This is a genomic window from Streptomyces sp. 1222.5 (genome assembly GCF_900105245.1).
Lineage (GTDB): Bacteria > Actinomycetota > Actinomycetes > Streptomycetales > Streptomycetaceae > Streptomyces > Streptomyces albidocamelliae.
The window spans coordinates 3,994,780-4,219,076 of the sequence record NZ_FNSZ01000001.1; the positions used below are offsets into that span (position 1 = coordinate 3,994,780).

General features: G+C 71.7%; 210 protein-coding genes, 3 tRNA genes, 9 pseudogenes and 1 riboswitch (2 of these 223 only partly in view). Of the genes and pseudogenes, 100 read left to right on the plus strand and 122 right to left on the minus strand.

Going from position 1 to position 224,297, the window contains the following annotated elements:
* Both BLW57_RS17815 and BLW57_RS17820 read right to left on the minus strand, forming a co-directional pair.
* Window positions 1-778, minus strand: partial view of a hypothetical protein gene (locus BLW57_RS17815; RefSeq protein WP_093475743.1) — the 5' portion only. The gene continues 899 nt to the left of window position 1, outside the view; 778 of the gene's 1,677 nt are visible here — the first part of the coding sequence; its start codon is at window positions 776-778; its stop codon lies off the left edge, out of view.
* Window positions 779-980: 202 nt separating this feature from the next.
* Window positions 981-2,366 carry an NsdA family TPR-like regulatory protein gene (locus BLW57_RS17820; RefSeq protein ID WP_093475745.1) on the minus strand — a complete coding sequence of 462 codons (1,386 nt, stop codon included), beginning with the start codon at window positions 2,364-2,366 and terminating at the stop codon, window positions 981-983.
* Between the two features lie 258 nt (window positions 2,367-2,624).
* Here BLW57_RS17820 and BLW57_RS17825 point away from each other — a divergent pair, with 258 nt between their 5' ends.
* The 3 genes from BLW57_RS17825 to BLW57_RS17835 are packed head-to-tail and all read left to right on the plus strand — an operon-like array spanning window position 2,625 to window position 5,711.
* Window positions 2,625-3,290: a bifunctional DNA primase/polymerase gene (locus BLW57_RS17825; protein ID WP_093475746.1), complete on the plus strand. Its 666-nt coding sequence runs from the start codon at window positions 2,625-2,627 to the stop codon at window positions 3,288-3,290.
* 58 nt (window positions 3,291-3,348) lie between these two features.
* Window positions 3,349-4,125, plus strand: a complete 777-nt coding sequence (locus BLW57_RS17830; protein ID WP_093475748.1) for an ABC transporter ATP-binding protein — start codon at window positions 3,349-3,351, stop codon at window positions 4,123-4,125.
* On the plus strand, window positions 4,122-5,711 hold the full coding sequence (locus BLW57_RS17835) for a transporter (RefSeq protein WP_093475749.1): 1,590 nt from the start codon (window positions 4,122-4,124) through the stop codon (window positions 5,709-5,711). Before BLW57_RS17830 ends, BLW57_RS17835 begins: the two co-directional genes overlap by 4 nt.
* Window positions 5,712-5,825: 114 nt before the next feature.
* Here the strand turns inward: BLW57_RS17835 and BLW57_RS17840 are convergent, their stop codons facing one another.
* Both BLW57_RS17840 and BLW57_RS17845 read right to left on the minus strand, forming a co-directional pair.
* On the minus strand, window positions 5,826-6,716 hold the full coding sequence (locus BLW57_RS17840; protein WP_093475751.1) for an alpha/beta fold hydrolase: 891 nt from the start codon (window positions 6,714-6,716) through the stop codon (window positions 5,826-5,828).
* A gap of 287 nt (window positions 6,717-7,003) precedes the next feature.
* Complete coding sequence (locus BLW57_RS17845) at window positions 7,004-7,696, minus strand: iron-dependent transcriptional repressor DtxR (RefSeq protein ID WP_093475752.1); 693 nt, start codon at window positions 7,694-7,696, stop codon at window positions 7,004-7,006.
* 286 nt (window positions 7,697-7,982) lie between these two features.
* Here BLW57_RS17845 and BLW57_RS17850 point away from each other — a divergent pair, with 286 nt between their 5' ends.
* Window positions 7,983-8,738, plus strand: coding sequence for an SIS domain-containing protein (locus BLW57_RS17850; protein ID WP_093475754.1), 756 nt, complete (start codon window positions 7,983-7,985; stop codon window positions 8,736-8,738).
* Window positions 8,739-8,787: 49 nt separating this feature from the next.
* Here the strand turns inward: BLW57_RS17850 and BLW57_RS17855 are convergent, their stop codons facing one another.
* From BLW57_RS17855 to pdxH, 3 genes are all read right to left on the minus strand, one after another.
* Window positions 8,788-10,206, minus strand: a complete 1,419-nt coding sequence (locus tag BLW57_RS17855; RefSeq protein ID WP_093480748.1) for a PAS domain-containing protein — start codon at window positions 10,204-10,206, stop codon at window positions 8,788-8,790.
* A 111-nt stretch (window positions 10,207-10,317) separates the two neighbouring features.
* Window positions 10,318-10,770 carry a GNAT family N-acetyltransferase gene (locus BLW57_RS17860; RefSeq protein ID WP_093475755.1) on the minus strand — a complete coding sequence of 151 codons (453 nt, stop codon included), beginning with the start codon at window positions 10,768-10,770 and terminating at the stop codon, window positions 10,318-10,320.
* Window positions 10,771-11,202: 432 nt separating this feature from the next.
* Window positions 11,203-11,889, minus strand: coding sequence for a pyridoxamine 5'-phosphate oxidase (gene pdxH, locus BLW57_RS17865; RefSeq protein ID WP_093475757.1), 687 nt, complete (start codon window positions 11,887-11,889; stop codon window positions 11,203-11,205).
* Window positions 11,890-12,065: 176 nt separating this feature from the next.
* Here pdxH and BLW57_RS17870 point away from each other — a divergent pair, with 176 nt between their 5' ends.
* On the plus strand, window positions 12,066-13,166 hold the full coding sequence (locus BLW57_RS17870; protein ID WP_093475758.1) for a citrate synthase 2: 1,101 nt from the start codon (window positions 12,066-12,068) through the stop codon (window positions 13,164-13,166).
* 49 nt (window positions 13,167-13,215) lie between these two features.
* Here the strand turns inward: BLW57_RS17870 and BLW57_RS17875 are convergent, their stop codons facing one another.
* The 10 genes from BLW57_RS17875 to BLW57_RS17920 form a co-directional block, all read right to left on the minus strand.
* Entirely contained in the window at window positions 13,216-14,247 is a 1,032-nt protein-coding gene (locus tag BLW57_RS17875) for an isopenicillin N synthase family dioxygenase (RefSeq protein ID WP_093475760.1), read from the minus strand.
* Window positions 14,248-14,470: 223 nt separating this feature from the next.
* Window positions 14,471-15,106, minus strand: a complete 636-nt coding sequence (locus BLW57_RS17880; protein ID WP_093475761.1) for a TetR/AcrR family transcriptional regulator — start codon at window positions 15,104-15,106, stop codon at window positions 14,471-14,473.
* 4 nt (window positions 15,107-15,110) lie between these two features.
* Entirely contained in the window at window positions 15,111-15,848 is a 738-nt protein-coding gene (locus BLW57_RS17885) for an enoyl-CoA hydratase family protein (protein ID WP_093475763.1), read from the minus strand.
* Entirely contained in the window at window positions 15,845-17,413 is a 1,569-nt protein-coding gene (locus tag BLW57_RS17890; RefSeq protein ID WP_093475764.1) for a 4-coumarate--CoA ligase family protein, read from the minus strand. Before BLW57_RS17890 ends, BLW57_RS17885 begins: the two co-directional genes overlap by 4 nt.
* 24 nt (window positions 17,414-17,437) lie before the next feature.
* Window positions 17,438-18,598, minus strand: a complete 1,161-nt coding sequence (locus BLW57_RS17895; protein ID WP_093475766.1) for an acyl-CoA dehydrogenase family protein — start codon at window positions 18,596-18,598, stop codon at window positions 17,438-17,440.
* 7 nt (window positions 18,599-18,605) lie between these two features.
* Window positions 18,606-20,459 (minus strand): acetyl/propionyl/methylcrotonyl-CoA carboxylase subunit alpha, encoded by a 1,854-nt coding sequence (locus BLW57_RS17900; RefSeq protein WP_093475767.1) that lies wholly within the window; start codon window positions 20,457-20,459, stop codon window positions 18,606-18,608.
* An 8-nt stretch (window positions 20,460-20,467) separates the two neighbouring features.
* Window positions 20,468-22,066, minus strand: a complete 1,599-nt coding sequence (locus tag BLW57_RS17905; protein ID WP_093475769.1) for an acyl-CoA carboxylase subunit beta — start codon at window positions 22,064-22,066, stop codon at window positions 20,468-20,470.
* Window positions 22,063-23,739: an acyclic terpene utilization AtuA family protein gene (locus BLW57_RS17910; protein WP_093475770.1), complete on the minus strand. Its 1,677-nt coding sequence runs from the start codon at window positions 23,737-23,739 to the stop codon at window positions 22,063-22,065. The genes BLW57_RS17905 and BLW57_RS17910 overlap by 4 nt, the downstream gene beginning before the upstream one ends.
* Window positions 23,736-24,530 (minus strand): TIGR03084 family metal-binding protein, encoded by a 795-nt coding sequence (locus tag BLW57_RS17915; protein ID WP_093475772.1) that lies wholly within the window; start codon window positions 24,528-24,530, stop codon window positions 23,736-23,738. Before BLW57_RS17915 ends, BLW57_RS17910 begins: the two co-directional genes overlap by 4 nt.
* Before the next feature lie 113 nt (window positions 24,531-24,643).
* Window positions 24,644-26,353: an NAD-dependent malic enzyme gene (locus BLW57_RS17920; RefSeq protein ID WP_093480749.1), complete on the minus strand. Its 1,710-nt coding sequence runs from the start codon at window positions 26,351-26,353 to the stop codon at window positions 24,644-24,646.
* Between the two features lie 134 nt (window positions 26,354-26,487).
* Here BLW57_RS17920 and BLW57_RS17925 point away from each other — a divergent pair.
* Both BLW57_RS17925 and BLW57_RS43105 read left to right on the plus strand, forming a co-directional pair.
* Window positions 26,488-27,188: pseudogene (locus BLW57_RS17925) on the plus strand (Scr1 family TA system antitoxin-like transcriptional regulator).
* 34 nt (window positions 27,189-27,222) lie between these two features.
* Window positions 27,223-27,345 (plus strand): DUF397 domain-containing protein, encoded by a 123-nt coding sequence (locus BLW57_RS43105; RefSeq protein ID WP_306822939.1) that lies wholly within the window; start codon window positions 27,223-27,225, stop codon window positions 27,343-27,345.
* Here the strand turns inward: BLW57_RS43105 and BLW57_RS17935 are convergent.
* Together BLW57_RS17935 and BLW57_RS17940 are read right to left on the minus strand one after the other, a co-directional pair.
* Entirely contained in the window at window positions 27,342-28,355 is a 1,014-nt protein-coding gene (locus tag BLW57_RS17935; RefSeq protein ID WP_093475775.1) for a hypothetical protein, read from the minus strand. The genes BLW57_RS43105 and BLW57_RS17935 overlap by 4 nt on opposite strands.
* Before the next feature lie 9 nt (window positions 28,356-28,364).
* On the minus strand, window positions 28,365-33,086 hold the full coding sequence (locus BLW57_RS17940; protein WP_093475776.1) for an RHS repeat-associated core domain-containing protein: 4,722 nt from the start codon (window positions 33,084-33,086) through the stop codon (window positions 28,365-28,367).
* Window positions 33,087-33,249: 163 nt separating this feature from the next.
* Between BLW57_RS17940 and BLW57_RS17945 the strand changes: the two genes are divergently transcribed.
* A complete protein-coding gene (locus BLW57_RS17945) occupies window positions 33,250-33,993 on the plus strand; it encodes a class I SAM-dependent methyltransferase (RefSeq protein ID WP_093475778.1) in 744 nt (247 codons plus the stop codon).
* 322 nt (window positions 33,994-34,315) lie between these two features.
* Here the strand turns inward: BLW57_RS17945 and BLW57_RS17950 are convergent, their stop codons facing one another.
* From BLW57_RS17950 to BLW57_RS17965, 4 genes and pseudogenes are all read right to left on the minus strand, one after another.
* Window positions 34,316-35,257, minus strand: a complete 942-nt coding sequence (locus BLW57_RS17950; RefSeq protein WP_093480750.1) for an EamA family transporter — start codon at window positions 35,255-35,257, stop codon at window positions 34,316-34,318.
* Between the two features lie 151 nt (window positions 35,258-35,408).
* On the minus strand, window positions 35,409-36,530 hold the full coding sequence (locus BLW57_RS17955; RefSeq protein ID WP_093475779.1) for a lipid II:glycine glycyltransferase FemX: 1,122 nt from the start codon (window positions 36,528-36,530) through the stop codon (window positions 35,409-35,411).
* A gap of 54 nt (window positions 36,531-36,584) precedes the next feature.
* Window positions 36,585-37,347, minus strand: a pseudogene (locus BLW57_RS17960) (metallophosphoesterase).
* Window positions 37,344-40,250 (minus strand): FAD-binding and (Fe-S)-binding domain-containing protein, encoded by a 2,907-nt coding sequence (locus tag BLW57_RS17965; RefSeq protein WP_093475780.1) that lies wholly within the window; start codon window positions 40,248-40,250, stop codon window positions 37,344-37,346. Before BLW57_RS17965 ends, BLW57_RS17960 begins: the two are co-directional and overlap by 4 nt.
* 156 nt (window positions 40,251-40,406) lie before the next feature.
* Here BLW57_RS17965 and serC point away from each other — a divergent pair, with 156 nt between their 5' ends.
* Window positions 40,407-41,525, plus strand: a complete 1,119-nt coding sequence (serC, locus tag BLW57_RS17970) for a phosphoserine transaminase (RefSeq protein ID WP_093475782.1) — start codon at window positions 40,407-40,409, stop codon at window positions 41,523-41,525.
* A gap of 261 nt (window positions 41,526-41,786) precedes the next feature.
* Here serC and BLW57_RS17975 read toward each other — a convergent pair whose 3' ends face one another.
* Both BLW57_RS17975 and BLW57_RS17980 read right to left on the minus strand, forming a co-directional pair.
* The gene (locus BLW57_RS17975; protein ID WP_093475784.1) at window positions 41,787-42,149 is read right to left on the minus strand and encodes a hypothetical protein; all 363 of its coding nucleotides are present in this window, start codon (window positions 42,147-42,149) and stop codon (window positions 41,787-41,789) included.
* A gap of 116 nt (window positions 42,150-42,265) precedes the next feature.
* On the minus strand, window positions 42,266-43,243 hold the full coding sequence (locus BLW57_RS17980; protein WP_093475785.1) for a hypothetical protein: 978 nt from the start codon (window positions 43,241-43,243) through the stop codon (window positions 42,266-42,268).
* An 89-nt stretch (window positions 43,244-43,332) separates the two neighbouring features.
* Here BLW57_RS17980 and BLW57_RS17985 point away from each other — a divergent pair, with 89 nt between their 5' ends.
* Window positions 43,333-44,040: an SGNH/GDSL hydrolase family protein gene (locus BLW57_RS17985; protein ID WP_093475787.1), complete on the plus strand. Its 708-nt coding sequence runs from the start codon at window positions 43,333-43,335 to the stop codon at window positions 44,038-44,040.
* 74 nt (window positions 44,041-44,114) lie between these two features.
* Here the strand turns inward: BLW57_RS17985 and BLW57_RS17990 are convergent, their stop codons facing one another.
* Together BLW57_RS17990 and thpR are read right to left on the minus strand one after the other, a co-directional pair.
* Window positions 44,115-45,101 (minus strand): aldo/keto reductase, encoded by a 987-nt coding sequence (locus BLW57_RS17990; protein WP_093475788.1) that lies wholly within the window; start codon window positions 45,099-45,101, stop codon window positions 44,115-44,117.
* Window positions 45,102-45,274: 173 nt separating this feature from the next.
* On the minus strand, window positions 45,275-45,847 hold the full coding sequence (thpR, locus tag BLW57_RS17995) for an RNA 2',3'-cyclic phosphodiesterase (protein ID WP_093475790.1): 573 nt from the start codon (window positions 45,845-45,847) through the stop codon (window positions 45,275-45,277).
* 39 nt (window positions 45,848-45,886) lie between these two features.
* Here thpR and BLW57_RS18000 point away from each other — a divergent pair, with 39 nt between their 5' ends.
* A complete protein-coding gene (locus BLW57_RS18000; protein ID WP_093475792.1) occupies window positions 45,887-46,402 on the plus strand; it encodes a GNAT family N-acetyltransferase in 516 nt (171 codons plus the stop codon).
* A gap of 28 nt (window positions 46,403-46,430) precedes the next feature.
* Here BLW57_RS18000 and BLW57_RS18005 read toward each other — a convergent pair whose 3' ends face one another.
* Window positions 46,431-47,702, minus strand: coding sequence for an MFS transporter (locus tag BLW57_RS18005; protein ID WP_256339509.1), 1,272 nt, complete (start codon window positions 47,700-47,702; stop codon window positions 46,431-46,433).
* 101 nt (window positions 47,703-47,803) lie between these two features.
* Window positions 47,804-48,241 carry a MarR family winged helix-turn-helix transcriptional regulator gene (locus BLW57_RS18010; protein ID WP_093475795.1) on the minus strand — a complete coding sequence of 146 codons (438 nt, stop codon included), beginning with the start codon at window positions 48,239-48,241 and terminating at the stop codon, window positions 47,804-47,806.
* A gap of 154 nt (window positions 48,242-48,395) precedes the next feature.
* On the opposite strand from BLW57_RS18010, the gene BLW57_RS18015 reads away from it, so the two are divergent.
* On the plus strand, window positions 48,396-48,578 hold the full coding sequence (locus BLW57_RS18015) for a ribbon-helix-helix protein, CopG family (RefSeq protein WP_093480751.1): 183 nt from the start codon (window positions 48,396-48,398) through the stop codon (window positions 48,576-48,578).
* A 16-nt stretch (window positions 48,579-48,594) separates the two neighbouring features.
* On the opposite strand, the gene BLW57_RS18020 is transcribed toward BLW57_RS18015, so the two are convergent.
* Window positions 48,595-50,046, minus strand: a complete 1,452-nt coding sequence (locus BLW57_RS18020) for an NCS2 family permease (RefSeq protein WP_093475796.1) — start codon at window positions 50,044-50,046, stop codon at window positions 48,595-48,597.
* Between the two features lie 150 nt (window positions 50,047-50,196).
* Between BLW57_RS18020 and BLW57_RS18025 the strand changes: the two genes are divergently transcribed.
* Complete coding sequence (locus BLW57_RS18025; RefSeq protein WP_073888094.1) at window positions 50,197-50,463, plus strand: DUF2530 domain-containing protein; 267 nt, start codon at window positions 50,197-50,199, stop codon at window positions 50,461-50,463.
* A 53-nt stretch (window positions 50,464-50,516) separates the two neighbouring features.
* Window positions 50,517-52,913, plus strand: a complete 2,397-nt coding sequence (locus tag BLW57_RS18030) for an HAD-IC family P-type ATPase (protein ID WP_093475798.1) — start codon at window positions 50,517-50,519, stop codon at window positions 52,911-52,913.
* A gap of 128 nt (window positions 52,914-53,041) precedes the next feature.
* Here the strand turns inward: BLW57_RS18030 and BLW57_RS18035 are convergent.
* From BLW57_RS18035 to BLW57_RS18050, 4 genes and pseudogenes are all read right to left on the minus strand, one after another.
* A pseudogene (locus BLW57_RS18035) lies at window positions 53,042-53,254 on the minus strand (calcium-binding protein); the annotation flags it as partial.
* A 122-nt stretch (window positions 53,255-53,376) separates the two neighbouring features.
* Window positions 53,377-56,523, minus strand: a complete 3,147-nt coding sequence (locus tag BLW57_RS18040; protein WP_093475799.1) for a sacsin N-terminal ATP-binding-like domain-containing protein — start codon at window positions 56,521-56,523, stop codon at window positions 53,377-53,379.
* A gap of 48 nt (window positions 56,524-56,571) precedes the next feature.
* Window positions 56,572-56,763, minus strand: coding sequence for a DUF397 domain-containing protein (locus BLW57_RS18045; protein ID WP_093475801.1), 192 nt, complete (start codon window positions 56,761-56,763; stop codon window positions 56,572-56,574).
* The gene (locus BLW57_RS18050) at window positions 56,760-57,605 is read right to left on the minus strand and encodes a helix-turn-helix domain-containing protein (RefSeq protein WP_256339510.1); all 846 of its coding nucleotides are present in this window, start codon (window positions 57,603-57,605) and stop codon (window positions 56,760-56,762) included. Before BLW57_RS18050 ends, BLW57_RS18045 begins: the two co-directional genes overlap by 4 nt.
* Before the next feature lie 111 nt (window positions 57,606-57,716).
* On the opposite strand from BLW57_RS18050, the pseudogene BLW57_RS18055 reads away from it, so the two are divergent.
* A pseudogene (locus tag BLW57_RS18055) lies at window positions 57,717-58,164 on the plus strand (ATP-binding protein).
* A gap of 14 nt (window positions 58,165-58,178) precedes the next feature.
* Here BLW57_RS18055 and BLW57_RS18060 read toward each other — a convergent pair.
* On the minus strand, window positions 58,179-59,105 hold the full coding sequence (locus BLW57_RS18060) for a DUF3027 domain-containing protein (RefSeq protein WP_093475802.1): 927 nt from the start codon (window positions 59,103-59,105) through the stop codon (window positions 58,179-58,181).
* Window positions 59,106-59,449: 344 nt separating this feature from the next.
* Between BLW57_RS18060 and BLW57_RS18065 the strand changes: the two genes are divergently transcribed.
* From BLW57_RS18065 to BLW57_RS18080, 4 genes are all read left to right on the plus strand, one after another.
* Window positions 59,450-60,850, plus strand: coding sequence for an MFS transporter (locus BLW57_RS18065; RefSeq protein WP_256339511.1), 1,401 nt, complete (start codon window positions 59,450-59,452; stop codon window positions 60,848-60,850).
* A gap of 105 nt (window positions 60,851-60,955) precedes the next feature.
* Entirely contained in the window at window positions 60,956-61,420 is a 465-nt protein-coding gene (locus BLW57_RS18070; protein WP_093475805.1) for a DUF2771 domain-containing protein, read from the plus strand.
* 17 nt (window positions 61,421-61,437) lie between these two features.
* On the plus strand, window positions 61,438-62,142 hold the full coding sequence (locus BLW57_RS18075; RefSeq protein ID WP_093475807.1) for a futalosine hydrolase: 705 nt from the start codon (window positions 61,438-61,440) through the stop codon (window positions 62,140-62,142).
* Window positions 62,129-62,986 (plus strand): 1,4-dihydroxy-6-naphtoate synthase, encoded by an 858-nt coding sequence (locus BLW57_RS18080; RefSeq protein ID WP_093475808.1) that lies wholly within the window; start codon window positions 62,129-62,131, stop codon window positions 62,984-62,986. Before BLW57_RS18075 ends, BLW57_RS18080 begins: the two co-directional genes overlap by 14 nt.
* A gap of 80 nt (window positions 62,987-63,066) precedes the next feature.
* On the opposite strand, the gene BLW57_RS42895 is transcribed toward BLW57_RS18080, so the two are convergent.
* Window positions 63,067-63,450: a cold-shock protein gene (locus tag BLW57_RS42895; protein ID WP_067009872.1), complete on the minus strand. Its 384-nt coding sequence runs from the start codon at window positions 63,448-63,450 to the stop codon at window positions 63,067-63,069.
* Window positions 63,451-63,625: 175 nt separating this feature from the next.
* On the opposite strand from BLW57_RS42895, the gene BLW57_RS18090 reads away from it, so the two are divergent.
* Window positions 63,626-63,877 carry a hypothetical protein gene (locus tag BLW57_RS18090; RefSeq protein WP_093475810.1) on the plus strand — a complete coding sequence of 84 codons (252 nt, stop codon included), beginning with the start codon at window positions 63,626-63,628 and terminating at the stop codon, window positions 63,875-63,877.
* Here BLW57_RS18090 and BLW57_RS18095 read toward each other — a convergent pair.
* Window positions 63,853-64,479: an HAD family hydrolase gene (locus tag BLW57_RS18095; protein ID WP_073888072.1), complete on the minus strand. Its 627-nt coding sequence runs from the start codon at window positions 64,477-64,479 to the stop codon at window positions 63,853-63,855. The two genes, BLW57_RS18090 and BLW57_RS18095, sit on opposite strands and share 25 nt — an antisense overlap.
* 237 nt (window positions 64,480-64,716) lie before the next feature.
* Complete coding sequence (locus tag BLW57_RS18100; protein WP_093475811.1) at window positions 64,717-65,775, minus strand: hypothetical protein; 1,059 nt, start codon at window positions 65,773-65,775, stop codon at window positions 64,717-64,719.
* Window positions 65,776-65,917: 142 nt separating this feature from the next.
* Here BLW57_RS18100 and BLW57_RS18105 point away from each other — a divergent pair, with 142 nt between their 5' ends.
* Window positions 65,918-68,476 (plus strand): helicase C-terminal domain-containing protein, encoded by a 2,559-nt coding sequence (locus tag BLW57_RS18105; RefSeq protein WP_093475812.1) that lies wholly within the window; start codon window positions 65,918-65,920, stop codon window positions 68,474-68,476.
* Window positions 68,477-68,483: 7 nt separating this feature from the next.
* On the opposite strand, the gene BLW57_RS18110 is transcribed toward BLW57_RS18105, so the two are convergent.
* The gene (locus tag BLW57_RS18110) at window positions 68,484-69,017 is read right to left on the minus strand and encodes a hypothetical protein (protein WP_093475814.1); all 534 of its coding nucleotides are present in this window, start codon (window positions 69,015-69,017) and stop codon (window positions 68,484-68,486) included.
* Window positions 69,018-69,169: 152 nt separating this feature from the next.
* On the opposite strand from BLW57_RS18110, the gene BLW57_RS18115 reads away from it, so the two are divergent.
* Window positions 69,170-70,813, plus strand: a complete 1,644-nt coding sequence (locus BLW57_RS18115; protein WP_093480753.1) for a DNA repair helicase XPB — start codon at window positions 69,170-69,172, stop codon at window positions 70,811-70,813.
* Window positions 70,814-70,867: 54 nt separating this feature from the next.
* Here the strand turns inward: BLW57_RS18115 and BLW57_RS18120 are convergent, their stop codons facing one another.
* The 3 genes from BLW57_RS18120 to BLW57_RS18130 are packed head-to-tail and all read right to left on the minus strand — an operon-like array spanning window position 70,868 to window position 72,537.
* Window positions 70,868-71,203 carry an SH3 domain-containing protein gene (locus BLW57_RS18120; protein ID WP_093475815.1) on the minus strand — a complete coding sequence of 112 codons (336 nt, stop codon included), beginning with the start codon at window positions 71,201-71,203 and terminating at the stop codon, window positions 70,868-70,870.
* The gene (locus BLW57_RS18125) at window positions 71,167-72,315 is read right to left on the minus strand and encodes a glycosyltransferase 87 family protein (RefSeq protein ID WP_371127796.1); all 1,149 of its coding nucleotides are present in this window, start codon (window positions 72,313-72,315) and stop codon (window positions 71,167-71,169) included. Before BLW57_RS18125 ends, BLW57_RS18120 begins: the two co-directional genes overlap by 37 nt.
* A gap of 39 nt (window positions 72,316-72,354) precedes the next feature.
* Window positions 72,355-72,537, minus strand: a complete 183-nt coding sequence (locus tag BLW57_RS18130) for a hypothetical protein (protein ID WP_093475819.1) — start codon at window positions 72,535-72,537, stop codon at window positions 72,355-72,357.
* Window positions 72,538-72,810: 273 nt separating this feature from the next.
* Here BLW57_RS18130 and BLW57_RS18135 point away from each other — a divergent pair, with 273 nt between their 5' ends.
* A complete protein-coding gene (locus tag BLW57_RS18135; protein WP_093475820.1) occupies window positions 72,811-74,883 on the plus strand; it encodes a HelD family protein in 2,073 nt (690 codons plus the stop codon).
* A 29-nt stretch (window positions 74,884-74,912) separates the two neighbouring features.
* On the opposite strand, the gene BLW57_RS18140 is transcribed toward BLW57_RS18135, so the two are convergent.
* Window positions 74,913-75,617, minus strand: a complete 705-nt coding sequence (locus BLW57_RS18140; protein ID WP_093475821.1) for a copper homeostasis protein CutC — start codon at window positions 75,615-75,617, stop codon at window positions 74,913-74,915.
* 187 nt (window positions 75,618-75,804) lie between these two features.
* On the opposite strand from BLW57_RS18140, the gene BLW57_RS18145 reads away from it, so the two are divergent.
* Together BLW57_RS18145 and BLW57_RS18150 are read left to right on the plus strand one after the other, a co-directional pair.
* Entirely contained in the window at window positions 75,805-76,449 is a 645-nt protein-coding gene (locus BLW57_RS18145) for an HD domain-containing protein (protein ID WP_093480754.1), read from the plus strand.
* A gap of 50 nt (window positions 76,450-76,499) precedes the next feature.
* Complete coding sequence (locus tag BLW57_RS18150; RefSeq protein ID WP_256339512.1) at window positions 76,500-77,579, plus strand: GNAT family N-acetyltransferase; 1,080 nt, start codon at window positions 76,500-76,502, stop codon at window positions 77,577-77,579.
* Here the strand turns inward: BLW57_RS18150 and BLW57_RS18155 are convergent.
* Window positions 77,561-77,836, minus strand: coding sequence for a DUF4031 domain-containing protein (locus BLW57_RS18155; RefSeq protein WP_093475824.1), 276 nt, complete (start codon window positions 77,834-77,836; stop codon window positions 77,561-77,563). The two genes, BLW57_RS18150 and BLW57_RS18155, sit on opposite strands and share 19 nt — an antisense overlap.
* A 7-nt stretch (window positions 77,837-77,843) precedes the next feature.
* The gene (locus tag BLW57_RS18160; protein WP_093480755.1) at window positions 77,844-78,227 is read right to left on the minus strand and encodes a hypothetical protein; all 384 of its coding nucleotides are present in this window, start codon (window positions 78,225-78,227) and stop codon (window positions 77,844-77,846) included.
* A 56-nt stretch (window positions 78,228-78,283) separates the two neighbouring features.
* Between BLW57_RS18160 and BLW57_RS18165 the strand changes: the two genes are divergently transcribed.
* From BLW57_RS18165 to BLW57_RS18180, 4 genes are all read left to right on the plus strand, one after another.
* On the plus strand, window positions 78,284-79,189 hold the full coding sequence (locus tag BLW57_RS18165; RefSeq protein ID WP_093475826.1) for a MurR/RpiR family transcriptional regulator: 906 nt from the start codon (window positions 78,284-78,286) through the stop codon (window positions 79,187-79,189).
* 131 nt (window positions 79,190-79,320) lie between these two features.
* Window positions 79,321-80,244: an N-acetylmuramic acid 6-phosphate etherase gene (gene murQ, locus BLW57_RS18170; protein WP_093475827.1), complete on the plus strand. Its 924-nt coding sequence runs from the start codon at window positions 79,321-79,323 to the stop codon at window positions 80,242-80,244.
* A gap of 16 nt (window positions 80,245-80,260) precedes the next feature.
* Window positions 80,261-81,745, plus strand: a complete 1,485-nt coding sequence (locus BLW57_RS18175; RefSeq protein ID WP_093475829.1) for a PTS transporter subunit EIIC — start codon at window positions 80,261-80,263, stop codon at window positions 81,743-81,745.
* 1 nt (window position 81,746) lies between these two features.
* On the plus strand, window positions 81,747-82,316 hold the full coding sequence (locus tag BLW57_RS18180; RefSeq protein ID WP_093475830.1) for a hypothetical protein: 570 nt from the start codon (window positions 81,747-81,749) through the stop codon (window positions 82,314-82,316).
* Window positions 82,317-82,337: 21 nt separating this feature from the next.
* On the opposite strand, the gene BLW57_RS18185 is transcribed toward BLW57_RS18180, so the two are convergent.
* The 5 genes from BLW57_RS18185 to thrC all read right to left on the minus strand — a co-directional run bounded on the left by BLW57_RS18185 (window position 82,338) and on the right by thrC (window position 87,799).
* Window positions 82,338-83,462, minus strand: coding sequence for an NADH:flavin oxidoreductase (locus BLW57_RS18185; protein ID WP_093475832.1), 1,125 nt, complete (start codon window positions 83,460-83,462; stop codon window positions 82,338-82,340).
* Between the two features lie 210 nt (window positions 83,463-83,672).
* A complete protein-coding gene (gene groL / locus BLW57_RS18190) occupies window positions 83,673-85,295 on the minus strand; it encodes a chaperonin GroEL (RefSeq protein WP_073888043.1) in 1,623 nt (540 codons plus the stop codon).
* 299 nt (window positions 85,296-85,594) lie between these two features.
* Window positions 85,595-85,798, minus strand: coding sequence for a cold-shock protein (locus tag BLW57_RS18195; protein WP_004929928.1), 204 nt, complete (start codon window positions 85,796-85,798; stop codon window positions 85,595-85,597).
* 442 nt (window positions 85,799-86,240) lie between these two features.
* On the minus strand, window positions 86,241-86,519 hold the full coding sequence (locus tag BLW57_RS18200; protein ID WP_093475833.1) for a MoaD/ThiS family protein: 279 nt from the start codon (window positions 86,517-86,519) through the stop codon (window positions 86,241-86,243).
* On the minus strand, window positions 86,516-87,799 hold the full coding sequence (gene thrC / locus BLW57_RS18205; RefSeq protein ID WP_093475835.1) for a threonine synthase: 1,284 nt from the start codon (window positions 87,797-87,799) through the stop codon (window positions 86,516-86,518). The genes BLW57_RS18200 and thrC overlap by 4 nt, the downstream gene beginning before the upstream one ends.
* Window positions 87,800-87,816: 17 nt before the next feature.
* A riboswitch (SAM riboswitch) is annotated at window positions 87,817-87,973 on the minus strand.
* Between the two features lie 129 nt (window positions 87,974-88,102).
* On the opposite strand from thrC, the gene BLW57_RS18210 reads away from it, so the two are divergent.
* Both BLW57_RS18210 and BLW57_RS18215 read left to right on the plus strand, forming a co-directional pair.
* Window positions 88,103-89,047, plus strand: coding sequence for a glucosyl-3-phosphoglycerate synthase (locus BLW57_RS18210; RefSeq protein WP_093475836.1), 945 nt, complete (start codon window positions 88,103-88,105; stop codon window positions 89,045-89,047).
* 102 nt (window positions 89,048-89,149) lie between these two features.
* A complete protein-coding gene (locus tag BLW57_RS18215) occupies window positions 89,150-90,583 on the plus strand; it encodes an alpha,alpha-trehalose-phosphate synthase (UDP-forming) (protein ID WP_093475838.1) in 1,434 nt (477 codons plus the stop codon).
* Here the strand turns inward: BLW57_RS18215 and otsB are convergent.
* From otsB to BLW57_RS18230, 3 genes are read right to left on the minus strand one after another with little or no spacing between them, the layout of a single operon-like run.
* A complete protein-coding gene (otsB, locus tag BLW57_RS18220) occupies window positions 90,571-91,446 on the minus strand; it encodes a trehalose-phosphatase (RefSeq protein ID WP_093475839.1) in 876 nt (291 codons plus the stop codon). The genes BLW57_RS18215 and otsB overlap by 13 nt on opposite strands.
* A 36-nt stretch (window positions 91,447-91,482) precedes the next feature.
* Complete coding sequence (locus BLW57_RS18225) at window positions 91,483-91,707, minus strand: DUF3263 domain-containing protein (protein ID WP_093480756.1); 225 nt, start codon at window positions 91,705-91,707, stop codon at window positions 91,483-91,485.
* Window positions 91,708-91,742: 35 nt separating this feature from the next.
* Complete coding sequence (locus tag BLW57_RS18230) at window positions 91,743-92,996, minus strand: extracellular solute-binding protein (RefSeq protein WP_093475841.1); 1,254 nt, start codon at window positions 92,994-92,996, stop codon at window positions 91,743-91,745.
* 142 nt (window positions 92,997-93,138) lie between these two features.
* Here BLW57_RS18230 and BLW57_RS18235 point away from each other — a divergent pair, with 142 nt between their 5' ends.
* The 4 genes from BLW57_RS18235 (at window position 93,139) to BLW57_RS18250 (ending at window position 96,804) form a co-directional block, all read left to right on the plus strand.
* Entirely contained in the window at window positions 93,139-94,080 is a 942-nt protein-coding gene (locus BLW57_RS18235) for an ROK family protein (RefSeq protein WP_176985945.1), read from the plus strand.
* Window positions 94,080-95,312, plus strand: coding sequence for an N-acetylglucosamine-6-phosphate deacetylase (nagA, locus tag BLW57_RS18240; protein ID WP_256339515.1), 1,233 nt, complete (start codon window positions 94,080-94,082; stop codon window positions 95,310-95,312). The genes BLW57_RS18235 and nagA overlap by 1 nt, the downstream gene beginning before the upstream one ends.
* A 117-nt stretch (window positions 95,313-95,429) precedes the next feature.
* A complete protein-coding gene (locus tag BLW57_RS18245; RefSeq protein WP_093475844.1) occupies window positions 95,430-96,347 on the plus strand; it encodes a 1-phosphofructokinase family hexose kinase in 918 nt (305 codons plus the stop codon).
* A 106-nt stretch (window positions 96,348-96,453) separates the two neighbouring features.
* A complete protein-coding gene (locus tag BLW57_RS18250; protein ID WP_093475846.1) occupies window positions 96,454-96,804 on the plus strand; it encodes a peptidase inhibitor family I36 protein in 351 nt (116 codons plus the stop codon).
* 58 nt (window positions 96,805-96,862) lie between these two features.
* Here BLW57_RS18250 and BLW57_RS18255 read toward each other — a convergent pair whose 3' ends face one another.
* On the minus strand, window positions 96,863-97,786 hold the full coding sequence (locus tag BLW57_RS18255) for a carbohydrate-binding protein (protein ID WP_093475847.1): 924 nt from the start codon (window positions 97,784-97,786) through the stop codon (window positions 96,863-96,865).
* Between the two features lie 118 nt (window positions 97,787-97,904).
* Window positions 97,905-99,566 carry a diguanylate cyclase CdgB gene (cdgB, locus tag BLW57_RS18260; protein WP_093475849.1) on the minus strand — a complete coding sequence of 554 codons (1,662 nt, stop codon included), beginning with the start codon at window positions 99,564-99,566 and terminating at the stop codon, window positions 97,905-97,907.
* A 338-nt stretch (window positions 99,567-99,904) separates the two neighbouring features.
* Here cdgB and BLW57_RS18265 point away from each other — a divergent pair, with 338 nt between their 5' ends.
* Window positions 99,905-100,477, plus strand: coding sequence for a flavin reductase family protein (locus tag BLW57_RS18265; protein ID WP_176985629.1), 573 nt, complete (start codon window positions 99,905-99,907; stop codon window positions 100,475-100,477).
* A gap of 48 nt (window positions 100,478-100,525) precedes the next feature.
* Window positions 100,526-101,008: a GNAT family N-acetyltransferase gene (locus BLW57_RS18270; protein ID WP_093475850.1), complete on the plus strand. Its 483-nt coding sequence runs from the start codon at window positions 100,526-100,528 to the stop codon at window positions 101,006-101,008.
* A 389-nt stretch (window positions 101,009-101,397) separates the two neighbouring features.
* Here the strand turns inward: BLW57_RS18270 and BLW57_RS18275 are convergent, their stop codons facing one another.
* Window positions 101,398-102,291 (minus strand): sigma-70 family RNA polymerase sigma factor, encoded by an 894-nt coding sequence (locus BLW57_RS18275; protein ID WP_093475852.1) that lies wholly within the window; start codon window positions 102,289-102,291, stop codon window positions 101,398-101,400.
* 109 nt (window positions 102,292-102,400) lie between these two features.
* Window positions 102,401-102,838, minus strand: coding sequence for an alternative ribosome rescue aminoacyl-tRNA hydrolase ArfB (gene arfB, locus BLW57_RS18280; protein WP_093475853.1), 438 nt, complete (start codon window positions 102,836-102,838; stop codon window positions 102,401-102,403).
* 160 nt (window positions 102,839-102,998) lie between these two features.
* Between arfB and BLW57_RS18285 the strand changes: the two genes are divergently transcribed.
* From BLW57_RS18285 to BLW57_RS18295, 3 genes are all read left to right on the plus strand, one after another.
* The gene (locus BLW57_RS18285; protein WP_020940795.1) at window positions 102,999-103,574 is read left to right on the plus strand and encodes a TerD family protein; all 576 of its coding nucleotides are present in this window, start codon (window positions 102,999-103,001) and stop codon (window positions 103,572-103,574) included.
* Window positions 103,575-103,720: 146 nt separating this feature from the next.
* A complete protein-coding gene (locus tag BLW57_RS18290; protein ID WP_093475855.1) occupies window positions 103,721-104,665 on the plus strand; it encodes a bifunctional GNAT family N-acetyltransferase/NUDIX hydrolase in 945 nt (314 codons plus the stop codon).
* A gap of 332 nt (window positions 104,666-104,997) precedes the next feature.
* On the plus strand, window positions 104,998-106,557 hold the full coding sequence (locus tag BLW57_RS18295; protein WP_093480759.1) for a M4 family metallopeptidase: 1,560 nt from the start codon (window positions 104,998-105,000) through the stop codon (window positions 106,555-106,557).
* A 39-nt stretch (window positions 106,558-106,596) separates the two neighbouring features.
* Here BLW57_RS18295 and BLW57_RS18300 read toward each other — a convergent pair whose 3' ends face one another.
* Entirely contained in the window at window positions 106,597-107,988 is a 1,392-nt protein-coding gene (locus tag BLW57_RS18300; RefSeq protein WP_093475856.1) for a M1 family metallopeptidase, read from the minus strand.
* Between the two features lie 70 nt (window positions 107,989-108,058).
* Between BLW57_RS18300 and BLW57_RS18305 the strand changes: the two genes are divergently transcribed.
* Window positions 108,059-108,559, plus strand: coding sequence for a hypothetical protein (locus BLW57_RS18305; RefSeq protein WP_093480760.1), 501 nt, complete (start codon window positions 108,059-108,061; stop codon window positions 108,557-108,559).
* Between the two features lie 14 nt (window positions 108,560-108,573).
* Here the strand turns inward: BLW57_RS18305 and BLW57_RS18310 are convergent, their stop codons facing one another.
* A complete protein-coding gene (locus BLW57_RS18310; RefSeq protein ID WP_093475858.1) occupies window positions 108,574-109,263 on the minus strand; it encodes a pentapeptide repeat-containing protein in 690 nt (229 codons plus the stop codon).
* A 111-nt stretch (window positions 109,264-109,374) separates the two neighbouring features.
* Here BLW57_RS18310 and BLW57_RS18315 point away from each other — a divergent pair, with 111 nt between their 5' ends.
* Both BLW57_RS18315 and BLW57_RS18320 read left to right on the plus strand, forming a co-directional pair.
* Window positions 109,375-110,346, plus strand: coding sequence for a zinc-binding dehydrogenase (locus BLW57_RS18315; protein WP_093475859.1), 972 nt, complete (start codon window positions 109,375-109,377; stop codon window positions 110,344-110,346).
* Window positions 110,347-110,429: 83 nt separating this feature from the next.
* Window positions 110,430-111,947, plus strand: a complete 1,518-nt coding sequence (locus BLW57_RS18320) for an MFS transporter (protein WP_093475860.1) — start codon at window positions 110,430-110,432, stop codon at window positions 111,945-111,947.
* A 41-nt stretch (window positions 111,948-111,988) separates the two neighbouring features.
* Here the strand turns inward: BLW57_RS18320 and BLW57_RS18325 are convergent, their stop codons facing one another.
* The 4 genes from BLW57_RS18325 to BLW57_RS18335 all read right to left on the minus strand — a co-directional run bounded on the left by BLW57_RS18325 (window position 111,989) and on the right by BLW57_RS18335 (window position 114,899).
* The gene (locus BLW57_RS18325) at window positions 111,989-113,395 is read right to left on the minus strand and encodes an NAD(P)/FAD-dependent oxidoreductase (protein ID WP_093475862.1); all 1,407 of its coding nucleotides are present in this window, start codon (window positions 113,393-113,395) and stop codon (window positions 111,989-111,991) included.
* Complete coding sequence (locus tag BLW57_RS18330; RefSeq protein WP_256339516.1) at window positions 113,392-114,060, minus strand: rhomboid-like protein; 669 nt, start codon at window positions 114,058-114,060, stop codon at window positions 113,392-113,394. The genes BLW57_RS18325 and BLW57_RS18330 overlap by 4 nt, the downstream gene beginning before the upstream one ends.
* A 115-nt stretch (window positions 114,061-114,175) precedes the next feature.
* Window positions 114,176-114,248: transfer RNA gene (locus BLW57_RS41425), tRNA-Tyr, on the minus strand.
* A gap of 63 nt (window positions 114,249-114,311) precedes the next feature.
* Window positions 114,312-114,899: a TetR/AcrR family transcriptional regulator gene (locus BLW57_RS18335; RefSeq protein WP_093475863.1), complete on the minus strand. Its 588-nt coding sequence runs from the start codon at window positions 114,897-114,899 to the stop codon at window positions 114,312-114,314.
* 125 nt (window positions 114,900-115,024) lie between these two features.
* Between BLW57_RS18335 and BLW57_RS18340 the strand changes: the two genes are divergently transcribed.
* The gene (locus tag BLW57_RS18340; protein WP_093475865.1) at window positions 115,025-116,050 is read left to right on the plus strand and encodes a hypothetical protein; all 1,026 of its coding nucleotides are present in this window, start codon (window positions 115,025-115,027) and stop codon (window positions 116,048-116,050) included.
* A gap of 651 nt (window positions 116,051-116,701) precedes the next feature.
* Here BLW57_RS18340 and BLW57_RS18350 read toward each other — a convergent pair.
* Window positions 116,702-117,166, minus strand: a complete 465-nt coding sequence (locus BLW57_RS18350; protein ID WP_256339517.1) for a hypothetical protein — start codon at window positions 117,164-117,166, stop codon at window positions 116,702-116,704.
* Window positions 117,167-117,550: 384 nt separating this feature from the next.
* On the opposite strand from BLW57_RS18350, the pseudogene BLW57_RS18355 reads away from it, so the two are divergent.
* Window positions 117,551-117,738 (plus strand): annotated as a pseudogene (locus tag BLW57_RS18355) (helix-turn-helix domain-containing protein).
* Window positions 117,738-118,889 (plus strand): tyrosine-type recombinase/integrase, encoded by a 1,152-nt coding sequence (locus tag BLW57_RS18360; protein WP_093475869.1) that lies wholly within the window; start codon window positions 117,738-117,740, stop codon window positions 118,887-118,889. Before BLW57_RS18355 ends, BLW57_RS18360 begins: the two are co-directional and overlap by 1 nt.
* 81 nt (window positions 118,890-118,970) lie before the next feature.
* Here the strand turns inward: BLW57_RS18360 and BLW57_RS18365 are convergent.
* A tRNA-Thr gene (locus BLW57_RS18365) sits at window positions 118,971-119,044 on the minus strand.
* Between the two features lie 218 nt (window positions 119,045-119,262).
* On the opposite strand from BLW57_RS18365, the gene BLW57_RS18370 reads away from it, so the two are divergent.
* The 3 genes from BLW57_RS18370 (at window position 119,263) to BLW57_RS18380 (ending at window position 121,915) form a co-directional block, all read left to right on the plus strand.
* A complete protein-coding gene (locus BLW57_RS18370) occupies window positions 119,263-120,399 on the plus strand; it encodes an ABC transporter ATP-binding protein (protein ID WP_093475871.1) in 1,137 nt (378 codons plus the stop codon).
* Between the two features lie 206 nt (window positions 120,400-120,605).
* The gene (locus BLW57_RS18375) at window positions 120,606-121,064 is read left to right on the plus strand and encodes a hypothetical protein (protein WP_093475872.1); all 459 of its coding nucleotides are present in this window, start codon (window positions 120,606-120,608) and stop codon (window positions 121,062-121,064) included.
* 119 nt (window positions 121,065-121,183) lie between these two features.
* Complete coding sequence (locus BLW57_RS18380) at window positions 121,184-121,915, plus strand: nucleotidyltransferase family protein (protein ID WP_073887951.1); 732 nt, start codon at window positions 121,184-121,186, stop codon at window positions 121,913-121,915.
* 76 nt (window positions 121,916-121,991) lie between these two features.
* Here the strand turns inward: BLW57_RS18380 and BLW57_RS18385 are convergent, their stop codons facing one another.
* The 7 genes from BLW57_RS18385 to BLW57_RS18415 all read right to left on the minus strand — a co-directional run bounded on the left by BLW57_RS18385 (window position 121,992) and on the right by BLW57_RS18415 (window position 128,910).
* Entirely contained in the window at window positions 121,992-123,713 is a 1,722-nt protein-coding gene (locus tag BLW57_RS18385) for a DoxX family protein (protein WP_176985630.1), read from the minus strand.
* A gap of 128 nt (window positions 123,714-123,841) precedes the next feature.
* The gene (rlmB, locus tag BLW57_RS18390) at window positions 123,842-124,783 is read right to left on the minus strand and encodes a 23S rRNA (guanosine(2251)-2'-O)-methyltransferase RlmB (RefSeq protein WP_093475875.1); all 942 of its coding nucleotides are present in this window, start codon (window positions 124,781-124,783) and stop codon (window positions 123,842-123,844) included.
* A 99-nt stretch (window positions 124,784-124,882) separates the two neighbouring features.
* Entirely contained in the window at window positions 124,883-126,283 is a 1,401-nt protein-coding gene (gene cysS, locus BLW57_RS18395) for a cysteine--tRNA ligase (RefSeq protein ID WP_093475877.1), read from the minus strand.
* Between the two features lie 60 nt (window positions 126,284-126,343).
* Complete coding sequence (locus BLW57_RS18400; RefSeq protein ID WP_093475878.1) at window positions 126,344-126,748, minus strand: PPOX class F420-dependent oxidoreductase; 405 nt, start codon at window positions 126,746-126,748, stop codon at window positions 126,344-126,346.
* Window positions 126,749-126,869: 121 nt separating this feature from the next.
* On the minus strand, window positions 126,870-127,364 hold the full coding sequence (ispF, locus tag BLW57_RS18405; protein WP_093475880.1) for a 2-C-methyl-D-erythritol 2,4-cyclodiphosphate synthase: 495 nt from the start codon (window positions 127,362-127,364) through the stop codon (window positions 126,870-126,872).
* Window positions 127,354-128,106: a 2-C-methyl-D-erythritol 4-phosphate cytidylyltransferase gene (gene ispD / locus BLW57_RS18410; protein WP_073887941.1), complete on the minus strand. Its 753-nt coding sequence runs from the start codon at window positions 128,104-128,106 to the stop codon at window positions 127,354-127,356. Before ispD ends, ispF begins: the two co-directional genes overlap by 11 nt.
* Window positions 128,107-128,427: 321 nt before the next feature.
* Window positions 128,428-128,910, minus strand: coding sequence for a CarD family transcriptional regulator (locus BLW57_RS18415; protein ID WP_003953493.1), 483 nt, complete (start codon window positions 128,908-128,910; stop codon window positions 128,428-128,430).
* Window positions 128,911-129,548: 638 nt separating this feature from the next.
* Between BLW57_RS18415 and BLW57_RS18425 the strand changes: the two genes are divergently transcribed.
* Window positions 129,549-130,214 carry a copper chaperone PCu(A)C domain-containing protein gene (locus BLW57_RS18425; protein ID WP_093475883.1) on the plus strand — a complete coding sequence of 222 codons (666 nt, stop codon included), beginning with the start codon at window positions 129,549-129,551 and terminating at the stop codon, window positions 130,212-130,214.
* A 103-nt stretch (window positions 130,215-130,317) separates the two neighbouring features.
* On the opposite strand, the gene BLW57_RS18430 is transcribed toward BLW57_RS18425, so the two are convergent.
* Both BLW57_RS18430 and BLW57_RS18435 read right to left on the minus strand, forming a co-directional pair.
* Window positions 130,318-130,998, minus strand: a complete 681-nt coding sequence (locus tag BLW57_RS18430; RefSeq protein ID WP_030342036.1) for a two-component system response regulator PhoP — start codon at window positions 130,996-130,998, stop codon at window positions 130,318-130,320.
* Window positions 130,995-132,245 carry a two-component system sensor histidine kinase PhoR gene (locus tag BLW57_RS18435; RefSeq protein ID WP_093475884.1) on the minus strand — a complete coding sequence of 417 codons (1,251 nt, stop codon included), beginning with the start codon at window positions 132,243-132,245 and terminating at the stop codon, window positions 130,995-130,997. The genes BLW57_RS18430 and BLW57_RS18435 overlap by 4 nt, the downstream gene beginning before the upstream one ends.
* A gap of 242 nt (window positions 132,246-132,487) precedes the next feature.
* Here BLW57_RS18435 and phoU point away from each other — a divergent pair, with 242 nt between their 5' ends.
* On the plus strand, window positions 132,488-133,177 hold the full coding sequence (gene phoU / locus BLW57_RS18440; RefSeq protein ID WP_093475886.1) for a phosphate signaling complex protein PhoU: 690 nt from the start codon (window positions 132,488-132,490) through the stop codon (window positions 133,175-133,177).
* A 107-nt stretch (window positions 133,178-133,284) separates the two neighbouring features.
* Here phoU and BLW57_RS41430 read toward each other — a convergent pair whose 3' ends face one another.
* From BLW57_RS41430 to BLW57_RS18450, 4 genes are all read right to left on the minus strand, one after another.
* Complete coding sequence (locus BLW57_RS41430; protein ID WP_176985631.1) at window positions 133,285-133,440, minus strand: hypothetical protein; 156 nt, start codon at window positions 133,438-133,440, stop codon at window positions 133,285-133,287.
* 195 nt (window positions 133,441-133,635) lie between these two features.
* Entirely contained in the window at window positions 133,636-134,832 is a 1,197-nt protein-coding gene (locus BLW57_RS18445) for an STAS domain-containing protein (protein ID WP_176985632.1), read from the minus strand.
* A 140-nt stretch (window positions 134,833-134,972) separates the two neighbouring features.
* On the minus strand, window positions 134,973-135,125 hold the full coding sequence (locus tag BLW57_RS41435) for a hypothetical protein (RefSeq protein ID WP_176985633.1): 153 nt from the start codon (window positions 135,123-135,125) through the stop codon (window positions 134,973-134,975).
* On the minus strand, window positions 135,125-136,126 hold the full coding sequence (locus BLW57_RS18450) for a GAF and ANTAR domain-containing protein (protein WP_093480761.1): 1,002 nt from the start codon (window positions 136,124-136,126) through the stop codon (window positions 135,125-135,127). The genes BLW57_RS41435 and BLW57_RS18450 overlap by 1 nt, the downstream gene beginning before the upstream one ends.
* 252 nt (window positions 136,127-136,378) lie before the next feature.
* Here BLW57_RS18450 and BLW57_RS41440 point away from each other — a divergent pair, with 252 nt between their 5' ends.
* The 3 genes from BLW57_RS41440 (at window position 136,379) to BLW57_RS18465 (ending at window position 138,593) form a co-directional block, all read left to right on the plus strand.
* Window positions 136,379-137,086 (plus strand): FG-GAP repeat domain-containing protein, encoded by a 708-nt coding sequence (locus tag BLW57_RS41440; protein WP_093475889.1) that lies wholly within the window; start codon window positions 136,379-136,381, stop codon window positions 137,084-137,086.
* 104 nt (window positions 137,087-137,190) lie between these two features.
* Window positions 137,191-137,406, plus strand: a complete 216-nt coding sequence (locus BLW57_RS18460) for a hypothetical protein (RefSeq protein WP_093475890.1) — start codon at window positions 137,191-137,193, stop codon at window positions 137,404-137,406.
* Window positions 137,407-138,047: 641 nt separating this feature from the next.
* On the plus strand, window positions 138,048-138,593 hold the full coding sequence (locus BLW57_RS18465; RefSeq protein ID WP_093475892.1) for a hypothetical protein: 546 nt from the start codon (window positions 138,048-138,050) through the stop codon (window positions 138,591-138,593).
* 261 nt (window positions 138,594-138,854) lie between these two features.
* On the opposite strand, the gene BLW57_RS18470 is transcribed toward BLW57_RS18465, so the two are convergent.
* From BLW57_RS18470 to BLW57_RS18480, 3 genes are all read right to left on the minus strand, one after another.
* Entirely contained in the window at window positions 138,855-139,031 is a 177-nt protein-coding gene (locus BLW57_RS18470; protein WP_093480762.1) for a cold-shock protein, read from the minus strand.
* Window positions 139,032-139,351: 320 nt separating this feature from the next.
* Window positions 139,352-139,912 carry a hypothetical protein gene (locus tag BLW57_RS18475; protein ID WP_093475893.1) on the minus strand — a complete coding sequence of 187 codons (561 nt, stop codon included), beginning with the start codon at window positions 139,910-139,912 and terminating at the stop codon, window positions 139,352-139,354.
* Window positions 139,913-139,928: 16 nt separating this feature from the next.
* Window positions 139,929-140,819, minus strand: a complete 891-nt coding sequence (locus tag BLW57_RS18480) for an amidase domain-containing protein (RefSeq protein WP_176985634.1) — start codon at window positions 140,817-140,819, stop codon at window positions 139,929-139,931.
* 667 nt (window positions 140,820-141,486) lie between these two features.
* Between BLW57_RS18480 and BLW57_RS40570 the strand changes: the two are divergent.
* The 3 genes and pseudogenes from BLW57_RS40570 to BLW57_RS18495 form a co-directional block, all read left to right on the plus strand.
* Window positions 141,487-141,657: pseudogene (locus BLW57_RS40570) on the plus strand (replication initiator); the annotation flags it as partial.
* Window positions 141,658-141,673: 16 nt separating this feature from the next.
* Window positions 141,674-142,470 (plus strand): annotated as a pseudogene (gene xerC / locus BLW57_RS18490) (tyrosine recombinase XerC); the annotation flags it as partial.
* 484 nt (window positions 142,471-142,954) lie between these two features.
* On the plus strand, window positions 142,955-143,143 hold the full coding sequence (locus tag BLW57_RS18495) for a hypothetical protein (RefSeq protein WP_093475896.1): 189 nt from the start codon (window positions 142,955-142,957) through the stop codon (window positions 143,141-143,143).
* Between the two features lie 244 nt (window positions 143,144-143,387).
* Here BLW57_RS18495 and BLW57_RS18500 read toward each other — a convergent pair whose 3' ends face one another.
* From BLW57_RS18500 to BLW57_RS18510, 3 genes are all read right to left on the minus strand, one after another.
* Window positions 143,388-143,621, minus strand: a complete 234-nt coding sequence (locus tag BLW57_RS18500; RefSeq protein ID WP_093475898.1) for a YozE family protein — start codon at window positions 143,619-143,621, stop codon at window positions 143,388-143,390.
* Window positions 143,622-144,579: 958 nt separating this feature from the next.
* Window positions 144,580-145,830, minus strand: a complete 1,251-nt coding sequence (locus BLW57_RS18505) for an NsdA family TPR-like regulatory protein (RefSeq protein WP_093475899.1) — start codon at window positions 145,828-145,830, stop codon at window positions 144,580-144,582.
* Window positions 145,831-145,989: 159 nt separating this feature from the next.
* Entirely contained in the window at window positions 145,990-146,325 is a 336-nt protein-coding gene (locus tag BLW57_RS18510) for a GntR family transcriptional regulator (protein WP_256339518.1), read from the minus strand.
* Window positions 146,326-146,534: 209 nt separating this feature from the next.
* Between BLW57_RS18510 and BLW57_RS18515 the strand changes: the two genes are divergently transcribed.
* The 5 genes from BLW57_RS18515 (at window position 146,535) to BLW57_RS18535 (ending at window position 152,035) form a co-directional block, all read left to right on the plus strand.
* The gene (locus tag BLW57_RS18515; RefSeq protein ID WP_093475902.1) at window positions 146,535-147,380 is read left to right on the plus strand and encodes an RNA polymerase sigma factor; all 846 of its coding nucleotides are present in this window, start codon (window positions 146,535-146,537) and stop codon (window positions 147,378-147,380) included.
* Window positions 147,381-147,415: 35 nt separating this feature from the next.
* Window positions 147,416-147,898: an HNH endonuclease gene (locus tag BLW57_RS18520; protein WP_256339519.1), complete on the plus strand. Its 483-nt coding sequence runs from the start codon at window positions 147,416-147,418 to the stop codon at window positions 147,896-147,898.
* Window positions 147,895-149,562 carry an ATP-binding protein gene (locus BLW57_RS18525; protein ID WP_093475905.1) on the plus strand — a complete coding sequence of 556 codons (1,668 nt, stop codon included), beginning with the start codon at window positions 147,895-147,897 and terminating at the stop codon, window positions 149,560-149,562. Before BLW57_RS18520 ends, BLW57_RS18525 begins: the two co-directional genes overlap by 4 nt.
* Before the next feature lie 251 nt (window positions 149,563-149,813).
* Window positions 149,814-150,053: a helix-turn-helix domain-containing protein gene (locus BLW57_RS18530; RefSeq protein ID WP_093475907.1), complete on the plus strand. Its 240-nt coding sequence runs from the start codon at window positions 149,814-149,816 to the stop codon at window positions 150,051-150,053.
* Window positions 150,054-150,799: 746 nt separating this feature from the next.
* Window positions 150,800-152,035 (plus strand): tyrosine-type recombinase/integrase, encoded by a 1,236-nt coding sequence (locus BLW57_RS18535; RefSeq protein WP_093475908.1) that lies wholly within the window; start codon window positions 150,800-150,802, stop codon window positions 152,033-152,035.
* 78 nt (window positions 152,036-152,113) lie between these two features.
* Here the strand turns inward: BLW57_RS18535 and BLW57_RS18540 are convergent, their stop codons facing one another.
* A complete protein-coding gene (locus BLW57_RS18540) occupies window positions 152,114-152,875 on the minus strand; it encodes a phosphoglyceromutase (protein ID WP_093475909.1) in 762 nt (253 codons plus the stop codon).
* Window positions 152,876-153,091: 216 nt separating this feature from the next.
* Here BLW57_RS18540 and BLW57_RS18545 point away from each other — a divergent pair, with 216 nt between their 5' ends.
* The 4 genes from BLW57_RS18545 to BLW57_RS18560 all read left to right on the plus strand — a co-directional run bounded on the left by BLW57_RS18545 (window position 153,092) and on the right by BLW57_RS18560 (window position 158,565).
* Window positions 153,092-154,789: a stealth family protein gene (locus tag BLW57_RS18545; protein WP_256339520.1), complete on the plus strand. Its 1,698-nt coding sequence runs from the start codon at window positions 153,092-153,094 to the stop codon at window positions 154,787-154,789.
* 13 nt (window positions 154,790-154,802) lie between these two features.
* Entirely contained in the window at window positions 154,803-156,659 is a 1,857-nt protein-coding gene (locus BLW57_RS18550) for a stealth family protein (RefSeq protein ID WP_093475912.1), read from the plus strand.
* 90 nt (window positions 156,660-156,749) lie between these two features.
* Window positions 156,750-158,006: an MDR family MFS transporter gene (locus BLW57_RS18555; protein WP_176985635.1), complete on the plus strand. Its 1,257-nt coding sequence runs from the start codon at window positions 156,750-156,752 to the stop codon at window positions 158,004-158,006.
* Between the two features lie 85 nt (window positions 158,007-158,091).
* Window positions 158,092-158,565 carry a carboxymuconolactone decarboxylase family protein gene (locus BLW57_RS18560; protein WP_093475914.1) on the plus strand — a complete coding sequence of 158 codons (474 nt, stop codon included), beginning with the start codon at window positions 158,092-158,094 and terminating at the stop codon, window positions 158,563-158,565.
* Window positions 158,566-158,592: 27 nt separating this feature from the next.
* On the opposite strand, the gene BLW57_RS18565 is transcribed toward BLW57_RS18560, so the two are convergent.
* A complete protein-coding gene (locus BLW57_RS18565) occupies window positions 158,593-159,018 on the minus strand; it encodes a DUF2000 domain-containing protein (RefSeq protein ID WP_093475915.1) in 426 nt (141 codons plus the stop codon).
* A 49-nt stretch (window positions 159,019-159,067) separates the two neighbouring features.
* Here BLW57_RS18565 and BLW57_RS18570 point away from each other — a divergent pair, with 49 nt between their 5' ends.
* Window positions 159,068-159,862 carry an AraC family transcriptional regulator gene (locus tag BLW57_RS18570; RefSeq protein ID WP_093475917.1) on the plus strand — a complete coding sequence of 265 codons (795 nt, stop codon included), beginning with the start codon at window positions 159,068-159,070 and terminating at the stop codon, window positions 159,860-159,862.
* Here BLW57_RS18570 and BLW57_RS18575 read toward each other — a convergent pair.
* The 3 genes from BLW57_RS18575 to mshA form a co-directional block, all read right to left on the minus strand.
* Window positions 159,844-161,490: a glycosyl hydrolase family 28-related protein gene (locus BLW57_RS18575; RefSeq protein WP_176985637.1), complete on the minus strand. Its 1,647-nt coding sequence runs from the start codon at window positions 161,488-161,490 to the stop codon at window positions 159,844-159,846. The genes BLW57_RS18570 and BLW57_RS18575 overlap by 19 nt on opposite strands.
* A gap of 132 nt (window positions 161,491-161,622) precedes the next feature.
* Entirely contained in the window at window positions 161,623-162,123 is a 501-nt protein-coding gene (locus BLW57_RS18580) for a type III secretion system chaperone family protein (protein ID WP_093475918.1), read from the minus strand.
* Entirely contained in the window at window positions 162,116-163,453 is a 1,338-nt protein-coding gene (gene mshA, locus BLW57_RS18585) for a D-inositol-3-phosphate glycosyltransferase (RefSeq protein ID WP_093475920.1), read from the minus strand. The genes BLW57_RS18580 and mshA overlap by 8 nt, the downstream gene beginning before the upstream one ends.
* A 275-nt stretch (window positions 163,454-163,728) precedes the next feature.
* Between mshA and BLW57_RS18590 the strand changes: the two genes are divergently transcribed.
* The 3 genes from BLW57_RS18590 (at window position 163,729) to BLW57_RS18600 (ending at window position 167,432) form a co-directional block, all read left to right on the plus strand.
* Window positions 163,729-164,514, plus strand: coding sequence for a class I SAM-dependent methyltransferase (locus BLW57_RS18590; RefSeq protein WP_176985638.1), 786 nt, complete (start codon window positions 163,729-163,731; stop codon window positions 164,512-164,514).
* Between the two features lie 226 nt (window positions 164,515-164,740).
* A complete protein-coding gene (locus BLW57_RS18595; protein ID WP_093475923.1) occupies window positions 164,741-165,835 on the plus strand; it encodes a C40 family peptidase in 1,095 nt (364 codons plus the stop codon).
* Window positions 165,836-166,130: 295 nt separating this feature from the next.
* Window positions 166,131-167,432, plus strand: coding sequence for a PP2C family protein-serine/threonine phosphatase (locus tag BLW57_RS18600; protein ID WP_093475924.1), 1,302 nt, complete (start codon window positions 166,131-166,133; stop codon window positions 167,430-167,432).
* 89 nt (window positions 167,433-167,521) lie between these two features.
* On the opposite strand, the gene BLW57_RS18605 is transcribed toward BLW57_RS18600, so the two are convergent.
* The 3 genes from BLW57_RS18605 to BLW57_RS18615 all read right to left on the minus strand — a co-directional run bounded on the left by BLW57_RS18605 (window position 167,522) and on the right by BLW57_RS18615 (window position 169,131).
* Complete coding sequence (locus BLW57_RS18605) at window positions 167,522-167,860, minus strand: DUF2516 family protein (RefSeq protein ID WP_371127860.1); 339 nt, start codon at window positions 167,858-167,860, stop codon at window positions 167,522-167,524.
* A 108-nt stretch (window positions 167,861-167,968) separates the two neighbouring features.
* A complete protein-coding gene (locus BLW57_RS18610) occupies window positions 167,969-168,571 on the minus strand; it encodes a hypothetical protein (RefSeq protein WP_093475927.1) in 603 nt (200 codons plus the stop codon).
* Between the two features lie 74 nt (window positions 168,572-168,645).
* Entirely contained in the window at window positions 168,646-169,131 is a 486-nt protein-coding gene (locus BLW57_RS18615) for a helix-turn-helix domain-containing protein (RefSeq protein WP_093475929.1), read from the minus strand.
* 160 nt (window positions 169,132-169,291) lie between these two features.
* On the opposite strand from BLW57_RS18615, the gene BLW57_RS18620 reads away from it, so the two are divergent.
* Window positions 169,292-171,691: an excinuclease ABC subunit UvrA gene (locus BLW57_RS18620; protein ID WP_256339521.1), complete on the plus strand. Its 2,400-nt coding sequence runs from the start codon at window positions 169,292-169,294 to the stop codon at window positions 171,689-171,691.
* Between the two features lie 25 nt (window positions 171,692-171,716).
* Here BLW57_RS18620 and BLW57_RS18625 read toward each other — a convergent pair whose 3' ends face one another.
* From BLW57_RS18625 to BLW57_RS18650, 6 genes are all read right to left on the minus strand, one after another.
* On the minus strand, window positions 171,717-172,202 hold the full coding sequence (locus BLW57_RS18625) for an HAD domain-containing protein (protein WP_176985639.1): 486 nt from the start codon (window positions 172,200-172,202) through the stop codon (window positions 171,717-171,719).
* Between the two features lie 45 nt (window positions 172,203-172,247).
* The gene (locus tag BLW57_RS18630; RefSeq protein WP_093475930.1) at window positions 172,248-174,278 is read right to left on the minus strand and encodes a HelD family protein; all 2,031 of its coding nucleotides are present in this window, start codon (window positions 174,276-174,278) and stop codon (window positions 172,248-172,250) included.
* 59 nt (window positions 174,279-174,337) lie between these two features.
* Window positions 174,338-174,961: a TetR/AcrR family transcriptional regulator gene (locus tag BLW57_RS18635; protein ID WP_176985640.1), complete on the minus strand. Its 624-nt coding sequence runs from the start codon at window positions 174,959-174,961 to the stop codon at window positions 174,338-174,340.
* Between the two features lie 10 nt (window positions 174,962-174,971).
* Window positions 174,972-177,203 (minus strand): phosphotransferase family protein, encoded by a 2,232-nt coding sequence (locus tag BLW57_RS18640; protein ID WP_093480767.1) that lies wholly within the window; start codon window positions 177,201-177,203, stop codon window positions 174,972-174,974.
* A 221-nt stretch (window positions 177,204-177,424) separates the two neighbouring features.
* A complete protein-coding gene (locus BLW57_RS18645; protein ID WP_256339522.1) occupies window positions 177,425-178,090 on the minus strand; it encodes an HAD family hydrolase in 666 nt (221 codons plus the stop codon).
* Window positions 178,091-178,173: 83 nt separating this feature from the next.
* The gene (locus BLW57_RS18650) at window positions 178,174-179,052 is read right to left on the minus strand and encodes a FadR/GntR family transcriptional regulator (protein WP_176985641.1); all 879 of its coding nucleotides are present in this window, start codon (window positions 179,050-179,052) and stop codon (window positions 178,174-178,176) included.
* A 160-nt stretch (window positions 179,053-179,212) separates the two neighbouring features.
* On the opposite strand from BLW57_RS18650, the gene BLW57_RS18655 reads away from it, so the two are divergent.
* Window positions 179,213-179,401, plus strand: coding sequence for a hypothetical protein (locus tag BLW57_RS18655; RefSeq protein WP_093475936.1), 189 nt, complete (start codon window positions 179,213-179,215; stop codon window positions 179,399-179,401).
* Here the strand turns inward: BLW57_RS18655 and BLW57_RS18660 are convergent.
* The 3 genes from BLW57_RS18660 to BLW57_RS18670 form a co-directional block, all read right to left on the minus strand.
* Window positions 179,396-180,310, minus strand: coding sequence for a winged helix-turn-helix domain-containing protein (locus BLW57_RS18660; RefSeq protein ID WP_093475937.1), 915 nt, complete (start codon window positions 180,308-180,310; stop codon window positions 179,396-179,398). The genes BLW57_RS18655 and BLW57_RS18660 overlap by 6 nt on opposite strands.
* 342 nt (window positions 180,311-180,652) lie before the next feature.
* Complete coding sequence (locus BLW57_RS18665) at window positions 180,653-181,885, minus strand: GNAT family N-acetyltransferase (RefSeq protein ID WP_093475938.1); 1,233 nt, start codon at window positions 181,883-181,885, stop codon at window positions 180,653-180,655.
* A 62-nt stretch (window positions 181,886-181,947) separates the two neighbouring features.
* Window positions 181,948-182,550 carry an RsiG family protein gene (locus BLW57_RS18670; protein ID WP_093480768.1) on the minus strand — a complete coding sequence of 201 codons (603 nt, stop codon included), beginning with the start codon at window positions 182,548-182,550 and terminating at the stop codon, window positions 181,948-181,950.
* Window positions 182,551-182,709: 159 nt separating this feature from the next.
* Between BLW57_RS18670 and dtd the strand changes: the two genes are divergently transcribed.
* Window positions 182,710-183,135, plus strand: coding sequence for a D-aminoacyl-tRNA deacylase (dtd, locus tag BLW57_RS18675; protein WP_093480769.1), 426 nt, complete (start codon window positions 182,710-182,712; stop codon window positions 183,133-183,135).
* A gap of 30 nt (window positions 183,136-183,165) precedes the next feature.
* Here dtd and BLW57_RS18680 read toward each other — a convergent pair whose 3' ends face one another.
* Genes BLW57_RS18680 through BLW57_RS18690 form a run of 3 tightly spaced genes read right to left on the minus strand, consistent with a single transcriptional unit; the run spans window position 183,166 to window position 185,169 of the window.
* The gene (locus BLW57_RS18680; RefSeq protein WP_093475940.1) at window positions 183,166-184,131 is read right to left on the minus strand and encodes a CAF17-like 4Fe-4S cluster assembly/insertion protein YgfZ; all 966 of its coding nucleotides are present in this window, start codon (window positions 184,129-184,131) and stop codon (window positions 183,166-183,168) included.
* A 9-nt stretch (window positions 184,132-184,140) separates the two neighbouring features.
* Entirely contained in the window at window positions 184,141-184,578 is a 438-nt protein-coding gene (locus tag BLW57_RS18685; RefSeq protein WP_073887860.1) for a Fur family transcriptional regulator, read from the minus strand.
* A 15-nt stretch (window positions 184,579-184,593) separates the two neighbouring features.
* Window positions 184,594-185,169, minus strand: a complete 576-nt coding sequence (locus tag BLW57_RS18690; protein WP_093475941.1) for a heme-binding beta-barrel domain-containing protein — start codon at window positions 185,167-185,169, stop codon at window positions 184,594-184,596.
* Between the two features lie 280 nt (window positions 185,170-185,449).
* Between BLW57_RS18690 and BLW57_RS18700 the strand changes: the two genes are divergently transcribed.
* Window positions 185,450-185,812, plus strand: coding sequence for a DsrE family protein (locus BLW57_RS18700; protein ID WP_093475943.1), 363 nt, complete (start codon window positions 185,450-185,452; stop codon window positions 185,810-185,812).
* Between the two features lie 16 nt (window positions 185,813-185,828).
* On the opposite strand, the gene BLW57_RS18705 is transcribed toward BLW57_RS18700, so the two are convergent.
* On the minus strand, window positions 185,829-186,092 hold the full coding sequence (locus tag BLW57_RS18705; RefSeq protein WP_073887854.1) for a DUF3099 domain-containing protein: 264 nt from the start codon (window positions 186,090-186,092) through the stop codon (window positions 185,829-185,831).
* Between the two features lie 131 nt (window positions 186,093-186,223).
* Here BLW57_RS18705 and BLW57_RS18710 point away from each other — a divergent pair, with 131 nt between their 5' ends.
* The 4 genes from BLW57_RS18710 (at window position 186,224) to BLW57_RS18725 (ending at window position 188,564) form a co-directional block, all read left to right on the plus strand.
* Window positions 186,224-186,970 (plus strand): LmeA family phospholipid-binding protein, encoded by a 747-nt coding sequence (locus tag BLW57_RS18710; RefSeq protein WP_093475944.1) that lies wholly within the window; start codon window positions 186,224-186,226, stop codon window positions 186,968-186,970.
* 197 nt (window positions 186,971-187,167) lie between these two features.
* On the plus strand, window positions 187,168-187,248 hold the full coding sequence (locus BLW57_RS43110) for an Ms5788A family Cys-rich leader peptide (protein WP_350751515.1): 81 nt from the start codon (window positions 187,168-187,170) through the stop codon (window positions 187,246-187,248).
* Window positions 187,249-187,375: 127 nt separating this feature from the next.
* Window positions 187,376-188,221, plus strand: coding sequence for a sulfurtransferase (locus BLW57_RS18720; protein ID WP_093475946.1), 846 nt, complete (start codon window positions 187,376-187,378; stop codon window positions 188,219-188,221).
* Window positions 188,222-188,276: 55 nt separating this feature from the next.
* Window positions 188,277-188,564, plus strand: a complete 288-nt coding sequence (locus tag BLW57_RS18725) for a DUF1416 domain-containing protein (RefSeq protein ID WP_093475947.1) — start codon at window positions 188,277-188,279, stop codon at window positions 188,562-188,564.
* A gap of 88 nt (window positions 188,565-188,652) precedes the next feature.
* Here the strand turns inward: BLW57_RS18725 and BLW57_RS18730 are convergent, their stop codons facing one another.
* Genes BLW57_RS18730 through BLW57_RS18740 form a run of 3 tightly spaced genes read right to left on the minus strand, consistent with a single transcriptional unit; the run spans window position 188,653 to window position 190,990 of the window.
* Window positions 188,653-189,828: a hypothetical protein gene (locus BLW57_RS18730; protein WP_093475949.1), complete on the minus strand. Its 1,176-nt coding sequence runs from the start codon at window positions 189,826-189,828 to the stop codon at window positions 188,653-188,655.
* A gap of 4 nt (window positions 189,829-189,832) precedes the next feature.
* Window positions 189,833-190,087: a MoaD/ThiS family protein gene (locus BLW57_RS18735; RefSeq protein WP_093475950.1), complete on the minus strand. Its 255-nt coding sequence runs from the start codon at window positions 190,085-190,087 to the stop codon at window positions 189,833-189,835.
* Window positions 190,088-190,138: 51 nt separating this feature from the next.
* A complete protein-coding gene (locus tag BLW57_RS18740; RefSeq protein ID WP_093475952.1) occupies window positions 190,139-190,990 on the minus strand; it encodes an alpha/beta hydrolase in 852 nt (283 codons plus the stop codon).
* 180 nt (window positions 190,991-191,170) lie between these two features.
* Between BLW57_RS18740 and BLW57_RS18745 the strand changes: the two genes are divergently transcribed.
* The 6 genes from BLW57_RS18745 (at window position 191,171) to BLW57_RS18770 (ending at window position 196,898) form a co-directional block, all read left to right on the plus strand.
* On the plus strand, window positions 191,171-191,950 hold the full coding sequence (locus BLW57_RS18745; RefSeq protein WP_093475953.1) for a winged helix-turn-helix transcriptional regulator: 780 nt from the start codon (window positions 191,171-191,173) through the stop codon (window positions 191,948-191,950).
* Window positions 191,951-192,056: 106 nt separating this feature from the next.
* Window positions 192,057-193,082: a LacI family DNA-binding transcriptional regulator gene (locus tag BLW57_RS18750; protein WP_073887838.1), complete on the plus strand. Its 1,026-nt coding sequence runs from the start codon at window positions 192,057-192,059 to the stop codon at window positions 193,080-193,082.
* 120 nt (window positions 193,083-193,202) lie between these two features.
* A complete protein-coding gene (locus BLW57_RS18755) occupies window positions 193,203-194,291 on the plus strand; it encodes a S1C family serine protease (RefSeq protein WP_093475955.1) in 1,089 nt (362 codons plus the stop codon).
* A 16-nt stretch (window positions 194,292-194,307) separates the two neighbouring features.
* Window positions 194,308-194,550: a hypothetical protein gene (locus tag BLW57_RS18760; protein WP_093475956.1), complete on the plus strand. Its 243-nt coding sequence runs from the start codon at window positions 194,308-194,310 to the stop codon at window positions 194,548-194,550.
* Window positions 194,551-194,640: 90 nt separating this feature from the next.
* On the plus strand, window positions 194,641-195,375 hold the full coding sequence (locus tag BLW57_RS18765; RefSeq protein ID WP_073887834.1) for a response regulator transcription factor: 735 nt from the start codon (window positions 194,641-194,643) through the stop codon (window positions 195,373-195,375).
* A complete protein-coding gene (locus BLW57_RS18770) occupies window positions 195,372-196,898 on the plus strand; it encodes a HAMP domain-containing sensor histidine kinase (protein ID WP_093475958.1) in 1,527 nt (508 codons plus the stop codon). The genes BLW57_RS18765 and BLW57_RS18770 overlap by 4 nt, the downstream gene beginning before the upstream one ends.
* A 6-nt stretch (window positions 196,899-196,904) precedes the next feature.
* Here the strand turns inward: BLW57_RS18770 and BLW57_RS18775 are convergent, their stop codons facing one another.
* Window positions 196,905-197,384: a MarR family winged helix-turn-helix transcriptional regulator gene (locus BLW57_RS18775; RefSeq protein ID WP_093475959.1), complete on the minus strand. Its 480-nt coding sequence runs from the start codon at window positions 197,382-197,384 to the stop codon at window positions 196,905-196,907.
* 104 nt (window positions 197,385-197,488) lie between these two features.
* On the opposite strand from BLW57_RS18775, the gene BLW57_RS18780 reads away from it, so the two are divergent.
* The 3 genes from BLW57_RS18780 to BLW57_RS18790 all read left to right on the plus strand — a co-directional run bounded on the left by BLW57_RS18780 (window position 197,489) and on the right by BLW57_RS18790 (window position 200,411).
* Window positions 197,489-198,358: an NmrA/HSCARG family protein gene (locus tag BLW57_RS18780; RefSeq protein ID WP_093475961.1), complete on the plus strand. Its 870-nt coding sequence runs from the start codon at window positions 197,489-197,491 to the stop codon at window positions 198,356-198,358.
* 364 nt (window positions 198,359-198,722) lie between these two features.
* Window positions 198,723-199,397, plus strand: coding sequence for a Crp/Fnr family transcriptional regulator (locus BLW57_RS18785; RefSeq protein ID WP_073887802.1), 675 nt, complete (start codon window positions 198,723-198,725; stop codon window positions 199,395-199,397).
* Between the two features lie 192 nt (window positions 199,398-199,589).
* Window positions 199,590-200,411: a nucleotidyltransferase domain-containing protein gene (locus tag BLW57_RS18790; protein WP_093475962.1), complete on the plus strand. Its 822-nt coding sequence runs from the start codon at window positions 199,590-199,592 to the stop codon at window positions 200,409-200,411.
* Window positions 200,412-200,445: 34 nt separating this feature from the next.
* Here the strand turns inward: BLW57_RS18790 and BLW57_RS18795 are convergent, their stop codons facing one another.
* From BLW57_RS18795 to BLW57_RS18810, 4 genes are all read right to left on the minus strand, one after another.
* Window positions 200,446-201,276 (minus strand): MBL fold metallo-hydrolase, encoded by an 831-nt coding sequence (locus BLW57_RS18795; RefSeq protein WP_093475964.1) that lies wholly within the window; start codon window positions 201,274-201,276, stop codon window positions 200,446-200,448.
* Window positions 201,273-202,202 (minus strand): NUDIX hydrolase, encoded by a 930-nt coding sequence (locus BLW57_RS18800; RefSeq protein WP_093475965.1) that lies wholly within the window; start codon window positions 202,200-202,202, stop codon window positions 201,273-201,275. Before BLW57_RS18800 ends, BLW57_RS18795 begins: the two co-directional genes overlap by 4 nt.
* Before the next feature lie 66 nt (window positions 202,203-202,268).
* Window positions 202,269-202,733, minus strand: coding sequence for a RidA family protein (locus BLW57_RS18805; protein ID WP_093475967.1), 465 nt, complete (start codon window positions 202,731-202,733; stop codon window positions 202,269-202,271).
* Window positions 202,730-202,888, minus strand: coding sequence for a Sp36 family protein (locus BLW57_RS18810; RefSeq protein WP_009189813.1), 159 nt, complete (start codon window positions 202,886-202,888; stop codon window positions 202,730-202,732). Before BLW57_RS18810 ends, BLW57_RS18805 begins: the two co-directional genes overlap by 4 nt.
* A 231-nt stretch (window positions 202,889-203,119) precedes the next feature.
* Here BLW57_RS18810 and BLW57_RS18815 point away from each other — a divergent pair, with 231 nt between their 5' ends.
* Both BLW57_RS18815 and BLW57_RS18820 read left to right on the plus strand, forming a co-directional pair.
* The gene (locus BLW57_RS18815) at window positions 203,120-204,097 is read left to right on the plus strand and encodes an ATPase BagA (RefSeq protein ID WP_093475968.1); all 978 of its coding nucleotides are present in this window, start codon (window positions 203,120-203,122) and stop codon (window positions 204,095-204,097) included.
* The gene (locus tag BLW57_RS18820; protein ID WP_093475970.1) at window positions 204,094-205,461 is read left to right on the plus strand and encodes an ATPase BagB; all 1,368 of its coding nucleotides are present in this window, start codon (window positions 204,094-204,096) and stop codon (window positions 205,459-205,461) included. The genes BLW57_RS18815 and BLW57_RS18820 overlap by 4 nt, the downstream gene beginning before the upstream one ends.
* A gap of 457 nt (window positions 205,462-205,918) precedes the next feature.
* Here the strand turns inward: BLW57_RS18820 and wblA are convergent, their stop codons facing one another.
* Window positions 205,919-206,257 carry a transcriptional regulator WblA gene (gene wblA, locus BLW57_RS18825; RefSeq protein ID WP_176985642.1) on the minus strand — a complete coding sequence of 113 codons (339 nt, stop codon included), beginning with the start codon at window positions 206,255-206,257 and terminating at the stop codon, window positions 205,919-205,921.
* Between the two features lie 541 nt (window positions 206,258-206,798).
* On the opposite strand from wblA, the gene BLW57_RS18835 reads away from it, so the two are divergent.
* Window positions 206,799-209,138: a transglycosylase domain-containing protein gene (locus BLW57_RS18835; RefSeq protein WP_093475973.1), complete on the plus strand. Its 2,340-nt coding sequence runs from the start codon at window positions 206,799-206,801 to the stop codon at window positions 209,136-209,138.
* 246 nt (window positions 209,139-209,384) lie between these two features.
* Here the strand turns inward: BLW57_RS18835 and BLW57_RS18840 are convergent, their stop codons facing one another.
* Window positions 209,385-209,849, minus strand: coding sequence for a GatB/YqeY domain-containing protein (locus BLW57_RS18840; RefSeq protein ID WP_093475974.1), 465 nt, complete (start codon window positions 209,847-209,849; stop codon window positions 209,385-209,387).
* A 94-nt stretch (window positions 209,850-209,943) separates the two neighbouring features.
* On the opposite strand from BLW57_RS18840, the gene BLW57_RS18845 reads away from it, so the two are divergent.
* The 3 genes from BLW57_RS18845 (at window position 209,944) to BLW57_RS18855 (ending at window position 211,966) form a co-directional block, all read left to right on the plus strand.
* A complete protein-coding gene (locus tag BLW57_RS18845; RefSeq protein ID WP_093475976.1) occupies window positions 209,944-210,870 on the plus strand; it encodes a metallophosphoesterase in 927 nt (308 codons plus the stop codon).
* Between the two features lie 197 nt (window positions 210,871-211,067).
* A complete protein-coding gene (locus BLW57_RS18850) occupies window positions 211,068-211,826 on the plus strand; it encodes a Pr6Pr family membrane protein (protein ID WP_093475977.1) in 759 nt (252 codons plus the stop codon).
* Between the two features lie 66 nt (window positions 211,827-211,892).
* A tRNA-Pro gene (locus BLW57_RS18855) sits at window positions 211,893-211,966 on the plus strand.
* Window positions 211,967-212,041: 75 nt separating this feature from the next.
* On the opposite strand, the gene xerC (BLW57_RS18860) is transcribed toward BLW57_RS18855, so the two are convergent.
* Window positions 212,042-212,500 (minus strand): site-specific integrase, encoded by a 459-nt coding sequence (xerC, locus tag BLW57_RS18860; RefSeq protein ID WP_176985643.1) that lies wholly within the window; start codon window positions 212,498-212,500, stop codon window positions 212,042-212,044.
* Window positions 212,501-213,042: 542 nt separating this feature from the next.
* Between xerC (BLW57_RS18860) and BLW57_RS18870 the strand changes: the two genes are divergently transcribed.
* Together BLW57_RS18870 and BLW57_RS40575 are read left to right on the plus strand one after the other, a co-directional pair.
* Window positions 213,043-213,438 (plus strand): enoyl-CoA hydratase/isomerase family protein, encoded by a 396-nt coding sequence (locus BLW57_RS18870; RefSeq protein ID WP_093475982.1) that lies wholly within the window; start codon window positions 213,043-213,045, stop codon window positions 213,436-213,438.
* Window positions 213,439-213,819: 381 nt separating this feature from the next.
* Window positions 213,820-213,945, plus strand: a pseudogene (locus BLW57_RS40575) (IS5/IS1182 family transposase); the annotation flags it as partial.
* On the opposite strand, the gene BLW57_RS42365 reads toward BLW57_RS40575, so the two are convergent.
* Window positions 213,936-214,070 carry a hypothetical protein gene (locus BLW57_RS42365; RefSeq protein ID WP_256339523.1) on the minus strand — a complete coding sequence of 45 codons (135 nt, stop codon included), beginning with the start codon at window positions 214,068-214,070 and terminating at the stop codon, window positions 213,936-213,938. The pseudogene BLW57_RS40575 and the gene BLW57_RS42365 sit on opposite strands and share 10 nt — an antisense overlap.
* 526 nt (window positions 214,071-214,596) lie before the next feature.
* On the opposite strand from BLW57_RS42365, the gene BLW57_RS18880 reads away from it, so the two are divergent.
* The 3 genes from BLW57_RS18880 to BLW57_RS18890 are packed head-to-tail and all read left to right on the plus strand — an operon-like array spanning window position 214,597 to window position 217,471.
* Complete coding sequence (locus BLW57_RS18880) at window positions 214,597-214,824, plus strand: ferredoxin (RefSeq protein ID WP_093475983.1); 228 nt, start codon at window positions 214,597-214,599, stop codon at window positions 214,822-214,824.
* Window positions 214,814-216,208 (plus strand): NAD(P)/FAD-dependent oxidoreductase, encoded by a 1,395-nt coding sequence (locus BLW57_RS18885; protein WP_093475985.1) that lies wholly within the window; start codon window positions 214,814-214,816, stop codon window positions 216,206-216,208. Before BLW57_RS18880 ends, BLW57_RS18885 begins: the two co-directional genes overlap by 11 nt.
* Before the next feature lie 39 nt (window positions 216,209-216,247).
* Complete coding sequence (locus BLW57_RS18890; RefSeq protein ID WP_093475986.1) at window positions 216,248-217,471, plus strand: cytochrome P450; 1,224 nt, start codon at window positions 216,248-216,250, stop codon at window positions 217,469-217,471.
* Window positions 217,472-217,622: 151 nt separating this feature from the next.
* On the opposite strand, the pseudogene cynS reads toward BLW57_RS18890, so the two are convergent.
* Both cynS and BLW57_RS18900 read right to left on the minus strand, forming a co-directional pair.
* Window positions 217,623-218,065 (minus strand): annotated as a pseudogene (gene cynS / locus BLW57_RS43115) (cyanase).
* Between the two features lie 103 nt (window positions 218,066-218,168).
* Window positions 218,169-218,792: a DJ-1/PfpI family protein gene (locus BLW57_RS18900; RefSeq protein WP_093475988.1), complete on the minus strand. Its 624-nt coding sequence runs from the start codon at window positions 218,790-218,792 to the stop codon at window positions 218,169-218,171.
* Between the two features lie 88 nt (window positions 218,793-218,880).
* On the opposite strand from BLW57_RS18900, the gene BLW57_RS18905 reads away from it, so the two are divergent.
* Window positions 218,881-220,218, plus strand: coding sequence for an aminotransferase-like domain-containing protein (locus BLW57_RS18905; protein ID WP_093475989.1), 1,338 nt, complete (start codon window positions 218,881-218,883; stop codon window positions 220,216-220,218).
* A gap of 533 nt (window positions 220,219-220,751) precedes the next feature.
* Here BLW57_RS18905 and BLW57_RS18910 read toward each other — a convergent pair.
* The 3 genes from BLW57_RS18910 to BLW57_RS18920 all read right to left on the minus strand — a co-directional run bounded on the left by BLW57_RS18910 (window position 220,752) and on the right by BLW57_RS18920 (window position 222,862).
* Complete coding sequence (locus BLW57_RS18910) at window positions 220,752-221,612, minus strand: alpha/beta fold hydrolase (protein ID WP_093475991.1); 861 nt, start codon at window positions 221,610-221,612, stop codon at window positions 220,752-220,754.
* Window positions 221,613-222,089: 477 nt separating this feature from the next.
* Window positions 222,090-222,251 (minus strand): hypothetical protein, encoded by a 162-nt coding sequence (locus BLW57_RS41445; RefSeq protein ID WP_176985644.1) that lies wholly within the window; start codon window positions 222,249-222,251, stop codon window positions 222,090-222,092.
* Between the two features lie 5 nt (window positions 222,252-222,256).
* Entirely contained in the window at window positions 222,257-222,862 is a 606-nt protein-coding gene (locus BLW57_RS18920; protein ID WP_093475994.1) for a DUF5994 family protein, read from the minus strand.
* Window positions 222,863-223,601: 739 nt separating this feature from the next.
* Here BLW57_RS18920 and BLW57_RS18925 point away from each other — a divergent pair.
* Window positions 223,602-224,297 carry the 5' portion of an ice-binding family protein gene (locus tag BLW57_RS18925; RefSeq protein ID WP_093475995.1) on the plus strand. The gene runs 594 nt beyond the window's last position, so the window shows 696 of its 1,290 coding nt (coding positions 1-696); it begins with the start codon at window positions 223,602-223,604; its stop codon lies beyond the right edge, outside the window.

Here is a 224,297-nt window from a genome sequence, read left to right on the forward strand (position 1 = left end):
GCTGCTGCGCGCGGCCCAGGTAGCGCGTCTCCTCACCGGCGGACTCCGGTGGCAGCGCCCCCGGCGTCACCGGCGGGATGTACTGGGTCGCGCCGTCGGCCGCGGCGGCCTGCACGGGCGGGATGTACTGCGTCGCCCCGTCGGCGGCGGCCGCCTGCGCGGGCGGCATGTACCGGGTCGCGTCGTCCGCCGCCGGGACGGGCGGGATGTACTGCGTGGCGCCGTCGGCCGTCGGCGGCAGCGGGCCCGCGGCCGGGTACGCCCCCGGTACGGCGGGCGGCAGTGGCGCGGCCGGTGCCTGGTACGGGTGCTGGGGCTGCTGGTACTGCTGCGCGTACGGGTCGGACGCGCCGTACCCGGGCTGCTGACCGCCGCCGTACTGCGCCTGCCCTTCACCGGCGCCGTGCGCGGGCGCCTGGCCGCCGTACTGCGGCTCCTGGCCGCCGGCGCCGTAGGACGGAGCCTGACCCCCGTAGGGCGCGGCCGGAGCCCCCTCGGGGGGCAGCGGGCCGGGGCCCGCGGCGGCCGGGGGCCGAGCGCCGGAGGCGTCCCACTGCGGGGCACCCGCCGGGGACCAGCCCTCACCCGGCTGGGGGTTCTGCTGCCCCGGGCCCCAGGAACCGCCCCACGCCTGCCCGCCCGCCGGGGCGACGGGGGCGGCCGGGGCCTGCCCGCCTGCCGCGCCCGGCAGCAGGGGCTCGCCTCCGTCGGAGGGCAGCACGATGCCTTCGCGCGCGGGCCGCGCCGAGGGCTCCTCGCCCTGTCCACTCTGCGTCACCGGGACTCCTACTAATGGGGGACCTTGTGAATCGTCGGCTCACGCTACCGGGTCCCCCGAGCCGGGTGCCACGCAGCTCAGGACGCGATCTTCTTCCCTGTGACGGCAGTAACAGAACAGGCCCGCGAAGCGCTGGTCAACGGCACCCGGCGCACACCCGGGTGCCGTTTCCCTCACGTTCACACAACTGCGGACCCGGCGTTCAGGCGGCCTGCTGGAGGTCGAGGCGGGCCCCGAACTCGCGTACCACCGCCTCGTCCCGGAAGGGCTCCAGCCGTTGCTGAAGGTCCTCCAGGTACTCGGCGCCCCGGTTGGAGCGGAGCGTCTCCAGCAGTTCGACGGCCTTCAGGCCGGTGCTGCAGGCCTGTTCGATCTCGCGCTGCTGCACCTGGGCCGTGGCGAGCAGCACATACCCGATGGCGCGCCGGCGGGCCCGGGACTCGGGGTGCCCCGCCAGCGACTGCTCCGCGTACCGGGCCGCCGCCTCGGGCTGCCCCAGGTCACGGTGGCAGTGCGCCAACTCGTCGGCGAGATAGGCCTCGTCGAAGTGCGCGATCCACGCCGGGTCGTCGCCGCGGGACGCGTCCGCGCCCTCCATCGCCGTCACCGCACGCCCGCCGGCCGCCTGCGCCGCGCGCACGTCGCCCAGCAGGGCGTGGCCCCGCGCCTCCGCCGCGTGGAACATCGCCTCCACACGCGGCGACACGTGCCCGCGCGCGCCCTCCTGCGCCGCCCGCGCCAACTGGGCGATCTCCCGCGGGTTGCCGAGCTGCGCGGCGAGATGGCTCATGGACGCGGCGAGGACGTACCCCCCGTAGCCGCGGTCCCCGGCCGCCTGCGCGAGCCGCAGCGACTGGATGTAGTACCGCTGGGCCAGGCCCGGTTGCCCGGTGTCCACGGCCATGTACCCGGCGAGCTCGGTCAACCGGGCTACCGAGGCGAAGAGTTCACGCCCCACCGCCTCCCGGTACGACCCGGCGAGCAGCCCGGAGACGACGCTGTTGAGGTAGTGCACGACGACCGGGCGGACGTGCCCGCTGCCGTACTGGTGGTCGAGGTCCACCAGTGCCTGGGTCATCGACCGGACGGCCGCCACGTCGGCCTGGCCGACCCGCGGGCCCGCCTGCCGGGCCACCTGGGCGTCCGGCGACGAGATCAGCCAGTCGCGGCTGGGCTCGACCAGCGCGGAGGCGGCGACGGAGGAGCCGGACAGGAAGTCCCGGCGCCCCACGTCGCTGCGCCACAGCTCGCAGACCTGCTCGATGGCCCCCAGTACCGTCGGCGAGAACTGGAGACCGACACCCGAGGCGAGGTTCTTGCCGTTGGCCATGCCGATCTCGTCGATCGTGACCGTACGGCCGAGCTTGCGCCCGAGCGCCTCGGCGATGATCGCCGGGGCCCGGCCCCGCGGCTGCTGGCCGCGCAGCCAGCGGGCCACGGACGTCTTGTCGTAGCGCAGGTCGAGTCCGTGCTCGGCGCCGCACATGTTGACCCGCCGGGCGAGCCCGGCGTTGGAGCACCCCGCTTCCTGGATGAGTGCCTGCAGCCGTTCGTTCGGCTGCCGTGCCACGAGAGGCCTTGCGGCCATGTGCTACCCCCTGCGAACCCCTGGAGCGTGACCGTTCGGGACGATCACTGCCCAGCTGACATACCGTCAATGCGTGACATGTGCGGTTTGCCGGGGTAACGGCGGATGCCACCCCCACCTCTGGCTACCCTTCCCACGCCCTGCTTCCTCCCGCGCGCCCCCACCCGTGCACCCATGCGCCCCGGCTGCCGGGCCGGTGCTCCTCCCCGGCGCGCGCTCCAGCCGTAACTCCAGGTGGGTGCGGGAGTTGAGTGGAGCGTGGAAGAGACGATCGCGGGCGCCCAGAACACTCAGATGACCGGTCAGATTCCGCAGCAGCGCGGGGAATCGCTGCTGGAGACCGCCGTACGCTACGCCGAGGAACGGCACTGGGACGTGTTCCCGGGCACCTGGCTGGAATCCGTCGACGGAACACAGCGCTGCTCGTGCGGTGAGGCCGACTGCCCTGCGCCGGGTGCGCACCCCGCGCGCCCCGACTGGGCGACCCAGGCCACCGGCAGTGCGACCGTCGCCCGCAGGATGTGGCAGAAGCAGCCCACGGCGTCGATCCTGCTGCCGACGGGACGGACCTTCGACGCGCTGTCCGTCCCGGAGAGCGCCGGCTTCCTCGCACTGGCCCGGATGGAACGCATGGAGCTGACGCTGGGCCCGGTCACCCTCTCCCCCGACCGCCGGATGCACTTCTTCGTGCTGCCGGGGGCGTCCGCGAAGGTGCCGGACCTGGTGCGCACCCTGGGCTGGTCGCTCACGTCACTGGACCTGGTCGCACTGGGCGAGGGGGCGTACGTGGCCGCTCCGCCCACCCGGTTCGGGTCCCGTGGCGCGGTGCAGTGGGCATGCCGGCCCACGCCCGCGAACCGATGGCTGCCGGACGCCGAGGAGTTGATCTCCCCGCTGGCCTACGCGTGCGGACGGGACCGCTGACGGGCCCCGTTCCCCGCACCCCCGCGCCCGGCACGGCGGCCGTGGCTAGCCTTCATGCATGACCGAAGCTGCAGTACGTGTGCGGGGGCTCTGGAAGCGGTTCGGGCAGCAGGTGGCTGTCGGGGGAATCGATCTGGAGCTGCCGGCCGGGAAGTTCATCGGGCTGGTCGGGCCGAACGGCGCCGGGAAGACGACCACCCTCTCCATGGTCACCGGGCTGCTGCGGCCCGACGACGGAACCGTGGAGATCGTCGGCCACGACGTGTGGCGCGACCCGGTGGCCGTCAAGGCACGGATCGGCGTGCTGCCCGAGGGACTGCGGCTGTTCGAGCGGCTCTCCGGGCGGGAACTGCTCGCCTACTCGGGGCGACTGCGCGGGCTGCCCGGCGACGAGGTCGACAAGCGGGCCACACAACTGCTGGACGTCCTCGACCTGGCGGGCTCCCAGCACAAGCTGGTCGTCGACTACTCGACCGGCATGCGCAAGAAGATCGGGCTCGCCGCCGCTCTCCTCCACAACCCCGAAGTGCTGTTCCTGGACGAGCCGTTCGAGGGGGTCGACCCGGTGTCCGCGCAGATCATCCGCGGCGTGCTGGAGCGCTACACCGCCTCCGGGGCCACCGTGGTGTTCTCCTCGCACGTGATGGAGCTGGTCGAGTCGCTGTGCGACTGGGTGGCCGTCATGGCCGCCGGACGCATCCGCGCCACGGGCCCCCTGGCCGAGGTGCGCGGCACGCACCCCACCCTCCAGGGGGCGTTCCTGGAACTGGTCGGGGCGAGCGGCCGGCACACCGGCTCCGACCTGGACTGGCTGGGCGGCGGTGCGGCCCGATGACGAACCCGACCGCCACCGTCGTACGACTGAAACTCGCCCTGCTGCGCAACGGACTGCGGCAGTCCGGGGGCCGGCGGGCCGCGTTCGTCGCCTCCGCCGTCGTCGCCCTCCTGTTCGCGCTGTCCCAGCTCGCCGGGCTGCTCCTGCTGCGCGGGCAGCCGCACGCCGATGTCGTCGCCGTGGTCGGCACGGCCGTCCTGGCACTCGGCTGGGCGGTGCTGCCGCTGTTCTTCCCGACCGGCGACGAGACCCTCGACCCGACCCGGCTGGTCCTGCTGCCGCTGCACCCCCGGCCGCTGGTACGGGCCCTGCTCGCGGCCTCGCTGGTCGGTATCGGCCCCCTGTTCACCCTGCTGGTCCTCACCGGCTGCGCGCTCGCCCTCGCCCACGGCCCCGCCGGGTACGCCGTCGCGGTCGCCGCCGTGGCGCTCGCCCTGCTGGTCTGCGTGGCCCTCGCTCGGGCCGTCGCCGCCGCCAACGTACGGCTGCTGACCAGCAGGCGGGGCCGCGACCTGGCCGTGCTGAGCGGGCTGGTGATCGCGATCGGCGCGCAGCTCGTCAACTTCGGCGCGCAGCGCCTCGGTTCGGCAGGACTGGGGCCGCTGCGGCCGGTCGGGGACGTCCTGTCCTGGGTGCCGCCGGCCTCGGCGGTCGGGGCGGTACGGTCCGCGAGCGAGGGCGCGTACGGCGTCGCGGCCGCCCAACTGGCCGTCTCACTCGCCGGTCTGACGCTGCTGCTGGCGGCCTGGGCGCGAAGCCTGACCCGGCTGATGACGGCGCCCGACGGGTCCACCCTCCAGCCCCTCGACGCCCCGGCCCGGGACCGCTCCGGCACCGCCGGACCGGCCCGGCTGCTGCCGGGCGGACGCACGGGCACGGTCATGGAACGCAGCCTGCGCTACATCTGGCGCGACCCGAAGACCAAGGCCGCGTGGGTGACCTCGCTGGCGATCGGACTCATCGTGCCGGTGTTCAACGCCGTGCAGGGCACCGGGTCGATCTACTTCGCCTGCTTCGCCGCCGGGATGCTCGGCATCCAGATGTACAACCAGTTCGGGCAGGACACCTCCGCGTTCTGGATGGTCGCCATGACGGTGTCCTCCGCCCGGGACGCCTACGCCGAGCTGCGCGGCCGGGCGCTGGCCCTGATGCTGGTCACCCTCCCGTACGCCGTCCTCGTGACCGTGCTGACGACCTGGCTGCTGGACGCCTGGGCCCGGCTCCCGGAGGCGCTGGGACTGTCGTTCGCACTGCTCGGCGCGATGCTGGCGACCGGTGCGTGGACCTCGGCCCGCTTCCCGTACTCCATTCCGCAGGAGGGCCACAAGAACGTCGCCCCCGGACAGGCGGGCCTCGCCTGGATCGCGATCTTCGGCGGCATGGTCGCGGCGGCCCTCCTGTGCTCCCCCGTCATCGCCCTCACCATCTGGCTCCACGTGACGGCCGACGGTGCCGACCGGACCTGGCTGCTGCTGCCGGCCGGCACGGGCTACGGAGCGGCCCTCACGGTACTGGGCCTGCGTCTGGCGGCCCCCCGCACGGCGTCCCGCCTCCCGGAGATCCTCACGGCGGTGAGCAAGGGCTGACCGGACCCTCCGGCGCCGGACACGGCAGCTCCCTGAGCGGCGCGGGGAACCGCGCGAACCACCACGACGCACCCGCGGCCGCCGAAGCACGGACGACCGCGGACGATCAGGCGCTCAGTCCCCGGCCAGCGAATCGAGGAACGGCTCGACGACCGACCGCCAGCCCTCCGGATGGTCGTAGTGGGCGAGGTGCCCCGCGTCCACCACTTCCGCGTACTCACCGCGCGGCAGCACCCGCACCATCTCCTGCGCCTCCGCGCGCCCCAGCTCGCCGTCGAGAGCACGGACGACGAGCGCGGGGCACCGTACCTGCGCAAGCTCCTCCCAGTGCGCGTCGTAGACCCACGTCTCCCGGGACCGAAGCATCCGCTCCGGGTCGAAGACGGGGTGCCAGCCGTCCTCGCGCTCGTGCATGACCTCGGCGTAGAAGGCGCCGCGGGCCGGGTCGGGGCGCTCCACCCAGGGGTCGTCCTCGCCGAACCACTTGCGGACGTCGGCGAGGGTGGCGAAGGGGACGGGCCAGGCCCGGAACCAGTCGGCCCAGTCGCGCTGCGAGGCCGCGCCGAGCGCGGAGGCCCGCATGTCGAAGATGATCACACCTCGCACGAGATCGGGGCGTTTGGCGGCGAGCTGCCAGGCGGTCAGCGCGCCCATGGCGTGGCCGATGAGGACGGCGGGGGCGAGGCCCAGCTGTTCCACGGCGGCCTCGGCGTCCTCGACGTAGGCCTCGCGGGTGTAGGCGGCCTGTGGGGGCTTGTCGCTCCGGCCGTGGCCGCGCTGGTCGAGAGCGACCGCTCGGTGGCGTCCGGCGAGCCGGCGGGCGACCGCCGCCCAGTGGGAGGCCCGGCCCATCAGGCCGTGGAGTAACAGGACACCCGGAGTGCCGTGCCCGGGACCGGCCGGATCCCGGCCCGCCTCGTGCGGCTGCGCCTTGGGAGGTTCGGCGAAATCCCAGGCGGCCAGCCGCACGCCGCCCGCTCCCGTCACGTCGATACGCCGTGCCATGGGCCTGGTACCCCCCAGCTAGCCTGCCTCGCACCGGTGTTCTGCCGTCGTACTGCCGCCGCAGACTATCGAATGCCCATTCGAAGCATCTGTCTGCGCGGACAACACCCCTCGTTCGAGTGACACCCCTCAAGGAATGATCGCCGCCGCCGAGGGGATCTTTCAGGCGGGAGGCGGACCACTCGGGGAAAAGCGGTCCGAGGGGACGACCCTGGGAGCTCGGGGCTCCGGGTCGGAACAGGGGAGGACAGGCCCCGGCGCCACACGGCGCCGGGGCCCTCCCTTGCTCAGCGCTTGGCGACGAACACGTGCGAGGCGACGTCCGCCTCCAGCTCGGCCGCCTCACCGCCGCTGCCCACCAGCACCCCGCCGGCCGACTCCGTCACGCTCACCACCGAACCGGGCTGCACACCCGCCCGCCGCAGCGTGTACATCAGCTGCGCGTCCGTCTGGATCGGCTCGCCGATACGGCGGACCACGACCGTCTTCCCGTCCGTCCCCGGATCCAGGTCCGCCAGCGAGACCATGCCCTCGTCCAGGAACGGATCGGCGCCGTCCTTCTCGCCCAGCTCCTCCAGACCCGGGATCGGGTTGCCGTACGGAGACTCGGTCGGATGCCGCAGCAGCTCCAGCACACGCCGCTCCACGGCCTCGCTCATCACGTGCTCCCAGCGGCACGCCTCCGCGTGCACCTGCTCCCACTCCAGGCCGATCACATCGACCAGCAGACACTCCGCCAGCCGGTGCTTGCGCATCACGCGCGTCGCCAGCCGGCGGCCCTCGTCCGTGAGCTCCAGATGACGGTCGCTCGCGACGGCCACCAGGCCGTCGCGCTCCATCCGCGCCACCGTCTGACTCACGGTCGGCCCGCTCTGGTCGAGCCGCTCCGCGATGCGGGCGCGCATGGGAACGACGCCTTCCTCTTCGAGCTCGAGGATGGTGCGGAGGTACATCTCCGTGGTGTCGATCAGTCCGGACATACGTGCCCCTCGATAACCTCTGCCGGCAGCCCGGCCGCGTGCGCTGGCCCTGCACCCAATTCTGCCGGATCCCACTGACAAGCGGGGAGGACCGGCGAAACGTGAGCCGGGAACCCGCCCCACCGGCACCGGGCCGCGCGACCGGCCGTACGGCTTCCGCACCCCTGACCAGCACCGCACCGGGCGCCCCCCGGGCACCGGCACACGAGAACCCCGGCCGTATTGACACCACACTGGTCCAGACCTCACGGTGATCCACGACACAGACGCTGCGAAGGGGCACCGCATGAGCGACGGCACGCCTGCCGACCTGTTCTTCGACGCCGCCATCAACCTGCTGCAACGGGTCCGCGAGGAGGAGGCCGGGACGATCGCCACCGCCGGCACCCTGCTCGCCGACACCGTCGCCGCCGGCGGCCGTCTGTTCGCCTTCGGCGCCGGACACTCCTCACTCGCCGCCCAGGACGTCGTCTACCGCGCCGGCGGCCTCGCCCTGATGAACCTGCTCGCCGTACCCGGCGTCGTCGGCGTCGACGTCACCCCGGCCACCCTCGGCTCCGCCCTCGAACGCGTCGACGGCCTCGCGAGCGCCGTCCTCGACACCTCACCGGTCCGCGCCGGCGACGCCCTCCTGATCATCTCCCTCTCCGGCCGCAACGCCCTCCCCGTCGAGATGGCCATGAGCGCCCGGACCCGAGGCGTGAAGGTCATCGGCGTCACCTCCGTCGCCTACGCCTCGGAGACCACCTCCCGGCACGCCTCCGGCACCTTCCTCAAGGACCACTGCGACGTCGTCCTCGACTCGAAGATCGCGGTCGGCGACGCGGAACTCACCCTCGACACCATCCCGGCGCCCTTCGCCCCCGCCTCCACCGTCGTCACCGCGGCCCTCATGCAGGCCGTCATGGCCACCGCCGCCGCCACCCTGGCCGACCGCGGCATCGAACCCCCGCTCCTGCGCTCCGGCAACGTCGACGGCGGCCACGAATGGAACGGCCGCGTCATGCGCGAGTACGGCGACCGGATCTTCTACCGCCACTGAACGCCGGCACCGCCGTCACCCGGGGCACATCAGGGGGACAGGGGCCGCCCTACTCCCCCGCCGCACCCCGGCGAACCGCCTCCGCCAGGTCCAGCGCCGCCGCGATGCGCCCCGCCACATCCTCCGCGTAGGCCGTGTCGGACCGCTCGAACCGGCTGCGGCCCGCCCCACGCAGGAACGTCACCACACCCAGCGTCCGCCCCCGGCTCCGCAGCACCGCGCACAACCCGTGCACCGCGTCCGCCGGCCACTGCCGCTCCAGCGCCCAGGCACGCGCCCGCTCCGCCGGGACCGACCCCGCGTCCGCACGCACCGTCCCGGCCCGCTCCACGCAACTCAACGCCGGATGCCCCGCCTCGTACCGCACGGGCAGCCCGGCCGCACCGGTCGGCACACTCGGGCCCGGCGCCCCCGCGGGCGTGGCCGCGAGCCGCACCAGCCGCACCGGAGCCGCGTCCTCACCACCCGCGTCCTCACCAGCCGCGGGCCGCGCACCCGCCAGCCGGTCGACCAGCGCGTGATCGGCGAAACCGGCGAGCGCGAAGTCCAGGTGGACCGTCGCCGCCTCCACCGGATCCTCGCACTCGGCCGCCGCACGGGCCGCGCGATGCGACTGGTTCGTACGGAACCGCAGCAGAGCCGCCTCCTGCTCGGCCTGCCTGGCCTCCGTCACATCCTGGAACAGCCAGCCGACCCCGAGTGGCACCGGCTCCTCCGCCAGCGGCGACGCCAGCCGCAGGAACCCGCTCCGCCAGCACCGCCGCTTCTCACCCTCCGGCGTGCGCACGGCCACCCACATCTCGGCCGGCGCGGGCGGCGCACCCTCGGCCAGCACATGCGTGAGCGCGGCCTCCAGCTCCTCCACACCCTGCGCGAGCAGCTCACCGAGCGGCCGGCCCAGCGCGGACGTACGCCCGATACCCAGCGAGCGCGCCGCGTGCGCGTTCACCACGGCCGGCCGCAGATCGGCGTCCACGAGGACCACACCCCACGCCGCGTCCTCGAACAGCGCCTCGCTCAACGCGATCGACCGCTCCAGATCGATCTGCGCGTGCACCTCGCTGAACGCGCAGTACACACCCGCGGGCTTGCCCTCCGGCCCCCGCACCGCGGCGGACTGCGTCCGCACGAGCACCCGGCCGCCGTCCTTCGTGACCAGCGCGAACTCGTGCACCTGCCGCCCCGGCGCGTGCATGGCCGACATCAGCCGGGCCTGCACCTCCTCGGCGTCCGCGCTGCGCACCGCCCACCCGGCGAACCCGTGCCGCCCGACGGCCTCGGCGGCGGTCCACCCGAGGATCCGCTCCGCCTCCCGGTTCCAGTGGGTCACGACCCCGTCGGCGTCGAAGGCGCACAGCGCCGCGTCCATGCCGTCCAGCAGCGCGGCGAGCAGGTCGGAACCGCCGGGCTCACCGGGCTCGTCCGGCCCCAGCTCGTCCGTGGTCCCACTTCGCCGGGAAGCACTCACCTGGACCCCCTGGAGGCTGCGTCGGCGCACGTCGGCGCTCGGTTCGCTCACTGGCCTTCATTCAACTCGAACGTGACACAGCCCACATCCTGTTCCCGCAAGATTGCCGAATCAATGCCGGTCGACTTCCGGTGCGAGCCGCAGGTCCACCCACTCGTCCCGCTCCCCGTCCAGCACATAGCGTTCGATCTCCACGAACCCGCGCCGCACGGCGAACCGCAGCCCGTCCGCGTTCGCCGCCAGCACACACGTCTCGATCACCCCGGCACCCAGCTCACGCGCTCGCGCCAGCCCGTTTTTGTACAGCGCCGTACCGAACCCCTGCCCCCGGTACCCCGGCAGCACACGCGCGATCACGGTGGCCACCCCGTCCACCGGCGGCCGCACGGTGGAACACCCGACAAGCACGTCCCCCACGTAGGCGTTCTCCAGCCGGTACCGCCCCACCCGCTCCCGGGCGTCCACCACCGACATGGCAGCGACCGGCACCACGGCGTTGTGCACGTGCCGCCACTGTTCGAGCATCTCGTCGCCCTCGACGACCACCATCCGAAGATCACTCATGCGAGCACCTCTACCAGCCGCGACGTCCACCTGTTCGGAAATTGGGGGAGATTCGGTGACCGTCGGTCTTCTCGATCATCAGGGCGGTCTCCCACCTGCATCTACGGCTCCTGCAACGGGGCGATGGGTACGGCTACGGCGTGCGGCAGCAAAACGTCGCGTCGATGTCCGCGAAAACCAGTTGAGGCGGGCCGGTGTCCTTCTTAGGCTTGTCGGCAAGCGGAAAGGAGGTGATCGGGTACATGAGTGAAACCCGGACGCGCGAGGTGGCTGCGGGCTAGCGGCCCGCCACCACACTTTGTGCGGTGCCGGACCAGCGTGTGTGCGAAACACGCGGCCGGCCCAATCCAACGCAGTCACCCGACCCGCGGGCTGCCGGTACGTCCGGCCGGCTCCTCACTGAGGAACCCAGCCCGCGGGTCGTCTGCGTTCTCAAGGACTCAGGCGTTCCGTCCGCCAGGTTCCGTCCGGGGTGGCGGTGTAGCGCAGGCGGTCGTGGAGGCGGTTCTCGCGGCCCTGCCAGAACTCGATCGTGTCCGGGGTGATGCGGTAGCCGCCCCAGTGCGGCGGGACCGGGACCTGTTCGCCCTCGGGGTAGCGGGATGCGAGGTCGTCGTAGGCGGCCTGGAGTTCCGTGCGGGAGGCGATGACCGTGGACTGGGCGCTGGCCCAGGCGCCCAACTGGGAGCCGTGCGGGCGGGTGCGGAAGTAGGCGGCGGTCTCGTCGCGGCCGGTGCGGTGGGCGGTGCCGGTGACGATGACCTGGCGGGCCAGCGGGTGCCAGGGGAAGAGCAGCGAGATGTGCGGGTTCTCCGCGAGGTCGCGGGCCTTGCGGGAGTTGTAGTTGGTGTAGAAGACGAAGCCGTCGGTGTCGAACTGCTTCATCAGGACCGTGCGTGTGCTGGGGCGGCCGGCGGCGTCCGCGGTGGAGACGATCATCGCGTTGGGTTCGTAGACCGTGCCGTGGAGGGCCGCGCGGGCGGCGTCCTCGAACCAGCGGGCGAACTGGTCCATGGGGTGCGTGGCCAGGTCCTGTTCGGCGAGGCCCTCGGCCCGGTACTGCTTGCGCATGGCGGCGGGGTCGAGGACGGGGTCCAGGAGGGGTTCGCGGTCGGTCACGCGGTCATCCTGCCGTATCGGACGGCCGTGGCACCGGGTGTCGAGTGGTCTCCCCAAGTGCGGCACCGGGGGTTATCGTGCTGGTTCCCTTGCGGTATGGGTGACCACGGGTGACCACCGGCCGATCGGGGCATCACCGGGGTGACCGCCGCCGACACATCACTAGGAGCCGCCTGATGTCCGATTTCGTACCCGGGCTCGAAGGAGTCGTCGCGTTCGAGACGGAGATCGCCGAACCCGACAAGGAGGGCGGTGCCCTGCGCTACCGGGGCGTCGACATCGAGGATCTGGTCGGGCACGTCTCCTTCGGCAACGTGTGGGGGCTGCTGGTCGACGGGGCCTTCAATCCGGGTCTGCCGCCCGCGGAGCCGTTCCCGATCCCGGTGCACTCCGGTGACATCCGGGTGGACGTGCAGTCCGCGCTGGCCATGCTCGCACCGGTGTGGGGTCTGAAGCCGCTGCTGGACATCGACGAGGAGCAGGCGCGCGCCGATCTGGCCCGGGCCGCGGTGATGGCGCTGTCGTACGTCGCCCAGTCCGCGCGGGGGCAGGGTCTGCCGATGGTGCCGCAGCGGGATATCGACAAGGCGGGCTCGGTCGTGGAGCGGTTCATGATCCGCTGGCGGGGTGAGCCGGACCCGAAGCACGTGGCCGCCGTGGACGCGTACTGGACGTCGGCCGCCGAGCACGGGATGAACGCGTCGACGTTCACGGCGCGGGTCATCGCCTCCACCGGTGCGGACGTGGCCGCCGCGCTGTCGGGGGCGGTCGGTGCGATGTCGGGGCCGCTGCACGGCGGGGCGCCGTCGCGGGTGCTGGGGATGATCGAGGAGATCGAGCGGACCGGGGACGCGCAGGCCTACGTCAAGCAGGCTCTGGACCGGGGTGAGCGGCTGATGGGGTTCGGGCACCGGGTGTACCGGGCGGAGGATCCGCGGGCGCGGGTGCTGCGGCGTACGGCGCGGGAGCTGGGGGCGCCGAGGTTCGAGATCGCGGAGGCGCTGGAGAAGGCCGCGCTGGAGGAGTTGCACAATCGCCGGCCGGACCGGGTGCTGGCGACGAACGTGGAGTTCTGGGCGGCGATCATGCTGGACTTCGCGGAGGTGCCGGCGCACATGTTCACGTCGATGTTCACGTGTGCGCGGACCGCGGGGTGGTCGGCGCACATTCTGGAGCAGAAGCGGACGGGGCGGCTGGTGCGGCCGTCGGCCCGGTATGTGGGGCCGGGGCCCCGTCGGCCGGAGGACGTCTCGGGGTACGCGGACATCGCCCACTAGGAGAGGCGGCCGGGGGCGCGTGGCGGCTGCCGCTCGCGCCCCCTGTCGCTCACGCCGGGGTGAGCAGGTCCGTGTGGTGCCTCTCGGCCACCAGCGGGTGTGCCCTCAGCTTGCCCTTGAGTTCGTTGTAGCCGTACTCGGCGTACAGGGGGTTGGTGGGGTCGTCGGTGATGCCGGGGGCGGTGGACGCGTGCGGGAAGGGCAGGGGTTCGATCCGGGCGTCCAGGCGGGGGTTGTAGAAGAACGGGACGGAGAAGCGCTCGGTGGCGCCGGGCGGGCTGACCACTCGGTGGTTGGTGGCCAGCAGGTAGCCGTTGGTGGCGACTTCGAGGAGTTCGCCGAGGTTGACGACGAAGGCGTTCTCGATGGGCGGGACTTCGTGGAAGCGGCCGTCCTCGCGCTGGACCTGGAGGCCGCCGACGGTGTCCTGGAGGAGCAGGGTGAGGAAGCCGTAGTCCTTGTGGGCGCCGACGCCCTGGTCGGTGCCGTCGCCGGCGCTGCCGGGGTAGCGGACGAGCTTGAGGTGCGGGTGGGCGTGCTCGCCGAAGATCGGGTCGTAGAAGCCCGCGGGGGCGCCGATGGCGGTGAGCAGTTCGTGCAGGAGGCGCTGGGCGACGGCGCTGAGCCTGTCGATCCAGGCGAGGGCGGCGGTGCGCAGTTCGGGGAGGGCGGCGGGCCACTGGTTGGGGCCCTGGAGCCACCAGTAGGGGGGTTCGCCGGGGCCGGGTTCGCGGGCAGGGCGTTCGGCGCCTATGTCGAGCTGGTCGCGCCAGTCGCGGGCGCCGGCGGTGCGTTCGTCGCCGGTGCGGGTGTAGCCGCGGAAGTGGGGGGAGTTGACGTTGTCGATGGCGAGCCGGTCGGCATCGGGGAGGGTGAAGAAGGCGCGCATCGCGGTGAGCAGGGCGTCGGTCTCGGCGCGGGGCACGCCGTGTCCGACGAGCTGGAAGAAGCCGACGTCGTGGGCGGCGCTGTGCAGCTGGGCGTGGAGCAGGGCGCGGGCCCGGGGGCCGCGGTCGGCGGCCGACAGATCGACGATCGGGAGCTGGTCGTACGACGGGGTCGTCGCGATGTGCTGGGTCATGATGCGTCCGCAGGGTGTACGGGGCACGGGTGGCCGCGGGGGTGTGGCGGCCCCGGGTGCCGGAAAGAGGGAGAAAGAGAAGAAGGCAGGGGGCTGTGTCAGGCGGAGAAGCGCCGACAGCCCATGCTCGTGACGCGCACGTAGTCCACGTGGCGGCGTCGGACGAGCATCGGAAGCATGGGGCAAGGGTACTGCGTGCCGTCGGATACGCGTGTGACGCGGCTCACCGGGTGAGTGCCTGCTCCAGGAGGGCGGCCCACTGGGCGACGACGCGTTCGCGGCGGGTGGTGTCGTCGGTGAGGAGGTTGGCGAGGCCGAGGCCGCGGGCCATGTCGAGGAAGCCCTGGACGGTTTCGCGGACGCCGGGGCGGGATTCGTCGGCGTCGAGGAGGTCGACGGCGATGCGGTGGGTCTCGCGGCCGACGCGGGCCTCGAGTTCGGTGACGCGTGCGCGCAGCTGGTCCTCGTTGGAGGCGGCGACCCACAGGTGGAGGGCGGCGCGGAAGAGAGGGCCGGTGTAGAGGTCGACGACGGCGGTGACGACGGTGCGGTGGTCACCGGTGGTGCCGTGCGGGAAGAGGGCGCGCAGGGCGGTGGAGCGTTCTTCGGCGACGTATTCGACGGCCGCGGTGAACAGGTCCTCGCGGGTGGGGAAGTGGTGCTGGGCGGCGCCCCGGGAGACGCCGGCGCGTTCGGCGACGACGGACACCGTGGAGCCTGCCCAGCCGTGTTCGGCGAGGCAGGCGACGGCGGCTTCGAGGAGTCGTTGCCGGGTGGCGCGGCTGCGGTCCTGTTTGGGGCTGCGGTCGGGTTTGGGGTCCGGTCCGGGCGGGCGTCCGTGTTCCGCCGTCGTGCTCACGTGTTCACACCACCCATGCCGCGTCCCGTCGTTCCAGGAAGGCCGTCATCCCCTCCCGGGCCTGGTCGGAGGAGAACAGCCGGGCCGAGAGTGCGGTGAGGTGGGCCGCGTCCCGGTCGAATGTCTCCAGCACCCTAGCCGTGAGCAGCCGTTTCGTCTCCGCGAGGGCCTGGGGTGAGGAGCGGCGCAGGCCGTCGAGGAGGGGGGCGAGGGCTTCGTCGGCGTCGTCGGCGGTGGCCGAGAGCAGGCCCAGGCGGAGGGCTTCCGGTGGGCCGAAGCGTTCGCCGGTGAGGTAGTAGCGGGCGAGGGCGCGGGGGTCGGCGCGGGGCAGCAGGGGCAGGGAGATCACCGCGGGGGCGACTCCGATGCGGACCTCGGTGAAGGCGAAGGTGGCGGTGTGGGAGGCGGCGGCCAGGTCGCAGGCGGCGAGCAGGCCGAGGCCGCCGGCGCGGACGTGGCCGGTGATCCGGGCGGCGACGGGCTTGGGCAGGGCGACGATCTGCCGGAGCAGGCCGACGAGGGCGTCGGGGTGGGGCGGGTCGCGGAGGTCGGCGCCGGCGCAGAAGGTGTTGCCGGTGTGGGTCAGGACGACGGCGCGTACGTCGTCGTCGGCGGCGCAGTCGGTGAGGGCGGCGGCGAGGGCGTCGACGAGGGTCGCGGAGAGCGCGTTGCGGGTGTCGACGGCGTCGAGGCTGAGGGTTTCGACGGCGCGGTCGCGGGTGCGGCCGATGGGCGGGGTCATGCGTGCTCCCTGAGTTCCCGGCGCAGGATCTTCCCGGAGGCGGCGCGGGGTACGGCGTCGAGGAAGGTGACCCGGCGGACCCGTTTGTAGGGGGCGACGTGTTCGGCGACGTACAGCATGACCTCGTTCTCGTTCAGGTCGTCGACGGTGGGCTGGCGGACGACGAAGGCGTGCGGGACTTCGTTGCCGTCCTCGTTGTAGGCGCCGATGACGGCGGCGTCGGCGATGCCGGGGTGGGTGAGCAGCAGGGCTTCCAGTTCGGCGGGGGCCACCTGGAAGCCCTTGTACTTGATGAGTTCCTTGACGCGGTCGACGACGAAGAGCCAGCCGTCGGTGTCGACGTGGCCGACGTCGCCGGTGTGCAGCCAGCCGTCGGTGTCGATCATGGCGTCGGTGGCGTCGGGGCGGCCGAGGTAGCCCTTCATGACCTGGGGACCGCGGATGAGGATCTCGCCGGGTTCGCCGGTGCCGAGGTCCTTGCCGGGGTCGTCGAGGGAGACGATGCGCATCTCGGTGCCGGCGATGAGTCGGCCGACGGTGCCGGCGGGGGCCTGGTGGAGGCGGTCGAGGGGGACGACGTGGGTGCCGGGGGACAGCTCGGTCATGCCGTAGGCCTGGCCGATGGGGGGCAGGCCGAGGCGTTCGGCGCAGGCGCGGGCGAGCTGGGCGTCGAGGGGGGCGGCGGCGCTGATGACGTACTCCAGCGAGGACAGGTCGTAGTGGGTGACCGCGGGGTGTTTGGCGAGGGCGAGGACGATCGGCGGGGCGACGTAGAGGCCGGTGATGCGGTGGGTCTGGATCGCGGCGAGGAAGGTTTCGAGGTCGAAGCGGGGCAGGACGACGACGGTGGCGCCGTGGCGCAGGGGCGCGTTCATGAGGGCGGTGAGGCCGTAGATGTGGAAGAACGGCAGGACGGCGAGGATGCGGTCGCCGGGGCCCGCGGGGACGGCGGGTTCGACCTGGGCGAGGTTGGTGGCGATCTGGCGGTGGGTGAGCATCACGCCTTTGGGGGTGCCGGTGGTGCCGGAGGAGTACGGCAGTGCGGCGATGTCCTCGGCCGGGTCGATGTCGACGCGTGGTTCGGGTGCGGTGGTGGCGAGCAGGTCGATGAGGGAGCGGTGTCCGGATGCCTGATCGCAGACGAATATCTCCCGTATGCCCCCGGCGAGTTCGGCGGCGCGGCGGGCGGCGGCCAGCAGCGGGGAGACGGTGATGATCCAGCGGGCGCCGCTGTCGGCGAGCTGTTTGGCGAACTCCTCGGGTGTGGCGAGGGGGTGGACGGTGGTGACGGAGGCGCCCGCGCGGGTGGCCGCGTAGAAGGCGGTCGGGAAGGCGATGGTGTTGGGGCTGTGCAGGGCGAGGACGTCGCCCTTGCGGACGCCGGTGTCGGCGAGGGCGGCGGCGAGGCGCCGGTGGAACCGGTCCACCTGCTCGTACGTGAGGCTGGTGCCGTCCGTGCCGTCGATGAGGGCGGCCCGGTCGCCGAATGCGGCGGCCCGGCCGAGGACGGCTTCGTGGATGGGGAGTTCTACGGGCGGAACGTCTGCGTACTCGCTGCGGAACACGGTTCCTCCTCGCGCTCAGGTCGGTCAGTACGACTTGGGCAGGCCCAGGGTCTGGTGGGAGACGTAGTTGAGAATCATCTCCCGGCTCACCGGAGCAATACGAGCCACGCGTGCGGCGGTTATCAATGAGGCGAGGCCGAATTCGCGGGTGAGTCCGTTGCCGCCGAGGGTGTGCACGGCCTGGTCGACGGCTTTCACGCAGGCTTCTCCGGCGGCGTACTTGGCCATGTTGGCGGCCTCGCCCGCGCCGATGTCGTCGCCGGCGTCGTAGAGGTGGGCCGCTTTCTGCATCATCAGCCGGGCCAGTTCCAGGTCGATGTGGGCCTGGGCGAGGGGGTGGGCGATGGCCTGGTGGGCGCCGATGGGGGCTTTCCAGACGGTGCGGTCGCGGGCGTACTCGACGGCCTTGCCGAGGGCGTGGCGGCCCATGCCGATCGCGAACGCGGCGGTCATGATCCGTTCCGGGTTGAGTCCGGCGAACAGTTGCAGCAGCCCGGCGTCCTCGTCGCCCACGAGTGCGTCGGCGGGGAGCCGTACGTCGTCGAGGACGAGCTCGAACTGCTTCTCGGCCGCTTTGAGTTCCATGTCGATGGGGTTCTTGTGGAACCCCTCGGCGTCGGTGGGGACGATGAACAGGCACGGCTTGAGGCGTCCGGTGCGGGCGTCCTCGGTGCGGCCGACGATCAGGACGGCCTCGGCCATGTCGACGCCGGAGATGAAGACCTTGCGGCCGGTGAGGAGCCAGTCCGCGCCGTCCTTGCGGGCGGTGGTGGTGATGCGGTGGCTGTTGGAGCCGGCGTCGGGTTCGGTGATGCCGAAGGCCATGATGCGGGTGCCGTCGGCGAGTCCGGGGAGCCAGGTGCGCTTCTGTTCCTCGGTGCCGAAGCGGGAGATGACGGTGCCGCAGATGGCCGGGGACACGACGAGCATGAGGAGCGGGGAGCCGGCGGCGCCCAGTTCTTCGAGGACGATGGAGAGGTCGGTGATGCCGCCGCCGCCTCCGCCGTACTGCTCGGGGAGGTTGACGCCGAGGTAGCCCAGTTTGCCTGCCTCGGACCAGAGTTCGGTGAGGTGCTTGCCCTCGGCGATGGTGCGGGTGAGGTAGTCGCGGCCGTAGCGCTTGCCGAGTGCGGCGACGGCGGATCGGAGGGCCTTGTGCTCTTCGGACTCGATAACGGGAGTCATGGGGCTCCTAGGACGAGGTTTCCTGTACGACGGCGAGCAGCATGCCCGGCTCGACCTGCTGGCCGGCCTTGGCGTGCAGGGCGCTGAGCGTGCCGGTGACGGGTGCGGTGATCCGGTGCTGCATCTTCATCGCCTCCAGCCAGATCAGGGGCTGGCCGGCCTGCACGGTCGTGCCTTCCCGCAGGTCTTCGGCGATGCGGACGACCGTGCCCGGCATCGGTGCGAGCAGGGAGCCGGGGGCGAGCTGGGCGGTGGGGTCGGGGAAGCGGGGCAGGGCGGTGAGGCGGGTGGTGTTGACGTACACCTGGTCGCCGTACCGGGCGATCTCGAACCGGTGCCGGACGCCGTCGGCTTCGAGTACGGCGGTGTGCGCGTCGGTGTGGACGACGCGGACGCCGTCGGCGGCGAGTCCGTCCCGGGTGTGCCGGTAGCTGACCTCGATCTCCTCGCCCGCCAGCTCGTACCGTTTGGTCTGGGGCTGTGCGGGGACGTTGCGCCAGCCGCCGAAACGGGAGCGGCCGTGGGCGTCGGCGAGGGCGGCGGCCAGCGGGGCGAGGGGGTCGGGGGCGGGCCCGGTGAGTTCGCCGAGGTGGCGGTCGTAGAAGCCGGTGTCCATGCGGGCCGCGGTGAACTCGTCGTGCCGCAGGGAGCGGAGGAGCAGGTCGCGGTTGGTGACCGGGCCGTGCAGGGCGGTGCGTTCGAGTGCGCCGGCCAGCTTGCGGATCGCTTCCGCCCGGGTGGGGGCGTGGGCGACGATCTTGGCGAGCATCGGGTCGTAGTGGACGCCGATCTCGTCGCCGCCGGTGTAGCCGGTGTCCAGGCGGACGCCCGCCGGTACGGCGAGGTGGTGGAGGGTGCCGGTCTGGGGGGCCCAGTCGCGGGCGGGGTCCTCGGCGTACAGGCGGGCCTCGACGGCGTGGCCGTGCGCGGTGGGCGGCTCGGCGGACAGGGGGTGGCCCTCGGCGACGCGGATCTGCTCCGCGACCAGGTCGATGCCGAACACCGCCTCGGTGACGGGGTGTTCGACCTGGAGGCGGGTGTTCATCTCCAGGAAGTGCGCGCGGCCGTCGGCGACCAGGAACTCGACCGTGCCGGCGCCGACGTAGGAGACGGCGCGTGCGGCGCGTACGGCGAGTGTGTACAGCTCCTCGGTGAGCGCGTCCGGCAGTCCGGGTGCCGGGGCCTCCTCGACGACCTTCTGGTGGCGGCGCTGGAGGGAGCAGTCGCGGGTGCCGAGGTGCCGGACGGTGCCGTGGGTGTCGGCGAGGATCTGCACCTCGACGTGGCGGCCGTGCTCGATGTACGGCTCCACGAAGACCTCGCCGTCGCCGAAGGCGCTCGCGGCCTCGGCGCGTGCGCCGTCCAGGGCGTCGGGCAGTTCGTGGAGGCGGCGCACGATGCGCATGCCGCGGCCTCCGCCGCCCGCGGCGGCCTTCACCAGGAGCGGCAGGTCGTCCTCGGTGACGTCGGCCGCCGCGAGGGGAGCGAGGCCCATGAGTTCCTTGGCACGGGTCTTGGACGCCATGGCCTCGATGGCCCCCGGGGGCGGGCCGATCCAGGTCAGGCCGGCGTCGATGACGGCGCGGGCGAAGTCGGGGTTCTCGGAGAGGAAGCCGTAGCCGGGGTGGACGGCGTCCGCGCCGGCGGCCAGGGCGGCCTTCACGACGAGGTCGCCGCGCAGGTAGGTGTCCGCGGGGGCGGCGCCGGGCAGCCGTACGGCCGTGTCGGCCGTGCGGGTGTGCAGCGCGTCGGCGTCGGCGTCGGAGTGCACGGCGACGGTGCGGATGCCGAGTTCCGCGCAGGTGCGGAAGATGCGGCAGGCGATCTCGCCGCGATTGGCGACGAGGACAGAAGTGATCACTGGGTTCCTCACATCCGGAAGACGCCGAAGCCGCCGCGCGCGCCCTCGTAGGGGGCGGTGTGGAGGGCGGACAGGCACAGGCCGAGGACGGTGCGGGTGTCGCGCGGGTCGATGACGCCGTCGTCGTAGAGCCGCCCGGACAGGAACATGGGCAGCGACTCGGACTCGATCTGCTGCTCCACCATCGCGCGCAGGGCGGCGTCCGCGTCGTCGTCGTAGGGCTGTCCCTTGGCCGCCGCCGACTGCCGGGCGACGATCGAGAGGACGCCTGCGAGCTGCTGCGGGCCCATGACGGCGGACTTGGCGCTGGGCCAGGCGAACAGGAAGCGGGGGTCGTAGGCGCGGCCGCACATGCCGTAGTGCCCGGCGCCGTAGGAGGCGCCCATGAGCACGGACAGGTGGGGGACCCGGCTGTTGCTGACCGCGTTGATCATCATCGCGCCGTGTTTGATGATGCCGCCCTGCTCGTACTCCTTGCCGACCATGTAGCCGGTGGTGTTGTGCAGGAAGAGCAGCGGGATGTCGCGCTGGTTGGCGAGCTGGATGAACTGGGCGGCCTTCTGGGACTCCTCGCTGAACAGGACGCCCTGGGCGTTGGCGAGGATGCCGACGGGGTAGCCGTGCAGGCTCGCCCAGCCGGTGGCGAGGCTCGTGCCGTACAGCGGCTTGAACTCGTCGAAGTCGGAGGCGTCGACGATCCGGGCGATGACCTCGCGCGGGTCGAAGGGGGTCTTCAGGTCGCCGGGGACGATGCCGAGGAGTTCCTCCGGGTCGTACTTCGGCGGTGCGGCCGGGCCGGGGTCCGGGTGCGCCTTGCGGTGGTTGAGGCGGGCGACGACGCGGCGGGCCTGCCGCAGGGCGTCGGGCTCGTCCACGGCGAAGTAGTCGGCGAGGCCGGAGACGCGCGCGTGCATCTCGGCGCCGCCGAGGGACTCGTCGTCGCTCTCCTCGCCGGTGGCCATCTTCACCAGCGGCGGCCCGCCGAGGAACACCTTGGCGCGTTCCTTGACCATGATCACGTGGTCGGACATGCCGGGGACGTAGGCGCCCCCGGCGGTGGAGTTGCCGAAGACGACGGCGACGGTCGGGATGCCGGCGGCGGAGAGCCGGGTGAGGTCGCGGAAGATGGCCCCGCCGGGGATGAAGATCTCCTTCTGCGAGGGCAGGTCGGCGCCGCCGGACTCCACGAGGCTGATGCAGGGCAGCCGGTTGGCGAGGGCGATGTCGTTGGCGCGCAGGGCCTTCTTCAGGCTCCAGGGGTTGCTGGCGCCGCCACGCACGGTCGGGTCGTTGGCGGTGATCAGGCACTCCACGCCCTCGACCACGCCGATGCCGGTGACCAGGGAGGCGCCGACGGTGTAGTCGCTGCCCCAGGCGGCGAGCGGGGACAGCTCCAGGAAGGGGGTGTCGGGGTCGAGGAGCAGCTCGATGCGTTCGCGGGCGAGCAGCTTGCCGCGCGCCCGGTGCCGGGCGACGTACTTGTCGCCGCCGCCGGCGAGCGCCTTGGCGTGCTCGGCGTCCAGGTCGGCGAGCTTGGCGAGCATGGTCTCGCGGGCCGCCTGGTGGTCGGCGCTCGCGGGGTCCAGGGAGGTGCTGAGAACCGTCACAGGAGGGTCTCCGGAATGTCCAGGTGGCGGGAGCGCAGCCATTCGCCGAGGGCCTTGGCCTGCGGGTCGAAGCGGTGCTGGGCGGCGACGCCCGCGCCGAGGATGCCTTCGACGACGAAGTTGAGGGCGCGCAGGTTGGGGAGCGGGTGCCGGGTGACGCGGAGGCCGTCGCTCTCGGGGATCAGCTGCCGGAAGCGGTCGGTGGTGAGTTCGTGGGCGAGCCATCGCCAGGCCGCGTCCGACCGTGCCCACACGCCGACGTTGGCGTTGCCGCCCTTGTCGCCGCTGCGGGCTCCGGCGACCAAGCCGAGGGGGGCGCGCCGGGTCGGTCCGGGTGGCGGGGGCCCGGGCGGCGGCGGTGGCGGTACGTCGTCCAGGGCGCGTGTCTCGCGGGGCGGCCGGACGGGGACCCGGCGTCCGTCGTGCAGGACCGCCTCGTGGTCGACGGTGTCCTGGGGGACGTACACGTCCTCGAAGACCCCGTAGGGGGCGCCCTTTCCGGGTGGGGCCAGCACGTGGAAGCCCGGGTAGCTGGCCAGCGCCAGTTCGACGGCGGCCCCGCTCAGCGCCCGCCCGACGGCCTGCTGGTCCGGGTCCCGTACGACGAGCCGCAGCAGGGCGCTGGCGGTCTCCTCGGTGCCGGCGTCGGCCCGGTCGGTGCGGACCAGCTCCCAACGGGTTTCGGCGGGCGGCGACTTGGCGAGCGCGTCGGACAGCTGCTCGCGGACCAGGTCCGCCTTGGCCTCGATGTCGAGCCCGGTGAGGACGAAGACGACCTCGTTGCGGAAGCCGCCCAGCCGGTTGCGCCCCACCTTGAGCGTGGGCGGTGGCGCCTCTCCGCGCACTCCTTCGATCCGCACCCGGTCCGGTCCGTCCTGGCTCAGCCTTACGGTGTCCAGCCGGGCGGTGACGTCGGGTCCCGCGTACCGGCCGCCCCCGGTCTCGTACAGCAGCTGGGCGGTGACCGTGCCGACGTCGACGAAGCCGCCGGTGCCGGGGTGCTTGGTGACGACGCTGCTGCCGTCGGCGTGGATCTCGGCGAGCGGGAAGCCGGGACGGCGTACGTCGCCCTCCCGGAAGAACGCGTAGTTGCCGCCGGTGGCCTGCGTCCCGCACTCCAGGACGTGCCCGGCGACGACCGCGCCGGCGAGGCGGTCGTGGTCCCCCGGCCGCCAGCCGAAGTGGGCGGCGGCGGGTCCGGTGACCAGGGCCGCGTCGGTGACCCGGCCGGTGACCACCACGTCCGCACCGGCCCGCAGGCACTCGGCGATGCCGAACCCGCCGAGGTAGGCGTGGGCGGCGAGGGTGCCGGGGTGCGCGGCGGTGAGGTCGTCGCCCTCGACGTGCGCGACCTTCGCCGGGATGCCGAGCCGGCCCGCCAGCTGCCGGATGGCGTCGGCGAGTCCGGCCGGGTTGAGGCCGCCCGCGTTGGTGACGATCCGCACCCCGCGCTCGTGGGCGAGGCCGAGGCAGTCCTCCAGTTGGCGCAGGAAGGTGCGGGCGTACCCGGCGGACGGGTCCTTCAGCCGGTCGCGGGCGAGGATCAGCATGGTCAGCTCGGCGAGGTAGTCGCCGGTGAGGACGTCGAGTTCACCGCCGGTGAGCATCTCGCGCAGGGCGTCGGAGCGGTCGCCGTAGAAGCCGGAGAAGTTGCCGATGCGCAGCGGGTTCACTCGGCGCCCTCCTTGGGCGGGCGGCCGGTGCCGGGCGGACCCGCGAAGGCCTGGGCGATGTCCAGCCAGCGGTCGGCGTCGGGGCCCTCGGCACTCAGCGCGAGGTCGCCGCGGTGGGCGCGCTGGGTGACCAGGAGGCAGAAGTCGAGGGCGGGTCCGGTGACGCGCTGCGGGGCGTCCTCGGGGCCGTACGCCCACGTCCCGCCGTCGGGCGCGGTCAGTTCCACCCGGAACTCCCCGGCGGGCGGGGTGAGTCCGTGCACCCCGAAGGCGAAGTCGCGGGTCCGCACCCCGAGCCGCGCCACGTGCCGGAGCCGGGCGGTGGGCGGGCGCACCACGCCCAGGGCGTCGGCGACGTCCAGGGCGTGGGCCCAGGTCTCCATCAGCCGGGCGGTGGCCATGGACGCGGTGGACATGGGTGGCCCGTACCAGGGGAAACGGCCGCCGGATGGCGCCTCGCGCAGGGCCGCGTCCAGGGCGGTGCGGCCCGCGCGCCACGACGACAGCAGCTCCGCGACCGGGAGCCGGGCGCCGTCCTCCGCGCCCTCGTCGACGAACGAGCCGGGGCGGGTGAGGGCCTTCTCGACCAGCGTGCGGAAGGCGTCGGCGTCGGTGACGGCCAGCAGCGCCGAGTGGTCGGTCCAGGCGAGGTGCGCGATCTGGTGGGCGACGGTCCAGCCGGGCGCGGGAGTCGGAAGCGTCCACTGCTCGGTGCTCAACTCGGCTACGAGCAGGTCGAGTTCGTCGCTCTCGGCACGCAGGTCGTCGATGACGGGCGTCGGGTCGGCCATGGGAGGGAGCATGGCAGCGGGCCCAGAAACAATCAAGCGTGCTTGCATGAATTTACGGCGGGCTGCCCGGTCCACGGAGACAGGGCGGCCGGGACCTGGCCGGTCGCCGTCGGTCAGACGGCCTCCACCGGCGGGTACACCGGCTCCCACCGCGCCGCGCGCACGGCCGCCTCGACGTCGTCCGGGACGGTCCGGGCGACGCCCTCCTCGACGGCCGTCCGGGCCACGGCCACGGCGACCGCCTCGGAGGTGCCGCGCAGTTCCCGGATCGGCGGCAGGACCGGCGCGTCCAGCCGGGCGACGTCCGCGTCACCGGTCCGGCGGGCCACCGCGTCCGCCGCCGCGCGGAGCATCCGGTCGGTGATCCGGGACGCCCGCGCGGCGATCGCCCCGAGTCCCAACCCGGGGAAGACCAGGGCATTGTTGGCCTGCCCGATCTCGTACGTCGTCCCGGCCCGCTCGACCGGGGCGAAGGGGCTGCCCGTGGCGACCAGGGCCTTGCCGTCGGTCCAGTCGAGCAGGTCGGCGGGGGTGGCCTCGGCCAGTTCGGTGGGGTTGGACATGGCCAGGATGATCGGCCGTCCGGTGTGGGCGGCCATCTCGCGGACGATGTCCTCGGTGAAGGCGCCGCCCTGACCGGAGGTGCCGATGAGGACGGTCGGGCGGACCCGGCGGACGACCTCGCCGAGCGGGATCCCGGGCAGGCTCTCGTCGCGCCGCCAGCCGTCGGTCCCGCCCACCGGGCGGGCGTACGGCAGCTGGAAGTCGCGCAGCTCGTCACCCTGGTCGGCGGTGAGCAGGCCGTAGCGGTCGACGCACCAGAAGCGGTCGGTGGCCTGCTCGACGGACAGACCCTCCCCGACGAGGGCGTCCCGCAACTGGTCGGCGACCCCGATACCGGCGGTACCCGCGCCGAAGACCACGATCCGGTGCTCGCGCAGCGGCACACCGGTGGCGCGGACACCGGAGAGGACGGCGGCCAGGTTGACCGCGCCGGTGCCCTGGATGTCGTCGTTGAAGGTGCAGACCTGGTCGCGGTAGCGGTCGAGGACGCGGCGGGCGTTGGCGGGGCCGAAGTCCTCCCAGTGCAGCAGGGCGTTCGGGAAGAGCCTGGCCGCGGTGGTGACGTAGGCGTCGATGAAGGCGTCGTAGGTGTCGCGGTCGGCGCGCGGGTGCCGGTTGCCCAGGTAGAGGGGGTTGTCGAGGAGTTCCCCTCGGTTGGTGCCGACGTCGAGCATGACGGGCAGGGTGCGGCGCGGGTCGATGCCGGCGGCGGCCGTGTAGACGGCCAGCTTGCCGACCGCGATGTCGATCCCGCCGACACCCCAGTCGCCGATGCCGAGGATGCCCTCGCCGTCCGTGGCCACGATCAGGTCGACGTCGTCGGCGCCGAGGCCGCTCGCGCGCAGGGAGCGTTCGACGTCCTCGGGGGCGTCCACGGAGAGGTAGACGCCGCGGGGGCGGCGGTACTCGGTGCTGTAGCGGCGGATCGCCGTGCCGACCGTCGGGGTGTAGACGATGGGCAGCATCTCTTCCAGGTGGTCGCCGACGAGACGGTAGAACAGCACCTCGTTGCGGTCGTGCAGGGCGGTCAGGTACACGCTCTTCGCGAGGTCGCCGGCCTGGTCCCGGAACTGCCCGTAGGCGCGGTCGGCCTGCTCGTCCTGGGTGAGCACGCGGGGCGGGACCAGCCCTACCAGGTCCAGCGCCCGGCGCTGCTCCTCGGTGAACGCCGTACCGCGGTTGATCCGGGGATCGGCGAGCACGGCCCGGCCGCGGGCGGTGATCCTGAGGGGTCGGGGGGAGCCGCTGTTCCCGGTCACTGGATCACCTCTCCGGTTCCGATTCTCCTCTTCCAGGGTGACGGAGGGCAGGAGGATCCGCAGGGTGACGTTCACGCGTTGCCGACTCCACGGCGCATGCCGCTCGCTACTCTCGGTGAGGGGAGGTGGTGGGTGTGCGCAGCCGCGAACTGGACCCGAGCGCCTCGCCGCTGGACTACTACGGCTACGAGCTGCGGCGGGCGAGAGAGTCCGCCGGACTGACGCTGGCGCAGCTCGGCGCGGTCGTATTCTGCACGGGGTCGCTGATCGGCCAGATCGAAACGGCGGCGAGGGTGCCGCCACGGGACTTCTCCGAACGGCTGGGTTGTTCTCGCGCCTGGTGGGGATGGTGCTGCGGAGCCAGTTGCCCGGTTGGTTCCAACCGGTCGCGGAGATGGAGGCCAAGGCGACCTACATCTCCGCTTACCAGTGCCAGTTGGTCTACGGCCTTCTCCAGACGGAGGGCTGTGCGCGGGCCGTTCTGAGCATCGAGCAGGGGGATCGACTCGACGAGATGGTGGCGGCACGACTGGAACGTCAGCGGATCCTTGAGCGAGGGCATCCGCCCGTGCTCTGGACAGTGCTGGACGAGGCCGTGCGGATGGGCTCGTTCACACTCCTGCGGTTCGGCGATCACCCCGACGTGTACTACAGCGAGAGCTACGACTCGGGCCATATGACGGCCAATCCGCAGGTCATCAAGGAGCGTTCCGTCGGTTAGGCTCGCCTCCAGGCCGAATCTCTCTCCCCGAGGGAGTCGGCGGCCCTGATCGCCCGCGTTAGGGAGGAACGCTATGGGGAGCAAACCGGGCCTGGCGCGTGCGCAGTGGCGTAGGTCGTCCTACAGCGGCAGCAACGGGGGCGAGTGCGTGGAGGTTGCCGACCTCGACCCGCACATAGCGGTCCGCGACTCGAAGACCCCCGCCCCCACCCCCACCCTCCTCTTCCCGGCCACCACCTGGTCGGCGTTCGTGGAGTCGGTGAAGGGCTAGACCGGCGGTACCCGCCACCTGCGCACCAGGTCGCCTTCCGTGGTCAGCCAGGTGCCGTCGCCGAGGGCGAGCGGATCGGAGCAGGTGGTGCCGGGATAGTCGAGTTCGCCGACCGGCTGGAGCGTGCGGCCGTCCAGGATCAGGTGGCGGTTGTCCTCCGTGTCCTCCTCCTCGGCAACGGCCACGACAATGCGGTCCGGGTCGAGGAATCCGGCGCGGTGGCCGACGAAGCGCAGTCCCTCGGGCAGGACGTCCTCGGCCTCGACCAGGACCTCCTCCGAGCCGGCCGCGCAGCGGCAGATCCAGTCACCCCCGACGTCCAACTGGACGACCGCGCCATCGACGCTCACCCCGGCGAACGGCTCGTCGTCGCCGAAGGGTTCGGCGCGGAGGGTGTCGCCCTCCAGGGTCAGCACACGGGAGTGGAACGTGTCGCCCTGCAGGGCGTCGAGGAAGATCTGCGCGGGGTCGGTGAGCGACTGCTGGAGGATGTAGCCCGCGCTCGCGGAGGGCAGCGTCGTGTGGGTGACGGTCCGGCCGTCGCTCAGCTCCAGGACGACGCACCGGTCACCGGGATAGGGGCGGTCCGTCATGCCGGGTCCGGTGGTCGTGACGAGCAGGCGGCTGCCCCCGCCGTCGGTGACACACGCGGGCCCTGCGGTCCGCGCATCGGACCACGGCTCGAACCCGCGCCTCCACCGCACCCGCGCATCGGCGTCATACACCGTGACACTCCCGCTCGCGGCCACCGCCAGCCCGCCGTCGGGCAGCGGCGACACGAAACCCGGTGCCACGCCCGCTTCGCCGGACGGGAGACGGCGCCGCTCGGCGAAGACCCGGGAGCCCTCCGCGGCCACCCGGGCCGCAATGATCACGCCCCCGTGCTCCGCGACCAGCCAGCAGGCCCGGTGGCGCACCAGGAAGGTGTCGAGGTGATCGCGGGCGCGGGCGGTGAGCCCCGGAAGTTCCTCCTCCGCGAGGAGTTCGGCGCTGGTACGTGCGTAGTCCATGGTTGTTGTTTACCCCGGAGTGTGTCGCGCGGGCCAATAGAACTGCTTCTGCTGGGTTCCCTGGGTCCCTGAATGCACCAGGCCGTACATGGCGCCGTTGCTGCCGCGGATCAGGGGGGAGCAGAACTTCGTGCACACACTGTTGGATGCGGCGCCGTGGGTGGGCAGCCAGTCCGGTTTTTCCTTCCCCGCGTTCAAGCGGCTCATGTAGGCGAGGATGTTCTGCTCCGCGTGACCGCCCTTCACCTTCGGCGGCACCTTCATGTACGCGTCGTTGGGGATCGGCACGAGTCCCAACGACTTGGCCAGAGCAATCTGCTGCGCGTCGAGTTTGCTCTTGCTCGTACCGGCGACGAAGGTCACCGGACCCTTGGGGGTCTGAGCGTGGATGATCGCGACGGTCTGCTTCTCGCGCTGAATCGCGGTCGGCTTGAGGTTGTTGATCTGCACCGCCATGTCCTCCATCGCCTGCATGCACGGCGCGAGGCCCATCGGGTCGGACATGGTCGCCGGGTTGTCCACGTACCCGACGGGGTTGGGCGCCGGGTCCAGACCGAGGGGGTCGGGGGTGATGTAGCGGCCGGGTTCGGGGTCGTAGTGGCGGAAGTGGTTGTAGTGGAGACCGGTCTCCTGGTCGGCGTACTGGCCGGGGAACCGCAAGGGCGTGTACGCGGTCGCGTCGCGGTTCCATGCGGTGGCGCCCCACTGGCCCGCACGGCTGCGCCAGGCGATGTCGCCGTCCTCGCCGACAAGTTCGGTGGGAGTGCCGATGACATCGGTGACGATCGCGAAGAACCGCGAGTCGATGTCCGACAGCTCGTCGCCGGCTTGGCGGCTCTCGGTCTGTGCCAGGGGCCGGAAGCCGTCGTATTCCCAGGTCAGGGTGGTTCGGGTGGTGCTGTCGGTCTGCTCGGAGAGGCGGCCGCCGTCCCAGGAGAAGACCGTCTCCTCGACGATCGTCCCGTCCGGTGCGTGGCGGCGCTTGGCGGTGCGCCGCGCGAAAGCGTCGTAGCCGTACGTCCACAGGACGCCGTCGGGGGTGGTGCAGGACGTGAGCCGGTCCTCGGCGTCCCAGGTGTAGCGCCAGACCTCCGGCTTACGGGACAGGCGCTTGCGGCGGCGCTCGACGACACGTCCCGCGGCATCGTACGTGTAGTGCAGGGAGCCGGCCGCGTTCAGTCGGGTTCCTTCGTAGCTGCGCGGGCCGCGTGCGTCGGCATGGGGTGCGCGGTCGGGCCATGCGGCGTCCGTCTGGTTGCCCTCGGCGTCGTAGAGGTAGCGTTCGCTCCAGTTGCCGGCGTCGACACCGGTGGGCCGGCCGTCCGGGTCGAGCGTGAACCGCTTTGTCTCACCGCTCGGCCGGTCGGTGACCGCCAGGATGTGGTGGTCGGGCCGGTAGGTGTACGCGCGGGCGCGGACGGTGTGTCCCCCGACGCCGAGGTGCTGCTCGCTGACGCGGCCGAGGGTGTCCCAGGAGGTGGCGAGGGTGACGGCACGGTCGGGCGGACCGAATGTGCGCGTGAGCTCCTGGCCGACGACGTCGTACGTGAACCGCAGTGGGCGACCCGCCAGTTCCATCCGCGTACGGTTGCCGGCCGCGTCGTACGTCTGGGTGGTCACCGTGCCGCCGGGAGTCGTACGGCTCGTGCGGCGGCCCACGGCGTCGTATGCGTAGCGGTGGGTGCGGCCGTCGACCGTCTCCGCCGTCAGCCGGCCCTGCCCGTCCCACTCCAGCTCCATGGCGCTGTGCGGAGATGTCGCGCGCAGGAGCCGGCCCATCGGGTCGTAGCTGAAGGAGGTGACGGTTCCGTCGACGTCCTTCTCCGCGAGACGACCGAGCGCGTCGTAGTGCTGCGTGACCGTCTGCCCCAGCGGATTGACACGCGCGATCGACCGGCCGCCGAGGTCATGGGTGTAGGTGAGACTGCGGCCGTCGAAGTCGGTCTCCCGGACGACCTGCCCCGCCGCGTCGTAGGCGTACGTCCAGGACTGCCCGGCCGAGTTGCGGACCTCGGTGAGGCGCAACTCGGTGTCGTACGCGAACACGTACCGCGCGCCTCCGGGCTGCGTCCGTGCGGCAAGCAGACCGAAGTGGGTGTAACGGTAGTGGGTGGTGCCGCCATTGGCATCGGTCTCGGTCAGACGGTTGCCCTCGCCGTCGTACGACCAGCTCCGTCGGGTGCCGTCGGGTTCGGTTCGGCGGACCAGGCGGCCCTCGGCGTCCCACTCCAGGCTGGTGACGGCGCCGAGGGGATCGGTTATCGACGTGGGGCGGCGAAACCCGTCGCGGGTGAAGGTCCAGGTGCGGCCGAGGGCGTCGGTGCGAGACATCGGCAGGCCGGCCGCGTCGGGCCGGAAGGTTTCTGTGGCGCCGAGGGCATCGGTGATCGCCGTGACGGCGCCGCGCTCGTCGTGCGTGTAGCGGGTGACCGTGCCGTCGGGTGCCATCAGCTCGGTGTGGTTGCCGGCCTGGTCGTAGGCGCACCGCCACACGGCTCCGTCGGGCCCGGTCATGACGACCGGCATGCCGTGTTCGTCGTACTCGGCCGTGGTGACCGTGCCGTCGGCCTCCTGGACCGCGACGAGGTTGCCGTGCTCGTCCCAGGTCCACACCGTGGTGCCGCCCGCCGCATCCGTGCGGCTCACCAGACGGTCGTAGCGGTCCCAGCGTTGAGTGACGGTGTTCCCTAGCGGATCGGTGACCGCGACGACCTGGCCACGCCAGTTGGCGCGGTAGACAGTGGGGTGGCCGAGGGAGTCGGTGTAGGTGACGGTCGTCGCACCGTCGGCGTCCGGGTCGCCGTAGTCGATCCGGGAGTCGAGGATGCCGTCGCTGCCCTGGGTGGCGACGACCCGGCCCCTGTCGTCGTATGTGTAGCTGAACACGGTGTCCTGCGCGTCCCGCCAGCCGGTGATGCGATGCTCGGCGTCGTACGTGAGATGCAGCTGGGCGTCCATCCCATCGCGCGTCTCCACGAGGTCGCCGGCGTCGTCGTACGCGAAGCAGCGCAGTCTCACCGGGCCGTCGTCGGTGAGCAGATGCAGCGCCGTGACGCGGCGGTGGGCGGGGTCGGCGTCGATCCGGACCCGGTAGCCGCCGGTATGAGTGACGGCGGTGGGTATGTCGTCGTCGGCGCGCTCGATGGTGAGGGCGTTGTGGTTGCGGTCCTCGACGCCGGTGAGCCACCACACGCCGTCTCCTGCCGGAGACGGTTCGAAGAAGCGCCTGAGTCCGGTGAGCGGGTCCTGCACGGTCAGGACATATGCCGTGCCGTCCGTCACATACGTGAGGGGCAGGCGCTCGCCCTCGACCGGCTGCACCCGGTCGCCGACGAGGTCGGGGAGTCGGGGGTAGACGAGGATCGAGCCGTCCTCGCGGTACCACCACACACCGCCCGACGCGCTGCTCTTGTCTTCAAGCCGTTCGTCCAGCGTGGAGCACCAGGACGGGCCGAAGAAGCGTCCGCCGTCGTATCGGGTCACATGGGTGCGGCGGAGGGTCAAGGGCAGGACACCGGCCAGGTCGACGTCGGTCTGGACCATGACCATCTGCCCGGTCGCCATGTCGATCGGGTCCCCGCACAGCTGCCTGTTCTGCATCGCACGGCCCTGCTTGGATAGTTCCGCCGGGTCGTGTCCCGAGCCGCCGTCCACCCCGGGCCGCCCGTGTCCGCCTCCGCCCTTGCCTCTTCCCTTGCCCAGGCTGAGCCCGTCCAGCTTGCTGCGGATGTCGAGGTCGTTCTGCTTGTGGGTTCTCGATGCCGCCTTCACGCGGTCCGGGACCGTATCGGTGACGTGTCGGGTGATCTTCTTGAGGGCCTTCTCGGAACCGTGCAGCGCGCCTTCAAGGACCGAGTCGAAGGCATTGGTGAAGGGGTCTTTGCCCTTGGTTCGGCCGAAGGCCCCCTTGGCGCGGCCGAGCGGAGAGGAACTGGCCAGATGCAGTTCGCTGCCGTGCGACGAGACCTTGCCGGCGCCGCTCTCGAACTCGTCATGGTCGATGAACAGGTCCGCTCCGGCACCGCCGCCTGCGGAGGCGAGGACGAAGCCGCTGCCCGCCCCGCCCGCGGAGGCCAATTGCATGCCGTTGTGGCCGTGACCGTGTCCGGCGGGGCCGCCTTCGCCGCCTCCCGCACCGGCCGGGTCGGGCGGCAGGGAGAAAGCATCGTTCGCCAGGTCCAGGACCACGTCCTCGACCATCGCTTCCAGTTTGGCGTTGACCGGCGCGGTGACCCGGGCGATCAACTCGTCCACGATCCGGTCGACCGCCTCGTCGATGATCCGCTTGACGAGCTTCCGCATCGCCGCGGTCTCCGCGGCCCCGAGGACGGCCGACAGGCCACCGGTGACGAACGACAGACCGATGGACAAGCCCACCGAACCGGCCATGATGGCCAGTTCGGCCTCCGCCTTGGTCTTCATTCCGAAGATCACGTCGGCCACGACGTCGCACGCGTCCGCGAACAGCCGGGCCAGTTCCGGGATCTTGTCCAGGTGCCCTGTTTTGACGTGGGACCAGTGCTTCTCCATCGAGTCGACGGCCCACCCCTGCGACGAGCTGAGGATGCGCTCCACCGCCTTGTGGGCGTCGGCGCCGTGGCCCTCGAACTTGTCGGCGAAGTCCCGCATGGCGTCGGCCATCTCGCGGTAGTCGTCCTCGTCGACGTTCGGGAAGTTGATGCCGATGAAATCCAGAATCTCGTCGAGCCATCCGGGCAGGACGTAGCCCATCCCCCGTCAACCACCTTCCCGTGCCGGCCGAGCACACATCACACGTGCGAACGGATCCTAGTCATTTCATATGACGCTCAATCAGGCCGACGCAGTTGCAACCAGGTTGTGGCCCGCTCGAAAATCGGAGGTCCCCTGGGTCGTCGCGCAGTACGGTCGCCCGGTGACAGAAGACGACGGTTACTTCGGGGAAGTGGTCGCGGCGGGGTACGACGAGTCGTCCGCGCAGATGTTCGCGGCGGACGTCGTGGACCCGGTCGTCGGGTTTCTCGCGGAGCTCGCCGGTGGCGGTGGGCGGGCGCTGGAGTTCGGGGTCGGGACGGGGCGGATCGCGCTGCCGTTGGCGCGGCGCGGTGTCGAGGTGCACGGGATCGAGCTGTCCCGGGCGATGGTGCGGCGGCTGCGGGACAAGCCGGGCAGTGACGCGATCGGGGTGACGGTCGGGGATTTCGCGACCGCGAAGGCGGACGGCCACTTCTCCGTCGCCTACCTCGTCTACAACACGATCATGAACCTGACCTCCCAGGACGCCCAGGTGGACTGCTTCCGCAACGCGGCGGAGCATCTGGCGCCCGGCGGCTGCTTCGTCGTCGAGGTCGTGGTGCCCGATCTGCGGCGGCTGCCGCCCGGGCAGGACGCGGTGCCGTTCCGGGTGGACGGCGGGCGGCTCGGCTTCGACCTGTACGACGTGGCGACGCAGTCGATGAGCTCGCACCACGTGGAGGTCGTGGACGGGCGCGGGCGCTACCTGGAGATCCCGTTCCGGTACGCGTGGCCCGCCGAGCTGGACCTGATGGCCCGGATCGCTGGACTCCGGCTGCGCGAGCGGTGGGACGGCTGGACCCGGGAGCCCTTCACCAGTGACAGCAGGCAGCACGTGTCGGTATGGGAGAAGCCCGCCGACTGAGTCCCTCGGGAGCAGCCGCCGTCAGGCCGCCGGGAACGGCACCGACGAGCCCATCGGCCCCCCGTCCCGGCCGAGCCCGCCGCAGCGGAACCGTGTAACGCCGCCGAACCCGTCGGCCGGCCCCCACAGTCCGGCTCTCCGCAGCGGCCGGCACCGAGCTCCCGCGGCCTGACCGGCCGAACCGCCGGCCGAATCCACGCCGCAGCGGACCGCGTCACGCTTCAGGGAGCCGTCTCGGCCGGCCCCTCCGCGGCGGCGGGCGCCCAGCCCCGGCAGCCCGCAGGGCCGACCCGACGGCCGGTTCCCGTCACGGCGGACCGTGTCACGCCTCCGGAACCTTCGGCAGTGGCTTGCCGCGGCCCACCTGGGTTCGTACCGCGCCGATGCTCGCCGCGATGACCAGGGCGATCGCCGCGGCCTCCATGGCGGACAGGGCCTGGTCGAGGATCAGGAAGCCCGCCGTCGCCGCGAGGGCCGGCTCCAGGCTCATGAGGATCGCGAACGTGGAGGCGGGCAGGCGGCGCAGGGCGAGGAGTTCGAGGGTGTAGGGCAGGACCGAGGAGAGCAGGGCGACCGCCGAGCCCAGGGCGACGGTGGTCGGGTTCAGCAGGCGGCCGCCCGACTCGGCGATGCCGAGGGGCAGGAAGAGCAGGGCCGCGACCGCCATGGCGAGGGCGAGGCCGTCCGCCTGCGGGAAGCGGCGACCCGTGCGCGCGCTGAAGACGATGTACGCCGCCCACATGGCGCCGGCCCCGAGGGCGAGGGCGACACCGACGGGATCGAGCCCGCCGAAGCCTCCGCCGCCCAGCAGGAAGACGCCCGCGAGCGCGAGGCCGGCCCAGACCGCGTTCACCGCCCGGCGGGAGGCCAGCACGGAGAGGGCCAGCGGGCCGAGGACTTCCAGGGTGACCGCCGGGCCGAGCGGGATACGGGCGACCGCCGAGTAGAAGAGGCCGTTCATCGCGCCCATGGCGATGCCGAACACGATCACCGTGCCCCAGTCGGTGCGGGAGTGCCCGCGCAGCCGGGGCCGGCACACGACGAGCAGGACCACGGCCGCGACGAGCAGCCGCAGGGTCACGACCCCGAGGGCACCGGCGCGGGGCATCAGCGTCACCGCGAGGGCGCCGCCGAACTGCACCGAGACACCGCCCGCGAGCACGAGTCCGACCGGTCCGAGGGAGCCGAGGCGGCCCGGGGCGCCACCGCCCGGGGATGCGGGTGCGTGGTGCGTCGGGGGCGCGGTGGCGCTGCGGGTGCTCACGTGGCGGTCCTGGCTGACTCGGAAGCGGATCTTGTTCACCTTGATGTACTGCCGAGTCCAGGGTAGTAGACCCCTGTCAGGAGTGTGAAGCGCTTATGTGGCTGTCCTGGATATTGAGACGGCCGCCTCGGATGCCGAACCGGACCGGTTCTCAGCGGCGGGCCATGTAGACGTCGAGCGCCTTGTGCAGCAGGCGGTTCAGCGGGAGGTCCCACTCCCCCACGTACTCCACCGCCTCGCCGCCCGCGCCCACCTTGAAGCGGAGCAGACCGAGCAGGTGGTTCGACTCCTCCAGGGTGTCGGTGATGCCCCGGAAGTCGTAGACGTGGGCACCCAGCTCATGGGCGTCGCACATCATGCGCCACTGCATCGCGTTGTTGGGCTGCACCTCGCGCCTGCGGCTGGTGGAGGCGCCGTAGGAGTACCAGACGTGCCCGCCCACGACCAGCATCGTGGCCGCGGCCAGGACGTCACCCTCGTGGTGGGCGAGGTACAGCCGCATCCGGTCGGGATGTTCGGCGGTGAGCGCGGTCCACATCCGCTGGAAGTACGGCAGCGGGCGAGGGATGAACCGGTCCCGTTCGGCGGTCTCGGTGTAGAGGTCGTAGAAGACCGGCAGGTCGTCGAGGCCCCCGCGGACGACCTTCACGCCCGCCTTCTCGGCCTTGCGGACGTTGCGCCGCCACTGCTGGTTGAGCCCCCGCTGGACGTCCTCGAGCGACCGCCCGGCGAACGGCACCTGGCACACGTACCGGGGCTGCCCGGCGGCGAAGCCCTCCTCCCCGCCCGCCTCGCTCTGCCGCCAGCCCATCCGGCGCAGCCGGGCGGCCAGGTCGACGGCGTCCTGTTCGTACGACGTGGGCGGCACGTCCGCCAGCCGGTGCGCGTCCGGGTCCGCGATCGCGGCCTTGACCGCTTCCGGGCTCCAGCGCCGCGCCACCACGGGCGGCCCCATCTTCACCGAGAAGGCGCCCCTGCTCTTGAGGTACGCCACCATCGGCTCCAGCCGGCGCTCCAGACTGGGCGCGGCCCAGTCGATGACCGGCCCCTCGGGCAGATAGGCCAGGTAGCGCCTCACCTTGGGCAGGGGGCGCAGCAGCACCAGCCCCACCCCGGAGAGCCTGCCGTCCGGCTCGAACCAGCCCAGGCTCTCCGCCTGCCAGTCGGCCTTCACATCGCCCCACGACGGCACCTGCATGTGACTGGCCGAGGGACGCGCGTCCACGAAGGCGAGATGCTCGGCACGGCTGATCGGCCGGACGGTGAGACTCATGCGCGGGGCTCCTTGGAATTCAGGGATCACCGGGAAGATCGCGGTCGTCCCAGCCTACGAATCGGCCCTGCCGTCCCTCGGCCCCCAGGCCGCCAGCACCTCCGTGTCGGTCGCGCGCGCGTGCAGGAAGTAGCCGGCCCACTCGGCGATGTCCGGGTAGGCGCACTCCCGGACCAGCCGGGCCACGGCCGCCGGTATGTCGTACGGCGTGACGCGCAGGTCGGTGCCGGGCCCGAGGAGGCACCAGTGGGCGCCCGGCCGGCCGTACGGCAACGCTGCCGGGGTTGACCACCAGCCGGCCGTGGGCGAGGCGGACGTAGGGCATGTGGGTGTGGCCGCAGACCACCGTGCCGATGTCCGCGTCCAGGCCGGTGAGGACCTCGGCCCAGCGTGCGGGGCGGGAGTCGACGAGCACGACCTCCTCGTCGTCGCGGGGAGTGGCGTGGCAGAACAGGACGGTGCCCAGACCGCGGACGCGCAGGGTGAGCGTGCGGGGCAGGGCGGCGAGGAAGTCCACCTGCTCCCCGGTGAGTTCCCGTGCCGCGAAGGGGCCGATGGGGTCGGGGATCTCCGTCCGCTCGCCCCGCCGGTACTCCACCAGCTCCCGGTCCGCGTTCCCGCCGACCCACAGCACCCGCTCGCCCTGCGCCCGCAGCAGGTCCAGCACGGCGCCCGGCTGCGGGCCCGCCGTGATGTCCCCGGTGAGGACGATCCGGTCGGCGGCGGCCACCTCGGGCTCCGCCAGCACGGCTTCCAGGGCGGGCAGCACACCGTGGACGTCGGACAGGACGGCCAGCCGTCCGTACTCCTCCCTCATCGGGCTCCTCCGCCCCACGTCCCCCGGTCCGGCACGTCGGCCGGCCCCTCGTCCAGCGCCTCCGCCAACACCTCCGCCAGGTGCCGGCCGCGCACGCCGGCCAGCTGCTCCAGCTGGGTCCGGCAGGAGAAGCCGTCCGCGAGGATCACCGTGTCCGCCGGGGCCGCGCGCACCGCCGGCAGGAGCTGCTCCTCCGCGCAGGCCCGGGACACCTCGAAGTGGCCCTTCTCGAAGCCGAAGTTGCCCGCGAGGCCGCAGCAGCCTCCGCTCAGCTCGCCGGTGAGGCCCGCGGACTCGCGCAGCCTGCGGTCGGGGTCGTCGCCGAGGACCGCGTGCTGGTGGCAGTGGGTCTGACCGGCGACCGGGCGGTCGACGGCGGGCGGTGTCCAGCCGGGGGCGTACCGGAGCAGCACCTCCGCGAAGGTGAGGACGGACGCGGCCAGCCAGGCGGCGCGCGGGTCGTCGTGCAGCAGCTCGGGCAGGTCGGTGCGCAGGGCCGCCGCGCAGCTCGGTTCCAGGACGACGACGGGAACGCCGGCCCGCAGCACCGGTTCCATCAGGTCCAGCGTGCGACGCATGACCGTGCGGGCGCGGTCGAGTTGGCCGGTGGAGACATAGGTGAGGCCGCAGCAGACCCGGCCCCGGCGGGCGGCGAGCAGCGCGGTCGCCGCCCTGGTCCTGCCGTCACCGACGGCACCCCGGCGCGGGACCAGCGTCGGTGGCAGCGCCACCCGCAGCCCGGCGGCCTCCAGCACCCTGACGGCGGCCCGGCCGACGGACGGCGACAGATGCTCGGTGAACGTGTCCGGCCAGAGCACGACCAGTGCACCGGAGTGGTGGGGGACGGGTTTCCTCCGGCGCCACCAGCCGGTGAACGTCCGCGTCGCCAGGCGGGGGAGCCGCCGCTCGGGAGCGATGCCGCCCAGGCGTTTGGCGAGCCGCGCCGAGGGACCGCCTCCGGCGAGCGCGTTGAGCAGCGGGGCCGTCCGTGTGGCGGCGGCCAGGCGCAGCCACTCCGGCAGCCTGCCCATGCTGCGGTGGGCGGCGGGGCGGCGGCGGCCCGCGTAGTGATGGTGCAGGAACTCCGCCTTGTAGGTGGCCATGTCGACGCCCACGGGGCAGTCCGAGCGGCAGCCCTTGCAGGACAGGCACAGGTCCAGGGCGTCCCGCACCTCCGTGGACCGCCAGCCGTCGGTGACCAGTTCACCCGCGAGCATCTCGTGCAGCAGCCGGGCCCGGCCGCGGGTGGAGTGCTCCTCCTCACCGGTCGCCCGGAAGGAGGGGCACATCACGGCGGCGCCGCCCGCCGTGGCCGTACGGCACTTGGCGACGCCCACGCAGCGGCGGACGGCCGCGCCGAAGTCGCCGCCGTCGGCCGGGTACCCGAACTCCACGTCGACCGGGCGGCTCGGGAGGACGGAGAAACGGAGGTTGGAGTCGAGGGGCGCGGGGCGGACCAGCATGCCGGGGTTGAGCAGGTCGTCCGGGTCCCACAGGGCCTTGACCCGCTCGAAGAGCCGGACGGTCCGCGCGCCGTACATCCGCGGCAGCAGCTCCGCGCGGGCCTGCCCGTCGCCGTGCTCCCCGGACAGTGAGCCGCCGTGGGCCACCACCAGATCGGCCAGGTCCTCGGAGAAGCCGCGGAAACGGCCGACGCCCGCCTCGGTGAGCAGGTCGAAGTCGATGCGGACGTGGATGCAGCCGTCACCGAAGTGGCCGTACGGCGTACCGCGCAGGCCGTGGTCCGCCAGCAGCGCGCGGAAGTCGCGCAGATAGGCGCCGAGCCGCGCGGGCGGCACCGCGCAGTCCTCCCAGCCGGGCCACGCCTCGCTGCCGTCCGGCATCCGGGTGGCCGTGCCGCTGGCGTCCTCGCGGATGCGCCACAACACCCGCTGGGCGGAGGGGTCGGTGACCACCAGCGCGTCCGCGGTGCCGGCCGCCCGCACGATCTCCTCCGCACGCGCGCGTGCCCCGGCCGGCGACTCCCCGCCGGTCTCGACGAACAGCCAGGCGCCGCCCCGGGGCAGCCCCGCCGGTTCGCGCACCAGGTCGGCCGCCATCCCCTCGACGGTCAGCGGCCCATGGGGCATCAGTCCCGCCGCCGCCTCGGCGGCGGCGCTCTCGTCGCCGTACCCCAGCACCGCCAGGGCGCGGGCGCGAGGGGCTTCCACCAGGTCCACGACGGCCTCGGTGAGGATGCCGAGGGTGCCCTCGGAGCCGCAGAAGGAACGGGCGACGTCGGCGCCCTTCTCGGGCAGCAGCGCGTCCAGCGCGTACCCGGAGATGCGGCGGGGCAGGTCCGGGAAACCCGTGCGCAGACGGGCCAGGTCCCCTTCCACCAGCTCGCGCAGGCCGTCCGGTGCCCCGGCCCAGTCCCGGCCCAGCCGCAGCCGACGGCCGCGCGCGGTGACGACGGACAGCTCGCGGACACTGTCCGCGGTGGTGCCCCAGGCGACCGAGTGGGAGCCGCACGAGTTGTTGCCGATCATGCCGCCGAGCGTGCACCGGCTGTGCGTGGAGGGGTCCGGGCCGAACCGCAGCCCGTACGGGGCGGCGGCCTCCTGGAGCCGGTCCAGGACCAGTCCGGGCTGCACGACGGCCGTGCGGCTGCCCGGGTCCAGCTCCAGCAGGCCGGTCATGTGCCGGGTGAAGTCCAGCACCACTCCCGTGCCCGTCGCCTGCCCGGCGATCGACGTGCCACCGCCGCGCGCCACCACCGGCACTCCGCGCGCCCGGCACACCTCCAGCGCGGCGGCCACGTCGTCGGCGTCTCTCGGCGCGACCACACCCAGCGGAACGCGCCGGTAGTTGGACGCGTCCATGGTGACGAGCGCCCGGTCGGTGACGTCGAAGCCGACCTCACCCCGGACGGCCTTGCGCAGCGCGGCCGCGAGATCTGTCATGCGTCCAGCATGCATCCGGACACGCACGGTCACCGCGAGTTGTCCACAGCCCCGCCGTAATTGTCGTACGACATCACAAATCCACGTCCCGGTGATCTCGTCTCATCGAACGGACACGTCTCCACCCGGCGATCCACCAGCGGTTAACCTCCTTCCGTGGCCGACATCCAGATCCCCTCTGACATCAAGCCCGCCGACGGACGCTTCGGCGCGGGTCCCTCCAAGGTGCGCACCGAGGCGCTGGACGCCCTCGCCGCCACCGGTACCTCCCTCCTCGGCACCTCCCACCGCCAGGCGCCCGTGAAGAACCTGGTCGGCAAGGTCCGCGAGGGCATCTCCGAGCTGTTCTCCCTGCCCGAGGGCTACGAGGTGGTCCTCGGCAACGGCGGCTCCACCGCCTTCTGGGACATCGCCACCCACGGTTTGATCGAGTCCAAGTCCCAGCACCTCACCTTCGGCGAGTTCTCCTCGAAGTTCGCCAAGGCCGCCAAGCTCGCCCCCTGGCTGGCCGAGCCCACCGTCGTCTCCGCCGACCCGGGCACCCACCCGGAGGCGCGCGCGGAGGCGGGCGTCGACGTGTACGCCTTCACGCACAACGAGACCTCCACCGGTGTGGCCATGCCGATCAAGCGCGTGGCCGGCGCCGACGAGGGCGCGCTCGTGCTGGTGGACGCCACCTCCGGCGCGGGCGGCCTCCCGGTCGACATCGCCGAGACCGACGTCTACTACTTCGCCCCGCAGAAGTCCTTCGCCTCCGACGGCGGCCTGTGGATCGGCGTCTTCTCCCCGGCCGCGATCGAGCGCGCCGAGCGGGTGCACGCGTCCGGCCGGCACGTGCCGGAGTTCTTCTCGCTGCCCACGGCGATCGACAACTCCCGCAAGAACCAGACCTACAACACCCCGGCCCTCGCCACCCTCTTCCTGCTGAACGAGCAGTTGGAGTGGCTCAACGGCCAGGGCGGTCTCGCCTGGTCCACGGCCCGCACCAAGGACTCCTCGACCCGCCTGTACTCCTGGGCGGAGGAGTCCAAGTACGCGACCCCGTTCGTGGCGGACCCGGCCAAGCGCTCGCAGGTCATCGGCACCATCGACTTCTCCGACGAGATCGACGCGGCCGCCGTCGCCAAGGTGCTGCGCGCCAACGGCGTCGTGGACACCGAGCCGTACCGCAAGCTGGGCCGCAACCAGCTGCGCGTCGCGATGTTCCCGGCGATCGACCCGGCGGACGTCGAGGCGCTGACGAAGTGCGTCGACCACGTGATCGAGAAGCTGTAGCCGGTACCGGCTGTACGACGACAAGAGGCGCCCGGCGGACAACCGGGCGCCTCTTCTCGTCGCGGTCGCGCGGACCGGGAACCGGCGTCAGGGCGCGGGCGGTCGAGCCACCGAGGCGCTGATGTCCGTGATCTCGCCGGTCCCCGAAAGGGTGACGGCGACACGGACGGGCTGGACCGGATTGGGGGGCACGATCGGGTTCGGCGGGACGATCCGCAGGAACCTGGGGAAGACGACCAGCGGGAAGATGGGGCCCGGCGGTCAGAAGACGGTGTTCTCGTCGGCGCCGACGAACTGGTAGGTGCGGCCGGTCGTCCGGCCGACGCCGGTGGTGTTCTGCAGACGGCTGACGATCCGGGCGACTCCGCCGCCGCCCGTGTCGGTGCGGGTGACCACCGCGACCGAGATGCGGCCTGTGACGTCGATCGTCTCCGGGCCGCCGGTCAGTGGTCCGTTCAGCGTCAGCGTGGCCGATCGCGAGTGGACGACGACGGCCTCGGCCACGGCGGGCGCCGCCTGCCGCGGGGCGGCCTCGGCGGAGGCGGTGGCCGTGGGGACGGCCAGACCCAGGGCGGCGGCGATCAGGCCGGTCCGCCTGGCGGCCCGCATGACATGACCCTGCATCAGGGCTCCCGTTCGGTGGGGCGGGACCACATCCGGGCCCCCTGTCCCGCGAAACGTCTTCAGCCTGCCCGATCCGGCGCGCCGCCGCCCGGCCGGTGCGGCCGGACAGGTGAGGGTCAGTCGCGGCGGCGCAGTCGGCGCAGGCCGAGGAGGGCCACCACGCCGACGGCCGCGACGACGGCACCGACCTGGAGGCCCGTACTGCCGGCCTCGTCCTGCCCGGATCCGGAACTGCCGTTCGCCGAGGGCGCCTTGCCGTCCGCGCGCGCGGGGGCGTCCTTGGCCTGGACGGAGCTTTGCGCGCCCTCGCTGCCGTACATCAGCTTCGTTCCGTCGGCGGAGTAGGTGAGGGACTCGCCCTGCCCCTGCCACGGCACCTCCAGGCGGCCCTCGCGCTCGATCCGGCCGCCGTCGAAGCCGTAGAGGATCCCGCCGAAGTAGCCGCGCACGGCGAACTGTCCGCCGTCCGGGGAGAACGCGGCGTCGGTGGCCCACAGGTCGACCGGGGCGACCGGCCGGAAGACGTTCGCTCCGGAGGTGGAGAGGGTGGCCGGCCCCTCGTACAGGTGCCCGCCGTCCTCCTTCTTGTCGATGATGTACACCCGCCCGGTCTTCGGGTGGACGAGCAGCGACTCGGCGTCGCGCGGCCCGTTCTCGTACTTCACGACGTACTGCGTGGCGGTGACCGTCTCGTCCTTCAGCACCTTGGGCTCGGGCAGCCGGTAGATCCACACGTACGGCCACTTGCCGCCGAGGTTGTCGCCGATGTCGCCGACGTAGATCTCGTCGTGCGGTCCGACGGAGATGGCCTCGACGTCGCGCGGGGCGCCGATGCCGCGCAGGGTCAGCCGGGCGACGGTCTTCCCGGTCCGGCTGTCCACGGCGTACAGGTAGGGCCCGTCGTCGCTGTCGTTGTGCGTCCAGTAGATCCCGGGGTGCAGCCGGGAGGCGGCCAGCCCGCTGGACTCGGTGATCCTGGGGTCCTTGATGGTGAACCCCTGGTCGCCGTCACCTTCGGCGGCGGAGGCGGCGGCGGGCAGCGCACAGACACCGGTGAGCAGCACCCCGGCGAGGAGGGCGGACGATCGACGCATGCCCCCAAGCCTGCCATCACCGCGGGTGGTTCGCGGGGCGTGGTGGGCCTCACACCCCACGGGCGGCCGGGACCGTCCATCATGAGCGGATGCTCAGGATCATGCCCGTAGGCGACTCGATGACGATCGGGAGCGCGGGCGAACACACGTGGCGTCACCGGCTGTGGCGGCACCTGTGCACGACGTACGGCGGACCGTTCACCCTCGTCGGCCCGCGCGAGGAGCTGTACGACAAGGGCGCCGACGCGCCGACGTCCCTCGCCTACGCCGATCCCGGCTTCCCGCGCGCCCACCTGGCGGGCTGGGGCGAGGGCTGGCTGCACATGGCCCCGCTGATCGGCGACGCGGTCCGTGCGCACCGGCCCGACGTCCTGCTGGTCTCCCTGGGCCTGATCGACCTGGGCTTCTACACGAACGCCGAGCAGACGGCCGAGAACGTGCGGGCGTTCGTCGCCGAGGCCCGCGCGGTCCGCCCGCGCATCCGCATGGTGCTGCTCCCCGTGATCCCGAACGTCCGGGCCGACGCGGACGCGTCCTTCGCCGCCGAGGTGGACGCCTTCAACGTGCTGCTCGCCAAGACGGTGGCCGACGTGGACGAGCCCCGCGCACCGGTCCTGCTGGCCTCGACGCCCGAGTCGTGGGACATCCACACCGACACCTACGACGGCACGCATCCGAACGCGAACGGCGAGCACCGCATCGCGGAGGCGTTCGCCACGGCGATGCGGGAGGCATGGGACATCGGCGGACCCTACGCACCCGTCCCGGCCCGACCCGGCAGGGCGGCCTCCGGGTGAATCGGCGGAGCCGTCGGCTCCCACTCGCTTCGACGCGAGCGGAAGGCGACGGCCCCTCACCCGGACCCGCTACCTCACCATGCGAAGGCTTCGGGAGACGGTCCCGGACCGGGGAAGATCTCATCCAGGGACGTCAGCAGCTCCTCGCTCAGCTCCAGCTCCAGGGCGCGCAGCGCCGAGTCCAGCTGCTCCCGCGTGCGCGGGCCCACGATCGGGCCGGTGACGCCGGGCCGGGTCAGCAGCCAGGCCAGCGCCGCCTCACCGTGCTCCAGGCCGTGCTTGTCGAGGAGGTCCTCGTACGCCTGGATCTGCTCGCGGGTCTTGCTGTCCTTGAGCGCGTCGGCGGCGCGGCCGCTCGCCCGGCGCCCCTGTGCGGCCTCCTTCTTGAGGACGCCGCCGAGCAGTCCTCCGTGCAGCGGTGACCAGGGGATGACACCGAGCCCGTAGTCCTCCGCGGCGGGGATGACCTCCATCTCGGCGCGGCGCTCGGCGAGGTTGTAGAGGCACTGCTCGCTGACCAGGCCCATACGGCCCTGCCGGGCGGCGGTCTCGTTGGCCTGGGCGATCTTGTAGCCGGGGAAGTTGGACGAACCCGCGTAGAGGATCTTGCCCTGCTGGACCAGGACGTCGATCGCCTGCCAGATCTCCTCGAACGGGGTCGACCGGTCGATGTGATGGAACTGGTAGATGTCGATGTAGTCCGTCTGCAGCCGCTTGAGGGAGGCGTCGACGGCCCGGCGGATGTTCACCGCGGAGAGCTTGTCGTGGTTGGGCCAGACGTCCCCGTCGCCCGACATGTTCCCGTACACCTTGGTGGCGAGGACCGTCCTGTCGCGCCGGCCGCCCTGGGCGAACCAGGCACCGATGATCTCCTCGGTGCGGCCCTTGTTCTCACCCCACCCGTAGACGTTGGCCGTGTCCACGAAGTTCAGACCTGCGTCGAGAGCGGCGTCCATGATGCCGTGGCTGGTTGATTCGTCTGTCTGCGGACCGAAGTTCATCGTGCCGAGAACGAGTCGGCTGACCTTGAGTCCGGTACGTCCGAGCTGCGTGTACTTCATGGGTCACCAGCCAACTGCTTCGAGTCCGCTCCAGGCAAGGAGCGGCTCTCTCCCTTCGCACGGCACGCGCGGGGAACTACCTGACGGCCGCCGCGACGGCGACCACGACGAACATCAGCACAAGCACACCGGCCATGATCCGGTTCCGCGTCTTCGGGTCCACGCCCCCGAGCCTAACCAACCCCGCCGAGTGGCCGGCGGGCAACCGCCTCGTACCGCGGCTGCTCCCCCGGCACCCCGGACCGCGGCAGATTGCTGCGCACCAGCACCAGCTCGCCCACCGTCCAGGGCCGGCCGGTGAAGCCGTGCAGCAGCTCGGTGTACGGCCGGACGTCGAGGGAGTCCCGGCTGCGCGCCACCGTCAGGTGGGCCTTGTACCGCCGGTGCTCGCCCATCGGCACGCCCGCCTTCCGGGCCGCCGCCTCCGCCCGGTCGGCCAGCAGCCGCAGCGCCTCCACGTCCCCCGCGGCCCCCGTCCACAGGGCCTTGCCGTGACCGAACTGACCGCCGCCGGACAGGGCCAGCTCGAACGGCGCCGTACGGCGGGCCGCGCTCGCGAGGCGCTCCGACAGCTCCGGTACGAGATCGTCGGCGACCTCGCCGTAGAAGGCGAGGGTGAAGTGCCAGCCCGGGCGGTGGGTCCAGCGCAGCCGCTCCGCGCCGGGAAGCCGCCGCAACTCGGCGACCTCGGCGGCGAGTTCCTGGACGACGTGCTCCGGCGGGAGCACCGCCGCGAAGAGTCTCATGCCTTCACCTTCCCAGACCGACGTGGGCATGATGGACCGATGACGATCATCATCCGCGAAGGCGGCCCCGACGACGCTCCCCTGATCCTCGGCATGCTGGACAGCTCGGTGGAGTGGCTGGTCTCACAGGGCCGGACCGGGCAGTGGGGGACCGAGCCCTGGTCGGGCGATCCCCGGGCGGTGGACCTGGTGCAGCGGTACGCCAGCACGGGCACGCCGTACTTCGCCGAGATAGACGGCGTCCCGGCGGCCACGCTGACCCTCAGCGAGGGCCCGGGCCCCTATCTGGAGCCCGCCGACGAGCCCGAGCGCTACATCCACCTGCTCGCCTCCGACCGCCGGTTCAAGGGGCGGGGCGCCGGTGCCGCGCTGCTCGCCCACGCGGCCCAGGTGACCCGGCGGGCGGGGATCTCCCTGCTGCGGGTGGACTGCTACGCGGGCGACGACGGCAAGCTGGTCGCCTACTACGAGAGCAACGGATTCATCCGGACCGAGCCCTTCACCCACGGGGCGAACGCCTGGCCCGGCCAGGTGCTGGCCCGGAGGGTCCTGTAGCGGACCCTCCGGCGCCGGCGCGGCGGGTTCAGGCCGCCGTCGCCAGTTGTTCCCGCTCGCGCGGGACGAAGCGGACCCGCGGATGGCCCCGGTGCCAGCCCACCGCGAGGCGCAGGCCCCCGATGCGGGTGAGGACCAGGCCGATGCCGGCCGCGGCGACGGCGGAGACGACACCGCCGAGGGCGAAGCCGACCCGGGCGCCGTAGGTGTCGGTGATCCAGCCGACCACGGGTGCGCCCAGCGGCGTCCCGCCCATGAACACCATCATGAACAGGGCCATGACCCGACCGCGCATGGCCGGGTCGGTGGCCATCTGCACGGCGGTGTTCGCGGTGACGTTCACCGTGAGCCCGAAGATCCCGATGGGCACCATGAGCAGCGCGAACAGCCAGTACGACGGCGCCACGGCGGCCACCGTCTCCAGGGTGCCGAAGGCCACCGCGGCGGCGATCAGGACCCGCAGCCGGGCCGTGCCGCGCCGGGCGGCGAGCAGGGCGCCGATCAGGGAGCCGACGGCCATCAGGGTGTTGAAGAGGCTGTAGGAGCCGGCGCCGGAGCGGAACACGTCGTCCGCGTAGGCCGACAGCCACACCGGGAAGTTGAAGCCGAAGGTGCCGATGAAGCCCACCAGGACGATCGGCCAGATCAGCTCCGGCCGCTTGGCGACGTAGTCCAGGCCCTCCCGCAGCTGGCCCTTGCCGCGGGGCGCGCGTTCGACCACGTGCAGGTCGCGGGCGCGCATCAGCAGCAGGCCGGCGATGGGCGCGGCGAAGGACAGGCCGTTGGCGAGGAACGCCCAGCCGGTGCCCACGCCGGTGATCATCAGACCGGCGACGGCGGGGCCGACCAGGCGGGCCGACTGGAAGTTCGCGGAATTCAGGCTGACCGCGTTCTGCAGCTGCTCGGGGCCGACCATCTCGGAGACGAACGACTGCCGGGCCGGGTTGTCGAGCACGGTGGCGAGGCCGACGGCGAAGGCGGCGACGTACACGTGCCACACCTGGACGTGCCCGGAGAGGGTCAGGAAGGCCAGGGCGAGGCCGGTGAGGGCCATCGACGCCTGGGTGACCAGGAGCGTCGGCCGCTTGGGCAGGCGGTCCACGAGGACGCCGCCGTAGAGGCCGAAGAGCAGCATCGGCAGGAACTGCAGGGCCGTGGTGATGCCCACGGCCGCCGAGGAGCCGGTGAGGCTGAGGACGAGCCAGTCCTGTGCGATGCGCTGCATCCAGGTGCCGGTGTTCGAGACGACCTGGCCGAGGAAGAAGAGGCGGTAGTTCCGGATCTTCAGCGAGCTGAACATCGAGGACTTGCGGGGAACGGGGGTAGTGGGTGTGCTCGGTGCGGGGGCGGAAGGTGCTCCGGATCCCGAACTCAAAAGGGTCGCCTCCTCGAATGGCGTGCTTAAAGGTGTGCGAGCTTCTCCAGCACGGGGGCGGCGGCGCGCAGTTTGGCCCACTCGTCCTCGTCGAGGGCCTCGACGAGGCCCGCCAGGAACGCGTTGCGCTTGCGGCGGCTCTCCTCGAGCATGGCCTCGGCCTGCTCGGTCTGGGTGACGACCTTCTGGCGCCGGTCCTCCGGATGCGGCTCCAGCCGGACCAGGCCCTTGGCTTCGAGCAGCGCGACGATGCGGGTCATCGAGGGCGGCTGGACGTGCTCCTTGCGGGCGAGCTCGCCCGGGGTGGCACTGCCGCAGCGCGCGAGGGTGCCGAGCACCGACATCTCGGTGGGGCTCAGCGACTCGTCGACCCGCTGGTGCTTGAGCCGACGGGACAGCCGCATCACGGCGGAGCGGAGGGCGTTCACGGCGGCAGCGTCGTCGCCATGGGTAAGGTCCGGCATGTTCTTTAGCGTAACTCATTACTCTCGCTAAAGACCACTCGACACGCACGCCGTGCCCGTGACTCTGGCCACTGAACCCTCGGATCACCCGTATGGGTGAGTCGATATCGGAAAGTGACGCATGGGGTGGCCGGATGTGGCGACCCTCGTAGCCATGGGGACCAGTGTGCTCAGCCTGCGGATGGACGGGGAGCTGCTCGAAAGGCTCCGGCACCACGCGGCCAAAAGGGGGATGAGCGTGCAGGACTATGTGGTCCGCACGCTCATCCGGGACGACTTCGACGAACGCTTCCAGTCCGCCGTCGAGGAGACGGAGAAGTTCTACGGCGTCACGTGACGCCGCAGGACCCCCGTCAGGTGAGGCCGAGGGCCGGCATCAGGTAGTAGAAGGCGAACACCGCCGAGACGACGTACATCGCGGCCGGGATCTCCCGGGCCCGGCCGGCGGCCAGGCGCAGCACGGTGAAGGTGATGAAGCCCATGCCGATGCCGTTGGTGATCGAGTAGGTGAACGGCATCATCAGCATCGTCACGAAGGCCGGGATGGCGATCGTGTAGTCCGCCCAGTCGATCTCCTTGACGGAGTTCGACAGGATCAGGAAGCCGACCGCGATCAGCGCCGGGGTGGCCGCCTGGGACGGCACCATCGTGGCGATCGGCGTGAGGAACAGCGCGACCGCGAAGAGACCGCCGGTGACGACGTTGGCGAGACCCGTGCGGGCGCCCTCGCCGACCCCGGCCGTGGACTCCACGAACGCGGTGGTGGCCGAGGAGGAGCTGGCACCGCCCGCCGCGACCGCGAGGCCGTCGACGAACAGGACCTTGTTGATGCCGGGCATGTAGCCCTGGGCGTCGGTCAGCTTGGCCTCGTCGCTGACGCCCATGATCGTGCCCATGGCGTCGAAGAAGCACGACAGCAGAACCGTGAAGACGAAGAGGACTCCGGTCAGCACGCCGACCTTGGAGAAGCCGCCGAACAGGCTGACCTGGCCGATCAGGCCGAAGTCGGGGGTGGCGACCGGGTTGCCGGGCCACTTCGGGACGGTCAGGCCCCAGGACGGGATGGTGGCGACCGCGTTGATGATCACCGCGAGGACGGTCATGCCGACGATCGAGATCAGGATCGCGCCCGGCACCTTGCGGACGATCAGCGCGAAGGTGAGCAGCGCGCCCAGGATGAAGATCAGCACCGGCCAGCCGGTGAGGTGACCGCCGACGCCGAGCTGGAGCGGGACCGTGGTCTGGGCGGCGTCCGGCATCCGGGTGACGAACCCGGAGTCGACGAGGCCGATCAGCATGATGAACAGGCCGATACCGATCGAGATGGCCTTGCGCAGGCCGAACGGCACGGCGTTCATCACCCGCTCACGCAGGCCCGTGGCGACCAGCAGCATCACCACGACGCCGGCCAGCACGACCATGCCCATGGCGTCCGGCCAGCTCATACGGGGCGCGAGCTGGAGCGCGACGACCGAGTTGACGCCGAGGCCGGCGGCGAGTGCGATCGGCACGTTGCCGATGACGCCCATCAGCAGCGTGGTGAACGCGGCCGTCACCGCCGTCGCCGTCACCAGCTGGGCGTTGTCCAGGTGGTGCCCGTACATGTCCTTCGCGCTGCTCAGGATGATCGGGTTCAGCACGATGATGTACGCCATCGCGAAGAAGGTGGCGAGACCGCCCCGGATCTCGCGGGCGACGGAGCTGCCGCGCTCGGAGATCTTGAAGAAGCGGTCGAGGGCGCCGAAGCCCGGCGTACCGCCCGGCTTCTCGGGGGTGGGGACCTTGGCAGGTGCCGAGGTGGACATGCGAGACCTCATCACCAACGGGGTTCCCCCGAGCCTCGTTGGACTTTCATACGAACAGAAGTGGCCAAAGACAAACGGTTTCAGTATGAACGTATGAGTCCGAGATCGCTATCTCCGCGCGTAGACCGTGGCGGCCCTTAAGCTGTGCCCATGGCGAAGTGGACCCCCAAGCACGAGGCGCCGGAGCCCCTGGAGGGGCCCGTGGTCGCCACCATCACCGGCGGCACGATCGTGTGGTTCGTCCTCTTCCTGGTGCAGCTGCCCTTCTACGGCTGGTTCGACGACCACGGGCACCTGTGGTGGCTGTGGACCTGCCTGGCCGGTGGCGGTCTCGGGCTGATCGGCATCTGGTACGTCCGCCGGAGGGACGCGGCGATCAAGCGGTCCGCCGAGCCGACGGCGGTCCCGGCGAAGTAGCCGTACCGCCGCTCGGCAGGTGGCCGGGCACATCCGCACGTACCGTCGAGAACATGACCCACATAGACGCGGGCGCGGAGCTGGACCCCGTGCACCCGGTGGCCCTGCCCGAGAGCCGGCCGGAGGGGCTGACCGCGTCGGAGGTGGCTCAGCGGCGCTCACGGGGGCAGGTCAACGACGTACCGGTGCGCAGCAGCCGGTCACTGGGCGAGATCGTCCGCGCCAACGTCTTCACCCGGTTCAACGCGATCATCGGCGTGCTCTGGCTGATCACGCTGTTCGTCGCGCCGATCCAGGACAGCCTCTTCGGCTTCGTGATCATCGCCAACACCGGCATCGGCATCGTCCAGGAGTGGCGCGCCAAGCAGACCCTCGACTCCCTGGCCGTGATCGGGGAGGCCCGGCCGACGGTACGGCGGGACGGGGTCGCCACCGAGATCCCCACCGACGAGATCGTGCTCGACGACCTCATCGAGATCGGCCCCGGGGACAAGGTCGTCGTCGACGGGGTGTGCGCGGAGGCCGACGGGCTGGAGATCGACGAGTCGCTGCTCACCGGCGAGGCCGACCCCGTCGTCAAACGTCCCGGCGACCCGGTCATGTCCGGCAGTTTCGTGGTCGCGGGCGGCGGCGCCTTCACGGCCACCAAGGTCGGCCGCGAGGCCTACGCGGCCCAGCTGGCCGAGGAGGCCTCCCGGTTCACCCTCGTCCACTCCGAGCTGCGCACCGGCATCTCCACGATCCTCAAGTACGTCACCTGGATGATGGTCCCGGCCGCGATCGGCCTGGTTCTCACGCAGCTCGTGGTCAAGGACAACGAGCTGAAGGACGCCGTCGCCCGCACCATCGGCGGGATCGTGCCGATGGTCCCCGAGGGGCTGGTGCTCCTCACCTCCGTCGCCTTCGCCATCGGCGTCATCCGGCTGGGCCGCAAACAGTGCCTGGTGCAGGAGCTGCCGGCGATCGAGGGGCTCGCCCGGATCGACACCGTCTGCCTGGACAAGACCGGCACGCTCACCGAGGGCGGCATGGACGTCACCGGCCTCAGGCCGCTGGACGGGGCCGACGAGACGTACGTACGGCGGGTGCTGGGCGCCCTGGGCGAGTCCGACCCCCGGCCCAACGCCTCCCTCCAGGCGATCATCGACGCCTACCCGGACAGCGAGGACTGGCGGTGCGTGGAGTCGCTGCCCTTCTCCTCCGCCCGCAAGTACAGCGGGGCCGCGTTCAGCGAGGGCGACGGGGAGACCAGCACCTGGCTGCTGGGCGCCCCCGACGTCCTCCTCGCCCCCGAGGACCCGGCCCTGTCCGAGACCGAGCGCCTCAACGAGCAGGGGCTGCGGGTCCTGCTGCTGGCCCGCGCGCGCCGCGACCTGGACGATCCCGAGCCGTCCCGGGGCGCCCGCCCCACCGCCCTCGTCGTCCTGGAGCAGCGGCTGCGGCCCGACGCCTCGACGACCCTGCGCTACTTCGCGGACCAGAGCGTCCGGGCGAAGGTGATCTCCGGGGACAACGCGGTGTCGGTGGGCGCGGTCGCCGCCAAGCTGGGTCTGGACGGTACGGCGGTGGACGCGCGGCGGATGCCCGACGACCGGGCCGGGATGGCGAAGGCGCTGGACGCGGGCACCGTGTTCGGGCGGGTCACCCCGCAGCAGAAGCGGGACATGGTCGGCGCGCTCCAGTCGAACGGGCACACCGTCGCGATGACCGGCGACGGGGTGAACGACGTGCTCGCGCTCAAGGACGCCGACATCGGGGTGGCCATGGGCTCGGGTTCGGAGGCGACCCGCGCGGTGGCGCAGATCGTCCTGCTGGACAACAGCTTCGCGAGCCTGCCGTCGGTGGTGGGCGAGGGCCGCCGGGTGATCGGCAACATCACGCGCGTGGCGACCCTGTTCCTGGTGAAGACCGTCTACTCGGTGCTGCTGGCGCTGCTGGTGGTGTGCTGGCAGGTGGAGTACCCGTTCCTGCCCCGGCACCTGACCCTGCTGTCCACCCTGACCATCGGCGTCCCGGCGTTCTTCCTGGCCCTCGCCCCCAACAAGGAGCGGGCCAGACCCCACTTCGTGCGCCGGGTGATGCGGTACGCGATCCCCGGCGGGGTGGTGGCCGGGGCGGCGACCTTCCTGACGTACCTGCTCGCCCGCCACCACTACAACGGGCCGGGCGCCCTGGAGGCGGAGACCAGCGCGGCCACCCTGACCCTGTTCCTGGTCTCCATGTGGGTCCTGGCGATCATCGCCCGCCCCTACACCTGGTGGCGGGTGGTCCTGGTGGCCGCGATGGGCGCCGCGTTCCTGCTCGTCCTCGCCGTGCCGGCCCTGCAGAGCTTCTTCGCGCTCGACCTGATCGGTGTGCGGATGCCGTGGACCGCGGTGGGGGTGGCGGTGGTGGCGGCCGCCGCCCTGGAGTTCCTCTGGAAGTGGATCGACCGCCGGGCGCTGTGCTGAGCTTCGCCGTCGAGATCCGGGGCGGCTCGGGCCACGGGAAGCTGCGGGACGGCTGTGGCCGGTCACGCAGTTCCCCGCGGCCCGGGGAGTCGGCGTTGCCGCCGGTCGGCTACTGCACGTCGACGCAGGGCGCCCTTGATGCCCGAGTTGTCCGTGGCCGTCACGCTGACCTTGACGGTCACCGCGTTGGACGTGCCGATGGACACCTTGTTGTCGCCGTCCACGACGACCTTGGTGATCTTGGTGTCACCGTAGCCGCCGTCGGCCTGGGCGGCCGGTACAGCCAGGGCGGACAGGGCCAGAGCGCCGCCGACGACGGCGACAGAGGCTCGGATGCGCAGGTGTTCCCCTGCGTGCGTAGTGAGCGGGGAGCCGACCGACTCCCTGTGAGGAGACCGCGCACGCAGGGGAACGGTTGTACGGAAGTTGAAGATTCAGTGGAGGAGTTCGGGAGATCCGGTCCTCAGTCGAACCACCGGTCCCGGGCCAGTTCCTCCGTGCGGGAGGGGTCCTCCAGCAATGCGGCGACCTCGAAGCGGCGGGGCCACTGGCCCGCCGCCCAGGCCAGGCCCGCGGCGACGCCCTCCAGCGTGGCCGCGTGCAGCACCCCGTCGTCGGTCAGCCGCCAGTCGATCTCGACGCCGTCCACGACCAGTTCCTCGTGCTCGACGTACGTCCTGGGGGTACGCGGGCCGAGCAGCACCCGCACCGGATCCGGTACGTCGTGCTCCGTGCCCTCGGACGTCACCTCGCCGGTGACGGACTCGCTCAGCCGCCGCACCTGGAACAGCTCCGCCAGCTCGGCGGCCCGCGCCGGGCGAACCGGCAGCAGCGGCACCCCGGCGGTGAAGGGCAGCAGATCGGGCGAGTCGACCACGACCGCGTCGGCCGCGTCCACGACCTCCACCCGTCCGTCCACCACGGCCCGCAGCTCGTCCGGCAGCGTCACCTGGTCGGGGTCCAGCTCGGCCAGGGCGCCGTAGAGACCGTGCAGTTGGGCGGAGCCGACCGGCCGGTCCGGATCGGCGAGCCGGTCCAGCAGCTCGGCGGCGCCGCCGGGCTCGTCCAGCAGCGAGCTCACGGAGGTCCGCACGCCGAGCGCCCGCAGCACCTGCTCGTCCTCGAACCCGGTGGCGTCGGCCTCGTCGTACAGCCCGCGCAGCAGCGGGTCCCCGCCGGCGGCGAGCAGACCGGCCGGGCGCCGGCCGTCCAGCACCGGGTGCCCGCGCAGCCACCACGCGGTGTACGGCCGCACGGTGTCGTGGGTGCCGTCGTGCAGCAGGATGCGCACCGGCTGGGTGAGGGCGTCGCGCAGCGGCGGCCGGGCGAGCAGCGACAGGGCCTCGGGCCAGTGGTCGTCGTCCACCAGGTCCAGGTCGCGGACCGCGACGAGTTCCGTGGCGACCGGGGGCACCGGGCTCTCCGGGAACCGGTCGAGGACGTCCTCGGACCACACGTCAACGGCGTCCAGCAGGCCCGCGTCGTCCGGCTCGGCGAAGTCGCCCTCTCGGGGCTCCAGTTCGTCCGGGTCGAGGACGACGTCGGTGGCCCGCACGAGGGCGAAGTCGGCGAGCACCCCGCACGCGGTCAGCGGCTGCTCGCCCCACTTCTCGGCCAGTTCGGCGTCCACCGCGGCCAGTTCGCCCTCGCGGATCACGCGGGCGAAGGGGCTGCCGGGGTAGACCAGTTCGCCGGCGGGGGCGAGTTCGCCGTCCTCGTCGGGCAGGGCCAGGGCGCCCAGCCAGGGCTCCTCACCGGGTTCGAGGGCCGCGTCCCGCACCAGCCCTAGGACGGTGTCGGCCAGCTCCTCGGCGTCCGGCGCGTCCTCCTCCCAGGCGATGCCGCCCTCGTCGTCCAGGGAGGCGGCGACGGCGGCCCGGACCTGCGGGGTGGTCAGCACCGCGCGCGGCGTCGCGGGCAACGCGCCCAGCTTCTCCAGCAGCGGGTGCGCGGCGTCCGGGTGGGCGACCTTCAGCCCGAGCCGCCCGAGGACGTCCGGGTCGATGCGGGCGCCGTCCGGGGTGGGCAGCAGCACCTGCCGGGGCCCGATCGTGGTGCGGCCGTCGGCGAGGGGCACCGGAAGCCCGGACAGCCGGTCGGGATCGACCCCGGCGAGGCTGTCGTAGAGGCGCCACCACCAGTCGGGGTCCTTCTCCAGACCGGCGAGCCGGTCGACGGCGTCCGCGAGCGGCAGCCGGGCGACACCGAGGGTGCGCAGCTCCACCCGCCGCTCCAGCCCGGCGGGCAGCAGCGTGGGCAGTACCTCGGCGAGCACCCGTACGGTGGCCGCGCCGGCGCCCTCCACGACCTCGGCGTCCCTCGGCCGCAGCGCCTCCGGCAACTCCTCCTCGTCCCTGGCCTCGATGGCGGGCGGCAGGAAGGCGGTGCGCGGCAGCCGCTCCAGGACCGCCTGCCGCAGCGCTCCGTCCAGCTCGCCCTTGCCGAGCGGTCCGGGCACCAGGTCGATGGCGCCGTCCGTCACCGGCCTCCAGCCGGCCAGCAGTTCGGCGTAGGCGTCGGCCGCGCGCTGCACCAGGAAGTCGGTGAGCGGGCCGGGCGCCGCGTGCCGGCGGGTGGTGTCGAGGGGGAAGGACGCGATGAGCAGGGCGGGGACGCCGAGGGGCTCGTCGCTGGGCGTGGGCGCGTGCACCACGGGGGTGGTACGCGGCCGCACCGGCCGCCCGGCCTCGTCCTCCGGTACGGCCCAGGTCACCGACCAGTGCGGACGCAGGCGTTCCTCCACCGGCCGGTCGGCGAGCAGGTCCGGGGTGAGCGGGCCGTGCGCGAGGGCGGTACGCCACCGGGTGGTCCCGTCCCGTGAGTCCGCCACGACGGTGACGGCGCCCTCGGTGTGCCGCCGGAGGGTGCGCGGCGCCGTGTCGCCGACCTCGACGACGACCTCCGTCAGGCCGGGCAGGGCGAGGAGCAGGGCGTCGTCGACGGTGTCGAGCAGCCGCTCGGCGAGGTCGGCGGCGGCCGTGTCCCGCAGGGGCAGGATGACGGCGGTGTCGTACGGCTCCGGAGCCGACCCCTCGGCCGGGAAGGGCAGCCGCAGCAGCGGGACATGGCCGTCCCGGCGGCGGATCTCGTCACCGAGGCCGGGGCTGTGCCGGGCGGTTCCGGCGGCCAGCTCCCGCCCCTCGGCCAGGGACCAGCGGACCCCGCCGTGACGGCCGACGATCGCGGGTTCGTCGGTGACGGAGAGTACGGCGGCGAAACCGACACCGAACCGGCCGACGGCGCCCTGCGTGGTCTCCGCGTCCCGTTTGGCGGAGGCGCGCAGCGTGGACAGCGACTCGACACCGGTCGCGTCCAGCGGGGCACCGGTGTTAGCGGCGACCAGCACGCCGTCGCGGAGGGTGAGCCGCAACCGTCCTGGCACCTTCGCCCGCGCGGCGGCGTCGGCCGCGTTCTGGGCCAGCTCCACCACGAGGCGGTCCCGGTAGCCGCCGAGGACCAGGTCCTCCTCGGCGTTGGCGTCCTCACGGAACCGTGCGGGGCTCGTGACCCAGGCGTCGAGGACACCGCGGCGCAGACGGGCGGTGCCGAAGGGGTCGGCGCCCTCGGCCGCCGGCCGCACGAACTTGCTGCTCACGTTCACTCTCCTCATCGACGTGAGGAGAAGGTACCGCCCGACCGGGGAGGAGACCGACGGGCGTCAACCGCGGGAGGCGTGACCGAGGAAGGCGGTCCAGGCGTCCGGGGCGACGCCGAGGCGGGGGCCGTCGGTCTGCTTGGAGTCGCGGACGTGGACGGTGGCGGGGGCGGCGGCCTCCCAGTCCAGGGCCACTTCCACGCAGGAGTCGCCCTCGGGGCCGTCGCTGTAGCTGCTCTTGAACCAGCGGATCATGTCTCTCCCAGCAGGTGCTCGATGAAGGCCAGCGACTCCTTGGGGGAGAGCGCCTGCGCCCGGATGGTGCTGAACCGAAGCTCAAGGATGCGGAGCTGTTTCGGATCGGAGATCGGGCGGCCGTTGTACGCCCCGTCCGAGCGTCCCACCACCGTTCCGTCGCCGAACTTCAACACCTCGATCTTGCCGCTCAGTCCGGGATGGGCGCCCGAGTCGGTCGGCATCACCTGCACGGTGACATTGCGCAGTTGCGCGACACCAAGCAGGTGTTCGAGTTGCTGACGCCACACCATTGTGCCTCCGACCTGTCGGCGTAGCGTCACCTCTTCCTGCACGAAGCTGAGCGCCGGAGCCGGACTTCGCTCGAAGATGGCCTTGCGCGCCATGCGTGCGGCCACCAGCCGCTCCAACTCGGCTTCCGTGTAAGCGGACTGCGACACCTCGAAGAGGGCTCGCGCATGCTCGGGCGTCTGCAGCAGGCCGTGGACGCTGAGGCCGACGTACGCGCCGTACTCGACGGCTCTGGCCTCCAGCTCGGCCAGTTCCCGGACCTTCTTCGGATAGCGGACCTTCTCCACGTCCTCCTTCATCGCGGCCAGCAGCCCGCCCGCTTGAAGCACCCTGTCCGCCTTGTCCAGGTACTCGGGCCGCGGGATCCGCTTGCCGGACTCCACCTTGTAGACCATGTCCTCGCCGTAGCCGACGGCCCTGCCGAAGTCGGCCGCACGCATCCCGGACGCCTCACGGCGCAGCCTCAGCTGGCGCCCCACCGTGGCGACGACGGCCACACCCCAGTCGTCGTCCGGGTCGACCTCCCAGCCCGGCTCCTCTTCCCCGTCCACACCGCACCCCCTGCCGACAGCCCGGACACGGCCGGACAGGCCCCGGACAGTCACCGTACGCAACCGTCATGTCACTGGTCACGGTAGGCAGCCGCGGCCACGCTGAGCGATGTGAATCAGGAAATCTCCACCCGCGTACCGAACTTCACGGTGCGGCTGTCCCCCACGCCCCTCGGCGCGCGTCTCGCCCGGCTGCTGGCCACGGAGCGACTGCGGACCTGGGGGCTGCCGCCTGACCCGGCGGCACTCGTCGTGGCCGAGCTCGCCGCCAACGCGGTCGTGCACGGCCGGGTCACGGGCCGGGACTTCCGCCTGACGCTCTATGCCGTCGCCGGCACCCTCCGTATCGAGGTGACCGACACCCGCGGCGACCGGCTCCCCCCGCCCGGCGCTCCCCGCGCCGGACGCCGAGGGCGGCCGGGGTCTGCTGCTCGTGGAGGCGCTCGCCGACCGCTGGGGCACCGCGCCGGGGCCGCCGCCGCGCAAGACGGTGTGGGCGGAGGTGAGCTGCGCACCGGTGCCCCGGGGACCCGGGCCCCGGGGCGACGCCCCTCGGTGACGGGACGGGGCTAGCTAGGAGTGCCCGAGCTCCGCCGTCTCCTCGTCGCCGACCTCGGGGACGGAACCCGAGTCGCGCGCGGGGCGGAGGGGGAAGGGGTCGACCCTCGTCTCGTCGATGACCGGCGCGGCCGGCTGCGGCGGCTTGGGCATGACGGCCGCCTCGGAGTGGGCGCCGCAGCCGTAGGCCAGGGAGACCACCCGGCCGTCGGCCGGGGAGAACTCGTTCGCGCAGATACCGAAGGCCTGGCCCAGGGTGCCGCCGATCGGGGTGAGGAAGCCACAGCTCGCGCAGGTGGCCGGGGCCGCCTGCGCCATCGGAGTCTGCGCACCGAACGACTCGTCCCAGCGGTCCGCGGCGGTGTGCAGGCCGTAGCGGGAGAGGACCCGGGCGCGGCGCATGCCGAGTTCCTCGGCCACCGAGGCGATCGAGCCACGGGTGGGCGTCGTGGGCTGGACGGCTGGGGTGCCGGACGTGACGTCGGCGTCCTCCGCCTCGGCCAGCTCCGCCATCTCCTCGGACACCGCCGCGTTCGGCTGCGGCTCGTCCTCGCCCGTGTAGCCCGGCTCCAGGCGCAGGTCGTCCTGGTCGGTGGGGAGCAGGTCGCCGGGGCCGAGGTCGCCGGGGCGCAGCCGCTCGCTCCACGGCACCCACTCGGGGGCGAGGAGCGCGTCGGGGCCGGGCAGCAGGACGACCTCGTCGAGCGTGACGATCTTCGCGCGGGAGGCGCGGGCGACCGTCACCGCCCAGCGCCAGCCCCGGTAGCCCATTTCCTTGCACTCGAAGAAGTGCGTGACAACGCGGTCACCCTCGGACACCAATCCGGAGTGCTCGCCGACCACGCCGGGTGCGGCGGCCTCCTCGGCGGCGGCGCGTGCGAGGTCGACGGCCTCGGCGCACAGGCGGTCGGGGGTGCGGCTTCGCGTGGTCGCTGCGCTCACAGGTATCGCTTCTCTCCTACGCCGTCTCGTCGAGTGCGGCTGCCTCCGGCGGGTTGGCCGACGGAGCGGACCTGGGGACCGCATCGACGTCTGCTTCCGCGCACTCGGGCGCACCTCTGCCACCCATTCTGCGTTATGGCTGAGATACGCACGCTACACCGAACGAGATTCGTTACCGCTACGCGGCAGGTTTTCGGAGCGATCGGCCGACGCCCCGGCCGACGCGCGCGGCCGCGCGGCGCCCGCTCCGGTCCGCCCTGCGGGCCCGGAACAGGCCGGATCATGGGCCCGGTTCGCCGCCACGCCTGACGTAACGGCACTATCCGCCGCATTCTCGGGGCACTATGAACGTCGTGGCAGCCGCGGACAAGGCGAGTGATCGTGGCGGCGGTGCGGGCCGGGTGGGTGGTGCCGTCCGCTCGGTCGGCCGCGCCCTGCACTTTCCCGTCACCGGCGCCGCCCGGGGGATCCGCAAGGCCACCCACGCCCACGGCGCCGGCGAGTCGGGGCTGGGCAAGCTGATCGAGTTGCACGCGGTGAACGGCGCGGGGGACGTGATGGTCACCGTGGCGCTCGCGTCCACGGTGTTCTTCTCCGTGCCGACCGACGAGGCCCGCGGGCGCGTCGCGCTCTACCTGGCCATCACGATGGCCCCCTTCACCGTCCTCGCCCCCGTCATCGGCCCCCTCCTGGACCGGCTGCCGCACGGGCGGCGCGCCGCCATGGCCGGGGCGATGCTGGCCCGGGCGCTGCTCGCGCTGATCATCTCGGGGGCCGTGGCCACCGGAAGCCTGGAGCTGTATCCCGCCGCGCTGGGCGTGCTCGTGGCGTCCAAGGCCTACGGGGTGGTCCGCAGCGCCGTGGTGCCGCGGCTGCTGCCGCCCACGTTCTCGCTGGTGAAGGCGAACTCCCGGGTGACCCTGGCCGGGCTGCTGGCCACCGGTGCCGCCGCGCCGATCGCCGCGGGGCTGCACGCCCTCGGCGATCCCTGGCCGCTGTACGGCGCCTTCGTGATCTTCGTCGCGGGCACGTTCCTGTCGTTCACCCTGCCGCCGAAGGTGGACTCGGCCAAGGGCGAGGACGTGGCGCTGCTCGCGGCCGACGAGCAGCATCTGCACGGGCCGGACCGCAAGCGGACCAAGCGCCCGGGGCTGCGGACCGTGGGGCCGGCGGTCACCCACGCGCTCGGCGCCAACGCGTCCCTGCGCTGCCTGTCCGGCTTCCTGATCTTCTTCCTCGCCTTCCTGCTGCGGGAGCACCCGCTGACCGGGGAGAGCGCGGCGGTCTCGCTGGGGATAGTCGGCGTCTCGGCCGGTGCGGGGAACGCGCTGGGCACGGCGGTGGGCGCGTGGCTGCGGTCGCGGGCCCCGGAGGTCATCATCGTGACGGTCGTCGCGGTGGTGCTGGGGACGGCGGTCGTGGCCGCCCTGTTCTTCGGGGCGCTGCTGGTGGCCTGCCTCGCGGCGGTCGCCGGGTTCGCGCAGGCACTGGCCAAGCTGGCACTGGACGCGCTGATCCAGCGGGACGTGCCGGAACTGGTGCGCACCTCGGCGTTCGCCCGCTCGGAGACGCTGCTCCAGATGGCCTGGGTGTTCGGCGGGGCGGTCGGCATCGTGATGCCTCTCAACGGCACCGTCGGGCTGCTGACCGGCGCCGCGTTCGTGGCCGTCGGCTGGCTGACCACCCTGAAGGGGCTGCTCGCCTCGGCACGGCACGGCGGCCGGGCCCGGGCCCGGGTGGCGTAACGAACCGGCCGTGTTCCGCCCGTTACGGGCACGCCTGGCGTAACGAACCGGGCACGCCGCACCCCACGTGGGCGGTCGGCTGTGGGCGCCCGATAGCCTTCGGCCATGACCACGCTGCAATCCGTTGTGCGACGCCGCCGCGCCGTCGCCGCCGCCGGCGCCGTTTCCGCCGGACTGCTCGTTCTGTCGGCCTGCGACAAGCCGACGCCCGTCGCGACGGTCACCGTCGGGCGGAGTTCGGTCAGCTCGGAGGCCCTCTGCTACAACGACGGCAAGACGCTGGACGCCAAGTCGCTGGCGAAGTGCGCCAAGAAGGCCGGCGACGTCGAGACGATCAAGGTGGACACCGACGACACGGTCCGCTTCGGGGTCGACCCGAAGATCGCGGACGGTGGCTGGACGATCCTGGTGAACGGCCGCCAGTTCACCGACACCAGCAAGAAGACCTACCGCACCATCCCGGGCAGCGCGTTCTTCAACGCGCAGTACGGCACCCAGGGCACCACCAACACCGTCTCGATCCAGCAGGGCGAGAAGGGTCTGTGGTCCTTCAAGCTGAAGAAGGCCTGATCCCCACGTCCGTACGCATGCTCGTGGCCACTGCGGTTCCCGCCGAACGGGACGCGGTGGCACGGGCGTTTCCGGGGCCGGCCGAGGACGTGCGGCTGCCGGGCGCCCTGCTCCGCCGCACGGGCGCGCGCTGTGACCTGCTCGCCGCCGGCGTCGGACCGGCCCTCGCCGCCGCCTCCACCGCCGGCGCCCTCACCGCCGCCGCACTGGACGGGAGACCGTACGGCCTGGTCGTCTCGGCCGGGATCGGCGGTGGTTTCCCGCCCGCGGCGCCCCTCGGCTCGCTCGTCGTCGCCGACGCGATCACCGCGGCCGATCTGGGCGCCGAGACCGCCGACGGCTTCCTCCCGGTCACCGAGCTCGGCTTCGGGACCGTGACCCACCGGCCGCCGGAATCACTCGTACGAGTCGTGTCCGGGGCACTCGGCGCCCCGGCCGGGACCGTCCTGACCGTCTCCACCGTCACCGGCACCGCCGCCCGCGCCGCCGAACTGCGGGCCCGGCACCCCCGGGCGCTCGCCGAGGGCATGGAGGGCTTCGGCGTGGCGGAGGCCGCCGCCGCGCACGGGGTGCCCGTGCTGGAGATCCGCGCGGTCTCCAATCCGGTCGGCCCGCGCGACCGCGCCGCCTGGCGCATCGGCGACGCCCTCACCGCCCTCGCCGAGGCCTTCGGGAAGCTCGCCCCCGTGTTCGAGAGTTGGAACCCGCATGACGACCAATGAGCAGCAGCCGCTGCGGATCGCTTACTCCCCCTGCCCGAACGACACCTTCGTCTTCGACGCCCTCGCCCACGGCCGGGTCGACGGCGGCCCGGCGCTGGACGTGACGTTCGCCGACATCGACATCACCAACGGCATGGCCGAGCGCGGCGAGTTCGACGTGCTGAAGGTGTCGTACGCCGTCCTGCCGTACGTCCTCGACGAGTACGCGCTGCTGCCGTGCGGCGGGGCGCTGGGCCGCGGCTGCGGGCCGCTGGTGCTCACCCGGGAGCCGGCCGCGGACCTCACCGGGTGCCGGGTCGCGGTGCCGAGCGAGAAGTCGACCGCCTATCTGCTGTTCCGCCTCTGGGCCGCGGACACGCTGCCGGGCGGGGTCGGCGAGATCGTCGTCATGCCGTTCCACGAGATCATGCCGGCCGTGCGGGACGGCAAGGTGGACGCCGGACTGGTCATCCACGAGGCCCGGTTCACCTACCAGAACTACGGGCTGCACAAGCTCGCGGACATGGGCGAGCACTGGGAGCTCACCACCGGGCTGCCGATCCCGCTGGGCGCGATCATCGCCAAGCGGTCGCTGGGCGCGGACGCGCTGCGCCGGCTCGCCGACTCCGTCCGCGACTCCGTGCGGGCCGCCTGGGACGACCCGGAGGCGTCCCGGCCGTACGTCATGGCGCACGCGCAGGAGATGGACCCGGCCGTCGCCGACCAGCACATCGGCCTGTACGTCAACGAGTTCACCGCCGCCCTCGGCGAGGACGGCTACGCGGCGATCCGCGGCCTGCTCACCCGAGCGGCGGCCGAGGGACTCGTCCCGGCGCTCGGCCCGCAGGCGCTCGCGTTCCCCTGAGAGGGGTGCGCACAGACGTCGGCCGAGGGGCTCTCACCGCCCCTCGGCCGAGATGCGCTCGCCGATGTCCCGATGCGGGCTCAGACGTCCAACTGGTCGGCGACCGCGCGGAGCAGGCCGGCGATCTTCTTGCCCGAGGTCTTCTCGGGGTAGCGGCCCTTCTCCAGCATCGGCGTGATGTTCTCGAGAAGGGTCGTCAGGTCCTGCACGATCGAGGCCAGCTCGTCCGGCTTCTTGCGCTGGGCGGCCGCCACCGAGGGCGTCGGGTCGAGCACGGTCACCGAGAGCGCCTGGTCGCCGCGCTGACCGGCGACGACGCCGAACTCCACGCGCTGTCCCGGCTTGAGCGCATCGACGCCGGCGGGGAGAACCGAGGAATGGACGAAGACGTCACCGCCGTCGTCGCGGGAGAGAAAGCCGAAGCCCTTCTCACTGTTGAACCACTTGACCTTGCCGGTAGGCACGTCTGTCCTCGTCCTCGTACTCGTCGGGAAAACTACTTCGGAAACGGCTCTTGATAGCACTGGGGCGGGTCCACCATGACCCGCCGAAACCAAGCGCTACCAAGGCTAATGGTCTTCGGGCGGGTGACAAGACGTCCCCCGGTTGTTCTCTCGCGCAGGGAACTACCCTGGTCCGGTGCGTGACAAAACCCCAACGAATTCCGCCGCGCCCGGAGACGGACTGATCCGTGCCGGCGCCATCGTCTTCTTCCTCGGAGCCTTGGCCACCCTCGTCACGGTGGCCCCGCTGTTCCTCGGGGCGAAGCCTTTTCCGACCTACATGTTCGGTCTGAGCATGCTCATGGCCGTCGGTTTTCTCGTCGCCGGCGCGGGCGTCCTGCGGTCGATCGCCGCGGGCAGGCGTCAGGCGCGGGGCGCGTCCCGGTAACCGGCCAGCCAGGCCGGGAACGCGGCGAGGTCGTCCAGCACCACGTCCGCGCCGGCGGCGCGCAGTTCGTCGGCGGGGCAGGGGCCGGTCGCCACGGCCACCGACAGGGCTCCCGCCGTGCGGGCTCCTCGCACGTCACCGGTGTGGTCGCCGACGTAGACGCTCGCGCCGTACTCGCGCAGTGCCTGTGCCTTCCGTTCCGCCCACAGGTCGCCGACGACCACGTCCGGCTCGATGCCCAGGTGGGCCAGGTGCAGCTTGGCGTTCGGCTCGTACTTCGCGGTGACCACCATCGTGCGGCCGCCGGCCGCCCGGACCGCGTCCATCGCCTCGCGGGCGCCGGCCATCGCGGGGCTCGCGGCGACGGCGATCGACGGGTACATCTCCCGATACAGGTCGGCCATGGCGGGCACCTGTTCGGCCGGGAACCAGTTGACGAGCTCCTCCGCGAGCGGCGGCCCGAGCCGGGTCACCGCGAGATCGGCGTCGATGTACGCACCTGTCCGCTCCGACAGCGCCAGATAGCAGGCACGGATGCCCGGCCGGGAGTCTATGAGGGTCATGTCGAGGTCGAAGCCGATGGTGAGAGCCATGGGCGCCATTGTGCCGGGTGGCTCCGCCGGTTCAGCGGTTGGTGCGGTGCGCTTTCGGGTTGCGGTGCGCTTTCGGGTGCGGGTCCGCTGTGGCCGGTCGCGCAGTTCCCCGCGCCCCTGGGTGGGAACGGCTGGGGTCTGCCTGGGGGGTGCCGGAGGGGCGCGGGCGGATGTTCGGTGCGGGTGCGTCGCGGCCGGTCGCGCAGTTCCCCGCGCCCCTGGGTGCGGCACCGGTGTCGCAGGCAGTCACCTGGTCCGTTGTGAGCGCCAGGCCAGGTAGAGGGCCGAGGTGAGGGCCGCTCCTCTGACCACCCAGGGCCAGGTGCCGGAGATCGCGTCCGCCATGTGGTCCTGGCCGATCGGCTCGCCCCAGCGGCCGTTCTGCCTGCCCCACAGCCACACCAGCCCGCCCGCGACGGCGGTGCCGGGGATGACCATCACGGCCGTCTTCGTCTCGGCCGCGCTCAGCCTCCTCGAGCCGTACGCGATCACCCAGCCGAGCAGCAGGGCGAACCAGTTCCCGAGCACCGCTCCGGCGACCAGCGCGGCGGCGGCCAGCAGCAGGAGGGGGTTGGACCAGCCGGCGGCCGGGCCGGGCAGGAGCCGGCGGGCGGGAGCCTCCGCGTCCGGGGTCCGGCGGGAGAACAGACGGCGGCGCGGCGCGGGCGCGGCGACGGCGTCCGCTTCCGGCGCGGCCTCCGTCACCGGCTCCGTCTCCTTCGGCGGCCGTTTCAGCAGTTCGGGGATCTCCACACCGCCGACGAACCCCGGCACCGCGTCGGCCTCCGCGAGCGGACCGCCGGCGGGGCCGCCGAAGGGCCCGGATCCCACGCGCCACCAGTCCGGCGGGGCCACGCCGTCCCCCAGTTCGTGCGCGGCGGCGAGGTGCGGCGGGGACGCGGCGTCACGCGGGGCGGCGGGGGTCTCCGGCACGGCGGGACGCGGGCGCGGCACGACCCGGCGCAACCCCTTCGGCCGCTCCTTCCCCGCCCCCTCGTGCCCCTCCGGCCTCCGGTCCCCGGGCGCCGGCTGGACGGGCACGGCGGCGGGCGGCCGCGGACCGGGCCCGGTGGCCGCCGAACCGCCCGCGGCCTCCACGACGTCGACCGGACTGCCCAGGTGGTCCAGGATGCGGCGGACGGCGGCCGGTGAGTCCACGGCCGCCCGGGCCCGGCGCCGGTCGATCTCGTCGCGCAGCTCCGACACGAGGCGCATGCGCGTGGCCGACGGAAGCTGCCGCTGGTGGGCGACGTCCCCGACACGGCTCAGATACTCGTAGACGACCTGGTCGCTCTCGATCCCCACGGAACCCCTCCGGGGTGCGCCGACTGGTAACCCCGGGGAGGACGGTACCGCTTGACCCCGGGCGCCCGGGATTCGTACGACCGGCCCCCGCCCCCCGCTTCCGGGGTCCGGCGCCACCTGGTTGTCCGCTACCGTTGGCCGGATGAGCCCCGAGGCCTCCTCAGCCCCTCGCTCCCTCGCGGAAGCGCTCCGTGCCAGGGACGATGCCTCCCTGGGCGCCCTCCTGCGCAGCAGGCCGGATCTCATCACCCCCGTACCGACCGATCTCACCCAGCTGGCCACCCGGGCCGGCACCCGCGCCTCGGTGCTGCGCGCCCTGGAACGGCTGGACCGGTTCGCGCTCCAGACCGCCGAGGCGCTGGCCGTGGCCCCGGACCCGGCGTCGTACGACACCCTGCTCGGGCTGATGGCCGGGGACGCGGGGGACGAGGCCGTCGCCGGTGCGCTGCCGCACGCCGTCGCCACCCTGCGCGAGCAGGCGCTGGTGTGGGGCGACGACCGGCGGCTGCGGCTCGTCCGCACCGCGCGGGAACTGCTCGCGCCGTCCCCGCAGCACCCCTCTCCGACGGGCCTCGGGCCGTCCGTGCAGGAGGCCACCTCGGGCATGTCGCCGGGCCGGATCCAGGAGATCGTGACGACGGCCGGGCTGCCCTCGACCCATGACTCGGTGTCGGCCGTCGCCGCGCTGACCGGGCTGTTCACGCACCGCAGGAAGATGGCGCGGCTGCTCGCCGAGGCGCCGGAGGGCGGCCTGGAGGTGCTGTCCCGGCTGGTGTGGGGCCCGCCGTACGGGCAGGTCACCCCCGAACCGGCCGCGCATCTGCGCTGGCTGCTCGACCGGGGCCTGCTGCTGCCGACCGCGCCCGGCACGGTCGTGCTGCCCCGGGAGGTCGCCCTGCATCTGCGCGCGGGCCGGGCGCACCGGGCGCCCGAGCCGCTGCCGCCCGTCGTGGAGCCGGCCGCGACGCACAGTCCACAAGTGGTGGACGCGACGGCGGCCGGGCAGGCGTACACCGCGCTCGCCACCGTCGAGGAGCTGCTGAAGGACTGGGACGAGGGCGGTCCGGCCGTGCTGCGCGCCGGGGGCCTGAGCGTGCGGGACCTCAAGCGGACCGCCGTCGCCCTGGACGTCTCCGAACCGGTCGCCGCCTTCTGGGTCGAACTGGCCTACGCCGCCGGTCTGCTCGCCTCCGACGGCGAGGCCGACGAGCGGTACGCGGCCACCCCCGCCTACGACGAGTGGCTGGAGCGGCCCCCCGCCGAGCGCTGGGCCCGGCTGGCGGAGGCATGGCTGTCGGCCACCCGGACGCCGGGGCTGGTCGGCGGCCGGGACGCGAAGGACCGCACGCTCTCCGCGCTCGGCCCGGGCCTCGACCGCTCGGCCGCCGTCGAGGTGCGGCACCGGGTGCTGAGCCTGCTGGCCGCGCTGCCGCGGGGTGGCGCCCCGGACGCCGGGTCGGTGCTGGCCCGGCTGCGCTGGGAGCGGCCGCTGCGGGGCCCGCAGCGGGACGGCGGCGAGGACGATCTGCGCACCCGGCTGGCGCGCTGGACCCTCGCGGAGGCCGAGCAGCTGGGCGTGACCGGCCGCGGCGCGCTGTCCGCACACGGTCGCGCCCTCCTCGGCGCGCCGGCCGCGGCCGGCGCGCACGCCCCGGGCTCCGCCGAGGCCGCCGCGGTCTCCTCCGGCCCCGGTGACAAGCTCCCGGTGCACCACCACCGTCCACCGGCGGCCCGTGCGCCGCTCTCCCCCGCCGAGCAGGCACTCGCCACGACGGCCGCCGCCCGGCTGCTCGCCCCGCTCCTCCCCGAACCCCTGGACCACGTGCTGCTCCAGGCCGACCTGACGGCGGTGGCCCCGGGCCCGCTCCAGCGCCCGCTCGCGGACATGCTGGGCGTGCTCGCCGAGGTGGAGTCCAAGGGCGGGGCCACGGTCTACCGGTTCACCCCGGCCTCGGTCCGCCGCGCCCTGGACGCCGGCCGGGCCGCCGCCGACCTGCACGCCTTCCTCAGCCGGCACTCCCGTACGCCGGTCCCGCAGCCGCTCGCGTATCTGATCGACGACGTGGCCCGCAAGCACGGCCATCTGCGGGTGGGCGCGGCCTCGGCGTACGTGCGCTGCGACGACGACACGCTGCTGGGCGAGATCCTCGCCGACAAGCGCGGCGCCGCCCTGCGCCTGCGCCGGCTCGCCCCGACCGTGCTCGCCTCCCAGTCCGACCCGGCGGCGCTGCTGGAGGGCCTGCGCGCGATGGGTTACGCACCGGCCGCGGAGTCCGCCGAGGGCGACGTCGTGATCACCCGCGCCCACGCCCACCGGACGCCGCCGCGCACCGCGCCCGAGCCGGTCCCGGACGGGCCGCCGCCGCCCGACGGCACGCTCCTCACGGCGGCGATCCGCGCGATCCGGGCGGGCGACATGGCCGCGACCACCCCGCGCAAGACCACGGGCACGCCCCTGACCGGCGGCGAGCTGCCCCGCACGTCCTCCGCCGAGACCCTCGCCACCGTGCAGGCCGCCGTCCTCACCGGCGAGTCCCTGTGGATCGGCTACGTCAACGCCGAGGGCACCGCCAGTCAGCGCGTCATCGCCCCCATCCGGGTCGAGGGCGGCTTCGTGACGGCGTACGACCACACCGCGGACGAGGTCCGGACGTACCCGCTGCACCGGATCACCGGGGTCGCCGAGCTGGCGGACGACTGAGGCCGTCTCAGCAGTCCCCGACCGGCGCGTTTGCGGGCAGCCCGAAGTGCGTGCGGGCCGCGGCCGCCAGGGCGGCGGACGGCTCCGCCGGGCCGGGCTCGGCGAGCGGACCGAAGTGGTCCGCCACCCAGCGCCCGTACCCCTCGCCGTCCGGCGGCTCCTCCCGCGTCACCACGCGGTAGCCGCCGCGCCCGTCCCGCTCCAGCCGCACCACCTGCGGGCCGGCGGCGCCACCGCACTCCTCCAGCGTGCCCGCCCGCACCCCGTACTCCAGACACAGCGTCGTCACGCCCGCCCGTACGACGCCCTCGTGCTCGTCGAGGTCCCGTGCGTCGGCCCGGCAGAACCACCGCGCGTGCAGCGCCGGCTCCGCCTCCCCGGAGCCGCTGCCCCGCGAGTCGGCCACCAGCCGGGCCTCGATCACCGGCCGCACCCGGCCCCACAGGTGCTCGTCGACGCCACCCGGCCCCGCCGCCCACACCCCCGTCGCGACCAGCACCACCGTCGCGGCCAGCCCTGTCCCCCACCTGCCTGCCGACATGGTCCCCGCCTCCTGCCCCCCGGGGCGCGCCACCGCGCGCTTTCGCAGGTCAAGACCCGCGTGGGCGGCACAAGGTTGCAGCGGCCCCGCCGTGATCGTCCGCCGGTAGGGCACACTGGACGTTTGGCTGTTGTGGAAAGGGTGTGCCGCGCGTGAATGGTCCACTGATCGTCCAGTCGGACAAGACGCTGCTCCTGGAGGTCGACCATGAGCGCGCCGACGACTGCCGCCGGGTGATCGCGCCCTTCGCCGAACTGGAGCGGGCGCCCGAGCACATCCACACCTACCGGGTCACCCCGCTCGGCCTGTGGAACGCGCGTGCCGCCGGGCACGACGCCGAGCAGGTCGTCGACGCCCTCGTGGAGTACAGCCGCTACCCGGTGCCGCACGCGCTGCTCGTCGACATCGCCGAGACGATGGACCGCTACGGCCGCCTCACCCTGTCCAAGCACCCCGCGCACGGGCTCGTGCTCACCAGCACCGACCGGCCCGTGCTGGAGGAGGTGCTGAAGTCCAAGCGGATCGCCCCGCTGGTCGGCGCCCGCCTCGACGCGGACACCGTCGTGGTGCACCCCTCCGAGCGCGGCCAGATCAAGCAGGTGCTGCTGAAGCTGGGCTGGCCCGCCGAGGACCTCGCCGGGTACGTGGACGGCGAGGCGCATCCGATCGAGCTGCTGGAGGACGGCTGGAACCTGCGGCCGTACCAGAAGCAGGCCGTGGAGAACTTCTGGCACGGCGGCAGCGGTGTCGTGGTGCTGCCCTGCGGCGCGGGCAAGACGCTGGTCGGCGCCGGGTCCATGGCGCAGGCGAAGTCGACCACGCTGATCCTCGTCACCAACACCGTCTCCGCCCGGCAGTGGAAGCACGAGCTGGTGAAGCGGACCTCGCTCACCGAGGACGAGATCGGCGAGTACAGCGGGACGCGGAAGGAGATCCGGCCCGTCACCATCGCCACCTACCAGGTGCTGACCACCCGGCGGAAGGGCGTCTACCCGCACCTGGAGCTGTTCGACTCCCGCGACTGGGGCCTGATCGTCTACGACGAGGTGCATCTGCTGCCGGCCCCCGTCTTCAAGTTCACCGCCGACCTCCAGGCGCGGCGGCGGCTCGGCCTGACGGCCACCCTGGTCCGTGAGGACGGCCGTGAGTCGGACGTGTTCTCGCTGATCGGGCCGAAGCGGTTCGACGCGCCCTGGAAGGAGATCGAGGCGCAGGGCTACATCGCGCCCGCCGACTGCGTCGAGGTCCGCGTCAACCTCACCGACACCGAGCGGCTGGCGTACGCCACCGCCGAGACGGAGGAGAAGTACCGGTTCTGCGCGACCACCGCCACCAAGCGGAAGGTCACGGAGGCCATCGTCCGCCGGTTCGCCGGGCAGCAGATCCTCGTCATCGGCCAGTACATCGACCAGCTGGACGAGCTGGGCGAGCACCTGAACGCCCCGGTGATCAAGGGCGAGACGTCCAACGCCCAGCGCGAGAAGCTCTTCGACGCCTTCCGCGAGGGCGAGATCAGCGTGCTGGTGGTCTCGAAGGTCGCCAACTTCTCCATCGACCTGCCCGAAGCCACCGTCGCCATCCAGGTGTCCGGCACCTTCGGCTCCCGGCAGGAGGAGGCCCAGCGGCTGGGGCGCGTGCTGCGGCCCAAGGCCGACGGCCACCAGGCCCACTTCTACTCGGTGGTCGCCCGCGACACCATCGACCAGGACTTCGCCGCCCACCGCCAGCGCTTCCTGGCGGAGCAGGGGTACGCGTACCGGATCGTGGACGCGGACGAGATCCTGGCGGAGGGCTAGCCGGGCGGGGGCGGGCCGGGCGCTGTCCGGCCCGCCGGTCCGGCGCCGTCCGGCCTAGAAGAACGCGTGGGTGTCCATCCAGCCCTTGGTCTTCCCGGACTTGCCGTAGTACCAGGTGGTGCCCTTCTTGTACGCGGTGCAGTACACGCGCACGTTGCTGCCCGCGAACACGGACTTCTTGACCTTGTACGAGTAGCCCGGGCCGGTGTGCATGTCGGCGTGGTCCCACTGCACGACCTGGAGAGTCTGGTCCTTGATGTTCTTGGTGCAGCCGGAGGAGTCCACGGCCGAGGCGCTGGGCGCGGCCAGGACGGTGACGCCGAGGGCGAGCGCGGTGGCGGCGGTCAGGCCGCTCACCGCCTTGCGGATCCGAAGGGTCGAGAAGGACATGCGGTGTTCCCCGTTTGCTCGGTCGAAAGGGTCGGACGACGGCTGATCATGCTGTCATACGCGACGGTCAGCCCGAGCACCAGGACGGGGTAGGCGGCCGCCAACGGCTGCTGCCAGTAGGGCAGTTCCAGGTCGAGGTCGCCCTCGTGGGGCACCAGCCACATGGTGCGGGCGGTGAAGACGAGGGCCACCAGCGCGGCCGTCCGGGCGTGGCCCTCCGCCCACAGCACGGCCAGCAACGGAACGCACCACACCCAGTGGTGGGTCCAGCTGATCGGGCAGATCAGCAGGGCCGTGAAGGCGGTCAGCAGGACGGCGTGGCTCTCCCGGCGGGCCCGCGCGGCCAGCGCCAGGCCCGCCACCGCCGCCAGCGCGGCCGGGAGCGCCCAGGCGGCGCCCGGCGCCGGGTCGTGCAGCATCCGCGCGATCAGCCCTTGCAGCGACTGGTTGTCCACGATCCAGCCCTTGCCCACCCGGCCGGTCTCGTACAGGCGCCGGGTCCAGAAGTCGGCGCTCGCCACGGGGAGCAGCAGGAAGCCCGCGAGGACCGTGCAGGCGAAGGCCGCCACCGCCGTGGCCGCCTCCCGTCTGCGGCCGCGCAGGAACAGGTGCACCACGAAGACGGCCGGGGTGAGCTTGATGCCGGCCGCGACACCGAGGGCTAGGCCGCGGGCGCGGGCGCCGGGCGGCCGGGTGAGGTCCCACAGGGTCAGGCAGGCGACCGCCAGGTTGATCTGGCCGAACAGCAGCGTCTGGAAGACCGGCTCCAGCCAGAGGGCGGCGGCCGTGGCCGCGCACAGCGCCGCGGGGCCCGGGGAGCGGGACGCCAGGCGGGCGGAAAGGACGACCAGACCGGCGAGCATGAGCACGTTGCCGGCCAGGAAGACCGCCTTCAGGGCGGGGAGGGGCAGCCCGACCGCCGGGACGAAGAGGATCGCCGCGAAGGGCGGATAGGTCGCGGGAAGCCCCCACCGGGTGACCGTGAAGCCGTAGAGATCGGTGCCGTGGACGACGGCCGCGCCCTCGGCCCGGTAGACGAGGAGGTCGGCCATGGGTGCGCCGCGCAGGACGCACAGGGTGGTGAAGGAGGCGAGGGAGAGGGCGAGGAGCAATAAGGCCGTCCGTTTCCGCACGGATGCGACCCTATGCCGTCACCTGCGGTGTACGCCCGCTTCCTCGCCGTACTCGCCGAGGACGGCGACCCGGAACGCGGCGGACACATACACCCTGACCGCGCGCAGGGCATCGCCCAGGCGGTGGTGGTGGGTGCCCGCCACGGCCGTGGCACCGGCCGGCGGCCGGACGGGGGCTGGGGAGACGGTTGCTGCGCTCATGTCTCCATGGTGGAACTTCGGCCGTAAATCCGGCGTCGGTCCAGGGACCGAATTCCGGCGGGCTCCGCGTACACCCCCGGGAGGCACGGAAGCCCCTGCCCCCGGGCGGGCGGCCCCTGGGGGGAAAATCCATTGGCCTCCGCCCGCACCCGTCGCCTAAAATCTCCGCTCTTGCCCGCCTCCTCTCACGGAGTGCCGCCGCCCGGACGGAAACCGGACGGCCCCTCACGCCCCAGCCACAGGCCATGGAAGAGCAGATCCGGAGGCACTCCCTTGTCCACGCCCGTCCACGACCCGCTCGACGGCCCAGGCAGCCGGGCCGACGACCCGCTGGCCCGCGAACGCTCCCACCTCGCCCACTCCCGCTCCGCCCTGCGCGCCATGCGCGAGGACGTGGAGGCGCTGGACATCCGGGACGTCACCGCGAACTGGGTCAACGCCGAGGTGCTCGCCCGGCAGATCGACGAGCGCATCAAGGCGCTGGCCGACCTCAGCGACACCCCGCTGTTCTTCGGCCGGCTCGACTACCTGCACGCCCCGGGCGCGGACCGGGCGGAGGGCGCCGAGGGGGAGCGGTTCTACATCGGGCGGCGGCATGTGCACGACGCCGACGGCGACCCCATGGTCATCGACTGGCGTGCCCCGGTCTCGCAGCCGTTCTACCGGGCGTCCAAGAAGGACCCCCTGGACGTCGGGTTGCGCCGCCGCTTCGGCTACACCGGCGGCGACCTGACCGCCTACGAGGACGAGCACCTGTCCGACCCGCAGGAGACGGCCACCACCAGCAAGCTGCTCCAGCAGGAGATCGAGCGGCCGCGCGTCGGACCGATGCGGGACATCGTCGCCACCATCCAGCCCGAGCAGGACGAGATCGTCCGCAGCGGGCTCGGCGGCACCGTCTGCGTCCAGGGCGGCCCCGGCACCGGGAAGACGGCCGTGGGTCTGCACCGGGTCGCGTATCTGCTCTACGCCCACCGGGAACGGCTCGCCCGCACCGGCACCCTCGTCATCGGGCCGAACAAGTCCTTCCTGCACTACATCGAGCAGGTCCTGCCGGCCCTCGGCGAGCTGACCGTGCAGCAGGCCACCGTGGACGACCTGGTGGCGCACGTGGAGGTGCGCGGCACGGACGAGGCCGCCGCGGCCGTCGTCAAGGGCGACGCCCGGATGGCGGAGGTGCTGCGCCGGGCCCTGTACGCGCACGTGAGCATGCCCACCGAGCCGGTGGTCGTGGTGCGCGGCTCGCGGCGCTGGCGCGTACCGGCGTACGAACTGGAAGAGCTGGTACGCGAGTTGCTGGAGCGGGACATCCGCTACGGGGCCGCGCGCGAGGCCCTGCCGCAGCGGATCGCGCACGCGGTGCTGGTGCAGATGGAGCGGTCCGGGGAGGCCCCGGACGACCGGGTCCAGGACGCCGTCGCCCGCAACAGCGCGGTGAAGGCGGCCGTGAAGGAGGTCTGGCCCGCCGTCGACCCCGCGAAGCTGGTGCTGCGGCTGCTGACCGACGCCGACTTCCTGGCCGAGCACGCCGAGGGGATCCTGGACGAGGACGAGCAGAAGACGATCCTGTGGGCGAAGCCCGTGCGCAGCGTGAAGGCGGCCCGGTGGTCGGCGGCGGACGCGGTGCTGATCGACGAGACGGCCGACCTGATCCAGCGCACCCACTCGCTCGGCCACGTGGTCCTGGACGAGGCGCAGGATCTGTCCCCGATGCAGTACCGCGCGGTCGGCCGCCGCTGCACCACGGGCAGCGCGACCGTCCTCGGCGACCTGGCGCAGGGCACGACCCCGTGGGCGACCCGGAGCTGGGACCAGGCCCTCGCCCACCTCGGCAAGCAGGAGGGGCACATCGAGGAGCTGACCGCGGGCTTCCGTGTCCCGACGGACGTCATCGCCTACGCCTCTCGCCTGCTCCCGCACATCGCGCCCGGCCTCACCCCGGTCGCCTCGGTCCGGGAGAACCCGGGCTTCTTCGAGGTCCGCACGGCCGCGGGGACGGGCGAGATCGTCGCCGCGTGCGAGGAGTTGCTGCGCAACGAGGGGTCGACGGGCCTGATCGCCGCGGACGCCCGCGTGCCCGCGCTCGCCGAGGCGCTGACGGCGGCCGGGATCACGTATCTGGCGCCCGGTGAGGAGACCACCCGCGAGACCCGCCTCACCCTCGTGCCGGCCTCCCTCGCCAAGGGTCTGGAGTACGACTACGTCGTCCTGGACGAACCGCGGGCCGTGGTGGACGGGGAGCCGGACGAGCGGACGGGGCTGCGCCGGCTGTACGTGGCGCTGACCCGGGCGGTGTCCGGCCTGGTCGTGGCCCACTCGGCGCCGCTGCCCGCACAGCTGGCCTGAGGCGGCCGCTCGCGACGCGGCACCGGCGGCTAGCCCTCGCCGGCCCCGCCGTCCAGGATCGTCCGCCACCGGGCGACCGCGTCGGCGGAGACCGGTCCCGCCCAGCCGCCGGGCCGGGCCGCGCCGCCGATGTGGAAGGCGTCGATCCCGCCGGTCCGCAGCCGCGGCACGTGGTCGAGGCGCAGTCCGCCGCCCACCAGGATCTGCTGCTCGTACCCGGGCTCGCCGCCGTGCGCGGCCTCCGCGAGCAGCGTCGGCAGCCCGGCGTCCACGCCCGTGGCGGACCCCGCCGTGAGGTAGGTGTCCAGACCGGGCAGGTCGGCGAGCTGCTTGCGCAGGGCGTCGCGGTCGGCGGCCCGGTCGATCGCCCGGTGGAAGGTCCAGCGGCAGCCGTCCAGCGCCGCGACGACCCGCTCCACGGTGTCCAGGTCGACCGTGCCGCCGGCGTCGAGGAACCCGAGCACGAACTGCTCCGCGCCGGCCCCGCGCAGCTCGTCCGCCGCCCGGACCAGGCCCTCCGCGTCGCCGGCCGCGAAGCCGTCCGTCAGCCGGAGCATCACGCGCAGGTCGATGTCGACGGCGGCGCGGATCCCGGCCACGGTGGCCGGGGACGGGGTGAGTCCGTCGGCCGCCATCTCCGTGACCAGCTCCAGCCGGTCCGCGCCTCCTGCCTGGGCGGCGACCGCGTCCTCGACGTCGAGGGCGATCACCTCCAGGACCGCACGCTTGCTCATGGCACCCCATTCATCGGATTCATCGGGCGACTACAGGTCTAGTCCAATTCAAGGGTACGCCCGGACCCCGGCGCCGTTCACCCGAAGACGTTCGTTCCCCCTCCCGGGTACCCGCCGGCCCGTCCCCGCCCCGTCCACAGGAAACAGGAATCGCCACGGGCCGCACGGGGACGGAAGAATGACGGGCATGGCCGATCCCGACGCCCTGCGCCCCCGTTTCGTCCGCGCGCTCGAAGCAGCCCGCGCTCCCGGCGGCGGCCCCGACCCCGCGCCGTACGCCGACAACCTGCTCGCCCGCTGGCAGGAGCCGCAGCGCCACTACCACACGCTCGCCCACCTCGGCGCGATGCTCGACCACATCGACCTGCTGGCCGGGTACGCGGCCGACCCGGACGCGGTACGGCTGGCCGCCTGGTTCCACGACGCCGTCTACCTCCCCGACCGGTCCGAGAACGAGGAGCGCTCCGCCCGGCTCGCCGAGCGGGCCCTCGCGGAGGCGGGCGTGCCACAGGCGCGGACCGCCGAGGTGGCCCGGCTGGTCCGGCTCACCGTCACGCACGACCCGGCCGACGACGACCGCGACGGCCAGGTGCTGTGCGACGCGGACCTCGCGATCCTCGCCGCACACCCGTCGGCGTACGCCGCCTACACCGCGGAGGTCCGCGCGGAGTACCACTTCGTCCCCAACGACGCCTTCCGGGCCGGACGGGCCGCCGTGCTCCGCCAACTCCTCGGCCTGCCCAGCCTGTTCCGCACGCCGTACGGGCAGGAGCACTGGGAGGCGACCGCGCGCCACAACCTCGCCTCCGAGCTGGAATTGCTGTCGACCTGAACGGCCGGCCCGCCTAGGGTGCGCCCATGCGACCGATAAACGGGGATGACGTGAGCAGGGCCGTGGCGGGCTGCCTGGGGACGCTGCGGACGGTGGTGGACCGCGACTGGGCGGGTACCCGCGCCGGGCGGCTGGAGTGGGACTGCCGACGGACGGCCGAGCACGTCGCGAGCGGTCTCCTCGCGTACGCCGGGCAGTTGGCGGGCCGCGCCCAGGAGGCGTACGCACCCTTCGGCATCACCTTGGACGAGGGCACCGACAACGCGGGCCTGCTGCACGTGATCGACACGACCGGCGTGCTGCTCGCCACCACCGTCGCCACCACCCCGCCCGACGTCCGCGCCTTCCACCCGTACCCCTTCGGCAACGCGGACCGCGAGGGCTTCGCCGCGATGGGCACCGCCGAGGTGCTGCTGCACACCCACGACATCGCCGAGGGCCTGGGCATCGCGTACGAGCCGGACGAGGCCCTGGCGGAGTCCGTCCTGGCCTGGCTCTTCCCGCACGTCCAGCCCGGCACCGCGCCCTGGCCGACGCTGCTGTGGGCCACCGGCCGCGGCGAACTGCCCGGCCGCGCCCCGGTCACCGAGTGGCGCTGGCGCAACAACCTCGTCCTGCCCACCGGGCGCCTCAGCCTGACCGGCATCCGCCCGGCCGCCGCCCGCGACCTGCGCCTCGGCGGCGACGGCGGCCTCACCTGGGCCGACGGCGGGCCGTACGAGGGCACCCGGGAGGCCGCCGGGTTCCTGGTGAAGGCGTACGAAGCGGGCGTGCACCGGCCGGAGTTCGGGGTCTTCGCCCTCGTACGCCGGGAGGACGGCCTGGCGGTCGGCGGCATCGGCTTCCACGGCGCCCCGGACGAGGAGGGCAGGGTCGAGATCGGCTACGACCTCGTCGAGGGAGCGCGCGGCCGGGGCTACGCCACCGAGGCCGTGGACGCGCTGGCCGCGTGGGCGCTGGCGCGTCCGGACGTCGCCCTGGTCATCGCCACCATCGAGGCGGACAACGTGCCCTCGCAGCACGTGATCACCCGGGCGGGGTTCACCCGGGCCACCGTGGAGGAGGAGCACACGGCCCGCGCGGAGCACGGCATGGACGGCGGGCTCCTGCTCTACGTCCGCCGGGCCTGACCGCGCTTGCGCCGGCGCAGACCCGAGGCGTGCAGCAGCCGCACCACCTCGCGGCTGCTGACCTCCACCGCGCCCGCGGCCACCACGTCCGCGTACCGGTGCGAGGGGACGTCGTAGTGGTCGCGCTCGAAGGCCCGCCGGGGCACGCCCAACCGCTCGGCGAAGGAGTGCAGTTCGTCGTACGACACGTCGCTCACCAGGTGCGACCACATGCGGCCGTGGCCGGGCCAGGCCGGCGGATCGACATAGACGGTCACGGGCGCCTCACGAGGACACCGCCCCGCCCGCCGCCGATCCCAGCGAGCCGACCGCCGCGACCTTCACACCCGCCTTGTGGCACACCCAGTGCGGGTCCGGGCCCAGTTCCGGCTCCACGTCCAGCGCGTGCGGATCGCCCGAGCCGCACACCGGGCACAGCGGCCAGCGGCCGTACCGCTCCAGCAGCGCGTCCTGCACGTCCTGGGCGACCAGACCGGCGACGAACGCCGCGCCCTGCGGCCACTGCTCCACCCACCAGCGGCGCTGTGCGACGGCGTCCTCGACCAGCGAGACCACGTCCGCCTCGGCGACCTCACGCGCGACCAGATCGGCGAGCACCAGGGCGCGCGCGGCATGCAAGGCCTGCTCGAGAGGAGTGACGGGTTCCATGGAACCCATTGTGCGCACTCTTGACCACAGGACCGAACCGAAAATAGCTTTCACCTGTGACCCAGGAAGTGAAGGAAATTTTCGGGCAGCCGGGCGGGTCGCTCGCCGCCAAGGTGCGCACCCTCGCCCCCTCCATGACCCGGTCCATGCAGCGCGTCGCCGAGGCCGTGGCGGGCGATCCGGCCGGCTGCGCCGCCCTCACGGTCACCGGCCTCGCCGAACTCACCGGCACCAGTGAGGCGACGGTCGTCCGCACCGCCCGCCTCCTCGGCTACCCCGGCTACCGCGACCTGCGCCTCGCCCTCGCCGGGCTGGCCGCGCAGCAGCAGTCCGGCCGGGCGCCCGCCATCACCACCGACATCGCGGTGGACGACCCCATCGCCGACGTCGTCACGAAACTGGCCTACGAGGAACAGCAGACCCTGGCCGACACCGCCGCCGGCCTGGACACCGTCCAGCTGGGCGCGGCCGTCGCCGCACTCGCCGGGGCGCGCCGGACCGACGTGTACGGCATCGGCGCGTCCGGGCTCGTCGCCCAGGACCTCACGCAGAAGCTGCTGCGGATAGGGCTCATAGCCCACGCGCACAGCGACCCGCACCTCGCGGTGACCAACGCGGTGCAGCTCCGCTCGGGCGACGTGGCGATCGCGATCACGCACTCCGGCTCGACGGGGGACGTCATCGAGCCGCTGCGGGTCGCCTTCGAGCGCGGGGCGGCCACTGTCGCCATCACCGGGCGGCCCGACTCGCCGGTGACGCAGTACGCCGACCACGTGCTGACCACCTCCACGTCCCGGGAGACCGAGCTGCGTCCGGCGGCGATGTCCTCACGGACCAGTCAACTGCTCGTGGTGGACTGTCTGTTCGTCGGAGTGGCGCAGCGGACGTACGAGACGGCCGCGCCCGCTCTGGCCGCGTCGTACGAGGCGCTGGCCCATCGCCACCGGGCCTCCTCGCGCTAGACCGCAGGACCTAACACAGGACCGACCGTGGGAGGGACCGGCGGGTCCGACGTGGCTGGTCGCGCCGTTTCCCGCGCCCCCAGGTAGGTTCACCACCCCCCGACGGAAAGTGACCGGAGAGAGCCGCCCCGATGACCTCCCCCGACCTGCGCAGCCAGTTGGCCTCCCTGACCACCGAGGCGTTCCGGCCCGAGCTCGCCGAGATCGACCGGCTGCCCACCCTCGACATCGCCCGCCTGATGAACGGCGAGGACGCCGGTGTGGCCTCCGCCGTCGCCGCCCAGCTGCCGCGGATCGCCGCCGCCGTCGACGCCGTCGCCGAACGGATGGCCCGCGGCGGACGCCTGGTCTACGCCGGCGCCGGTACCGCCGGCCGGCTCGGCGTGCTGGACGCCTCCGAGTGCCCGCCCACCTTCAACACCGATCCCGGACGGGTCGTCGGCCTGATCGCGGGCGGCCCCGAGGCCATGGTCAGCTCCGTGGAGGGCGCCGAGGACTCCCCGGAGCTGGCCCGCAAGGACCTCGACTCGCTCGGGCTCACCGCGGACGACGCGGTGGTCGGCGTCTCCGCCTCCGGCCGCACCCCGTACGCCGTGGGCGCCGTCGAGCACGCCCGCGGCCTCGGGGCCCTGACCGTCGGCCTGTCCTGCAACGCGCACAGCGCGCTCGCGGCGGCCGCCGAGCACGGCATCGAGGTCGTCGTGGGCCCGGAACTGCTCACCGGCTCCACCCGGCTGAAGGCGGGCACGGCCCAGAAGCTGGTCCTGAACATGCTCTCGACCATCACGATGATCCGGCTCGGCAAGACCTACGGGAACCTGATGGTCGACGTGCGCGCCTCCAACGACAAGCTCCGGGCCCGTTCCCGCCGGATCGTGTCGCTGGCCACCGGCGCGGCCGACGAGGAGATCGAGCGGGCCCTGACCGAGTCCGGCGGCGAGGTGAAGAACGCCATCCTCACCCTCCTCGCCGACATCGACGGCCCTACGGCCGCCCGCCTTCTGGAGGAGTCCGGCGGCCATCTGCGCGCCGCGCTGGCGCACGCGGCGGGCTGACCCGCACGCTCGGGGCGTGCGCAACGACCCCGTCTCCACAGCGGCCGCCGTCCTCATCCGGGTCGGCGGCCCGGCCAACGTCACCTCCGTCGCCCACTGCATGACCCGGCTCCGGCTGGGACTCGCCGATCCGTCGGCGGCGGACGAGGAAGCCCTGCGGTCCCTGCCCGGTGTCCTCGGGGTGGTGGACGGCGGGGGCGTCTGGCAGATCGTGCTCGGCCCCGGTGTCGTCGACGAGGTCACCGCGGCGGTGGAGGACCTGGTGACGCGGGCGCCGAGCGGCACCGCCCCGGAGCGGTCCGGCGCCGGGCACCTCGCCGACGAGGGCGCCCGGATCAAGGAGGGCCTGCGGCGGCGCAACGCCACGCCCGTCAAGAACGGCCTGCGGCGCGTCGCGGGCGTCTTCGTCCCGCTCATCCCCGCCCTGATCGGCTGCGGCATCCTGGCCGGGCTCAACGGGCTGCTGCTCAACGCCCACCTGCTGCCCGGGCTCACCCCCGCCCTGTCCGCGATCGCCTCCGCCTTCATGGCGCTGATCGCGGTGTTCGTCGGGGTCAACACCGCGAAGGAGTTCGGCGGCACGCCCGTGCTGGGCGGCGCGGTGGCGGCCGTCGTCGTGTATCCGGGCGTGGCGAAGGTGACCGCGTTCGGCGTGCACCTGGCCCCCGGGCAGGGCGGGGTGCTCGGCGCGCTCCTGGCGGCACTGCTGGCGACCCGGGTGGAGAAGTGGTGCCGGGGCCGGGTGCCGGGCGCGCTGGACGTCCTGCTCACCCCCACGGTCACCGTGCTCGTCTCCGGGCTCGTCACGCTGTACGGCCTGATGTACGCGGCGGGTGCGGTGGCCTCCGCGATCGGCATCGTGGCCGACCGGCTCCTCGCGAGCGCGGGCGCCGTGGCCGGGCTGGTGCTGGGCGGGCTCTTCCTCCCGCTGGTCATGCTGGGCCTGCACCAGGCCCTGATCCCCATCCACACCACCCTCATCGAGCAGCAGGGCTACACCGTCCTGCTCCCGCTGCTGGCCATGGCGGGCGCGGGCCAGGTCGGCGCGGCCCTCGCGGTGTACGTCCGTCTGCGCCACGACGTCTCCCTGCGCACGACGATCCGCTCCGCCCTCCCGGCCGGTCTGCTCGGCGTCGGCGAACCCCTCATCTACGGCGTCTCCCTGCCGCTCGGCCGGCCGTTCCTGACCGCCTGCGCGGGCGGCGCGGCGGGCGGGGGCTTCGTCGGCTTCTTCGCCATGTCCGGCACCAAGGTGGGCGCCACGGCCATCGGCCCCTCGGGCTGGGCCCTGTTCCCGCTGCTGGCGGGGAACCGCAGCCCGGCGATGACGGCGGCGGTCTACGCGGGCGGTCTCCTCACCGGCTACCTCGTCGGCTTCCTCGCGACCTGGACGACCTTCCGGCCCCCCGTCGCCGAGGGTGTGGCGGGAGCCGGCGGCCGGGCCGGGGGAGGGGTCGTCAAGGCCCCGGTGCACCATGGAGGCGAGGAGGCGACGGACTGACATGAATCATGCCCAGCTCACCGCCCTGGGGCGGGCGCTCCGGCTGCTCGGGGAACACGGCGAGGCGCTCGGGGCCGACACGCCCGACGCACGGCTGCACGAGATCAAGGACGATCTGCGCCGGGCGCTCGACCTCGCCGAGGAGAGCGTCACCGGCGCCGCACCGAGCACCCGGTGCCAGGAGCATCCGCAGGGACCGGTCGACGAGAGCGCACCCGACCTCTGCCTGCTCTGCGAGACCCGGCGGCGGGCCGCCCGGCGCTCGGAGTACCAGGGCAGGCCCCGCGCGGAGGAGCCGGCCGCCCAGGCCCCCTCCCGCTACGGCGTGCGCGGCGAGCGTCCACAGCCCCAGCAGCGATGGCTGCCGGAGCTGTGGAACGGCCAGGAGTGGCAGCTGTGCGGGACGCCCAGGCGGGACCGGCGCGAGGCCGAGGCCTACCTCGCCGCCCAGCGGCGCGGGTCCCGGCCCGCCATGGCGTACCGGCTCGTGCACGAGTTCACCGACTACGAGGTGCTGCGGGTGTGGGGGACGCCGGTGCGCGTCGACATCGAACCCATGGGCAACCTGTAGCCGGCGGTCCCGCGGGGGCGGTCAGCTGAGGGTCTTCAGCGCCGCCGCGTCGTACGGCTTCAGGTCGTCGAAGCGGTCGGAGAGGACCTTGGCGGCCCACTCCGGGTCCTGGAGCAGGGCCCGGCCGACGGCGACCATGTCGAACTCGTCCGCCTCCAGGCGGTCCAGGAGGTTGTCGATGCCCTTGACCGGGGAGCCCTCGCCCTGGAAGGCGTTGATGAAGTCGCCGTCGAGACCGACCGAGCCGACGGTGATGACCGGCTTGCCGGTGAGCTTCTTCGTCCAGCCGGCCAGGTTCAGGTCCGAGCCCTCGAACTCCGGCAGCCAGTAGCGGCGCGTGGACGCGTGGAAGGCGTCGACGCCGGCCGCGGCCAGCGGGGCGAGGATCGCGTCCAGCTCCTCCGGGGTCTCGGCGAGGCGGGCGGTGTAGTCCTGCTGCTTCCACTGCGAGAAGCGGAAGATGACCGGGAACTCGGCGGACACCCGCTCCCGAACCGCGGCGACGATCTCCGCGCCGAACCTGGTGCGGGCCACCGGGTCGCCGCCGTACGCGTCCGTGCGGCGGTTGGTGCCCGCCCACAGGAACTGGTCGACGAGGTAGCCGTGGGCGCCGTGGATCTCCACACCGTCGAAGCCGATGCGCTCGGCGTCCGCGGCGGCCTGCGCGAACGCGGCGACGACGTCGTCCAGGTCCTTCCGGCTCATCGCCCGGCCGGTGGCCTCGGCGCCCTCGGTGACGAGACCGGACGGGCCGACGGCCGGGGCGTCCGCGAAGGGCGGCTCGCCCTGCTTGCGGACCATGCCGATGTGCCACAGCTGCGGGACGATCGTGCCGCCCGCCGCGTGCACGTCCTCGGCGACGCGTGCCCAGCCGGCGAGCTGCTCCTCACCGTGGAACCGCGGCACGCGGTCGCTCTGGCCGGCCGAGTCGTGGCCGACGTAGGTGCCCTCGGTGACGATCAGGCCGACACCGGCCCCGGCACGGCGCGCGTAGTAGGAGCGCACGTCCTCGCCGGGAACACCGCCCGGGGAGAACATGCGGGTCATCGGGGCCATCACGATCCGGTTCGGGACGGTGAGGCCGTTCAGCGCGATCGGGCGGGAGAGGATCTGGGCCGCGCGGGAGGCGGGCGTGGTGACGGTCACGTGGGGGGCTCCTCGTGAAGTGCGTTGTTAACCGAACGGTATGTGCGCGCGCATTGTTGCAGCATCTTAAGCAAGCGCCTGTGCGCTCCCCCGCATTCCCCACCGCCCCGAACCCGCACGTGATCCGGAACACGCCCGAGGGCGGTACCCCCTGCCAGTGGCAGGGCGTACCGCCCTCGTACGAAAGGACTGGTACCGATCCCGGAGGGATCAGAAGTCCATGTCACCGCCCGGCATGCCGCCGCCGGCCGGCGCGGCGGCCTTCTCCGGCTTGTCGGCGATGACGGCCTCGGTGGTGAGGAACAGCGCGGCGATGGAGGCGGCGTTCTGCAGGGCAGAGCGGGTCACCTTCGCCGGGTCGATGATGCCCTCGGCGACCAGGTCGACGTACTCGCCGGTCGCGGCGTTCAGGCCGTGGCCCGGGGTCAGGTTGCGCACCTTCTCCACCACGACACCGCCCTCGAGGCCGGCGTTGACGGCGATCTGCTTCAGCGGGGCCTCGAGCGCGATGCGCACGGCGTTGGCGCCGGTCGCCTCGTCACCCTCGAGCTCCAGCTTCTCGAAGACCTGGGAGGCCTGCAGCAGGGCCACGCCACCACCGGCGACGATGCCCTCCTCGACGGCGGCCTTCGCGTTGCGGACGGCGTCCTCGATGCGGTGCTTGCGCTCCTTGAGCTCCACCTCGGTGGCGGCACCGGCCTTGATGACCGCGACACCGCCGGCGAGCTTCGCCAGGCGCTCCTGCAGCTTCTCGCGGTCGTAGTCCGAGTCGCTGTTCTCGATCTCGGCGCGGATCTGGTTCACGCGGCCCTGCACCTGCTCCGAGGAGCCGGCACCGTCGACGATGGTGGTCTCGTCCTTGGTGATGACGACCTTGCGGGCGCGGCCCAGGAGGTCCAGGGTCGCGTTCTCCAGCTTGAGGCCGACCTCCTCGGAGATGACCTCGCCGCCCGTGAGGATGGCGATGTCGCCGAGCATGGCCTTGCGGCGGTCGCCGAAGCCCGGGGCCTTGACGGCGACGGACTTGAAGGTGCCGCGGATCTTGTTGACGACCAGGGTCGACAGGGCCTCGCCCTCGACGTCCTCGGCGATGATCAGCAGCGGCTTGCCCGACTGCATGACCTTCTCCAGCAGCGGGAGCAGGTCCTTGACCGAGGCGATCTTGGAGTTGGCGATGAGGATGTACGGGTCCTCGAGCGACGCCTCCATGCGCTCCATGTCGGTCGCGAAGTAGGCGGAGATGTAGCCCTTGTCGAAGCGCATGCCCTCGGTGAGCTCGAGCTCCAGACCGAAGGTGTTGCTCTCCTCGACGGTGATGACGCCTTCCTTGCCGACCTTGTCCATGGCCTCGGCGATGAGCTCGCCGATCTGGGTGTCGGCGGCGGAGATGGACGCGGTGGAGGCGATCTGCTCCTTGGTCTCCACGTCCTTCGCCTGCTCCAGCAGGGCGGCGGAGACGGCCTCGACGGCCTTCTCGATACCGCGCTTCAGAGCCATCGGGTTGGCGCCGGCGGCGACGTTGCGCAGGCCTTCCTTGACCAGGGCCTGGGCGAGCACCGTCGCGGTGGTCGTACCGTCACCGGCGACGTCGTCCGTCTTCTTGGCGACTTCCTTGACCAGCTCGGCGCCGATCTTCTCGTACGGGTCCTCGAGCTCGATCTCCTTGGCGATGGAGACACCATCGTTGGTGATCGTGGGGGCGCCCCACTTCTTCTCGAGGACGACGTTGCGGCCCTTGGGGCCGAGCGTCACCTTGACGGCGTCCGCGAGCTGGTTCATGCCGCGCTCGAGGCCGCGCCGCGCCTCCTCGTCGAACGCGATGATCTTGGCCATGTGAAGTGGTCCCTCCAGGACTGGGGGTGATTCCTTCGGACCGCGCCCGCGCCCGCGACGGACGGCTCGCCGGCCGCATGGTTCCTTGCCCCACTTGGCCTGCGGGCCTCACCGACCCGGTCCTTCGTTGTCACTCTCACCTTCAGAGTGCTAACGCAATGATTAGCACTCGGCATGGTCGAGTGCAAGCGCCTTCGAGGGTGGGACCCGCCCCGTCGGCCACCCGCGAACGGCGGGGCCGGGGCATGACGAAGGGCCCGCACCCTGTGCGAGGTGCGGGCCCTTCGTGCAAGAAACGTTCAGGCGCTGAGGCGAACCATGTCGGCCTGCGGGCCTTTCTGGCCCTGCGAGATCTCGAACTCCACCCGCTGGCCCTCTTCCAGGGTGCGGTAGCCGTCCATCTGAATGGCGCTGTAATGGACGAATACGTCCGCACCACCGTCGACCGCGATGAAGCCGTACCCCTTCTCCGCGTTGAACCACTTGACGGTGCCCTGAGCCATGCCTAACTCCCCTATTACTGGCCCTTGCACAGATCCACACTTCGCGGACCCGGGTCAGACCTCACCCCCTATTGGCCGGGGGCGTGCGCCGGAACGCGTCGACCGCGGCTGAATGTATCTGTCCAACTGCCGTCTGCAACAGGTCAATCGGACGAGAATTCTGGACGGGGACGGTCCGGAATCTGCCGAGAATTCGCCCGAATTCAGGGCAAGTCGGGCCCCATAAAAGGAGCAAAAGCCGCATAAAACCCGCGTAGTTTGGCTACTTCTTGTCGGGCCTGCGGCATGAATGCAGGGCTCGCGACCCGAAGGCCACGACCGCGTTCCCCAACTGTACCGCGCTCAATCACGCAGAATTGCCCCCTCCGCTTCTCTCACGGAGGGGGCAATCCGATGAACAATGCGTCACCGCTGTTACCGAAGGTAATGATCGGTCATCCGGTCAGCAGCCGCCGGCCACCGCGGGAATGATCGAGACACCCGCGCCGTCGGGCGTGGCCGTCTGGAGGCCCTGCTCGAAACGCACGTCGTCGTCGTTGACGTAGACGTTCACGAAACGGCGCAGCTTGCCCTGGTCGTCCAGCACCCGGGCGGCGATCCCGGTGTGGTTCTTCTCCAGGCTCTCGATGACCTCGGCGAGGGTCACCCCCTCGGCGCTGACCTCGGCCTGGCCGCCGGTGTAGGTGCGCAGGATGGTCGGGATGCGAACGGTCACGCTCATGCGAGGCCAGCCTCTCGGAAGGAGTCCAGGGTCGGGCGGATGGTGGCGCTGAGGCCGGTGCCGGCCACCGCGTCGAGGGTCTTGAGGCCGTCGCCGGTGTTGAGGACGACCGTGGTCTTCGCCGGGTCCAGCAGGCCGTCCTTGAGCAGCTTGCGGGTGACGCCGACGGTCACGCCGCCCGCCGTCTCCGCGAAGATGCCCTCGGTGCGGGCGAGCAGCTTGATGGCGTCGACGACCTCGGCGTCCGTCACGTCCTCCACGGCGCCGCCGGTGCGGCGCGCGATGTCGAGGACGTAGGGGCCGTCGGCCGGGTTGCCGATGGCAAGCGACTTGGCGATGGTGTTCGGCTTCTGCGGGCGGACCACGTCGTGGCCGGCCTTGAAGGCGGTGGACACCGGGGAGCAGCCCTCGGCCTGTGCGCCGAAGATCCTGTACGGCCTGTCCTCGACCAGACCGAGCTTGATCAGCTCCTGGAGGCCTTTGTCGATCTTCGTGAGCTGGGAGCCCGAGGCGATCGGGACCACGATCTGGTCCGGGAGGCGCCAGCCGAGCTGCTCGCAGATCTCGTAGGCGAGGGTCTTGGAGCCCTCCGCGTAGTACGGCCGCAGGTTGACGTTGACGAAGCCCCAGCCCTCGCCGGCCGGGTCGCCGATCAGCTCGGAGCAGAAGCGGTTCACGTCGTCGTAGTTGCCCTCGATGCCGACGAGCTCACCGCCGTACACCGCGGCCATCACGACCTTGCCCTGCTCCAGGTCGTGCGGGATGAACACGCAGGAGCGGAAGCCGGCCCGGGCGGCGGCGGCGCCGACGGCACCGGCCAGGTTGCCCGTGGAGGAGCAGGAGAGCGTGGTGAAGCCGAACGCGCGGGCGGCCTCCAGGGCCTGGGCGACGACCCGGTCCTTGAAGGAGTGCGTCGGGTTGCCGGAGTCGTCCTTCACGAACAGGCCACCGGTGACGCCGAGCTCGCGGGCGAGGTTGTCGGCCTTGACGAGCTTCGTCCAGCCCGGGTTGAGGTTGGGCTTGTCGGCCACGTCGGCGGGGACGGGCAGCAGCGGCGCGTAACGCCAGATGTTCGCGGGGCCCGCTTCGATGCGCCGGCGCAGTTCCTCGGTGTCGTACGCGGAGAAGTCGTAGGCGATCTCCAGCGGGCCGAAACACTCCTCGCAGGCGAAGACCGGCCCGAGGGGTACCCGGTGTCCGCATTCGCGGCAGCTGAGGGCAGCGGCGGGACCGAGGTCGACGGCGGGATTGCTGGTGCTTGCGACAGTCTGCACAGCCATGGAGGCGAGGCCCTTTCTCCTCATCTTCCTCACGACGCACTTCGCCGTGAGACGGATTTGGCACCTTCCCTAGCCGGGAGCCTCGCGGAGACGATCAGAACTGATCTACGAGTACCGACTGGAGGGTTGCCGGGGCTTCATCGGGCCGTTTCCCTCTGCCCCTCTGGATGAGCTGTATGTGGTTGTCGACACCGGTGACCCCCGACATGCGATGGTCATCGGCGTTGTTCAAGACTGTAACCGAAGGCCAGGACAGTTGAGATAGTCGTCCGAACCGCGAGACAACGTGAGGAGCCGCAGACCGTGCTGGAAGAAGTCGAGCGCTGGCTGGCCACCCGCTCCTGGTCCGTGGCCGATCGCCCGCTCCACCGGATCCTGGCCGCCAAGCAGCGTACGGGTCAGACGGTCAGCGTCGTGCTGCCCGCCCTCGACGAGGAGGAGACGGTCGGCGACATCGTCGCGGTGATCCGTCACGACCTCGTCGAGCAGGTACCGCTGGTCGACGAGATCGTCGTCGTCGACTCCGGCTCCACCGACCGCACCTCCGAGGTCGCCGCCGCCGCGGGCGCCCGGGTCGTCCACCGCGACGACATCCTGCCCCGCCTGCCGGCCGTCCCCGGCAAGGGCGAGGTGCTGTGGCGCTCGCTGCTGGTGACCGGCGGGGACATCCTCTGCTTCATCGATGCGGACCTGCGCGAGTTCTCCTCCGACTTCGTCTCCGGGATCGTCGGCCCGCTGCTCACCGACCCCGAGGTGGATCTCGTCAAGGGCATGTACGACCGCCCGCTCGGGGGTGCGGCCGGGCAGGGCGGCCGGGTCACCGAGCTGATGGCCCGCCCGCTGCTGAACATGCACTGGCCGCAGCTGGCCGGTTTCGTGCAGCCGCTGGGCGGCGAGTACGCGGCCCGCCGCTCGCTGCTGGAGCAGCTGCCGTTCCCCGTCGGCTACGGCGTGGAGCTGGGGATGCTGGTGGACGCCCTGCACCTGGTGGGGCTGGACGCGCTGGCCCAGGTGGACGTCGGGGTGCGCAAGCACCGCCACCAGGACGGCCAGGCGCTGGGCCGCATGGCCGCCGCCATCTACCGCACCGCCCAGCTCCGGCTGGCCCGGGGGCACCTGGTGCGGCCCTCCCTGACCCAGTTCGAGCGGGGCGAGGACGGTTTTGAGCCGCGCACCTATTCGGTGGACACCGAGGAACGGCCCCCGATGGCGGAGGTCGCGGAGTACGCGGCACGCCGGGTGGCCTGAGCGGGCCGGCCGTGCGGGCACGCGAAGGAACGGCTGTATACAGCCCCCTTCCGGGGTGGAGCGTACGTTTGAGCGTTTCCGGGTCGGGCTAGGTTGAGGCGTATGGCTTCCACGCACGGCGCTGAGGTGCTGGTCGCGTCCAATCGCGGCCCGGTTTCGTACACGGTGGACGACGACTCGGGCGGCTCGCTGCGCGCCAGGCGCGGCGGCGGCGGGCTGGTCTCCGGGCTGTCGGCCATCGGGCCGGACACGAACGCGGTGTGGGTGTGCGCCGCACTCGGCGACGGCGACCGGGAGGCCGTACGCCGCGCGGACGGCGGACTCCTGCCCACCGAGGACACCGGCGGCCAGCGGGTGCGGATGCTCGACATCGACGCCCAGGTGCACGCGGACGCGTACAACGGCATCGCCAACTCGGTGCTCTGGTTCGTCCACCACATGCTCTACCAGACCCCGCTGGAGCCGGTCTTCGACGCCGAATTCCGGCGGCAGTGGGCGGCCTACGAGGCGTACAACCGGGCGTTCGCCGAGGCGCTGGCCGAGGAGGCGGCCGAGGGCGCGGCGGTGCTGATCCAGGACTACCACCTGGCCCTCGCCCCCCGGATGCTCCGCCGGCTCCGTCCCGACCTGCGCATCGGTCACTTCTCGCACACCCCGTGGGCCCCGCCGGACTACTTCCGCCTGCTGCCCGACGACATCGCGGCCGAGCTGCTGAGCGGCATCCTGGGCGCGGACCGGGCGGCGTTCCTCACGCAGCGCTGGGCCGACGCTTTCAAGGACTGCTGTCACGCGGTGCTCGGGCCCGGCATCCCCTCGGGCACGCGGATCGGCGTGCACGGGCTCGGCGCGGACGGCGACTTCCTGCGCAAGCGGGCCCACGAGCCGGACGTGGCCGAGCGGATGGCGGCGCTGCGCCAGGAGATCGGCGAGGGACGCCGGACCATCGTCCGCGTGGACCGCACCGAGCTGTCCAAGAACATCGTGCGCGGCCTGCTGGCGTACCGGCAGCTGCTCGACGACCACCCCGAGTGGCGCGAGAAGGTCGTCCACGTGGCGTTCGCCTATCCCTCCCGGCAGGACCTCGCCGTGTACCGGGACTACACGGCCGAGGTGCAGCGGGTGGCCGAGGACATCAACGCGCGCTACGGCACGCCCGGCTGGACCCCGGTCGAGCTGCACGTGAAGGACGACTTCGCGCGCTCGCTGGCCGCCTACCGGCTCGCCGACGTGGCGCTGGTCAACCCCATCCGGGACGGCATGAACCTGGTCGCCAAGGAGATCCCGCTGCTGTCCGACGAGGGCTGCGCGCTGGTGCTGTCACGCGAGGCGGGGGCGTACGAGGAGCTGGGCGCGGACGCGATCGTGGTGAACCCGTACGACGTCACGGGCACGGCGGACGCGCTGCACGAGGCGCTGAGCCTGCCGCGCGAGGAGCGGGCGGAGCGGTCGAAGCGGCTGGCTGCCGCCGCGACCGCGCTTCCGCCGGCGCGGTGGTTCCTGGACCAGTTGCACGCCCTGGACGATCAGTCCAGCTGAGCGGCGATCCCCCGCAGCAGTGCCACGACGCCCTCCGGGCCGTCCACCACCAGGTCGGCCCGTTCGGCGAGTTCCGTGACCTCGGCGCTGCCGCTGCACACCAGGAGGCCGGGGACGCCGTCGGAGCGGAGCTTGTCCACGGCCGCGTAGGCGGGCAGGTCGCCCAGGTCGTCGCCGGCGTAGACGACCGACCGGGCGCCGGTCGCCCGGACGTGCTCGGCGAGCGCGACGCCCTTGTCCATGCCGGGCGGGCGCAGCTCCAGCACCATCCGGCCGGGTTCGACGATCAGGCCGTGCCGGGTGGCGAGGTCGGTGAGCGGCTCCCGCAGGGCCTCGAAGGCGGCCTGCGGGTCCTGGGCGCGGCGGGTGTGGACAGCGACCGCCCGGCCCTTCTCCTCGATCCAGGTGCCCTGCCGGGCGCCGACCTGTTCCAGCACGCCGGGCAGCTCCGCGCGGACCGCCGCCACCCCGGGGTGCGGGGCGGGTGCGGTGACCGTGCCGGTGACCGCGTCCCAGCGTTCGGCGCCGTAGTGGCCGAGGACGGTGAGGTGCTCCAGGCCGGGCACGCCGGCGAAGCCGCCGTACCGGACGGCGACACCGGCGGGGCGGCCGGTGATGACGGCCACGGAGGCCACCTTGGGGGCGAGGGCGGCGATCGCGGACACCGCCTCGGGATGGGCGCGGGCCTGCTCGGGGTCGGCGACGATCGGGGCCAGGGTGCCGTCGAAGTCGAGTCCGACCACCGCGGTGCGGGGACCGGCCAGGAGGGCGGCCAGGCCGTCCCGGCCGGCCTGGGTGGCCGGGGTCGGCAGGGGGTCCGTGCCGTGGGTCGGGTCGGGTGAGTCCGTCGTATGGGTGCCCATACGGCGACACTATCCGCGGAACGCCGGGTCCACTCCTCAACGCTCGGACCGGCGGGCCTCTCGCACCCGGCGCAGCCGGTTGACCGTCACCGGGTCGTGGGCCAGGGCCCGCTCGTCGTCGAGCAGGGCGTTGAGCAGCTGGTAGTAGCGCACGGGCGACAGGTCCAGCTCCTCGCGTATCGCCCGTTCCTTCGCGCCGGGGCCGGTGAACCCGCGGCGCTCCAGCGCGAGGATGGCTTGTTCGCGGTGGCCCAGTTCCATGCCGGCCACGGTAGCGCCGGGTACCGACAGCGGGCTCAGCCGGCGTCGCTGCTGTCGGCCGCCGTGGCCGCCGTCTGGAGGCGGGTGAGGACGCCGGAGGGGCTGCCGCCGGGGGCGACCGCCTGGCCGATGTCCTTCTTCACGGAGGCGCTGACCGCCGCCCAGGACGTCTTGCCGACGGGGTACAGCTCGGAGGTGGGCAGCTGGGCGAGGAAGGGGCGCAGCGCCTTGTCGGTGGCCTTGTCCGACGCGCTCATGGTGTCGGAGGCGGAGCTGGTGACCGGCAGCAGCCCGTACTCGCGGGAGAAGGCGAGGACGTTCTTCTCGCTGTAGGCGAAGTCGAGGAAGTCGCCGATCCGGTCGGCGTTGCCGTTCTGCTTGAAGGCCATCATCCAGTCGGCCACGCCCATCGACGCCCTGGCCTTGCCGGTGCGGCCCGGCATGGGCACCATGCCGAACTTCACGCCCTTCTTGGCCGCCTGCTGCATCAGCGTGGGGTGGCCGTTGAGCATGCCGACCTGCCCGTCGGCGAAGGCGGCGAAGGCGGTCGCGCGGTTGAGCCTGCCGGGGGCGACGGGTCCGGTCAGGTCCTTGCCGACCAGTTCGTCCTTGAGCCAGGTGAGGGTGCCGACGTTCTGCGTGGAGTCGATCGTGTAGGTGCCGATGTCGTCGGTGTAGCCGCTGCCGCCGTTGTCGCCGCTGAGCAGCCACTGCATGGTCTCGGCCTGGGCCTCCTCGGGTCCGAGGGGCAGGGCGTAGGGGTACTTCACCCCCTTGCTCTTGAGCGCCTCGGCGTCGGCGGCCAGTTCGTCCCAGGTGGTCGGCGGGGTGATGCCGGCCTTGGCGAAGAGGGTCTTGTTGTAGAAGAGGACGCGGGTGGAGGCGGCGAAGGGTATGCCGTACTGGGTGTGCTTCCACTGGCCCGCGTCGGAGAGCTGCGACAGCAGGTCGGCCTGGGTGCGGATGGAGAGGACGTCCGAGGCCGGGTAGAGCTTGCCGGCGGCCGCGTAGTCGGCGTAGGCGCCGATCTGCGCCAGGTCGGGCGCGTGTCCGGCGTCGACCATCTCCTTGACCTTGGCGTCGACGTCGTTCCAGGAGTAGACGCTGACCTCGATCTTCACGCCGGGGTGCGCCGACTCGTACGTATCGGCCAGGGCCTTCCAGTACTTCTCGGAGCTGTTGGCGGCCGAGTCGCCGTAGTCGGCGGCGATCAGTCTGAGCGTCACGTCGGAGGAGCCGGTACTCCCGCATCCGCCGAGGACCGCCGTCATGCCCAGAGCGGACACCACCGCGATCGTTCCTGCCGTAAGCCGACGCACCCTCAAAGCCCCAACCCTGCTGTCTGACGGTTCAATATGTGGACGCATAAGGTCTACACCACGCGAGTGGACTAGACCTCTCCCGGGTGCGGGGGCCACACTAGGCCCCGTGGTGAGACATGTCATCGCCCTCGACGTGGGCGGTACCGGGATGAAGGCCGCACTCGTCGGCGACGACGGCGCGCTGCTGCACCGCGCCCGCCGCGCCACCGGGCGCGAGCGCGGCCCCGACGCGGTGGTCGCGGAGATCCTCGACTTCGCCGCCGGGCTGCGCGCGTACGGAGTGGAGCGGTACGGCGAGGCCGCCGCCGCGGCCGGTATCGCGGTCCCCGGGATCGTCGACGAGGAGCGGGGCGTCGCCGCCTACGCGGCCAACCTCGGCTGGCGGGACGTCCCGCTGCGCGCCCTGCTCGCCGAACGGCTCGGGATGCCCGTCGCCCTCGGCCACGACGTGCGCACCGGCGGGCTCGCCGAGGGCCGCATCGGCGCGGGCCAGGGCGCCGACCGGTTCCTGTTCGTGCCGCTGGGCACCGGCATCGCCGGCGCCATCGGCCTGGACGGCCGGGTCGAGACCGGCGCGCACGGCTTCGCCGGCGAGATCGGCCACATCGTCGTACGGCCCGGCGGCACGCCCTGCCCGTGCGGGCAGCGCGGCTGTCTGGAGCGGTACGCCTCCGCGTCCGCCGTCAGCGAGGCGTGGGCGGCCGCCGGCGGGGACCCGGAAGCGGACGCGGCCGACTGTGCCGAGGCCGTCGCGTCCGGTGACCCGAACGCCGTCCGGGTCTGGCAGGACGCGGTGGACGCGCTCGCCGACGGGCTGGTCACCGCGCTCACCCTGCTGGACCCGCGGACGCTGATCATCGGTGGCGGCCTGGCCGAGGCGGGGGAAGTGTTGTTCCAGCCGCTGCGGACCGCCGTCCGGCAGCGGGTCACCTTCCAGAAACTGCCGGCCATCGTTCCCGCGGCGCTGGGGGACACGGCGGGCTGCCTGGGCGCGGGACTGCTCGCCCGGGATCTCCTCAACCACACCGACCGTACGGAGGTAACCCCCTGATGGCAGCCGACCCAGGGGCGCGGGACGCCTCGACACGCGGCTCCGCCGCGTGGGCGCGACCGGCCACGACCCACCCGCAGCCCGCCGCGGCCGCGACCCCCCTCGTACTGTCCGGCGCCAGCGTGGTCCTCCCCACCGGAACCGTCGAAGAGGGCCGGGTGATCGTCGACGGCACCCGCATCACCGGCACGGCCCCCGAGAACGCGCGGGTCGTGGACGTACGGAACCACTGGCTGGTGCCCGGCTTCGTCGACATCCACAACCACGGCGGTGGCGGCGCCTCCTTCGCCGGCACCCCCGAGCAGATCCTCACCGCGATCCGCACGCACCGCCTGCACGGCACCACCACCCTGGTCGCCTCCACCGTCACCGACGAGATGGACCTGCTGGTGCGGCAGGCCGGGCTGCTGAGCGAGCTCGCAGAACAGGGGGAGATCGCCGGCATCCACTTCGAGGGGCCGTTCATCTCGCCGTGCCGCAAGGGCGCGCACTCCGAGGCGCTGCTGCGCGACCCGGATCCGGCGGAGGTGCGCAAGCTGATCGACGCGGCGCGCGGCAAGGCGAAGATGGTGACGCTCGCGACCGAGCTGCCGGGCGGCATCGACTCCGTACGGCTGCTCGCGGAGCACGGGGTGATCGCGGCGATCGGTCACACGGACGCCAGTTACGAGCAGACGGTCGAGGCCATCGACGCCGGCGCCACGGTCGCCACCCACCTCTTCAACGCCATGCCGGGTCTCGGCCACCGCGCACCCGGCCCGATCGCGGCCCTGCTGGAGGACGAGCGGGTCACGGTCGAGCTGATCAACGACGGGACGCATCTGCATCCGGCCGCGCTGGAGCTCGCCTTCCACCACGCGGGCGCGGACCGGGTCGCGTTCATCACCGACGCGATGGACGCGGCCGGCATCGGTGACGGCCGCTACATGCTCGGCCCGCTGGAGGTCGAGGTCAGCGAGGGGGTGGCCCGGCTGGTGGAGGGCGGCTCGATCGCGGGCTCCACGCTCACGCTGGACCGGGCGTTCAAGCGGGCGGTGACCGTCGACGGGCTGTCGGTGGAGGACGCCGTGACGGCGCTGTCGGCCAACCCGGCCCGGCTGCTGGGCCTGTCCGACCGCGTCGGGTCCCTGGAGCCCGGCAAGGACGCCGACCTCGTGCTGCTCGACGCGGACTTCGGCATCAAGGGCGTGATGCGCCGGGGCGAGTGGGTGGTCGCTCCCCAACTGGCCTGATCCGTCCCTCTTTTCCCGCGACGGCGGCCGACCCGTGACTGGGCCGGCCGCCGTCTCTTTGGCATGATCGTGCCCCCGGAATGACAGGCACAGGGACTTCGAGGGAGGTCGGACCGGGTGATCCTCACGGTCACGCTGAACACCGCTCTCGACATCACCTATCGGGTGCGGTCGCTGCGGCCCCACACCTCGCACCGGGTCACGGACGTCGGGGAACGGCCGGGCGGCAAGGGCGTGAACGTCGCGCGGGTGCTGGCGGCGCTGGGCCACGAGGTGACGGTCGCCGGATTCGCGGGAGGCGCGACCGGCGAGGTGCTGCGCGAGCGGCTGTCCGCCGTGGCCGGGGTGACGGACGCGCTGGTGCCCGTCGGCGGACCGACCCGCCGCACGATCGCCGTGGTGGACGAACTCTCGGGTGACACGACCCAGTTGAACGAACCGGGCCCGCACATCACGCCCACCGAGTGGGGCGTCTTCCTGGACCGTTACGACGAACTCCTGCCCTCCGCCTCGGCGGTGGCGCTGTGCGGCAGTCTGCCGCCGGGGGTGCCGGTGGGAGCGTACGCGGGCCTGATACGCGCGGCCCGGACGGCCGGCGTGCCCGTACTGCTGGACACCAGCGGGGAACCGCTGCGCCGCGGGGTGGCGGCGCGCCCCGACATCATCAAGCCGAACGCCGACGAACTGGCGGAACTCACCGGCTCGCACGAGCCGTTGCGCGCCACCCAGGACGCCCGCCGCCGCGGTGCCCACACGGTGGTCGCCTCACTGGGCGCCGAGGGCCTCCTGGCCCACACCCCGGAGGGCCGCTGGCGCGCGGTGCCGCCCGCCCCCGAGTTCGGCAATCCCACCGGCGCGGGCGACTCGGCCGTCGCCGGTCTCCTCTCCGGCCTGCTGGACCGGCTCCCCTGGCCGGATCGCCTCGCCCGCACGGTCGCCCTGTCGGCGGCCACCGTACGGTCGCCCACGGCGGGCGACTTCGACCGGGCTGTCTACGAGAAACTCCTGGAGCGGGTGTCGGTGACAGCGGCGTGAACGCCCTTGGCCGAGAATCGCCCTTCCCTCCGATGTCGCACTGATAATCGAGTGATCACCTATTCGCTGCCTCGACCAGCAGCGAACGACACAGGGGGAACCTCATATGAGCATGCTCAAGAAGAGCCTGACGACGGTGGCCGTGACCGGCGCACTCCTGGGCGGCGCCTTCGCCACCCCGGCCGCGGCGGCCGACCCCAACACCTGCCCGAGCGGGAAGGTCTGCGGGTGGTCGGGAACGAACAGGACGGGCCACAGGACGGTCGAATCCTTCACGCCCGGCTGCTACCCCTTCACCACGGCGCGGTCCGTCTCGAACCAGACGTCCTACCGCATCGAGTTCTGGCACGCCACCACCGGCTGCGGCGCCGGCAGCCGCCTGGTCACTCTGCAGCCGCACACCTACTCGGACAACACCCACGGCACCGTCACGGGCATCGAGGTCTGGGCGAGGTAGTACCGCGGTCCCCGTCGCGACCTCGGCGAGCGCCGGGGTCGCGACACCGCTTCGGGGCTCAGCCTCCGGACTTGACCCAGCCCTTGACCAGCCAGACCTGGTCGATGAGGGCGTCGCACTGGTTGCCCTGCCCGCACGAGATCTGGATGGTGTTCGTGCCCTGGTCGAGCTGGATGTAGTTGAAGGTCTTCGTCCAGCCCTTCTCGTAGTCGCCCGCCCCGGCGCCCGTCCAGTTCTTCAGGTCGACGGGCCTGTCGGAAGGCGTGCCGTTGACCGAGAGGGTGGCGTTGCCGTCCTTGCCGGGAACGCTGTACCCGACGTAGACGCTGTACTTGCCGGCGGTGGGGATGCCCTTGAAGGTCCAGGTGATCGTGGCTCCGGCCTGGTTGAAGCCCGTCACATAGGTGCCGCCGCTCGCCCTGGCGCCCTTGACGTCCGTCGACGTCGTCAGCCCGGGCCCGAGGTTCAGATCCTTCGCGTCCGCCTTCGGCAGTTCGCCGGCGGGGGTCGACTTGGTGTTCGTCGGGCTCGGCTCGTGGCTCTGGGAGTGGGTCGGGGTGGAGTCCGCCTCGTTGCCGGACTTGTCGTCGTCCGCGTTGCCGTTGATCATCGCCACGCTGATGCCGATGACGACCGCCGCGACCACCGCGATCGCGCCGATCAGCAGGCCCTTGGTGTTGGGGCCGCGACGGCCGCCGTCACCGCCGGACGGGGCCGCCTGCCGGCTCGTCGTGGCACCGCCGGGCAGCGTCTCCGGGGCCTGGTAGTGGGCGTTCGGCTGGCCGTAGGCACCCTGCTGCTGCGGGACGGTCGACTGCTGACCGTACTGGCGCTCGCCGACGGCCCGCACCCTGCTGACCGAGTTCGGATAGCCGTAACCGCCGGACGGCGGCTGCGCTCCCCGGGCCTGGCCGTCTGCGTACAGATAGCCGAACGGGTCGTCGTCCTCGGGCGTGCTCGCGCCGTTGTCGCCGGGCGTCATCCCTTGGTACTCCTCAGCGGGTGCAGGTGGATGCGGTACAGGTCTGGAATGGCGAGCCTACCCGCTCCGGCTGGCCCAAACGGGTGACTCAGACCGCATCAGCCCACTGACCTGCGGCTCACCCGGCGCGTCGGTGCTGTTTGGGACGAGATCGTTTCTCTACGTACATCCGCTCGTCGGCGGACTTCAACACTTCGTCCGCGGTCATGCCGCAGTGCGCCCATCCGATGCCGAAACTCGCGCCCACCCGGACGGCCCGCCCCTCGGCCCGGATCGGCTGGATGATCTCGCCTCGCAGCCGTACGGCGAGGTCCTGGGCGTCGGCCCGGCCGAGGCCGTCGGCGAGGATCACGAACTCGTCGCCGCCGAGCCGGGCCACCGTGTCACCGTCCCGGACCTGGCGGGACAACCTGCGGGCCACCTCGATGAGAACCGCGTCACCCGCGTTGTGCCCGAAGCGGTCGTTGATCGACTTGAAGCCGTCGAGGTCGCAGAAGAGCACCGCGAGTCCCTTGGCCCCGTCGTCCCGGTCGTCCTCGGGAGCCGCCGTGTGCACATGGTGGTCGAAGGCGTCGAACGCCTGCGCGCCCGGCGGGAAGTCGAAGCCGTGCCCGGCGGGCATGTCGAAGGCGGGGTGGCCGTAGGCCGCGTCCAGGGACTCCACCACACCGGTGTGCGTGGGCCGCTGGCACAGCCTGGCCGACAGCCGGGAGCGCAGCTCGGCGGAGTTGGGCAGCCCGGTCAGCGAGTCGTGGGAGGCACGGTGGGCGAGCTGGAGCTCGCGGCGCTTGCGCTCCTCTATGTCCTCGACGTGCGTGAGCAGGAAGCGCGGGCCGTCGGCGGCGTCCGCGACCACGCTGTTGCGCAGGGACACCCAGACGTAGCTGCCGTCCCTGCGGCCCAGCCGCAGCTCGGCCCGGCCACCCTCCGCCGAGGTGCGCAGCAGGGTGCCGATGTCCTCGGGGTGGACGAGGTCGGAGAAGGAGTAGCGGCGCATCGCGGAGGCGGGCCGGCCCAGCAGCCGGCACAGGGCGTCGTTGGTGCGCAGTATGCGGCCGTGCTGGTCGCCGCCCATCTCGGCGATGGCCATGCCGGAGGGGGCGTACTCGAAGGCCTGCCGGAAGGATTCCTCGCTGGCGCGCAGGGCCTGCTGCTCGCGCTCCAGCCGGACCAGGGCGCGCTGCATGTTCGCACGTAGACGCGCGTTGCTGATCGCGATGGCGGCCTGGAAGGCGTACATCTGGAGGGCCTCGCGGCCCCAGGCGCCGGGGCGCCGGCCGTTGCGCGGGCGGTCGACGGATATGACGCCGAGCAGTTCGCCGGAGGAGCCGCCCTGCACGCCGGGGGTGAACATCGGCGCGAAGAGGCGGTCGGAGGGGTGCCACTCGTCCTCGAAGCGCGGCGCGGGCCCGTCGGTGTACCACTGCGGGACGTCGTCGTCGTCGAGGACCCAGCCCTCGGTGTGCGGTATGAAGACGAGGTCGCCCCAGCGTTCGCCCATGTTCAGCCGTCGGTCCCAGGACTCGCGGGAGCCGGCCCGGCCGGTGATGAGGGCCTCGGCGGCGGAGTTCCCGGAGAACGCGGCGACCACGAGGTCGCCGTCGCCGTCGGGGCGCACCAGGTTCACGCACGCCATCTCGTACCCGAGGGCGTGGACGGCGCCGTCGGCGACTGTCTGCAGTGTGTCCGCCAGGCTGCGTGCCGTGTTCATGTCGGCCATGACCTGGTGCAGCTGTCGCAGGGACGCAAGGCGGACATACGGCTCCGACTCGGTCTCCATGCTCGCCCTCCCCCCGAGACCTCGCAGCGAATCAAGGGTTGTCGTCGGCGCTTCTTAGGCGTGGCTCTTCCGGTGCTCTTCGTGGCTTCCCCGCCACTGAATCACAGCGCGCTCCGCACTCGGTACACAGGGTCAACAATTCCTGCCCCTTGTGACTCAAGTCACAGGAGAACCTGAACAATTGAGTGGAGTTTATGCGTTTGGTCTGTGTGATTCCTGACCGTAATCCATGCGGATGTGCGCACATGCTGCTCACACGGGTCGTCCCCTGGTCCTAGGACCAGCCTCGGCCGGAGGGCCGATGCGGCCTCCGGAGAGCGGAGACTAGCGTTTCCGGCGTGCTGAAGACTCCCTCATCCACCGCCCTCGCCGCTTCCGGGCATGCTGAGGGGGTGAGCAACGACGAGTTCCGGGCCGCGATGTCCCGGCTGGCCGCGGGTGTGGTACTGGTGACCGCGCAGGAACCGCCGCTGGACCCGGACGACCCCGGGTCACCGGCCGTCGAGAGCGTCGGCATGACCGCCACCGCGTTCATGTCGGTCTCCCTGGACCCGCCGCTGGTGCTGGTCAGCCTGCGCGAGGGCTCCCGCATGGACGACCTGCTCGACGAACAGCCGCTGTGGGCGGTGTCGGTCCTCGCCGAGAGCCAGCGGCACATCGCGGGCCGCTTCGCCATGAAGGGCCGCATCAGCGACCGGCTGCTCTTCGAGGACATCGCCCACACCCGCGGCGAGGTCAGTGGCGCCCCGCTGGTGGGCGGCGCGCTGGCCACCCTGGAGTGCCGTACCGAGGAGCGGGTGGCCGCCGGCGACCACACCCTGGTCATCGGCCGCGTCCTGACCGCGCAGGTACCGAGCGCGGAGGGCGGCGCACTGCTCTACTTCCGCGGCAGGTACCGCCAGTTGGGCTGAGCCGTATATCCGTGGCCGCACGGTGACCGCCCGGCCTAGGGTGCGCGGATGACGCTCCACCTGCGAGAAGTGACCCCCGCCAACCTCGACGCCGCCCTCGCCGTCCGTGTGCACCCCCGTCAGGAACACGCGGTCGCCCCGGTCGTGAAGTCCCTCGCCGAGGCCTACGTGCACCCCGGCGTCGCCTGGCCCCGGCTCGTCATGGACGGCGACCGCCCGGTCGGCTTCCTGATGGCCGCGCTCGACATCGACTGGTACGAGGACGGCACCGTGCGCCGTTCCGCGCTGTGGCGGCTCAACATCGCCGCCGGGGAACAGGGCAGGGGCTACGGCCGTTTCGCCGTCGACTCCGTGGCCGCCGAGGTGCGCCGCCGGGGCGGCACACAGCTGTACGTCACCTGGCACCCCGGCCCGGACGGTCCCGAGGAGTTCTACCTCCGCCTGGGCTTCCGGAAGAACGGGGAGACGAGCGGGGAGCAAACGGTCGGCGTGCTGGAGTTGGAACCGCCCGCCCGAGCCCGGCCGGCTTGAGTCCAGCCGACCTGAGTCCGGCCGGGCTGAGTCCGGCCCGCCAGAGACCGGCCGACCTGAGTCCAGCCCGCCTGAGTCCGGCCGGCATGAGTCCGGCCTGCCTGTCCTAGCCGGGCCCCGCCCGGGCCGCCGGGCCGCCTCGACGGTTCGCTCGCGCTCAGACCGCCCCGACGGTTCGCTCGCGCTCAGACCGCTTCAACCGGCCGCTCGGGCGCAGAACCGCCCCGACCGGGCTGCTCCTGAGACCGCCCGGACGGGCCGCTTCAGCTCAGAACTCCTCGACCGACCGCTCGCCCCCCCTCAGCTCAGAACTCCTCGACCGGCCGCTCCCCCTCAGACCGCCCCGAACGGCCGCTCCCCCTCGGACCGCCCCGAACGGCCGCTTCCGCTCAGACCGGCTCTACGGTCAGTTCCGCGAGGCGCGCCGGGTCGGTCACGATGTCGACGACCGTGATGCGGTCGGCCGCGAAGGCGAAGGTCAGCACGCGTTCCGGACGGCCGTCGACGAGGACGACCAGTCCGGTCGCGCCGTCCACCAGCGCCGGACGCGCGATCCGCGCCAGACGGGCGAAGCTCGCCGCTCCGGCGGCGACCCCCGCCGCGCCACTGGTCACGCCGGCCTCGCTGCGCGCCACCACGTCCGGGTCGAGCACCGCGAGCAGCCCGTCGAAGTCCCCGCCCCGGGCGGCGGCCAGGAAGGCGTCGACCACCTCCCGCTGCCGGGCCAGGTCGGTCTCCGGCGCGTCGGCGCCCCGCACCCGGCGCCGGGCCCGGCTCGCGAGCTGCCGCGCCGCCGCCGGGCTGCGCCCGAGGATGCCGCCGATCTCCTCGAAGGGCACCCCGAACAAATCGTGCAGCACGAACGCCAGCCGCTCGGCCGGCGACAGCGTGTCGAGGACGACCAGGAGCGCCAGCCCGACCGAGTCGGCGAGCACGGCGTCCTGCGCGGGGTCCGGCTCGGCGGACGGTGCCGGACGCCAGGTGTCCAGGGGCTCCTCGCCCCGGGTGCGCCGCGAGCGCAGCATGTCGAGGCAGACCCGGCCCACCACGGTCGTCAGCCAGCCCCCGAGGTTCTCCACCTCACGCGTGTCGGACCGGTGCAGCCGGAACCACGCCTCCTGGACCGCGTCCTCGGCCTCCGCCGCCGAGCCCAGCATCCGGTAGGCCACGGATCGCAGATGCCCCCGGTATCCCTCGAACCGGTCGGCGAGGAAGTCGCGGTCGGCGCGCCGGTCCCCCTCGTCGTGCCGTTCGCCGTACTGGTCGCTGCCCTCGTCGCTCATCGGCTGGTCCCGGCCTCTCCGTCGCGTTCCATGCTGCTCACTCGCATGACGCGCCGCGGCCCGGGAATGTGACAGCGCACCCGGGCGGGGCGGCGACCGGCCGGACCGGTCAGCCCCAGTCCTGCCCGGAGCGGCCCCGCTTCGTCTGCGCCCGCTGCTTCTTCTCCCGCAGCCGGCGTTCGTTGATGCCGCGCGGGATCCGGGTGGGCTTGCGGGGCTTGGGCGGCGGCGCGGTGGCCTCCGCGAGCAGGGAGGCGAGGCGCACGGCGGCGGTCTCGCGGTTGCGCCACTGGGAGCGGTGCTCGGAGGCCCGTACGGACACCACGCCGTCGACGAGCCGCCCGGCCAGCCGCTGGAGCGCCCGCTCCTTCCACACCTCGGGGAGCGCTTCGGTGCGCGCGAGGTCGAAACGGAGCTCCACCTGGGAGTCACTCGTGTTGACGTGCTGCCCGCCGGGCCCGGACGACCGCGAGAAACGCCAGATCAGCTCGGCCTCGGGAAGCGAGACCGAGCCGCGGATGAGATAGGGCCCGGACATGTGTCCCATGTTCCCGGGCCCGCCCGCCCCACGTCACCCGGTTTTCGCCGGTGCGGGTAAAAAAGGTAAAGGGACCCGGAACCACGGGTACCCCCCTCGACGTTGTTCCCGGTGACGGTAGCTTCGTCGGCACACATGTGCAGGGACATCTAAGGAAGGGACTCCCAACATGGCTGTAAGCCTGTCCAAGGGTGGCAACGTCTCGCTCACCAAGGAGGCTCCGGGCCTGACCGCCGTCACCGTGGGCCTCGGCTGGGACGTCCGCACCACCACCGGCACGGACTTCGACCTGGACGCGTCCGCCATCGCGGTCAACACGCAGGGCAAGGTCTACTCGGACGCGCACTTCGTCTTCTTCAACAACAAGCAGACCCCGGACAACTCCATCGTCCACACCGGTGACAACCGCACGGGTGAAGGCGCGGGCGACGACGAGGCGATCAACGTCAACCTGGCCGCGCTCCCGGCCGACATCGACAAGATCGTCTTCCCGGTCTCCATCTACGACGCCGAGAACCGCGGCCAGAACTTCGGCCAGGTCCGCAACGCCTACATCCGCATCGTCAACCAGGCCGGCGGCGCCGAGATCGCGCGGTACGACCTCTCCGAGGACGCCGCGACCGAGACGGCCATGGTCTTCGGCGAGCTGTACCGCAACGGCGCGGAGTGGAAGTTCCGCGCGGTGGGCCAGGGCTACGCCTCGGGCCTGGTCGGCATCGCCCAGGACTTCGGCGTGAACGTCTGAGCCCCGCCCGGCTCTTCGCCGAGGGGGACACCCCGGCACCGACGGAAGCCCCGGCCACGAGTTCCACGGCCGGGGCTCCCGGCGTTCCCGGCCGCCCCGCGAAAAGCCCTGGGGGCCCGCGGACACCCGGCGATAGGTTGCCGGGCATGATGCTCGAGCCCCTGGTCTCCGGCCAGGACATCCCGGTCCCGCTGCTCGGCGAGCTCACCGCGCTGTACGCGTCCAACCGCGCGTACCAGCGGCTCAGCGGCGACTTCCCCGACCCGGACGACATCCGGCCGGGGCAGGTGGCGGACGCGCTGGCCGGGGAACTGGCCGTGCCGGGCGCCGAGGTGCTGGTGGCCCGTGTTGAGGACGGGCGGCTCGTCGGGATCGCGATCACGCTGGCCCACCACCCCGACCCCGCCGACCCGGACCCGTGGATCGGGCTGCTCATGGTGGACGCGGCGGAGCACGGCAAGGGCCACGGCCGCACCCTCGCGGAACTCCTCGAGAACCGCTTCCGTGCGGAGGGCCGCGCCGCCGTACGCCTCGCCGTCCTCGACGGCGACCCCGGTGCCCTGGCCTTCTGGACCTCGCTCGGCTACCGGGTGATCGCCCACCGCCCCGACCGGGCCCTCGGCCGCCCCTGCGCCGTCCTGCGCAAGGTGCTGCACCGCACCCCCCGGCGGGCGGCCCGGATCGCCGTCGTGGACCCCGAGGGCGCAGTCCTGCTGCTGCGGTACGACAACACGGAGGTCGGCGTCCACTGGGCGCTGCCCGGCGGAGGCCTGGAGCCCGGCGAGACCCCGCGCGAGGGCGCCCTGCGCGAGCTGGCCGAGGAGACCGGCTGGGGCGACCTGGAGCCCGGCCCGCTGCTGTGCACCTGGGAACACGACTTCACGCACACGGGAGTTCCCGTCCGCCAGCACGAGCACGTCTACGTCACCCGCGGCCCGCGCCGCGACCCGGCCGGACCCGAGGTCGCCGCCGCGCACGCCACCGACCTCATCCTCGAATGGCGCTGGTGGAGCAGGCGGGAACTGGCGGAGGAGCGGGAGCCGGTCTGGCCGCCGGACCTCGCCCGGCTGCTGGACGAGTGGGAGGCGTGACCCGCCGCCCGCTGTGACACCGCACACCTCAAGTGCGCTGTACGACACGTAAGTCGACCGGCACTGCCGACGTCCGGACAGCGGTTCTCGCCGCCCGCCTTCCGGACACGAACACGTAAAGTTTTGTCAGTAACCTGTCAAAAAATGGGTTGCCGGTGTCACTCTCTCCTCGCCGCCGCAGCGCTGTACATCCCCTGCGTTCCGCCTGTGTCCCCACCCCACGGGACCAGTCCGAAGGAGATCGAGTGAGACAGCAGCTCCACGTCACCGGTGCCTCCCCCACTCCCCGCCGGACGGCCGTGCGCGCCGCCGCCCTGATCGGCTCGGCCGCGATGGTCGTCCTCGCACTGCAGAACGGCGCCGCGAACGCCGCCCCCGCCGCACACCCCTCAGGCGCTCGCGCGGTCGCGCTGAGCGCCCCGGCCCGCGCCGCCGCCCTGGAGTCCGCCCAGGACCACGCCGGCGCGGCGGCGCACGCACTCGGCCTGGGCGCCAAGGAGAAGCTCGTCGCCCGTGACGTGGTCGAGGACGCGGACGGCACCGTGCACACCCGCTACGAGCGCACCTACGCCGGGCTGCCCGTGCTCGGCGGCGACCTGGTCACCCACGTGGCGAAGAGCGGCACGCTCAAGGGCGTCAGCAAGGCGACCGGGGCGCGGATATCCGTGCCGTCCACCACCGCCGCCGTGTCCCCGGCCGGCGCGCGGAAGAGCGCCCTGAAGGCAGCCGGCGTTGCCGAGGCCACCGCCTCCGCCTCCCGCAAGGTCGTCTGGGCCGCGGGCACCAAGCCGGTCCTCGCCTACGAGTCCGTCGTCACGGGCGTCCGGCACGACGGCACCCCGAGCGAGCGGCACGTCATATCCGACGCCACGACCGGCAAGGAGATCTACTCCTACGAGGCCATCGACACCGGCACGGGCACCAGCCGGTACAGCGGCACGGTCCCGCTCGGCACCACCGCCACCGCGGGCGGCGGCTACGACCTGACCGACGGTGGCCGCGGCGGCCACAGGACGTACGACCTGAACGGCGGCACGAACGGCACGGGCACGCTCTTCCACGACGCGGACGACGCCTGGGGCGACGGCACCGTGAACAGCCGCCAGACCGCCGCCGTCGACGCCGCCTACGGTGCGGCCGTCACCTGGGACTTCTACAAGTCGGCGTTCAACCGCAACGGCATCGCGGGCGACGGCAGGGCCGCCTACTCCCGGGTCCACTACGGCAACGCCTACGTCAACGCCTTCTGGAACGACAGCTGCTTCTGCATGACGTACGGCGACGGCCAGGGCAACGTCAACCCGCTGACGTCACTGGACGTCGCCGGCCACGAGATGAGCCACGGCCTGACCGCGGCCACCGCCGGGCTGAAGTACAGCCGGGAGTCGGGCGGCCTGAACGAGGCCACGTCCGACATCCTCGGCACGTCGGTGGAGTTCTTCGCGAACAACAGCGCCGACACCGGGGACTACCTCATCGGCGAGAAGATCGACATCAACGGCGACGGCACCCCGCTGCGCTACATGGACAGGCCCAGCAAGGACGGCGGCTCCGCCGACTACTGGTCCAAGTCGGTCGGCCGTCTCGACGTCCACTACTCCTCGGGCGTCGCCAACCACTTCTTCTACCTGCTGAGCGAGGGCAGCGGCGCGAAGACGGTCAACGGGGTCGCCTACGACTCCCCGACCTACGACGGATCGGCCGTGACCGGCATCGGCCGGACCAAGGCGTACCAGATCTGGTACAAGGCGCTCAGCACCTACTTCACCTCGTCGACCGACTACGCGGGCGCCCGCACCGGCACCCTCCGGGCGGCGGCCGACCTGTACGGGTCGGGCAGCGCCGAGTACCACGCGGTGGCGGCCGCCTGGACGGCCGTGAACGTCAAGTAACCGCGTCCGCGGGCCGGGTACGGCGAGCCGGGCCGCCCCTCACGGGTGGGCCGGCTTGCCGTCCCCGTACAGCCAGTCCCGCCAGATCCCGCGGAAGTCGTGGTCCGGCGCCCGCTTCTGCACGTACGCGGTGAACTCGGCGGTGCTCGCACTGCCGTGGCGGTGGGCGGCCGCCCAGCCCTTGAGGAGGTCCCAGAAGGCCTCGTCACCGATCTTCTGCCGGATCTTCTGCAGGACCATGGCCCCGCGCTGGTAGACGGGGCTGTCGGAGATGTGCGCGGCGCTGGACGGCTTCGCCGGCGGGAACGCCCAGACTTCCTCGTGGTCCCCCTCGTAGTACTCGTCGAAGGTCTCCTGGGCGCTCTTGCCGCCGAAGTCCTCCCGGTACAGCCACTCCGCGTAGGTCGCGAAGCCCTCGTTGAGCCACATGTCCCGCCAGCTCTTCGGCGTGACCGAGTCGCCGTACCACTGGTGGGCGAGTTCGTGGACGAGGGTGGAGGTGTCGGGAGCGCCCGGGAAGACCGGCCGGGTCTGGGCCTCCAGGGCGTACTTCACGTCCTCCGGGCGGTCGACGACGGCACCGGTGGAGGAGAACGGGTACGGCCCGAAGTTGTACTCCTCCCACTTGATGATCTCGGGGATCTTCGCGAGCACCTTCTCGCTCGCCTTCGCCTGGGTCGGGTCCACGGCCGTGAGGACCGGCAGCCCGTGCGGGCCCTCGGTCCGGGTCATCGTGAAGTGCCCGACGGCGACCGTCGCGAGATAGCTCGCCATCGGCTGCGCCATGTGCCAGGCGTACGTCGTGCGGCCCCCCTTGGTGCTCCGGCTCGTCAACTCGCCGTTGGACACCGCCTGGAGGCCCTTCGGGACGGTGACCGTGATGTCGTAGGCCGCCTTGTCGGACGGATGGTCGTCGCCGGGGAACCAGGCCATGGAGCCGACGGGTTCACCGAGGCCGAGGGCGCCGTCGGCGGTGGGCAGCCAGCCCTCCGCGGAGCCGTCGGGGTCGGTGAGGGTACGCGGGGTGCCCGAGTAGCGCACGGTCGTGCTGAAGGTCTCGCCCTTGCGGAGGTCGTCGTGGGGCCGGACGGTGAGTTCCTGCCCGGCACGGCTGAAGCGGGCCTTCCTGCCCTCGACGGTGACCGACTCGACGCGCAGGCCCACGAGATCGAGGTCGAAGGCGGACAGGTCCTTGGTGGCACGGGCGGTGATGACGGCCGTACCGGTGAGGTGGCGGCCCGCGGGGGTGTAGTCCAGGGTGAGGGCGTAGTGGCCGACGTCGTAACCGCCGTTGCCCGCCTTCGGGAAGTACGGATCACGTACGCCGGAACCGCCCGGGGTGCCGTGCACGCCGCCGTCGCACGCCGTGCCGGTGAGGGCGAGGGCCAGCAGCGCCGAGACGGCCGGGACAAGGCGTAAGGATCTGGACATGTCAGTGATCCTATAGACCCGCGTGCACCGGACCGGGGGCCGCGGTGGCGGGCGTGACACCATCTCTGTCGTGCTCGACATCGGCTACGCCCTCTCCAACCGGTTCCCCGACCCGCCGCAGACCGACTACCGCCGCGCGGACGTCCACGCGCTGCGGCACGACCTGTTCTGCGGAGACGTCTACCTCGCGGACACCAAGACCGACCGGGAGCTGTCCACAGCCTGGGGATGGGTGCCGGTGCTCGACTTCGCGTGGGCACTGTGCGACATCGCGGAGCAGCTGGACCGGGACCCGATGGGCTCCCGCGCCGCCCGGCCGCAGCGGGCGGAGCTGGACTTCACCGAGTCCACCGACCGCATGCTCTTCGAGCGCCGCTTCGGCTGGGTCGACATCACCTCCGACTGGAGTCCGGCCGAGGAGCCCCCGCTGTCCTTCGCCCACACCGAACTCCGCCGTGAGGCACGCGACTTCCTCCAGGACCTCGTCGCGGACCTCACCGACCTCCACGACGACCTCGCGGAGAACCCGGCGATCTGGACCCTCCAGGCCCGCTTCCCCCGGGTGACGTGAGCGCGGCCCGTCCATCACTCCACCCGGATCCCCAGCTCGGCCGCCAGGAACGGAGCCAGGTCGAGCAGCTGCCCGGTACTGATCACCGCCCCCGACAGCCGGTCCAGACCGCGCACGATCTCCAGCGGGACGGCCCCGCGCAGATCCACGTCCGTCAGCGCCGCGCCACCGAAGTCGGCCCCCTTCAGGGCGCAGTCGACGAACTCCACCCGCTCCAGGCTCGCGCCCGCGAAGTCCGGCTCGACCAGCACGCAGGAGTCGAAGACGACGTCCCGCAGACGGGCCTCGCGCAGGTTGAGGTAGTCCAGCTTGCCGCCCCGGACCACGACCCGCTCCAGCACCGCCCCGTGCAACTGCGTCCCGCCGAGGCGCGCGTCGACCAGCTCGACGTCGCGGAACGTGGACTCGGCGAGATGCGTACCGACCCCCCGCAGCCCGGTCAGCACCGAGTCCAGCACCCGGGCCCGGCCCAGCGCCGTCTCGTCCACCACGCACCCGGTCAGCGCGCAGTCCATGAACCGCGCGCCCACCCCGTCGTGCCCGGCGAGGTCCGCCTCACGGAACTCCAGTCCGTCGTAGTCACCGTCGGGCTCCAGCCCACCCCCGGCCCACGGCCGAAGGGGCGGCAGCCTCAGCTCCGGCCGTCGCGCACCCTTCACCCCTGCCCGGGCCGCCGGCCCGCCACCCGTCGCTCTCCTCGCCATGCCCCCATGCTGCACCCCGCCACTGACAACGCCCGGGCCCGCCCTTGACCTCAAGTGCGCTTGAGGTCGGAGGGTGGCCGGTGGAAACGCAGCCACCTCACCGGGGGTCCCATGCACGCCGTCCGTCTCCACGCCTTCGGCCCGGCCGAGAACCTGACCTACGAAGAGGTCGCGGACCCCGTCCCCGGCCCCGGGCAGGTGCGCGTCGCGGTCGCCGCGGCCGGGGTGCACCTGCTGGACGCGGCCCTGCGGGAGGGCCGCCCGGGTCCGCTGCCCGCACCGCCCGTCCTGCCGACCGTGCCCGGCCGCGAGGTCGCGGGCACCGTGGACGCGCTCGGCGACGGCACCGACGCCACCTGGCTGGGCCGGCGGGTGGTGGCCCACCTGGGCACCGTCCCCGGGGGCTACGCGGAACTCGCCGTCACCGGGGCCGACCGCCTCCACGAGATCCCGGAGGGCCTGGACCCCGCCGCCGCCGTGGCCATGATCGGCACCGGGCGTACGGCCCTGGGGATCACGGGGTTCGCGGAACCCGGACCGGACGACGTGGTGGTCGTACCGGCCGCGGCGGGCGGCATCGGCACGCTGCTGGTCCAGTACGCCAAGAACGCCGGGGCGACGGTCGTCGGCCTCGCGGGCGGAGCGCGGAAGACCGCCCGCGTCCGCGCGAACGGCGCCGACCTCGCCGTGGACTACACCGCCCCCGGCTGGCCCGCCGAGGTCCGCGCCCGCCTCGCCGGGCGGCCGGCCACCATCGTCTACGACGGCGTCGGCGGCACGGTCGCGGAAGAGGCCGTCGCCCTGCTCGGCCCCGGCGGCCGGCACCTCGTCTTCGGCTGGTCCGCGGAAGGCGTCGGTACCGGCGGGGGCCATGTCGTCGACGGCCTGACCGAGAGCGTCCTCGGCCCGCGCATGCTCCAGCGGGCGGGCGGCCTGCGCGCGCTCGAACTGCGCGCCCTGGACGAGGCCGCCCGCGGCCGGCTCCGCCCGGCCGTCACCCGGTTCCCGCTCGCCGAGGCCGCCGCCGCGCACCGGGCGCTGGAGAACCGCCGTACGACGGGAAAGGTGGTGCTGGAACCATGAGGCACCGGCCCCCACCCGGCACCCCCGCGAACCACGAGCCCCACCCGGATGCGATACGCACCGATTCGTGGTCTTCTGACCGGATGAGTATCGGCCGAACGGGTGAGACCGGAGACCCCTCCGCGACCACGGCGAGCGGAACCGATCCGCACCGGTGGTGGGGCCTCGTCGTCATCGCCCTCGCCCAGCTGATGGTGGTCCTCGACGCGACGATCGTGAACATCGCGCTCCCCTCCGCCCAGCGCGCCCTGCACATGTCCGACGGCAACCGGCAATGGGTCATCACCGCCTACACCCTGGCCTTCGGCGGCCTGCTCCTCCTCGGCGGCCGCATCGCCGACCTCGCCGGACGCAAACGCACCTTCGTCATCGGGCTCATCGGCTTCGCCGCCGCCTCCGCACTCGGCGGCGCCGCCACCGGCTCCGGCATGCTCTTCGGCGCCCGCGCCCTCCAGGGCGCCTTCGCCGCCGTCCTCGCCCCCTCCGCGCTCAGCCTGCTGACCACGACCTTCACCGACCCCCGCGAACGCGGCAAGGCCTTCGGCATCTACGGCGCCCTCGCCGGCAGCGGCTCGGCGATCGGCTTCATCGTCGGCGGCCTGCTCACCGAATACCTCAACTGGCGCTGGTGCCTCTACGTCAACGTGCCCATCGCCGTCGCCGCCGTCCTCGGCGCCTCCGCCCTGCTCCACGACCGCCCCGGCCGCACCGACGCCCGCCTCGACATACCCGGCGCGGTCCTCGGCTGCGGCGGCCTCGTCGCGATCGTCTACGGCTTCAGCGAGGCCGAACCGCGCGGCTGGACCGACCCCCTCGTCCTCACCCTGTTCGCGGCCGGCGCCGTCCTGCTCGCCGCCTTCGTCTGGTGGCAGAGCCGGGCCCCCCACCCCCTCCTGCCGCTGCACATCATCCGCGACCGCAACCGCGCCGGCTGCTTCCTGACGATGATGCTCGCCGTGATCGGCATGTTCGGGCTGTTCCTGTTCATGACCTACTACCTCCAGGTCATCCTCGGCTACTCCCCCGTCAAGGCCGGCCTGGCGTTCCTGCCGCTCACGGCCGCCATCATCACCGGATCCACCCAGATCTCCGCCCGCCTGCTCAGCCACGTGGCCCCGCGCGTGCTGATGGTCCCCGGCCAGCTCCTCGCCGCCTCCGGCCTGCTGCTCCTGACCCGGATGACCGTCCACTCGTCCTACACCGGCGAGATCCTCCCCGCCCTCGTCCTGCTCGGCCTCGGCATGGGCCTGACCTTCATGCCGGTCTTCGCCACGGCCACCGCCGGCGTCGCACCGCGCGACGCCGGAGTCACCTCCGCGACCGTCAACACCTCCCAGCAGGTCGGCGGCTCCATCGGCACCGCCCTGCTGAACACCGTCGCCACCACCAGCAGCGCCGCCTACATCACCGCCCACCTGCACGACCCGGCCCACCGGGCCGCCGTCGTCCCCGAGGGCGTGGTGCACGGCTACACCGTCGCCATCTGGTGGGCGGCCGGCGTGATGCTCCTCGCCGGACTGATCGCGGGCCTGATGGTCACCGCCAAGGCCCCCGGACACGGCGCACCGGCCAAGGCGCCCGTCCCCGAATCGGTGACCTGACCCGCCGGCCGCCCCCGAAACGCCGCTCCGGGGCCGCGCCGTCAGCCTCGGCCCGCCACCCGGTCCGCGAACCTCGCGAGCCGCGACGACTCCACCGCCGGGTGCAGCCGCTCCCGCCGGTCGGCGGCGCGGTACGTGGCGTACATGCCGTGCACCCCGAGCCAGCGGAACGGCTCCGGCTCCCACCGGCGCACCTTGTGGTTCACCCACGGCAGCTCCGTCAGCTCCGTACGGCCACCCTGCCCGGAGTCCTGCTGCACCAGGTCGCGCAGGGTACGGGCCGCCAGGTTCGCCGTGGCGACGCCCGAACCGACGTACCCGCCCGCCCAGCCCAGACCCGTCGAGCGGTCCAGGGTCACCGTGGCGCACCAGTCCCGCGGCACACCCAGCACCCCCGACCAGGCGTGCTCGACCCGCGCCCCCACCAGCGACGGGAAGAAACGGGTCAGGATCTCCCGCAGCGCCTCGACCGTCGCCGCCTGCGTGCGCCCGTCGTTGTCCGTCCGCGAACCGAACCGGTACGGCACCCCGCGCCCACCGAGCGCGATCCGCCCGTCGGCCGTGCGCTGGGCGTACATGTAGGCGTGCGCCATGTCCCCCAGCGTCTCCCGCCCGTCCCAGCCGATCCCCGCCCACTGCTCCTCGGTCAGCGGCTCGGTCGCGATCATCGACGAGTTCATCGGCAGCCACGTCCGCCGCTGTCCCTTCAGCGACGCGGTGAAGCCCTCCGTGCAGCGCAGCACATACGCGGCCCGCACCGTGCCGTACGGGGTGACGGCGTGCCGCGGGCGTATCTCGGTCACCGGCGTCGACTCGTGGATCGTCACCCCGAGCCCCTCCACGACGGACGCGAGCCCCTTCACCAGCTTCACCGGATGCAGCCGCGCACCGTGCGGCGTCCACGACGAGCCGACCGCGTCCGCCACCCTGATCCGTGCCGCCGTCTCCCGCGCGCCGAACAGCTCCCGGTCCTTCTCGCCGTACGACAGCTCGTGCTCGTGGAACTCCTTCAGCCGCGCCAACTGGGCCGGCGTCGTGGCCACTTCGAGCACACCGCCCCGGTGCACGTCCGCCTCGACGCCCTCCGCGGCGGCGACCGCGATCACCTCGCCGACGGTGTCGTTCATCGCCCTCTGCAACCGCACGGCCGCTTCGTGGCCGTGCAGCCGCGCGTACCGGTCACGGCCCGCGATGCCGTTGTACAGCCAGCCGCCGTTGCGGCCCGAGGCGCCGTACCCGCAGAACTTCTGCTCCAGCACCGTGATCCGCAGGAAGGGAGCCGCCTTCTTCAGGTAGTACGCGGTCCACAGACCCGTGTACCCGCCGCCCACGACGACCACGTCCGCCGACGCGTCCCCGGACAGCGGCTCCCGCACCGCCGGAAGACCGTCGTCGGCGTACCAGAAGGAGACCCCACCGTTGACGACACCGCTTGCCGAGCTGCTCATGCCCGGGACGCTAACCCGTCGGACCGACCGGTGTCTCCTTCGGATTCCGTGCTTTTCCGCCGCCCCCGGACCAGCGGAAAGCAGCTCAGCCCGATCAGCACCGCGACGAGATGACCGAAGTCCGTGAAACTCGGCTCCGCGGCCAGCGGCAGTCCGAAGAACACCAGGACCGCCGCCAGATACGCGTACCGCCAGGGCACGGGAATCCGGTACGTCAGCACCGCGATCACCCCCGCCAGCGCGTAACTCACCCCGACATCCAGCGTGTTGACGGCCGAGCGCGGAGCCACGCCGTCCCGGATCGCCATCAGCAGCACTCCTTCGCTGATCAGTGTCGCCAGCACGTGCGCCAGCGCGCACACCGCCAGCCACCGGGGCGTGGCCAGCCAGCGTTCGGCCGGCGCGTGGAACACCGTGTACAGCACCGCGTACGGGATCCAGTGCCCGCTGTCGATCCACATCGCGCTCGCCACCAGCACCCGCACGGGGGTGCGCGACAGCTCGTGGATGTTGGTCGACCGCTGCCGCAGGAAATGCTCCTCGAACTCCGGCGACATGTGGTGCAGCGTGACCGTGGTGATGAACAGGACCCCCAGCCACACGTACGTGCCGGGAGCACTGCGGACGTAAGCCCACACCCCGCTCATACGCCGGTGAATTCGCATGAGCCGATTCACGCACGCCGGTGTCGCCCGGCTCGTCATTGACATCCCCGGTGCCCCGGCCGGCCACCACCGGCCATAAAAAAGCCCAGGTGGGACCCCGTCCCACCTGGACCACTGGAGCCCCCTGTCGGATTCGAACCGACGACCTTCGCTTTACAAGTTCGATCCGAGCGCAGTCCAGCTGCTGCCGACGACTGATGCGATGCCCGGACACAGCCGCTGGTGTACGCCCATGTCCGACGTCGTTGATGTCAGCAGTGGATGTCAGACACGTGGTTTTGCGGGGCGGGTGACAGCGCGGCGCGGGCGGCGGAGAGCACCTGCCCGGACAGCGGGGAGTTCTTGGTGGCGCGGGCCAGGAGAAGGGCGCCGAGCATGGTGCACAGCCGGGCGATGCCGTCCTCGTCGTCGGTGGCGAGCCACTGGGTGAATTCCTCTACCCCTTCGGCGTAGGCGCGGTGCGCTCCGTTGTCGCCACTGTCCCGGGCCATGTCGGCGGCGAGCGCGGCGACGGGGCAGCCCGAGGCGGGGTTGTCCCGGTGCCGGACGGACAGGTACCCGTCGATCAGGGACTGCTGGGCCTCGACACGGTGACCCTCGTGCTCTTCGAGTGTGGTGGCGTGGAATTCGGCCAGTTCGCCGAACGCGTGGGTGACCGCCTCGTCGATCAGTGCCTCCTTGGAGGCGAACTGCTTATAGAAGCCGCCGTGCGTAAGGCCGGCCGCCTTCATCAGATCCGCGACGCTCACGCCCGTGCCCTGCTCGCGGAACAGCTGCGAGGCCCGTTCCACGACCCGCTGGCGGTTCGCCTGTGCCTGCGCCTGTGAGACGCGACCCATAGGGCACCTCCCTTTTGGATGCTGGACGACATCTATCGTACGGTGTTGTTTAGATTATTTGCATCATCTATTCAGGGCGCCCCTCCCCCCGTCCCAGGGCGCGCCCCCATTCCGGGAGACACTTCATGGCCACTCGCCTCGGCCCGGCCGCCGAAGCCGACCTGACCACCGCCACCGCCACCTCCTCGGCAACCGCGCCACCGGTCCGGCTCTGGCTCCAGCCCACCGTGATCGCCCTGGTCGTCGTGGCGGCCTTCATCGGCTGCTACGTCGGTCTGCAGCGCAACCCCCAGCCGCACCGGGTGCCGGTGGCTGTCGCCGGCCAGGAGCTTTCGGGCGAGGTGAGCCAGGTCCTTGGTGACAGCGTCGATGTCCATCCTGTCGCCGACGCCGCCAGGGGGCGCGCTGAGGTTGAGCGCCGCGACGTCGTGGCCGCGATCAGTGGCCGCGCGGCCTCCGACCGGTTGCGCCTGGAGGTCGGCGGAGCCAACGGGCAGTCGACCACGACGGCCGTCAGAAGCCTCATCGGCGCCTATGCCCATGGCTCGGGCCAGCGCCTGACCACGGTGGATGTCGTCCCGTTCGCTCGTTTCGACTCGCGTGGACTGGCCGGGTTCTACCTGGCGTTCGGCGTCACACTGGCCGGGTTCGTCCTAGCCCAGAACGTTCTGGGTCTCGCGAACCGTCTGCACCTGCGCCACCGGTTCTGGCTGCTGTCCGGCGCCTCTGTGGCCATCGGCATCGTCGCCACCGTCATCGCCGGCCCTATCCTCGGGGCGGTGCCTGCGCCGGTGATGCCGCTGGCCTTCGCCCTGACCCTGCTTGCCGCGGCAGCCGCGTTCACCACCAAGCTGCTGGGCACCTACCTCGGCCCGGTCGGCGTGCCCGTCGCCACTCTTTTGCTGCTCACGGTCGGCAACTCCACCAGCGGAGCGGCCATCGGCCCGGACCTCCTGCCCTCCGCCGCACACGCCGTCTCCGCCCTGCTGCCGCCGGGTGCGGCCGTGCGCGCCGTGACCGACCTGAGCTACTTCCACGGCGCGCAGGCGGCGCAGCCGTTGGTCACCCTCGCGCTGTGGGCGGTGATCGCCGCCATCCTGGTGAGCCTTCGTCCCCGCCTGAGGCGGCGGCGCACGCGGGTCACCGCCTGACCCCACGGCCGGGGTGAAGGTCGTGCCACGTGTCACTACGTGCCCTCAGGTTCCTTCGCGAACCAGAGGGCCGACCCGGGAGGAACCCCCTCCTGAGCCGGCCCTTCTCTCTGTGCCCCCGGCAGGATTCGAACCTGCGACATCCGTTTTCCAAGTCTGTTGGTGGCTGCTGGGGCAGTGCCCTGGGGCGTTCACCTGCGTTCACGCGTGTCCGGATCTTCAACGCGGCAGGTCGTCCCGTTCCTGCTGAACGCCGATGACCGCTGATGAATGAGACGGAAACTGAGACGGACAAGCGGCGGTGCTCCATGCGGTTGGCTGGTGGTCGCCTGGTACCGGTGCGACCGTAGCCGCATGGGCCTGTGGATGTCGTGGACGCTGGAGGGGGTGGGCAGTGCTGGACAGACAGTGGCCGATGTTGCGGCGGCTGTCCGGGCCCTGGATGGCTCCGTCGAGTGGTCACGGCGGGCTTTCGGCTCTGACGAGCAGGAGTGGTGGGAGTTGAGGGCTGCGGCAGATCAGGTGGGCGCGCAAGCACTCGCCGAAGGCCTCACGGCCCTCAAGCGAGGTGAGCCATGGTCGCTATCCGTCGGCGGCGTATATGTCCTGCTCATCCCACGGTGACCGTGTATCGGCGGAGCCCTAATAATCTCAGACCCCGTTTGCCTCCTGACTTGGGCGAACGCTGCCAAGGTCAAGCGTCTCAGCGGTGATCACGGTAAGGGCGTCCTGGAGTCGGCGGACGGCATCCTCTGCCTGCTTGTATTCCTCAGGGCTGGGGAGGACCGTGCCGAAGCTGCCGCCACGGTCGGCTGGCATGGCGCGCCAGCGCAGGACCGGCTCAAGCGCATTGAGAGCGCCAGAGAGAAACCAGGCCAGACGACCGTGAGTACGCGAGAGGGAGATGGCCAGGACAGCAAGAGTTTCGCGCAGGTGTTCTAGTCGCTTGATCTGCGGCAAGTCCTCTTGGACGTCCGGCGGGCCGACAGCGTCGCGCAGGCCGGCTGCGGTCTCAAGGGCGAGTGCGCGGTCGCTCGGCTCCAGCTTCCACACCTGGTCTTGGATCTTCTGCTCAGCGTCCTCGGCCAGCACTGCGACGATCCTGCGCATGTCCATGCTGATCATTCTAAAAGAACGGGCTTGGCATGGTGCATCCACTTGACGCCGACTGCCTGTAGTGGAGAGGCCACCTAGACCCCTCACCGCCTTCCCAGCTCCCATCCCGTACGCCGTCGACCCACACACCGTGGAGCGGGCGTGGTTCCTGGCGTCCAGGTGGAGCGCGCCACTGTACGAACGACCTGGACGCCATGGGCCGCGTCTGCTCGGCTCTGCCTGGGTCGATGGTGTGCGGGATGGGAGCTCCCAGCATCCGCCGCGATGGATCCGCGGGCGGCGACGGCGCCCCCTCCATCCCACCATCGCCCGCGACCTCCATCTCAACCGCGAAACCGCCCGCGAAGCCCTACGTGACTACTTGGCCCTGGAAGGAGCCGCCGCATGACGACCGCAACCGCCGAGCTGCTGACTGTGCCGGAGGTCATGGCCGGCTCAAGGTCGGCCGCTCCAGGGTCTACGACCTGATCCGTTCACACCGCCTGACCTCAATCAAGATCGATGGCGCTCGCCGTATCCCCGCCGACGCCGTCCGGGACTTCATCCTCGGCCAGATCGAGGAGGCTGCCTGATGGCCCCTGAGCGCAAGCGCAACCCGAACGGCGCCGGCACCATCACCAAGCGCAAGGACGGCCGCTACCAGTGCGCGGTGTACGTGCTCCAGCCGGACGGCACCCGCGCCCGCAAGTTCGCCTACGGCAAGACCTGGGCCGAGTGCGACACCAAGCGCCGGGAACTACTCGCCAAGGTCGACCAGGGCGTGCCCGTCCCCAGTCGCTCGGCCAAGCTCGCCGAGTGGCTGCCGTACTGGCTGGAGCACTTCATCAAGCCCAACCGCAAGCGAACGACCTACAGCAAGTACGCGATGCACGTGCGCCTCTACCTCGTGCCACTGCTCGGCTCCAAGAGCCTGGAGGCACTGGGTCCTCGCCACGTGCGGACGTTCGTCGCCGACGTGTCGCGTCGGGCCTCCCCGGCCACGGCCAAAGAGGCGCACCGCGTGCTGCGGACCGCCCTCACCGCGGCCTGCCGTGAGGAGCTGGTGACACGGAACGCCGCGTCGCTCGTGGAGGCCCCGAAGGTGCCCCGCCGCGAGCTGACTCCCTGGACGCTCGACGAGACGCTGACGTTTCTGGAGCACGCGCGCCGGGATCCGCTGTACGCCGCCTTCGTCCTGGCGGTCGCCATGGGTCTGCGGCGCGGCGAGATCCTCGGGCTCCGCTGGTCGGACGTGGACCTCGAACATCGCGTGCTGCGGGTCAGCAAGCAGGTGCAGCGCGTCGGGGGGGAGCTCTACGAGGACACCACCAAAAGCGGCCGGGCGCGTCCCCTGCCCCTCCCGCTGATCTGCCTGGGTGCGCTCCGCTGGCACCGGATGCGGCAGACCGAGGCGGGCCGGCGTAAGGGTGTCGAGCTCTCGCCGTCCTCGTACGTCTTCACCACCCGCAACGGCCGCCCGATTGATCCGCAGAACGTCAACCGGTCGTTCTTCCGCATCACCGACGCCGCCGGCCTTCGGCGCATCCGTCTGCACGACGCCCGGCACGGCTGCGCCACGCTCCTCACCGCGGCCGGTGTCGCGCCCCGTGTCGTGATGGAGATCCTCGGGCACAGTCAGATCAGCATCACCATGGACGTCTACACGCACGTGACGTCGGACACGCAGCGCGAGGCCATCAGCCACATGGATCGCCTGCTCAGGCGCCGTGTCGACCGTGAGTGACCACCCGCGTGGATGTCACCCGTAGATGTCGAACGCCCCGGACCGATCATCGGCCGGGGCGTTCTCGCTGTTCAGCATCGGAGCCCCCTGTCGGATTCGAACCGACGACCTTCGCTTTACAAGAGCGGTGCTCTGACCAGCTGAGCTAAGGAGGCCTGCACGCGCCTGAGCGGCCGTGCCTGTGCAGTGTACCCACGTCCCGCCGCGGCCCCGGCGGAAAATTTCCGTGAAGTTCACAGGGGTGCGGGTGCTGACAGACCTGGTGGGCGGCAGGTACCGTCCTGACCCAGTTCACGCGTGTGGACTACACCAACCACCTTCCTACAACGGATCGTCCGGCACGTTCCTGCCGGTAGAAGGGGGCCCATTCACCATGGCCACTGTCACGTTCGACAAGGCGACCCGGATCTACCCGGGTTCCACCAAGCCCGCCGTCGACGGTCTCGACATCGCGATCGAGGACGGCGAGTTCCTCGTCCTGGTCGGCCCGTCGGGCTGCGGCAAGTCCACCTCGCTCCGGATGCTCGCAGGGCTCGAGGATGTCAACGGCGGAGCCATCCGCATCGGTGACCGCGACGTCACGCACCTGCCGCCCAAGGACCGGGACATCGCCATGGTGTTCCAGAACTACGCGCTCTACCCGCACATGTCGGTCGCCGACAACATGGGCTTCGCGCTGAAGATCGCCGGCGTCAACAAGGCGGAGATCCGGCAGAAGGTCGAGGAGGCCGCGAAGATCCTCGACCTCACCGAGTACCTGGACCGCAAGCCGAAGGCGCTCTCCGGCGGTCAGCGCCAGCGTGTCGCGATGGGCCGCGCGATCGTCCGTGAGCCGCAGGTCTTCCTCATGGACGAGCCGCTGTCCAACCTGGACGCCAAGCTCCGTGTCTCCACCCGCACGCAGATCGCGTCGCTCCAGCGCCGGCTCGGCATCACCACCGTCTACGTCACCCACGACCAGGTCGAGGCCATGACGATGGGCGACCGCGTGGCGGTCCTCAAGGACGGTCTGCTCCAGCAGGTCGACTCGCCGCGCAACATGTACGACCGGCCCGCGAACCTGTTCGTCGCCGGCTTCATCGGCTCCCCGGCCATGAACCTGGTCGAGGTCCCGATCACCGACGGCGGCGTGAAGTTCGGCAACAGCGTGGTCCCGGTGAACCGCGAGGCGCTGACGGCCGCCGCCGACAAGGGCGACCGCACGGTCACCGTCGGCGTCCGTCCCGAGCACTTCGACGTGGTCGAGCTGGGCGGCGCTGTCGCGGCCTCCCTCTCCAAGGACGCCGCGGACGCCCCGGCGGGTCTCGCCGTCTCCGTGAACGTCGTCGAGGAGCTGGGCGCCGACGGCTACGTGTACGGCACCGCCGAGGTCGGCGGCGAGGTCAAGGACCTGGTCGTCCGCGTCAACGGCCGTCAGGTGCCGGAGAAGGGCTCCACGCTGCACGTCGTGCCGCGGCCGGGCGAGATCCACGTGTTCTCGACCTCCACGGGCGAGCGCCTCTCCGACTGACCCTCCGGGCGGCGCGTCGGCGCCGGGACCGGCCGAAGGGGCCCCGCGGATCACCGCGGGGCCCCTTCGCGGTCGCGACAAACCCCGGCGCAGCGATCATTTCGGGCGGGCCGCGTCAACCCCTTACCCGGAAAGAAGCGCCTTCTCATCCCCCGAAGGGGTGACTAAATGTCGCCAAATCATTACCCCGCGCTACCCTCACACGCGTGAAGCACTCCACCACCCCTCAGACGCGACGCGGCCACCGGGGCGGCCCTGCCCGCCGGATCGGCCGCACTCTCGCCCTCGTCCTGCCCGTCTTCATGGTGCTCTCCGGAACACTCGCGGTCACCCGGGTCAACTGGTCGGGGAGCCCCTCAGGCTCGGTTCTGGCCGCCTCGGACGTCTCCGCGGCGGCGCCCGTCAAGGCCGTCTCCCACGCCCCGCAGGACGTGCTCCGCGACCGGCTGATGTCCGAACTCCAGGACAAGAACCCGGGGGTGGTCCTCACCCACCTCCAGCAGGCGGTCAACGGACACCCCTCCCTCGCCCGGCACTGCTCCTCCATCGCCCGCGCGCTGGGCCAGGCCGCGGTGCGCATCTACGGCGCCTCGCGCGCCCAGTCGTACGCCCGCCCGGTGTGCGACACGGCCTTCGCCTCGGGTGTGCTGACCGCGCACAGCTGAGCCCCGGCTCCGCGTCGACCGCCCGTTGTGGGCCCGCGCCGGTAGGAAGTCGGTAACGGCTCCCGGAGGAGCGGGTCACCACCGGCGTACGGCGGTGGGGCGCCACGTACAGTGCGGTCATGACCCATCCGAACGCCGCGTCGCGCCCCACTCAAGCCGTGGTCCTGGCCGGTGGCCAGGGCTCCCGGCTGCGTCCGTACACCGACGACCGGCCCAAGCCGATGGTCGAGATCCCCGGCACGGGGACTCCGATCATCGGCCATCAGCTGTCCTGGCTCGCCGAGGAAGGCGTGACGGACGTGGTGGTCTCCTGCGGCCACCTCGCCGAGGTCCTGCAGAAGTGGCTGGACTCGGCCGACCTGCCGGTCTCCGTCACCACCGTCGTGGAGAGCGAGCCCCTCGGCCGCGGCGGCGGCCTCAAGTACGCCGCCGCGCATCTCCCGCACCCGGACCGGCCCTGGTACGCCACCAACGGCGACATCTGGACCCGCTTCTCCCTGCGGGACATGGCCGACTTCCACACCGAGCGGGACGCCGTGGCCACCCTGGCGCTGGCCCGTCCGCGCCTGCCCTGGGGTGCGGTGAAGACCGACGGGTTCGGGCACATCACCGACTTCATCGAGGCGCCGCCGTCGACGTTCGAGATCAACGCCGGTGTCTACGTGTTCTCACCCGAGTTCGCCTCCCTGCTCCCGGAGCGGGGGGATCACGAGCGGACGACGTTCCCCCGGCTGGCCCGGGAGCAGCGGCTGGCCGGGTTCCCCCTTCCGCAGGGGGCCTACTGGCGGGCCATCGACACGGCGAAGGATCTGACGGAGGCGGCCAAGGAGCTGGCGGCGCTGGGTCGCTGAGAGCGGGCGAGCCGAGAGCGGTCGAAGAGGGCCCCGTACCTGCCCGGTACGGGGCCCTTCGCCGTGTTCCGGTGTGTCAGCCCAGCAGGCCGCCCACCAGGCCCGGCTGGCCGGTGGAGGAGCTCCCGCCGGAGGTGCCGGTACCGCCGCCGGTCGAGGAGGTACCACCGGAGGTGCTGGTGCCGCCGGTGCTGGTCGGTCCGGCCGTGGTGCTCGGGACGCCTCCCGGGGGGGAGGCGGGGCGCGGCGGGGTCTGGCCCGTGGTGCCCTGGGTCTGGCTCGGGGCGGCCGTCGTGCCGCCGGCGGCCTTGGTGGCGCCCGGGGTCGTCGCCGCGCCCGAGGGGCTGGCACCGGCCGTCGCGCCGCCGGTGGGCGAGCTGGACGCGGACGGCGCCTTGCTGTGCCCCTTGGCGGGTTCCTCGGGGAGCGTGGAGCCGGGCAGGTTGTTGCGCGGGGCCTCGCCGGGGCCTGGGACGACGACGCGGCTGGAGTCGCGGACCGCGCCGCCGAGCAGGGAGCCGAGGAGCAGGGTGAGCCCGACGGTGACGGCCGTGATCAGAGCGCCGCGCCGCAGGACGAAGCGGCGCAGGTCCCAGATGTCGGCTCGGGGCCCGAGGCGTCGCCAGGCGCTGCCCGCGAGGCGGCCGTCCACGGAGTAGACGGGGGCGCCGGCGATGATCAGCGGCGACCAGGCGGCGAGGTAGATGATGTCGGGGGCGTCGTACGCCGGGACCGTCTTCCAGCTGACGGTGACGATCAGGGCGGCGGAGAGCAGGACACCGAGCACCGCGGCCACGCGCTGCCAGCAGCCGAGGATGGTGAGGACGCCGACCACGACCTGGAGGAAGGCGATCACCAGCCCGGAGCCGACCGGGTGGTGCAGGGCGAACTGGCGCAGCGGCTCGGCGACGTCCCAGGGGTGCAGGGTGTTGAGCCAGGTGACCATGGAGCCGCGCTTGCCGCCGTCGAAGTAGACGGGGTCGCACAGCTTGCCCATGCCGGCGTAGATGGAGATGAAGCCGAGGAAGACGCGCAGCGGGAGCAGGACGACGCCGAGGTTGAGCCGGCGGCCGGGGTAGTAGGCGTGCCGGGCCGGGTCGTCCCCGTGGCGCCTGGTGGTGGCCGGGGAGTCGGTGTCGGAGGGGGCGGTCCCGCTGTCGTACCCCTCGTACCCCTCGTACCCCTCGTAGCCGTCGTGGTCGTCGTAGCCCTCGTAGCCGTCGTAGGGCCCGAAGTCGTCGGTCGGGTAAGAGGGTTGGTCGTAGGCGCCGCTGACCGTGCGCATGTGCGGCAGGAGGCGGGTGCCGTCGGCGTCGGGGGCGGTGCGCTGATGGCCGACGACAGGCGTCTCGACGGTCTGGTCGAGGGTGTCGTAGGCGTCGGCGTAGCCGGTTCCGAGGCGCGGGATGACCTGGGTGGCGCCGGCTTCCGGTTCCTCGGCGTGTCGGACGCTGCTGCCTCGCACGGCCTGGAGTAGGCGGTGGGCGCCGGTGTCGTCGGGGGCGGACTTGCCGCTCCACACGACGGGGCGGCGGCGGCCGGCGGCGGCGCCGGGCCGGGCCGCCGCGCCCATGGCGGGCATCCGGGCGGAGTCCTGGGTGGCGCTCAGCTGCCGGGCGATCCGCGGGGATTGGCTGCGCCTCGCCGATGCGCCCAGCTGTACGCGGAAGCTGGCGTGATTGACGATGACCTGCGCCGGATCGCTCGGCACCTTCACCATGCTCAGCGCGGGAGCGTCGTCGAATCCCGACGAGCGGTCCCCCGTGGGTGTGCGGGGTGTTCTGGTGTCCACACTCATCTAACCGAGTGACGTGGAGATAGGACACTGCTTTGACCGGCCGGATGTGTCCGGACCCCGTCAAAGCTGTCCCGAACGCCACAGGGGCACCGGAATCACCCCGCACAGGTGAACTTCCGGACGGGTGTTCAGCTCCGCCTGCGCGCGGCCTCGTACAGCACGATGCCCGCGGCCACACCGGCGTTGAGCGATTCGGCGCCGCCCGGCATCGCGATGCGCACCCGGTGGTCGCAGGTCTCGCCGACCAGACGGGACAGGCCCTTGCCCTCGCTGCCGACGACGATGACGACGGGGCCGTCCAGGGCCTGGAGGTCGCCGAGTTCGACCTCGCCGTCCGCGGCCAGGCCGACGACGGTGATGCCGGCCTTCTTGTACGCCTCCAGGGCCCGGGTGAGGTTGGTGGCGCGGGCGACCGGCGTACGGGCGGCCGTACCCGCGGAGGTCTTCCAGGCTCCGGCGGTCATGCCGGCCGAGCGGCGCTCGGGGACGACGACGCCGTGGCCGCCGAAGGCGGAGACGGACCGGACGACGGCGCCGAGGTTGCGCGGGTCGGTGACGCCGTCGAGGGCGACGACGAGCGGGTCGGCGCCCTCGTCGTAGGCGGCCGCGACGAGGTCCTCGGGGTGCGCGTACTCGTACGGCGGGACCTGCAGGACCAGGCCCTGGTGGTTCAGGTTGTTCGTCATGCGGTCCAGCTCGGGGCGCGGGGCCTCCATGAGGTTGATGCCGCCGCGCTCGGCGGCGAGCTGGAGGGCCTCGCGGACACGCTCGTCGTTGTCGATGAACTGCTGGACGTAGAGCGTCGAGGCGGGCACGCCCTCGCGCAGCGCCTCGACCACCGGGTTGCGGCCGACGACCAGCTCGGAGGCGGACTTGCCGCCCCGGCCGCGCACCACGGGGCGGCGCGTGGTCTGCTTCGTCTTGGCGTTGGCGATGCGGTTCTTCTTGTGTCCCTTGCGCATCTCGGCGGGCGGGGTGGGGCCCTTGCCCTCCAGGCCCTTGCGCCGCTGGCCGCCGCTGCCGACCTGCGCGCCCTTCTTGCCGGACATGCGACGGTTGTTCGCGGCCATGATCTACCTGTCTCTGTGGTGCGTGCGGATGTGTACGTCTATGCAGTGTGCCGCCCGGAGGTCCGGGCGGCACAATCGATCACCGGATCGACGACGGTCTCAGCGCGGCCCGAGGCTCCAGCGCGGGCCCTGCGGACCGTCCTCGATGACCAGTCCGGACTGGTTGAGCTGGTCGCGGATGGCGTCGGCGGTGGCCCAGTCCTTGCGGGCGCGGGCGGACTCGCGCTGGTCGAGGACGAGGCGTACGAGGCTGTCGACCACGCCGTGCAGGTCCTCGCCCCGGTCGGCCTCGCCGGCCCAGTGCGGGTCGAGCGGGTCGAGTCCGAGGACGCCGAGCATGGCCCGCACCTCGGCGAGCCGGGCCACGGCGGCGTCCTTGTCGTCCGCGGCCAGCGCGCTGTTGCCCTGCCGGACGGTGGTGTGCACGATGGCGAGCGCCTGCGGGACGCCCAGGTCGTCGTCCATCGCCTCGGCGAAGGCGGGCGGGACCTCGGCGGCGGGTTCGACGACGCCGCCGGCCTTCTCCACCACGCGCTGCACGAAGCCCTCGATGCGCGCGAACGCCGACTCGGCCTCGCGCAGCGACTCCTCGCTGTACTCGATCATCGAGCGGTAGTGCGGGGTGCCGAGGTAGTAGCGCAGCACGATGGGGCGCCACTGCTTGACCATCTCGCTGACCAGCACGCTGTTGCCGAGCGACTTGGACATCTTGTCGCCGGCCATGGTGACCCACGCGTTGTGCACCCAGTACTGGGCGAACTCGTCGCCGTAGGCCTTGGCCTGGGCGATCTCGTTCTCGTGGTGCGGGAAGATGAGGTCGAGGCCGCCGCCGTGGATGTCGAAGGCGCTGCCCAGGTACTTGTGCGCCATCGCCGAGCACTCCAGGTGCCAGCCGGGGCGGCCGGGACCCCATGGGGTGGGCCAGGTCGGCTCGCCGGGCTTGGCGGACTTCCACATGGCGAAGTCGCGGGGGTCGCGCTTGCCGGTCTCGCCCTCGCCGGACGGCTGGAGCAGGTTGTCCAGGTCCTGCCGGGACAGCTCCAGGTACCGCGGGAAGGAGCGCACGTCGAAGTAGACGTTGCCGTCCGCCGCGTAGGCGTGGCCGCGCTCGATGAGGCCCTGCATCATTTCGATCATCTCGGTGATGTGGCCGGTCGCGCGGGGCTCGTAGGTGGGCGGGAGGCAGCCGAGGGCGGAGTAGCCGTCGTTGAAGGCGCGTTCGTTCTCGTAGCCGATCGACCACCAGGGCCGGTTCTGCTCCTGGGCCTTCTTGATGATCTTGTCGTCGATGTCGGTGACGTTGCGGACGAACGTCACGTCGTAGCCGCGGTGGGCGAACCAGCGGCGCATGATGTCGAAGTTGAGGCCCGAGCGGATGTGCCCGATGTGGGGTGCCGCCTGCACGGTGGCACCACAGAGGTAGATCGAGACGCAACCCGGCTTGAGCGGGGTGAAGTCACGGATCTGCCGGGCGTTGGTGTCGTACAGGCGAATGGTCACCACTCCAGGGTAGTGGGCGCGGGGCCGTGCCATGTGCCCACTACCGCGGAATGCCGCGCCTCACATCATGCCGACGACCTTGCGCGGGGTGATGCGGACGACCACGCGTTCGGCGTCGTCGGCCGACGCCGGATTGAAGTCCGCGTACTTCTGGCCCGTGTACTTCTGGCTCAGCTCGTCGATGAGCGCCTGGCCGCCCTCGGTCGTCATCTCGGCGGTGCCGCGGATCTCGGCGTACTCGTAGGGCTGCTCGGGGTTCATGACGACGGCCGTCACCCGGGGGTCGCGGTCGAGGTTCTTCTTCTTGCGGCGGTCGACCGTGGTGGAGAACAGGAGGTCGTCACCGTCGCGCTTGACCCAGACCGGGGACATCTGCGGGCTGCCGTCGGGCTGGAGGGTGCCGACGACGATGAACACCTTGCCGTCGAGCAGGGACTTGAGCCGGTCGGAGAGGGCGGCGGACATCGGGTACCTCCGGTAAGCCTCGGGTCATCGGTGACTTGTCGGTGACTCTCCGGGTACCCTCGCACGCTCCCGGCTCACCCGCACCACCGGCACCGGGCCGGCCGCCCCCTTCCGGACGCCGTCAGCCGGTGCGGACCACCAGTGCGGTCGCCACCGCCATCAGGCCCTCGTCGCGGCCGGGGAAGCCGAGGCCGTCCGTGGTGGCGCCGGACACCGACACCGGGGCGCCCGCCGCCTCGGAAAGGATCTTCTGGGCCTCGTCGCGCCGCTTGCCGATCTTCGGGCGGGGCCCGACGACCTGGACGGCGACGTTGCCGATGGTGAAGCCCGCCGCGCGGACGATCCGGGCCGCCTCGGTGAGCAGGGTGGTCCCCGACGCGCCGGACCACTCGGGGCGGCCGGTGCCGAAGTGCTGTCCCAGGTCGCCGAGCCCGGCGGCGGAGAAGAGGGCGTTGCAGGCGGCGTGGGCGACGACGTCCGCGTCGGAGTGGCCGGCCAGCCCCGGTCCCTCGCCCTCCCACTTCAGGCCCGCGCACCACAGCTCGCGGCCCTCCTCGAAGGCGTGGATGTCGGTGCCGATGCCGACCTGCGGCAGGAGCGGCCGGTCAGAAGCCATCGTTGAGCCTCCTGCGGGCGAGGACCGCCTCGGCGAGGACCAGGTCGAGCGGGCGGGTGACCTTGAAGGCCTCCTCGTGGCCGGGGACGGCCACGACCGTCAGCCCGAGCTGCTCCACCATGCTCGCGTCGTCGGTGACGTCCTCGGTGACGGTCTCGTGGGCGCGCAGCAGCGTCGCCCGGTCGAAGCCCTGGGGCGTCTGCACCGCGCGCAGCCGGGCCCGCTCGGGGGTCGCGACCACGGGTTCCGGGTCGCCGGCCGTGGCCGCGGGCGCCACCTCCTTCACGGTGTCGGCGAGCGGCAGCGCAGGGACCACGGCGGGAGCGCCGGCGCGGACGGCCTCGACGACCGCGTCGACGGTGTCGACGGGGACGAGCGGGCGGGCCGCGTCGTGGACGAGGACGACGCCGTACTCGGGCGGCAGGGCGTCCAGACCGAGCCGGACCGACTCCTGGCGGGACTCCCCGCCGGGGACGACCAGGAAGTCCGTCCGCTCGGGCAGGGCGTGCGCGTCGAGCAGGGACTTGACCTCGGCGGCGCCGTCCGGCGGGGCGACGACGATCACCAGGGAGACGTGGCGGGACGCGGCGAGCGCGCGGACCGCGTGGATGAGCATGGGCGTGCCGTTCAGGGCACGCAGCGCCTTGGGGGCGCCCGGACCGAGGCGTACGCCCCGGCCTGCGGCGGGAATCACGGCGGCGACGGCGGTCTGCGCGGGTGAAGGGCGCGATTCGTCAGACATCGGTTCCTGTCAGGTTTGTGTGCTCGACCCAGGTGGGTATGGCCTGGAGGAGTGCCGGGCGCCAGGCCTTGACCGGACCCTTTCCGTGACTCTGGTCGAGCCGTCCGCCCGGGCCCGGCACGTCAAGTATCGGGGGACTTTCCCCGAGTTGTACGGCGGCTCGGTGCACGGATGTGCGGTGTGCCCGGCCGGACCCGGTGGGGAGGCAGTGCGCCGGGTACGAACATGCCGCAGCGCCCGGCGACATTTCCGTGTCATCGGGCACCGCGGCATTTCACTGTGCTGAGCGTGCTGCCGGCGACGGATCGCCGACGCCGCGCGTCAGGAGGCGAGCACCTCGTCGAGCAGGGCCTCGGCCTTGTCCTCGTTGGTGTTCTCCGCGAGGGCCAGCTCGCTCACCAGGATCTGGCGGGCCTTGGCGAGCATGCGCTTCTCACCGGCGGAGAGTCCGCGCTCGCGCTCGCGACGCCACAGGTCACGCACGACTTCCGCGACCTTGATGACATCGCCGGAGGCGAGCTTCTCCAGGTTTGCCTTGTAGCGACGGGACCAGTTCGTGGGCTCCTCGGCGTACGGTGCGCGCAGCACCTCGAAGACCCGGTCCAGCCCGTCCTGACCGACCACATCACGCACGCCGACGAACTCCGCATTGTCCGCTGGCACACGTACCGTCAGGTCACCCTGGGCGACCTTCAGCACCAAGTAGGTCTTGTCCACGCCTTTGATCTGGCGAGTTTCGATGGCCTCGATCAGCGCGGCCCCGTGATGGGGATAGACCACGGTGTCGCCAACCTTGAACGTCATGTGACAGGTACCCCTTCCGTGGCTATCCAGGGTAACACGGATACGGCGTCTTCTGAATGGCGTTTTCGCAGGTCAGGGCATATCTCGGGGCTTGACAACAGCAACCGGAACGTGCTGCGAGGGCCTTGCGGAAGCGGGTATTCGCAGGTCGGAGGGGCTCTCCGGGCGGGGTGAAACGCGTACGTTACACACCTCGGGAGCCGACCCCAAGTGGCTGAACATCCCGTTTTGTCCGGTTCCAGGCGTGCGACTTCCGCTACTCCGTTCGGTGACGGGAGGTGGATGTGAGACGAATCCAGAATTGATCAACGGCTGCCGGCCGGGTGGCGCGTGATCAATTCCGGGGCGGTCGCGCATTCCTTCACCGGCGGTTTTTGCGCGCCGGATCGGAAGCCGACTCGCGGGGCCTTTGTGAGAGATCGCCGTCGCGTTATGTGAATGAAGGACGAGCGGCCCGCAAGGTGACTGGAGAGTCACTTGTGGCGTCCGGGGTACCCCCACCCGGAGGGAAGGCCCGTGCTTGGGGGAGGGTCGGGTGCCGTCGCTCCGGAACGGCTCGGTAACCTAAGGCCCGCTGACAGACACTTAGGGTGGCTTTATCAGGAAGCCGCCCGCGCGTTCAAGGAGTTGCCGCCGCCGTGAGCAGCAGCCTTCGACGCGGCGCCCTCGCCGCCTCCGCCATCGTCTTCTCGATCGCCTCGCTCGCCGCCTGCGGTGCCGGCAACGACGCCCAGACTCTGGAGATCAAGCCGGACAACGCGGCGACCAGTGTCGGCGACATCAAGATCCAGAACGCCACGATCATCACGCAGCCCGACCTGAAGTCGACGGGTCCGGCCGTGATCTCGGCGACCGTGTTCAACTCGGGCAGCGCCAGCCAGACCCTCGAGTCGATCGCGATCCCGGGCTCCAACGAGACCGTGAAGCTGACCCCGGCCAAGGGGAAGAGCCTGACCGTTCCCGCCGGCGGCTCGCTGGTCCTCGGCGGCAAGGACAACGCCTCCGCGCTGCTCCCCAGCGGCCGTGAGGCCGTGCAGGACGGCAACGCCCAGAAGGTGACCTTCACCTTCAGCAAGACCGGCGAGGTCGGCCTGGAGGCCTTCGTGGTCCCGGCCACCAGCTACTTCGACAAGTGGGGCCCGAGCGAGATCCCGTCCGCCTCGGCGACCGCAGGCGCCCCGGGCGCGACCGCGTCCGGCAGCGGCAAGCCCGGCAAGGGCGGGAAGGCGACCCCGTCGTCCTCCGCCACCGGCACCGCCGTCACCCCGAGCGACTCGGCGTCCCAGTCGGCCGCCGGCAACTGAGCAGCCGTACACGTACGACGGAGGGCGGCACCCCGGCCGGGGTGCCGCCCTCCGTCGTACGGCCGTGCGCGCGGGCTCAGGAGCGCCGGCGCCTGCCCTCGGCCTACGGCTCGAACTTGTAGCCCAGGCCGCGGACCGTGACCAGGTAGCGCGGGGCACCCGGGTCCGGCTCGATCTTGGCCCGCAGGCGCTTGACGTGGACGTCGAGGGTCTTGGTGTCGCCCACGTAGTCGGCGCCCCAGACCCGGTCGATGAGCTGCATGCGGGTGAGGACGCGGCCCGCGTTGCGCAGCAGCATCTCCAGCAGGTCGAACTCCTTGAGGGGCAGGTCGACCTTGGAACCGGCGACCGTCACCACGTGCCGGTCGACGTCCATACGGACCGGGCCCGCCTCCAGGGCGGCCGGGGTGACCTCCTCCGGCTCGCCCCGGCGGCGCAGCACCGCGCGGATGCGGGCGACCAGCTCGCGGGAGGAGAAGGGCTTGGTGACGTAGTCGTCGGCTCCTATTTCGAGACCGACCACCTTGTCGATCTCGCTGTCCTTCGCGGTCACCATGATCACGGGGACGTTGGAGCGGCCGCGCAGCTGACGGCACACCTCGGTGCCGGGCAGACCCGGCAGCATCAGGTCGAGGAGGACGAGGTCGGCGCCGTTGCGCTCGAACTCGTCGAGTCCGTCGGGACCCGTGGCCGCGACGGCGACCTCGAAGCCCTCCTTGCGGAGCATGTACGACAGGGCGTCGGAGAAGGACTCCTCGTCCTCGACGACGAGCACTCGGGTCACGGAAGGACCTCCGGGGCGGGAAGCGGTTCGTACGGGGATGACTCGGTGGTGCCGGCCTCGTCGTCGAGGTCGGGATGCTGCTGAGCACGGTCGCGGGCGGCACCCGCCTCCGGCAGCTTGAGGGTGAAGGTGGAGCCCTGGCCCTCGGCGCTCCAGACCGTGACCTCCCCGCCGTGCGAGGCGACCACGTGCTTGACGATCGCGAGACCCAGACCGGTGCCGCCGGTGGCCCGGGAGCGGGCCGGGTCGACGCGGTAGAAGCGCTCGAACACGCGCTCCTTGTCCTTCTCGGAGATGCCGATGCCCTGGTCGGTGACCGCGAGCTCGATCATGTCGCCGCCGCGGGCGGTGACCCTGCGGGCCGCTATGCCGACGCGGGTACGGGCCGGGGAGTAGTTCACGGCGTTCTCGACCAGGTTGCCGAGGGCCGCGGCCAGCTGGCCCCGGTTCCCCCAGACATGCAGGTCGGCCGTGCCCCCGGCGGCCATGGTGATCTGCTTGGTGCCCGCCTGGTGGCGGCAGCGGTCGATGGCCTCGGCGACCAGTTCGTCCACGCGGACGGGCTCGGCGTCCTCGAGGGGGTCGTCGTTCTGGACCCGCGACAGATCGATGAGCTCCTGGACCAGGTTGGTCAGCCGGGTCGCCTCGATCTGCATGCGGCCGGCGAAGCGCTGGACGGCCTCGGGGTCGTCGGAGGCGTCCATGACGGCCTCGGAGAGCAGGGAGAGCGCGCCGACCGGGGTCTTGAGCTCGTGGCTGACGTTCGCGACGAAGTCGCGTCGTACCGCCTCGATGCGGCGGGCCTCCGTCAGGTCCTCGACCAGCAGCAGGACCAGGCGGGAGCCGAGCGGAGCCACGCGGGCGGAGACGGCGAGGGCCTCGCCGCGACCGGTGCCCCTGCGGGGCAGGTCGAGCTCGACCTGGCGTATCTCACCGTCCCGCCTGGTGTCCCGGGCCATCTGGAGCATGGGCTCCACGGCGAGCTTGCCGCCGCGGACCAGCCCGAGGGCGTAGGCGGCGGAGCTGGCTTTGACTACGGCGTCGGCCTCGTCGAGGACGACGGCCGAGGAGCGGAGCACGGACAGTACGGTGTCCACGCCGGGCGGGAGTACGGGATCGGTGTGCAAGGAAGTCCTGGTGGGTCGCTTCTGGTCGCGTTCGCTCCAGCGGAACGCCAGCACGGCGATGACACCGGTGAGCACCCCGGCGATCGCTGCCGCTGCGGCGACCGCCGCGTTCACGTCCATGCCTCAAGGTTAGGCATGCCGTACGACATGGCCACAGCCATGGGAGTGCGACCTCGAACACTCGTCGCCCAGAGTTCACCTTGGAGCCAGTACCGGTTCATTTGTGGTGGCAGAAACGGACGCGTCCGGGGCAGAACGTGGGAGCGTGGGGATCGTGGGGGTTCGCACCGCCGGTCTCAGCACGGGCGCGCGAGGTGCCACGGCCCCGGCACCCCGGAACACACGTACGAGAGGGAACCCTGATGCGGGACGCGTACCACGAGGAACTGGACTCGATCGGCGACGGACTGGTGGAGATGGCCCGGCTGGTCGGGTCGGCGATCGGGCGCGCCACGACCGCCATCCTCGACGCCGACCTCAAGCTCGCCGAGAGCGTCATCGAGGCGGACCAGAAGGTCGACGAACTCCACCACGACCTGGAGGCGCGGGCGATAGCCCTGCTCGCCCGCCAGCAGCCGGTGGCGACGGACCTCCGTATCGTCGTCACGTCGCTGCGCATGTCCGCCGATCTGGAGCGCTCCGGCGACCTCGCCCAGCACGTGGCGAAGCTGGCCCGGCTGCGCTTCCCCGCCCGGGCCGTGCCGCAGGACCTGCACGCCACCATCCTGGAGATGGGCCAGCTCGCGCAGCGCCTGATGGCCAAGGCCGCCGAGGTGATCATCACGAAGGACGTCGACCTCGCGCTCCAGCTGGAGCAGGACGACGACGAGATGGACCTCCTGCACCGCACCCTCTTCCAGCACCTGATCGACGACCGCTGGAAGCACGGCATCGAGACGGCCGTGGACGTCACCCTGCTCGGCCGCTACTACGAGCGGTACGCCGACCACGCCGTGGCCGTCGCCAAGCGCGTCGTCTACCTGGTCACGGGCGAGCACGCGGACGAGCTCCAGGCGGACATCCAGTCGGCGACGGGCGTCGAGGGCGCCTAGCCCTCCGGGGGCCGGGGCGGGTCTCCTCCCGTACGGGGCACGACGAGGGGCCGGCGCGAAACACGTTCGCACCGGCCCCTCGACGACGGTCGTACCGGTCGCTCGGGTCAGCCGCACTGGCACGGGTTGCCCGACTGGCACCCGCAGCCGCAACCCGAGCCGCAGCCGCACGCGCCGAACAGCGGCAGGCTCTTGATCTCGGCGGGCTGCTCGGTCTCGCGCTCCTGCGTGGGGTCCGGGTTCGTGCTGGGGGATTCGGCCATGGGTCCCTCCTAGACGCTGGGGCAGGGATGCCCTCGCCCATTCCATGCCCGCTCCCCTGGGCGCATCAACGGCGCACGGAGGCGCCCACGCCCCTCGCCTTCGAGCCCCCACCGCCGAAAGCTCCGGCTCCCGTGACCGCCCCGGTGGGCGACGAGGCCCGGCGAAGGCGCCGGCGGCGCGGTCGGGCCGGCGGGTCAGGCCGGCGACTGCGCACGCCGGTGCAGATCCTCCAGCGCGTTCTCCGTACTGCTCCTGCGGTACCAGTCCAGCCACTCCCCCGCCTCCCGCGCGACTCCGTCCAGCGCGGCGAGTTCGCCCGGGGTGTGGGTGTGGCCCGGGAGGGTGTGGTGGGTGGACACCACACCCTGCGGACGGCCGGCGGCGCCCGGGATGGGCGTGCACTGCACGGAACGGCTGTGGACGGCGAGCACCGCGGCGCGCGAGGGCTCGTCGAAAACGGAGGTGGTCACCACGTCGTCCACCACCACCCGCGCGCTCTTGCGGGCCGCCTGACCGCAGGCGGTGGCGGTGTCGTCGATCATCGCGAAGAAGCGCACGAACTCGGCGGAGTATCCGCAGTGCGACTCCATCCGCAGGGTGTGGTCGTCGGCGTCGATCAACTGCACGTTGGCCATGTCGGTGTGCGTGATCCCGCAGACCGCGTCCCGCAGCGCGCCGAGGAACGCGGGCAGCGACAGCGACCGGTCCCGTGGGCCACTGACGAAGCGGACGGCGGGCGGGGCGGCGGGGCCGTCGCCGGGGAACCACTCCTCGCCGGGTCGCGGCGGTGGCGTGTGCGCGAGGGCGGCCGCGAGTTCGACGGTGGCCAGCCCGTGCGCCCGGGCGACGGACCGCAGCAGCGCGCGGGCACGGGTGGGGCCACGCAGGCCGTAACGCTCCGTCAGCACGCCCTCGGCCCGGGCGTCCAGGGCCCTGCCGAGTACGGCGTGCCGCAGCCTCAGGGCGTCGGCGCGCAGGTACCGGTCGGAGAGGTCGGGGTCGGTCACGACGGGTGCGGCGACCGCGGCGGCGATCACGGCGGCGAGTGCCGCGGCCACCGACGCGTACTGCTCCGGCGCCGCCCGGTCCGCGGCGGTGCGGGCGAGTACGGCGGCGGCCTGCGGCGGACAGCCGGCGAGGCGCAGGGCGCGACCGTGCGCGGCGCCCGTCCGCGCGGCACCGCAGAGGACCTCGGCACCGGCGGGCGACAGCAGGCGCAGTCCGCTGAGGTCGACGACGAGCTGGGCGGGGCCCGCGGCGGCGAGCGCGGCGGCGAGTCCGTCACGGGAGGCGGCGTCCACGAAGCCGCTGAGCGCCAGGACCGTCAGCCGGCCACCGGCGAGTCCGGGGACGGCGAGGTCGGCCACGGTGTCACAGGTGAAGTGCTGCATGGCCGCTCTCCCCGCGTCGGGAGGCCACGTGATCCGGCGGGTCCCGGGGGCCGGGCACATCGTCCCGGCGCTTCTCAGCGTAGTCCCGGTGGGCGGGTTCGGGGCGGGCCGTCCGGCCGGGAGGACCCAGCCGGTGCCCGTCACTTCTCGCGGGCGACGGCCAGGATGTCCGCGGCGGGGAGCGCGCCCCGGACCACGGAGTGCGCGGTGTCGACGAGGCGCCGGTGGTAGCGGTCGGCGTAGCCGCGCAGCGCGGCGCGCGCCTCGGCCATGGAGAGGTGCTCACGGCCCATCACCGTTCACCGTCCCTTCCCTCGTCCTCGCCGTCACGCCCGCTCCCACCGCCGTGCGGCCCGCCACCGCCGGTCTCGCGGCCTTCGTCACCGGCGTACGGTCCGCCTTCGCCGGCCGCGCGCCTCTCCTCACCGGCGTACGGCTCATCGGCGTACGACCCGCCGTAACCGGCCTCCCGCGCGTGCGCGCCGGCGCCGTCCCCGCTCGGGCCCGGACCGACCGGCTCCGGGCGGAAGCGGAGCTTGCGGGCGAGGACTTCGCGGGCCAGCTGGCTGACCGTACGTCCGTCGGCGAAGGCACGGGCCCGCAACCGGTCCAGCGCCTGCTCGGGGTCCACGTCGAGCTGCACCATCACCATGCCGACCGCCTGGTAGACCTCGGTGTGGTCGGCCTCGGAGGCCGCCACCCACGACGCTGCCTCGTCCTCCGCCTCGCCCTCGGCGTCGGCGTGCGTCGCGGCCTGCAGGTTCATCAGCGCGTAGGTGACCGCGTCCCGCATCCACAGCGCGGTCCGCAGATCCTGCTCCACCAGACCGCCCGCGCGGTCGCTGTACAGGTCGAGCGTGCCGACCGCGGCGCCGCTGACACCGAGCGGCAGGGAGAACACGGCGCGGACACCGAGGCCCACGGCCTCGTGCGCGAAGATCGGCCAGCGGCGGACGTCGGGGCCCTGGGTGAGGTCGGCCGCGACGACCGGGGCGCCCTGTTCGAGGGCGGTCTGGCAGGGGCCGTCGCCCACGGTGTACTGGAGCTCGGCCAGCCGGGCGGCCACCCGGTCACTGGCGCACCAGGTGATGCGTACGCCCTTGCCGCCGGAGATCGACACCGACGAACCGGTGATCGGCAGCAGCCGGACGCACGCCTGGCACAGGGCGCCCGGCTCCCGCCCGGGGTCGTCGGCGCCGCGGGCGGCGGCGCCCAGCGTCTCGCTGACCCGGAGCCAGGCCTCCGTCTCGGGCGGCAGACCACGCCCGGCCGAGAAGGGCTCCTCGGGCGGCATGGTCATCACCCCCGTCGCGGCTCACGATCAGCAGACATGAATCCACCTGTATCCCGTCGGGCCCACCGGTTCCGGGGCCGTCCGCACACCGAGTTCCCAGCCCACGGAAATTAACAGTGCGGTTCCGCCGTCGCACACGGCCGACGCGGCCCGTAGGATCTGCTCGCTTCCGGCTCCGGGGAACGCTTCCGGCTCCGGGGAAAGGCGGGCATCGTGCGGGGTGCGGGACGAACCGCGGGGCGGTCCAGCCGGGTGCCGGCACTCGCCGTGTCGCTGGCCCTGCTGGCCGGATGCGGCGACGGCCGGGGCGATCCGCCCGCGCGTCCGAACGCCGAGCAGGAGATCGAGAGCTGCGTGACCAGATCCGGGATCCTGGTGGCCGACCTGGACGGGGACGGCACGGCCGACCGCGTCTCCCCCTCCTACACGGGCGCCGACCTGACCATCACCTTCGGCGCCGGGGGCGGCCGGGGCACCGAGGTAGGGCCCCGGGACCTGGTCGGGGGCCGCGGCGAGGGCGCGGAGGACGTGGTGGCGGTCGTGGCCGACTTCGACCAGGACGGCTGGAACGACCTCTTCGTCGCCGCCACGGACGCCTTCAGCGGCGACAGCCCGATTGAGCCCTCCGTCTCGGAGCTGCGGCTCGGACCGTTCTCGGCACGCGGGAGGGGGCAGAGCGATCACCACGTCGACCTGACCGAGCCGCGCGCGGCCGCCGTCGCCGACTACGACCACGACCGCTACCCGGACCTCGCGGCCTACGGCCACGCGGGCGACGGTGTCTACGCGACGACAGCCCGCCTGGGCAGCGCGCAGGGCCTCGACCGGAAGTCGGACGACACCAACAGGAAGTACCTGAAGGAAGCCGACCAGACCGACCAGGAAACCCCCGCCTCCATGCCCAAGGCCGACCTGAGAACCTTCTACCCGACCTGCACGGGCAGCACGGGCAAGGGGTGACCGCGCCCGGCAGCGCTGTCGCCTGAATGGCGCGTGCCACCCACATGGGTGAAGATCAAGGTGGTTAGTGCCCCAATCCAGGCATTCCGTGAAAGGGGAACCACATGAGCATTCGACGAATCCTCGCCGCCGTCTTCGCCACGGCGGCCCTCGCCGGACTCGGCCTCACCGGCGCCGCCACCGCAACCGCAGCCACCGCACAGGGTGCTCCGTCCTACGTCACCCCTTCTCAGTGCAGGGACGGCGGCGGAACGCCCGCGATCAACGAGATGGGCAACTACTGCAAGGGCGGAACACACAACGGGGAGCAGGTCGACTGAACCACACGAGGCGCCCCGCAGCCACGCGCCGCGGGGCGCTTCCGCGCGAGCAGCCGGAAGAGGGCCCGGAGGACTCATGAAAATGCCCCCGATCCGCGCGGAGGGCGCAGAACAGGGGCATGATCGCGAAGGCTGCTTCTTCTTGCCCTGGGCCTTGCCGGGGATCGTGGTGAGCTGGGTTTTTGCTGATCAGGGGCAGTGGGGTCGTGCGCCTGGTGGTCGCCGTTGGTCGTCATTGGCCACTGCCGAGCAGCCTCGGACGGCCCAGGGACGGCCCAGCTTCGGCGCGCTCGCCAACCTAGCTGTGTCCCCGCTGGCCTGAGCCATGCTGCCGGCCGTCGGGGGACACAAGGCGCTACGGCGGAAGCAGATAGGTAGCACCTTGGGCGATGACCCCTTCGTCCCGAACTATCGGCTGGACGGCCATTGCGGTCCGGGATGCTGGTCGTAGGGTCATCGAAGGCCTTGGCCAGTCGGCTGAGGTTGTGCTGGTAGCTGTACTCCGCTGCTGTACTGCACCTGTCCTGGCGCGCTGGAGGGGCAGTCGTAGCGGCCTCCCACAGACCGTCTCGCGGCGCACTTACGCAGCAGGGGCTCTGGCCGTATGGTCCCCTCCTGGCAGATCGATGATCGGCGGGGGCATGTCAGGACAGCTGTTCACCTTGATCGGTGTGATCATCGGCGCGGTCGCGTCCTACGTGGGCGGAGCCTTGACGGAGAGATCTCGGTGGCGACGCCAACTCTCCACACGATGGGACGAACGCCGCCTGGAGTGCTACCTCCGATATGCCGACGCGGTCAAGAGGTTCACCTCGTTGGCAGGCCGTCTTGCTGCCGGCAGGGGACTCTTCGATCTGCCTCAACCACTTGCCCCGGAAGCCGGCCTGGAGCTGATGGCCGAAGCCGAACTGGAGCGCGGCTACGCATTCGAGGCCGTCCTACTCATGGGAGACGCGGAAACCATCTCCGCAGCGAGAGCGCTGCAGCGCCACGCTTGGGTGCTGGAACAGTTCGTCCGTGAGATGCGCCCAGGAACGCCGGAGGACTGGAGGAGGGCGTTTCGGGACTTCCAGGAGAAGCGTGACGAGTTCTACCTCGCCGCACGCAATAGCCTTGGAGTGCATGCAGAGTTCCGGCTGCGATCTGAAGACCCGGCCATCCTCAGCCCGGATCCCCGCTACACCTAGTCAGTAAGCAGCAGGACTTCCAGGTCGCTTGCCTAGCCCTCGTACGGGTGCGTGCAGCTGCGCTCATTACAGCGAGGGCCGTGCGTGGCGCTGACCACCGCTTTAGGAGTTCGAGCGACGGGTCGCTACTGCAGGCTACGGTGAAGGGCGCGTTGGTGTAGCTGACTGCTGGGGACCGGGACCGTGTGCCGCCGTTGATGTCAGGCGTGGATGTCAGACGGACCCAGGCGCGATACTCAGGGCGCGGTAGTCGTACCCGTCTTACTTGAAGCCAGGGGCTTCCCACGTGAGGTCAACCTGTTGTCCGGGCGACAGCGTACGGAAGCCAGGCAGCTGGAGATTGGAGTAGTGGCCGAAGCAGCCGCCGGGAGTCTCGGGGGAGTCGAGCACGCCCCACCCTTCTTCGTCGTTCCACTCACGGACCGTCGCAGTCACCATGGGCGACACCCTACGGACTCCGTCTGCGCCGGCGCACTTGGTACCTCAGCTTGGGAAGCTTGGGTGCTCCAGAGGAGATCCTGCCTCTGACCTGCGCCGTTACGGCCTCGACGCCTGGCTGGCCTGTTCGCGATACACCCATGTACGCCGTAGTTCCCCGCTGGATCTGGCACTTGTCTGGCACGACCTCTCGCCTCGGAGCAGGGGTCAGGGGTTTGCGCTGTTGCGGACCAGAGGGCGCAGGGCACCGTGAAATGGGAAGGGGAAAGCCCCCACCATCCGGCTCGTTCGGACGGCGAGGGCCTTGGGTGCCCATGCGATCAGTTGTTGTTCTTCATGGTGGAGCCGGTTCCTCCCGGCTCCTTCGGAGCCCAGCTGGGAGCTTGGGTGGCGTCCTTGAAATCGGTCGACTTCATCAAAATCCGCCAGTCCTCCTTGCCCGCATCGCCGTCGAGCCGAACGGTGAACTCTTTGAACTGGTGGGTGCCATGGAAGTACAGGACAACGACTTGGCGTTCTGAACCGTCGTTATAGAAATCGCCTGTCACTTTGCCGCGGGCGCCGGCTCCGAAGCCCTTGATCCAGTTCTCGGCGGTCTTTTGGGCTACCGCATCGCTGCTGTCGCTGGTCGCCAGCTTGCGGAGCTCAGCCGTCTTGCCGTCGGCGATGTCCCACACGAGCTCTTGCATCACCAGCAACGAGCCGGTGGAGGGGTAGCCGACCACGTGCAACGGCTCGTGGTCGGCGTACGCCTGCTCGTAGGACGCGCCCGGCCCTCTGGCATCAGCAGAGCTGCTGCCGAGAAGAGCACATCCAGACGTCAGCAACACTGCTGCTGCCATCCATCCGGCCGCTGCATGGCTCTGCTTGAACCAGGGCATCTCACGTTCCTTGCTATTAGCGGGTCTTGGGCCTGACGATCGTGACCTTCTCGATCGGGTTCGAGGTGTGACTGTACCGATTGATCACTTCGTGGAGAGTGGTCTGGTTCTTCAGGCCATGCTGCACGATCCCCGCGTGCCCCTGCACCATGGAGTAGACGATCGCCACGTGGTTGTAAACCCTCTCCTTCTTCCACTTGAAGAAGACGAGATCCCCCACCTTGGCGTTGTACTCGTGCGGTTGGATCGCGCCGTTCCGCCACTTGGTCACATGCCGCCGGAGGTAGTCCGCGCTCGTCCAACTCCAGCTCTTGCCAAACCCGTACCTACCCTGCCACCAAGCGTTATCTGCCTTGCGGCCGCCGGGGCGCATCTTCATCCCGCCCCCGTGGTACAGAGCCTTCGAGACGAAGTTGGCGCAGTCCGTCCTGTACTCCCACCGAGTGTCCAGGTTGTTCCACGCCCAGTTGGCCGTTCCGTCGCCGCTGATTGCTGCGGCTGCGGCTGCCGAATCTGCCGAATCTGGCGACGTGGACGCCGGGTCGGCGTCAGGGCGATAGATGCCTTCATCGACGAGCGGCTGCGGCTCCTCCTCCTGGTCGGCGGGGATCTTGCCGTTTGCATCAGGAAGGTGCGGATCGGCTGAAGGGGCGGGCCACCCTCTTGAGGTCCACACGGAGTCGGCGACCGCTGCGGAGGTGTTGTCGCCAACGTCTGTGGAGGCGTCGTCGGCAGCGCTTATAGAGGCGTCGTCGGCCGCGCTTATGGAGGCGTTCGCTGTTTCTGTAATGGCTCCGGTGGCGTCGGGAACGTCTGTGGAGGCGTGCGCTGTTCCTGTGACGGCGCCGGCGGCGGTGAGGGCAAGCACTGCTGCGCCGGTGATCGTACGGCCGAGCTTGTTGCGCAAGAGTCGGGTTCCTTCCCCCTGTGATGGGTCCCGGCCGCCCGTTGGTCGGATCGGTGCGGCTTTCGGGTCACGTTGGCTATGAGGATGGAGAGACGGATGCGCAGGTTCCCAATTGGCCGGTTTCGAGCGGCAGCCGAGCCGGAGCACCTGGGTGAAAGGCGGAGGCGTCACCTCTCCTCAGCAGGTGGGGTGACGCCTCGTAGCCGCAGGTGGGCTTGCTACTCCTGAGCAGCTTCAAGGGCACGCTGGATGTGCTCGTTCGCGCGTTGCTGGCTGCGGTGAAACGCCTTCGCGTAGAAGCGGAAGAGGACAGCGATGCTGTGGCCTGCTCGGCGTGCGACTTCTGCCGGGAGACACCAGACTCAAGCCAGAGCGAGACGCCCGCGTGCCGCAGGGAGTACGGCAGGTCAGACAGAGGGGAGGCCGCTTCAGATTCGGTCCGCACGGCGAGTCGAGCAGCCTTCCAAGCCTCCCCGTAACCTCCCCGTACTCCTTGGACAGCAGGCCGCCGCCCTGGGCTGCACGGAACAGCCGGCCGTCTTCAGTGGTACCGAACTCCTTGATGTGCCCGCGGACCAGGCGCACGAGGACGGGGGGAATCGGCACAGGCCGGGTCGCCTTGCGCGCCCGCTTCTTCAGGCCGCACGTGTCGAACGACTCGCCCGTGTCGCACTCCTACACCTCAGTCTCGGTGCCGACCGCCGAGGACCAACCCGCCCGCACCTTCCGCTGGGGCACCCAGCTCGACGTCCGCCCCGTAAAGGCATTCGGTGACGGCTCCGACATCACCGAACAGGCCGTCGCCTCCTACGTCGCCAAGTACGCCACCAACAGCGCGAGGAAGTGGCCGCCTGATGGCTGGACATATCCAAGACCGCTGGTACAACACCGAGACGGGTCCGGATGGAATGACCCACCGGACCAAGACAGAGCGACATGGCTCGGGCATGCGCTACCGGGCGCGGTACGTCGGTCCCGACGGCACCGAGAAGTCCAAAAGCTTCCCCGACCGACAGAAGCGGCTTGCTGATCAATGGTTGGCGCACGTCGAAGCGGACATGGCGCGCGGGCAGTACATCGACCCGCGCGCGGCCCGGATCACCTTCCAGCAGTACGCCGAGCGGTGGGTCGCCACGCAGGGGGCCGACCCGAACACGCAAGCCTCGATGGAGTCGCAGTTACGGCTACACGCCTTCCCCTATCTCGGCTCGCGTCCACTCGGCTCCTTCCGGCCGGCGCACATCCGCGACTGGGTGCGGCAACTCCAGGACAACGGCGTCCGTGGGTCGTACGCCCGGACCATCTACTCCAACGTGCGGGCGGCGCTCAGCGCGGCAGTGGACGACGGCCATCTCCCGCGCAACCCCTGCGCCGCCCGGTCGGTCCGACCGCCGACCGTCGACAACAAGCGCGTCGCGCCCCGGACGCCCGAGCGAGTCTTCGCCGTCCGGGCCGCCATGCCCGAGCGCTTCCAAGCCATGGTCGACCTGGGCGGCGGCTGCGGGCTCCGTCAGGGCGAGACCTTGGCGTGGCCGTCGACGCGATCGACTTCACCTCGGACATGCTCCACGTGGTCCAGCAACTGAAGCTGAGCCGCAGCAAGGCCGTGTTCGCCCCGCCGAAGGGCGGCAAGCTTCGGGACGTCCCGCTAGCAACTTTGCTTGGAAGTAGATCTCCATTACGTGATTCGCGTTACGGATTCAGTTTCACAGTTCCAAATTACGCATCACGTTTTCGTCTAGACGATTACGCCTTCCGAATCTCGTTTCACATTTCGTGAACCCGAATCTCTTCCGAATGAGATTTCGCGGCAAAGTTCCGCACCGCATCGCTTCCGACATCCACGCTCCCGAGTGTGGCGGCAAGCTCGCTGCCAAGACGGCAAGGCCTAGCGCAGCCTTGGGCGGGGTGCTTGAAGTTGATGCCTACGCGAGCACTCGCAGGTATCAGAGTGGACCCAACACCCGATACTCCTCGCCGATTAATAGGGTAGATATAACGCCCTGAGCTGAGGCTTTTTGTCAACTGCCTGACGGGGTGTATGTTCCTCCTACCCAAATAGCGGAGAGGCCGCCCGTGCAGGGGCGGCCTCTCCTTTCCATGGGATCGGTTATTGCCTAGAGATGGAGCAACACATGACCCACATGGAGAAGGCCATGGTGCCACGCCGAGGCGTCCGCATCGACCTCACCCTCCGCCCCCTGCCGTCCCCGCTCATTGGTCTCGGCGGCGCTTGGCTGGGCATCCGGTCCGGTGCTGACGTAGCCGTCGTTGCCTTGGCGGCACTCCTCGTCGCGGTCCGCGTGAGCATCCGCCGCATCTGAGCCCGACGGCCCAGACACGGCCCCAGACACAGAAGAGCCCCCTCCTGGCAGCAAAACCGCAGGTAGGGGGCTTCTTCGGTCTGGGTTACTTCTTCTTGCCCTGGGTTTCGACCGCCCGCATTTTGGCCCTGATCAACGGGGCGTGCACCGCAACTGACCTGTGGTCGGTCGGTTGTTGGTGGTCGTTGTCTGTCGTTCCTTGTTGACCTCGGAGGTTCCAGACAGGTTCCGGCTTCCCGACTGCTCAGATATCTGTCTGAGCAGCCTGGTATGCCTCGTATTGAGTCCAGGCACGTTCGAGCGTCTCGATAGCCGCGTCGATGGCGCCGCGCTCTTCGAGGTAGTCAAGCTGGCCCTGCCTTCCCTTGCGTGAGGGCCAGTCGGGGTCAGCGGAGACGTCCCGCGCGAGATCCCCTATGGCATTGCGCTGATCGGCGTGGGTCTTCGACCATGCGGTGAAGCTCTTCGGCTTGGGCATATCAGCATCCTTCCGCCGCCGTGTCTGGGCTAACCCACGGGCCTGGTCCGCTTGTCGCTTGTCTTGTCGCTTGTCGGCTCGCAGGTCAAAGCCCGTTCCGGGCCATCCCGCAGTGCGGCCCTCTCTCTTCACGACAAGCGACAAGACAAGCGACAAGGGCATCAGCGGTGCCGGCGCGCCCGGCGGAGGAAGGGCAAGAACGAACGGCCTACGGCCGCGCGTCCCTTGGCAGCTCGCTGCGCTCGCGCGACGACCGCCGCCAGGGCAAAGGCCGTGGCGCTTCTCAGGGCGCCTAGACCCCAATCGGGCGGGATGGCGACCCGGCGTAATGACCGCGCGCACAAGCAAGAGGAGCACGCCCCGCCCGGTGGTGCTCCTCTTGCTTGTGGACGCGAGGGCGGCAATCCAGGGGGCGGCCGACTCGCCCCCCGCCTGGAATGCCGTCCTGGGGACCCTCCAAGCGGCGGACGGCAGGCTTGGGTGAGCGTCGTCGGGCCTGTTCCGTTCTGCGCGGCTCACCTCGGCTCTTCAGTAGGGGACGGTCGTTCGTGCCGCGCCCCCTGAAGAGCCATCCTTCACTCTCTTACTAGAGAGTTGAGGGAAGATAGCGTCCGCAGCGTCCGCCGGCCATCACTCGTCCCGTCTGACCTGCACTGTTCCTGTGGACGCTGAACAAAATGTTTAGCGTCCGCTAGTGTCCGCAGCGTCCGGTCACCCTCTGCCACTAGGAGCATGTTTCTGCAGGTCAGGGCCGCTCTTAAAAGAGGGAGGGGTGCGGACGCTGCGGACACTGAGCACTCCGGAATGCCGAAGAGACCACCCCTGGCGGACGGGGGTGGTCTCTTCGTCTGTCGCAACGAACTCGCCGGGAGCGCGCGACGGTGCTCGGGAGCTCCGACGGCCGTCGCGCGCGAGCGCAGCGAGCTGCCAAGGGTCGTGCGGCCGTAGGCCGTTCCTTCTATTGCTGGGGCAGAAAGCCGGGCGCCGCCTGTCCCAGCTCGTGCAAGTGAGCGAGGTAGCCCTGAGCGGCGGGCTCGGATGCGTACCGGCGCCGCACCTCGGCCGCCAACTCTCGACTCGTCATGATCAGCGATGGGACCGACCGGCGGTCCCCTTCGAGGGCGCGCTCCCCCATGATCAGTGCCTGCTCAAGGTCGCCCTCCCGCGCGGCTGTCACACCGAGCGTGACGCGTGCTTCCGCGTTGCGCATGGGTGAGCGCTCCATGCCGTCGAAGTCCGTCCCCGCCCGCAAAACTTCCTCGGCTAGCGTCCGGGCCAGCTTGTCCTCTCCGACCAGGCGGTAGCAGTCCATCGAGTAGAAGTCGAACTTCGCCGGGTCCACTACGAAGTGGTTGTCCAAGTTCTCTGGGTGCGGCATGCCTTCAAGCAGGTTGCGTCCCCTGTCGAGCGCCACCTCAACTCGCCGCCGGTCCCCGAGTCGGGCCCACGCCTTGGCCTCCTGCCCGGCAAGCTGCACGGCTACACCCTGATGCGCAGCCAGCTCGGTTCCGGCCTGCGCCGCCGCGATGACCCCGCGATAGTCCCCCGTGGTGAGCGCGAACCAGGCTCGCATCTCGTGCGCCCATCCGGCGATTTCCGCATGGTCCGCCTCGGTTGCCAGCGATAGCGCCGCCTGCCGCGTCGACTCGGCAGCGTGCCGGGCGCCCGTGTCGTACTCCACGCACCCGACAAGGAGCGCGAGCCAGCCGGACAGGGCTAGCACCTCGCGGTGCTGCGAGAGCGTGAGGCTCTTCGAGTGCAGCTCTACAACGCGACGCAACCACTGTCGCCCCTCGATGAGGAGTTGTTCGCTCGGCATGAACGGGTACTCCGAGCAGAGCCGGTCCGTAGTGATCCGCAGCGCATCAAGCGTGGCCGCGTCAACGTCGGACCGGTTGAGGCGGCTCACGATCTCCAGCGTCTCCATACCGCTCGCGGCCAGGATTTCCTTGTCCCCATCCCGACGCGCCGGCGCGGGAAAAAGCGCGTGCGTCACGGTGCCGAACACCGCCGCGATGAGCGGCCGATAGAACTCGTTGGGGATCTGTCCAGACTCCCACCGCTTCCACTGCCGGATCAGGCTGTCATCTGCGGGGAGCTCTTCCTTCGCGTGGGCCCGGAGAGCTTTCACCGCGTCTCGCTGGGACCATTCGCGAGCCGCCCGCTCGGCCGCGATGCGTCGCGCCCACGCGGGCCTGTCGTCGCTCATACGTCCTCCTCCGAGTGCCTACCCGCTGAGTCTTGCGCCTCGCCCCCGGGGACAGGGAAGGGGACACCGAGGTGACACCGGACATGTCCCCTGCTCACGCATCCGCCCCCTCAGTGTCACTTACGCCACACGCTCCGTTCCTCGCATGCTGGTTGCAGATCACGCACCACCCACGGTGGAGCGCTCTTCGAGTGCTTCCACCCGTTCAGTCAACGCCTGAATCAGGGAGCGGATTTCATTGATCTCGTCGCGCACGTCGTTTTGCGGAGCGGTCCCGTCACCGACGAAGTTACCGAGGTTCCCGGCCGATACGACTAGGCCCTCGGACCGGAGCATGGCCAGCCCGTTTTGGATGGTCTGGCTCGCGTACCCGAAGCGGTCGATCAGCTCTCGCTGTGACGGGAGCTTGTCACCGGGCTTCATCCGCTTGATGTCCTCGCGCAGCGCGTCCGCGACCTGCACCGCTTTGGGCTTGGGCCCTCCTGTGACAGTCATGCCCTGAGCGTACCCACCACAGCGAACTAGTGCACACCACTCCACGGGGGTTGTGCACCACAGCAGACTAGTGCAAGCTAGTCATCGAGCGGGCGCTCCCAGCAGGGAGCGATTTCCGCGAAAAGTCCTGGTCACGCCAGGAAAAGCAAGGAGCGGCCTCCACCGCCAAGCAGATAGCCGCTCCCTGACCCTCAAGGGGTACATCCATCATGCCTGGAACTGTCACGGAACGCGGCGCAGCGCAGGTCGCAGCTCTTTCTGAGGCTGACAAGGAGCGGTGGGGGAGGCTGTTTGAGCAGTACCACCCCTGGGTGGTCCGGCGGCTGAGCGCTCGCCTGTCGGATCACGCGCTGGCGGAGGACATCGCCAGCGAGGTGTTCATTCGACTGGGCAAGTCCCTCCCCACCTTGGACCCGGCCCGCGACGACCGCCTGTACGCGTGGCTGGCCACCATCTCCCGGGGCCTGGTCGTCGACCACTGGAGGTACGCCCGGGTCCGGTGCGAGGAGCTGAGCCGATCGGCCGACGACACCGACGGGGCGCCTTCCATGCCCGAGGCGGTTGCCACGGACGCGCTGTCGTGCCCGGAGGAGACGGTCGTGCAGTACGCGGAGGTTCGCCGCCTGCTCCACCTGCTGCCGGCGAGTGAGCGTCAGGCGCTCACTCTGCACGCGCTTGACGGGCTCTCGACCGTGGAAGCGGCGGCGGTGATGGGTGTGAGCCGGAGGACCGTGCTCAACCGGCTGCACGCGGCCATGGCTGTCCTGCGGCCTGTGATGCAGGAAGGCCCTGCGGAGCTGTGGGAGGACGTCGCGCGTCGCGCCGCTCTGTGCGAGGCGTCCACGGGCCGCGCATTCACCTCCGCCGACCTGGTTGAGCGACACAAGGTCGCCGTTCCTCAGAGCCCGGCCAAGTGGCGGACGCTCTTCTCCGAGCTGCGCAAGGAAGGCGTCATCCGCCAGGCTGGCCCCGGGAAGAACCGGATGACCGCCTGGGTCGGCGTGAGCGTTTCCGGGCAGACCGTGGCCAGCGACCGCATGGCGGTTGCGGCATGAGGCACGGCCACCCGCTCAACTCGACGCGGCGGCGCGTGCGCAAGGAACAGCTCGCGCGCCGCCATGGGCAGCGCTGCGCCTACTGCCTCCGCCCGTTCATCGACCTGAGTGAGGCCACCCTTGACCACATCGCGCCGCAATCGCTGTGGCGTTCATGGTCGGTCACCTCGCTCATGCTGGCCTGCGCCGACTGCAACAAGGCCAAGGCCGACCGACTCCCGCTCTCCCTCGCCCTCGTCCTGCTGGCGTGGATCAATCCGACCGCGCCGGCCGTACGGCCGGTCGACTGGCCGCTGTTGGCCCGACTCGCCGCTGTTCACCAGTCGGCCCTGACCAGCGTGACGAGCCGCGTCACACCCCCCGTCACGCCCGATGCGACCCGCGAACGGTCTACCCCTAATCAGCACAAATCGACCCACCGTGCCTGCGTGCGGTCGACCGTGCGGCCCGATTGTCTGCGTGCGCCCCGCCCAGTACGGGAGTGCGCGGGCCCGACCGGAGAGGCGGTGTTCGCATGAACACGATGAACGGCCGCATGAACGGGTCGGCCCGACCCGTGAACACCGTGAACACCACCGTGAACGAGTCGACCGACTCCGTGAACACCCCCAAGAGTCGGGCGGCAGTCGACCCGACCCGGTCGACCAACCGGCGACCCGGCCACGGCGACGACGGGGGCAAGAAGCCCCCTGCCGCCGCCCGGATCGTGGAGATGGCACGCGAGCAGTACCGGTTCGTGATGTCCCCCGACGGCCGCCCGTACGCGGTCGCGCTCGCCGGGCCGAACATCGCGCTGCCGCTGCGGAACAAGGGCGGGCTGCGTCAGCGGCTGGCCCGGCAGTTCGCGGACGCCTACCCCGGCGAGGTGGCCTCACAGTCCGCCCTCGCGGACGCCATGACCGTGCTGGAAGGCATCGCGGAGGACACCGACCCCGAACCCGTGCACCTGCGGGTGGGGCGCGACCCGGCCGGCGCCATCGTGGTCGACCTCGGCAGCGCGGACGGCCGCGCGGTCGTCGTCACCGCAACCGGTTGGAACATCGTTGACCGCGCCCCGGTGCTCTTCCGTCGCTCCGGCGCCATGGCCCCGATGCCCGCTCCCGTACTGGACGGCGACGGGCTGGCCAAGCTTCACGCGCTGCTGAACATGGACAAGCCGTCCTTTCACCAGCTCGTCGCGTGGCTCGTGGCCGCGTGGATCCCGGACATCCCGCACCCCGCCGTGGTCTGCAAGGGCGAGCAGGGCACCGGCAAGTCCAAGGCCGCGCAAATGTTCATCAACCTCATCGACCCGTCCCCGGCCGCCAAGCGCAGCCAGCCGCGCGACGAGAAGGCGTGGTCCCGGCAGGCGTTCAGCTCCTGGGCGCTGTGCCTGGACAACATCTCCACCATCCCGCCGTGGCTGTCCGACACCCTGTGCAAGGCGGTGACCGGTGACGGCGTGGTCGACCGCGCCCTGTACACCGATGATGACGTGGTGGTCCTCACCTTCAAGCGGGTGCTGGCCCTGACCACGATCGACGCGGGAGCTCTCGCGGGCGACCTGGCCGAACGCGTACTTATGCTCGACTTGCAGCTCATCGACTCCGAACACCGTCGTTCGGAAGAGGAGCTGGACGCCACCTTCGAGGCGGTACGGCCTGCCGTGCTCGGGGCCCTGTTCGACGTGCTGGCGTGTGTGCTCGCGGTGCTGCCCGGCGTGCGGCTGGAGTCCATGCCGCGCATGGCCGACTTCGCCCGGGTGCTCGCGGCCGTCGACATGACGCAGGGCTGGGACACCCTTGCCGACTACCTGGCCACGTCGGCGAACGTCGCGACCGACGCGATGGAAGGCGACCCCTTCGCCATGGCCATTGCCCACCTGGTCGAGCAGGCGGGCACCTGGCAGGGCACCGCCGGGCAGTTGCTCGAAGCCCTGCCCACCCCGTTGATCCGGCCGCCGAACTGGCCTAAGGACGCCACCCGCGCGAGCGGACGCGTCAAGCGGCTCGCCCCGCTACTGCGATCCATCGGGATCACGGTGGACGACACGCAGCGTAGCCGCGACCGCCACCGTCACCGCCTCCTCACCCTGACCCGCGCACCCGACGACGACACGTCGGAGTCCGCACCCGAACAGGCCTCCATCTGGCCGGAGGTAGCCCCGCCCGGGCACGGTAGAACCTCGCCTGAACAGCCCTGACGTAACCGGAACACCTGCCGGGCCGGGCCGCACACCAGCGGCCCGGACACGTCGAAGCTGCGGACGCTGCAGCCGTCCATCGCCCGCAGCGTCCGCACCAGCGTCCGCACCCCTCACGCTCGCTGACCTGAGACAACGCGATCCGTCGGACGCTAGGTCGCTGCGGACGCTGAGATACACCAACTCTCTAGGACGGCAACCGGCACCACTCCCACGCACCGCCCGAACGGACACGAGGAGTCACCACCACCATGGCCACCGAAGAGCCGACCGACCCGCGCGCCGTCCTGCGCGGCGGCCTCCCGGACCGCTACCTCACCCCCGAAGACCTGGTCACCATGTTCAGCCTCCCGAGTGTCGAGACCGTCTACCAGTGGCGCCGCAAGCGCATCGGCCCGCCCGGCTTCCGCGTCGGCAAACACCTGCGCTACGACCCGGCCGCCGTCCGCACCTGGGTGACCGAACAGAGCGCCCTCGAAGATGCGGCGTGAAGGGTTGCTAGACCTAGCGGGCACGGGTGCTAGGTCTAGCGGCCCCGCTAGCGGCTGATCCCGCCTCTGGCCTGCGACCTAGCGTCTAGCGGCTCGGCTCCGGGGCGCCGCCTTCCGGGCCGGACGCACCTGCCAGGCGGCTCGCCCCGCTCGCTAGAGACCAGCCCGCCGGGGCGGGGAGGCAGCACTCGCCGGGCGGGGGAGCCGGGGAGAACTCCCCAACCGCCTCCCCGCCCCGCATCCCCCACGCTGATCAGCGAAAACAGCACTTCGGGGAGGCGGGGAGGCACCGCCGGAACCCTCCCGAAAACCCCCTTTGGAAGCTCTCCCGAGCCCCTGTCTCTACCTCCCCGCCGCGCCCCGGCAGACGCCGCGCACGGCAGGGAGGCACAGCCTGCCGGCCGAGGGAGGCAGGGAGAACTCCCTGACCGCCTCCCTGACCTACTTTCCCCCACCTGATCAGCGCAGATGGCCTCTCAGGGAGGCAGGGAGGCACGCCTTCAGCACCGCCGAAAACCCCCTCAGGAAGCCACCCTAGCCCCCTATTTCCGCCTCCCTAAGACCCGCCCGAAGGGTGCTACCGGTAGCAGCCATACCCGCTACCGGTAGCACCCCCACTAGCACCCCAAACCCTAGTGATCAGGCCCGCAGCAAGTAGCGGGCCTGGCCCAGCAGCCGCCGAAACGGCCGGACGGGCCCCACCGGGACCCCGCCCCGCCCTGCTACCGAGAAGGGACTCAGCCCACATGGCTGGCCACATCTTCGACCGCTGGTTCAAGACCATCACCGACGCCGACGGCAAGACCAACCGCGTCAAGACCGACCGCCACGGCGTGGGCCTGCGCTACCAGGCCCGCTACGTCGGCCCCGACGGCAACCGCAAGAACAAGTCCTTTGCCGACGGACAGAAGCGGCTCGCCGAGCAGTGGCTGAACGGCATCATGGCCGACGTCGCCCGCGGTGACTTCATCGACCCGAACGCGTCCCGCCAGACGTTCCAGTCGTTCGCGGAGGAGTGGCTTACCAACCTGAGCGGCGACCCCAACACTCGCGCATCGATGGAGTCTCAGCTCAAGCTCCACGCGTTCCCGCGCATCGGCTCACGTCAGCTCGGGTCGTTCCAGCCGAGTCACATCCGCGAGTTCGTGACGCAGCTCGAGGCGTCCGGCATGTCCGGCGCGTACGCTCGCGTCATTTTCTCCAACGTCCGCGCCGTGCTCTCCGCCGCTGTGGAGGACGGATGCCTACGCCGTAACCCTTGCCACTCGCGCACGGTGGCCCCGCCGGCCATGGGCGCGCGTCGCGTCGTCCCCTGGGAACCTGAGCGCGTCTTCGCCATGCGCGGCGCTATGGTCGAGCGCTTCCGGCCCATGGTCGACGTGGGCGCCGGATGCGGTCTGCGGCAAGGCGAGATCCTCGGGCTGTCTGTCGATGACATCGACTTCGAGAGCGGCACCCTGCACGTGGTGCAGCAACTCAAGCTGAGTCTGAGCAAGGCCGTGTTCGCTCCCCCGAAGGGCGGCAAGCTCCGTGATGTACCGCTGCCCGACCCGGTGGCCGACGCGCTCAAAGAGCACATCAAGCGGTTCCCGCCCGTGGAGATCAACCTTCCGTGGATGCGAGCGAACGGCCAGCCGGTTGCCCGGCGGCTCATCTTCACAGGGCCCAACGGCGGGCACGTCTGGCGTACGTCGCTGAACGAAGACCACTGGAAGCCCGCGCTCGCCAAGGTGGGCGTCATCCCGAAGGCCAAGAGCCGTGAGCACGCCGCCGCCCGCGAGCACGGCATGCACGCCCTGAGGCACTTCTACGCGTCCGTGCTCCTGGATGCCGGGGAGAGCATCAAGGCCCTTGCGGAGTACCTCGGGCACTCGGACCCGGGCCTGACCCTCAAGGTGTACGCGCACCTCATGCCGAGCAGTCAGGACCGGGCCCGGAAGGCTCTCGGCAGGGCGCTCCGGCCCCAAGATCCCAAGGGGTGAGGTTCCAGAGAGGTTCCGAAGCGTAAAAACGCCCCTGATCTGCGCTTCCCGCGCAGGTCAGGGGCATGATCACGAAAGCTACTTCTTCTTGCCCTGGTTCTTGACCGCCTCGATCGCTGCCGCGGCCGCCTCGGGGTCGAGGTACTTGCCGCCCGGGGTGACCGGGCGGAAGTCGGCGTCGAGGTCGTAGGCGAGCGGGATGCCCGTCGGGATGTTCAGGCCCGCGATGTCGGCGTCGGAGATGCCGTCGAGATGCTTGACCAGTGCGCGCAGGCTGTTGCCGTGGGCCGCGACCAGGACCGTGCGGCCGGTCAGCAGGTCGGGGACGATCGAGTCGTACCAGTACGGGAGCATCCGGATGACGACGTCCTTGAGGCACTCCGTGCGCGGGCGCAGCTCCGGCGGGAGCGTGGCGTAGCGCGCGTCGTCGAACTGGGAGAACTCGGAGTCGTCCGGCAGCGGCGGGGGCGGGGTGTCGTACGAGCGGCGCCAGAGCATGAACTGCTCCTCGCCGAACTCGGCCAGCGTCGCCGCCTTGTCCTTGCCCTGGAGGGCGCCGTAGTGGCGCTCGTTCAGGCGCCAGCTGCGGTGGACCGGGATCCAGTGGCGGTCGGCGGCCTCCAGCGCGAGCTGGGCGGTGCGGATCGCGCGCTTCTGGAGGGACGTGTGGACCACGTCGGGGAGCAGGCCGGCGTCCTTGAGCAGCTCACCGCCGCGGACCGCCTCCTTCTCGCCCTTCTCGTTCAGGTTGACGTCCACCCAGCCGGTGAACAGGTTCTTCGCGTTCCACTCGCTCTCGCCGTGGCGGAGGAGGATCAGCTTGTACGGTGCGTCGGCCATGCCGTCGAGCCTACCCAAGGTGTTTCGGGGCCGTGGTTCGCCGTCACTCCGTGGACAGCGGGCACGGCGGAGACTGTGGCGCCCCTCACTTTCCCAAGGCCGGGTTAACTCTCGTACAACCTTTCGCTACAACCATCTGTCTGCATATCGCCAGGTTGGTTGAGGGGTTCAGGAAGAGGAGCACAGAGCGTGACCGTGCGTTCTTTTGCCCGCCGCATGCGGCCGAGGGTAGAGCGGAAGGCCGCCGAGCGGGTCTGGCAGCTGCGCACCATGCGCCGCCGTCGCCGGGCCGCGGTCACGGATCCGGTGCTGCGCCCGGTGCGGGTACGCGGCCAGGAGCTGTACGGGCGGGTGGTGGACCGGTTCAGCGCCGCGGAGGCGGCCGCCGCCAACCTCGACCTGGTCGTGGCCGCGCTGGAGCAGGAGGGCGTGCCGTACTTCCTCGTCGCCTCCCGCACCCGCCACGTCCTCGGCGTGAACGTCGTCGACCGGGAGCGCTTCCTCGACGCCCTGGAGGCGCAGAACGCGGGGAAGGCGGTGTTCATCGGCAGGCCGCTGCCCGGTGGACAGCTCAAGCACCCGGCGATGTTCCTGGACGGCGTGCTGCCGGCCCCGCTGCGCACCGCCCCCGTACTGCGGATCGGCGAGAACCACCTCGGGCCGGCGGGCCAGCTGCTCGCCGGGCCGGAGCTCGCCTGCGACGTGGAGTTCTGGGAGGACGGCGGGCAGCTGCTGGAGTCCGCCGACGGCCCGCGGCGCCTGGCCAAGGTACAGCCGCAGGCGTCCGCCGACGTCTTCGCCGAGTCCCTGATCGCCCCGCGCAACAACGGCGTCACGGACGTGCTGCCCGCGGCCGAGCAGAAGCCGGTGACCGTGCGGGTGGGCGAGCGGGAGCTGCCGGCCTTCGCCCCGCTCACCCTGCCGACGGTGAACCAGGTGACGTTCCCCGTGGACGTCGTCTACACCTGGGTGGACGGCGAGGAGCCCGCGATGCGCGCCAAGCGGGCCAGGTACCAGGAGCGCGGCACGGCGGAGATCCTGGACAAGGAGACCAACGCCTCCCGCTACACCAGCCACGACGAGCTGAAGTACTCCCTGCGCTCGCTGGCCATGTACGCCGACTTCGTCCGGCACATCTACATCGTGACCGACGGCCAGAAGCCGCACTGGCTCGACGACACCGCCCCCGGGATCACGGTCGTCGACCACCGCGACATCTTCCCGGCGGACGTGCTGCCGGTGTTCAACTCGCACGCGATCGAGACCCGGCTGCACCACATCCCGGGCCTGTCGGACCACTACCTGTACTTCAACGACGACGTGTTCGTCGGCCGCCGCATCACCCCGGAGCACTTCTTCCACGGCAGCGGCCTGATGAAGATCCCGGTGTCCCCGCTGAAGATCGGCGTCGGCAAGCCGCACGCCGAGGAGACGGCCACCAACTCCGCCAGCAAGAACGTACGGCGGCTGCTGCTGGAGAAGTTCGGGCGGATCACGACGAACAACTTCATGCACACCCCGCTGCCGCAGCAGCGCGAGACGCTGCGGACGCTGGAGGAGCTGTTCGCCGAGGAGATCGGCCGGACCACGGCGTCCCGGTTCCGCTCGCCGTCGGACATCGCCATGACGGCCCCGCTGCTGTACCAGTACGCGCTGATGACCGGCAGCGGTGTGGCGGGCAGGTTCAGCTTCCGCTACGTCAACATCAGCCGCCCGGACGCCGAGCGGCGTCTGACCGACCTGCGCCGCAACCGCCGTTTCGACTTCTTCTGCCTCAACGACGTCGACGTGCCGCCGGAGGAGCGGGAGCAGGTCAGCTTCCGGATGCACGACTTCCTGGAGGACTACTTCCCGTTCCCGAGCCCCTACGAGAAGCCCGCGCCGTCCGCGAACCCCGCCGAGAAGCAGAGCTGACGGGGCCGCGGCCATGGACCTCCGTCACCGCTTCGCGCCGGCCCCGGGCATGCGGGCCGTCCGGGACCTGATGGTGCGCCTGCGGCTCTGGCTGTCGGCCCGGCTGTGGGCCCTGCGGGCCGCCCCCGCCCGGCGGCGCCTCAGAGCCGCCGTCCCCGGGGTGCGCCGGATCTCCGCCGGGCCGCTGCGGCTGTACGGCCGTACGGTCGCCTGGTACACCGCGGCGGGCGCCGGCGCGGCGGACCTGGAGCTGATGTGCACCCTGCTGCAGACGGCGGGCGTGCCGTACTTCCTGGTCCCCGCCCAGCAGGGGTCCGCCGCGCCGCGGCAGGTGATCGGTGTCGAGGCGACGTACCGCGAGGTGGTGCTCGCCCGGGCCGCGCAGCGGTTCGCCCGCACCGCCCGGTACGTCGGCGCGGTGGGCGCGGACGGCTCGGTGACCCACGCGGCGCTGTGGGCCGACGGCAGGCTGCCGCGGGCGCTGCGGCGGGCCGACGTGCTGCGCACCGGCGTGGTGCGCCTCGGCCCGTCGGGGCAGGTGCTCGGCGGTCTGGAGGCGGGCTGCGACATCGAGTTCTGGCACCGCGGCCGGGACCTCGGCACCGCGGGCCCGGACCCCTCCTGGCTGACCGTGCCCGGCAACCGGCTGCCGGACGTCTTCGCCGGCGCGCTCGTCGCCCCGCGCGGCAACCCGGTGGCGGAGGTGCTCCCGGTGTCGGCACGGCAGCCGGCGACTGTGGCGGGCAGCGGCAGGAAGGTGCCGACGTTCGCCCCGTTCGCCGCGGCCGGCATCGACGAGGTGCTGTTCCCCGTCGACGCCGTGTACACCTGGGTCGACGGGGACGACCCGGCGCTGGCCGAGAAGCGCCGCGCCCACCAGGAGCGTTCGGCGGGCGCCATCGCCCCGCGCGAGACCGGCGCCTCCCGCTACACCAGCCATGACGAACTCCGGTACGCGCTGCGGTCGCTGGAGATGTACGCCGGGTTCGTGCGGCACGTCTACCTGGTGACCGACTCGCAGGTCCCCTCCTGGCTGGACCCGGAGGCGGAGGGCCTGACCGTGGTGGACCACCGGGACATCCTCCCGGCCGACGCGCTGCCCGTGTTCAACTCGCACGCGATAGAGAGCCGGCTGCACCACATCCCGGGTCTGTCGGAGCACTACCTCTACTTCAACGACGACGTGTTCATCAACCGCCCGGTGCGGGCCGAGCACTTCTTCCACGGCAACGGCATCGCCCGGATCCCGCTGTCCCCGCTGAAGCTCGGGGTCGGGGACCCGCACCCGCTGGAGCCGGCACCGAACTCCGCGGGCAAGAACACCCGCGAGGTGATCCGGCGCTTCCACGGCCGGCAGATCACCCACAAGTCGCTGCACACCCCGCATCCCCAACTGCTGTCGGTGATGAGGGAGATGGAGCGACTGGAGATCGACGAACTGGAGCGGACGTCGTACTCGCGCTTCCGCTCGACCTCGGACGTCGCCCCCGCCTCCACGCTCCACCACCACTGGGCCATCGCGACGGGCCGGGCCGTCCCGGCGGACTACCTCTTCCGCTACGTGCAGCTGGGCACCCCGGACATGCGGCGGCGGCTGGCGCGCCTCGCGGCCGGTGAGGACGTCGACTTCTTCTGCCTCAACGACGTGGACACCGCCCCGGCGGACCGGGCCGCGGCGCAGGCCGCCCTCCGCGCCTTCCTGGAGCGCAAGTTCCCCTTCCCCAGCCGCTTCGAGCGGGTGCCCGGTGCCGCGTCGCACCTGATCGCCGCGCACACGGGCCGGCACGCCCCGGCCGGACAGGGGCTGCCGCGGCGCGCCGTCCGGCCGCGGCGGCAGGCGGCGCTGGAGGACGCCCGGCGCGTCGATTGACGCTTCCCGCTAATCGAGTGGTGCTCCGGTGACCTCCATCGGTAACTTGTGCCTGCCGCCGGAGCCACTTACCACCCCTGGGGGGAAACGATGTCGCCAGCCACCCTGAGACGCGCCGCCCGGGAGACCGTCTCCGGGCTGCCCCGCGAGTTCTGGTGGCTGTGGACCAGCACCCTCGTCAACCGGCTCGGCGCGTTCGTGGCCACCTTCATGGCCCTCTACCTCACCCTCGACCGCGGGTACTCGGCGTCGTACGCCGGTCTCGTCGCCTCGCTGCACGGTCTCGGCGGTGTCGTCTCGGCGCTCGGCGGCGGGGTCATGGCGGACCGGCTGGGCCGCCGGCCGACCCTCCTCGTCGCGCAGACCGCCACGGCCGCCTCGGTCGCGCTGCTCGGGTTCATGACCGACCCGGCCGCCATCGCCGGGGTCGCCTTCCTCGTCGGCATGGCCTCCAACGCCTCCCGGCCGGCGGTGCAGGCGATGATGGCCGACATCGTCCGCCCGGAGGACCGCGTCCGCGCCTTCTCCCTGAACTACTGGGCCATCAACCTCGGGTTCGCCGTCTCCTCCGCGGCCGCCGGGTTCATCGCCGAGTTCAGCTACCTCGCCGGGTTCCTGATCGAGGCGGGCATGACCCTGGCCTGCGCGCTCGTCGTCTTCCTCAAGGTGCCCGAGTCCCGGCCGACCGCCGGGGGCGCCAAGGAGGCGCAGGACGACGTCCGGCTCGGCACGGTGCTGCGGGACGGGCGGTACATGGCCGTCGTCGGCCTCTCCTTCCTCGTCGCCCTGGTCTTCCAGCAGGGCTCGGTGGGCCTGCCGGTGGCCATGGGCCGGGCCGGTTTCTCGGCCGCCGACTACGGCCTCGCCATCGCCGTCAACGGCGTCCTGATCGTCGCCCTGCAGATCCCGGTCACCCGGCTCATCGAGCACCGCGACCCGCGCACCCTGCTGATCGTCTCCTCGGTCCTGGCCGGCTACGGCTTCGGGCTGACCGCCTTCGCCGGGTCGGTCGGCGTCTTCATGCTCACGGTGTGCGTGTGGACCCTCGCCGAGATCGTCAACGCCCCGACCCAGACCGGACTGGTCGTCCGCCTGTCCCCGGTGCACGGCCGCGGCCGCTACCAGGGCATGTACACCCTGTCCTGGTCCGTGGCCGCGCTGATCGCGCCGCTGATGTCCGGCGCGGTCATCGACCGGTTCGGCGCGGAGTGGCTGTGGGCGATGTGCGCGGCGGTGGGCACGGCGGCCGGCGTCGGGTACGGGATGCTCATGCGCCGCCTGCCCCCGGAGCGGCCGGTGCCGGCCGCGGTCCCGGCGGACGCGGTGGCCGAGGCCCCCGCCGTGTGACGTGCCTCACGGCCGGGCCTGTCACATCCCGGTGGGCCGCCGCGTCAGAGAGGTGCAAGCAGCGGCAACCACACGGGAGCAGACCATGGACGCTCGACTGAACCTTCTCACCGACCCGCTGGCCGGCAAGGTCTTCAAGCACTTCAACGCGGCGGGCCGGGCGGTCGCCGACTCGTCCCTGCCGACGGCCGTGCAGGAGCTGGTGAAGATCCGCGCCAGCCAGATCAACGGGTGCGCGTTCTGCACCGACATGCACACCAAGGACGCCACCGCCGCCGGGGAGACGGCCACGCGCCTGCACCTGGTCGCCGCCTGGCGGGAGGCCACGGTGTTCACCGAGGCCGAGCGGGCCGCACTGGAGCTGACCGAGCAGGGCACCCGGATCGCCGACGCGGCGGGCGGGGTCACGGACGAGGCCTGGGCGAACGCCGCCCTGCACTACGACGAGGAGCAGCTGGCCGCCCTGGTGGCCCTCATCGCCGTGATCAACGCCTACAACCGCGCGAACGTCATCGTCCGGCAGCCCGCCGGCGACTACGTGCCGGGCATGTTCGGCTGAGCGGCACCGGGTGGGCCGAGGGGGGCGTCAGGGATGCATCCGCGCCCCCTTCAGCACCTTGTCCACCCCGTTGCGCGGGCCGTACACGGCGAGCCCCACCAGGTCCAGATCGGCCGTGGTGACGGCGCGGACCGCCGCGCGGTTGTCGCGGTCGTTGCCCGTGGCGAACAGGTCGGCGGTGAAGACGGCGCGGGGCAGGGCGCGGCTCAGTGCCCGCTCGTGCGCCGCCTTCAGGGTCTCCTTGGTGCCCTCGAAGACCAGCACCGGCTGCCGGAACATCGGCAGGTAGGCCACCCCGTCCGCGTCCTCGTACGGCTCCCCGACCACCTCGGGGATCGTCGCGGCCAGGCCGCTGACCAGGAAGGCGGTCACGTTCAGGCGCTGCCAGGGCTCCAGGTCCTCGCGCAGCAGCACGGCGATCTTCGTGTCGAAACGGATGGGTTCAGTGCTCATGGAATGAGACTGCCGACCGCCGTACCCCCCGGTCTTGTACGTTCTTTGCATGGCCGCCCGGCAGGAAGTCACCGCGTGGCGCCCCCGTGTACCGGGTGTCACGGAGGTCTTCCACGCCCACTTCACCGAGTACGCCTATCCGATGCACGTCCACGACGCCTGGACGCTGCTCATCGTCGACGACGGCGCCGTCCGCTACGACCTCGACCGGCACGAGCACGGCACCCCGCTCGACACCGTGACGCTGCTGCCGCCGCACGTGCCGCACAACGGCGCCCCCGCCACCCCGGACGGCTTCCGCAAGCGCGTGGTGTACCTGGACAGCAGCCGGCTGGGCGAGGAACTGATCGGTGCGGCGGTGGACGGGCCCGACCTGCGGGATCCGGTACTGCGGCAGCGGGTGGGCCAGTTGCACGCCGCACTCGCCCGCCCCGGCGACGAGCTGGAGGCGGAGAGCCGGCTGACCCTCGTCGGGGAGCGGCTGCGGGACCATCTGCGGCGCCGGGCGGAGCGGCCGCCTGCGCACCCGGACCCGGCCCTGGCCCGTGGGCTGCGGGAGCTGCTCGACGCACGCGTCGTCGAGGGCGTCCCGCTGGCGGAGGCGGCGCGGCTGCTGCACGCCCATCCCGCCCATCTGGTACGGGCGTTCAGCACCGCGTACGGGATCGCCCCGCACCGGTACCTGATGGCCCGCCGGGTCGGCCGGGCCCGGCGGCTGCTGCTGGACGGGCTGCCGCCGGGCGAGGCGGCGCCGGCGGCCGGCTTCTACGACCAGGCCCACCTCACCCGGCACTTCAAGAAGCTGGTCGGGGTGACGCCGGGGCGCTACCGCAGCGTGCGCTGAGCCTCGTACAGGTTGCGCGGGCGCACGGCGTCCGTGGTGCCGTACAGCTCCAGGCGGGAGTGCAGATCGCCGGTGAAGTCGGGGACGTCGGTCTGGTCGAACTCGGTGACCTCGTTGATGCCCACCGTCGCCGAGTACGGTGCCAGGCCGTCGATCCTCATCAGGCCCGCGCGGCCGTTGGTGACCCGGATGTTCCAGTGCGCGAAGCGGGCGCCGAAGAGCGGTCCGGCACTGGCGTCCCCGCCGTGGCGGCCGTCGTTGTCCACGGTGATGTCGGTGCGGACGTTCGCGAAGGGCAGTCCGCGGTGGCTGTCGAAGGTGCCCATCCGCATGTCGCCGCGCGACCAGACGTTGTGGGAGGACAGGCCCTCCACGTTGATGCCGTGCAGCTGGGTGCCGGCGGGCGCGGGGACGGTGCGCTCCTCGACGGTGAAGTCCTCGACCAGGTTGTCGTGGGAGCCCTCGCGGCAGAAGTAGGGGTGGTGCGAGCCGCGTCCGGCGACCCGGGTGCGGCGCAGGGTACAGGCGGAGGCGGCGACCAGGCCGAACCCGTTGTCGACGTCCCGCACGGTGACGTCGTCCACCCAGCAGTCGTAGGCGCACTGCAGGACGACACCGTTGTGGCCCTTGTCGAGGAGGTGCGGGGACTGCGGGGTCTCGACCGCCCGGAGGGTCAGGCCCTCGACGCCGGAGCCGGTCAGCTCGGTCAGGTGGGTGGTCAGCCGGGGGTCCCACTCCGGGCGCAGGTCGAGCGGGAGCGGGCGTTCGAGGGTGACGCGGCGGCCGTGGACGCGGGTGACGCGGACGGGCCACTCGTAGGGGACGTAGGAGGTCAGTTTCGTCTTGTCGTCCCAGGAGTAGGCGGCCGGGCCGGGGCCCCCGCCCGCCATGTGCTGGAGCAGGGTGTGGGCAGGGTCGTCGGCCAGGCGGAGCAGGACGAGCCGGCCGGGGCGCAGCGGGGCCGGGTCGGCGACCGTGATCGTCCACCCGCCCCGCCGGGCCGGTTCGACGGCGGTGAGGGTGGTCCACTCGTCCCGCCGGTTGCCGGTCCAGCCCTCGAAGGGCCAGGCGCGGGACCTGATGGCGGCGACCAGGGAGTCCCAACGGGCGCTCGGGGCGAGCCAGATGAGACCCCCCGCCCAGGACCAGGAGGACTTGTCGCCGCCGTAGCGGGAGCCGTAGACGCCGATCAGCTCGGTGAGGTTCTTCGTGGCGTACAGGGTCGTACGGCCGCTGCCGGCGCCGCGCAGGACGACGTTCGAGGCGCCGACGCGGATGACGTCGTCGATGCGGAAGGTGCCGGGCGGGACGGTGACCGTGCCACCGCCGGCCCTTCCGGCGGCGGCGAGGGCACGGTTGATCGCGGGGGCGCAGTCGGTACTGCCGTCGGCCACGGCGCCGAAGTCGGTGACGTCCGCGACGACACGGGGGCGGGGGAAGCGGCGGGTCCCGCCGCGGTACCCGGCCCGGCCCACGTACGGGATCTGCGGGTGGGTGAACGGGGCGCGCCGGAACTCCCCCCAGATCGAGGCCACTTCGGCCGCCCGGGCGGTGCCGGTCGCGGCTCCGAGGGCCACCGCGGTCGCGCCCGCGAGGAGAGTCCGCCTGGTGAGGTGTGCGTTGCTCATGTCCACCCGCCCCTTCATATTCATTCATGTGAACGATGTTCAGGAGTGCGTCGGCGGTGAGCATGCCACCGGGCCCGCCGGGCGGGAAAGGGGGCGTACGGAAAAAGGCGCGCGAAGGAAAGGAAAGGACCGTCAGTCGGTCGAGCGCTCGATCAGATGCTTGAACGCGTCCAGGTTCCGGGTCGATTCGCCGCGGGAGACGCGCCAGGCGTACTCCTTGCGGATGGAGGAGGCGAAGCCCATCTCCAGAAGGGTGTTGAAGGCGCCGTCGGCCGCCTCCAGGATCTGGCCGAGGAGGCGGTCGATCTCGTCGGGGGTGACCGAGGCGAGCGGAAGGCGGGCGGTGACGTAGACGTCGCCGAGCCGGTCGACGGCGTAACTCACGCCGTACAGCTTGAGGTTGCGCTCCAGGAGCCAGCGGTGGACGCCGGCCTCGTTCTCGTCGGGGTGGCGGACGACGAAGGCGTTGAGGGAGAGGGAGTGCCTGCCGACGAGGAAGGAGACGGTGGTGGAGAGCTTGCGCGTGCCGGGCAGTTTGACCACGTAGTTGCCGGGCTCGGGGCTCTCCCACTCCAGTTCGGCGTCCTTCAGGAACGCCTCCAGGACCTGTCCGGTCTTCTCGACATCACCCATGGTGGGAGCGTACGCGACGGCGGTGGGACTGGGTCGCGGCCGTGTAGACGTCGGCGGTGGCGGCGGCCGCCGTGTCCCAGCCGAAGGACTGGGCGTGCCGGGCGGCGGCCTCGCCCATGGTGGTGCAGAGCGTGGGGTGGTCGGCGAAACGGCGCAGCACGCGGGCGTATTCGGCCGGGTCGTGGCCGCTCACGAGGAAGCCGGTGCCGCCGTCGCGCACGGCCACCGGCAGACCGCCGACCGCCGCCGCGAGGACCGGGGTGCCGGCCGCCTGCGCCTCTATGGCCACCAGGCCGAAGGACTCGCTGTAGGAGGGCATGACGAGCAGCGACGCCGCCCGGAACCAGTCGGCGAGCTGCTCCTGGCCGACCGGCGGATGGAACCGTACGACGTCCGCGATGCCGAGCCGCGCGGCGAGCTTCTGGAGCCCCTCCGGCTTCGCGAGCCCGCTGCCGCTGGGGCCGCCGACGACCGGGACGACGATGCGGGAGCGCAGCTCCGGACGCTCGTCGAGCAGGACGGCCACCGCCCGCAGCAGGACGTCCGGCGCCTTCAGGGGCTGGATGCGGCCCGCGAACAGCGGGATCAGCGCGTCCTGCGGGAGGCCGAGGCGGGCGCGGGCCGCGGCGCGGCCGTCGGCGGGGCGGAAGCGGTCGAGGTTCACCCCGGGGTGGACGACGGCGACCGCGGCGGGGTCGGCCGCGTAGTGCCGGACCAGTTCGCCGGCCTCCTCCGTCGTGTTGGCGATGAGCCGGTCGGAGGCGGCCACGATCTGCGTCTCGCCGATGACCCGGGCGGCGGGCTCGGGGGTGTCGCCGTCGGCCAGGTTGGCGTTCTTGACCTTGGCCATGGTGTGCATGGCGTGCACCAGGGGGACGCCCCAGCGCTGTGCTGCGAGCCAGCCGACGTGGCCGGAGAGCCAGTAGTGGGAGTGCACGAGGTCGTAGTGGCCGGGGCGGTGGCCGGCCCAGGCCTGCATCACCCCGTGGGTGAAGGCGCACAGCTGGGCCGGGAGGTCCTCCTTGGCCAGGCCCTCGTAGGGGCCCGCGTCCACGTGCCGGACGAGGACTCCGGGCGCCAGCTCGACCGTGGGGTCGAGGCCGCCGGCCGTGGCCCGGGTGAAGATCTCGACCTCGATGTTGATCGCGGCCAGCCGCTGGGCCAGCTCCACGATGTAGACGTTCATGCCGCCGGCGTCGCCGGTGCCGGGCTGGTGGAGCGGGGAGGTGTGCACCGAGAGCATGGCGACCCGGCGTGGCCTGCGGTAGAGCCGGAGCCGGGAGGCGGCGGCCGGGGAGCGTCGCCCGAGCCTGCTGACGTACTGGCTCACGTGGCGTTCCTCCTCGCTGTGGGCATGCCGGTCACCGGGCGGACCCCGCCCCTCGACTGGGTCCAACAGCCGACGGGTGCCCCGCCATTTCCCGATCACCTGGCTTTACCCAATCATTACCCCGAATCGCTCAACCGTTCGAACGCCGGTGGCGTCTCCTACGGGCGGCGGCACGGCGCCGCCGCCCCGCCGCGCCCACTTACCCTTTGGGTATGCCAGCCCACCCCGCCGCCCACCTCCGCTCTCGGCTCCGTCCGAGCGGGGGCGCTCCCGTCGTGGGAACGGTGACACGCGGGACGACCAACCCCAACCGGCTGCGCCGCATGGACCGCTGGATCGCGGCCGTGCACGGCGCCGAACTGCGCCGCGCGAGCGCTCCGGTCGCCGTCGACCTCGGCTACGGAGCCGCGCCCTGGACCGCCGTGGAACTGCTGGCCCGGCTCCGCGCGGCGGCGCCCCGCACCCGTGTGGTCGGCGTCGAGATCGAACCGGACCGGGTGGCGGCGGCCCGGCCGTACGAGCGGGAGGGCCTGGCCTTCCGGCACGGCGGCTTCGAGGTGCCGGTGGACGGGCGGCCGGCGCTCATCCGCGCCGCCAACGTGCTGCGGCAGTACGACGAGGCCCAGGTCGCCGCCGTGTGGGAGCGGCTGTGCGCCCGGCTCGCCCCGGCGGGCGCCGGCTCGCGCGGCGGACTGCTGGTCGAGGGGACGTGCGACGAGATCGGCCGGCGGCACGTCTGGGTGGCGCTCGGCCCGGAGGGCCCCCGCACGGTCACCTTCGCCACCCGGCTGGGCTCCCTGGACCGCCCCTCCGACCTCGCCGAGCGCCTGCCCAAGGCGCTGATCCACCGCAACGTCCCCGGTGAGCCCGTGCACGCCTTCCTCCGCGACTTCGACCGCGCCTGGGCCGCCGCCGCACCCTACGCCTCCTACGGCGCCCGCCAGCGCTGGCTGCGCGCGGTGGGGGACCTGACGGCCGACTGGCCGGTGACGGACCGACCCGCCCGCTGGCGCCAGGGCGAAGTGACGGTGGCCTGGGAGGCGTTGGCCCCACGGGGCTGACAACACCCAGCCGACGGACGCCTGCACACCGGACAGACTGAGCCCCGGCCGTCCTGGGAACCCACCGCACGCGTCGTACGTCGCACCGGCGGGGAGATCGTCGTACGCGGCGGTCGACGGGGGAAATCCGACTTCCGACGACCTCTGTCGCTTTGCGCGCGGCCGTGGCACGATCCCTCAGGCGACCGTAAGTTACTGACGGTAAATCAGTTTGGGGGAAACAGGTATGGGTCCGGGCAAGCGCGGTCTGCTCACGGCCGCCCTGACCGTGGTCTGCGCGGTGACCGTCCTCGCGGCACCCGGAACGGCCTTCGCGGCTCCCACACCGACACCCGCGCCCACCCCCACGGCGAGCGGTTCCCCCACCGCCCCGACTCCCCCGCCCGACAAGGACCTCGAACGGGTCCGCCAGAAGCTCGACGGGCTCTACCACGACGCGGCCGTCGCCACCGACGCCTACAACGCGGCCCAGGAGAAGGCGGAGAAGCAGTCCGCCGAGATCGTCGCGCTGGCCAAGAAGATCGTCGAGGGACAGCGGCGGCTGAAGAGACTCAAGAACCAGGCGGGCGCGGCCGCCCGCTCCCAGTACCGCACCGGCGGCCTGCCCCCCACCGCCCAGTTCCTGCTCAGCGACGACCCGGGCCAGTTCCTGGACGGCGCCGGACTGGTCCTGCAGGGACAGTCGGCGACGAAGAAGCTCCTCGGCGAAGTCACCCGCACCCAGAAGGAGTTGCAGGAGTACGCCGACGACGCCTCCGCGCAGTGGAAGAAGCTGGAGGCGGGCCGCAAGGCCAAGGCCGCCGCGAAGAAGAGGATCGAGCGGCAGATCGACGCCGCCGAGAAGCTCGAGTCGCGGCTGGAGAAGAAGGAGAAGGAGCGGCTCGCCAAGCTGGAGGAGGCGGCCGCCCTCAAGGCCCAGACCGCCTGGCTGGACACCGGCGTCCTCAAGGAGGTCGACGGCAAGGCCTCCGCGCAGGGCAAGAAGGCCGTCGCGTTCGCCACCGCCCAGCTCGGCAAGCCGTACGTGTGGGGCGCCGAGGGGCCGGACTCCTTCGACTGCTCGGGCCTGACCTCCCAGGCCTGGGCGGCGGCCGGCCACCCCGTCCCGCGCACCTCGCAGGAGCAGTGGAAGCAGCTCGAGCACGTCGACGTCAAGGACATGCGCCCCGGCGACCTCGTCATCTACTTCGACGACGCCAGCCACGTCGCGATGTACATCGGCGACGGCGCGATCATCCACGCCCCGCGCCCGGGGCGCACGGTGACGGTCGCGGGCGCCGGCTCCATGCCCATCCTGGGCGTCGTGCGCCCCGACGCGTGAGGCGCACCACGGGCCGGGCGGGCCCGCTGCCATGTCCCCCGTGACGCACGTCATGTGACCCACCGCACGGCCGGTCACCGCCCGAACTCGGCCCTGGAGTGAGCTTCGTCATCCCCGCCCGGACGGCGGCCTGTCCAACTGCGGTACGTATCGCGGCATATGACAGCGGCCTGCACGGGAGCGACCCGGCTCACACCATTCCATCGGGGTGGGCAATGCCGCTATGGTCACCCGTCGGTGGGCCGAGACCCCTCGGCACCACCGTGCCCTCGGGGGGAGGGAAGGAACCCAGACGATGCCCGTACCCGTACCGCGGCAGAGAGCGATCCCGGCCGTGGAGAGTGGTCAGGCGCCGGCCGCCTCCGCAATCGGCGGCCCCCTCAAGGAAGAGGCCCACCGCGACGCCACGCCCGTGCACAGCAACGGCGCCACTCTCACCCTGCTGCTGATCGAGGACGACCCGGCGGGTTCGCCGATCGTGCCCGATCTGCTGGACCCGGCCGGAAAGCCGATGCGCGTCCGCACCGCCCGCAACCTCACCGAGGCGGAGCGGCTGCTCACCGACGACGTCCACTGCATCCTGCTGGACCTCGCGCTCCCGGCCCCGGGAGGCTCCGGCGCGGACGACGAGCTGGCCGTGCTCAAGCACGTCCTCCAGCTCGCGCCCCGGCACGCCGTGCTCGCGCTGACCGCCTCCGGCGACGCCGAGCGCGGCACGGAGGCCGTGCGCGTGGGCGCCCAGGACTACCTCTTCCGGGACGAGCTGGACGGGCGTCTGCTCAGCCGCGCCATCCGGTACGCGGTGGAGCGCAAGCGGTCCGACACCGCCGAGCGCCGGCTGGCCGAGGGCCGGCTGCGCGCGCAGGAGAACCGCCGCCTGGAGCGCGGCCTGCTCCCCACCCCGCTGCTGGAGGGCTCCTCGCTGCGGTTCGCCGCCCGCTACCGCCCCGGCCGGTCCCGAGCCCTGCTCGGCGGTGACTTCTACGACGCCGTGCGCACCCCCGACGGCACGGTGCACGCCATGATCGGTGACGTCTGCGGCCACGGTCCGGACGAGGCCGCGCTCGGCGTGGAGCTGCGCATCGCCTGGCGGGCGCTGACCCTGGCCGGGCTGTGCGGGGACGAGCTGCTGGGCACGCTCCAGGAGGTGCTGGAGCACGAGCGCGCGGACGAGGAGATCTTCGCGACGCTGTGCACGGTGGACATAGCCCCCGACGGGCGCCGCGCCGGCCTGTGCCTGGCCGGCCACCCGGCACCGCTGATCGCCCGCCCCGGCCGGTCCGCGCGCCTGCTGCCGTACGACAACAACGGCCCCGCCCTCGGTCTGCTGCCCGGCGCCCGCTGGCCGCGCATGCAGGTGGAGCTGGGCGCCGAATGGAGCCTGATGCTCTACACCGACGGCCTGATCGAGGGCCGGGTCGGCGCGGACGGGGAGCGGCTCGGCCAGGACGGCATGGTGCGGATGATCCGCCGCCAGCTCTCCGAGGGGCTGCGGGGCGAGGAGCTGCTGCGGGCCGCGGTGAGCGAGGTGCGCGACCTCAACGGCGGCGAGCTGACGGACGACGTCGCCGTGGTGCTGCTGGACCGGGCGCCGTAGGCGTTGCCCGTCGGCGCGGGTGCCGGTGGTCCGTGGCCGCACGCACGGATCCCCGCGCCCCTGGGGGCGCGAGGATCCGGGGGATGCCGCTAGCGGCCGCCGTTATACGGCCCGTACGGGCCGTCGCTGCTACTGCCCCCGCGGCGGCGGCCGAAGCCCCGGCCGCCAGAGACCTGCACGAGGGCCGGGCGGACGTCCACGAAGAAGACGATCGTCGCCACCAGGCCCGCGAGCTGCAGGAACAGCATCGGGACGAAGAGGTTCACCGCGACCACGACACCCAGGATGATCAGCCAGAAGCCCTTGTTCTGCTTGTCGGCCGCGCGGTAGGCGTCGTCCCGGAACAACGCGGCCATCACCAGGGCCACCACCGCCATCGCCAGCATGGCGGTGAAGAGCAGCCACATGAAGCCGCCGAATGCCGTCATCAGCACAGAGCCCACCACCCCGGTCGAGTCGTCAGTACAGCCACCGTACCCATACAACGGGCCGGACACCGCGAAGGTGCCCGGCCCGATCCCGTCCCGGCCGTCGTGTCACTTGGCCGGCGGGGGCGTCTTCTTCGGGGTGGTCGGGGTGCTCTTGCGCGGCGCCGGGGCCTTCTTCGCCACGGGCTTCCTCTCCGCGGCGACACCGGCCGGCGCCTCGGCCGGCTTCGGCTCGTCCTTGACGTCGACCGGCTCGGGCTTGCCCTCGACGGCGATGGCCAGGTCCTCGATCTCCTCGGCGGCCTCGCCGCGCCAGGTCTTCACGGTCGCCTCGCCGTGCTCGGCCACCTTCTCGTAGGCCTCACGGGCCTTGACGGCGTACTCGGCGGCGACGCCGACCCCGCGCAGGGCGAGGTCCTGGGCGGTCTCACCGAGCTTCTTCAGGTCGACGTCGATGGTGCCCAGCAGCTCGTTGACCCTGGTCTGCAGGGTCTCCTGCGCCTCCTTGGCCCGGGCGGCCGCCTTCTCCTGCACGGCCTTCGGGTCGGTGTTGCGGACGGCCTCGATGCGGGCCGGGGCCTCGGCGCGCAGCTGCTCGACCAGGCCGGGCACCTTCTTGGCCTGCTGGAGCGCCAGGTCGGCGGTGCCGGCGGCGAAGTAGAGCGGCTTCGGGTCGCTGAGGGTCTTGCGCAGGTCGTCACTGATCGCCATGGTGAGGGTCCTCCCGGATTCGCGTTCGGCTGAGGTTGGTGTGGTCCGCGGTGGGAGCCGGTGCCCTGGTCCGGTTACCCGGCCGTCCGCCGCGGGCCCGCATCGTCTGCGCCGGCCGTGCGGGTGCCGCGCACGGCGGTGTCGCCGGTGTCCTGGTCCGTGACCCCCGCGCCGTCCTCGTCGTCCTCGACCACCGCGGGCTCAGCGATCCCGAATCCGTTCTCCTTGCGGAAGGACTCGTAGATCTGGAGCAGCACCTGCTTCTGCCGCTCGTTGAGCGAGGGATCGGCGAGGATGACGGCGCGCGTCTCCACCTCGTCCCGGTCCCTCTCCGCGTCGAGGATCCCGGCGCGGACGTACAGCGTCTCGGCGGAGATGCGCAGGGCCTTGGCGACCTGCTGGAGCACCTCCGCGCTGGGCTTGCGCAGCCCGCGCTCGATCTGGCTCAGGTACGGATTGGACACCCCGGCGGCATCGGCGAGCTGCCGCAGCGACAGCTGTGCGTTGCGCCGCTGCTCGCGCAGGTAGTCACCGAGATTGCCGACGTTGAGCGATGCCATGCCTCCACCTTGCCCCAACGTCGCTAACAATTGCAAGCACCCGCTTGCAATAGTGCGCCCCGCGTGTCGCACACCGGCGTCCATCGGTCAGGAATCGAGAAGCCGGGACGGGCGGGCTGCGGCTAGCGTGTCGGCGGCGGCCCCGACGGACGGAGACACGATGACCACGCCCCCGATGACGGACGCGGCGGACGCGACGGCGTCCGCGCCGCACCTCGCCGACAGCCACGATCTGATCCGGGTGCACGGCGCGCGGGAGAACAACCTCAAGGACGTCAGCGTCGAGATCCCCAAGCGCCGGCTGACCGTGTTCACCGGTGTCTCCGGCTCGGGCAAGAGCTCGCTCGTGTTCGACACCGTCGCCGCCGAGTCGCAGCGGCTGATCAACGAGACCTACAGCGCCTTCGTGCAGGGCTTCATGCCGACGCTGGCGCGTCCCGACGTCGACGTCCTGGACGGGCTGACCACCGCGATCATCGTCGACCAGCAGCGGATGGGCGCCGACCCCCGCTCCACCGTCGGCACCGCCACCGACGCCAACGCGATGCTGCGCATCCTCTTCAGCCGGCTCGGCGAGCCGCACATCGGCTCGCCCAAGGCGTACTCCTTCAACGTGGCCTCGATCAGCGGGGCCGGCGCGGTCACCGTGCAGCGCGCCGGGCAGACCGTGAAGGAGCGGCGCGAGTTCAGCATCACGGGCGGCATGTGCCCGCGCTGCGAGGGCCGCGGCTCGGTCACCGACATCGACCTCACCCAGCTCTTCGACGACTCCAAGTCCCTCTCCGAGGGCGCGCTCACCGTCCCCGGGTACAAGGCCGGCGGCTGGAACCACCGCCTCTACACCGAGTCCGGCCTGTACGACCCGGACACACCGATCCGCGCGTTCACCAAGAGGCAGCTTCAGGACTTCCTGTACCGCGAGCCGACCAGGATGAAGATCGCGGGCATCAACATGACGTACGAGGGCCTCGTCCCGCGGATCCAGAAGTCGATGCTCGCCAAGGACCGGGAGGCGATGCAGCCGCACATCAGGGAGTTCGTGGACCGGGCGGTCACCTTCACCACCTGTCCCGACTGCGCGGGCACCCGGCTGAGCGAGGCGGCCCGGTCCTCGAAGATCGAGGGCGTCAGCATCGCCGACGCCTGCGCGATGCAGATCAGCGACCTCGCCGAGTGGGTGCGGGGGCTGGCCGAGCCGTCGGTGGGGCCGCTGCTCACCGCGCTCGGCGACACCCTCGACTCGTTCGTGGAGATCGGCCTCGGCTACCTCTCGCTCGACCGGCCGGCGGGCACGCTGTCGGGCGGCGAGGCGCAGCGCGTGAAGATGATCCGCCACCTCGGCTCCTCCCTCACCGACGTCACCTACGTCTTCGACGAGCCCACCATCGGCCTGCACCCGCACGACATCCGGCGGATGAACGACCTGCTGCTGCGCCTGCGCGACAAGGGCAACACCGTGCTGGTCGTGGAGCACAAGCCGGAGGCGATCGCGATCGCCGACCACGTGGTCGACCTCGGCCCCGGCGCCGGTACGGCGGGCGGGACGGTCTGCTTCGAGGGCACCGTCGAACAGCTGCGGGCGAGCGGCACCCTCACCGGCCGGCACCTGGACGACCGGGCCAGGCTCAAGGAGACGGTGCGCAAGCCGGCCGGCGCCCTGGAGATCCGCGGCGCCTCGACGCACAACCTGCAAGACGTCGACGTGGACATCCCGCTCGGCGTGCTGACCGTCGTCACCGGTGTCGCCGGCTCCGGCAAGAGCTCCCTCGTGCACGGCTCGATCCCGGCCGGCGAGAACGTGGTCTCCATCGACCAGACCCCGATCCGCGGCTCGCGCCGCAGCAACCCGGCGACGTACACCGGGCTGCTGGAGCCGATCCGCAAGGCGTTCGCCAAGGCCAACGGCGTGAAGCCGGCGTTGTTCAGCGCCAACTCGGAGGGCGCCTGCCCGAACTGCAACGGCGCGGGTGTCGTCTACACCGACCTCGCGATGATGGCCGGCGTCGCCACCACCTGCGAGGAGTGCGAGGGCAAGCGGTTCGAGGCCTCGGTGCTGGAGTACCACCTCGGCGGCCGGGACATCAGCGAGGTGCTGGCGATGTCGGTGACCGAGGCCGGGGAGTTCTTCGGCGCCGGTGAGGCCCGCACCCCCGCCGCGCACCGGATCCTCACGCACATGGCCGACGTGGGCCTCGGCTACCTCACCCTCGGCCAGCCGCTCACCACGCTGTCCGGCGGCGAGCGGCAGCGGCTGAAGCTGGCCACGCACATGTCCGACAAGGGCGGGGTCTACGTCCTGGACGAGCCGACGACCGGTCTCCACCTCGCCGACGTGGAGCAACTGCTCGGCCTGCTGGACCGGCTGGTCGACGCGGGCAAGTCGGTGATCGTCATCGAGCACCACCAGGCGGTCATGGCCCACGCCGACTGGATCATCGACCTGGGTCCCGGCGCCGGCCACGACGGCGGCCGTGTCGTCTTCGAGGGCACCCCCGCCGAACTGGTCGCCGCCCGTTCCACCCTGACGGGCGAACACCTCGCGGACTACGTCGGCACCTGATCCACCGCGACGGCCCGTCCCCGGCTCAGCGGCGCACGGCCGCCAGCCACTCCTCCAGCGCGGTGAAGTCCGCCTCCGTCAGGCCGTAGCGGTGGTCGATCCGGTGGAGGAGTGCCGGGCCGGGGTGGTGGACGGCGGCCCAGGCGCGGTCGGCCTCGGTGATCTCGTCGTCCACCCAGATGAAGGGGCGGCCCGCCGCCCAGGCGACCAGCGGCCGGGTCTTCCAGTGCAGCAGGCCGGGCGGCTCGTCCTCGTCCGGCCACCGCACGACCGGCAGCGCGGGCAGGCCCAGCCAGGGCGCGAGGCCGGAGTTGGCGTCGTCCATCCAGGTAGTGGCCCACACCAGTTCGCAGCCCAGCGCGAGGAGCCGGGGTCCGAGGGCCGGGTCGACGCGGGTGAGCAGCGGGTACTCGGGGCCGGCCATCCGCGGCCCCGGGTACGCCGGGTACGGGCGGTCCGCCGCCCCGAAGGGGATGAGCGGACCGTCGACGTCGAGGAAGAGCAGGGTCACGGTCCAAGGATGGACCCCCGGTGTCCCGACCCGCCCCGCCAGGGCTCAGAACGGCAGGGGCCGGGCGTGCACCACGTCCAGCCGGGAGACCGCCCGGGTCAGCACGACGTACAGCCGGTGGGCGCCGCGCTCCTCCGCCTCGGCGACGGCGGCCGGTTCCACCGCGACGACGTGGTCGTACTCCAGTCCCTTGACCAGGCTCGCCGGTACGAGGGTCACACGGGCGCCGAGGGTCCCGGGGCCCGCCGCCGCGATCCCGGCGGCGGCGAGCGCCTCCCGTACGCCGGCCAGGTCCGCGTCCGCCGCGACGACCCCGACCGAGCCCTCTCGGGCGAGCGCCTCCCGTACGGCGGTCACGGTCGTGCCGGGGACGTCGTCGGTCGGGCGGACGGTCAGCTCGCCGTCGGCCCGCAGGGACCGGGCGGCGGGGACGGCCACGTCGAGCCGGCCGAGCAGCCGGTTGGCCAGCTCGACGACCGCGGCGGGCACCCGGAACCCGGTGGTGAGCGGCACCACGGCGGCGTCCGGCCGGCCGAGGTGGCGCATCTGCGCGGACCAGTCGCGGGCGGCCCACGGGGTGGTGCCCTGGGCGAGGTCGCCGAGGACGGTGAGCGAGCCGAAGACGGCCCGGCGGGCGATCGCCCGGCACTCCATGGGCGAGAGGTCCTGCGCCTCGTCGACGACGAGGTGGCCGTAGCCCTCGGGGTGTTCGGCGAGTCCGGACAGCTCGTCGAGGAGGACGAGGTCGGCGGCCGACCAGCGGGCGGACTTCCAGGAGCGCGGCGGGCGCGGCCACAGCAGCGCCGCCCGCTCGTCCGGGTCCAGCAGCCCGTCGGCGGCGCGGGCCAGCACCGCGCCGTCGGTGAGGAGGGCGGTGAGGACCTCTTCGGGGCGGACGCGGGGCCAGACGGCGTCGAGGTGGGCGGTGAGCGGCCGGGACCGCTCGATCCGCCGGACCCAGGAGGCGGGCAGCACGCCGGAGCGACGCTCGGCCTGCTCCCGCAGCCGCCGGACCAGCCGGGTGCGGACCCGCTCCCGGCCGACGGAGTACGGCGGCTCCTCGGCCCGTACCTGCTCGACCACGGCGGCCAGTTCGGCGGCGGGCACCCGCCAGCGGTGCGAGCCGTCCGGAACGGCGAGGTCGGTGACCCCCTCCACGCTCACGTGCGCGTAGAGCGCCCGGCGCAGCACCTCGGCCATACGGGGATCGTGCTTGACGGTGGCCGTGGCGACGGGGTCGGTGCCGGTGAGGGGGTGGCGGGCGATCTCCTCCAGGAGGGTGGACTGGCGTACGCCCGTCTCGCCGAGGGCGGGCAGCACCTCCGCGATGTAGCCGAGGAAGGTGCGGTTCGGGCCGAGGATGAGCAGGCCGGAGCGCTGGAGCCGCTTGGGGTGGGTGTAGAGCAGGTAGGCGGCGCGATGCAGCCCGACGGCGGTCTTGCCGGTGCCGGGGGCGCCCTGCACGCACACGGAGTCGGCGAGGACGGCCCGTACGAGGTCGTCCTGTTCGGGCTGGATGGTGGCGGCGATGTCCCGCATGGGACCGACGCGGGGCCGCGCGATCTCGCGGGCGACGATGTCGCCGGCCCGCGACTCGCCCCGGTACAGGCGCTCGTCCTCCAGCCCGGTGAGGTCGGCGGAGTCGCCCCGGCTGCCGGGCGCCCAGCCGAACCGGCGCCGGATGGCGACGCCCTGCGGATCGCGGGCGCTCGCCTGGTAGAAGGCGCGGGACACGGGGGCCCGCCAGTCCACCACCAGGGGCGGGGCGGCCGGGTCCTCGGTGATCCGGAGCCGGCCGACGTGGTAGCTCTGCCCGCCGTGCCCGGGGGCGTCGTCGGCGAAGTCCAGGCGGCCGAAGAACAGCGGGCCGGGCGGCAGTGCGCGCATCTGCGCGGCGCGGCTGCGCAGGCGGTACCCGAGGACTTCGGCGTCGGCGCCGGAGGCGGAGACGTCCTCGCCCACGACGACCTGCTCGGCCGCGCCCTCGACCATCGCGGCGAGGGCGGCCCGGCAGGTGTCGTGGTAGGCGCGCTCGGCATGGAGGGTGTCGGCGAGGGCGGGGTGGAGTGACGTCATGGCGCCAGCGTACGGGAAAAATGTAACTGAGTTAAGTTTTTAACCTGGTCTCATAACGCTCACCCGGCGGGGGACCGCCCGGACAGCCCCGGCAGCCCTGCCGCCAGCCGCCCGAAGGCCCGTTCGGCGGCCCGCACCGCCTCCGGCGCCACCCGCTCGACGCTCTCCCCCGCCGCGATCCGCCGCCAGTTGTCCTGCGCGAGGATCCGCTGGACGGCGATGATCTGCCCGGCCGCCAGCCGGGCGTCCAGCCCGCCGCCCAGGGCCGCGGCGAGCGCCGCCTCCGACCGCTCCTGATGTCCGTGGGCCCGCGCCACCAGGGACGGGGTGCCGTACAGCAGCGTGTGGAAGGCGAGCACCTGGGGATGGTCGTTCAGCCCCGTGACCGGGTCGCGCCGCTCCAGCCCGGCGAGGAAGTTCCGGCGCAGCGCCTCCACCGGATCGGCCGACCCGGCGACCACCCGCGCCGCCTCCGTCTCGTGGTCCGCGATCCGGTGCAGGACCAGGTCCTCCTTGGCCGGGAAGTACCGGAAGAGGGTCGGCTTGGAGATCCCGGCCGCGGCGGCGACCTCCGCGACCGACACCGCGTCGAAGCCCCGCTCCAGGAACAGCCGTACGGCGGTGTCCGACACGTCCTGGTACATCCGCTGCTTCTTGCGCTCGCGCAGGCCCATCTCTTCCATGAGGGGGAGCCTACGCAGCGCCGCCCGGACCGGTCGGCCAGGCCAGGCCGGGGGTGAGCGGGGGGCCGCCGCGCGGGCGCGCCGACAGGCCCAGCGAGGCCGTGGCCGCGGCGAGGGTCATGGCGTACGAGTCCAGCGCCCGGCGGACGTTGGGGGCGTCCAGGCTCGTGCCGGTGACCAGACGGTCGAGGTCGACGTAGGCGGAGCGGACGATCTCGATCCAGCGGTAGACCCGCCAGTCCTCCTGCCAGCCCTCGGTGAACCGCACGGCGAGCCCGGCGTCCCAGCGGCGGAACATGCGGTCGCGGATCTCCGGCCGGGTCGGGGTGAGGTGCATGTGCCGGACCAGTTCGTACAGCGGGTCCCCGACCAGGGCCATCTCCCAGTCGATGAGGATGAGCGCGGGGCGGTCCTCGCGGCGCACCAGGTTCCAGGGGTTCAGATCGCCGTGCAGCAGGGCGCTGTCGCGCTCGGTGACACGGTGCCGGGCGAGGATCTCACGCAGCCGGGGGGCGTCGGGCAGCCCGAGGAGGCGGGCCACCTGCTGGGACTTCCGGGGGAGCCCGGCGACCAGCGCCACGAGCTGGTCGCTGAGCCAGTCGTAGAAGCGGGGCCGGCCGGCGAGCGGGTCGATCGGGGCGCAGTCGACCGCGGTCAGCGCGGCGAGCTGGTCGACCAGGCAGTCGGCCTCGTGCGGGCGCAGCCCGTGCACCGGGTGCTCCGGGCTCCGGCCGAGGTCGTCGGCGCCCTCGTAGGTGTGGACGGCGAAGCGGTCCCCGCCGTAGCGGTGCTCGGGGTCCGTGGCGTGGCTCGTGCCCAGCGCCAGCACCCGGGGCGCGGCCACGGGCACCCCGGAGCGGGCGATGGCGCCGAGCACGGCGTGCTCGCTGAGGAAGCTGCGTTCGCGCCGCAGCACGACGCCCGCCTCCCGGCGGACGACCACGGGGAAGCCGGTACCGGGCACCCTGAGCACCGTGTTGAGGTGCGCGGCGCCCTTGAAGACCCGGTCGGCGGGGGCCGCGCCCTCCAGGAACAGCGCGTCGGCGACCGCGGAGTGCGGGAAGCCGGGGTGCTCCGGGACGCGCCGGTCCGGCGTCCAGCCGATGCCCCGGACGCGCGGCCGCGCGCCACCGGCGGACGCGCCGCGGCGGAACAGCACCCGCTCGATCTCGCCCTCCCGCGGCACCCGGCCGAGCCTCAGCGGTTCGGCGGCGGCCTGCAGCGCGCCGTGCACGACGGCCGTGGCCTCCTCCAGCCGCCGCGGGCCGAAGGAGTCCTCCAGCGACCGCGCGGCCCGCACGACGTCGGCGTACAGCGACTGGGCCCGCTCGAAGGCGACGTAGTGGGGCAGGTCCCGGGAAAGGCCGGCCACCGCGGCGGGCCGCACCCGGTGCACGGCCCCCGCCCAGGCGTCGACGGCCTCCTGCCACTGGTGGTCCGGGTAGCGCATCCGCACCAGGTGCACGGCGAGGTCGTGCAACGGGTCGCCGAAGCCCGCCAGTTCCCAGTCCAGGCAGTGCAGCGGCGGGTCACCCGCGGACGGCAGCACCAGATTGCCGCGGTGCAGGTCGCCGTGGAGCAGGCCGTAGGGCCGCCGGGTCAGCGCCGGCACCCGGTCGGCGAACCGGAGCAGGGCGTCCTCGGGCACACCGAGGGCGACGAACAGCCCGCCGTACCGGCGCCAGTTGGGCCGCCGGATCTGGCGGTCGGCGAGCTGGGCCAGGGTGCGCAGGAACCCCTGGGAGTCGGTGTGGTTGCGGGGCCGGTCGGCCGGCAGCGGCGGCAGGGCCGGACCGCGCACCTGGACGATCGCGGCGAACAGCTCCGCGAGGTCCGTCAGCAGCGGCCCCGACACCGGTTTGCCCGGGCCGCAGACGTCCGCGAGGACGTCTCCGGCCACATAGCTGTGGACGGCGTACCCCTCCCCCGCGGCCAGGCACCGCGGGACGGGCAGCACACCGCGCAGGGCGTGCAGGATCTCCGGCTCGCTCGGCCAGGTGCGCACGACCACGGGCACCACGTCCGGCCGCGGCACCCGGACGGTCACCGGTGTGCCGGGGGCCAGGCCCAGCAGTCCGGCGAGGGGGTCGGTGAGCGGCAGGACGTGGTTGCGGTGGTGGAAGCCGTCCTTCGCCGGCCCGGCCGCGACCGCACGGGCCACGAAGGCCCGGACGACGGCGTCCCGGCGAACTCTGCCGGCGTGCCCCCCGGCCGCAGCACGGGGGACAGGCGGTGCGCCCACGGGCCGCTCCGGGTAGATCGCGCCGAAAAGGAAGGGGCGGAACAGCGTCGGCGGACACGGCCGGGAGAACGCTGTTCCCAGGTGGTGGCCGTCACGGCTCCCGGCCCAGTCGAGCAGCCCGACGGGTGGTCCGCCACTCACCGTGCCGGGCCGACGGCCGAGGACCGGCTCGTTGCCCTTCCCCACGCACACGTCCGGGCGGTGGCCCGGATTGGCGCATGCTAGCGCACGGCGTGCCCGCTCCGGAGCAGATGCAGCAACGGTTCGAGCGACCGTACGACATGCTCGGCGCCCGCCGTCCGCAGGCGTTTCTCCTTGTCCTCGCCGCCCGCGTAGCCGAGGAACGGCACACCGGCCTCGCGGGCCGCGTCCAGGTCGGAGACGGAGTCGCCGATCATCAGCGCGTCCGCCGGGGCGGCGCCCGTCGCGCTCAGGGCGCGGTTGAGGCAGTGCGGATGCGGCTTGAGATGCTGGAGCGCCTGCGTGCGGCCGTACAGGTGAGGCGTGAAGCAGCCGGTGAGGCCGCGGCTCTCGAGGTAGGTGCGGGCCGCCCGGGGCGAGTTGTCGGTGGTGACGGCGAGCCGGGCGCCGACGGCGGTCCAGGTGCGGATCAGCGGGTCGGCGTACGCGGTCGGCAGCGCGGAGCCTGCGGCCCGCTCCTCCTCCTGGGTGAGCCGCTCCTCCAGGGCGGCGACGAGATCGCTGCCCGGGTGCCGGCGGCCTACGGCGCGCAGCACCACCTGCGGGTCCAGCGTCTCCCGCTCGGTGTCCGTGAGCAGGCCGTGCAGGCCCTGCCGCGCCAGCCATTCCACCAGGTCCGCGGCCACCCGTTCGGCCTTGTGCCCGGCGAAGAGGCGGCAGATGGGCCCGTCGAAGTCCCACAGCACGACCCGGGCGGATGTGATCAGTTCCCGTAGCTTCCCGATCTCATTCGCACCAGACGTGGCATCAGAAGTCGCATCAGAAGTCACTAGGAGAGTGTCAGGTCCGTGGTGATGGTTTCCCAGAGGGCGTCGAACCACTTCTGCGATTGCTCCACGAACGCCGCGTCCCGCTGCCCCGACCGCTGCTCGAAGGAGAACAGGAGGGATTCGGAGCCGAGGGTGTCGTACATCTCCAGCATCCCGCTCTCGGTGGGCTCCGCGCGGCGCGTGACCATGTAGTACGCGTAGAGCGCCTCCACCCCGTTGAGCAGGTACAGCTTCGCCGGCGGGGTGAACGGCAGCGCGCGGAAGGTGACGTGGACGTCGATGTCGTGGGTGCCGCGCAGGGCCTGGAGGTTGTACTGGAGCACCTGCCCCTGGGCGTTGCGCATCGCCAGCCAGCGCCGGTGGACGGCGTCGTCGTCGCGGCCGGCGTCGACCGAGACCGGGAAGGCGAGGTCGATGTGCCGGGACGGGAGCAGGACGCGGGCGTCGATCCGCTCGGGACGGATGCGGCCCTCGTGAATCAGGCGCAGCGGCTCCCCGAGGGCCGGGATCAGGCTCTGCGCGGTGAGGCAGACCGCGTCGATGCGCACGTGCGGCGCCTCGAAGGCCGCCGTCAGCCGGGGGGCGAGGGCCACCATGGTCGGCTGGGGCTCCTCGCGGGCCGGCGGCGGCTCGGCGACCCTCGGCGGGCTGCCCTTGCTGACGTTGCTGAGCAGCCCGGCCAGTTGCAGTGTCCGCAGGGCCTGGCGCACGGCACCACGCTCCACCCCGAACTCCTCGGCGAGTTCGGCCTGCGTGGGCAGCCGCTCGCCCGACCGGAGGACACCGCTGCGGATGCGTTCGCGCAGGGTGTCGGCGATCTCCTGGGGCGTGAGCCTTCTGTTGCCGTTCACTGCCACGTTCTCCTGGGTCACGACCAAACGCTACAACTTTGATCCATCTAAGGGGAGTTGCCGGAAAGTTGTTTATACACACGGACCAAGTGGGGACAACTTAAGTGAAGTTGGTTGCCAACTTTTCCAAGTTGGCGGAGCTTTTGCTTCCCGTACGTCCCACCGGCAGCCCGAAGGGGGAATCACCGTGCCTGCCCTCGCCTTCCTCTCCGCCCTGTTCATCGTCGGCTTCGAACAGCTCGTCCAGTGGAAGTACGGTGCCGCCGGCATCGTCGGCATGCTGCTGCTCTCCGTCGGCATCAAGGCCAAGAGCCCCGCGGTCAGCTCCGCGGGCGCGGTACTGCTCGCGCTGCTGCTCGCCGGCCCCGCGCTATGACGCCAGCACCAGGTCCGAACTGATCGTCTCCCACAGCGCGTCGAACCATTTCTGCGACTGCTCCACGAACGCCGCGTCCCGCTGCCCGGCCCGCTGCTCGAAGGCGAACAGCATCGACCGGGTGCCGTCGGCGTCGTACAGCTCCACGTGCTCGTGCTCGATCTCCCGCTCACGGCGCCCCAGCGTGTAGTACGCGAAGAGCGCCTCGGCGCCGTTGAGCAGATACAGCTTGACCGGTGGGGTGAAGGGCAGGGCGCGGAAGCAGACCTCGACCTCGATGCCGTGCGTGGTGCGCAGGGCCAGCAGGTTCTGCCGCAGCACCATGCCCTGGGCGTTGCGCTGGGCCAGCCAGCGCCGGTGCAGCAGACCGCCGTCCGCGGCGTCCACCGGCGCCGGGAAGGCCAGCTCGATGTCCCGGCTCGGCAGCAGGACCCGGACGTCGATCTTGGCCGGTTTCGCATGGCCGGCGTGGATCTGCCGCAGCGGCTCACCGATGGCCAGGGTCAACGAGACGGAGGTCAGGCAGAGCGCGTCGATCCGCACGTGCGGCGCGGCGAAGGCCGCCGCCACGCGCGGGACGAGCCCCACCATCGTCGGCTGCGGGGGCGCCCCGGGACCCGCCGGGCACCGGCCCGCCCCCGGCACCGCGGCCACCGTGGCCGGTCTGCCCTGGGAAACGTTGGTGAGCAGCTGCTCCGCCTCCAGGACGCGCAGCGCCTGCCGCACGACCCCGCGTTCGACACCGAACTCGTCGGCCAGCCTCGCCTGGGTGGGCATGCGCTCGCCCGGCCGCAGCTCGCCGGACCTGATCCGGCCGCGCAGCTCGTCGGCGATCTCGCGGTGTGACGGGTGGGGCCGCTGTGACCTCGTCCGTCCACTGGCGGAGACGTGCTCCGGGTCCACGAACAAACACTACAACTTCTTGCCATCTTGGGGCAGTTCGTCGACTGCTGGTTATGAGACGGTTCTCAGCGGAGATAAGTACAGTGAAGTTGGCAGCCAACTCGCCCAACATGGTCGAGCTTCCCAGTGGTTGGCCGAACGGGCTCCCTTCCGGAGGGGAGCCGGGAGCCCGGGCAGGGGGCGGCCACCGGAGCGCAAGCCACAGCGCACGACCCGCACAGCCACAACTGAAGATCTCGCACAGTCACAACTGAACGCGCAGCCACAACCGAACATCGTCAGGGCACAGCCACAACCGAACAGCTCGCTACGGATGAAGAGTCGGTGTGTCGCCGGGAGAAGGGAGCCTCAGAAGAGGTCCGGGCACCAGGGACGCCCGGGCGAGCGGAACAGGGCGTCGGCCTTCCGGGCGGCGCCCTCTCGTTCTTCCTGGACCAGGCCGAGGGCGGCGAGCCGCAGCGCCGACTCGTCACCGAGCCACAGGCGCGCCAACTCGCCGATCTCCAGCGTCAGATCGGCTCCCTCCGCGGCCGCCGGGGTGCACGACGCCCCCTCGGCAGAGGCCGTCAGCCGGAACCGGCCCCCGCCGAAGCCGCCCTCGTCGACGACCTCCAGCACCAGCGCGCCCTCACGGTCGTACGTCCGCGCCTCCAGGGCCCGTACGACGTCCAGGATCCGCACCCACAGCCAGTCCGCGTGCTCGGTGACCCGGGCGGCCCGCGGATCGGGCAGGTGGAGGGGCAGCAGGTCGTCGGGCCCGCGCCAGCCGGACCTGACCTTCGTGATCCAGTCGATCGAGCACAGATACCGCCACAGGGCGCGCTCTGCCGCCGGGGTGGTGGTGAGCAGCCAGTTGACGTCGGCGGTGTTCTGCGGCTGCTTGCCGTGCCACTTGTCGTCGGACTCGTAGCTCACCAGGCCCTCGACCTCGCCGCCGGCCGACCGGTAGACGGCGAAGAACGGCTCGGTCCAGTCGCCGCCGAGGCGCAGGGCACCGGTGTTCGTCTGCCACCACAGCTCGTGCCGGCTGACCGCGCCCGGCTGGGCACGCCGGAACCGCTCGTGCAGTTCGGGACCGAGTTTGCGCACGTCCTCGGCGTCCACCAGGTCGATCCGGCCGCCGTCCGCGGGGCCGGACCAGCGCGGGTCGAGGCCGGCCCGGGGCACGTCGACGGTCCACTCGGTCGTCGAGGTCGCCGGCCCGAAGCCGTACCGGCCGTAGATCGGGTACTCGGCGGAGATCAGGGTGGCCACGACGTCGCCGCGGTCCCGCGCTGCCGCGAGGTCCGCGCGCATCATCCGGGACAGCAGGCCACGGCGTCGGTGCGTCGGGCTGACGGTGACGTTGGAGATCGCGTCCGCGGGCACCGGTGCGCCGCCGACCGCGGTCAGTTCCTGGTCGAAGGAGCGGAAGGTGGCCACGCACCGGTCCCCGTCGAAGGCGCCCAGCCTGCGGCCGGGCAGCAGGCGCCGGGCCGCCACCTGCTCCGGGGTCAGGACCGGCGGCCGCAGGAACCCCGTGTTCAGGGCGCGCTGCCAGTCCTCGAATGCGGCGTCGGAGACGGTGCGGACGTCGGTCATGGGGCCACGGTAGGCGGACGCTCCCGGGCTGTCGCCCGCATTTTCCGTGCCCCGCGCCCCGCTCAGGTCAGCAGGTCGTCCACCTGCGCCTCGCCCATCCGGTACCGGCGCGCGATCTCCCCGCTGCAGTCGTCGGTCGTGTGCTGGAGCCGCTGGCGGCGCCGGGACACCTCCTGCTCGTAACGGACCAGGCGGCCCATGGCGCTGGTCAGCTCCAGGTCCGTGCGCGCGCCGAGGTCGGACAGCTCCACCTCGCCGAGCATCTCGGCCGCCAGCTGCCGGTACTCCTCGTTGTGCGGGGTGCCCAGCGTCACGTGGCGGGCGGAGGAACGGTGCCGGGCCGGGGCGTCCTTGAGGATCTCCGGGAGCCGGTCGACCACGGAGCCGTCCGCGGGCGCCGGCACGGACGCCCGGCCGCGCCGGCACAGCTCCGCGCGCAGGATGTCGATCCGGCCCTGCAGCAGCCGCCGCACATAGCTGAGGTCCGCCTCGTCGCGCTGGGCGTCCCGGCGCAGGGCGCGCAGTTCGGGCAGGGTCAGCAGGGCCAGATCGGGCTCGGGCGGCTCGGCGGGCAGGGCCGGGCCCGCGGTGCCGTCGCCACGCGGTGCGGGCGGCCGGTACGCCCCCTGCGTTCCCAGCCGCCCACTGGTGCTCGGTGTGCTCATGTGCATCTGACCGTCCCCTCGACCGGCGTGTGGAAGCATGGTGCCACCCCAAGTGGCCACAATGTGACCGAGTGCCCCCGAAACAGCCCCAGATGGGCGGTAAGAGATCCATAATGGGCCCCCGCGGCGCTCGGCGGGAGACCCGGCATGATGGTGCGCATGCGTGCGGTGGTGCAGAGGGTGGACGGCGCGAGCGTCGTCGTGGACGGCGAGACGGTGGGCGCGATCGAGGGCGAGGGGCTGTGCGTCCTCGTCGGGGTGACCCATGAGGACACCGAGGAGAAGGCCGCCCAGCTGGCCCGCAAGCTGTGGTCGATCCGGATGCTCCAGGACGAGAAGTCGTGCAGCGACATCGCCGCACCGCTGCTCGTGATCAGCCAGTTCACGCTCTACGGCTACGCCCGCAAGGGCCGCCGGCCCACCTGGAACGCGGCGGCACCGGGCAAGGTCGCCGAGCCGCTGGTGGACGAGGTGGTGGCCCAGCTGCGGGGGCTGGGCGCGACGGTGGCGACGGGCCGTTTCGGCGCGCAGATGCGGGTGTCGCTGACGAACGACGGCCCGTTCACGGTGCTGCTGGAGATCTAGGCCGCGGGCGGGGCCCGCGGCCCGGGCCGGCTACGGCTCGACCACGGTCTCCTGCGCGGCCGCCGTGTCGCCGGCCAGGAGCCGCGCGTCGACGGGCACGTTCCGCTTCACCAGGGCAAGGGCCACCGGGCCCAGCTCGTAGTGGCGCACCGAGGTCGTCACGAAACCGATCTTGCGGCCGTCGGGGCCCTCGTCCGCGAGGCGGAGCTCGGTGCCGGCCGCCGGCAGGTGGACCTCGCTGCCGTCCAGGTGCAGGAAGACCAGCCGGCGGGGCGGCTTGCCCAGGTTCTGCACGCGGGCGACCGTCTCCTGGCCCCGGTAGCAGCCCTTCTGCAGGTGCACCGCCGTGCCGATCCAGCCCAGCTCGTGCGGGATCGTGCGGTGGTCGGTCTCGAAGCCGAGGCGCGGCCGGTGGTGCTCGACGCGCAGGGCCTCGTAGGCGAGGAGCCCGGCGGCCGGTCCGTACGCGGCGGCGAACTCCTCCAGCCCGGCACGCGGCAGGAAGAGATCGCGTCCGTAGGCCGTCTCGCGTACGACGACGTCCTCGGGGACCTCCGCGATGGAGCCGGCCGGCAGGTGGACGACCGCGAAGTCCTCGGTGCGGTCGGCGACCTCGACCCGGTAGAAGAACTTCATCGACTCCAGGTACGCGATCAGCGCCTCCTGGGTGCCGGGCTCCACGTGCGCCCAGACCGTCGTGCCGTCGTCCACCAGGTACAGCGCGTGCTCGATGTGGCCGTGGGCGGAGAGGATCAGCGCCTCGGTCGCCTCGCCCGCCGGCAGCTCGCTGACGTGCTGGGTGAGCAGCAGGTGCAGCCAGCTCAGCCGGTCCCCGCCGGTGACGGCGACGACACCACGGTGCGAGAGGTCGACGAAACCGGTGCCGTCGGCCAGGGCGCGCTGCTCGCGGAACAGGTCGCCGTAGTGGGCGGCGACGCCTTCGTCGGCTCCTTCGGCGGGGACGGCGCCGGGCAGGGACAGCAGAGGGCTCTTCATACGGCAAGCCTACGATGTGGTAGTTGAACTCTTCAGCGAACAGTCCCGGCAGCGGCCGAAGATCGCGAAGTGCTTCATGTCCGTGTCGAACCCGAACTGCGCGCGCAGTTTGGCCGTGAAGTCGGCCGCCACCTCGACGTCCGCCTCGATGACGTTCTCGCAGTCCCGGCACACCAGGTGCAGATGGTGGTGGCGGTCGGCGAGGTGATAGGTGGGCGCGCCGTGCCCGAGGTGGGCGTGGCTGACCAGGCCCAGCTCCTCCAGCAGCTCCAGCGTCCGGTAGACGGTGGAAATGTTGACCCCCGACGCCGTCTTCCTCACTTCCACGAGGATGGCGTCGGGGGTCGCGTGCTCAAGGGTGTCCACGGCTTCGAGGACAAGCTGACGCTGCGGCGTCAGCCGGTAGCCGCGCTGCCTGAGGTCGCTCTTCCAGTCGGTGCTCACCACACCGAAAGTGTAGGACTACTTGAAAAAGGCGATGCCGTCGTCGGGCATGTCGTCCGGCAGGGCCTTCGCCCAGCGCTCGACGTCCTCGGGGGTGACGACCTTCTTCAGGTGCGCCGACATGTAGGGGCGCAGCTCGACCTCGGGGGTCTGCTTCTCGCCGACCCACATCAGGTCGCTCTTGACGTAGCCGTACAGCCGCTTGCCACCGGAGTAGGGCTGGGCCGCGGCGGTGCGCGCGACGGCGTCCGTGACCAGGTCGATCTGCGGCTTCTTGTCGGCCATCTCGCCGTACCAGATCTCCACCGTGCCGTCGTCGCGGGTCATGGTGACCTCGACCTTGCGGCTCGCGTCGATCCGCCAGTAGCCGGACTCCGACTCCAGGGGACGGACCTTGTTGCCGTCGTTGTCCAGGACCCAGGTGTGGGAGTGGTACTCCAGGAAGTCCCGGCCGTCGTGGGTGAAGCTGACCTCCTGCCCGAAGTTGCACTTCTCCGAGCCGGGGAAGTCGTGCACGCCCACGCCGGCCCAGTTGCCGAGCAGGAAGGCGAGCGGGACCAGGTCCTTGTGGAGGTCGGACGGGATCTCGATCATGAGGATGCTTTCCTAGGGGTGGATCAGCGCTGGCCCTGGTACAGCTTCTTCACGGTCAGACCGGCGAAGGCGAGAACGCCGACGCAGACCAGGACCAGCAGGGTTTCGAAGAAGATCTCCACGGGTGCTCCTTGAGCGAGGGTGGGCGTACGACAGAGCCGGGGCCCAGCTTACGCGGCCGGGCTCCGGCCCTCCTGACGAGGTGCGCGGCTCGCTGTCGCGGGCGCCGCGGGGACCGGAGTGCGCGGGGAGCCGCGGGCGGCCGAACTACGATTCGGGCATGGCGAAGAAGCTTGTGATCAAGGTGACGGCCGGGGCCGATGCCCCCGAGCGCTGCTCGCAGGCCTTCACGGTGGCGGCGGTGGCCGTGGCCAGTGGGGTCGACGTCTCGCTGTGGCTGACCGGGGAGTCGTCCTGGTTCGCGCTGCCGGGCCGGGCCGCCGAGTTCGAGCTGCCGCACGCCGCTCCGCTGCCCGACCTGATCGACTCGATCCTCGCGGCCGGCCGCGTCACGCTGTGCACCCAGTGCGCCGCCCGCCGGGAGATCTCCGAGAAGGACGTCCTCGACGGGGTCCGGATCGCGGGCGCGCAGGTCTTCGTGCAGGAGGCCCTGGCGGACGGCACCCAGGCGCTCGTGTACTGAGGCCGCCGGCCGCGCCTCAGGGGCGCGGGCGCTTCTTGCCGTCGAGTTCGTCCCACCACTCGTCGGACTTGGGGTCGCCGGACGGGTCGTCCCACCAGCGGTCGTCGGGGCCCCGCCGGTTGGCGATCATCGCGGCGACCGGCGGGATGACCATGGCCACGACGCACATGCCGACGGCCGCGGGCACCGACCAGATGCGCACGACTCCCCAGGCCAGGACGAAGAGCCCGATACACGTCCCCATCATGGCGAAGTAGATGTGGCGCCGGCGCGCGTACATGGTTCCAGAGTAGGTCCGACCGCCCGCTGTCACAGGTGATCGACAATCGGGGCCCGGGGCCCGCGGGCGGGGTTACGGTGGCGTGGTCGTACCGGATTCCGCACCCTGTCACCGACCCTGGGGGACACCACATGCGCGGCCTGCGAATACTGCTGATCCTCGTCGTGATCCTGGGCGTGCTCTTCGTGGTCGTGGACCGGGTCGCCGTGTACTTCGCCGAGGGCGAGGCGGCGGACAAGATCAGAGCGACGGAGAACCTGTCCGCCACCCCGGACGTGGACATCAAGGGCTTCCCGTTCCTCACGCAGCTCGCGGGCGGCTCCCTGGACGACGTCCAGGTCGGCATCGCCGACTACGAGGCGGCCACCGGCGAGGCCGGCCGGACCATCCGCATCGACCGGCTGAAGGCCGACATGAAGGGCGTCGAGTTCTCCGGCGACTACAGCTCCGCCACGGCGGACAGCGCCACCGGCACCGCCACGATCGCCTACGCCGAGCTGCTCAGGGCCGCCAAGGCCGCGCCGACCGACGTCGGTCTCGGCGTAAAGGCCCAGCTCGTGGGCCTCTCCGACGGCGGCGACGGCAAGATCAAGGTCGCCGTCCGGATCCAGGGCGCGATCGCGGGGGCCGTGCACATCGACAAGACCGTCTCGGTGCGCAGCTCGGTGACCGTCGAGCACAACCGGGTGCAGGTCCACGCGGACTCCCTGCCCGTGATCGGCGGCCTGGCGCTCGCCGAGAGCCGCGTCCGCTCGATCACCGACTTCCGGCAGGCGGTGGACCGGCTGCCCGGCGGCATCGAGCTGGACAAGGTGCAGGCCGCGCCGGACGGGGTGGAGATCACCGTGAAGGGTTCGGACGTCAGGCTGGCGGGGTAGGAAGTCCGCCGGTGGACACCGGACGTCCGACTGGCGAGACGTCCGCGTCCGTACCGTAGCCGCGTGACGCCCGGGAGTGCCCGGACGCCGTCCGCCGTGCGCCTCGACGGCTTTACTGTCCCACCATTCGGACGATCGCGTCTCGGGATATGACACGCCGGTGACATGCCCGCCCGGACGTCCCTACGATCGACCGCATGAAGCGACAGGCGGACCTCACGAAGCGGCGGGCAGTGGACCTGTGCCGCGTTGCCGCCATGCTCTGTCGCCCCTTCTGAGCGAAAGTCCCCGACTTCCGCGTTCTCACCCTCGCCCTGCTGGTAGGGCACCCGTGCGCCGCCCGCATGCCGGCGCGCCCCCTCGCACTCGCACGCCTCGCCGCAACTGCCCCGGAGGAGAAAGAGCATGAGCCGCAGCGACGTCCTCGTCGACGCCGACTGGGTCCAGGACCACCTGGACGACACCGACATCGCGATCGTCGAGGTGGACGAGGACACGTCCGCCTACGAGAAGAACCACATCAAGAACGCGATCCGCATCGACTGGACCAAGGATCTGCAGGACCCGGTCCGTCGTGACTTCGTCGACCAGGAGGGCTTCGAGAAGCTCCTGTCGAAGAAGGGCATCGCGAACGACACCCTCGTGATCCTCTACGGCGGCAACAACAACTGGTTCGCGTCCTACGCGTACTGGTACTTCAAGCTGTACGGCCACGAGAACGTCAAGCTCCTCGACGGCGGCCGCAAGAAGTGGGAGCTGGACGCCCGCGAGCTGGTCGACGGCTCCGAGGTGCCCGAGCGCGCCACGACGGACTACAAGGCCAAGCCGCAGGACACCTCGATCCGCGCCTTCCGCGACGAGGTGGTCGCCGCGATCGGCGCGCAGAACCTGGTCGACGTCCGCTCGCCCGACGAGTTCTCCGGCAAGCTGCTCGCCCCGGCGCACCTGCCGCAGGAGCAGTCGCAGCGCCCGGGCCACGTCCCGAGCGCCCGGAACATCCCGTGGTCGAAGAACGCCAACGACGACGGCACCTTCAAGTCGGACGACGAGCTCAAGGAGCTCTACGCCGCGGAGAGCGTCGACCTCGCCAAGGACACGATCGCCTACTGCCGCATCGGTGAGCGCTCGGCCCTGACCTGGTTCGTCCTGCACGAGCTGCTCGGCGTGCAGAACGTCAAGAACTACGACGGCTCCTGGACCGAGTACGGCTCCCTCGTCGGCGTGCCGATCGAGCTCGGCGCCAACAAGTAAGCCCTCACCAACCCACCCGACCGACCTCCCGGTCAGACCCCTCTGGAGAAACAGCATGTGTGGAGCGAAGGCCGGCGGCCCGGACGCCTCGACGATCAAGCCCGGGGAGACCACGATCCAGGGTCAGGTGACCCGCGACGGCGAGCCGGTGACGGGCTACGTCCGTCTGCTCGACTCGACAGGTGAGTTCACCGCCGAGGTGCCCACCTCCGCCACGGGTCAGTTCCGTTTCTACGCGGCCGAGGGCACGTGGACGGTGCGCGCGCTGGTGCCCGGCGGCACGGCCGACCGCACGGTGGTGGCTGAGCACGGCGGTCTGGCCGAGGTGGCCATCGCGGTCTGATCGGGTTCCGTGACGGACCGAAGGGCCGTACTCCCTGGGTTGGACGCCAGTGGGAGTGCGGCCCTTCGGTGTGCCGTGACGGGGGTGCCTAGCCCAGCGTGCGGCCCAGGATCCAGACGACGGGAGCCGCCGCCGACAGCGGCAGCGCCACGCCCGCCGTGAAGTGCACGAACCGGGACGGGTAGTCGTAGGCGGCGACCCGGTGGCCGATCAGCGCGCAGGCGCCCGCCGCGGCCCCCAGGACGGCGCCCTTCGTGCCGAGACCGGTCATGCCGCCCACGGCGATACCGGCGCCGGCGGCGGCCAGCAGCGCGACCACGACCGACGCCGGGGTCGGCAGGGGCAGCGCACGGGCGAGGACGGCCACCGCGACCGCCGCGGCGCCCACGGACACCGCGTCCGGGTCGGCACCCAGGTAGCCGGTGGCGAGGATGGCCAGGGCCGCCGAGGTGACCGTCGCCATCAGGCCGTACATCCGCTCGTCCGGCGAGGCGTGCGAGCGCAGCTGCATGACCAGCGAGAGCAGGACCCAGATGCCGAGCGGGCCGAGGATCGCCGCCGGGGCGTGCTCGCGGCCGGCGACCAGGACCGCCGCGTCGGCCGCGAGGCCGCCCGCGAAGGCCAGGGCGATGCCCTGGCGGGCCGGCCACATGCCGTTCAGCCGGAACCAGCCCGCCGCCGTGACGGCCTGGAGCAGCACCAGCGGAACCAGCAGGGCCCAGGACCCGGCGGGGGCCGTGACCGCCAGCAGCAGGCCGAGCAGCGCGGTGAGCGCCGCCGGCTGCATGCCCGGGTCGATGATCGGGGAGCGGCCCTCCAGGCGCGCCCGCTGGGCGTCCGTGATCCGGGCGTTCCCGCCGAGCGTGGCGGGCCCGTAGGCCGGACCGGACGCCTCCGCGGGCTCCGGTGTTGCCGCCTCGGGTGCCGGAGCGGACTGCGGAGCGTAGTGCTGCTGCTGTGCCTGCGGCCCGTAGGACTCCGCGTACGGCTCGGCGTACGGCTGCGCCTGCTGGGGCTGCTGGTACGGCTGCTGCTCCTGGAGCGGCGGCAGGTACGCCGTCTCCGCCGACTGCACCGGCGCGTGGGTCTGCGTCTCCCAGGTCTGCCCCTGCCACTGCTGCGTCGACTGGGGGTCGTAGCCGGCCTGGCGGCCGTACTGCTCGTGACCGGGCCACGCCTGCGGGGCGGGCTGCTGCTGCTCGGGATGCTGCTGGTACGGGTCGTGCCCCTCGTAGGGGCCGCCCTGGTACGGCTGGTCGCTCATCGCCTCACCCTCCTGCGAACGGCGGGAGCACCTCGACCGTGCCGCCGTCGGCCAGCCGTACCGTCTCATGCGCGCGGGTCCCGACGGGGTCGCCGTCGACGAGGAAGGAGCACCGCAGCAGCACACGCGTGAGTTCGCCGGGGTGCCGCTCGCGCACGGCGGACAGCGCTTCGGCGAGCGTGTCCGCGTCGTACGGCTCCTCGGCGACCTGGGCCGCGGCCTTGGCGGCGGCCCAGTAGCGGACCGTGACCTTGGGCATCTGGTTCCTTTGTCGACGGCAGGAAAAGATTCGAAGACAGATGGTCTCAGGCTAGCCCGCCGCGGTCGCGGCCCAGTCCCCGATCCGCGCCAGCAAGGCGTCGTCCGCCGCGTTCTCGGCGTGGCCCATGCCCGGCTCGATCCAGAGTTCTCCGTGTTCACCGGCCGCCTCGGCCAGCATGCGGGGGTGGTCGAGGGGGAAGTAGCCGTCGCGGTCGCCGTGCACGATCAGCAGCGGGACCGGGGCGATCCTCGGGACCGCCTCGGCCGGGGAGAGCGGCACCGGGTCCCACTCACGGTGGTGGATGCGGGTGCGCAGGCCGTAGCGGCCGACCAGGCGGCCCGCCGGGCGGGTGACCAGCCAGTGCAGGCGGCGCATGGGAGCCGTGCCCCGGTAGTACCAGCGGGCCGGCGCGCTGACCGCGACCACCGCGTCGGCCGTGCGCGGGTACAGGGCCGCGTGCCGCAGGACCACCGAGCCGCCCATGGAGAAACCGACGGTCACCACGCGCGCGTGGCCGAACCCGCGGGCCCACGCCACGGCGGCGGCGAGGTCCAGCACCTCTTTGTCGCCGACCGTGGACCGTCCGCCGGAGCGGCCGTGGCCGCGGAAGGAGAAGGTGACGACCGCGCCGTGGCGGCGCAGCACGCGCGCCACCCTTCGTACATGCGGCCGGTCGACCTCGCCGGTGAAACCGTGGGCGATCACGAACACCAGGTCATGCGAGGCCGTCCGGAAGGTGTCCGGAACGGATTCGTATACAACGGCGCCCGGATCGTATACGGAATCGATCGGAATTCCGTCTGTGCTGTACAGAAACGTCCGGATAGGGGCGCGTCTGCCTGTCTCGGAATTCGGACGAACGGTGGAACGTGCCACATGACCTGCCGGACCGTTGCTCATGTGGGCTATTCTGCTGGGCAGAGGACTCGGGCAGCGTAGCCCCCGGGTCCTTTTGTGCTTTCGGAAGCGTTGTATACACAGCGGGAAACCCCAGGTGACCGCAGGTGTACGGGGCCTTCGGGATCGCAGAGCATGGCCCGTCCGCACAGTCCTCGCAGGGACCGAGGAGGAACCAGACGTATGAGTTCTCTGCTGCTCCTGACCAACGCCCTCCAGCCGTCGACGGAGGTGCTGCCCGCCCTCGGCCTGCTGCTGCACAACGTGCGGGTGGCCCCGGCCGAGGGGCCCGCCCTCGTCGACACCCCCGGTGCCGACGTCATCCTCGTCGACGGCCGCCGCGACCTGCCGCAGGTGCGCAGCCTCTGTCAGCTGCTGCGCTCCACCGGCCCCGGCTGTCCGCTCCTCCTCGTCGTCACCGAGGGCGGCCTCGCCGCCGTGACCGCCGACTGGGGCATCGACGACGTCCTGCTCGACACCGCCGGTCCCGCGGAGGTCGAGGCACGGCTGCGGCTCGCCATGGGCCGGCAGCAGATCGTGAACGACGACTCCCCGATGGAGATCCGCAACGGCGATCTCTCGGTGGACGAGGCCACGTACAGCGCGAAGCTCAAGGGGCGGGTCCTCGACCTCACCTTCAAGGAGTTCGAGCTGCTCAAGTACCTCGCCCAGCACCCGGGCCGGGTCTTCACCCGCGCGCAGCTGCTGCAGGAGGTGTGGGGCTACGACTACTTCGGCGGCACCCGCACCGTGGACGTGCACGTACGGCGGCTGCGCGCCAAGCTCGGTCCCGAGCACGAGTCCCTGATCGGAACCGTCCGGAACGTCGGTTATCGATTCGTTACGCCCGAGAAGGGCGACCGGGCGACCGAGGAGGCCAAGGCCAAGGCGGGCCGGGCGAAAGCGGATGAGACGGACACCTCCGCCGCCCTGGACGCGACCGAACTCCACGCGGACGCGTAGATCGTCCGGCGCGGGCGTGACAGACGCTCGCGCCGGCCGTTGCGCGCGCACATCCAAGCGGTGATACGCCCTGCCCGGAGCGGGTCAATCCGCGTAGACTCCGCGCGTGGCCAAGGTGACTCGGGATGATGTGGCACGGCTGGCGGGGACCTCCACCGCCGTCGTCAGTTATGTCATCAACAACGGACCCCGGCCGGTCGCCCCGGCCACGCGCGAGCGTGTCCTCGCCGCGATCAAGGAACTGGGGTACCGCCCGGACCGGGTCGCCCAGGCCATGGCGTCCCGCCGTACCGACCTGATAGGGCTGATCATCCCGGACGCTCGCCAGCCCTTCTTCGGGGAGATGGCGCACGCGGTCGAGCAGGCCGCCTCCGAGCGGGGAAAGATGGTCCTCGTCGGCAACACCGACTACATCGGCGAACGCGAGGTCCACTACCTGCGCGCCTTCCTCGGCATGCGGGTCTCCGGACTGATCCTCGTCAGCCACGCCCTCAACGACCTCGCCGCCGCCGAGATCGACGCCTGGGACGCCCGGGTGGTGCTGCTGCACGAGCGCCCCGAGGCCATCGACGACGTCGCCGTGGTCACGGACGACCTCGGCGGCGCCCAGCTCGCCGTGCGCCACCTGCTGGAGCACGGCTACGAGTACGTCGCCTGCATGGGCGGTACGGCGGACACCCCGGCCGTCGGCGACCCGGTCTCCGACCACGTCGAGGGCTGGAAGCGGGCCATGGCCGAGGCGGGCCTGTCCACCGAGGGCCGGCTCTTCGAGGCGCCGTACAACCGCTACGACGCCTACCGCGTGGCCCTGGAGGTGCTCGCCGGCCCGAACCGGCCGCCCGCGGTCTTCTGCTCCACCGACGACCAGGCGATCGGCCTGCTGCGAGCCGCCCGGGAACTGCGCATCGACGTGCCGGGCCAGCTGGCGGTGGCCGGTTTCGACGACATCAAGGAAGCCGCGCTCGCCGACCCGCCGCTGACCACGGTCGCCTCCGACCGCTCGGCGATGGCCCGGGCGGCGGTGGACCTCGTCCTGGACGACGGGCTCCGGATCGCCGGATCCCGGCGGGAGCGGCTGAAGACGTTCCCGTCCCGGCTGGTGGTCCGCGCCTCCTGCGGCTGCCTGGACTGACCGTCCGGACCGGTTCCTCCGCGTTCCCGTCCGGGGCCCTTATATCGGGCGAACGAGGTTCTGCCGGGCTTCTCAGGGAGCACTCAGGAAGCTCTCATCGTCGCGGGGGACTCTTTCGACATGACCGAGAGCATCCGCCGCAGCGGCGAAAGCGAGTACGGAACCCCGCAGGACGACGCCCACCCGGCCCCGTACGCACACCAGGACGCGTACGGCCGGCAGCACCCCTACTCCGCTCCCGTGAACCCCGAGTGGCCGCCCCCGCCGTACGGGCCCCCGACGGCGCCGGTCACCGCGGCAGCGGCCCCCGAGGCGGTGGTCCCCGCACCGCGCAGGAAGCGCACCCGGGGCCCGGTCCCGCTCCTCGCGGCGGTGGCGATCGTCGCGGCGGCGGTCGGCGGCGGCACGGCCTACGCCTTCCAGGCGCTCACCGGCGAGGACGCGGTCGCCTCCGCGGGCACGACCACCCATGTGGTGCCCACGGGCAAGAAGGGCGACGTCGCCGCCATCGCCGCCGCGGTCAGCCCGAGCGTGGTCGAGGTGAACGCCACCCTGGGCAACGGCTCCTCCACCGGCTCCGGCGTGGTCGTCACGTCCGGCGGCGAGATCGTCACCAACAACCACGTCGTCTCCGGCGCCACCTCGGTCAAGGTGCGCACCAGCGACGGCAAGAGCTACTCCGCCGAGGTCGTCGGCACCGACAGCTCCAAGGACCTCGCGCTGCTCAAGGCCGAGGGCGCCTCGGGCCTGAAGGCGGCGGGCCTCGGCGACTCCGACGGCGTCCAGGTCGGTGACACGGTCGTCGCGATCGGCTCCCCCGAGGGGCTGACCGGCACGGTCACCAGCGGCATCGTCTCCGCCCTCGACCGGGACGTCACCGTCCCCACCGAGGAGAGCCAGGGACAGGGCCAGGGCGGCGACGGACAGTGGCCGTTCCAGTTCGGCGGCCGCGAGTTCAACGGCGACACCGGTTCGTCGACCACCACGTACAAGGCGATACAGACGGACGCGTCCCTCAACCCGGGCAACTCCGGCGGCGCGCTCATCGACGCGAGCGGCAACGTCATCGGGATCAACTCCGCGATGTACTCGTCGAGTTCGCAGGCCTCCTCGTCCTCGGACGCGGGCAGCATCGGCCTCGGCTTCGCCATCCCCATCAACACCGTCAAGTCCGACCTGGCCAAGCTCCGGGCGGGCTCGAACAGCTAGCAGCAGGGAGCACGTCATGATCAAGATGGTTTCCCACCGCACCGCCGAGCGGGGACCCGCCGGCCTCACCGTCGCCCTCGCGGTCGCCCACGAGCTGCACGCGTCCGCTCCCACCACGACACCCCGCGCGCCTGAGGTGGCCCCGACCCCGGTCCCCGAGATGATGGGCCTGCGCACCTCCGCCGCCCGTCCGCACCGCAGGAAGGTGCCGCTGAACCGCCTGAGCACCATGCGCAGCCTGACCGCGCTCGGGGTCTGACTCCCCGCCTCCCCGCCTCCCGGCCCGGGAACGTGCGAGGCTGAAGAGGACCCCGACCACACGACCCCGCACCCCGAGGAACCGCGACCGATGAGCCCCGCCGAAGGCGACCGTGACCCCCAGCGCATCCTGATCGTCGACGACGAGCCGGCCGTACGCGAGGCCCTGCAGCGCAGCCTCGCCTTCGAGGGGTACGACACGGAGGTGGCCGTCGACGGGGCGGACGCGCTGGACAAGGCGACGGCCTACCGGCCGGACCTGGTCGTCCTGGACATCCAGATGCCCCGCATGGACGGCCTGACGGCGGCCCGGCGCATCCGCGGTGCGGGCGAGACGACCCCCATCCTGATGCTGACGGCCCGGGACACGGTCGGAGACCGGGTGACCGGGCTGGACGCCGGCGCCGACGACTACCTGGTCAAGCCCTTCGAGCTGGACGAGCTGTTCGCCCGTATCCGCGCGCTGCTGCGGCGCAGCTCGTACGCGGTCGCCGTGTCGGCCGAGGCCCAGGAGGACGAGGCGCTGACCTTCGGAGACCTGCGCATGGACCTCGCCACCAGGGAGGTCACGCGCGCCGGCCGCCAGGTCGAACTGACCCGCACGGAGTTCACCCTGCTGGAGATGTTCATGGCCCATCCGCGTCAGGTGCTCACCCGGGAGCAGATCCTCAAGGCGGTGTGGGGCTTCGACTTCGAGCCCTCGTCCAACTCCCTCGACGTCTACGTCATGTACCTGCGCCGCAAGACCGAGGCCGGCGGCGAGCCGCGCCTCGTCCACACGGTGCGGGGCGTGGGGTACGTCCTGCGGCAGGGCGGCGCCGAGTGAAGAAGCTGGCACGCCGGTACCGGGCACTGCCGATCCGGGCCCGCCTCGCCATGCTGGTGGCGGCGGCGGTGGCCTTCGCGGTCGCGGCGGTCTCGGTGACGTGCTGGTTCATCGTCCAGCAGCGGCTCTACTCGCAGGTGGACGAGGACCTGAAGAAGGCCCTGCGCGGCTCCGCGCAGATGGACATGATCAACACCGCCCTGCACACGTGCTCCGAGACCCCGCAGCGCGAGGGCCTCTTCCGCAACTACTCCCAGGTGGTCACGGAGAGCGGCAAGGTCTGCGTCTTCGACAACTCGGTGGGCACCGTCAAGGTCACCTCGGCTGACAAGGACGAGATCAAGGACGCGGACCTGCAGAAGATCTACTTCCGCAACGGCACCGACAACGAGGGCAACGAGGTGCGCGTCCTGACGCGCCCCCTGGGCGCGACGACCACCGACGCCGGGCAGCCGGGGCCGAACGTCGGGCTGATCGTGGCCGTCCCCCTGAAGAGCACCGAGAACATCCTCGACCAGCTCGCCCTCATCCTCCTCCTGGTCTCCGGCGTCGGAGTCGTCGGAGCGGGCGCCGCGGGCCTCGCGGTGGCCCGCGCGGGCCTGCGCCCCGTCGACAAGCTCACCGACGCCGTGGAGCACGTGGCCCGCACCGAGGACCTGACCATCCGCATCCCGGTGGAGGACGACAGCGACGACGAGGTGGCCCGCCTCTCCCGGTCCTTCAACTCGATGACCGCCTCCCTGGCCAGCTCCCGCGACCTCCAACAGCAGCTGATCGCGGACGCCGGCCACGAGCTGCGCACGCCCCTCACCTCCCTGCGGACGAACATCGAACTGCTCACCCGCAGCGAGGAGACGGGCCGCCCGATCCCCCCGGCGGACCGCAAGGCGCTGCTCGCGTCCGTGAAGGCGCAGATGACCGAACTCGCCTCCCTGATCGGCGATCTCCAGGAGCTGTCACGTTCGGAGGGGCAGCGCGGCGAGCGCGTCCAGGTCGTCTCCCTCCAGGACACGGTCGAGGCGGCCCTGAGCCGGGCCCGGCTGCGCGGGCCGGAGCTGACCGTCACGGCGGACGTGGAGCCCTGGTTCGTGCGGGCGGAGCCCTCCGCCCTGGAACGGGCGATCGTCAACGTCCTGGACAACGCGGTGAAGTTCAGCCCGGAGGGCGGCACGGTGGAGGTCCGGCTGACCGGCGGTGTGCTGACGGTGCGGGACCACGGCCCCGGCATTCCCGAGGACGAACTCCCGCACGTCTTCGACCGCTTCTGGCGCTCCCCGAGCGCCCGTGCGCTGCCCGGTTCGGGCCTCGGCCTGTCCATCGTGGCGCGGACGGTCCAGCAGGCGGGCGGCGCGGTGTCCCTGGCACCGGCGGAGGGCGGCGGCACGGTGGCGACCGTACGGCTGCCGGGTGCGCCGACGCCTCCGCCGGACGCGACCGACACACCCGGCGCTCCGGGGACACCCGAGACACCCGGGCCGCCGGAGAACCGGGAGTCCGAGTCCGCGCCGACGGCGGCCGGCTGACCGGACTCAGTCCGGCTTGCGCAGAGAGCGCAGGCGCTCGATCTGGCTGTGGCTGAGTTCGTTGCCCCGGCGCATGTGCCGGATGATCGCCTCCAGCTCGTCCTCGCTGTGGTCGTCGAGGGTCGTCCGCCAGGTCCGGCCGAGGTCGTCCCAGAGCGCGGTGACGCGGGCGACGCGCTCCGGGACGGGGGTGACCAGCACCCGGCGGCGGTCCGTCGGGTCGGGCGTGCGGGCCACGTAGCCGCCCCGTTCGAGCCGGTCCACCAGGCGGGTGGCCGAGCCCGTGGTGAGCCCCGTCATGTCGGCGATCTGCCGGACGGTGAGCGGGTCCGGCTCGGCGGTCAGCAGACTCAGGCACTGCACATCGGTCGGGTGCAGGCCCAGGTGGTCGGCTACGGCCTGATTGAAGAGGACGTAGGCCGCCAGGTAGCGGCGGGACTCCGCCGACAGCTCCTCGTACAGCCGGGCACGGCGCGGGTCGGTCACGTGACTCCCCTCAAAATTCACTGCACGGCGCAGCGATGGGCGCTATTCTCCTGCGTGACGCAGCCATTGCGTCACACAGCAATGCTACTGACCGGGGGAGAACCATGCTCACCGTCGCCATCACCGGCGCCACCGGCGCCCAGGGCGGAGCCACCGCCCGCGCCCTGCTCACCGCGGGCCACCGCGTCCGCGCCCTGACCCGCCGCCCCGACGCACCACCGGCCCGCACCCTGCTGGACCTCGGCGCCGAGGTCCGGTACGCCGACTTCGACGACCGCGCCTCCCTGGACACGGCCCTCGCCGGCGCCGACGCGCTCTTCGCCGTCACCACCCCGTTCGGCACCGACACCGGCACGGAGACCCGGCAGGGCACGGCCCTCGTGGACGCGGCGGCGGCCGCCCGGCTCGGCCATGTCGTGCTCACCTCCGCCGCCCACGCCGACCGCGGCACCGGAATCCCGCACTACGAGAGCAAGCACGCGGTCGAGCGGCACCTGCGCGCGTCCGGCCTCACCTGGACGGTGATCGCCCCGGCGGCCTTCATGGAGAACTACACCGCCGGCTGGACCCTGGAGGGACTGCGCGACGGCGCCTTCGCCTGGCCCATGCCGGCCGACCGGCCCCTCGCCCTCGTCCCGGCCGCCGACATCGGCGCGTTCGCCGCGCTCGCGCTGGAGCGCCGCGGGGAGTTCGCCGGCCGCCGCGTCGACATCGCCTCCGACGCGTGCACCCCGGCGCGCACGGCGGCCGTCCTCGCCACGGCCACCGGCCGCCCGGTCACCCATCACGAGGTGCCGCTCGACCAGGTGCGCACCCGGTCCGCCGACCTCGCGGCCATGTTCGCGTACTTCGGCACCACCGGCCTCGACGTCGACGTCGCGGGACTGCGCCGCGCGTACCCCGAGGTCGGCTGGCACACCTTCACCGACTGGGCCGCCGCCCAGAACTGGGAGTCCCTGCTGAACCCCGCCTGAGGACCGCCGGGGCCGGGGGGCACCGGGATGCGCTAGCCCGACTTGCCCGATTCATCACATATTCGGGTTGCTGTTCGCCCACAGCGGAATCAGCCGGTACCGCCTCCCGGGCCACCCCGGACAGGCCGCCACTGTGCCGCTCCCACCGGCGATTTGGACCTCCGGGCGGGCACCGTCCACGCCCCGCGCGGTGCTCCGGACGCGACTGGGCGGCCCCCGATTGGACCCCTGCCGCGTACCTCCGGACACCTGTGCGGCATCCTTGTGACAGATCACACTGTTTGGACCGTCCGGCAAAATGGGGAACACGGTCCCCTGGCACGTGGGGCAAGATCCCCTGAGCAGGTCGACAAGGAGAGAACTCGTGGACGACGTTCTGCGGCGCAACCCGCTCTTCGCGGCTCTCGACGACGAGCAGGCCGCGGAGCTTCGCGCCTCCATGAGTGAGGTGACCCTCGCACGCGGCGACTCACTCTTCCATGAGGGGGACCCCGGCGACCGGCTGTACGTCGTCACCGAGGGCAAGGTCAAGCTGCACCGCACCTCCCCCGACGGCCGCGAGAACATGCTCGCCGTCGTCGGACCCGGCGAGCTGATCGGCGAGCTGTCGCTGTTCGACCCGGGCCCGCGTACGGCGACCGCCAGCGCGCTGACCGAGGTCAAGATGCTCGGCCTGGGCCACGGCGACCTCCAGCCCTGGCTGAACGTGCGGCCCGAGGTGGCCGGCGCCCTGCTGCGCGCCGTCGCCCGCCGGCTGCGCAAGACCAACGACGCCATGTCCGACCTGGTCTTCTCGGACGTCCCCGGCCGTGTGGCGCGCGCGCTTCTGGACCTCTCCCGCCGCTTCGGCGTGCAGTCCGAGGAAGGCATCCACGTCGTCCACGACCTCACCCAGGAGGAGCTGGCCCAGCTGGTCGGCGCCTCCCGCGAGACCGTGAACAAGGCCCTCGCGGACTTCGCCCAGCGCGGCTGGCTGCGCCTGGAGGCGCGGGCCGTGATCCTGCTGGACGTCGAGCGCCTGGCCAAGCGGTCCCGCTGACGCTCTCCCGCCCGTACGGCTGTGGGGCCCGGCTTCCCGGAAGCCGGGCCCCACAGCCGTGACCGGCCCCGGACCCGCTCCGGTGGGCGGCACCGCGCATCCGAGCGCCGTACGGGCTGTTCTCGGGCTGTTCTCGCCGCCTCGCACCGAAAATCGGCTGCCTGGGGGACGCGCGCGCGGCACAGTGTCCCCATGGCCGAACCACCCGCCCCCAAAGGTCTCGACGCCCTGGGGTGCATCGCCCGCGAAGGCTCCCTCGCGCGCGTGCCCGACGCGTTCCGCCCGGTCGTGGCCTCGGCCCGCGACCGGCTCCTGGACGCCTTCGGCGCCCGCCTGCACAGCGCCTACCTCTACGGCTCGGTACCGCGCGGCACCGCGCGTGTGGGCCGCAGCGACCTGGACCTGTTCGTGGCCCTCACCGCGACGCCGGGAGAGGCCGACCACGAGACGGCCCGGGCCCTCGGCGAGGCGGTCGACAAGGAGTTCGAGCAGATCGACGGCGTCGGCACCCTGCTGTACGGCCGCGACCGGCTGCTGAGCGACCTGGAGCGGTACGACCTGGGCTGGTTCGTCGCCTGCCTGTGCACCCCGCTGCTCGGTGACGACCTCGCCGAGTACCTGCCCCGCTACCGCCCCGACTCCCTGCTCGCCCGCGAGACCAACGGCGACCTCGCCCTGCTGCTGCCGCGCTGGCGGGAGCGGGTCGAGCGCGCGGCGGACACCGAGGAGGCCCGGCGGCCGCTCGTGCGCTTCATGTCCCGGCATCTGGTCCGCACCGGCTTCACGCTCGTCATGCCCCGCTGGCAGGGCTGGACGAGCGACCTGCGGGAGATGGCCGAGGTGTTCGCTGCGTACCACCCCGAGCGGGCCGGTGAACTGCGTACGGCGGCGGAGCACGGCCTCGAACCCGTCGGCGACCCGCGCATCCTGCGGTCGTACACCGACGACCTCGGCCCCTGGCTCGCCGGGGAGTACGCGCGCGTGCACGGCGTGAAGACCCCCCGCCCGGACTAGGACGGGACCCGGGCGTCGGGCGTCGGGCGTCGGTCTAGATCAGCCCGTGCCCGGTCAGGTACTCCATCTGGGCGCGCACCGAGAGTTCCGCCGCCGGCCACAGCGAGCGGTCCACATCGGCGTACACATGGGCGACGACCTCCGCCGGCGTGCGGTAGCCGTCCTCGACCGCCGTCTCCACCTGGGCCAGCCGGTGGGCGCGGTGAGCCAGGTAGAACTCGACGACGCCCTGGGCGTCCTCCAGGACCGGCCCGTGGCCCGGCAGGACGGTGTGCACGCCGTCGTCCACCGTGAGGGACCGCAACCGCCGCAGCGAGTCCAGGTAGTCGCCGAGACGCCCGTCGGGGTGCGCCACGACCGTCGTGCCCCGCCCGAGGACCGTGTCACCGGTCAGCACCGCCCGGTCGGCCGGGAGATGGAAGCACAGCGAGTCCGCGGTGTGCCCGGGCGTCGGCACGACCCTCAGCTCCAGGCCGCCGACGCCGATCACGTCCCCGGCGGCCAGACCCTCCTCACCGAGGCGCAGCGCCGGATCGAGGGCACGCACGCGCGTGCCGGTCAACTCGGCGAACCGGCCGGCGCCCTCGGCGTGGTCGGGGTGGCCGTGGGTCAGCAGGGTCAGGGCTATGCGCTTGCCGGCCTTCTCCGCGGTGTCCACGACGGTACGCAGATGGCCGTCGTCGAGCGGGCCCGGGTCGATCACCACGGCCAGGTCGGAGTCGGGCTCGGCGACGATCCAGGTGTTGGTGCCGTCCAGGGTCATCGCGGAGGCGTTCGGCGCGAGGACGTTGACGGCCCGGTCGGTGGCGGGTCCCGAGAGGACTCCGCCCCGGGGCCGGCCCGGCAGGGCTGCTGGGTCGGTCATACGGAGCCTCCTCCGGCGCTCGGGGCGGACGTCGGTCGTGCCGTACCGGGTGCCCCGCCGGCGGGGATCCCCGACGTCGGGACGTGCTTGGTGAACTCGTCGTGTCCCGGCCAGGACAGGACGATCTCCCCGTCGCTGAGGCGGGCGCTCGCCAGCACCGGCGTCATGTCCCGCGCGGGGGCGCCCGCCAGCGCCTCGGCGGCGGTGGCGTACGGAAGCAGCTGGCGCAGTGTGGCGATGGTGGGCGGCATCATCAGCAGCTCGCCCCTGTCGTAGCCGGCGGCGGCCTCCCCGGGGCGGATCCACACCGTGCGGTCGGCCTCCGTGGAGGCGTTCCGGGTGCGCTGCCCGGCCGGGAGGGCGGCCACGAAGAACCAGGTGTCGTAGCGGCGCGCCTCGAACTCGGGGGTGATCCAGCGGGTCCAGGCGCCCAGCAGGTCCGAGCGCAGCACCAGGCCGCGCCGGTCGAGGAACTCGGCGAAGGACAGCTCGCGCGCGACCAGGGCGGCCCGGTCGGCCTCCCAGTCGTCGCCGGTGGTGTCGCCGACCACGGACTCCGCGTCGGGCCCGGCGAGCAGCACGCCCGCCTCCTCGTACGTCTCCCGTACGGCCGCGCAGACGATCGCCTGGGCACCGCTCTCGTCCGTTCCCAGCCGCTCGGCCCACCACGCGCGCGCGGGGCCCGCCCAGCGGACGTGACGGTCGTCGTCCCGCGGGTCGACGCCGCCGCCGGGATACGCGTACGCGCCTCCGGCGAAGGCCATGGAGGCGCGTCTGCGCAGCATGTGGACGGCCGGGCCGTCCGGGGTGTCCTTCAGCAGCAGCACCGTCGCCGCGCGTCTGGGGGTCACCGGGGTGAGGGTGCCGTCCGCGAGCGCGCGAATCCGGTCGGGCCACTCCGGGGGGTACCACTGACCGTTCGCCATGGCCGGAGGCTATCCCGTATAGGGCGAATGTTCGAGAGGTGCCCGAGGTCAGCGGGGTGGGAGGGGCTACGGGACGAGCTCGACCTGGATCTCGACCTCGACCGGCGCGTCCAGCGGCAGCACCGCGACACCGACGGCGCTGCGGGCGTGCACGCCCTTGTCGCCGAGGACCTCGCCGAGCAGTTCGCTGGCGCCGTTGAGGACACCGGGCTGCCCGGTGAAGTCGGGCGCCGAGGCGACGAAGCCGACCACCTTCACCACGCGCGCGACGCGGTCCAGGTCGCCCGCGACGGACTTCACGGCGGCCAGCGCGTTCAGCGCGCAGGTGCGGGCCAGCTCCTTGGCCTCCTCCGGCGTGACCTCGGCGCCCACCTTGCCGGTGACCGGCAGCTTGCCCTCGACCATCGGCAGCTGGCCGGCGGTGTAGACGTACACGCCGGACCGCACGGCCGGCTGGTACGCGGCCAGCGGCGGTACGACCGCCGGCAGGGTCAGACCCAGTTCGGCCAGCTTGGCCTCGACCGCGCTCACGCCTGCTTCTCCCGCTTCAGGTAGGCCACGAGCTGTTCGGGGTTGGGCCCGGGCACGACCTGGACGAGCTCCCAGCCGTCCTCGCCCCAGGTGTCCAGAATCTGCTTCGTGGCATGGACGAGCAGCGGCACGGTTGCGTATTCCCACTTGGTCATGGGCCGACTGTAGCCGCTGCGGCCGCGACGGCCCGCGGCCGACCGCCCGCCCTGCGGCGGACCGCCCGCCGATCATCCCCGGACCGCCCGCGTCCCGCCCTCGGCCGCCTCCCGGACCGGACCCCGGACCCCGCCCGGACCTTGGCGGTGTCCGAACAACCGGCCGACTGTGACCACCGTTATCCACAGCCTCACGCGTGACCGTCGGCCGGACTGGTTAGGCTCGAAGACGTGAGCAGGCTCCAGGTCGTCAGCGGCAAGGGCGGGACCGGAAAGACGACGGTCGCCGCCGCCCTCGCGCTGGCCCTCGCCACCGAGGGGAAGCGGACGCTTCTCGTGGAGGTCGAGGGTCGGCAGGGCATCGCACAGCTCTTCGAGACGGATGCGTTGCCGTACGAGGAGCGCAAAATCGCGGGGTCACCGGGCGGCGGGGAGGTGTACGCCCTGGCCATAGACGCCGAACTGGCCCTTCTGGAATACCTACAGATGTTCTACAAGCTGGGCGGCGCGGGCCGGGCCCTGAAAAAGCTCGGAGCCATCGACTTCGCCACCACCGTCGCCCCCGGCATCCGGGACGTCCTGCTGACCGGCAAGGCGTGCGAGGCGGTGCGGCGCAAGGACAAGCGCGGACGGTTCGTGTACGACTACGTCGTCATGGACGCCCCGCCGACGGGCCGCATCACCCGCTTCCTGAACGTCAACGACGAGGTGGCGGGTCTCGCGAAGATCGGCCCGATACACAATCAGGCGCAGGCGGTGATGCGGGTGCTGAAGTCGCCGGAGACGGCGGTGCACCTGGTCACGCTGCTGGAGGAGATGCCCGTCCAGGAGACCGCCGACGGCATCGCCGAACTCCGCGCGGCGAATCTGCCGGTGGGCCGGATCATCGTGAACATGGTCCGCCCGCAGGTGTTGGACGCCGAGGACCTGGAACTCGTGGGGACCGTGGAGCGTTCCTCAGTGGCACAGGCGCTCTCGTCCGCGGGGCTCGGCGGCGCCCGGCGGGGTGGGAACGCCGAGAAGCTGGTGGACCCGCTGCTGGACCAGGCGTCCGAGTACGCCGAACGGTACGCGCTGGAGCAGGACCAGCGCGCGGTCCTCGGCGAGCTGGACCTGCCGTTGCACGAACTGCCGCTGCTCGTCGAGGGCATGGACCTCGCGGGCCTGTACGAACTCGCCACCGAGCTGCGGAAGCAGGGGTTGTCATGAGTCCGGACCCGGCCGAGGCGAAGAAGGCCGCCGCGGGGCGGAAGACGGCCGAGGCGCAGGAGACCGCCCGGCGTCTGTCCCCCACACGCGCGCTCGACATCGACCGGCTGCTGGACGACCCGGGGACCAGGATCGTGGTGTGCTGCGGCTCGGGCGGCGTCGGCAAGACGACGACCGCCGCCGCCCTCGGACTCCGGGCGGCCGAGCGGGGCCGCAAGGTGGTCGTGCTCACCATCGACCCGGCCAGGCGGCTGGCCCAGTCGATGGGCATCGACTCCCTGGACAACGTGCCGCGCCGGGTGAAGGGCACCGACGGCGACGGCGAGCTGCACGCCATGATGCTCGACATGAAGCGCACCTTCGACGAGGTCGTGGAGGCGCACACGGACCCCGACCGGGCGGCCGTGATCCTGTCGAACCCCTTCTACCAGTCGCTCTCCGCGGGCTTCGCCGGCACCCAGGAGTACATGGCGATGGAGAAACTGGGCCAGCTGCGGGCGAAGGACGAGTGGGACCTGATCGTCGTCGACACGCCCCCGTCCCGGTCGGCGCTGGACTTCCTGGACGCGCCCAAGCGGCTCGGCTCCTTCCTGGACGGCCGTCTGATCCGCCTCCTGACCGCGCCCGCCAAACTGGGGGGCCGGGCCGGGATGGCCTTCCTCAACGTCGGCATGTCGATGATGACCGGCACGCTGGGCAAGCTGCTGGGCGGTCAGCTGCTGAAGGACGTCCAGACGTTCGTGGCCGCGATGGACACCACCTTCGGCGGTTTCCGCACGCGCGCGGACGCCACGTACAAGCTGCTCCAGGCGCCCGGTACGGCCTTCCTGGTGGTGGCGGCCCCGGAGCGGGACGCGCTGCGCGAGGCCGCGTACTTCGTGCAGCGGCTGGCCGCCGAGGACATGCCGCTGGTCGGGCTGGTGCTGAACCGGGTCCACGGCAGCGATGCCGTCCGGCTGTCGGCCGAGCGGTCGCTGGCCGCCGCGGAAAATCTTGAGGAGCCCCGCATTGTCGATCAGGCGGACGGGAAAGCTGGACTTCGTAACTCTCCCGACACGTACGGCAGTTCACACACTTCCGCACCCGGGACCGCAGCCGGTGACACTGCTTCCGAGGAAGGCTCCCCCGCCGAAACGGAGCGCCCCGTCGACCGGCTCACCGCGGGCCTGCTGAGGCTGCACGCCGAGCGCATGCAGCTGATCTCGCGCGAGCGGCGCACACGCGACCGGTTCACCGCGCGCCACCCGGAGGTGGCGGTGGTCGACGTGCCCGCACTGCCCGGCGACGTCCACGACCTCACGGGACTGCGGGAGATCGGCACCCGGCTGGCCGCGGGCACGGAAGAGCCGACGCAGCCGTCTTGACACCCGTCCGGCGAATGTGAGAACCCGCACAGATGCCGGCACGGGCACATGGCGCGTGCCGGCGCGGCCGGTTCCGACCGTGTCCGCCAGGGCACAGGCAGGATCGGCGGTCTCCGCGCGCAAGGCGTCGCCGCGCGCGGGCGTCCGCGGCAGGACGGGCGTCCACGGCGCACAGGGCACGCATCCGCCGTCCGAGTGCTTCGACCGTGTCCCGGTCCGAGGCGTTCGCCCTGCCCCCTGGCGCTTCCCAGGCCCGGTGGCAGGTGCCGGCGTTCCCTGTAAGAGGTGCCCGGCCGGTGAGGTGCGGCCGGCCGGTGTATTCGAGGACGTGCGCCCGTCCGGCGTTTCCCCGCGCGGGTGCTCGGCCCGTACGTCCCCGGCGTAGGCCTGATGCGGTTTCACGTGGCGCACGTGGGCCGGAGCACATGCCCCGGGGATGTGCCGGAGGAGGCTGCCCTCAGCTCACCGCCGCGTAGTGCTCGTACACCTCGTCGTTGTCGAGGGGCACGATGCCCATGCCGCGCTCGTACTCCGAGCGGGCCGTCTCCAGCAGCCTGCGCCAGGAGGTCACGGTGGGCCGGCGGCGCAGCAGTGCGCGGCGCTCCCTCTCCGTCATTCCTCCCCACACGCCGAATTCGACGCGGTTGTCCAGCGCGTCGGCCAGGCACTCGGTGCGTACCGGGCATCCGGTGCACACCGCCTTGGCCCTGTTCTGCGCTGCTCCCTGAACGAACAGTTCATCCGGATCGGTAGTGCGGCAGGCGGCCTGCGCACTCCAGTCGGTAACCCAGCCCATACCGGCGCCGTCCTCTCCCGAATCGAGGCTCCCCCACGGCGGCAGCGGCATATTCACCGCCGCCAGTTGAGGACGTTACGGAAGGTGGGCACAGCGCAACACCCCCTTCGGGCCCAATCTTGAATGGCCCGAACGGACTATGGGTAAGCGGCAGATCACCCGCGGGAGTGAGCTGGCGACATGCGCGACCATCCCGGCAAACCGGGACAGCTGTGGTGCGTCACACCGGGCGCCAGGTGACACACGAGGCGGATTCGGACACGTTCCCCTCAGAAATCCGGGGCACGTCCAGAACGATTCGGGGTCGCCGGACGTATTGATACGTGGCCGTGGTGCTGTGACAGTTGAGAGCAGCTTAGGCCAAGGCCTGCGCGCGTGTCCGGAAAATGAGAAGGTAGGCGCCCGGCTTTGCCCTGCCGTGCCGTGACGCGGGTCACTGGTGCCTGCCGCTCTGCGCCGGTACGTCACGATCCGGCACCCGAACATCCCGACAGGGAGCCGGTCCCTCGGAACGCTCAAGGGTGGGGATTAGGCTGCCCCCATGCCAAAGAAGCGCTCGGGCGGTGGTCTGTCGGCAACGCAGCAGGCCGCGAAGTTCCTCGGTGTCAGTGTGCTCGCGGGAGCCGTGATGGCGGGCATCGCGCTGCCCGCGGCCGGCGCGCTGGGCCTCGCGGCCAAGGGCTCGGTCAAGAGCTTCGACGAGATCCCGGCCAACCTCAAGAGCCCCCAGCTGAGTCAGCGCACGACGATCCTGGACAACCAGGGCCACCAGATCGCCGCGGTGTACTCGCGCGACCGCACGGTGGTCGACCTGAAGGACATCTCGCCGTACATGCAGAAGTCGATCGTCGCGATCGAGGACTCGCGCTTCTACAAGCACGGCGCCATCGACCTCAAGGGCGTGCTGCGCGCGGTCAATAAGAACGCGCAGGAGGGCGGTGTCGCCCAGGGCGCCTCCACGCTCACCCAGCAGCTGGTGAAGAACTACTTCATCGAGGAGGCCGGCGACGACCCGACGAAGGTCGCCCAGGCCACCCAGCAGACCCTCGGCCGCAAGATCCGCGAGCTGAAGTACGCGATCCAGATCGAGGACAAGCTCGGCAAGAAGAAGATCCTCGAGAACTACCTCAACATCACCTTCTTCGGTGAGCAGGCCTACGGTGTCGAGGCCGCCGCCCAGCGCTACTTCTCCAAGCACGCCAAGAACCTGAACGTGCAGGAGTCCGCGCTGCTGGCCGGCATCGTGCAGTCCCCGAGCCGCTACGACCCCGTCAACGACGAGGCCGAGGCCACCAAGCGGCGCAACGTCGTGCTCCAGCGCATGGCCGAACTGGGCGACATCTCCCAGAAGGAGGCCGACGAGGCCAAGGAGAAGCCGCTCGGGCTCCACCCGAGCCAGCCCAAGAACGGCTGCATCACCGCAGTTCAGGGCGCCGGCTTCTTCTGCGACTACGTGCGCGAGGTCTTCCTGACCGACCCGGCCTTCGGCAAGACCAAGGAGGTCCGGACGAAGCTGTGGAACCAGGGCGGTCTGACGATCCGTACGACCCTCGACCCGCAGTCGCAGCAGTCCATGCAGAAGTCCATCAAGGAGCACGTCTACAAGAGCGACGGTGTCGCGACGGCCGCGAGCATCGTCGAGCCCGGCACCGGCAGGATCCTGGCCATGGGCCAGTCCCGGCCGTACGGCTTCGGCAAGAACGAGACGCAGATCAACCTGTCCGTCAACCAGGGCATGGGCGGCGGCGCGGGCTACCAGCCCGGTTCGACGTTCAAGCCGATCGTGGCCGCGGCCGCCATCGAGGGCGGCAAGTCCGCGACGCAGGAGTACTCGTCGCCGTACCAGATGCCGTACCCGACCTCGGTGTCCGCGTGCGACGGCAAGACCTGGCGCAACGACCCCCGCAAGCCGGCCAAGCTGCAGAACGAGAACGAGTCGGAACACGGCCCGTACGGCATGAAGGAAGCGACCGCCAAGTCGGTCAACACCTACTACGTGCAGCTGATCAGCGACATCGGCATCTGCCCGGTCGTCGACATGGCCAAGAAGATGGGCGTGGCGCGCGCCGACGGCCGCAAGATCGACCAGGCCCCGTCCATCGCGCTCGGCACCCAGGAGATGTCGCCGCTGACGATGGCGAGCGCGTACGCCACCTTCGCCTCGCGCGGCATGTACTGCACGCCGGTCGCCATCGAGTCGATCACCCGGAAGATCGGCAGCGAGCAGAAGTCCATGAGCGTGCCGAAGTCGACCTGCTCGCGCGCGATGTCGGAGAAGACCGCCGACACCGTGAGCACGCTGCTGAAGGGCGTGGTCGAGGACGGTACCGGCCAGGAGGCCGGTCTGGGCGACCGCGCGAGCGCGGGCAAGACCGGTACGACGGACGAGCGCTTCGCCGCCTGGTTCGTCGGCTACACCCCGAACATGGCGGGCGCGGTCTGGGTCGGCGACCCGACCCACAAGCGGCGCATGATCAACATCACCATCGGCGGCATCCCGCACGACAAGGTCTTCGGTGGTGAGGTCCCCGGACCGATCTGGCGCGACATGATGGCCGGCGCCCTGGAGGGCAAGCCCGCTCCCGACTTCAACCTGGTGGACATCCCCGATGACACCGACGAGGACGGCCAGGGAAAAGGCGACAGGGGGGAGAACGGGGGAAACAACGGGAACAACACGGCGGGACAGGTGATCGGCGGACTGATCGGCGGACTGACAACCGGGGGCGCCACTGACGGCGGCACCACCGGCGGCGACGCCAACGCCGGCACGACCGGCGGGCCGGTCCCGACGCCGACGTTCTCCTTCCCGGACAACTTCATCGAGGGCCAGACCAACGGGGGAGCCCGTGGGAACGGCAACGGCGGCCGGCGCGGGTAGCTCCGCGGGGCACGCCGGGTGAATCCGTGCGTACGGCGGCGGGGCCGCACCCTTCGACCAGGGGTGCGGCCCCGCCGCCGTTTTCGTCGGACCTCGGGTTCGGCTTTCGTGGCCGTATCGGACCGGGGCCCGTTGCCGTTGCCTTTGCCGTCGGCGATCCGAGGCTGGGCTTGGCCACTCGCTCCCGGCCGGGGCGCGGCTTCGCCGCCGTGATGGTCCCCGACGCCGGCCTCGGGCAGCCGTCGATCAGCCCTGCAAGAGCTTCTTCACCGCGGCGGCGACGCGGCCGCCCTCGGCCTGCCCGGCCACCTTCGGGTTCACGATCTTCATGACGGCACCCATGGCCCGCGGGCCCTCGGCGCCCGCCTTCGCCTCTTCCACGGCCTGGGCGACGATCGCGTCCAGCTCGTCGTCGGACATCTGCTTGGGCAGGTACTCGGCGAGCACCTCACCCTCCGCCTTCTCCCGCTCGGCCGACTCGGCACGGCCACCCTGCGCGAAGGCGTCCGCGGCCTCCCGGCGCTTCTTCGCCTCGCGGGTGATCACCTTGAGGACCTCGTCGTCGGAGAGCTCCCGCTTCTCCTTGCCCGCGACCTCCTCCTTGGTGATCGCGGCGAGGGTCAGCCGGAGCGTGGAGGAGCGGAGCTCGTCGCGCTCCTTGATCGCGGCGTTGAGGTCGTCGTGCAGCTTCGACTTGAGCGTGGTGGTCATACGGTCGATTGTCGCAGGTGCACCACCGCCAACGCCCGCCCATTTAAGGGGCCGCCGGTCTTGGCGGCCCGCCGGTGTCTGACACGATGGACGTATGCGCGCGCGATACGGAGTACCCCTGGGAATCATGGCGGCAGGCGCCGCCGGACTGGCGTACGCGGCGGGCTTCGAGGCCCGCTCCTTCCGCCTCCGGCGGGTGACGGTCCCGGTCCTCCCGCCCGGCATGCGCCCGCTGCGCATGCTCCAGGTCTCCGACATCCACATGGTGAGCGGCCAGCACAAGAAGCAGCGCTGGCTCCAGTCGCTGGCGGGCCTGCGCCCCGACTTCGTGATCAACACCGGTGACAATCTGTCGGACCCCGAGGGCGTGCCGGAGGTGCTGGACGCGCTCGGTCCCCTGATGGACTTCCCCGGCGCGTACGTCTTCGGCTCGAACGACTACTACGGCCCCCGGCTCCGCAACCCCGCCCGCTACCTGCTGGAGAAGACCAGCGGCCGGCACGGCCTGAACGGCAACCCGCCGGCCGTGGGCGTGATCCACAACCCGTGGGAGGAACTGCGGGACGGATTCGACGCGGCAGGCTGGCTGAACCTGACGAACACGCGGGGCGTGCTCAAGGTCGAGGGCGTGTCGATCGAGCTGACCGGGGTGGACGACCCGCATATCAAGCGTGACCGGTACGCCCAGGTGGCGGGCGGCCCGTCGGGGACGTACGACTTCTCCCTCGGCGTGGCCCACGCGCCGTACCTGCGCACCCTGGACGCCTTCACGGCGGACGGCTATCCGCTGATCCTGGCCGGCCACACCCACGGCGGCCAGCTGTGCATCCCCTTCTACGGCGCCCTGGTCACCAACTGCGACCTGGACACGGACCGGGTGAAGGGCCTGTCCCGGCACACGGCCGAGGGCCACACGTCCTACCTCCACGTCTCGGCGGGCTGCGGCACCAACCGCTACACCCCGGTCCGCTTCGCCTGCCCACCGGAGGCGACGCTGCTGACGCTGGTGGGACGGGAGTAGGCACGGCGGACGTCCGCGTTCACCTGGGCGGGGAACCGGGGTTCACCTGGGCGGGGAACCGGGGTCGGGCACGGCCGGCGCCCGGGTTCACCGGGGCCGGGAACCGAGGGGGCGGCCGGAGGGGACGGTCCGGGGGAGGTAACCCACTCGGCCCAACCCGCATGGCCGGCCCTCTCCCCCGCTCCTAGCGTGAGGGCATGACCGCCCCGATACCCAGGGACATCCCGGACCTGCCCGCGATCCCGGGCCCGCCCATGCTGGTGCCCGCCCCGGTACCGGCCACGGCGGTGGTGGCCCCGGTCCGCCGCCCGATGGCAGCGCTGTGCCGCCTGCTGATCGCCGCGGCGGCGGCCGCCGGTGTCGCCCTGGAACTCCTCATCGGCACCCCGGCGCGCACCCTGAGCTACTTCAGCGTCCAGGCCAACAGCCTGCTGGCCCTGGTCATGCTCTTGTCGGCGGCCAGGGCCTCCCGGGCCCGACGCCCGCTCCCGTCCGGCGTGACGGGGGCCACGCTCCTCTACGTCGTGATCGGCGCGCTGGTCTACCACCTGCTGCTGGTCCGCACGACGCCCCCGTTCTCCATGACCGGCGGCACGGCGGTGCCGGAGCGCTGGCACGCCCAGTGGGCGGTCCTCCAGTTCCTCCACGTGCTGGTGCCGGCGGCGGCCGTGTGCGACTGGCTGTTCCTCACCCCCGCGGGCCGCCTGCACCTGCGCCAGACCGCGACCTGGCTCCTCTACCCCCTGGCCTACCTGGCCTTCTCCTTCATCCGGGCCGCCTTCCTCCCGCCGGGCGACCCGGCCCGCTACCTCTACCCCTTCCTGGACGTCACCGCCCACGGCTACCGCAGCACCCTGGCCAACGCCCTCCTCCTGGGCCTCGCGATGTACGCCCTGGCAGTCCTCCTGGTGGCCCTGGACCACACCCGTCCGACCCCGGTACGCCACCGGTGCTAAACCGGATTTCGTCTACGGCCACCGGTGGGCTAAAGTAAGCGTCGTCGCCGCGAGAAGCAGCGACATCGGGGTGTAGCGCAGCTTGGCAGCGCGCTTCGTTCGGGACGAAGAGGTCGTGGGTTCAAATCCCGCCACCCCGACACAGGTCAGAGGCCCATTCACGTGATCGTGAATGGGCCTCTGAGTGTTTGTCCAGCAGCGTAGTACAGCAGCCTTTATGGCTCTTGACGGCCTTCCTTGTCCGACCGCTCCTCCTGCTTGCGTTTGCCCTTCTTCTCGCCGTCCTTCTTCTTACTGCCGCCCAGAGCCTTCCCGAGCTTCCGGAGGGCCCGCCGGGTGTCCGCCGAGGGAACGTGCATGTAGACCTCCATGGTCACCGCGATCTCGGAGTGGCGCAGGATCTGCATCGCGATCCGAGGGTGGACGTCGAGGGCGGCGTGGAGCGAGGCGCACGTGTGGCGTGTGTCGTGCACGCGAATCCGGCGGACGCCGGCGCGCTCGCAGCGGCGGTCGAACTCGCGGGTGGAGTTTCGCGGCTCCACCGGGGTGCCGTTGCGGGTGGTGAAGACGAGATCCGATGCCGTCCAGAGATCCTTGGCCCGCTCCCTCGCCGCCTCCTGCTCCCTCTTGCGCAGCCGGAGCGCCGCCAGGCAAATGTCCGGCAGCGGAAGCACCGCCTCGGACGCCTCCGTCTTGGCCGTATCGGTGGGGAGGCAGGCGCCGACGAACGCGCTGCAGCTGGTGGCGGATGTGCAGCTCTCCCGTATCGAGGTTCACGTCCGACCAGGTCAGTCCCAGAACCTCACCCTTGCGCAGCCCCAGGACGAGGATCAGCACGTACGCGGCGTAGAGGTAGTCCCACCACGTCTGCGCGTTCTCCAGGAAGGAGCACGCCTCCTCAACCGACCACGGGTCCGGCCGCTTGCGCCGAGCCCGCTGCACCTTCACCAGCTGGGCGACGTTCTTCGAGATGCGCTCCTCCACCATGGCGTTGGTCAGCGCGCTGCGAAGGATCGTCCGGGCGTCGTTGACCGAGCGCTTCGACAGCGTCTGCCGGCAGCACTCCCCCTTGGCGCAGCAGCGTTGCCGCTCCTCGGGCCGCCTGTCGTCCTTGCCCTGTGCGCAGCACTGGCACGTCTCGGCAAGCCTGTTGAGCCAGCCCCGCATGTCCTGAACGGTCAGCCGGTCGAGCCGCTTCGAGCCGAGAAGCGGGACGATGTACAAGCGCACGGTCGTCTCATATCGGCGACTGGGCAGAACCCGCGCCATCGAAGCCATCACCGGCACCGACGACTTCGACGCCGACCTCGCACAGCGCTACGGCTGGATCAAACGAGCCCTGCCCGACGCCGAATTGGACGGCTTCGTCGAGCGCCTGGCCAAGCGCATCGCCGGATTCCCACCCGCAGGGGTCAAGGCCGCGAAGCGCGCGATCAATGACCTCACGCTGCCACACCCGGCGAACGTCCGTTCCGATTCCGCCACGTTCCTCAGCCTGGTTGCACTGCCCGAAAGCCGTGAGCGCCTGGACTACCTCACGAACCGGGGCCTCCAGACGCCCGGTGACCTCGAACGCGACCTCGGCAAGGCCGTGGCGGAGTACCCCAGTTGATGGCACCCAGCCGCGCCACCCCGTTGCTGGACCCAGGTGATCGCCCTGGCCAAGGACGGAGCCGGTCATACCCTGCCGAGCAGCCGCAGATGCGCTGACGGCCTCTCGCCGAGAAGGGCCGGCCGGGGAAGTCGTGCCGGCCGCGAAGGGGGGCCTGCCGTGCTGCCTGCCCCGGGGGAGGACCGCTCGGCAGGTGAGGGATCTCGGTGCTCCCGTCGGGATGAGCGATCACGGGTGGGGGGCCGGCCAAGGCTATGGTGCAGGACTGCGCGAGCGGGTCGTAGACCGCGTCCGCCCGTGCTGTGGGTGCTGTCCGTGCTGTAGGTGATCCGTGGACGGCCGGTGCGGATGCGAACGGCACGCGCGCCGGACCGGAACCGTGCCGCAGTGCGAAGGCGTCGCAGGGCCGGGGCGGACGCCGGCGCGCTCGGCCGGTCCCGAGGCGGGCTGAGCAGCAAGATCCATGCCGCGGTCGACGCCACGGACTGCCCAAGCCGTCACGTCGGGATGTAGCTCGGCCACCAAGGTGGGATGTTGCCGGGGCACAGCGGGGCGGGGTGGGACTCCTGTATGCCCAGCCAGGTGATGAGGAACCAGGTGAACCACAGCGTGAAGATGAGCCCTGCAGTCATGGCTGCCCTGCGATGACATCTTCCAAGGGTGTTGTACAGGATCACCCACGGAACCGCGGCGGCGATCCATATGAGCGGCGCAAGGAACAGCAAGGTCATACTGTTGGCTGCTGCATTGGTGCCGATGTCACAAGCAGCCCACATTCGTCCAACCGCAGCAACGGACACCACCGCGGCCAGCCCCCCGAAAAGGACAGCGAAGCCAGTTCCTCTCAGCCAGCGGTTCGGAGGACTCGACGGCTCTGCTCCCACGATCATCCCCCGTCTCTCTGTGGCGTGGACATTACCAATCTACTGAAACAGCCCGTGGTGCCTTGGCCCCCATGACACCGGTCAGCCGTAGTGGGGCGTCCGAGTTTTCCAAGCCATGGCCGGCGTGTCGGTGCCCCTACCGTGTCACCTCGCGTTGCGAGGCACCTCTGCAGGGGCTGATCCTGAGAGGGAGGCATGCCAACCCACCGTATTGGCCAGCGCAGGCGGCCGTGGGCTTCTGGCCATGGCGGCCCGCGCAGGGAGCGGGTTCCTGATGAGGCTTGTCGTTGATCTCAATCGGTGTCAGGCGTACGCGCAGTGCGTCTTTCTCGCCCCAGAGGTTTTCGCCCTGCACGGCGATGAGGGGCTGCTGTTCTCTCCCCGTTTCGACGAGGGGCTGCGCGACCGGGTGGAGCAGGCCGTAGCCGCCTGCCCGGTCCAGGCCATCCTCGCCGACTACTCCGACGAACCGACGAAGGGGGTGCAACCCCGTGTCGGCTGACACCGATGTTGCCGCCCTGCGCCGGGAAGGCCGGATCGTCGTCGTGGGTGCGTCCCTGGCGGGCCTGCGTGCCGCGGAGACGCTGCGTGAGCAGGGTTTTACCGGATCACTGACCGTGATCGGTGACGAATCGTATGAGCCCTACGACCGGCCGCCGCTGTCCAAGCAGGTGCTGCTGGGGCGGGCGCAGGCCGAGGACACGCAACTCCCTCGGCGGCGTGACGTCGACGCCACATGGCGTCTGGGTGTCGCCGCCGAGAGCCTGGACAGGAACGCCAAGCAGGTACGCCTGGCGAACGGAGACACCGTCGGCTACGACCGTCTGCTGATCGCTACCGGAACCAGGGCACGCCCCTGGTTCCATCCCGAACAGGCCGATCTGGACGGGGTGTTGGTACTGCGAACCCGTGACGACTCCGCACGCCTGAACCGGAGACTGACTGGCGGCCCCGCGCGGGTACTGGTGATCGGCGCCGGCTTCACGGGTTGTGAAGTCGCTTCCGCCTGCCGGGAGCTGGGCGTCGACGTGACGGTCGCCGAACGCGGCCCGGCGCCCTTGGTGGGCGCGCTCGGGGGTGTGATCGGTGCGGTCGCGGACCGAATGCAGCGCAGGAACGGGGTCGACCTGCGCTGCGGCGTCAGTGTCACCGCCCTGGAGGGGGACGAATCCGGCCGGCTCAGGCGCGCTTACCTGTCCGACGGCACGGCGATCGACGTCCAGGTAGCGGTCGTCTCGCTCGGTGCCCTGCGGAACACCGAATGGCTGGCCGGCTCGGGGGTGGCCGCGGGACCGCGGGGAATCGCGTGCGACGCCGGCTGCCGGGTGTTCGATGTCAACGGCATCGTCACCGACGACATCTACGCCGCCGGGGACGTCGCACGCAGCCCGCACCCGCTTTTCGACTACCAGTTCCTGTCGCTGGAGCACTGGGGCAACGCCGTCGAGCAGGCGGAGATCGCGGCCCACAACATGATCTGCGCAGGTCCTGAACGCCGCCCGCACCTGTGGTTGCCGATGTTCTGGTCCACCCAGTTCCGCACCAACATCAAGTCCGTGGGCATTCCCTCGATGGGCGACCAGATGGTCATCGCCCAGGGGACGCTCGCCGAGGAACGGTTCGTCGCCGTGTACGGCTACCGGGGCCGGGTCATCGCCGCGGCGTCCTTCGACGGCGCGCGGTGGCTGGGTTTCTACGAGGAGCAGATCGCCGCCGCCGCGCCGTTCCCCCCGGACTATCGCCTGGTTGACCGCCGCACCAGCACCCTGCCCGTCATCGACCCCGACTTCCCCGACCCCCACCTGCCCACCCACGCGCCCACCGTCACCCTCACGGGCCACTCCCCCAGCGAGCGGCGAGTCAACTTCGTTCCGTCGCACGCGTGATCACCGGCCCCGCACCGTCCCATGGTCCAGGAGGCACCCATGACGTCCGGCAGCATCTCCGCGCAGATCCTCGACTATGCCAGCCGAGCCGATCCGTACCCGCTCTACGCGGAGCTGCGCAAGACACCGGTGCTGCGGGAGGACGACGGCACCTACCTGGTCAGCAGCTACCACGCGGTGCGCAGCCTGGCCAACGACCCGCGGCTGAGCCAAGACCCCCGCAACCGCCCGCCCGGCTACGCCGGCCCCGGCCACTCAGAGGACGACTCCGGCCTGCCGCCGAGCTTCATCCTCACCGACCCACCCGAACACGACCGGCTGCGCGCCACCGCCAACCGGCCCTTCGGGCCCCCGCACAGCCCCAGGTTCCTCGACGGCCTGCGCGGCGAACTCGCCGCGGTCGTCACCACCCTGCTCGACGCCTTCGATGGCAAGAACGAGGTCGACATCGTCGAGGACTTCGCCTATCCGCTCCCCGTCACCGCCATCTGCAAGGTGCTCGGCGTGCCCCGCGAGGACGAACCGCGCTTCTACGGCTGGGCCGACGCCGTGGCCTCCGGCATCGATCCTCAGCACGGAGGCCTCGCCGCGGAGGAGTATCAGCGTGCACGCAAGGAATTGGGCGCCTACCTGGCCGACCTGATCGATACCAAACGCCGCCACCCGGGACCCGGCATCCTCAGCGCGCTCGCCCCCGACACCGGTCCTGGTGGCAGCATGACACCGGCGGACCTCGTGGCCACCGCGATCCTGCTGCTGGTCGCCGGCCACGAGACCACCGTCAACCTGATCACCAACACCACCCTCACCCTCCTGCGCCACCCTGACGTCCTCGAGCGCTTCCGCAATGAGCCGAATCTGACGGTCCCCCTCGTCGAGGAAGTGCTGCGCTTCGAGCCGCCCGTTCAGTTCGTCCCGATCAACGTCACACTGGCCGACATCGACATCGACGGCGTCACGATCCCCAAGGGATCTCCCGTTTGGCTCATGATCGCCGCGGCCAACCGCGACCCCAACCGTTTTGAGGACCCCGACCGCTTCGTGCCCGACCGCAAGGACAACGAGCACCTGGGCTTCTATACCGGAATCCACTACTGCTTCGGCGCCCCGCTCGCGCGGATCGAGGCAAGCCTCGCCCTGCCGGAACTGTTCCGCCGCGTGAAGAACTTCCGGCTGCTGGAGGATCCCCCGCCGTACCGCACCAACGCCGTCCTGCGCGGCCCGCGCCACCTGCCCGTAGCCATCGAAAGCTTCAGCGCCTGAGCATGGCACCGCGGAGACGGTCTGTGCGGCAGCCGGATCACCACTGCTGGCGGCACGGCCGTGGTGCCGGAAGGCGGACGACCGGCCTTCCTCCAGCACCTCTTCCCCTGACGTGGGGAATGACCCGATGAACCCCGCTGAAGCGGCTCGGTCACTGGGCGTTGTAGGGCGGGAACTTCCCGTCCAAGGTGATGACGACGTGCTCGGCCCCATCTCGGGTGGCGCGCCCATGTCCAGCTTGAAGTTGATCGCGCTCATGATCCCGTCGCCGACCTGCTCGTGGATCAGTTCTTTCAGGGCCGGGACATAGACCTGCAGCGCCTCCTAGAGGGCGGTCGATCGTCGGATCGTCCGGTACCGCGGTGGGCAGCCCGCCGCGGTACGGAACGGCGGCGAGCACCGGCACGGCTTCCGCGGGCAGGTCGAGCAGTTCGGCGACCTGACGTGCGCTGTCCTCGGGAGGGGGTGTTGTCCGAGCAATGCCGCGGTGGTCCACACCAGCGGCCGGCCGATCGCGTCAGCCGACTGCTGCCACGTGAGGTCCGTGGCCAGTCTGCCGACAACGATCGCAGCCGTTACCACGTCGCGGTTCATGCGCAGTCCTTCCCCGAGAGTCCGGCGGGTGTGCGGGCCGCGGGCGGCCGGCCGGGCTTCGGGAGGCGCGGCTTCCCGGCCGGCCGCAGCTCGCGGTGGTGGGTCAGGCGAGCGCCGGGGCGGGAGCGGGCAGGTACGGGGTGATGTTGCGCCAGGCGCGCTCGATGTATTCCTCTTTCTCGCCGACCGGGGCGACGTAGTGCAGCGCCCCTTCGGCGGCTTCCTGGCCGCGGAGGCGGGTGATGATCCAGGCGGCGAGGTAGTGCGAGGCCAGGCAGCCGCCGGCGGTGGCGATGTTGTCCTCGGCGTAGAAGGGCTGGTTGAGGACCTCGACGCCGGCGGCGACGACCCACGGCTTGGTGATCAGGTCGGTGCAGGCGGGGATGCCCCCCAGCAGGCCGAGCCTGGCCAGCACGAGCGCGCCGGAGCACTGCGCCGCGATGAGCTGCCGCGAGGGGTCCAGGCCGCGCAGGATGTTCATGATCGCCGGGTCTTCGGTGACCTCGCGGGTGGCGATGCCGCTGCCGACTATGACGGCGTCGGCGGCGCACGCCTCCTCAAGGGTGGACATCTGCTCGATGACCACCCCGTTCATCGACGTCACCTTGGGGCTGGGGGTGGCGATGGTGACACGCCAGTCGTCGCTCTTGATGCGGTTGAGCACACCGAGCGCGATCAGGGAGTCGAGCTCGTTGTACCCCTCGAAGGTGAGGATGGCGATGTGCACGACGGCTGTCCTTTCGGATGAGTGGGACTCGACGGTAAGAAGCCGCGAGCAGCACAGTCAAAGAATTGTCATGGATACAATCCGGTGCATGGCAGCCTCGCGATACAAGAAGCTGGTCGACACGCTCGCGGCCGACATCCGGACCGGGCGGCTCGCCTCCGGGGTGCGGCTGCCGACCCACCGCGCTCTCGCCGCCCGCGAGGGCATCGCCGTGGTGACCGCGACCCGGGTGTACGCCGAACTGGAAGCGATGGGCCTGGTGAGCCGGGAACAGGGCCGTGGCACGTTCGTGCGGGACATCGCGGTCCCCGCCGACCAGGGCATCGATCAGCAGGCCGTCGCCACGGACGCGGTCGACCTCAACTTCAACTACCCCTCGCTGCCCGGCCAGGCCGACCTCCTGCGCCAGGCCCTGCGAGAGGTGGCCACCTCCGGCGATCTCGAATCGCTGCTCCGCTACCAACCGCACCGAGGGCGCCCCCAGGACAGAGCCTCCATCGCACGACACCTCACACGCCGGGGAATCAGCACCGACGCAGATCAGATCCTTATCACCAACGGCGCCCAGCAGGGCCTGGCCATCGCCGTCATGGCCATGCTGAGCGCCGGCGATGTCGTCGCGGTCGACGCACTCACCTACCCCGGTTTCAAGGTGCTCGCGCACTCCTTCCACCTCGACCTGGAGCCCATCCCCACCACCCCCGACGGGCCTGATCTCGACGCCCTGGAGGAACTGTGCGCGACCCGCCCGGTCCGCGCGATCTACACCATGCCCACCCTCCACAACCCCCTGGGCTGGGTCATGTCGGCAACCGACCGCACCCGCCTGATCAGGATCGCCCGACAGTACGGTCCGCTCATCATCGAAGACGCTTCATACGCCTACCTGGCCGAAGACCCTCCACCGCCGCTGGCCGCAACCGCACCGGACATCACCCTCTACGTCTCAGGACTGTCCAAGAGCATCGCCACCGGCCTGCGGGTCGGCTTCGTCCTCGCCCCGCCGGCCACCATTCCGTCCCTCGAACGCGCCATCCGCGCGACCACCTGGAACACCCCCGCCCTCACCACCGCCATCGCCTGCCGCTGGCTCGACGACGGCACCGTCAACCGTCTGGAAGCACAGAAACGGGACGACGCCAAGACGCGCCAGGCAATCGCAAGACAAGAGCTGGCGGGCCTCCCGCTCATCAGCCACCCCTCGTCCTACTTCACCTGGCTGCCACTGCCCGACGACGCACGCGCCGACCGCCTCACAGCCACCCTCGCGCGCCAGCTCATCTCGGTCACCACGGCAGAGCCGTTCACCACCTCGAGACACACACCACAGGCGCTCCGCCTCGCCCTCGGCTCGACCGACCTGGACAGCCTTCGATCGACGCTGCGCACAGTGCGCCGAGTCGCCATCGAGGACGCCTACGCCTGAACTCGCTCAATCTCTCCGTCCATCCCGCCCCAGCGAGCCGTGTCCGGTCGAGCGCCACGGCCACAGGCCGGTCATGTCAGCCTCAGGAACAGGCACTCACCGGTAAGTGCCTGGACTGGGCGTGGGAGGCGTTGCGCCCTCCACCTTGCCAGCTACCAGGCAGAGCACGGATGCAGGGGCGGTCAGATGATCGTCAGGATGCCCAGGCGGGGTTGTGGCCGGCCCGCCGCCGGTAGAGCCCCGCCCCTCTCGCCCCCCGCCTTACGTGCAGGGCATCCGCGCCGCCCAGGCCGTCTCTATGGCCTCTCAGCCTGACGTCCGGGTGTCAGACCTCGCCATTCCCGGGCGAGGAGAGCCGTCTCGGTCGTCCTGGCCGATTCACAGGTACCGCGTGAGAGCACACCACAACCCGTTCACGACCACCGTGCCGCCTCGCAGGGCTTGGCAGGTGCAGAGGTGTCGTTCCAGGACAGTAGAGCAGGGCGGGGTGCACCTCTGCATGGCAGTCCCGACCGTCGCAGCCGAAGGTCCGGCTAATTTCGGTGCCATTCGTAGTCTTCGGCGGCCTCGACGATAAGATTTTCTACAGCTTTTGGCTGCGAGACGAGCGAGACGTGTGACGCGTCTATTTCCACCGTCTTGCGGGCTCTGGCCCGCTTGGCTTCGTAGCGCTCCAGGTCGGGGTTGATCGCCCGGTCCTGTTTGCCGACGAGCACGTAGACGGGCCTGTCGCGCCAGGCGGCGCCGGTGAGCTTGTCTGTGAAGGCTGACGCTGCGATTGGCCGTTGAGAGGCGGCGAACACGTCGGTCCGGCTGGTGGGGAGATCCGCGGCGAAGACCTTGTGGAACTTGTCGGTCTGAACGTAGTTGTCCGTGCCGGTGCTCCCGTCGCCGTTGCGGAACGGCACCTGCCTGAGGGCCTGGGAGAGGAGCGGGGGTGCGAACTTTGCGGAGAGGGTGGTGAAGGACTCTCCGACATCCGGCATGATCGCGTTAATAAAGACCAGGGCTTTGACGTTTTTGTTCTCGGCTGCCGCCTGCGAGATGACCGCGCCCCCGTAGGAGTGGCCTGCCAGCACGATCGGCCCCTTGACCGACTTCAGCAGGCTGGCGATGTAGGCCGAGTCCTGCGGGACGCCTCGCAGCGGATTAGCGGCCGCGATGACTTTATAGCCGCTCCTTTGAAGACGTTCGACCACACCACTCCAACTGGATGCGTCGGCGAAGGCACCGTGTACCAGCACGATGGTCGGCTTCCCGATGTCGGACTGGCCGCTCGGGCCGCCAGCCTCAGCCGACACGGTGGCGAGCGCCGTTGCGGTTCCCGATACCGCCAGGAATGCTGCACCCCAACGGAAGATGGCAGCGTAGCGCGGCTTGTCGAATATGCCCATGCCATTCCTTTGGTCCAAGGGCGTCGGGCGACGCCTGGGAGACCAGCATCGAGTCTCTCCCCCACCGAGGCTCTCCACGCCGAGCATCCGGGTGAATGATCCTGGCGAGATCGGCAAGGCGCGAGAAGGCCCACATGGTGCATGTATTGGCGCTCCTAAAGCGGGTGCACAGTCCGCTCACCGAGTCCATACGCGCTGGAAGTCCTCGGCTGGGATGGCCTCCAGCGCATCCTCTTCCGGATCAATCGCTTGGTCTGTCAGGCCGCCGTGCTCGTCCTCCAGATGCCCCCAGTTGTAACGATGGAGCTGGCCGGCCGAAGTCAGCTCAGCTGCTCGATGACGCCGAAGATCATGCCGTCCTCGGCGGCCTGGTTGACCTCCTTCATCGACGTCTCCGCGCGGCACAGTCGCGGTCAGGGCCGAGGTGCCCCTTCCACCGAGCGGTTGTCGTCGGCTGAGCCGATGGTGCAGGCAGCTTCACTTCTCTGTGCGGTGCCGCGGCCGTAGCCGCCACCGGCGGGGACGGCCTGAGGGCAGGGTCGCCAGACGATCCTCTTTGCTCGCGGTGAACAGCTGAATCACGATCATGCCCAGGGCGATCAGCGCGAGGAGCACGCTCACCGTCGCGAAGGTGTCCATGTCCCTCACACTCCTGCTGCCGGGGTCGGCACGTGGCCGATGACCGCTCCGGCAGGGGCACGTGAGGTCGAGTGGCGGGCGTCATGTCCGCCTTCGGAGGCCCAGACCGCCTCCCGGAGCGAGTCCGAGCCGGCCACTGCCTCTGCCGCGGTCCTGAAGCATTCGGCGTCCTGGATCAGGCCGGTCGCCGTGAGACTCCGCGACGGGTCGGTGGCCATCGCCATCAGCCGGGTCGCGGTGGCCGGCTCTGTCTCCGGTGGGATCACGAGCAGGTCCCAGCGGCCGACGGTGTAGGAGAGCAGCAGGAGCTTGTGCGGGTCTTGCTCGGCCGCGAACCAGCCGACGTGCACGACGTGCCCGTGGACGGGCACCTTGCGCGGGATGACCGGCCAGAACTTGGGGTTCACCGTCACTCGGGTGATCCGCCCCCCCAGCGGGTCGAGGACGTCGGTGAGCGCCGGAAGCTCCGCCGCCAGGTCGCGGGAACGGGGCCACCAGGCACCGTCGATCAGTGCCGGAGTGCTGTCGGCGGGTGTCAGCGCGAGGCGGGGCGACGACGAAGAAGGGATCCGGTCTTCGACCGCCGGCGTCAACAGAATGGTCGCGGTCATGATGCGGACCCAACCCCGGGCCGGTCGCGACCGACCCGGTTGCCGCGAATCGCCGAGAACGACCCGGCGTGGAAGCCGGCGTACGGAATGCTCTCGGTAATCACCAGCGTACTCCTCGTCGCGGTTCGATGGACCGATGCGGAGCGACGGGTAGAACGGACCTGACCCTGGCCGCCCGCCGCCGGAATCAGCACAGGGGACGCCGGTCGGCGCGCCCGAGCCTCCGGTCTTCCCCCTCGGCGCCTCGATGCGCCGACCGCCTTGGCGTGGCACGGCGACCCTTGCCCGTGCCCGAGTCGACCCTGATCAGGTCCTCACCCGGAGTCAGGAGCAGGACCTGGTCTCATCCTCATCGTGTATCCCGGGACCACGCAGAATCACCGCACAGAATCACCGCTCCGGTGACGCGCTTTTCCCAACACGCCGGTGAGATGTCGGGTATCGGACGAGCGCGGTTTCGACGCAGGGCTAAGGATGCATGTTTTTCATCGCCGCCTGGGCTGACCAGGGAAGTGACCTCCCTGTATCACCCGTTTCGACCAAGCACGATCAACCATTCGGCCTATTGGAACTCTTCTCAGCATTCACGATCAGCTCGTCGGTTTCGGCGAAACCGCTCGCCTGAAACGAAACCCGGGGCATGCACCTGAGTAATATGCCAGCGACAGAAAACAGGCGATTCTGTGCGATCGAGAACCGCCGAATACGCCTCCATCCCCTCACAGGAGTTGGCCCTTCGATGACGCTCAATATCCCTGTGGCGCCTTTGCGGCGCACTTTGTCGGTATGGACTGCGGCGGTACTTGCCGTGGTGATCTCCGCTGTCGTAGTCGCTGTGACGCCGACACAGGCAAGTGCCCTCGCCACCTTCGTAGACCTGGGTAGGGCGGACAGCTTCGCGGTACTGGCCGGTTCGGCAACCACCAATACCGGCCCCTCGGTGATCACCGGAGATGTCGGAGTGTCGCCGGGAACATCCATCAGCGGATACGGGCCGCCCGCCGTGGTGAACGGGACCCTGCACTCTGCGGACACTGTGGCTCAGGATGCCCAGACCGACCTGATCGCGGCGTACGACGACGCTGCCGGTCAGCCCTCCGACGGGGCACTTCCCCCGGACGCCGGTGGCCTGACGCTGGTTCCGGGCGTCTACACCGCCTCCTCCACTCTCGGACTCACCGGCACCCTCACCCTGGATGCCCAGGGGAACCCCAACGCCGTCTGGGTCTTCCAGATCGGTTCCGGCCTGACGACGGCGTCCGGCAGCCGCGTATCCCTCATCAACGGTGCCTCACCGTGCAATGTGTTCTGGCAGATCGGCAGCTCGGCCACCCTCGGCACCAGCACCGCCTTCGTGGGCAACATCCTGGCCATGACCTCGATCACCGCCACGACGAGCGCGACCATCGAGGGACGGGCGCTGGCCCGTAACGGT

Coding starts and splice junctions, on each gene's coding strand:
- BLW57_RS17820 (WP_093475745.1), bottom strand. CDS start 2,366: ATGGCCGCAAGGCCTCTCGTGGCACGGCAGCCGAACGAACGGCTGCAG.
- BLW57_RS17830 (WP_093475748.1), top strand. CDS start 3,349: ATGACCGAAGCTGCAGTACGTGTGCGGGGGCTCTGGAAGCGGTTCGGG.
- BLW57_RS17835 (WP_093475749.1), top strand. CDS start 4,122: ATGACGAACCCGACCGCCACCGTCGTACGACTGAAACTCGCCCTGCTG.
- BLW57_RS17840 (WP_093475751.1), bottom strand. CDS start 6,716: ATGGCACGGCGTATCGACGTGACGGGAGCGGGCGGCGTGCGGCTGGCC.
- BLW57_RS17845 (WP_093475752.1), bottom strand. CDS start 7,696: ATGTCCGGACTGATCGACACCACGGAGATGTACCTCCGCACCATCCTC.
- BLW57_RS17850 (WP_093475754.1), top strand. CDS start 7,983: ATGAGCGACGGCACGCCTGCCGACCTGTTCTTCGACGCCGCCATCAAC.
- BLW57_RS17860 (WP_093475755.1), bottom strand. CDS start 10,770: ATGAGTGATCTTCGGATGGTGGTCGTCGAGGGCGACGAGATGCTCGAA.
- BLW57_RS17870 (WP_093475758.1), top strand. CDS start 12,066: ATGTCCGATTTCGTACCCGGGCTCGAAGGAGTCGTCGCGTTCGAGACG.
- BLW57_RS17875 (WP_093475760.1), bottom strand. CDS start 14,247: ATGACCCAGCACATCGCGACGACCCCGTCGTACGACCAGCTCCCGATC.
- BLW57_RS17885 (WP_093475763.1), bottom strand. CDS start 15,848: ATGACCCCGCCCATCGGCCGCACCCGCGACCGCGCCGTCGAAACCCTC.
- BLW57_RS17895 (WP_093475766.1), bottom strand. CDS start 18,598: ATGACTCCCGTTATCGAGTCCGAAGAGCACAAGGCCCTCCGATCCGCC.
- BLW57_RS17915 (WP_093475772.1), bottom strand. CDS start 24,530: ATGGCCGACCCGACGCCCGTCATCGACGACCTGCGTGCCGAGAGCGAC.
- BLW57_RS17935 (WP_093475775.1), bottom strand. CDS start 28,355: ATGGACTACGCACGTACCAGCGCCGAACTCCTCGCGGAGGAGGAACTT.
- BLW57_RS17940 (WP_093475776.1), bottom strand. CDS start 33,086: ATGGGCTACGTCCTGCCCGGATGGCTCGACGAGATTCTGGATTTCATC.
- BLW57_RS17955 (WP_093475779.1), bottom strand. CDS start 36,530: ATGAGTCTCACCGTCCGGCCGATCAGCCGTGCCGAGCATCTCGCCTTC.
- BLW57_RS17965 (WP_093475780.1), bottom strand. CDS start 40,250: ATGACAGATCTCGCGGCCGCGCTGCGCAAGGCCGTCCGGGGTGAGGTC.
- BLW57_RS17975 (WP_093475784.1), bottom strand. CDS start 42,149: ATGCAGGGTCATGTCATGCGGGCCGCCAGGCGGACCGGCCTGATCGCC.
- BLW57_RS17980 (WP_093475785.1), bottom strand. CDS start 43,243: ATGCGTCGATCGTCCGCCCTCCTCGCCGGGGTGCTGCTCACCGGTGTC.
- BLW57_RS17985 (WP_093475787.1), top strand. CDS start 43,333: ATGCTCAGGATCATGCCCGTAGGCGACTCGATGACGATCGGGAGCGCG.
- BLW57_RS17990 (WP_093475788.1), bottom strand. CDS start 45,101: ATGAAGTACACGCAGCTCGGACGTACCGGACTCAAGGTCAGCCGACTC.
- thpR (WP_093475790.1), bottom strand. CDS start 45,847: ATGAGACTCTTCGCGGCGGTGCTCCCGCCGGAGCACGTCGTCCAGGAA.
- BLW57_RS18000 (WP_093475792.1), top strand. CDS start 45,887: ATGACGATCATCATCCGCGAAGGCGGCCCCGACGACGCTCCCCTGATC.
- BLW57_RS18005 (WP_256339509.1), bottom strand. CDS start 47,702: ATGTTCAGCTCGCTGAAGATCCGGAACTACCGCCTCTTCTTCCTCGGC.
- BLW57_RS18010 (WP_093475795.1), bottom strand. CDS start 48,241: ATGCCGGACCTTACCCATGGCGACGACGCTGCCGCCGTGAACGCCCTC.
- BLW57_RS18015 (WP_093480751.1), top strand. CDS start 48,396: ATGGGGACCAGTGTGCTCAGCCTGCGGATGGACGGGGAGCTGCTCGAA.
- BLW57_RS18020 (WP_093475796.1), bottom strand. CDS start 50,046: ATGTCCACCTCGGCACCTGCCAAGGTCCCCACCCCCGAGAAGCCGGGC.
- BLW57_RS18025 (WP_073888094.1), top strand. CDS start 50,197: ATGGCGAAGTGGACCCCCAAGCACGAGGCGCCGGAGCCCCTGGAGGGG.
- BLW57_RS18030 (WP_093475798.1), top strand. CDS start 50,517: ATGACCCACATAGACGCGGGCGCGGAGCTGGACCCCGTGCACCCGGTG.
- BLW57_RS18040 (WP_093475799.1), bottom strand. CDS start 56,523: ATGAGGAGAGTGAACGTGAGCAGCAAGTTCGTGCGGCCGGCGGCCGAG.
- BLW57_RS18045 (WP_093475801.1), bottom strand. CDS start 56,763: ATGATCCGCTGGTTCAAGAGCAGCTACAGCGACGGCCCCGAGGGCGAC.
- BLW57_RS18065 (WP_256339511.1), top strand. CDS start 59,450: ATGAACGTCGTGGCAGCCGCGGACAAGGCGAGTGATCGTGGCGGCGGT.
- BLW57_RS18070 (WP_093475805.1), top strand. CDS start 60,956: ATGACCACGCTGCAATCCGTTGTGCGACGCCGCCGCGCCGTCGCCGCC.
- BLW57_RS18075 (WP_093475807.1), top strand. CDS start 61,438: ATGCTCGTGGCCACTGCGGTTCCCGCCGAACGGGACGCGGTGGCACGG.
- BLW57_RS18080 (WP_093475808.1), top strand. CDS start 62,129: ATGACGACCAATGAGCAGCAGCCGCTGCGGATCGCTTACTCCCCCTGC.
- BLW57_RS18095 (WP_073888072.1), bottom strand. CDS start 64,479: ATGGCGCCCATGGCTCTCACCATCGGCTTCGACCTCGACATGACCCTC.
- BLW57_RS18105 (WP_093475812.1), top strand. CDS start 65,918: ATGAGCCCCGAGGCCTCCTCAGCCCCTCGCTCCCTCGCGGAAGCGCTC.
- BLW57_RS18110 (WP_093475814.1), bottom strand. CDS start 69,017: ATGTCGGCAGGCAGGTGGGGGACAGGGCTGGCCGCGACGGTGGTGCTG.
- BLW57_RS18120 (WP_093475815.1), bottom strand. CDS start 71,203: ATGTCCTTCTCGACCCTTCGGATCCGCAAGGCGGTGAGCGGCCTGACC.
- BLW57_RS18130 (WP_093475819.1), bottom strand. CDS start 72,537: ATGAGCGCAGCAACCGTCTCCCCAGCCCCCGTCCGGCCGCCGGCCGGT.
- BLW57_RS18140 (WP_093475821.1), bottom strand. CDS start 75,617: ATGAGCAAGCGTGCGGTCCTGGAGGTGATCGCCCTCGACGTCGAGGAC.
- BLW57_RS18145 (WP_093480754.1), top strand. CDS start 75,805: ATGGCCGATCCCGACGCCCTGCGCCCCCGTTTCGTCCGCGCGCTCGAA.
- BLW57_RS18160 (WP_093480755.1), bottom strand. CDS start 78,227: ATGGAACCCGTCACTCCTCTCGAGCAGGCCTTGCATGCCGCGCGCGCC.
- murQ (WP_093475827.1), top strand. CDS start 79,321: ATGACCTCCCCCGACCTGCGCAGCCAGTTGGCCTCCCTGACCACCGAG.
- BLW57_RS18180 (WP_093475830.1), top strand. CDS start 81,747: ATGAATCATGCCCAGCTCACCGCCCTGGGGCGGGCGCTCCGGCTGCTC.
- groL (WP_073888043.1), bottom strand. CDS start 85,295: ATGGCCAAGATCATCGCGTTCGACGAGGAGGCGCGGCGCGGCCTCGAG.
- BLW57_RS18195 (WP_004929928.1), bottom strand. CDS start 85,798: ATGGCTCAGGGCACCGTCAAGTGGTTCAACGCGGAGAAGGGGTACGGC.
- BLW57_RS18200 (WP_093475833.1), bottom strand. CDS start 86,519: ATGAGCGTGACCGTTCGCATCCCGACCATCCTGCGCACCTACACCGGC.
- thrC (WP_093475835.1), bottom strand. CDS start 87,799: ATGGCTGTGCAGACTGTCGCAAGCACCAGCAATCCCGCCGTCGACCTC.
- BLW57_RS18215 (WP_093475838.1), top strand. CDS start 89,150: ATGGCTTCCACGCACGGCGCTGAGGTGCTGGTCGCGTCCAATCGCGGC.
- otsB (WP_093475839.1), bottom strand. CDS start 91,446: ATGGGCACCCATACGACGGACTCACCCGACCCGACCCACGGCACGGAC.
- BLW57_RS18225 (WP_093480756.1), bottom strand. CDS start 91,707: ATGGAACTGGGCCACCGCGAACAAGCCATCCTCGCGCTGGAGCGCCGC.
- nagA (WP_256339515.1), top strand. CDS start 94,080: ATGGCAGCCGACCCAGGGGCGCGGGACGCCTCGACACGCGGCTCCGCC.
- BLW57_RS18250 (WP_093475846.1), top strand. CDS start 96,454: ATGAGCATGCTCAAGAAGAGCCTGACGACGGTGGCCGTGACCGGCGCA.
- BLW57_RS18255 (WP_093475847.1), bottom strand. CDS start 97,786: ATGACGCCCGGCGACAACGGCGCGAGCACGCCCGAGGACGACGACCCG.
- cdgB (WP_093475849.1), bottom strand. CDS start 99,566: ATGGAGACCGAGTCGGAGCCGTATGTCCGCCTTGCGTCCCTGCGACAG.
- BLW57_RS18270 (WP_093475850.1), top strand. CDS start 100,526: ATGACGCTCCACCTGCGAGAAGTGACCCCCGCCAACCTCGACGCCGCC.
- BLW57_RS18275 (WP_093475852.1), bottom strand. CDS start 102,291: ATGAGCGACGAGGGCAGCGACCAGTACGGCGAACGGCACGACGAGGGG.
- arfB (WP_093475853.1), bottom strand. CDS start 102,838: ATGGGACACATGTCCGGGCCCTATCTCATCCGCGGCTCGGTCTCGCTT.
- BLW57_RS18285 (WP_020940795.1), top strand. CDS start 102,999: ATGGCTGTAAGCCTGTCCAAGGGTGGCAACGTCTCGCTCACCAAGGAG.
- BLW57_RS18290 (WP_093475855.1), top strand. CDS start 103,721: ATGATGCTCGAGCCCCTGGTCTCCGGCCAGGACATCCCGGTCCCGCTG.
- BLW57_RS18295 (WP_093480759.1), top strand. CDS start 104,998: ATGGTCGTCCTCGCACTGCAGAACGGCGCCGCGAACGCCGCCCCCGCC.
- BLW57_RS18300 (WP_093475856.1), bottom strand. CDS start 107,988: ATGTCCAGATCCTTACGCCTTGTCCCGGCCGTCTCGGCGCTGCTGGCC.
- BLW57_RS18310 (WP_093475858.1), bottom strand. CDS start 109,263: ATGGCGAGGAGAGCGACGGGTGGCGGGCCGGCGGCCCGGGCAGGGGTG.
- BLW57_RS18315 (WP_093475859.1), top strand. CDS start 109,375: ATGCACGCCGTCCGTCTCCACGCCTTCGGCCCGGCCGAGAACCTGACC.
- BLW57_RS18320 (WP_093475860.1), top strand. CDS start 110,430: ATGAGTATCGGCCGAACGGGTGAGACCGGAGACCCCTCCGCGACCACG.
- BLW57_RS18325 (WP_093475862.1), bottom strand. CDS start 113,395: ATGAGCAGCTCGGCAAGCGGTGTCGTCAACGGTGGGGTCTCCTTCTGG.
- BLW57_RS18330 (WP_256339516.1), bottom strand. CDS start 114,060: ATGCGAATTCACCGGCGTATGAGCGGGGTGTGGGCTTACGTCCGCAGT.
- BLW57_RS18335 (WP_093475863.1), bottom strand. CDS start 114,899: ATGGGTCGCGTCTCACAGGCGCAGGCACAGGCGAACCGCCAGCGGGTC.
- BLW57_RS18340 (WP_093475865.1), top strand. CDS start 115,025: ATGGCCACTCGCCTCGGCCCGGCCGCCGAAGCCGACCTGACCACCGCC.
- BLW57_RS18350 (WP_256339517.1), bottom strand. CDS start 117,166: ATGGACATGCGCAGGATCGTCGCAGTGCTGGCCGAGGACGCTGAGCAG.
- BLW57_RS18360 (WP_093475869.1), top strand. CDS start 117,738: ATGGCCCCTGAGCGCAAGCGCAACCCGAACGGCGCCGGCACCATCACC.
- BLW57_RS18370 (WP_093475871.1), top strand. CDS start 119,263: ATGGCCACTGTCACGTTCGACAAGGCGACCCGGATCTACCCGGGTTCC.
- BLW57_RS18380 (WP_073887951.1), top strand. CDS start 121,184: ATGACCCATCCGAACGCCGCGTCGCGCCCCACTCAAGCCGTGGTCCTG.
- BLW57_RS18385 (WP_176985630.1), bottom strand. CDS start 123,713: ATGAGTGTGGACACCAGAACACCCCGCACACCCACGGGGGACCGCTCG.
- rlmB (WP_093475875.1), bottom strand. CDS start 124,783: ATGGCCGCGAACAACCGTCGCATGTCCGGCAAGAAGGGCGCGCAGGTC.
- BLW57_RS18400 (WP_093475878.1), bottom strand. CDS start 126,748: ATGTCCGCCGCCCTCTCCGACCGGCTCAAGTCCCTGCTCGACGGCAAG.
- ispF (WP_093475880.1), bottom strand. CDS start 127,364: ATGGCTTCTGACCGGCCGCTCCTGCCGCAGGTCGGCATCGGCACCGAC.
- ispD (WP_073887941.1), bottom strand. CDS start 128,106: ATGTCTGACGAATCGCGCCCTTCACCCGCGCAGACCGCCGTCGCCGCC.
- BLW57_RS18415 (WP_003953493.1), bottom strand. CDS start 128,910: ATGACGTTCAAGGTTGGCGACACCGTGGTCTATCCCCATCACGGGGCC.
- BLW57_RS18435 (WP_093475884.1), bottom strand. CDS start 132,245: ATGGACGTGAACGCGGCGGTCGCCGCAGCGGCAGCGATCGCCGGGGTG.
- phoU (WP_093475886.1), top strand. CDS start 132,488: ATGCGGGACGCGTACCACGAGGAACTGGACTCGATCGGCGACGGACTG.
- BLW57_RS41430 (WP_176985631.1), bottom strand. CDS start 133,440: ATGGCCGAATCCCCCAGCACGAACCCGGACCCCACGCAGGAGCGCGAG.
- BLW57_RS18445 (WP_176985632.1), bottom strand. CDS start 134,832: ATGCAGCACTTCACCTGTGACACCGTGGCCGACCTCGCCGTCCCCGGA.
- BLW57_RS41435 (WP_176985633.1), bottom strand. CDS start 135,125: ATGGGCCGTGAGCACCTCTCCATGGCCGAGGCGCGCGCCGCGCTGCGC.
- BLW57_RS18450 (WP_093480761.1), bottom strand. CDS start 136,126: ATGCCGCCCGAGGAGCCCTTCTCGGCCGGGCGTGGTCTGCCGCCCGAG.
- BLW57_RS18460 (WP_093475890.1), top strand. CDS start 137,191: ATGAGCATTCGACGAATCCTCGCCGCCGTCTTCGCCACGGCGGCCCTC.
- BLW57_RS18465 (WP_093475892.1), top strand. CDS start 138,048: ATGTCAGGACAGCTGTTCACCTTGATCGGTGTGATCATCGGCGCGGTC.
- BLW57_RS18470 (WP_093480762.1), bottom strand. CDS start 139,031: ATGGTGACTGCGACGGTCCGTGAGTGGAACGACGAAGAAGGGTGGGGC.
- BLW57_RS18475 (WP_093475893.1), bottom strand. CDS start 139,912: ATGCCCTGGTTCAAGCAGAGCCATGCAGCGGCCGGATGGATGGCAGCA.
- BLW57_RS18495 (WP_093475896.1), top strand. CDS start 142,955: ATGACCCACATGGAGAAGGCCATGGTGCCACGCCGAGGCGTCCGCATC.
- BLW57_RS18500 (WP_093475898.1), bottom strand. CDS start 143,621: ATGCCCAAGCCGAAGAGCTTCACCGCATGGTCGAAGACCCACGCCGAT.
- BLW57_RS18505 (WP_093475899.1), bottom strand. CDS start 145,830: ATGAGCGACGACAGGCCCGCGTGGGCGCGACGCATCGCGGCCGAGCGG.
- BLW57_RS18510 (WP_256339518.1), bottom strand. CDS start 146,325: ATGACTGTCACAGGAGGGCCCAAGCCCAAAGCGGTGCAGGTCGCGGAC.
- BLW57_RS18515 (WP_093475902.1), top strand. CDS start 146,535: ATGCCTGGAACTGTCACGGAACGCGGCGCAGCGCAGGTCGCAGCTCTT.
- BLW57_RS18525 (WP_093475905.1), top strand. CDS start 147,895: ATGAACACGATGAACGGCCGCATGAACGGGTCGGCCCGACCCGTGAAC.
- BLW57_RS18530 (WP_093475907.1), top strand. CDS start 149,814: ATGGCCACCGAAGAGCCGACCGACCCGCGCGCCGTCCTGCGCGGCGGC.
- BLW57_RS18535 (WP_093475908.1), top strand. CDS start 150,800: ATGGCTGGCCACATCTTCGACCGCTGGTTCAAGACCATCACCGACGCC.
- BLW57_RS18540 (WP_093475909.1), bottom strand. CDS start 152,875: ATGGCCGACGCACCGTACAAGCTGATCCTCCTCCGCCACGGCGAGAGC.
- BLW57_RS18545 (WP_256339520.1), top strand. CDS start 153,092: ATGCGGCCGAGGGTAGAGCGGAAGGCCGCCGAGCGGGTCTGGCAGCTG.
- BLW57_RS18550 (WP_093475912.1), top strand. CDS start 154,803: ATGGACCTCCGTCACCGCTTCGCGCCGGCCCCGGGCATGCGGGCCGTC.
- BLW57_RS18555 (WP_176985635.1), top strand. CDS start 156,750: ATGTCGCCAGCCACCCTGAGACGCGCCGCCCGGGAGACCGTCTCCGGG.
- BLW57_RS18560 (WP_093475914.1), top strand. CDS start 158,092: ATGGACGCTCGACTGAACCTTCTCACCGACCCGCTGGCCGGCAAGGTC.
- BLW57_RS18565 (WP_093475915.1), bottom strand. CDS start 159,018: ATGAGCACTGAACCCATCCGTTTCGACACGAAGATCGCCGTGCTGCTG.
- BLW57_RS18570 (WP_093475917.1), top strand. CDS start 159,068: ATGGCCGCCCGGCAGGAAGTCACCGCGTGGCGCCCCCGTGTACCGGGT.
- BLW57_RS18575 (WP_176985637.1), bottom strand. CDS start 161,490: ATGAGCAACGCACACCTCACCAGGCGGACTCTCCTCGCGGGCGCGACC.
- BLW57_RS18580 (WP_093475918.1), bottom strand. CDS start 162,123: ATGGGTGATGTCGAGAAGACCGGACAGGTCCTGGAGGCGTTCCTGAAG.
- BLW57_RS18595 (WP_093475923.1), top strand. CDS start 164,741: ATGGGTCCGGGCAAGCGCGGTCTGCTCACGGCCGCCCTGACCGTGGTC.
- BLW57_RS18600 (WP_093475924.1), top strand. CDS start 166,131: ATGCCCGTACCCGTACCGCGGCAGAGAGCGATCCCGGCCGTGGAGAGT.
- BLW57_RS18605 (WP_371127860.1), bottom strand. CDS start 167,860: ATGACGGCATTCGGCGGCTTCATGTGGCTGCTCTTCACCGCCATGCTG.
- BLW57_RS18610 (WP_093475927.1), bottom strand. CDS start 168,571: ATGGCGATCAGTGACGACCTGCGCAAGACCCTCAGCGACCCGAAGCCG.
- BLW57_RS18615 (WP_093475929.1), bottom strand. CDS start 169,131: ATGGCATCGCTCAACGTCGGCAATCTCGGTGACTACCTGCGCGAGCAG.
- BLW57_RS18620 (WP_256339521.1), top strand. CDS start 169,292: ATGACCACGCCCCCGATGACGGACGCGGCGGACGCGACGGCGTCCGCG.
- BLW57_RS18630 (WP_093475930.1), bottom strand. CDS start 174,278: ATGACGTCACTCCACCCCGCCCTCGCCGACACCCTCCATGCCGAGCGC.
- BLW57_RS18635 (WP_176985640.1), bottom strand. CDS start 174,961: ATGGAAGAGATGGGCCTGCGCGAGCGCAAGAAGCAGCGGATGTACCAG.
- BLW57_RS18665 (WP_093475938.1), bottom strand. CDS start 181,885: ATGACCGACGTCCGCACCGTCTCCGACGCCGCATTCGAGGACTGGCAG.
- BLW57_RS18670 (WP_093480768.1), bottom strand. CDS start 182,550: ATGAGCACACCGAGCACCAGTGGGCGGCTGGGAACGCAGGGGGCGTAC.
- dtd (WP_093480769.1), top strand. CDS start 182,710: ATGCGTGCGGTGGTGCAGAGGGTGGACGGCGCGAGCGTCGTCGTGGAC.
- BLW57_RS18680 (WP_093475940.1), bottom strand. CDS start 184,131: ATGAAGAGCCCTCTGCTGTCCCTGCCCGGCGCCGTCCCCGCCGAAGGA.
- BLW57_RS18690 (WP_093475941.1), bottom strand. CDS start 185,169: ATGATCGAGATCCCGTCCGACCTCCACAAGGACCTGGTCCCGCTCGCC.
- BLW57_RS18700 (WP_093475943.1), top strand. CDS start 185,450: ATGGCGAAGAAGCTTGTGATCAAGGTGACGGCCGGGGCCGATGCCCCC.
- BLW57_RS18705 (WP_073887854.1), bottom strand. CDS start 186,092: ATGTACGCGCGCCGGCGCCACATCTACTTCGCCATGATGGGGACGTGT.
- BLW57_RS18710 (WP_093475944.1), top strand. CDS start 186,224: ATGCGCGGCCTGCGAATACTGCTGATCCTCGTCGTGATCCTGGGCGTG.
- BLW57_RS43110 (WP_350751515.1), top strand. CDS start 187,168: ATGAAGCGACAGGCGGACCTCACGAAGCGGCGGGCAGTGGACCTGTGC.
- BLW57_RS18720 (WP_093475946.1), top strand. CDS start 187,376: ATGAGCCGCAGCGACGTCCTCGTCGACGCCGACTGGGTCCAGGACCAC.
- BLW57_RS18725 (WP_093475947.1), top strand. CDS start 188,277: ATGTGTGGAGCGAAGGCCGGCGGCCCGGACGCCTCGACGATCAAGCCC.
- BLW57_RS18730 (WP_093475949.1), bottom strand. CDS start 189,828: ATGAGCGACCAGCCGTACCAGGGCGGCCCCTACGAGGGGCACGACCCG.
- BLW57_RS18735 (WP_093475950.1), bottom strand. CDS start 190,087: ATGCCCAAGGTCACGGTCCGCTACTGGGCCGCCGCCAAGGCCGCGGCC.
- BLW57_RS18740 (WP_093475952.1), bottom strand. CDS start 190,990: ATGAGCAACGGTCCGGCAGGTCATGTGGCACGTTCCACCGTTCGTCCG.
- BLW57_RS18745 (WP_093475953.1), top strand. CDS start 191,171: ATGAGTTCTCTGCTGCTCCTGACCAACGCCCTCCAGCCGTCGACGGAG.
- BLW57_RS18755 (WP_093475955.1), top strand. CDS start 193,203: ATGACCGAGAGCATCCGCCGCAGCGGCGAAAGCGAGTACGGAACCCCG.
- BLW57_RS18760 (WP_093475956.1), top strand. CDS start 194,308: ATGATCAAGATGGTTTCCCACCGCACCGCCGAGCGGGGACCCGCCGGC.
- BLW57_RS18765 (WP_073887834.1), top strand. CDS start 194,641: ATGAGCCCCGCCGAAGGCGACCGTGACCCCCAGCGCATCCTGATCGTC.
- BLW57_RS18780 (WP_093475961.1), top strand. CDS start 197,489: ATGCTCACCGTCGCCATCACCGGCGCCACCGGCGCCCAGGGCGGAGCC.
- BLW57_RS18790 (WP_093475962.1), top strand. CDS start 199,590: ATGGCCGAACCACCCGCCCCCAAAGGTCTCGACGCCCTGGGGTGCATC.
- BLW57_RS18795 (WP_093475964.1), bottom strand. CDS start 201,276: ATGACCGACCCAGCAGCCCTGCCGGGCCGGCCCCGGGGCGGAGTCCTC.
- BLW57_RS18800 (WP_093475965.1), bottom strand. CDS start 202,202: ATGGCGAACGGTCAGTGGTACCCCCCGGAGTGGCCCGACCGGATTCGC.
- BLW57_RS18810 (WP_009189813.1), bottom strand. CDS start 202,888: ATGACCAAGTGGGAATACGCAACCGTGCCGCTGCTCGTCCATGCCACG.
- BLW57_RS18820 (WP_093475970.1), top strand. CDS start 204,094: ATGAGTCCGGACCCGGCCGAGGCGAAGAAGGCCGCCGCGGGGCGGAAG.
- wblA (WP_176985642.1), bottom strand. CDS start 206,257: ATGGGCTGGGTTACCGACTGGAGTGCGCAGGCCGCCTGCCGCACTACC.
- BLW57_RS18835 (WP_093475973.1), top strand. CDS start 206,799: ATGCCAAAGAAGCGCTCGGGCGGTGGTCTGTCGGCAACGCAGCAGGCC.
- BLW57_RS18840 (WP_093475974.1), bottom strand. CDS start 209,849: ATGACCACCACGCTCAAGTCGAAGCTGCACGACGACCTCAACGCCGCG.
- BLW57_RS18845 (WP_093475976.1), top strand. CDS start 209,944: ATGCGCGCGCGATACGGAGTACCCCTGGGAATCATGGCGGCAGGCGCC.
- BLW57_RS18850 (WP_093475977.1), top strand. CDS start 211,068: ATGACCGCCCCGATACCCAGGGACATCCCGGACCTGCCCGCGATCCCG.
- BLW57_RS18870 (WP_093475982.1), top strand. CDS start 213,043: ATGTACAAGCGCACGGTCGTCTCATATCGGCGACTGGGCAGAACCCGC.
- BLW57_RS42365 (WP_256339523.1), bottom strand. CDS start 214,070: ATGACTGCAGGGCTCATCTTCACGCTGTGGTTCACCTGGTTCCTCATC.
- BLW57_RS18880 (WP_093475983.1), top strand. CDS start 214,597: ATGAGGCTTGTCGTTGATCTCAATCGGTGTCAGGCGTACGCGCAGTGC.
- BLW57_RS18890 (WP_093475986.1), top strand. CDS start 216,248: ATGACGTCCGGCAGCATCTCCGCGCAGATCCTCGACTATGCCAGCCGA.
- BLW57_RS18905 (WP_093475989.1), top strand. CDS start 218,881: ATGGCAGCCTCGCGATACAAGAAGCTGGTCGACACGCTCGCGGCCGAC.
- BLW57_RS18910 (WP_093475991.1), bottom strand. CDS start 221,612: ATGGGCATATTCGACAAGCCGCGCTACGCTGCCATCTTCCGTTGGGGT.
- BLW57_RS41445 (WP_176985644.1), bottom strand. CDS start 222,251: ATGGACACCTTCGCGACGGTGAGCGTGCTCCTCGCGCTGATCGCCCTG.
- BLW57_RS18920 (WP_093475994.1), bottom strand. CDS start 222,862: ATGACCGCGACCATTCTGTTGACGCCGGCGGTCGAAGACCGGATCCCT.